At 39.9% G+C, this 172,089-nt stretch carries 153 protein-coding genes (1 of these 153 cut by a window edge); 71 read left to right on the top strand and 82 right to left on the bottom strand.

What is annotated here, in order from left to right; translation table 11 throughout:
• Positions 1–273 precede the first annotated feature (273 nt).
• The 12 genes from ybgF to aspS all read right to left on the bottom strand — a co-directional run bounded on the left by ybgF (position 274) and on the right by aspS (position 10,722).
• Positions 274–1,020 (bottom strand): tol-pal system protein YbgF, encoded by a 747-nt coding sequence (gene ybgF / locus AAC000_RS10025; protein ID WP_339722318.1) that lies wholly within the window; start codon positions 1,018–1,020, stop codon positions 274–276.
• Positions 1,021–1,035: 15 nt separating this feature from the next.
• A complete protein-coding gene (gene pal, locus AAC000_RS10020) occupies positions 1,036–1,602 on the bottom strand; it encodes a peptidoglycan-associated lipoprotein Pal (RefSeq protein ID WP_339722316.1) in 567 nt (188 codons plus the stop codon).
• Between the two features lie 43 nt (positions 1,603–1,645).
• Positions 1,646–3,004: a Tol-Pal system beta propeller repeat protein TolB gene (gene tolB, locus AAC000_RS10015; RefSeq protein WP_339722327.1), complete on the bottom strand. Its 1,359-nt coding sequence runs from the start codon at positions 3,002–3,004 to the stop codon at positions 1,646–1,648.
• An 11-nt stretch (positions 3,005–3,015) separates the two neighbouring features.
• The gene (tolA, locus tag AAC000_RS10010; RefSeq protein WP_339722314.1) at positions 3,016–3,912 is read right to left on the bottom strand and encodes a cell envelope integrity protein TolA; all 897 of its coding nucleotides are present in this window, start codon (positions 3,910–3,912) and stop codon (positions 3,016–3,018) included.
• A gap of 8 nt (positions 3,913–3,920) precedes the next feature.
• Positions 3,921–4,343, bottom strand: a complete 423-nt coding sequence (gene tolR, locus AAC000_RS10005) for a protein TolR (RefSeq protein ID WP_339722312.1) — start codon at positions 4,341–4,343, stop codon at positions 3,921–3,923.
• 11 nt (positions 4,344–4,354) lie between these two features.
• Entirely contained in the window at positions 4,355–5,065 is a 711-nt protein-coding gene (gene tolQ, locus AAC000_RS10000; protein WP_339722311.1) for a protein TolQ, read from the bottom strand.
• Positions 5,055–5,459, bottom strand: a complete 405-nt coding sequence (gene ybgC, locus AAC000_RS09995) for a tol-pal system-associated acyl-CoA thioesterase (protein ID WP_339722309.1) — start codon at positions 5,457–5,459, stop codon at positions 5,055–5,057. Before ybgC ends, tolQ begins: the two co-directional genes overlap by 11 nt.
• A gap of 620 nt (positions 5,460–6,079) precedes the next feature.
• The gene (gene ruvB / locus AAC000_RS09990; protein ID WP_339722307.1) at positions 6,080–7,087 is read right to left on the bottom strand and encodes a Holliday junction branch migration DNA helicase RuvB; all 1,008 of its coding nucleotides are present in this window, start codon (positions 7,085–7,087) and stop codon (positions 6,080–6,082) included.
• Between the two features lie 97 nt (positions 7,088–7,184).
• A complete protein-coding gene (ruvA, locus tag AAC000_RS09985) occupies positions 7,185–7,808 on the bottom strand; it encodes a Holliday junction branch migration protein RuvA (protein ID WP_339722306.1) in 624 nt (207 codons plus the stop codon).
• Positions 7,809–7,920: 112 nt separating this feature from the next.
• Positions 7,921–8,442 carry a crossover junction endodeoxyribonuclease RuvC gene (gene ruvC / locus AAC000_RS09980; protein ID WP_339722304.1) on the bottom strand — a complete coding sequence of 174 codons (522 nt, stop codon included), beginning with the start codon at positions 8,440–8,442 and terminating at the stop codon, positions 7,921–7,923.
• A gap of 51 nt (positions 8,443–8,493) precedes the next feature.
• Positions 8,494–8,943: a dihydroneopterin triphosphate diphosphatase gene (gene nudB, locus AAC000_RS09975; protein WP_339722303.1), complete on the bottom strand. Its 450-nt coding sequence runs from the start codon at positions 8,941–8,943 to the stop codon at positions 8,494–8,496.
• A gap of 12 nt (positions 8,944–8,955) precedes the next feature.
• Positions 8,956–10,722, bottom strand: a complete 1,767-nt coding sequence (aspS, locus tag AAC000_RS09970; protein ID WP_339722302.1) for an aspartate--tRNA ligase — start codon at positions 10,720–10,722, stop codon at positions 8,956–8,958.
• Positions 10,723–10,900: 178 nt separating this feature from the next.
• Between aspS and AAC000_RS09965 the strand changes: the two genes are divergently transcribed.
• From AAC000_RS09965 to AAC000_RS09945, 5 genes are all read left to right on the top strand, one after another.
• Entirely contained in the window at positions 10,901–11,782 is an 882-nt protein-coding gene (locus tag AAC000_RS09965) for an ABC transporter ATP-binding protein (protein ID WP_339722301.1), read from the top strand.
• Positions 11,783–11,794: 12 nt separating this feature from the next.
• Positions 11,795–15,352 carry a M1 family aminopeptidase gene (locus AAC000_RS09960; protein WP_339722299.1) on the top strand — a complete coding sequence of 1,186 codons (3,558 nt, stop codon included), beginning with the start codon at positions 11,795–11,797 and terminating at the stop codon, positions 15,350–15,352.
• A gap of 44 nt (positions 15,353–15,396) precedes the next feature.
• A complete protein-coding gene (locus AAC000_RS09955) occupies positions 15,397–15,630 on the top strand; it encodes a CoA transferase (protein ID WP_339722297.1) in 234 nt (77 codons plus the stop codon).
• Positions 15,606–15,833, top strand: coding sequence for a hypothetical protein (locus AAC000_RS09950; protein WP_339722295.1), 228 nt, complete (start codon positions 15,606–15,608; stop codon positions 15,831–15,833). Before AAC000_RS09955 ends, AAC000_RS09950 begins: the two co-directional genes overlap by 25 nt.
• A gap of 63 nt (positions 15,834–15,896) precedes the next feature.
• Positions 15,897–16,313 carry a hotdog domain-containing protein gene (locus tag AAC000_RS09945; protein ID WP_339722293.1) on the top strand — a complete coding sequence of 139 codons (417 nt, stop codon included), beginning with the start codon at positions 15,897–15,899 and terminating at the stop codon, positions 16,311–16,313.
• Positions 16,314–16,361: 48 nt separating this feature from the next.
• On the opposite strand, the gene AAC000_RS09940 is transcribed toward AAC000_RS09945, so the two are convergent.
• A complete protein-coding gene (locus tag AAC000_RS09940) occupies positions 16,362–16,838 on the bottom strand; it encodes a DUF4124 domain-containing protein (RefSeq protein ID WP_339722292.1) in 477 nt (158 codons plus the stop codon).
• Positions 16,839–17,397: 559 nt separating this feature from the next.
• Between AAC000_RS09940 and AAC000_RS09935 the strand changes: the two genes are divergently transcribed.
• The 3 genes from AAC000_RS09935 to AAC000_RS09925 all read left to right on the top strand — a co-directional run bounded on the left by AAC000_RS09935 (position 17,398) and on the right by AAC000_RS09925 (position 20,715).
• Positions 17,398–18,186, top strand: a complete 789-nt coding sequence (locus tag AAC000_RS09935; protein ID WP_339722290.1) for a PEP-CTERM sorting domain-containing protein — start codon at positions 17,398–17,400, stop codon at positions 18,184–18,186.
• 211 nt (positions 18,187–18,397) lie between these two features.
• Positions 18,398–18,928: a DUF6265 family protein gene (locus tag AAC000_RS09930; protein ID WP_339722288.1), complete on the top strand. Its 531-nt coding sequence runs from the start codon at positions 18,398–18,400 to the stop codon at positions 18,926–18,928.
• Positions 18,929–19,068: 140 nt separating this feature from the next.
• Entirely contained in the window at positions 19,069–20,715 is a 1,647-nt protein-coding gene (locus AAC000_RS09925) for a response regulator (protein ID WP_339722286.1), read from the top strand.
• A gap of 43 nt (positions 20,716–20,758) precedes the next feature.
• Here the strand turns inward: AAC000_RS09925 and tilS are convergent, their stop codons facing one another.
• The 18 genes from tilS to rpsB form a co-directional block, all read right to left on the bottom strand.
• A complete protein-coding gene (gene tilS, locus AAC000_RS09920; protein WP_339722284.1) occupies positions 20,759–22,135 on the bottom strand; it encodes a tRNA lysidine(34) synthetase TilS in 1,377 nt (458 codons plus the stop codon).
• A gap of 82 nt (positions 22,136–22,217) precedes the next feature.
• Positions 22,218–23,174 carry an acetyl-CoA carboxylase carboxyl transferase subunit alpha gene (gene accA / locus AAC000_RS09915; protein ID WP_339722282.1) on the bottom strand — a complete coding sequence of 319 codons (957 nt, stop codon included), beginning with the start codon at positions 23,172–23,174 and terminating at the stop codon, positions 22,218–22,220.
• 56 nt (positions 23,175–23,230) lie between these two features.
• The gene (gene dnaE / locus AAC000_RS09910) at positions 23,231–26,716 is read right to left on the bottom strand and encodes a DNA polymerase III subunit alpha (protein ID WP_339722280.1); all 3,486 of its coding nucleotides are present in this window, start codon (positions 26,714–26,716) and stop codon (positions 23,231–23,233) included.
• A complete protein-coding gene (gene rnhB, locus AAC000_RS09905) occupies positions 26,717–27,310 on the bottom strand; it encodes a ribonuclease HII (RefSeq protein WP_339722326.1) in 594 nt (197 codons plus the stop codon).
• A gap of 14 nt (positions 27,311–27,324) precedes the next feature.
• On the bottom strand, positions 27,325–28,485 hold the full coding sequence (gene lpxB / locus AAC000_RS09900; protein WP_339722278.1) for a lipid-A-disaccharide synthase: 1,161 nt from the start codon (positions 28,483–28,485) through the stop codon (positions 27,325–27,327).
• A 3-nt stretch (positions 28,486–28,488) separates the two neighbouring features.
• A complete protein-coding gene (gene lpxA, locus AAC000_RS09895) occupies positions 28,489–29,256 on the bottom strand; it encodes an acyl-ACP--UDP-N-acetylglucosamine O-acyltransferase (protein WP_339722276.1) in 768 nt (255 codons plus the stop codon).
• Between the two features lie 3 nt (positions 29,257–29,259).
• Entirely contained in the window at positions 29,260–29,706 is a 447-nt protein-coding gene (fabZ, locus tag AAC000_RS09890; protein WP_339722274.1) for a 3-hydroxyacyl-ACP dehydratase FabZ, read from the bottom strand.
• 39 nt (positions 29,707–29,745) lie between these two features.
• Positions 29,746–30,780 (bottom strand): UDP-3-O-(3-hydroxymyristoyl)glucosamine N-acyltransferase, encoded by a 1,035-nt coding sequence (gene lpxD / locus AAC000_RS09885; RefSeq protein WP_339722272.1) that lies wholly within the window; start codon positions 30,778–30,780, stop codon positions 29,746–29,748.
• A gap of 29 nt (positions 30,781–30,809) precedes the next feature.
• Positions 30,810–31,325, bottom strand: coding sequence for an OmpH family outer membrane protein (locus tag AAC000_RS09880; RefSeq protein WP_339722271.1), 516 nt, complete (start codon positions 31,323–31,325; stop codon positions 30,810–30,812).
• A gap of 50 nt (positions 31,326–31,375) precedes the next feature.
• Positions 31,376–33,853 carry an outer membrane protein assembly factor BamA gene (gene bamA, locus AAC000_RS09875; protein WP_339722269.1) on the bottom strand — a complete coding sequence of 826 codons (2,478 nt, stop codon included), beginning with the start codon at positions 33,851–33,853 and terminating at the stop codon, positions 31,376–31,378.
• A 64-nt stretch (positions 33,854–33,917) separates the two neighbouring features.
• Entirely contained in the window at positions 33,918–35,270 is a 1,353-nt protein-coding gene (rseP, locus tag AAC000_RS09870; protein ID WP_339722324.1) for a sigma E protease regulator RseP, read from the bottom strand.
• The gene (ispC, locus tag AAC000_RS09865; RefSeq protein WP_339722267.1) at positions 35,264–36,484 is read right to left on the bottom strand and encodes a 1-deoxy-D-xylulose-5-phosphate reductoisomerase; all 1,221 of its coding nucleotides are present in this window, start codon (positions 36,482–36,484) and stop codon (positions 35,264–35,266) included. The genes rseP and ispC overlap by 7 nt, the downstream gene beginning before the upstream one ends.
• Positions 36,484–37,347, bottom strand: coding sequence for a phosphatidate cytidylyltransferase (locus AAC000_RS09860; RefSeq protein ID WP_339722265.1), 864 nt, complete (start codon positions 37,345–37,347; stop codon positions 36,484–36,486). Before AAC000_RS09860 ends, ispC begins: the two co-directional genes overlap by 1 nt.
• Positions 37,348–37,387: 40 nt before the next feature.
• Positions 37,388–38,128 carry a polyprenyl diphosphate synthase gene (gene uppS, locus AAC000_RS09855; protein ID WP_339722263.1) on the bottom strand — a complete coding sequence of 247 codons (741 nt, stop codon included), beginning with the start codon at positions 38,126–38,128 and terminating at the stop codon, positions 37,388–37,390.
• Positions 38,129–38,146: 18 nt separating this feature from the next.
• Positions 38,147–38,704, bottom strand: a complete 558-nt coding sequence (gene frr / locus AAC000_RS09850) for a ribosome recycling factor (RefSeq protein ID WP_339722261.1) — start codon at positions 38,702–38,704, stop codon at positions 38,147–38,149.
• A gap of 16 nt (positions 38,705–38,720) precedes the next feature.
• Entirely contained in the window at positions 38,721–39,461 is a 741-nt protein-coding gene (pyrH, locus tag AAC000_RS09845) for a UMP kinase (RefSeq protein ID WP_339722260.1), read from the bottom strand.
• A 175-nt stretch (positions 39,462–39,636) separates the two neighbouring features.
• Positions 39,637–40,509: a translation elongation factor Ts gene (gene tsf, locus AAC000_RS09840; protein WP_339722258.1), complete on the bottom strand. Its 873-nt coding sequence runs from the start codon at positions 40,507–40,509 to the stop codon at positions 39,637–39,639.
• 139 nt (positions 40,510–40,648) lie between these two features.
• A complete protein-coding gene (rpsB, locus tag AAC000_RS09835; RefSeq protein ID WP_339722256.1) occupies positions 40,649–41,380 on the bottom strand; it encodes a 30S ribosomal protein S2 in 732 nt (243 codons plus the stop codon).
• A 258-nt stretch (positions 41,381–41,638) separates the two neighbouring features.
• On the opposite strand from rpsB, the gene AAC000_RS09830 reads away from it, so the two are divergent.
• Positions 41,639–42,829, top strand: a complete 1,191-nt coding sequence (locus AAC000_RS09830) for an MFS transporter (protein WP_339722254.1) — start codon at positions 41,639–41,641, stop codon at positions 42,827–42,829.
• A 29-nt stretch (positions 42,830–42,858) separates the two neighbouring features.
• On the opposite strand, the gene AAC000_RS09825 is transcribed toward AAC000_RS09830, so the two are convergent.
• Both AAC000_RS09825 and AAC000_RS09820 read right to left on the bottom strand, forming a co-directional pair.
• Positions 42,859–43,401: a redoxin domain-containing protein gene (locus tag AAC000_RS09825; protein ID WP_339722252.1), complete on the bottom strand. Its 543-nt coding sequence runs from the start codon at positions 43,399–43,401 to the stop codon at positions 42,859–42,861.
• A gap of 179 nt (positions 43,402–43,580) precedes the next feature.
• Positions 43,581–44,012 (bottom strand): hemerythrin domain-containing protein, encoded by a 432-nt coding sequence (locus AAC000_RS09820; protein ID WP_339722251.1) that lies wholly within the window; start codon positions 44,010–44,012, stop codon positions 43,581–43,583.
• Positions 44,013–44,284: 272 nt separating this feature from the next.
• On the opposite strand from AAC000_RS09820, the gene map reads away from it, so the two are divergent.
• Both map and glnD read left to right on the top strand, forming a co-directional pair.
• Entirely contained in the window at positions 44,285–45,076 is a 792-nt protein-coding gene (gene map / locus AAC000_RS09815) for a type I methionyl aminopeptidase (protein ID WP_339722249.1), read from the top strand.
• A 141-nt stretch (positions 45,077–45,217) separates the two neighbouring features.
• Complete coding sequence (glnD, locus tag AAC000_RS09810; RefSeq protein WP_339722247.1) at positions 45,218–47,833, top strand: [protein-PII] uridylyltransferase; 2,616 nt, start codon at positions 45,218–45,220, stop codon at positions 47,831–47,833.
• A gap of 176 nt (positions 47,834–48,009) precedes the next feature.
• Here the strand turns inward: glnD and AAC000_RS09805 are convergent, their stop codons facing one another.
• The 11 genes from AAC000_RS09805 to trmJ form a co-directional block, all read right to left on the bottom strand.
• Positions 48,010–48,882 (bottom strand): MBL fold metallo-hydrolase, encoded by an 873-nt coding sequence (locus AAC000_RS09805; protein WP_339722246.1) that lies wholly within the window; start codon positions 48,880–48,882, stop codon positions 48,010–48,012.
• A 600-nt stretch (positions 48,883–49,482) separates the two neighbouring features.
• A complete protein-coding gene (locus tag AAC000_RS09800) occupies positions 49,483–49,773 on the bottom strand; it encodes a YebG family protein (RefSeq protein WP_339722244.1) in 291 nt (96 codons plus the stop codon).
• Between the two features lie 370 nt (positions 49,774–50,143).
• Positions 50,144–50,482, bottom strand: coding sequence for an ISC system 2Fe-2S type ferredoxin (gene fdx, locus AAC000_RS09795; RefSeq protein ID WP_339722243.1), 339 nt, complete (start codon positions 50,480–50,482; stop codon positions 50,144–50,146).
• A 35-nt stretch (positions 50,483–50,517) separates the two neighbouring features.
• Positions 50,518–52,380: a Fe-S protein assembly chaperone HscA gene (gene hscA, locus AAC000_RS09790; protein WP_339722241.1), complete on the bottom strand. Its 1,863-nt coding sequence runs from the start codon at positions 52,378–52,380 to the stop codon at positions 50,518–50,520.
• 37 nt (positions 52,381–52,417) lie between these two features.
• Positions 52,418–52,945, bottom strand: coding sequence for a co-chaperone HscB (gene hscB / locus AAC000_RS09785; protein WP_339722240.1), 528 nt, complete (start codon positions 52,943–52,945; stop codon positions 52,418–52,420).
• Between the two features lie 56 nt (positions 52,946–53,001).
• Positions 53,002–53,325, bottom strand: coding sequence for an iron-sulfur cluster assembly protein IscA (gene iscA / locus AAC000_RS09780; RefSeq protein ID WP_339722238.1), 324 nt, complete (start codon positions 53,323–53,325; stop codon positions 53,002–53,004).
• 28 nt (positions 53,326–53,353) lie between these two features.
• Positions 53,354–53,734 (bottom strand): Fe-S cluster assembly scaffold IscU, encoded by a 381-nt coding sequence (gene iscU, locus AAC000_RS09775; RefSeq protein WP_339722236.1) that lies wholly within the window; start codon positions 53,732–53,734, stop codon positions 53,354–53,356.
• Between the two features lie 85 nt (positions 53,735–53,819).
• Complete coding sequence (locus AAC000_RS09770) at positions 53,820–55,043, bottom strand: IscS subfamily cysteine desulfurase (protein WP_339722235.1); 1,224 nt, start codon at positions 55,041–55,043, stop codon at positions 53,820–53,822.
• Between the two features lie 11 nt (positions 55,044–55,054).
• A complete protein-coding gene (gene iscR, locus AAC000_RS09765) occupies positions 55,055–55,543 on the bottom strand; it encodes a Fe-S cluster assembly transcriptional regulator IscR (RefSeq protein WP_339722234.1) in 489 nt (162 codons plus the stop codon).
• An 88-nt stretch (positions 55,544–55,631) separates the two neighbouring features.
• On the bottom strand, positions 55,632–56,441 hold the full coding sequence (cysE, locus tag AAC000_RS09760; RefSeq protein ID WP_339722232.1) for a serine O-acetyltransferase: 810 nt from the start codon (positions 56,439–56,441) through the stop codon (positions 55,632–55,634).
• 34 nt (positions 56,442–56,475) lie between these two features.
• Positions 56,476–57,213 carry a tRNA (cytosine(32)/uridine(32)-2'-O)-methyltransferase TrmJ gene (gene trmJ, locus AAC000_RS09755; protein ID WP_339722323.1) on the bottom strand — a complete coding sequence of 246 codons (738 nt, stop codon included), beginning with the start codon at positions 57,211–57,213 and terminating at the stop codon, positions 56,476–56,478.
• Between the two features lie 248 nt (positions 57,214–57,461).
• On the opposite strand from trmJ, the gene suhB reads away from it, so the two are divergent.
• On the top strand, positions 57,462–58,235 hold the full coding sequence (gene suhB, locus AAC000_RS09750) for an inositol-1-monophosphatase (protein ID WP_339722230.1): 774 nt from the start codon (positions 57,462–57,464) through the stop codon (positions 58,233–58,235).
• A 185-nt stretch (positions 58,236–58,420) separates the two neighbouring features.
• Positions 58,421–58,819: a rhodanese-like domain-containing protein gene (locus AAC000_RS09745; RefSeq protein ID WP_339722229.1), complete on the top strand. Its 399-nt coding sequence runs from the start codon at positions 58,421–58,423 to the stop codon at positions 58,817–58,819.
• A gap of 69 nt (positions 58,820–58,888) precedes the next feature.
• On the opposite strand, the gene AAC000_RS09740 is transcribed toward AAC000_RS09745, so the two are convergent.
• The 10 genes from AAC000_RS09740 to tgt all read right to left on the bottom strand — a co-directional run bounded on the left by AAC000_RS09740 (position 58,889) and on the right by tgt (position 73,272).
• Positions 58,889–62,008 (bottom strand): efflux RND transporter permease subunit, encoded by a 3,120-nt coding sequence (locus AAC000_RS09740; RefSeq protein WP_339722227.1) that lies wholly within the window; start codon positions 62,006–62,008, stop codon positions 58,889–58,891.
• Positions 62,001–63,482 carry an efflux RND transporter periplasmic adaptor subunit gene (locus AAC000_RS09735; protein WP_339722225.1) on the bottom strand — a complete coding sequence of 494 codons (1,482 nt, stop codon included), beginning with the start codon at positions 63,480–63,482 and terminating at the stop codon, positions 62,001–62,003. The genes AAC000_RS09740 and AAC000_RS09735 overlap by 8 nt, the downstream gene beginning before the upstream one ends.
• Complete coding sequence (locus AAC000_RS09730; protein WP_339722223.1) at positions 63,482–64,822, bottom strand: TolC family protein; 1,341 nt, start codon at positions 64,820–64,822, stop codon at positions 63,482–63,484. The genes AAC000_RS09735 and AAC000_RS09730 overlap by 1 nt, the downstream gene beginning before the upstream one ends.
• 132 nt (positions 64,823–64,954) lie before the next feature.
• Entirely contained in the window at positions 64,955–65,311 is a 357-nt protein-coding gene (locus AAC000_RS09725) for a hypothetical protein (RefSeq protein ID WP_339722221.1), read from the bottom strand.
• A gap of 66 nt (positions 65,312–65,377) precedes the next feature.
• Positions 65,378–65,770, bottom strand: coding sequence for a hypothetical protein (locus AAC000_RS09720; protein ID WP_339722219.1), 393 nt, complete (start codon positions 65,768–65,770; stop codon positions 65,378–65,380).
• 79 nt (positions 65,771–65,849) lie between these two features.
• A complete protein-coding gene (locus tag AAC000_RS09715) occupies positions 65,850–68,747 on the bottom strand; it encodes an insulinase family protein (RefSeq protein WP_339722218.1) in 2,898 nt (965 codons plus the stop codon).
• Between the two features lie 169 nt (positions 68,748–68,916).
• Positions 68,917–69,858 carry a protein translocase subunit SecF gene (gene secF, locus AAC000_RS09710; protein ID WP_339722216.1) on the bottom strand — a complete coding sequence of 314 codons (942 nt, stop codon included), beginning with the start codon at positions 69,856–69,858 and terminating at the stop codon, positions 68,917–68,919.
• A 10-nt stretch (positions 69,859–69,868) separates the two neighbouring features.
• Complete coding sequence (secD, locus tag AAC000_RS09705; protein ID WP_339722214.1) at positions 69,869–71,713, bottom strand: protein translocase subunit SecD; 1,845 nt, start codon at positions 71,711–71,713, stop codon at positions 69,869–69,871.
• 61 nt (positions 71,714–71,774) lie between these two features.
• Positions 71,775–72,110, bottom strand: a complete 336-nt coding sequence (gene yajC / locus AAC000_RS09700) for a preprotein translocase subunit YajC (RefSeq protein WP_339722212.1) — start codon at positions 72,108–72,110, stop codon at positions 71,775–71,777.
• 43 nt (positions 72,111–72,153) lie between these two features.
• Positions 72,154–73,272 (bottom strand): tRNA guanosine(34) transglycosylase Tgt, encoded by a 1,119-nt coding sequence (gene tgt / locus AAC000_RS09695; protein ID WP_339722210.1) that lies wholly within the window; start codon positions 73,270–73,272, stop codon positions 72,154–72,156.
• 374 nt (positions 73,273–73,646) lie between these two features.
• Between tgt and AAC000_RS09690 the strand changes: the two genes are divergently transcribed.
• On the top strand, positions 73,647–74,684 hold the full coding sequence (locus AAC000_RS09690) for a hypothetical protein (protein WP_339722208.1): 1,038 nt from the start codon (positions 73,647–73,649) through the stop codon (positions 74,682–74,684).
• A gap of 403 nt (positions 74,685–75,087) precedes the next feature.
• Here the strand turns inward: AAC000_RS09690 and AAC000_RS09685 are convergent, their stop codons facing one another.
• The 3 genes from AAC000_RS09685 to AAC000_RS09675 all read right to left on the bottom strand — a co-directional run bounded on the left by AAC000_RS09685 (position 75,088) and on the right by AAC000_RS09675 (position 77,955).
• Entirely contained in the window at positions 75,088–75,699 is a 612-nt protein-coding gene (locus tag AAC000_RS09685) for a hypothetical protein (RefSeq protein WP_339722206.1), read from the bottom strand.
• A 373-nt stretch (positions 75,700–76,072) separates the two neighbouring features.
• Entirely contained in the window at positions 76,073–77,119 is a 1,047-nt protein-coding gene (queA, locus tag AAC000_RS09680) for a tRNA preQ1(34) S-adenosylmethionine ribosyltransferase-isomerase QueA (protein ID WP_339722204.1), read from the bottom strand.
• A 530-nt stretch (positions 77,120–77,649) separates the two neighbouring features.
• Positions 77,650–77,955 (bottom strand): DUF6471 domain-containing protein, encoded by a 306-nt coding sequence (locus tag AAC000_RS09675; protein WP_339722202.1) that lies wholly within the window; start codon positions 77,953–77,955, stop codon positions 77,650–77,652.
• 184 nt (positions 77,956–78,139) lie between these two features.
• On the opposite strand from AAC000_RS09675, the gene AAC000_RS09670 reads away from it, so the two are divergent.
• The 12 genes from AAC000_RS09670 (at position 78,140) to AAC000_RS09615 (ending at position 89,046) form a co-directional block, all read left to right on the top strand.
• On the top strand, positions 78,140–78,529 hold the full coding sequence (locus tag AAC000_RS09670) for a YjfI family protein (protein ID WP_339722200.1): 390 nt from the start codon (positions 78,140–78,142) through the stop codon (positions 78,527–78,529).
• Positions 78,530–78,544: 15 nt separating this feature from the next.
• On the top strand, positions 78,545–79,225 hold the full coding sequence (locus AAC000_RS09665) for a PspA/IM30 family protein (protein WP_339722198.1): 681 nt from the start codon (positions 78,545–78,547) through the stop codon (positions 79,223–79,225).
• Between the two features lie 33 nt (positions 79,226–79,258).
• Complete coding sequence (locus tag AAC000_RS09660) at positions 79,259–80,308, top strand: ion channel (protein ID WP_339722322.1); 1,050 nt, start codon at positions 79,259–79,261, stop codon at positions 80,306–80,308.
• A 12-nt stretch (positions 80,309–80,320) separates the two neighbouring features.
• On the top strand, positions 80,321–80,968 hold the full coding sequence (locus tag AAC000_RS09655; protein ID WP_339722196.1) for a YjfK family protein: 648 nt from the start codon (positions 80,321–80,323) through the stop codon (positions 80,966–80,968).
• 55 nt (positions 80,969–81,023) lie between these two features.
• Positions 81,024–81,440 (top strand): DUF350 domain-containing protein, encoded by a 417-nt coding sequence (locus AAC000_RS09650; RefSeq protein WP_339722194.1) that lies wholly within the window; start codon positions 81,024–81,026, stop codon positions 81,438–81,440.
• Between the two features lie 9 nt (positions 81,441–81,449).
• Positions 81,450–82,064, top strand: a complete 615-nt coding sequence (locus AAC000_RS09645) for a DUF1190 family protein (RefSeq protein WP_339722192.1) — start codon at positions 81,450–81,452, stop codon at positions 82,062–82,064.
• A 33-nt stretch (positions 82,065–82,097) separates the two neighbouring features.
• Positions 82,098–83,261 carry a glutathionylspermidine synthase family protein gene (locus AAC000_RS09640; protein ID WP_339722190.1) on the top strand — a complete coding sequence of 388 codons (1,164 nt, stop codon included), beginning with the start codon at positions 82,098–82,100 and terminating at the stop codon, positions 83,259–83,261.
• Positions 83,262–83,332: 71 nt separating this feature from the next.
• On the top strand, positions 83,333–83,902 hold the full coding sequence (locus AAC000_RS09635) for a rhomboid family intramembrane serine protease (RefSeq protein ID WP_339722188.1): 570 nt from the start codon (positions 83,333–83,335) through the stop codon (positions 83,900–83,902).
• 58 nt (positions 83,903–83,960) lie between these two features.
• Entirely contained in the window at positions 83,961–84,659 is a 699-nt protein-coding gene (locus tag AAC000_RS09630; protein WP_339722186.1) for a VC0807 family protein, read from the top strand.
• 66 nt (positions 84,660–84,725) lie between these two features.
• On the top strand, positions 84,726–85,415 hold the full coding sequence (locus AAC000_RS09625; protein ID WP_339722184.1) for an ABC transporter ATP-binding protein: 690 nt from the start codon (positions 84,726–84,728) through the stop codon (positions 85,413–85,415).
• Positions 85,416–85,417: 2 nt separating this feature from the next.
• A complete protein-coding gene (locus AAC000_RS09620) occupies positions 85,418–87,925 on the top strand; it encodes an ABC transporter permease (RefSeq protein ID WP_339722182.1) in 2,508 nt (835 codons plus the stop codon).
• Positions 87,910–89,046: a lipocalin-like domain-containing protein gene (locus AAC000_RS09615; protein WP_339722180.1), complete on the top strand. Its 1,137-nt coding sequence runs from the start codon at positions 87,910–87,912 to the stop codon at positions 89,044–89,046. The genes AAC000_RS09620 and AAC000_RS09615 overlap by 16 nt, the downstream gene beginning before the upstream one ends.
• A 36-nt stretch (positions 89,047–89,082) precedes the next feature.
• On the opposite strand, the gene AAC000_RS09610 is transcribed toward AAC000_RS09615, so the two are convergent.
• Both AAC000_RS09610 and AAC000_RS09605 read right to left on the bottom strand, forming a co-directional pair.
• Positions 89,083–90,378, bottom strand: coding sequence for an alkaline phosphatase (locus tag AAC000_RS09610; RefSeq protein WP_339722178.1), 1,296 nt, complete (start codon positions 90,376–90,378; stop codon positions 89,083–89,085).
• 128 nt (positions 90,379–90,506) lie between these two features.
• Complete coding sequence (locus tag AAC000_RS09605; protein ID WP_339722176.1) at positions 90,507–91,460, bottom strand: chemotaxis protein CheV; 954 nt, start codon at positions 91,458–91,460, stop codon at positions 90,507–90,509.
• A gap of 260 nt (positions 91,461–91,720) precedes the next feature.
• On the opposite strand from AAC000_RS09605, the gene AAC000_RS09600 reads away from it, so the two are divergent.
• The 3 genes from AAC000_RS09600 (at position 91,721) to AAC000_RS09590 (ending at position 96,752) form a co-directional block, all read left to right on the top strand.
• On the top strand, positions 91,721–93,319 hold the full coding sequence (locus tag AAC000_RS09600) for an isocitrate lyase (protein WP_339722174.1): 1,599 nt from the start codon (positions 91,721–91,723) through the stop codon (positions 93,317–93,319).
• 226 nt (positions 93,320–93,545) lie between these two features.
• Complete coding sequence (locus tag AAC000_RS09595) at positions 93,546–94,490, top strand: LysR family transcriptional regulator (RefSeq protein ID WP_339722172.1); 945 nt, start codon at positions 93,546–93,548, stop codon at positions 94,488–94,490.
• A gap of 102 nt (positions 94,491–94,592) precedes the next feature.
• Positions 94,593–96,752, top strand: a complete 2,160-nt coding sequence (locus tag AAC000_RS09590; protein WP_339722170.1) for a malate synthase G — start codon at positions 94,593–94,595, stop codon at positions 96,750–96,752.
• 189 nt (positions 96,753–96,941) lie between these two features.
• Here the strand turns inward: AAC000_RS09590 and AAC000_RS09585 are convergent, their stop codons facing one another.
• The 5 genes from AAC000_RS09585 to AAC000_RS09565 all read right to left on the bottom strand — a co-directional run bounded on the left by AAC000_RS09585 (position 96,942) and on the right by AAC000_RS09565 (position 101,073).
• On the bottom strand, positions 96,942–98,057 hold the full coding sequence (locus tag AAC000_RS09585; protein WP_339722168.1) for a nucleotidyltransferase family protein: 1,116 nt from the start codon (positions 98,055–98,057) through the stop codon (positions 96,942–96,944).
• Positions 98,054–98,911 carry an HprK-related kinase A gene (locus tag AAC000_RS09580; RefSeq protein WP_339722167.1) on the bottom strand — a complete coding sequence of 286 codons (858 nt, stop codon included), beginning with the start codon at positions 98,909–98,911 and terminating at the stop codon, positions 98,054–98,056. The genes AAC000_RS09585 and AAC000_RS09580 overlap by 4 nt, the downstream gene beginning before the upstream one ends.
• Before the next feature lie 9 nt (positions 98,912–98,920).
• Complete coding sequence (locus tag AAC000_RS09575; protein ID WP_339722165.1) at positions 98,921–99,109, bottom strand: hypothetical protein; 189 nt, start codon at positions 99,107–99,109, stop codon at positions 98,921–98,923.
• A 99-nt stretch (positions 99,110–99,208) separates the two neighbouring features.
• Positions 99,209–100,147, bottom strand: coding sequence for a hypothetical protein (locus AAC000_RS09570; RefSeq protein ID WP_339722163.1), 939 nt, complete (start codon positions 100,145–100,147; stop codon positions 99,209–99,211).
• Positions 100,148–100,293: 146 nt separating this feature from the next.
• Positions 100,294–101,073: a serine protease gene (locus AAC000_RS09565; protein ID WP_339722161.1), complete on the bottom strand. Its 780-nt coding sequence runs from the start codon at positions 101,071–101,073 to the stop codon at positions 100,294–100,296.
• 106 nt (positions 101,074–101,179) lie between these two features.
• Here AAC000_RS09565 and AAC000_RS09560 point away from each other — a divergent pair, with 106 nt between their 5' ends.
• The 7 genes from AAC000_RS09560 to AAC000_RS09530 all read left to right on the top strand — a co-directional run bounded on the left by AAC000_RS09560 (position 101,180) and on the right by AAC000_RS09530 (position 108,163).
• Positions 101,180–102,196 (top strand): NAD-dependent epimerase, encoded by a 1,017-nt coding sequence (locus AAC000_RS09560; protein WP_339722159.1) that lies wholly within the window; start codon positions 101,180–101,182, stop codon positions 102,194–102,196.
• Positions 102,197–102,421: 225 nt separating this feature from the next.
• Positions 102,422–103,021: a YdcF family protein gene (locus tag AAC000_RS09555; protein ID WP_339722157.1), complete on the top strand. Its 600-nt coding sequence runs from the start codon at positions 102,422–102,424 to the stop codon at positions 103,019–103,021.
• A gap of 72 nt (positions 103,022–103,093) precedes the next feature.
• The gene (locus AAC000_RS09550) at positions 103,094–103,921 is read left to right on the top strand and encodes a patatin-like phospholipase family protein (protein ID WP_339722155.1); all 828 of its coding nucleotides are present in this window, start codon (positions 103,094–103,096) and stop codon (positions 103,919–103,921) included.
• Positions 103,922–104,265: 344 nt separating this feature from the next.
• Positions 104,266–105,015: a PEP-CTERM/exosortase system-associated acyltransferase gene (locus AAC000_RS09545; RefSeq protein ID WP_339722153.1), complete on the top strand. Its 750-nt coding sequence runs from the start codon at positions 104,266–104,268 to the stop codon at positions 105,013–105,015.
• Between the two features lie 22 nt (positions 105,016–105,037).
• Positions 105,038–105,904, top strand: a complete 867-nt coding sequence (locus tag AAC000_RS09540; RefSeq protein ID WP_339722151.1) for a ThiF family adenylyltransferase — start codon at positions 105,038–105,040, stop codon at positions 105,902–105,904.
• 7 nt (positions 105,905–105,911) lie between these two features.
• Positions 105,912–106,970, top strand: a complete 1,059-nt coding sequence (locus AAC000_RS09535) for a hypothetical protein (RefSeq protein ID WP_339722150.1) — start codon at positions 105,912–105,914, stop codon at positions 106,968–106,970.
• Positions 106,971–107,431: 461 nt separating this feature from the next.
• Complete coding sequence (locus AAC000_RS09530; protein WP_339722148.1) at positions 107,432–108,163, top strand: PEP-CTERM sorting domain-containing protein; 732 nt, start codon at positions 107,432–107,434, stop codon at positions 108,161–108,163.
• Between the two features lie 288 nt (positions 108,164–108,451).
• On the opposite strand, the gene AAC000_RS09525 is transcribed toward AAC000_RS09530, so the two are convergent.
• From AAC000_RS09525 to AAC000_RS09515, 3 genes are read right to left on the bottom strand one after another with little or no spacing between them, the layout of a single operon-like run.
• Positions 108,452–109,036 (bottom strand): hypothetical protein, encoded by a 585-nt coding sequence (locus tag AAC000_RS09525; RefSeq protein ID WP_339722146.1) that lies wholly within the window; start codon positions 109,034–109,036, stop codon positions 108,452–108,454.
• Positions 109,037–109,051: 15 nt separating this feature from the next.
• Positions 109,052–109,276, bottom strand: a complete 225-nt coding sequence (locus AAC000_RS09520; RefSeq protein WP_339722145.1) for a hypothetical protein — start codon at positions 109,274–109,276, stop codon at positions 109,052–109,054.
• 23 nt (positions 109,277–109,299) lie between these two features.
• Positions 109,300–109,566: a hypothetical protein gene (locus AAC000_RS09515; protein ID WP_339722143.1), complete on the bottom strand. Its 267-nt coding sequence runs from the start codon at positions 109,564–109,566 to the stop codon at positions 109,300–109,302.
• A gap of 134 nt (positions 109,567–109,700) precedes the next feature.
• Between AAC000_RS09515 and AAC000_RS09510 the strand changes: the two genes are divergently transcribed.
• The gene (locus tag AAC000_RS09510) at positions 109,701–110,870 is read left to right on the top strand and encodes a hypothetical protein (protein WP_339722141.1); all 1,170 of its coding nucleotides are present in this window, start codon (positions 109,701–109,703) and stop codon (positions 110,868–110,870) included.
• Positions 110,871–110,993: 123 nt separating this feature from the next.
• Here the strand turns inward: AAC000_RS09510 and prsT are convergent, their stop codons facing one another.
• A complete protein-coding gene (prsT, locus tag AAC000_RS09505) occupies positions 110,994–113,735 on the bottom strand; it encodes an XrtA/PEP-CTERM system TPR-repeat protein PrsT (protein WP_339722139.1) in 2,742 nt (913 codons plus the stop codon).
• Between the two features lie 300 nt (positions 113,736–114,035).
• On the opposite strand from prsT, the gene AAC000_RS09500 reads away from it, so the two are divergent.
• From AAC000_RS09500 to AAC000_RS09435, 14 genes are all read left to right on the top strand, one after another.
• Entirely contained in the window at positions 114,036–115,268 is a 1,233-nt protein-coding gene (locus AAC000_RS09500) for a GNAT family N-acetyltransferase (RefSeq protein ID WP_339722137.1), read from the top strand.
• Entirely contained in the window at positions 115,261–117,846 is a 2,586-nt protein-coding gene (locus AAC000_RS09495; RefSeq protein WP_339722135.1) for a hypothetical protein, read from the top strand. Before AAC000_RS09500 ends, AAC000_RS09495 begins: the two co-directional genes overlap by 8 nt.
• Positions 117,847–117,876: 30 nt before the next feature.
• Complete coding sequence (locus AAC000_RS09490) at positions 117,877–118,833, top strand: glycosyltransferase family A protein (RefSeq protein WP_339722134.1); 957 nt, start codon at positions 117,877–117,879, stop codon at positions 118,831–118,833.
• Positions 118,834–118,845: 12 nt separating this feature from the next.
• Positions 118,846–119,964 carry a glycosyltransferase gene (locus tag AAC000_RS09485; RefSeq protein WP_339722133.1) on the top strand — a complete coding sequence of 373 codons (1,119 nt, stop codon included), beginning with the start codon at positions 118,846–118,848 and terminating at the stop codon, positions 119,962–119,964.
• Entirely contained in the window at positions 119,961–120,971 is a 1,011-nt protein-coding gene (locus tag AAC000_RS09480; RefSeq protein WP_339722131.1) for a polysaccharide deacetylase family protein, read from the top strand. Before AAC000_RS09485 ends, AAC000_RS09480 begins: the two co-directional genes overlap by 4 nt.
• On the top strand, positions 120,968–122,008 hold the full coding sequence (locus tag AAC000_RS09475) for a FemAB family XrtA/PEP-CTERM system-associated protein (protein WP_339722130.1): 1,041 nt from the start codon (positions 120,968–120,970) through the stop codon (positions 122,006–122,008). Before AAC000_RS09480 ends, AAC000_RS09475 begins: the two co-directional genes overlap by 4 nt.
• 47 nt (positions 122,009–122,055) lie before the next feature.
• Positions 122,056–123,972 carry an asparagine synthase (glutamine-hydrolyzing) gene (gene asnB / locus AAC000_RS09470; RefSeq protein ID WP_339722128.1) on the top strand — a complete coding sequence of 639 codons (1,917 nt, stop codon included), beginning with the start codon at positions 122,056–122,058 and terminating at the stop codon, positions 123,970–123,972.
• Positions 123,969–125,090 carry a glycosyltransferase gene (locus AAC000_RS09465; RefSeq protein ID WP_339722126.1) on the top strand — a complete coding sequence of 374 codons (1,122 nt, stop codon included), beginning with the start codon at positions 123,969–123,971 and terminating at the stop codon, positions 125,088–125,090. Before asnB ends, AAC000_RS09465 begins: the two co-directional genes overlap by 4 nt.
• Positions 125,080–126,195, top strand: a complete 1,116-nt coding sequence (locus tag AAC000_RS09460) for a glycosyltransferase family 4 protein (protein ID WP_339722124.1) — start codon at positions 125,080–125,082, stop codon at positions 126,193–126,195. The genes AAC000_RS09465 and AAC000_RS09460 overlap by 11 nt, the downstream gene beginning before the upstream one ends.
• A gap of 52 nt (positions 126,196–126,247) precedes the next feature.
• On the top strand, positions 126,248–127,270 hold the full coding sequence (locus tag AAC000_RS09455; RefSeq protein WP_339722122.1) for a sulfotransferase: 1,023 nt from the start codon (positions 126,248–126,250) through the stop codon (positions 127,268–127,270).
• 207 nt (positions 127,271–127,477) lie between these two features.
• Positions 127,478–128,956 (top strand): oligosaccharide flippase family protein, encoded by a 1,479-nt coding sequence (locus AAC000_RS09450; protein WP_339722120.1) that lies wholly within the window; start codon positions 127,478–127,480, stop codon positions 128,954–128,956.
• Positions 128,957–128,976: 20 nt separating this feature from the next.
• On the top strand, positions 128,977–130,302 hold the full coding sequence (locus tag AAC000_RS09445; protein ID WP_339722118.1) for an O-antigen ligase family protein: 1,326 nt from the start codon (positions 128,977–128,979) through the stop codon (positions 130,300–130,302).
• A gap of 6 nt (positions 130,303–130,308) precedes the next feature.
• Positions 130,309–131,511: a hypothetical protein gene (locus AAC000_RS09440; RefSeq protein ID WP_339722117.1), complete on the top strand. Its 1,203-nt coding sequence runs from the start codon at positions 130,309–130,311 to the stop codon at positions 131,509–131,511.
• Positions 131,512–132,055: 544 nt separating this feature from the next.
• On the top strand, positions 132,056–133,774 hold the full coding sequence (locus AAC000_RS09435; protein ID WP_339722116.1) for a hypothetical protein: 1,719 nt from the start codon (positions 132,056–132,058) through the stop codon (positions 133,772–133,774).
• Between the two features lie 161 nt (positions 133,775–133,935).
• Here the strand turns inward: AAC000_RS09435 and AAC000_RS09430 are convergent, their stop codons facing one another.
• Positions 133,936–135,489, bottom strand: a complete 1,554-nt coding sequence (locus AAC000_RS09430) for a hypothetical protein (RefSeq protein ID WP_339722114.1) — start codon at positions 135,487–135,489, stop codon at positions 133,936–133,938.
• Between the two features lie 154 nt (positions 135,490–135,643).
• On the opposite strand from AAC000_RS09430, the gene AAC000_RS09425 reads away from it, so the two are divergent.
• The 12 genes from AAC000_RS09425 to AAC000_RS09370 all read left to right on the top strand — a co-directional run bounded on the left by AAC000_RS09425 (position 135,644) and on the right by AAC000_RS09370 (position 148,374).
• A complete protein-coding gene (locus AAC000_RS09425; protein WP_339722112.1) occupies positions 135,644–136,657 on the top strand; it encodes a glycosyltransferase in 1,014 nt (337 codons plus the stop codon).
• Between the two features lie 175 nt (positions 136,658–136,832).
• Positions 136,833–137,129: a hypothetical protein gene (locus AAC000_RS09420; protein ID WP_339722110.1), complete on the top strand. Its 297-nt coding sequence runs from the start codon at positions 136,833–136,835 to the stop codon at positions 137,127–137,129.
• Positions 137,129–137,830: an SDR family oxidoreductase gene (locus tag AAC000_RS09415; protein ID WP_339722109.1), complete on the top strand. Its 702-nt coding sequence runs from the start codon at positions 137,129–137,131 to the stop codon at positions 137,828–137,830. Before AAC000_RS09420 ends, AAC000_RS09415 begins: the two co-directional genes overlap by 1 nt.
• Complete coding sequence (locus AAC000_RS09410; RefSeq protein ID WP_339722107.1) at positions 137,827–139,173, top strand: long-chain fatty acid--CoA ligase; 1,347 nt, start codon at positions 137,827–137,829, stop codon at positions 139,171–139,173. Before AAC000_RS09415 ends, AAC000_RS09410 begins: the two co-directional genes overlap by 4 nt.
• 37 nt (positions 139,174–139,210) lie before the next feature.
• The gene (locus AAC000_RS09405; RefSeq protein WP_339722105.1) at positions 139,211–139,879 is read left to right on the top strand and encodes a DapH/DapD/GlmU-related protein; all 669 of its coding nucleotides are present in this window, start codon (positions 139,211–139,213) and stop codon (positions 139,877–139,879) included.
• Entirely contained in the window at positions 139,863–140,891 is a 1,029-nt protein-coding gene (locus AAC000_RS09400; RefSeq protein ID WP_339722103.1) for an acyltransferase family protein, read from the top strand. Before AAC000_RS09405 ends, AAC000_RS09400 begins: the two co-directional genes overlap by 17 nt.
• 319 nt (positions 140,892–141,210) lie before the next feature.
• Entirely contained in the window at positions 141,211–143,094 is a 1,884-nt protein-coding gene (locus AAC000_RS09395) for an acyltransferase family protein (RefSeq protein ID WP_339722101.1), read from the top strand.
• Between the two features lie 250 nt (positions 143,095–143,344).
• Positions 143,345–144,631, top strand: coding sequence for a UDP-N-acetylglucosamine 1-carboxyvinyltransferase (locus AAC000_RS09390; RefSeq protein WP_339722099.1), 1,287 nt, complete (start codon positions 143,345–143,347; stop codon positions 144,629–144,631).
• A complete protein-coding gene (murB, locus tag AAC000_RS09385; RefSeq protein WP_339722097.1) occupies positions 144,631–145,647 on the top strand; it encodes a UDP-N-acetylmuramate dehydrogenase in 1,017 nt (338 codons plus the stop codon). Before AAC000_RS09390 ends, murB begins: the two co-directional genes overlap by 1 nt.
• A 198-nt stretch (positions 145,648–145,845) precedes the next feature.
• Positions 145,846–146,115 carry a hypothetical protein gene (locus tag AAC000_RS09380; protein ID WP_339722095.1) on the top strand — a complete coding sequence of 90 codons (270 nt, stop codon included), beginning with the start codon at positions 145,846–145,848 and terminating at the stop codon, positions 146,113–146,115.
• A gap of 46 nt (positions 146,116–146,161) precedes the next feature.
• Positions 146,162–147,460 (top strand): polysaccharide biosynthesis C-terminal domain-containing protein, encoded by a 1,299-nt coding sequence (locus AAC000_RS09375; protein ID WP_339722093.1) that lies wholly within the window; start codon positions 146,162–146,164, stop codon positions 147,458–147,460.
• Positions 147,457–148,374, top strand: a complete 918-nt coding sequence (locus tag AAC000_RS09370; RefSeq protein WP_339722091.1) for a glycosyltransferase — start codon at positions 147,457–147,459, stop codon at positions 148,372–148,374. Before AAC000_RS09375 ends, AAC000_RS09370 begins: the two co-directional genes overlap by 4 nt.
• Before the next feature lie 110 nt (positions 148,375–148,484).
• Here AAC000_RS09370 and AAC000_RS09365 read toward each other — a convergent pair whose 3' ends face one another.
• The 7 genes from AAC000_RS09365 to AAC000_RS09335 form a co-directional block, all read right to left on the bottom strand.
• The gene (locus tag AAC000_RS09365) at positions 148,485–149,321 is read right to left on the bottom strand and encodes a hypothetical protein (protein WP_339722089.1); all 837 of its coding nucleotides are present in this window, start codon (positions 149,319–149,321) and stop codon (positions 148,485–148,487) included.
• A gap of 22 nt (positions 149,322–149,343) precedes the next feature.
• Positions 149,344–150,246, bottom strand: a complete 903-nt coding sequence (locus AAC000_RS09360) for a glycosyltransferase (RefSeq protein WP_339722087.1) — start codon at positions 150,244–150,246, stop codon at positions 149,344–149,346.
• The gene (locus tag AAC000_RS09355) at positions 150,239–151,306 is read right to left on the bottom strand and encodes a glycosyltransferase (RefSeq protein WP_339722085.1); all 1,068 of its coding nucleotides are present in this window, start codon (positions 151,304–151,306) and stop codon (positions 150,239–150,241) included. The genes AAC000_RS09360 and AAC000_RS09355 overlap by 8 nt, the downstream gene beginning before the upstream one ends.
• Positions 151,307–151,315: 9 nt before the next feature.
• Positions 151,316–152,164 carry a glycosyltransferase gene (locus tag AAC000_RS09350; RefSeq protein ID WP_339722084.1) on the bottom strand — a complete coding sequence of 283 codons (849 nt, stop codon included), beginning with the start codon at positions 152,162–152,164 and terminating at the stop codon, positions 151,316–151,318.
• Positions 152,165–152,190: 26 nt separating this feature from the next.
• Complete coding sequence (locus tag AAC000_RS09345; protein ID WP_339722083.1) at positions 152,191–153,420, bottom strand: glycosyltransferase; 1,230 nt, start codon at positions 153,418–153,420, stop codon at positions 152,191–152,193.
• The gene (locus AAC000_RS09340; protein ID WP_339722081.1) at positions 153,417–154,391 is read right to left on the bottom strand and encodes a glycosyltransferase family 2 protein; all 975 of its coding nucleotides are present in this window, start codon (positions 154,389–154,391) and stop codon (positions 153,417–153,419) included. Before AAC000_RS09340 ends, AAC000_RS09345 begins: the two co-directional genes overlap by 4 nt.
• A 207-nt stretch (positions 154,392–154,598) precedes the next feature.
• Positions 154,599–155,936 carry a hypothetical protein gene (locus AAC000_RS09335; RefSeq protein WP_339722079.1) on the bottom strand — a complete coding sequence of 446 codons (1,338 nt, stop codon included), beginning with the start codon at positions 155,934–155,936 and terminating at the stop codon, positions 154,599–154,601.
• 244 nt (positions 155,937–156,180) lie between these two features.
• On the opposite strand from AAC000_RS09335, the gene AAC000_RS09330 reads away from it, so the two are divergent.
• From AAC000_RS09330 to AAC000_RS09320, 3 genes are read left to right on the top strand one after another with little or no spacing between them, the layout of a single operon-like run.
• Positions 156,181–157,395: a TIGR03087 family PEP-CTERM/XrtA system glycosyltransferase gene (locus tag AAC000_RS09330; RefSeq protein ID WP_339722077.1), complete on the top strand. Its 1,215-nt coding sequence runs from the start codon at positions 156,181–156,183 to the stop codon at positions 157,393–157,395.
• A complete protein-coding gene (locus tag AAC000_RS09325) occupies positions 157,392–157,976 on the top strand; it encodes an acyltransferase (RefSeq protein ID WP_339722075.1) in 585 nt (194 codons plus the stop codon). Before AAC000_RS09330 ends, AAC000_RS09325 begins: the two co-directional genes overlap by 4 nt.
• Before the next feature lie 3 nt (positions 157,977–157,979).
• Positions 157,980–159,053, top strand: a complete 1,074-nt coding sequence (locus tag AAC000_RS09320; RefSeq protein WP_339722073.1) for a right-handed parallel beta-helix repeat-containing protein — start codon at positions 157,980–157,982, stop codon at positions 159,051–159,053.
• Here the strand turns inward: AAC000_RS09320 and AAC000_RS09315 are convergent.
• The 6 genes from AAC000_RS09315 to AAC000_RS09290 form a co-directional block, all read right to left on the bottom strand.
• On the bottom strand, positions 159,037–160,491 hold the full coding sequence (locus tag AAC000_RS09315) for an oligosaccharide flippase family protein (RefSeq protein ID WP_339722071.1): 1,455 nt from the start codon (positions 160,489–160,491) through the stop codon (positions 159,037–159,039). The two genes, AAC000_RS09320 and AAC000_RS09315, sit on opposite strands and share 17 nt — an antisense overlap.
• Positions 160,488–161,642, bottom strand: coding sequence for a glycosyltransferase family 4 protein (locus tag AAC000_RS09310; RefSeq protein ID WP_339722069.1), 1,155 nt, complete (start codon positions 161,640–161,642; stop codon positions 160,488–160,490). Before AAC000_RS09310 ends, AAC000_RS09315 begins: the two co-directional genes overlap by 4 nt.
• Positions 161,643–161,728: 86 nt before the next feature.
• Complete coding sequence (locus tag AAC000_RS09305) at positions 161,729–162,607, bottom strand: FkbM family methyltransferase (protein ID WP_339722068.1); 879 nt, start codon at positions 162,605–162,607, stop codon at positions 161,729–161,731.
• Between the two features lie 13 nt (positions 162,608–162,620).
• A complete protein-coding gene (xrtA, locus tag AAC000_RS09300; RefSeq protein WP_339722066.1) occupies positions 162,621–164,147 on the bottom strand; it encodes an exosortase A in 1,527 nt (508 codons plus the stop codon).
• Positions 164,148–164,158: 11 nt separating this feature from the next.
• A complete protein-coding gene (locus AAC000_RS09295; RefSeq protein WP_339722064.1) occupies positions 164,159–165,001 on the bottom strand; it encodes an XrtA system polysaccharide deacetylase in 843 nt (280 codons plus the stop codon).
• A 3-nt stretch (positions 165,002–165,004) separates the two neighbouring features.
• On the bottom strand, positions 165,005–166,423 hold the full coding sequence (locus tag AAC000_RS09290; protein ID WP_339722062.1) for a TIGR03013 family XrtA/PEP-CTERM system glycosyltransferase: 1,419 nt from the start codon (positions 166,421–166,423) through the stop codon (positions 165,005–165,007).
• Between the two features lie 160 nt (positions 166,424–166,583).
• On the opposite strand from AAC000_RS09290, the gene AAC000_RS09285 reads away from it, so the two are divergent.
• The 5 genes from AAC000_RS09285 to AAC000_RS09265 all read left to right on the top strand — a co-directional run.
• Positions 166,584–167,219 (top strand): XrtA/PEP-CTERM system exopolysaccharide export protein, encoded by a 636-nt coding sequence (locus AAC000_RS09285; RefSeq protein WP_339722061.1) that lies wholly within the window; start codon positions 166,584–166,586, stop codon positions 167,217–167,219.
• Between the two features lie 26 nt (positions 167,220–167,245).
• Positions 167,246–168,832, top strand: a complete 1,587-nt coding sequence (locus AAC000_RS09280) for an XrtA system polysaccharide chain length determinant (protein ID WP_339722060.1) — start codon at positions 167,246–167,248, stop codon at positions 168,830–168,832.
• Complete coding sequence (locus AAC000_RS09275; RefSeq protein WP_339722058.1) at positions 168,829–169,758, top strand: XrtA-associated tyrosine autokinase; 930 nt, start codon at positions 168,829–168,831, stop codon at positions 169,756–169,758. The genes AAC000_RS09280 and AAC000_RS09275 overlap by 4 nt, the downstream gene beginning before the upstream one ends.
• Before the next feature lie 83 nt (positions 169,759–169,841).
• Positions 169,842–171,431 (top strand): TIGR03016 family PEP-CTERM system-associated outer membrane protein, encoded by a 1,590-nt coding sequence (locus AAC000_RS09270; RefSeq protein WP_339722057.1) that lies wholly within the window; start codon positions 169,842–169,844, stop codon positions 171,429–171,431.
• A 175-nt stretch (positions 171,432–171,606) separates the two neighbouring features.
• Positions 171,607–172,089, top strand: partial view of an NAD/FAD-utilizing enzyme gene (locus AAC000_RS09265; protein ID WP_339722055.1) — the 5' portion only. Its footprint extends 75 nt past the window's final position; only the first 483 of its 558 coding nucleotides appear in the window; its start codon is at positions 171,607–171,609; its stop codon lies off the right edge, out of view.

Below are 172,089 nucleotides of genomic sequence, written 5' to 3'. Positions count from 1 at the left end.
CCAGCGACCAATTGATTAAAAGTCAACTGCTCTACCAACTGAGCTAACGACCCATTTTTCAATTTTCTTTCCGCCTCACTGCGAGGGCGGCATATAATACTCAATTGAAACTTCAGTGCAACCCAAATGCCATAATTATTTCAATAATGCTAACTGTTTGCTGAAAAACCGAACAATAGTGAATTCAACAAACCGAATCAGCTTAAAAAAGTAACAATTAAACCTAATTTTATTTCAAGTCACTCAAATAAAAACATCAGGTAAACTATCTAATTAAAGTCCTTTAAGTCGATTTTCAGCTAATTTTGCTGATGACGAATCAGGGAATTCTGCAACCACCTGTTCCCAAAGTTGTTTGGCTCGCGCAGCATTTGAACGTTCCATCTCAGTTATTCCTAACTTCAAGGTAGCATCTGCTCTTTTACTTGATTCAGGATAATTGGTAATTAACGACTTAAATTGCTCACCTGCACCCGCCCAGTCTTGTTTATTAAACAATAATTGACCTAACCAATAATGTGCATTGGGTACATAACTTGAATTTGGAAAATTTTGCAAAAACATTTGAAACTCAGGAATAGCTTGATCGTATAATCTATCTTTAAGGATCAAATTCACCGCTTTATCATAAGCGTCATTTTCGTTGGCTGATAAAGGCGCTTCAGGCGTCGTAACAACAGTATTGGCAGTTGGTACTGGTACTGTCGTAGGTTGGGCTTTCACAGACTCAATACGCTTATCTATTTCAAGATAAAGCTCTCTTTGTCGTTCAAGAATTTTCTCTAACTGATAGTTTTGCACTTCTATCGCACCTCGAAGTTCATTCACTTCGTTTTGCATGATGTCGAGCTGCTCTTGCTGACGATGCTGTGCTTCTGTGCGTGCCGAAAACTTTCTTTCTAGTTCAGTAATGCGCTGGTCGCTACTGATGCTGGTTACATCCGACACAGGCGCAGGAGCCGCAATAACTGCGGCTCCGTATAGACCTAGCAAACTTATCGCTAAGGTGCGTTTCATCATAGTAGACTTCTATTATTAATAAACTAAAACACCGCGACGGTTTTCTGCAAAAGCCGCCTCAGTTGAATAATTGTTAACAGGTTTTTCTTCACCGTAAGACACCACAGATATTTGTGATGGACTTACGCCTGCATTCAATAAATAGGTTTGTACAGACTTAGCACGGGATTCACCTAATGCAATATTGTATTCAGGTGTACCACGGCTATCACAATGACCTTCAATCACAACAGATTGCCCGCTGTTTTTCACTAAAAATGCAGCGTGCTGATCTAAGATACTGTAATACTTAGAGCTAATACTGGCTCTGTCAAAATCAAAATAAACCAACTGATTATTTTCTAGTGCCATTAATTCTTGCTTCATTTCTTCTGCAGGAGTCAACATAGGTGCAACTTTACCCGCTTCAACCATTGAATCACGTGCTTCTTGCGCTTTACGATCGGCTTCTGCTTGCTCTTGGGCAATTCTTGCATCTTCAGTAGCCGCGCTAGCTGCACTATCATCAGTTGAAGTACAAGCCATCATAGTTACAACTGGAAGAGCTATAACCAACCCTTTTAAAATTTTATTTAGTTGCATTCTTTTTTCCTGTTTTTATCGAATTTAAGTAAAAATGTAAAAATTAACGTAAAAATGGTGACCAGGTCGGAGCCTTCACCTGACCATCGGCCGCAGGCAGTAGTGCTTTAAATCTGCCATCCAAAGACACCAAAGACAAAACTTGTTTTCCTTGATGCAAGGTACTGTAAATAATCATACTTCCATTTGGAGCAATACTGGGTGATTCATCTAAATAGGTTTTAGTTAATACCTGTAGATTGCCATTTGTCAAATCTTGTCGTGATATATGATAATTACCACGGGTTCGATTCACCATCACCATCTGTTTTCCGTCTGGGGTTATCGTCCCCCCTAAGTTCATTTCACCGTCAAAAGTCAAGCGACGAACCTTGCCTGATGCTAAATTTACGCGATATATCTGAGGTTTACCACCCCGTTCTGAACTAAATATTAAGCTCTGACTATCTGGAGTCCAGCTTGGTTCTGTATCAATTGCTCTATTTTTAGTTACCCTGCGCAGTTGCTTACTCGCAATATTCATTACGTATAGTTCTGGATTACCGTCTTTCGATAACACCATAGCTAAGGATTTGCCGTCAGGCGAGAACTTTGGTGAACCATTAATTCCAGGGAAACTGGTCATTTGTGTTCTATTCATGGTGTAAATATCTTGGATAAATATTTGCGGACGTTTATTTTCAAAACTGACGTAGGCTAATTTAGTTCCATCTGGAGACCAAGAAGGAGACATCAAAGGCTCAGGTGAACGCAACAAAGTGGTTTCATTGGCACCATCATAATCCGCCACCACTAATTGAAAGGGCAACTCATGCACTTTATTATCTCGTACAATGACATAAGCAATACGGGTCAAAAATGCGCCTTTCTCCCCCGTTAACTTTTCGTACACCACATCACTTATACGATGAGCATGGCGCCTAAAGTCATTGCCTGAAATTGTCATTTTACTCGCCGCTAAAATATGTTCATTGCTGGCAATCAGTTTACCGCCACTTAATACTTGCGCCTGCCCACCGGTAATTTGACCCCGTAATACATCGATTAACTCATAAGTCACTGTGTACCTATCTATACCAGTCAGTTCAACTTTACCGACTAATACAGCCTCAATTCCCTTGGATGCCCACGCACTGTAATCCACATCTTTATCAGCAGTAGGAAATTGTGGCAAATCCTTTGTATCAACAGGATTAAACTTACCACTGCGACGTAAATCAGCGGCAATCACATCGGTGAGTTGTTCTGGCATCACACCTTCACCTATCCATTGGAAAGGCACCACTCCAACTGGTCTTGCGGTATCTACCCCTCCAGTAATCACAATTTCTAGGGCTGCAAAACCACGAAAACTGACTGAAAAAATAAAAAGTGAAAGCAATACTTGCTTAGTTTTAGACATAGTTTTAAACATTATATTTCCGGTGCAAAAGTAAAATTAATATTACGCAATTGTTCATAGACATCTGGTTCTTTTGAAACAGGCAATTCAACCGCTTTAAGGATTGCGGTTTTCCCCGCCCTACAAACTAGGGGATCTCCACCAAGTTCTTTAACTTGTATCACTAAGCCATTTGATGCTAGTCGAATATTAAAACGGCAAGATTGTCCCTTCATTGCATTATCTTTAATAAAAATACGGTCAAGAGTTTGTGATATTAATGCTTCATATTTTTGCACTTCAGACAACACTTGTTTATTTCGTTTCGCCTGTCGAGCGGCCTGTTCAGCTTGAAGTTGTTCATCGAGCATTTTTTCTTGGGCGGCTTTTTCTTTAGCTTCTTGACGTTTACGTTCGGCTTCTTTTAACGCTTTTTCTTCTTTCTGGCGTTTTTCCTTCGCTTGTCTCGCTCGCTCATCGGCTTTTTTCTTTTCTAATTCTTTGCGCTTGCGCTCTTCTTCTAGTCGTTTGGCTTTGGCCTTCTCTTGATTCTGTTTTTCTCTTGCCGCCACCGCAGCTTGTTCGGCTTTTTTCTTATCCAATTCTTTTTGCTTAGTTTCCCGCTTTAATCTAGAAACTTCGGCCTCTTGTTGTTTGCGTTTTTTTTCTGCATCTGCCGCTCTGCGCTCTAGCTCTTTTATTCTATTTTCTTCTTTTTGACGTTTGGCGTTTTGTTCATCTTTGACTTTTTGAACTTGTTTTTGCAATTGACTCTCATCAATGGCTTTGGCTTCAATAATAGGTTCAGGATTAAATGCCTCAGGGGTCACTTTTGACGTCGTTGCAAAATGCCCACTTATTAACAAAGCAACAATCACAGCGACATGCATAAACAAGGAGATAAAAAGTGCGACTCGCAACTTGGACATTTTGTCAGTTAGCCTTCCGGTGGAGTTGTCATGAGTCCAACAGAAGGTGCGCCTGCCCGTTGCAACAACACCATCAACTGCACCACTTCACTATAGGCAACTGCCCCATCACCCTTAACAACCACAGGGGTATTTGGCTCGAGGCGCAGATGTGCAGCAACTAATGTTGCCAAGTCAACTGCTGACATAGGTTCTTGCTGGCTATCACCGGTATTCAAAAAGTATTGGCCTTTTGCATCAACAGTGGCCACTAATGGAGGTTTTGCCTCTTCATCCAAAGGCTGGGCCTCTGCTTTAGGCAAATCCACTTTTACCCCTTGAGTCACTAGTGGCGCGGTGACCATAAAAATAATCAGTAACACCAACATGACGTCAATATAAGGCACCACGTTAATTTCTGAAACGGGACGTCTACGTTTTCTCACATACATAATCAATCAGCCTAAGCAGAGGGTTGAGCTGAGTGAGAAGTATCGGTACCTGAAGACAATGCCTGCCTATGCAAAATACTGGAGAATTCTTCCATAAAATTACCGTAACTATTTTCAAGTTTTTCTACTTGATGACTAAAACGGTTGTATGCAATAACAGCAGGTATCGCAGCAAATAACCCCATTGCTGTGGCGATCAATGCCTCGGCAATGCCTGGTGCAACCATAGCTAAGGTCGCTTGCTGTTGCCCACCTAAAGCAATAAAGGACGTCATGATTCCCCATACAGTGCCAAACAAACCAATATAAGGACTAATAGAACCTGTTGTCGCCAAAAAAGGTAAACGACTTTCTAAACGATCTATTTCTCGGGACAGCGACACCCGCATAGCTCTAGAAGTGCCTTCCATAACCGCCACGGCTGGTGTGTTTAGGTTTTTTCGTGAGCGAACAAACTCTTTAAAACCCGCACAAAACATACTGGCCATGCCTTCTACAGATTGACGGGCGGCTAACTCTTGATAGAAGCGATTGAGGTCAACACCAGACCAAAATTTATCTTCAAACTTTTTCATCTCAGACCGCGCAAAATTTAGCGCGCGGCTGCGTTCTAATATAAATGCCCAAGAAGCAACTGATGCTGCAAATAACAGCAACATTACCAATTGCACTAATAAACTGGCCTCTAAAATGAGATCAATGAAAGATATATCAGATGACACGTGAAAATTCCCCTAAAATTTTGTCAGGAATAGCTTGTGGTTTCATATTGGATAAATTGACACAAGCGACTCTGATTAATGCACTGACCAAACAATGATTGTTTGGGCTTATTATTATTTGTTTGAATACTAAACTAGCACGCTTCAATTCTACTATTTCGGACTGAATACACAACAACTCATTGAAGCGAGCTGGCGCATGATTGTCCATTTCAACACGTTTGACGACAAAACCTACAGAACGTTCCAAAAGAATATTTTGTTCGGTCCCCATTTGCCTTAACCATTCGGTTCTGGCTCGTTCAAAAAACTTGAGATAATTCGCATAATAAACGATACCACCAGCATCTGTGTCCTCGTAATACACCCGCACATTGTGACTATGTTTGCTCATAATAAAGGTACTTTTAGGTTTCAGGTGATTGGTTTTACTTTTTAGCTACTTTCCCTTGTGCTATTCCTAAGCTGTGAATCTTTATGCTATCAAACATTGGGAGTTTTCAAACTGATTTTTTTATTCTTCCAATTAAAGCATCTTACTTTCATAGACTTAGGAAGAATAAAACAATTTCCAAAATGCATTATCTATAGTTTACACACGAATAGTTATTCACTTATATCGAACGAACATTTAGATAACAAAACAATGATTAGCAACAATAATAATAATGGTTTAAAAATCAAACAACTAAAAAACCCTTTAAAATTCAATAAATTATCAACATAAAAGCATCCATTACTCATATTACGTCAGTTCGCACTGATAATGCATTAGTTTTTCTAATTGATAAATTAATTTAATTCAATTGAACATTTGATTTAAATGTCTAGAATACGCCTTGTTGTTTTCTGAACTGCATATTGTTTTGAGTTTAAGGCAAAATGATATTGCAATGAGTTTATTTGACATGTTCCCTGGATTAATTTCCTTTAACACTAGTTGTTTGGCCCACATTTATTATGTGGGCTTTTTTTTTATCTAAAATTGATAAAATGAACAGACACTAATGACAATTATTCTGGTGAGTAATCTTTGCCAAAATGCAAGAAAGCACGTTGTGAGGCAATACGACCTCTGGGAGTGCGTTGCAAAAATCCTTGTTGGATCAAAAAGGGTTCAATCACATCTTCGATAGTTTCTCGCTCTTCACCTATAGCTGCGGCTAGATTATCCAAACCTACGGGTCCTCCCATAAAGGTTTCGATAATCGCCAGCAATAACTTACGATCCATGTAATCAAGACCTTCCTTATCGACATCCAAAATATCCAAGGCTTGACTCGCTACTGTTAGGGTAATATTGCCATCGGATCTGACTTCTGCAAAATCTCTGACACGGCGCAATAGACGGTTACTGATGCGCGGGGTACCTCTAGAGCGCTTCGCAATTTCAATGGCCCCTTCTTCTTGTAAGGTTAAGTTTAAATAACTCGCCGAGCGTTTTACAATTTGCGTAAGATCCTTAATATTATAAAATTCGAGGCGCTGCACTATACCAAAACGATCTCTAAGCGGAGAAGTTAATGAGCCCGCTCTTGTTGTCGCACCAATTAAGGTAAAAGGCGGTAATTCTAATTTGATTGAGCGTGCGGCTGGGCCTTCACCAATCATGATATCCAGTTGATAATCTTCCATTGCTGGATAAAGAATTTCTTCCACTACAGAACTAAGACGATGAATTTCATCAATAAACAATACATCGTTTTCTTCAAGATTGGTCAAAAGTGCTGCTAAGTCCCCAGCTTTTTCAAGCACAGGCCCTGATGTAGTTTTAATATTAACCCCCATTTCGTTAGCGACAATATTCGCTAAGGTGGTTTTGCCTAAACCGGGAGGGCCAAATATGAGTAAGTGATCTAAGGCGTCACTGCGTTTTCGCGCGGCCTCGATAAAAATCTCCATTTGCGAACAAACATGATTTTGACCAGTATAATCAGCCAACATTTTAGGTCGAATGGCGCGATCAACCACTTCATCTTCGTGGCTGGCGGTAGGTTTTATTATGCGGTCTGCTTCAATCATTTAGGGTTTTACTAATAGTTATAAATAGTGTTTTTTTATACAGTAACAAAATTATTAAAAGCCGTCTGTAAAAGACTGAACAGTTTAAATGATTTTGTTAAACCATTGCTCGTAGTGCTTCTCGAATGAGTGTTTCGCTGCTTATTTCTTCTTTATACACAGTATTTATCACTCTAATGGCCTGAGGGTGTTTGTATCCTAAAGCAAGCAGCGCACTCAAGGCTTCCTCTTTAGCATCGGTACGTTGCACAAAGGTATTTTCTACAGGTAAATCAGGTGTGAGGTGCACAGTTTCTGTATAGCCTTGCTCTTTAGCTAATTTGCTCAATCTGTCGCGCATTTCAATAACTAAACGTTCAGCGGTTTTTTTGCCAACCCCAGGGAGTTTGGTTAATCCTGTCACATCTTCCATACTGACACATTGCATAAACTGCTGTGCGTTCATGCCAGATAAGATAGTTAACGCTAATTTTGGCCCCACTCCACTGGCTTTGATTAGCTCACGAAAAACAGCTCGCTCTTGTTTATTAGCAAAACCAAACAATAACTGGGCATCTTCACGCACTACAAAATGAATACATAGATTGGCTTCTTGTCCAATTTCAGGCAACTGATAAAAACTAGTCATAGGCACTTGCACTTCATACCCTACCCCACCTGCTTCAATCAGGATTTCTGGTGGCTGCTTTTCTAACAAGATGCCACGAATATTACCTATCATTTTGTATCCTTGTGTTTTGAATCGACTGCTAGCTTAAACTGATTATTTTGGCTGAACTCTTTTAAGGGAGCAATCGCAACCGCATTATCTCAAGCGAGTTACCGCAACCGCCTTATCTCAAGCGACCACGCACAGTTTTTGTGGCTTGGCCGGACATTTTTATCAAACTTTGTTGGGTGTGATTGTGACACAAGGCCACCGCCAGAGCATCTGCGGCATCGGCCTGAGGTTTGGCAGCTAATCCTAATAAATAGGTCACCATATGCTGAACCTGAGATTTGTCTGCACTGCCTTTTCCCACTACAGATTGTTTGATTTGCCTTGCTGAATATTCAGCCACAGGCAAGTCAAACGCCGTAGCAGCAACAATAGCCGCGCCTCTAGCTTGGCCTAGCTTGAGTGCAGAGTCAGGATTTTTTGCCATAAACACTTGTTCTATCGCAAATTCAGTGGGCTTGAATTGGTGAATGATTTCACTGACACCATCAAAAATTTGTTTTAGTCTCAAAGCGAGCTCATCACCTTGAACTCGGATACATCCACTACCTATATATTCGGATTTCTGACCGACTTTTTTGATCACACCATAACCCGTTATTCGAGAACCGGGATCAATCCCCAAAATAATGGCCATTACTGCATCACTCGATTTATCGAAGTTAAATACTTAAGCATTCGAAAGAATTTATTGATTCGTTTCTGGCACATATAAAGAGATTGCCTCACGGTTAGTGTCCGACCACACTTTTGCCATTGCAGAGCATTTGTCTAGCCATAAATAGGCAGAATGTTCAGTCAAACTAATTTTTTGCTCGTTGGCGACTACAACCGCAAATACGTGCTCTGTGTTAAAAGGTGTACCAGGTGGATAGCGGTATTTCCATCTATCACGGATTTCATAGGTATTCACTTTTTGACAATCGACTAATTGATAGTGGTTTTGCGTAATATCTATACCTGTTTCTTCCAACACTTCGCGACGTGCGGTATCACAAGGTTTTTCACCCAGTTCTAGTGTACCTGTTACCGATTGCCAAAACTCAGGGTCATCGTTTCTTTGCATCACTAACACCTGCCCTGACTGGTTATACACAACTGTCAGGGCAGATTCTGGGATACGGTAATCTGTTTTCACAGAATTAATCGACTAATCCGCTTTCTTTTCGATCACAGTTTGAATAGAAAGCTCTTTAAGTTGTGCCGGATTGGCTTCACCTGGCGCACTTGTTAAAGGGCAAGCCGCTGTAGTGGTTTTAGGGAATGCCATCACATCTCGAATAGAGGTTGCACCTGTCATCAACATCACCAAACGGTCTAAACCAAAGGCTAAACCTGCATGAGGTGGCGCACCAAATTTAAGGGCTTCAAGTAAGAATCCAAATTTCATTTCGGCTTCTTCATCACTAATGCCTAATAAAGAAAATACTTTCGCTTGCATGTCGGTTTGATGAATACGAACCGAACCACCACCTAACTCACATCCATTTAACACCATGTCATAAGCATTGGACAAAGCATTGGCAGGATCTGCTGCAAGTTCGTCTGGGGTCATATCACGAGGTGCGGTAAAAGGATGATGCAGTGCATGGAACTGTCCATCAAATTCTTCAAACATAGGGAAATCGACAACCCACAGTGGTTTCCATTCACCTTCTAACAATTCTAAGTCTTCACCTAGTTTTAATCTAAGAGCACCTAAGGCTTCTGTAACAACAGTGTTGGTATCCGCACCAAACAGCAGAATGTCACCACTTTGTGCGCCACTACGAGCAACTATACCTTTAGCTACATCTTCATTTAAAAACTTTAGGATTGGAGACTGTAATCCGTCCATACCCGCTTCTAGGTCATTGACTTTCATCCACGCCAAACCTTTAGCGCCGTATATGCCAACAAATTTACCGTAGTCATCTATTTGTTTACGAGACAACTTAGCGCCACCAGGTACACGAATAACAGCTACACGCCCTTTAGGATCATTAGCCGGACCAGAAAACACTTTAAATTCTACGTCTTTGAGTAAATCAGCAACATCAGTTAATTCTAGAGGGTTACGTAAATCAGGTTTGTCACTACCAAAACGGCGCATCGCATCGGCGTATGTCATGCTTGGGAATTCACCCAGATCTACCGACAACATTTTTTGGAACAAATCGCGAACCAAACCTTCGGCAATTGCCATCACGCCATTGGCGTCTAAGAAAGTGGTTTCAATATCGATTTGCGTAAATTCAGGCTGGCGATCAGCACGTAAGTCTTCATCACGGAAACACTTTACGATTTGGTAATATTTATCCATTCCAGACATCATCAATAATTGCTTAAACAATTGTGGCGACTGGGGTAAAGCAAAAAACTGACCTTTATGAGTACGGCTAGGGACTAAATAATCACGGGCACCTTCAGGTGTTGCTTTGGTCAGTATAGGGGTTTCAATATCTAAGAAACCATCGTTTTCAAGATAGTTGCGGACGCTGCTGGTGACTTTGGCTCTAAACTTCAAGCGGTCACTCATCAAAGGGCGACGCAAATCTAAGTAACGGTATTTTAAACGTTGCTCTTCAGAATTTTCTTGGTTCCAATCCAATGGCAACGGAGCGGCTTTATTTAAGATAGTCAAAGACTTACCTAGCATTTCAATTTCGCCGGTCGACATATCTTGGTTTACTTGACCTTGTGGTCTTGCTCGAACTAAACCTGTGAGCTGCACACAGAATTCATTTCGTAGGCTCACAGCCGTTTCAAAAACATCGACTAAATCAGGGTCGAATACCACTTGTACCACACCTTCGCGATCTCTAAGGTCGAGGAAAATTACTCCACCTAAATCTCGGCTGCGATTGACCCAGCCACACAAAGTGACGGTTTGTCCGATGTAAGATGAATTGATATTGCCACAATAGTCCGTGCGCATGAAAAACGACCTCTAAAAACGTAAACACTGATGAAAAATAAGGCCGCGTAGTATAAACCAGATCAGCGGCCTCCTAAAATAAATTCTCAGTTTTCGTAAGAAAATGTTGCTTCTATAGACTAACAGTTACGAATTCTGCATATTTAATGTAATAAAAATTAAAAACAGGGAACAATACATGCTAAAAATAAAAGAAATATCAAAAACTTACGACAACGGTGTAAAAGCACTTAACAATGTTAATTTGGACATTCCAAAAGGAATGTTTGGATTACTTGGTCCTAATGGAGCCGGTAAATCCAGTTTAATGCGCACCATAGCCACTTTGCAGCAAGCAGATACCGGTAGTATCCAGTTTGACGATATCAATGTGCTCACTCAACCTAACGAGTTGCGACAGCGCCTCGGTTATTTACCTCAAGATTTTGGCGTCTACCCGCGTATTAGTGCGTATGAGTTATTGGACCATCTAGCCATTTTGAAAGGTATTGCCAATAAAGGCGAACGCAAAGAAGCGGTGGATGGTTTGTTAGCACACACCAATTTATTTCAACATCGAAAGAAAGCAGTCAGTGGTTTTTCTGGCGGTATGCGACAACGTTTTGGCATCGCACAGGCATTATTAGGGGATCCAGATTTACTCATAGTAGATGAGCCTACAGCTGGACTAGATCCAGAAGAGCGCAATCGCTTTCATAACCTGTTAGTTACCCTAGGTGAAGAAAAAGTCATTATTTTATCGACCCATATAGTGGATGACGTTTCAGAGTTATGCCCGAATATGGCTGTACTCGGCAATGGCCAAATTTTGCTTCAGGGTAATCCATTGGATGTCACCGCTGATTTAAACGGGCAAATTTGGCGCAAAACCGTGTCCATTGAAGAAGCTGCAATCTTAGAAAACACTCTCCCTGTGATCTCAAAACGTTTGTTCGCAGGCCGCACGGTTTTACATGTGTTAGCACCTGATGCACCTGAAGGATTTGAAACTGCCCCAGCGACTTTAGAAGATGTGTATTTTTCTACCTTACACAATTCTCGTTCGACTCAAGCCGCCTAAGGAAAACCTCTTATGTTTACAAAAATGTTAGGCTTTGAGTGGCGCTATTTTACTCGCCAACCCTCTTTTATCGTGACCTGTTTGGTCTTTTTTTTGCTGCCTTTTTTAGCCATTACTATTGAACAAGTACAAATTGGCTCTGGCGGCAATGTGCTATTTAACAGTCCCTTTGCTGTGGCACAGATCATGCTGATTTTGAGTATTTTCTCCATGTTTATGGTGGTGAATTTTGTGGCTAATACTGCCACTCGCAATCAAACATCCATGATGGCAGAAATTGTATTAACCAAACCCATTAAACCTCTGCCTTATAACCTAGGTCGATTTATTGGTGCGTATCTGATTTGTCTAGTGGTTTTTGCCATGGTGCCTCTTGGCAGTTTTATAGGTAGCTTAATGCCTTGGGTAGATCAAGAACGTATTGGCCCCAATGGCCTCATGATGTACCTCACACCTTTCGTGATTTTTTCTGCCAGTACTATTTTTGTGTTCGCTGCATTATTTTATGCCGCTGCCACACAATTTAAAAGTGCAATGGCTGTGTATATCTGTGCCATGGGATTGTTTATTTTATATGCAGTGGCCGGACAGGTATTTAACGAGCCAGAACAACGCACTATTCGTGCCCTACTCGATCCCTTCGGATTGCGCGCTTTTGGCGAATATTCACGGTACTGGACGTCTTTCGAAAAAAATTCATTAGTGCCAGTACTCGAAGGCATGATTTTACAAAATAGATTATTGTGGTTAGGCATAGGAGCCTTTATTTTACTCGTAGCGGGGGGACTATTTAGACCGCTTAATTTAGCGAGTTATTCCTTCAAGAAAAAACCTAAAAAAGAAAAAATAGACGTTATCCCCACTACCAACAACATTGCCATTAAAGCCTCAGCCAACAATGGCGTGGCGCAATTTATCAGCCGAACAAAATTTGAAATTCGCCAGGTGTTTTTAAGCCCAGCATTTTTAATCTTATTGTTATTTTCTGCTTTCCAACTCATTGCCAATTTTTTCGAAATAAACGGTATGTTTGGTACGCCTAATTGGCCATTAACTCAGACCCTAGTGGAATTGATCATGGGATCCTTTTCACTTATGACCATTATTATTATTACCTACTACACCGCTGAGGTGGTATGGCGCGAACGTACAGTAGGTATGGGTGATATTGTGGACAGCATGCCAGTACATAATGTGACTTTTTGGCTATCAAAACTATTAGCAGTCATGTTGGTTATTGTAAGTTTGCATTTGGTTGGCATGTTTGCCGCTATCATCAACCAACTGTTAGCAGGTTATGAAAATATAGAACTAACTCAGTACCTAATTAGTTTATTGTTTTTTGGTGCGTTACCTTGGTGCTTGTTGACGGTATTGGCCTTTTTTATTCAAGCATTGAGTCCGAATAAGTATATCGGCATGCTAATTTTTGTAGGTTACTTCTTTGTTTCTTTGGCCTTTAGTCAAATAGGCATTGAACACAACATGTTTAACTTTGCGGCAGGACCAATGCTGCAATATTCTGATCTCAATGGTTATGGCTGGTTTATTCAAACCCAAAGCTGGTTTATGTTGTATTGGGGGGCCTTATCTGTGGTGCTTGGCATTATCAGTTATGGCATGTGGCAACGAGGACCACAGACCTCGGTCAAACAGCGACTACGTTTACTCAGTTATCATTTAGGCAATACCGGTAAAAGTATTGCTGCAGTAGCTTTAGTGTTGTTTTTAGCGACAGGTGGATATATCCATTACAACACTAAAGTCCTGAATCAATTTTACGGTCAGGAAGAGGTTTTAGATATCCAAGGCGATTACGAAAAAGAATACCTTGAATTTCGTGATGCACCTATGCCCACAATAGTCAGTGTTGATGTTGCTGCGGATATATTCCCAGCCGATAGACGTATCGAAGCCACAGCCAAGGTGCAAGTTATCAACCGCACCGCTGAACCCATTAATCGGTTTTTAGTTAATATGCCGCGTTTTTCTGCTGTGACTAAGGTAGAAATAGACGGCGGTGTACTCGCTGAAATCGATAAAAAGTACAACATAGCTTGGTTTGAATTTTCAGAGCCTATGTTGCCTGGCGAACAGCGAAATGGTGTGTTTACAGTGGTGCGCGAACATCAGGGATTCAAAAATAGCGGTGAAGACAGCACTTTGGTGCAAAACGGTACCTTTATTGACAACTTTACCTTATTCCCTTCTTTTGGTTTCAATGAGGCCTATCAAATCACCGATCAGCACGAAAGACGTAAAAGAGATCTTGAACCTCTGCAGCGTGCTTATAAGTTAGAGGACAGTAGCCGGTATAAGGAAAGTTTCTTTGGCAAAGGCGTCGAATTTATTGACTTTAGTGCCACCCTGTCCACCAGCGGCGATCAATTTGCTATCGCTCCGGGTTATTTGCAAAAAGAATGGCAGCAACAAGGACGTAACTATTTTCGATATGAAATGGACGCGCCTATGGTTAACTTTTTTAGCATTACGTCTTCTAAACTAGCCAGTAAAAAAGTCGAGCATAATGGTGTCAATATTGAAGTCTACCATCACCCAAATCATCATTGGAATGTGGATCGTATGATTGAATCGAGTGTTGATTCACTCGACTATTTTCAAAACGTATTTGGCCCTTATCAACATAAACAATTACGGATCATTGAATTTCCTGGTTATCGCAGCTTTGCGCAAAGTTTTGCGAATACTGTGCCTTATTCTGAAGCAATTGGTTTTATCACCGACTTGAGAAATCCAGAAGACATTGACCCCGTTTATTATGTTACGTCCCACGAAGTCGCCCACCAATGGTGGGGACATCAACTCAACGCTGCAAACGTGCAAGGTAGTGCAATATTGTCAGAAACCTTATCTCAATACAGCGCATTGATGGTGATGAAGAAAAAATACGGCGAAACCCGACTTCGTAAATTCCTGACTTATGAACTGGATAGCTACCTAAGAGGGCGCAGCGCAGAGCGAATTGAAGAAATGCCACTGCTGCGCTCCGAAAACCAACAATACATACATTACCGTAAAGGCTCGGTAGTGATGATGGCTTTGGTTAATAAATTAGGTGAAGCACGCCTCAATCAAGCCTTACAAGCTTTACTAAACGAATTTAGATATAGGGAAGACTTGTACCCTACTACCTTGGACTTAGTTAGGCATCTAAACACTGTATCTAGCGATGAAGAGCAGGCTTATATCCAAGACCTTTTTGAGCAAATCACTATTTACGATTTACGCGCCAAGAAAGTGTTAAAAGAAGAGCTTGAGGATGGCAAAATTAAAGTCACTTTAACTGTATCGGCACAACAGTTTAGTGCCGATGGTAAAGGCCAAGAAACAGAACAGCCTTTTGCAGAAGAAGTAGAGATAGTCTTGTTTAGTGAAGACCCCAATAATTTTGCTGCTGAAAACAAAGTGATTTATCAAGGACTTCACGCCATTAAAAGTGGCGATACTGTTATCGAATTAATAGTTGACGAATCGCCTAACTTTGCTGGTATTGACCCCTTTGTGCGATTTATTGACCGTGACACAGGTAATAATATTATCAAGTTATAAATAGTCTGATTATTTAGCTAAGCCCTCTTCGCGAGGGCTTTTTTTTGGAGTTTGCTTCAAAAGTTTTAGGATATCTTTGCTCTCCCCAAATTGCAGAGCAATTTACGTTTTCAGCACTTTCCCATATCCACATACTTGAACTGAGTCGCAGTTTGGCTGGGCCTTGGGCCGGAGAAGTGTTGGCTAAATTAGCTGCAGAGGCCATCAAGGTTGAAAAAAACATCGCAAATTTGTACTTTACCAAAGGTTTCAAATGGCAGATGGCTTTATCATTTTAACCGTTGCCAATGATTCACAATTTGCAGATTTTTGCGACTTAACTTGTTGCCAAAAGTTGCCCCAATATCCCCGATTTACCACTAATCAAGCAAGCGTGCCATGTGGCCCAATCAAGGATCATTTAGCGCCAACTGACATTGGTAAGCTTTATCGAGCTTCCCTACTTACCTTTGTTCGGTTCTACCTTAGATTGAAGCATTAATGTCAGGTGGCTGGTTTAGGTAATATAATGCCTTAATTCATAAAAACTTACTTAGGAATACCCATGCGCTTTTTATCTAGACGACTCGTTATGCCCAATGATTTGAATTATGCCAATGCGCTGTTTGGTGGCCGCGCTTTGGAATGGATTGATGAAGAAGCGGCTATTTATGCTATCTGTCAGTTAGAAACTAATTATCTGGTGACAAAACACATTGGAGAGATTAGCTTCGAGTCTCCGGCTATTCAAGGTGATGTAGTTGAATTCGGACTAGAAACTAAAAGTGTGGGCCGTACTTCTATTACGGTATCTTGTTTGGTACGTAATAAAGCGACTAAAAACACTATTTGTTTCGCTGATGATATCGTGTTTGTCAGGGTAGATCCTGATACTAAAAGACCCGTTGCCCATGGCAAAACAATGGATCAGCTCGTCACCCAAACGGAACAAGAAATTCGTAGTTTGAATATTGAAAAATAAACAATAGTCGGAGTTCAACGTGTTATTGGCGCGGATAGGGGTATAACCCTATCTGTTGTTACCACAATAAGATTGGATATTTTTTTCTGAACGTTTGATCCGTTTTATACGTTCCTGTTCCGATAATATTTGAATGGCACTACTGTCATTAACACTAGTTCTAATTCTTTGACCACTTTGATAAAGAGCTAAGTTCTCTCGTGCCAGTTCACAATTTTCTTTATTTGATTTTGCTGTACTTATTGATTCTAATTGCAATTCTCTAGCGACTTTTCTATCGTCGATATACTTCTTAATATTTGCCATCTGTTCACTGCTAGTCTGTCCTTTTGGAGACTCAGAAACTGGGATTGGTACCTGAATTTTTTCTACATTAAATGAATTATTTTTATCTTCAGGGGGGAATTCAGATAAATGGATTACACCAGAATTATCCGTCCATCTATATACTTGCAAAGTTTCAGTAATCGCAAACGCGCTCAACGAATTAAAATAGATGAATAATAAAAAATAACGTACAAACATATGTTATTGATTCCTCTCGTAGTTTATCTAACTATCTTTATTCCAATACCACTCAGGCCGTTTTTTATTAATGATTTTACTGTTACCACCTGGCTACCCGTTGCCAGTCCCGTTTAATATAGACACAAAGGTAGGTGCATTCAAAGCATCGAAAAATGTCATGGTATTAATTTTCATCCCCAAATTCGTTAAATAGCTTGTCCAATAAAGTGCTTCATTTTTAAAATTGAAGATGTTGTGTCATTTGAACTAGTTTACGAAATATCTAAAAAAATCAATTCTCCAAAAACTGATATTGAATTAACTCCAACGACTTTCAGTGCACCTCCGAAAATAGATTTGAAGCATATCTATGTCTGTATAAAAAAACTGACTTACTAGCAGTAGAACTGTCGGATAAATTTACAATTTATTAACATAAAACACACATAAATTTCTAACATATTGAAATATATAGATTTAATTTTATGGTGTGTTTATTGCTAACATATTTTCGGATAGGTCTCAGTTAAGTGGTATTGGACTTTAATTTATGATTTAAAAAATTTAAGGAAATAATATGAAAAAATTAAAAATGGCAGCGTTGCTTCTTGGAAGTATGTTGTCCGTATCCGCATCTGCGGATCTTATTTTCGACGCAGACGTAACTTCAAACGTTATCATGGGTAGTGGTGTCACAAACGGCAGTTTTACTGTTGCTCAGGCGAATGGAGTTGAGTTAGGTTTACGCGGTAAGTTGCGCCACAATGCGGCAGGAGCGCCAGAAAACACATACAATAGTAACAGTGACGGTACTTATAGTTTTGATGCGGGTGTTGCCCCAACTCAAGCCGCCCCCACAGCAGTATGGAGTTTCGAATGGTCAATCAATTCAAACTTTGATGGAAATGGTGGGGATTTGGATGATTACACCTATGTTTTAGGTCTAGACACTGATCCAACTGCAGCTGTATCTATGTTCAATTTTGACCCAATCAATGATGTTAACCCCAATTATGGTGTTGTAGCTTGGGATCATTCCATTGGTGATAACAGCACTGGCAATGGTGCAGGAACTGAAACAGTAGGCGCTGACACCGCAGGCTATGCATCATTAACTTCAACAAACAATCTTGCACAAAACTCATGGAAAGCGCATTGGTTTTTTGGACCTGGATTTGATCCAACTCTAGACGCAACTTACGACATCTCATTGACTGCTTTTGACGCCAACGGCGGACTAGCAGCAACTACATTAATACAGATAATTGTGGGTGCTGGCGCAACTGAAGTGCCAGAACCAGGTACAATGGCGTTATTGCTGACTGGTCTACTTGGTTTAGCGACACGTAGAAGGTTTGCAAAATAATAGTTAGTATTAAAACCACCAAAACTTGTCCTGAAATAGGTTGACACTTATTTATTGTAAAACGCTCGGTGTACTGCATCGGGCGTTTTTTTATATCAATACCATAGGCGACCTTCTTTCATTATGATCCTCAACTTATTTTAGTCATATTGTCGTAATCCATTTCATCAATTCGTCATATACTTACCATTCAAAATTTATGAGATTGATTATGTTTGACTTATTTTTTCGTTACTTATGTTTATTAACGTTGATTACATCCATACACCCAGCCTTCGCACAAGATGCTGCTCCTAGCTCGCAAACTGAATACCTCGCTAAAGATGTATCCTCCCCAAGCGCTTCGATAGAAGATCTCAATTGGATGTCAGGCTACTGGCAAGGTGAAATTTGGGGAGGTCAATTCGAGGAGATATGGTCTCTCCCCATGGCAGGTTCAATGATGGCCTCCTTCAAGTTCACTGAACGCAACCAAGTGAAATTTTATGAACTGATGACCATTTCAGAATATAAAGGTAGTTTGCGGTTACAACTTAAACACTTTGGTAAAGACCTCAAGGGTTGGGAAGAAAAAGATCAGAGTATGGACTTCAAGTTGGTTAGGTTAGCTGACTCTGCAGCCTACTTTGAAGGATACACCTATAAATTAATCAATCAAAATGAGATGCATGTCTATGTGGAAATAGATAATAACGGTGAGAAGCAGGAAACAAAGTTTGTGTTTAAGCGACACCAACAGTAAACCTCAACAAGGTCATAATTCTAAAATAAAATAGCGCATATTTTGGTGTTTATTTACTAGACAATCAGTCCTGACAATAATAACTTAGCTAATGTTTATAAAGTGCTGATTTATTTAACAAAGAACAAAGGATTGCGGACTTGATTAATATACCGGTTCAGAAGCCTAAAACTGAAATGGAAGTACTGATAATAGATGGCCAAGCCTTAGTACATACAGTAATAAGGGGAGCCCTGCTCGATGTAGGTATTGAAAACGTACATAGTGCCCACAATGCCTACTCGGCATTGAGGTTGTGCCAAGATACCTGTTTCGACATGATTTTGATTGCCTTTGATGTCAGTAGTGACAAGGATGGCTTTAATCTATTAGAAGAAATGAAGTTTAAAGGGTATATCACTAAAACGACCTGCGTAGTGTTTCTAAGCGCTGACACCTCCCAAGGTTTAGTCAATTGTGTGGTGGAAATGGAACCCACTGACTTCTGGGTTAAACCCATAGATCGCTTAAAAGTCGTCAACCGTATAAATCAAATTATCACCATCGAAAAGAAACTCTATGCGTTACGCTATTGTTTTGATCAAGGTGAATTCCCCACCGCCATTTATTTCGCTGAACGCCAATTACAAGATGCAGCATTAGCCTTGTATTACCCCCATATTAATCGACTTATTGGGAAAAGCTTATTTAATCTAAAAGAATATCAAGCAGCACAAGCACACTACGAAAAACTAGTCAAAAAATACAATTATGCGTGGGTACAAGTGGGATTGGCGTCAACCTTACTTAAACAAAACAAAATAGATGAAGCAACGGAATTAACCGCAGCATTACTCGAACGGGACGATACCAAATTTGCAACTTATGACTTACTGGCTGAATTTCATATAGATAAGGAAGATTACCAACTTGGTTATGAAATTATTCAAGAAGCAACCAAATTAGCTCCTCGTAGTATCGAGCGTAATAGAAAGTCTTGGAATTTGGCCCGTCTAAACCATGACAGAATGGGGCAATACCTCGCCATTAGAAATATGGCAAAATACGCCAAAAATTCTATTCATGACTCCCCCGCTTTGCAACTAAACGTTATTCGTTCTGGTTTAGACCTCGCAGCGACCTTATCTGAGAGCGAATCTAATAAGTTATTAGTCAACACAGAAAAAGCATTAACTCGTTTAAAGCAAGACTTTGGTGCTGCTACAGATCTGTGCGAACAAATAACCATTGTTGAAGTGAGGCTTCTTAGTTTACGTAAAAATAAAAAGCAGGCAGAGCAAATGATGTTATCGCACTCCTTAGATAATGCCCTTAGAAATTTCGAAGACAATTTAGATAAAGTCAAAGCGTTTCATGAGGTAGGTATGTGGGAGCAATCTATGGCCTTGCTTGAGAAAATGAAAGATGATGTAGAGCTTGACTCATTCACTGGCAAGGTATTGGCGGAATATCTAGAGCAGGAGTCTAGAGAGCGTAAAGACATTCGTTACAGCCCAAAAGAATTGGGTGAAATGGCCTCTACGCACTATAAAAACAAACGTTATAGACCAGCTTACAATCTGCTAGTACAAGCAACACAATTATCACCCTACAATGTCAATATCACTATTAGCCTGCTAAAAGTACTCGCAATTTTAGCGGAGGAAGGAGGCCTTTCTGACCAAGAAACCCAGAGTGTAGCCGAATGTTTAGAGACGTTGGAAGGAGCAGCATTGTCAATAGATCAACAATCTAAGTTCAATGAATACAATGAACGTATAGAGATGGCGAGCACTCTTCAGGAATAATTATTCCTCTAGAACTGACCTAACTGGGTATAAAAGAGTGATTTTAATTTTCCAATGTGGCAAGCCACAGTCGAGTGTCTGCGCCGTTACTCTTAATTGATTGTCCAAGATGCCAAACACCTTCAATTAGCAGTCCTAACACTTGTTCATTCTGAATAACCAATAGTGCTGATTCTCGTAACCAGGGTGCCACCTTCCACTGCTTGAACCATTGTTTAATAGGTTTTGAATATTGGCTACCTACAGGCTTAAACCTAACAGAAAAGCCACCCGTGCGGATTATTATAGGCCCCAAACTTGGATCCACTATTAACCCCGATTGAGTTTCACCTTGCCTCTTAACAATTGGCGAAAAAATCAGCTCACCTTGATTATTAGGTAATTGGATACTCTTTTGTTGTTGCCACTCTTTATTGAAGGTGACTTTAGCTGGCTCTGCTTTAATTACGAATAACTGATTATCAAATCGCCTAAATTGCCAACCTTGCCACTGCAAAATAGGTGTAGCATCCTCGGCAGCATCAAGGACCTCTGGCATAAGTTGATTTAATACCGCCATAGATGGACTCTGGATACCTAATTCAGACAGCCAGTAACGCACCAACTGATGTACCCATGGCTGAGTTAATTTTGTAAGTTCAGAAAGAGCAAGGCTGTTAGCTGAGGCTTTTATCTTTTGGAGTTTTTCAGCACAAATTTCATCTAATAGGCTTTGTTGCTCTTGGCATAACGCAGCACTTCGTGCTACTGAGCGTGCTAGCTCAGGCCAACGACTATGCAAAACAGGTAACACATCATGACGCAAGAAATTACGTTCAAAATCAGTATTTTGATTAGACTCGTCTTCACACCATTGCAATTTATGTTGCTGCGCATAATTTAAAATAGTTTGTTGCGAAACATCGAGTAACGGTCGATAAAAACCCACTTTTTTGTCGGATTGTAAGGGGCTTTCAGACTCCCAAGCGCGATTCATGGCAGACAATCCTTTTGGTCCTGCACCGCGCTTTAATTGCAATAAAAAGGTTTCTAGTTGGTCGTCTTGGTGCTGTCCTAGCAGTATCTGACTATTCGCTGGCGCCAATTCAACTAAGGTGTTGTAACGCGCTTCTCTGGCTAGTGCTTCAAGACTTTGTCTGGGTAAGGCTACTACTGCTACATTTGCCGTTTGATAACCAATATTGAGCTGGGCACATACTTGCTGACAGTGGCTTTGCCACTGGTCCGCATTGGAGCTTAAACCATGGTGAATGTGAATAGCACTGAGCTGGAAATTAAAGTGTTGTGTCTGCCTAATATTATGCAAAGCGTGTAACAAAACATGGGAGTCTACGCCACCACTGTAGGCAACAACTATATGTGAGGCTGACAAAAGCGGCTCATCAGATAATTGTTCTTTGAGTGTATTGAGTAGCGACATTTTTAATCATGTTTTCCAATAAAAAAGCCATCTTAAAAGATGGCTCTATAAAATTAACTTCAATCTAAATAATGCTGATTATTTAACAATAACCAAAAGACATCAATCGTTCATAACGTTGCGCTAACAATTCTTCTGTAGATAAACTACTAAGTTGCGCAAGCTGTTGTTTTAACGTTGCCTTTAAATTAGCTGCCATACTGTCATAATCTCTATGGGCGCCACCTAAGGGTTCAGTCACAATTTGGTTGATCAAGCCTAACTCTCTAATTTTTCCTGCACTTACGCCCATAGCTTCCGCAGCGAGTGGCGCTTTTTCAGCACTTTTCCACAAAATAGAGGCACAACCTTCGGGTGAAATAACTGAGTAGGTGCTGTACTGCAACATGTTAACTCTGTCACCTACACCTATGGCGAGCGCACCACCTGAACCACCTTCACCAATGACAGTACATATAATAGGGACTTTTAAGCCTGACATCACTTTAAGATTGCGAGCGATAGCTTCACTTTGCCCACGTTCTTCGGCGCCTACTCCCGGATACGCGCCAGGGGTATCAATAAAGGTAATAATAGGAAGATTAAAACGTTCAGCCATTTCCATTAAACGTAAGGCTTTACGATAACCTTCAGGTTTTGGCATGCCAAAATTACGCTTAATTTTTTCTTTGGTATCACGGCCTTTTTGATGACCAATCACCATCACTGGCTGTCCATCAATTTTAGCTAAACCACCCACTATGGCCTTATCATCTGCAAAAGCACGATCACCCGCAAGCTCATCAAATTCGGTACAGATATGCTCTATGTAATCATAGGTATAGGGCCGCATTGGATGACGGGCTATTTGACAAACCTGCCAAGCGCCTAAGTCTGCAAATATTTTGCGACTTAATTCTGCACTTTTTTCTCGCAGTTTGGTGATCTCTTCTTCGATATTGACATCAAATTCTCCCCCTTGATTGACTAGCCTTAACTCTTCAATCTTCGCTTCTAATTCAGCGATAGGTTTTTCGAATTCTAAAAAATTTACACTCATTGAACACCTAATAATAATTGTTTACAGCTTTTCAGCACTTCGCTTGTTTAAACGAGTTAGTGGAATTCCAAGTCAACCTGAGGTTTCCCTAACAGCTGTTGTAAGTCATATAGTAACTCATCTTGGGGTGTAACATACCACTGTGCGCCCAAGGTTAAATCAACTTTTGCGTCTGGATGCACATAATGCACCTGAACCGGGCAACTTCCACCTTGATATGGCAGTAAAATTGATTGCAGTTTAGCCACAGTTGAGGGATTACACCAGCTTGATTCTAAATGCACTTGCAGCCCCTTGGCATTTTTCTCACGAGCTTGTACTAAGTCCATGGCATCACGGGCTGACATTGTATTGCCACCAGAGAATTCATCAAAGCTGACCTGTCCACTAATCACTAATATTTTGTCTTCTTGCAACAATTCTTCGAACTGCTCCAACATATCAGGAAAAAACCTTACATCTACTCTGGCACTTTTATCATCTAATGTCACCAGCGCCCAACGACGGCCACGTTTGTTGGTCATCACTCTGACACCTAACACTAAACCCACTGCAAAAGCGGTTTGGTCTCTATTAGTAGGCTTAAGATCGACTAAGCGGCAAGGTGCGTAATGTTTGATTTCACTGAGATACTGATTAATCGGATGCCCAGTAAGATACAACCCTAAAGTGGTTTTCTCGCCATCTAACCAGGTTTTCTCGGGCCAAGGTTTTACATCAGCAAAGGCTTGTTGCACTTCTTCTGGCTCTGTGGTCAATAATCCAAACATGTCTGATTGTCCCGACGTCTTATCTTTAGCATGTTGACCAGCAGCGGCTAAAGCATTCGGCAATGAATGCATTAATGAGGCGCGATGGGGGCCCAAGTTATCCAATGCGCCTGCCAAGACTAATTTTTCTAATATACGCTTATTAATACGTTTTAAGTCTACTTTGGCGCAAAAATCGAATAAGTCACTGAATTTTCCTGACTCTTCTCGGGCTTCAATAATCGCTTCAATTGGGCCCTCGCCGACTCCTTTGACTGCACCTATACCATAGACAATACGACCTTGTTCATCGACGGTAAACTTATGACTACCGGCATTCACATCAGGAGGCAAGATGGTTAATCCCATGCGGTTACATTCATCAACCAAAGTCACAATTTTGTCTGAGTTATCCATATCCGCTGACATAACAGCGGCCATAAACTCTGCCGGATAATGGGTTTTCAGCCATAAGGTTTGATAAGACACCAAAGCGTAGGCAGCAGAGTGTGATTTGTTAAAACCATAACCCGCAAATTTTTCTACAAGATCGAATATTTTGATTGCAAGAGTAGGATCGATTCCATTTTCTTTTGCGCCTGATTCAAATGATTCCCGCTGTTTTTCCATTTCTTCGAGATTTTTCTTACCCATAGCACGACGTAATAAATCCGCACCACCAAGGCTATAACCCGACATAACCTGAGCAATCTGCATGACCTGTTCTTGGTAAAGAATAATGCCATAAGTAGGTTGTAGAATTTCTCTCAAACATTCATGTTGATATTGAGCATCAGGGAAAGACACTTCTTCACGGCCATGTTTACGGTCTATAAAGTTATCTACCATTCCTGATTGCAGAGGCCCGGGTCTGAACAGTGCCACTAATGCAATAATATCTTCAAAACAGTCTGGTTTAAGGCGTTTTATCAACTCTTTCATACCACGTGATTCAAGCTGAAATACCGCAGTGGTCTCTGCATTTTGCAGTACCCTAAAACATTTTGGATCAACCAGTGGAATAGCCGCGATATTGATATCAATGCCTTTACCCGATTTAACCATATCAATCGCCCACTGAATTATAGTCAGTGTGCGTAACCCCAAGAAGTCGAACTTGACTAAACCAGCGGTTTCAACATCATTTTTATCGAACTGGGTAACCGGGTTTTTACCTTCATCATCACAATAGAGCGGCGCAAAATCAGTGATAAGTGTAGGGGCTATAACCACACCACCTGCATGTTTACCCGCATTACGGGTACAACCTTCCAAAATACGACACATGTCGATAAGCTCTTTGACGTCTTCGTCTTGGTTATATAACTCGGGTAAGCGAGTTTCTTCAACAAAGGCTTTTTCAAGGGTCATACCAGGGGTGGGTGGAATAAGTTTGGAGATCCTATCTACAAATCCATAAGGGTGGCCTAACACTCGGCCCACATCTCGTACAACGGCTTTTGCCGCCATAGTACCGAAAGTTATAATTTGTGAAACTGCATCGCGACCGTACATTTCGGCTACATGATCAATTACCTCATCACGCCTATCCATACAAAAATCCACATCAAAATCTGGCATGGATACCCGTTCGGGATTCAAGAATCGTTCGAATAACAAGTCATATTCAAGAGGATCAAGGTCAGTGATATCCAGCGCATAAGCCACAAGTGATCCTGCACCTGACCCACGCCCTGGACCAACAGGAATATTATTGTCCTTACTCCACTGAATAAATTCCATTACGATCAAGAAATAACCAGGGAACCCCATTTGGTTAATAACCTTAAGCTCAATGGCTAGGCGTTCATCATATTCAGGGCGTTTTTCCAGACGAACTTGTTCGTCTGGAAACAAAAATGCCAAACGTCTTTCTAGACCTTCCTCAGATACCTTAACCAAAAAGTCTTTGATATCCAGACCTTCAGTGGGGAAATCAGGTAGGAAGTAAGTACCTAGTTGCACTGTGACATTACAGCGTTTAGCGATTTCTACTGTATTCTGTATGGCTTCAGGTATATCTGAGAATATCTCCAGCATTTCTTCAGCTGTACGTAAATATTGCTGCTCGGAGTATTCTTTAGGCCTGCGGGGATCGTTTAATGTATAACCATCATGGATAGCCACACGAATCTCATGGGCGTCAAAGTATTGTTTGTCTACAAAACACACTTCATTTGTGGCAACTACTGGCAGGTCGAATTGTTGTGCCCAGTCTACCGCGCGATGAATATAATCTTCTTCCCCAGCTCTTCCTGTGCGGGTCAATTCCAAGTAAAAACGATTTTCGAAGTGCTGTTGATAAAATTGGGTGACAGTGTCTGCAATCTCCATATTGCCTTTAGTCAGTAGCATGCCCAAGTCACCAGACTTACCCCCAGACAATACAATCACTCCTTGGTTATGTTCCACTAACCACGCTTTGTCTATAACTGCTCTGTCATTTATACTACCCCGCAAATAGGCTTTGGAAATCAACAGGGTGATATTTTTGTAACCTTGATTGTCCATAGCTAACAAGGTAAGACGGAACAACGCCCCTTCCAATTCGTCGCTTTGAACCCAAAAATCTGTACCTATAATAGGTTTAATGCCGTTTTCGTGAGCTTGGCGATAAAATTTAACTAAGCCACACATATTCATTTGATCAGTAATGGCCACTGCAGGCATACCCAGTTTTTTAACATGGGAGATAAGCGGTTTAACCTTATTTAGCCCATCCAACATGGAATAATCACTGTGTACCCGCAAATGTACAAAATTAACAGCGGCTTGTTCTACTTGTTCTGTCATTTAAGAGCCTGCAAATTGGCCATCATGCAAAGCAAGAGACTGCTGCACTGGCTTAAAACTCATTCGATATTGAGGAAGTGGTCCAAGCTCAGCGAGCTTAGCTAGATGAAATGCCGTAGGGTAACCTTTATGTTTAGCAAAGCCATACTCTGGATATTGTTGATCCAAGATTAACATTTCTTGGTCTCGTGTAACTTTTGCGATAATAGAGGCGGCCGAGATTTCGGCAATTAAGCCGTCGCCCTTTACCACCGCTTCACTCGAATAATCCCATTTTGGGCAACGATTACCATCAACCATCACATGAGTCGGCTGAATTGACAACCCTTGTACTGCTCTAGTCATCGCTAGCATGGTGGCATGTAAAATATTGAGTTCGTCAATTTCTTGTGGGCTGGCGCGGCCAATTGACCAAGCCAATGCATAATGTTTAATTTCGGCCGCCAAACTATCACGCTTCTTTTCAGATAGTTTTTTCGAATCAGCTAGGCCATTAATTTTATGTCGAGGATCTAAGATAACAGCTGCCGTTACTACATCCCCTACTAAAGGACCTCGCCCTACTTCATCCACACCAGCAATAAACTGATTAATGGCTGCTAATTGGCTCATGGTTGTTGCTCAATTAAGTTAGCGACAGCTGCCGCAGATTGTACATCAGCATCTCTCTTAAGTGAGGCATGAAGAGTTTCAAACTTGCTTATAAGTGTTTGTTGCGCTTCATCATTTTGAATAGTCAACATGGGAAGTAATAACTGACTTATTGACTGTGGCGTCACATCGTCTTGCAGCAACTCAGGAATTAATTTTTCGTCCGCCAACACATTGGGCAAAGCAAAATATTTGGCTTTATATAACCACTTCATCATTTGATAAGTTAAACCACTCAGTTTATAGGCGACGACCATATTTTTCTTGCATAACATAGCTTCTAAGGTTGCGGTGCCAGAAGCCAATAATACCGCATCAGAGGCTATCATCACTTGTCTGGCATGACCTATCACTACCTGAATACATAAATCTGGCTGGTGTGTTTGGATATATTCGTCAACTTGTGCTTTTCGTTGCCGGTTCACGACAGGAATTAACACTTTAAATTTTTTAAGGTCTGACTTTAGTAATAAACAAGACTGTATAAACACATCGAGTAATGTTTCAACTTCACGTTTCCTGCTACCAGGTAACATTGCTAATACAACTTCATTTTCTTTAATCTTTAATGCATTACGGGCTTGTTGTTTGTCAGGTTTGATTGCAATGTCATCAGCCATGGTGTGGCCAACAAATTCGCAGGGAATCTTATGTTTGTCATACACTTGCTTTTCAAAGGGAAAAATACTTAATACAAGGTTAGTGGCTTTGGCTATCTTAAAAATACGTTTTTCTCGCCATGCCCACACTGTTGGGCTGACATATTGCACCGTTTTAATACCTTGTTCTTTAAGTCTTAATGCTAGTCCTAAATTAAAATCAGGTGCATCAACACCAATAAACACATCAGGGGGATTAGCCAAAAAATGATTGACCATAGTCTTACGTACAAACATCAATCTTCGAAGGCGTGATAATACTTCCACCAACCCCATTACTGACAATTCTTCCATATCAAATAAACTTTGACAGCCTTGAGCCTGCATTTTGGGGCCAGCTATCCCTTCAAAAGTAGCATTCGGATAAAGTTTTTTGAGTTGTTTGATAAGACCAGCCGCAAGAATATCGCCAGAGGACTCTCCGGCCACAATGCCAATCCTTAACATTTTGTCGCTCATGATTTAGCGGGCAATACCGCGAGAAGAGTGACCAACAAAATCTGCCAAGAGTTGTATTTCGGGCAAGTTGCCAGGCATAGCTAAAAGCAGATTCACCGCTTCTTCTGCCCTATGTCCTTGACGGTACAATACTTTATAGGCCCGCTTAATTTGTAATATAGTATCACTGTCGAAGCCACGGCGTTTTAAACCTTCCGCATTAATACCACGAGGTGTGCTGTCATTTCCTAACATCACATAAGGTGGTACGTCAGCTAAAATTATCGCCCCACCACCAATAAAACTATGGCTACCAATACGACAAAACTGATGTGAGGCAGTTGCACCACCCATTATTACCCAATCACCAATATGTACATGCCCAGCAAGTATGGCACTGGTGGCCAAAATACTATTGTCACCAATCACACAATCATGGGCAACGTGCACATAACACATCAACAAGTTATTAGAGCCAATTTTGGTAAGCCCTTGATCTTGGACAGTACCACGATGAATAGTCACAGATTCCCGGATGATATTGTTGTCACCAATAATTAACTCAGTGGGCTCCCCAGCATATTTCTTATCCTGACAATCTTCTCCAACAGAGGCAAACTGATAAATATGATTACCTTTGCCCATGCTAGTTCTACCTTTTACAACTACATGGGATTCAATCACAGTGTTATCACCAATAGTGACATCAGCACCAATAAGAGAAAAAGCGCCAACCGAGACGTTTTGTCCCAGTTTAGCCGATGGATGAATAATGGCAGTTGAATGGATCACCAGTTACATTTTCCTCATTGCACACATAAACTCTGCTTCACAGACTTCTTTTCCATCCACACTTGCCACACCATGAAACTTCCAAATTCCGCGACGCTCTTTAATTAATCTGACGTCCATATCCATGCGATCACCTGGCACTACAGGCATTTTAAAGCGCGCTTTATCTACACCGGCATAAAGATATAAATCATCTGAATTACCTGCGGTTTTAAACCCTAACACACCAGCAACTTGGGCTAATGCTTCAAGTATCATTACGCCAGGAAAAATGGGTTTACCAGGAAAATGACCTGTAAAACAAGGTTCGTTAAATGTGATATTTTTATAAGCAGATATAGACTCATTTAGTGTGTAATCTGTCACTCTATCTACCAACAAGAATGGATAACGATGGGGAAGCAAATCCATGATATCTTCTATTTCAAGAGTGTTTTCTTTATTAGCCAAAGGGTGTTCTCCTAAACTAACCAGTCAGTAGCCAATTCACTACTGTTGCTGATTTTTTTCCAATGTTTTTACGCGCTGATTAAGGCTAGTAATATTTCTCAATGCTACCATGTTTTTGCGCCAATCTCTGTTGGCTTCTGCAGGTATACCAGATGAATACACACCCGGTTCAGTAATACTCTTAGTGACCATACTCATGCCAGTAAAAACCACGTTGTCACAAACTGAAATGTGGCCATTAATACCCACTAAACCAGCCATGCTACAGTTTTTACCAATCACTGTACTTCCTGCAATCACCGAACACGCCGCCATTGCAGTATTTTCACCAATTTCAACGTTATGAGCAATCTGGCATTGGTTGTCAATGATCACCCCATCAGCCAAAATGGTATTGTCTAGGGCGCCACGATCAATTGTAGTACTGGCACCAATTTCGACTCTATTGCCAATGACTACACTGCCAAGTTGGGGGATTTTAATCCAGCGACCATTTTCATTAGCGTAACCAAAACCATCACTACCTATAACGGAATTAGCTTGTACTAAACAATCAGTACCTATAATCACGTCATGATAAATACTGACATTGGACCATAATTTAGTATTCGCGCCCAATTGTGCGCATTTACCAATAAAACATCCAGGGCCAATTATAACATTGTCACCTAGTATAACGCCTGCCTCAATTACAGCATTAGCACCAATTTTAACGTCTTTACCCAATTTAACATTTTCGCCAATAACGGCATGAGCTGATATCTCATGAGCAGGTTGTGGCGTAGTGTCGAGCAATTGTGCTGCTTTCGCAAAACCTACATAAGGGTTACTCATAACTAGGGCTGAACGATTGCAATGAGGTAATTCGTCAGGATGTAAAATAACGGCTTGTGCCAGCGTACTTTGAAGTTGGCTGCGATACTTTTTATTAGACAAAAATGCAACTTGGCCATTGCCAGCTTTGACTAACGTAGACAATCCACTTACGAGGGTATCTTGAGTATCGGTACCAGCTAGGTGCAGCTGTGCACCTATGCTTTGTGCCAATTGAATAAGGCTGATTGTGTGACTCAAAACACCTCCCATGCAATAACTAAGGTGATTTAGTTAATTTTAGCAACTTGCTCAAGAACCAATTTAGACACGTCTAAGTCAGGGTTAATAAATGCCACAGAATTAGCATTCAAAATAATGTCATACTTTTCTTTTGCCGCGACACTATCGATACCTTGCTTAATCAAACCTAACAATTTGTTTTGTTCTTCTTTTAAACGATTTTGAATTTCTTGCTGTAAAGGCTGCGCTTTGGCGGTGTATTCTTCACGTAAAGCGATAATTTTCCCTTCAAGTTCAGTTTTTTCTTTGGCGCTCATAGTGGCCGCATCACGCTGATTTTTTTCAAGATAATATTTAATATCTTTTTCTAAACGACTCACTTCTTCGGTTTTGTCTTTAAATTGTGCAGCGATGGCGTCTTGGATAGAGGCAGCTTGAGGCATAGATTGAAATATACCCTGTACATTCACAACACCAATTTTTTGTTCAGCAAATACCGCAGAACTCGCCATAGCTGAAGTCAACAATGCACCTGCAATCAAACTTTTAGTAAACTTTTTCAAAAGGAACTCCTACTTCTTATTGTTCTAAGACTGGATTCTACCAGCCAAAATTAAAATGTTTGCCCAATGTTAAAAGTGAAGAATTTAGAATCATCACCTTCTCTTTCTTGTATTACTTTAGAGAAACTAAACACCATAGGCCCCATTGGTGACAGCCATTGTACAGAAACTCCACCCGATGCTCTATAGAGTGATGGATCACTGTAATCAATTAATTCATCATTACTAAGTGAATAGTTATTATCTAAGAGTTTATAACGGTCATTATCAAACTCAGTATCCCAGACATTACCCACATCAACAAATAAACTGGTACGTACAGAGTTATCAAAATCCACCTCTACAAAAGGTGTAGGCACTATGAGTTCAACGCCACCTAGCACCATAGCATTACCACCTAATGAGCGGCTAGAAACGGAGAAAGTATTGTTGGACTCATCACCTAGAATGATATTGCCATTAGGATCGGTGACGACCTGAGACGGTGTCACCCTTAATCCACGAGGGCCAACGGTATTGTTTTCGAAACCTCTTAAAGAATCAGTACCACCCGCTGTAAAATGCTGGGTGAAAGGTAATATTTGATCGATACCGCCTACCTCTCCATAACCATTCCCGTATCCCATTTTTAATCTTGCTAAAAACGACCAACGTTGATTACGTGACAAAGGGAAATACCATTTACCGTCGAGCTCTGTCTTAAAATAGTTTACATCTGAATTAGGCGTAGTGATACCGAATGAGGCACGCTGTGAAGAACCAGCAGTTGGGAATACTCCTCGGTTAAGTGTGGTGCGTGACCACGCAACAGACGCCAAGAAGCTATCGTATTTAATCGCAGCATCAGGATTACTTTCATCAACAAACTGATTATTAAAACGAGTTGTTTGTACGTAAGGTTGATTCTGGAATAGTTCTACTGTGCTGTAGGTTAAACCAAAGTTAATACGATTAAATTGATCTATCGGGTAACCAATATTGCTGCCAACAGAAAACTGCTTACTATTGTATTGAATTAGGTTAGCTGAGCTACCGTCAAACTCACTGTAAGAGACTGAACCACCTAAACTAATGCCATCAACAGTGAAATATGGGTCGGTGTAAGATAACTGCACACTTTTCTGATAAGACACTGTGCTCACGTTAAACGCAATACGTTTCCCAGTACCTAAGAAGTTATCTTGCTGAATGCCCGCCTGCAAACTTAGCTTGGTACGATCGCCATAACCAATACCCGCGTTAAACGCACCTGAAGGTTGCTCTTTAACCGTAAAATTCACATCAACTTTATCTTCTTCGCCAGGTAAACGTACCGTTTCAAAGTCGACATTTTCCATATAAGTTAAACGAGATAGACTATTTTTTGATTGTTCTAACGTAGCATTAGACAACCATGAACCTTCCATTTGAGAAACAGATTGTCGCAACACTTCATCAGCCGTACTCACATTGCCTGCAAAATTAATTCTACGTACATAAATTCTTTTACCAGGATCAACAGACAAAACTAACTTCACTGTTTTGTCTTCTTCATTAATATCTGGAATAGTAGTCACTGTAGGATAAGCATAACCATAGCGGCCCAAATATTTACTGATAAATTCTTCGGTGTAAGTCACTTCAGCTTGGTTATACAACTCGCCTTTGGTTAATGGCAGTACCAGTTTAATGTAATCTTCGTAGCCCAGTAGGTCTCCAATTAATTCAACCTCAGAAATAGTATATTGCTCGCCTTCAGCGACGTTTAATGTCACATAGATACCAGTTTTATCAGGTGTCATTGACACTTGAGTAGAGTCGATATTAAAACGCAAATAGCCGCGGTCTTTATAATAACTGGTAATAGTTTCCATATCACCGGTCAAAGTCTGTTTCTGGTAACGGGTTTCAGATAAAAAGTCCCACCAAGGCGTGTCAAATTTCAATTCAACTTGCTCTAGTAACTCAAAATCACTGAAGGTCTCATTTCCTACAATATTGATCTGTTGAATTTTTGCTGAATCACCTTCTTCAAATAATAATTTAAGGTCGACCCTATTTCTTGGTAGAGGGGTAATAATCGCAGTCACATCGGCATTATATTTACCTATGCTGTAAAAGAAGTCTTTTAAACCATTTTCAATAGAGGTCAAAACAGTTTTGTCTAACGGTTCACCTACTACAATGTTGGCGTCATTGAGACTTTCTTGTAATTGCTCATCTTTAATATCGTCATTATCTTCAAATACAATATTACTGATAGTGGGTCTCTCAGTCACTCGAACCAATAATGTATTACCATCACGAAAGATTTTAATGTTTTCAAAATGGGTAGAGGAATACATTGACCGAATTAATTGGGAAATCCGAAAACTATTCATCTCATCGCCGACTGTAACAGGCAAATAAGTCAAAGCCGCGCCTAAGGCAACGCGCTGCAAACCTTCAACTTTGATATCTTGAACGACAAAATCACTACTTGGGGCTGCTTTTGCTAAGCTAGCAATGGATAACAATAATCCGGCAACAACTAACTGTTTAAACTTCATTTATTAATATTCTTCCTAAACGCACAAAAAATGTGGTGTGCATAGTCACATCGACTGATAAAAATTATAAACGCGCAATATCATTTACTATCGCGATGCTCATTAATAGCAGTAGCAAAACGCCACCAATTTTAAATCCTACTTCTTGCACTGATTCTGGTACAGGCCGCCCACTTACAAGCTCTATAAAATAATAGAGTAAGTGCCCACCATCAAGTACTGGCAGAGGTAAAAGGTTAATTATGCCCAAATTAACGCTAATTAGCGCTAAAAAGCCTAAAAAGTACACTAAACCTAAGCTTGCGCTCATGCCTGCACCTTGAGCAATAGCAATAGGGCCACTTAAATTTTTCACTGATACATCACCTGTTATCAGCTTACCAAGCATCTCAATACTCAGTGTCATTAAGCGCCATGTTTTGTCCATTGCCTTGGAAAAGGCTTTTCCTAAACCATATTGATGCACAAATACTACACCCTCTGGCCACGGTTCGAGAGTTGGAGTAAACCCCATATATCCCTTGGTATTTTGTTCTACAGTTTTACTACCAATCGTTCCATTTAAGTTGACGATTTGCCCATTTCTAAGCACTTCCACTTCAACGGGTTGATTGGGTCTTGTAGAAACATAACCCACTATTTGTTCCCAATTTTGCATACTAGTTCCATCTAAACTGACAATTTTGTCATTTGTCTGAAAACCAATTTGTTGAGCTGCGGAACCATCTTCCACGGATCCCAAGACAGTCAGCACTTTCGGTCGATAGGGAGTCAATCCTAAACTGGCAAAAACTGAAGTTTTATCTGGATCAAATTTCCATTGTTTTATATTAATTGTGGCTGTTCTTTCAAATGTACTTTTTTCGTCTGTCCATTTAATGAGCATTTCATCATGGCCAATAAACGACATAAACTCGTAGGCTACATCTTCCCAATCAACTACTTCTCGATCGCCAACTTGAGTCAAAATAGCGTTATTTGGGATCTGACTTTGGCTAAGAATACTGTCGGGTTGAATACTTCCCACTACTGGCTTAATAGTTTGTAGACCGATTGTATACATGAGAAATAACGCAAATATAGCGAAAAGAAAATTCACTCCTGGACCTGCTGCAATAATGGCAATACGTTTTAACACATGTTGTCGATTAAACGCATAGGGTAAATCTTGTTCAGATACTTGGTCCACTCGCTCATCGAGCATTTTAACATAGCCACCCAGTGGAATAGCCGCTATGACATATTCGGTGCCAAGCTTATCGGTTCTGCGCCATAACGCCTTGCCGAAACCAATAGAAAAACGTTCGACTTTGACCCCACATCTGCGAGCAACCCAAAAATGCCCCCATTCATGTACTGCAACTAAAATACCTAAGGCAACAATAAAAGAAACAACACTAATAAGAAAACTCACGATCCAACCTTCTGTAGCTCTGTTCGACTCAGATTGTCAATGATACTTGCGCTGAGTCTACGGGCTGTTTTATCACTTTCAAGTACCGCTTCAATAGACTCTAAGTTGTGAGTTGATGTTTGTTGTAAACATTCATTATTCACTTGAGCAATTTGCATAAAACCAATTTGGCCTTGTAAAAACGCAGCCACTGCCACTTCATTGGCTGCATTAAGAGTAGTGGTAGCATATTGACCTGCGTTACTTGCTTGCATGGCTAGTTCTAGATTGGGGTATCGAGCGATTTCAGGCTCAGTAAAACTAAAATCAGCTAATTGTTTAAAATCTAAAGGGGGTACGCCAGATTCGATTCTTTCTGGGTAGGCTAATGCATGAGCGATAGGGGTACGCATGTCAGGATTACCCATTTGCGCTATGACTGACCCATCCAGATATTGCACCATAGAATGAATAATACTCTGTGGGTGTAACACAACTTCAATATCAGTTGCTTCTAGTCCAAACAACCACCTCGCTTCAATAAATTCTAATCCTTTATTCATCATAGTGGCCGAATCAACTGATATCTTTCGGCCCATATCCCAGTTTGGGTGCGCACAAGCTTGGTCTGGCGTGACTTGATGCAGATCATCGATAGGCGTGTTTAAAAATGGGCCCCCAGAACCTGTCAAAAGAATTTTACTGATGCCTGAAGAACATAAATCTCCGTATTTAAAATCGGCGGGTAAACATTGAAAAATAGCATTGTGTTCACTGTCTATTGGCAATAATTGGGCGTTATACTCGTTAGCGGCTTGAATAAATAGATCCCCAGACATAACTAAGGATTCTTTATTCGCTAAAAGGACCTTTTTACCGGCTTTTACAGCGGCTAAGGTAGGTAATAAACCTGCGGCACCCACTATTGCAGCCATCACTACATCGACATCTGGGGCACAGGCAACTTGCACCAAAGCCTCATGACCGGCTAAGACTTCGCATTTTAGTTGTTGCTCTGAGAATAACTTTTTAGCTTGTTGAAATTGTTTAGGATTGGCAATCACCACATACTCAGGGGAACATAAATGAGCTTGCTGTAACAACAATTCAATATTGTTGTTTGCCGTTAACGCAAAAACACTAAATAGATCTGGGTGTCGACTTATTACGTCTATCGTACTTTTACCAATAGAGCCTGTCGCACCCAAAATGCTTATTTTCTGCGCTTTTTGTTGCATTAGGCCATCCACATGACATAACAAAACGCAAACACAGGGAAGGCAGCTGTTAAGCTGTCAATTCTATCCATAATCCCGCCATGCCCAGGTAATAAGGTTCCGCTATCTTTTATTCCCGCACAGCGCTTAAACATACTTTCGTTTAAATCTCCTAAAGCAGACACGCCCACAGTCAATGCACCCACTAAGATGTGTAACCAGATACGGGATGGATCTACCTGATAATGCAAGGCGGCAAAGGCAATAATCGCTGAAGAAGCAAAAACGCCCCCCATCAATCCCTCTAAGGTTTTACCCGGCGAGACTTCGGGACGTAACTTGTGCTTTCCAAATTTCACTCCAACAAAAAACGCACCTATGTCAGCAGCCCATACAATGCCCAGCACATAAAAAATAAGGGAAGCACCGTAGTATGGATCTATATCGTATAAACTTGTGCGAAGTGAAACAACAGCAACCCAAGTGGGAATAAGGGTTAAAAATCCAAATATGCCACGCAGTACTTTACTGGTGTACCACACTGACGTGTAACTTGGATAGGCAATAATCATCGCCAGAGATACGACCCACCAGATGGCGGCGACAGAGAGAATATAAGTATATAAGCTGTTCAACTGGCCTTGATACCAAATCAAATCCGTTGGCAAAATAAATGACAATATCAGGCAAATTACAACGACCAATGCAGCATAGGCGCTTTTAGTAAAAGTGCGTGTCATTCCAGACATACTTGACCATTCCCAAGCTCCTAAACCCATCACTAAGGCGATCATTATTTCAAAACTAAATAGTGGTAAGTATAAAATGGCAAACAATGCCAAAGGAGCAAGAATAAGCGCCGTGATAATTCGCTGTTTTAACACACTAGCACCTTATATTTATTATTTTTGACTAGGTTTAACATTAACTTACCTGCTCTGAAGTTTTACCGAAACGTCGCTGCCGATCAGAAAAAGCGTCTACCGCTAATTGGAAGGTAGCTTCATCGAAATCAGGCCAAAAAATTTCAGAGAAATACAATTCTGCATAGGCCATTTGCCACAACAAAAAATTACTAATTCTTTGTTCCCCCCCTGTGCGGATCATTAAATCTACTGGAGGTAAACATGCTGTACAGGTATGCTGGGTAAATGATTCTTCGTTTATATCTGCTACAACCAGTTCCCCAGCTTGCACTTTTACAAGGAGTTCTTTAGCCGCATTCACTATATCCCAGCGACCGCCATAATTAGCTGCAATATTCAAAACTAAACTGTCGTTAGTTTCAGTTAACGTCTCAGCTAGGTGGATTTTATCCACTAATTTACTATCAAATCGACTGGTATCGCCTATGATTTTGAGCCTGACGTTATTTTTGTGTAATTTTTTCACTTCACTGCCAAGCACCATGTTAAAGAGTTCCATTAGCACCCCAACTTCGTCAGCTGGACGGTTCCAATTTTCACTGCTAAAAGCAAAGAGCGTAAGCACTTTTACCCCATTTTTTAATGCATAGGATACTGAGGCTCTTACAGCTTTCACTGCAGATTTATGACCGAAAGTACGAATTTTGCCTTTTTTCTTAGCCCAGCGTCCGTTGCCATCCATAATGATAGCAACATGTTGAGGCATGATCTTTTCGGCTAATTGTTCAGAAGCATTCATTTATCAGATATAACTCAATCACACTTCCATTAAGTCTTTTTCTTTCGCTACTAAAATTTCGTCTACTTCTTTAACAAAAGCATCAGTCAACTTCTGCACATCGTCTTCACCACGACGGCTATCGTCTTCACTAATTTCTTTTTCTTTCAATAATTCTTTAATATCGCTATTTGCGTCTCTACGAATATTACGAATTGCCACTTTACCTTGTTCAGCTTCAGCACGAACAACACGAATGAGGTCTTTACGACGATCTTCAGTCAAAGCAGGCATAGGAATACGCATAACATTACCGGCACTCATAGGATTTAGCCCTAGGTCCGACTGCATTATGGCTTTTTCAACTGCTTTTGCAGAGCTTTTATCAAACACAGTCAATGCCAAGGTGCGAGAATCTTCCGCGATAATATTAGCTAACTGTTTAAGTGGCGTATCTGAACCATAATAGGGCACCATAATGCTATCTAGTAGGCTAGGATGGGCACGACCAGTTCGGATCTTGGAAAGTTGGCCCTTTAATACACTGATACTTTTTTCCATACGCTGACGCGCGTCATCATTAATTTCGTCAATCACAGTAGTTTTCCTATTATTACTTTATGTCTTCAGTATGGCAGATTAAGGTACCGACCTCTTCACCCATCACAACCGCTTTCATACAACCTGGGGTATTCATGTTAAAAACACGAATGGGTACATTATGATCACGTGCAAGGGTAAAAGCGGCTAAATCCATCACTTTTAATTCTTTTTCTAAGACTTCATTATACGACAAGGTTTTGAATAATTTGGCTTCTGGGTTTGTCGCTGGATCATCATCGTAAACACCGTCTACTTTAGTGCCTTTTAGTACTGCATCCGCCTCGATTTCAATACCGCGCAAACATGCAGCGGAGTCAGTGGTAAAAAACGGATTACCTGTACCGGCAGAAAAAATCACCACTCGACCAGATTTAAGTAAACTGATGGCCTCAGCCCAGTTGTAAGCGTCACAGACACCATTTAGAGGAATAGCAGACATTAGACGGGCATTAACAAAAGCACGGTGCAACGCGTCGCGCATAGCCAGTCCATTCATAACAGTGGCCAACATGCCCATATGATCTCCAACCACACGGTTCATGCCAGCTTTGGCTAAACCTTCACCACGAAAAAGGTTACCACCACCAATAACCAACCCGACCTCAACACCCAACTCAACTATTTCTTTAATTTCTTGAGCCATACGTTCTAACACTTTGGGGTCAATGCCAAAACCTTCGTCTCCCATTAATGCTTCACCACTTAGTTTTAACAATATTCTTCGATAAGCGGACTTAGGTGCGATACTCATAGATTGATAGTTCCTTAAGATGATAAAAGGCGGCGATGATAAAAGGCCTGTAAGCCTATTTTATATATGTCTATGTTGTCTCAAACCCATAGATTCAAAACAACAGAGGCATATAAAAAAAAGCACCTCAATTCGAGGTGCCAGTATTATACCCAAACAACTTTAAAAGGCATTTTTATTTTTTAACAGCTGCCATTTGTGCAGCAACTTCAGCAGCAAAGTCTTCTTCTTTTTTCTCGATACCTTCACCTACTTCAAAACGTACGAAGTTAATCACATCGGCACCTTTTGATTTAAGTAAGTCAGCAACTAACATTGAAGGATCTTTGATAAAAGGCTGACCAGTCAAGCTGACTTCGCCAGTGAATTTCTTCATTCGACCAGCAACCATTTTTTCAGCAATTTCAGCTGGTTTGCCAGATTGAATTGCAATATCAAGCTGAATTTCTTTTTCTTTAGCAACAACTTCAGCTGGCACATCTTCAGGTCTCACAAACTGTGGGCTTGAAGCAGCAATATGCATAGCGATGTCTTTCGCCAATTCTTCATCACCACCTTGTAAGATTGCGATAACGCCGATACGTGCACTGTGCACATAGGCACCAAGATTGTCACCTTCAACAGAGATAACACGACGAGGACTGATGTTTTCACCAATTTTGGCAACTAAAGTGTCACGAAGGTCACTGATTTTAACACCGTCAACTTCAGTATTATTAAGTGTGTCCATGTCATTAATTTTATTCGCAGAAGCGACTTCAATTAACTGTTGACCAAACTTGATAAAACCATCGTCGCGAGCAACAAAGTCAGTTTCGCTGTTCACTTCCATCATAGTTGCAACACCGTTAGCAACTTTAGTCAAAATCACACCTTCAGCGGCAATACGACCAGCCTTTTTAGCGGCTTTCGCTTGACCATTTTTACGCATATTTTCAATTGCTAGCTCAATATCACCATCGGTTTCTACCAAGGCTTTTTTACAATCAAGCATACCGGCGGCTGTACGCTCACGCAATTCTTTAACTAGGGCTGCTGTCACTGCCATTTTCGTTTCCTCGTCAAAATAATTTGATCAAATTATTTGAAATTATACATTTAAAAACAGGGGCGACGGCCCCTGTTAAATTTATTCGTGTTAGATAACTAAAACTTCGTTATCTAAAGTGTCGTTTAACGCTAGCTAATTACTCAGCAGCTTCTACGAACTCACCTTTTTCAGCTTGCGCTTCAAGGTTTTGATCACGACCTTCGATAACAGCGTCCGCAGCTGAGTTCAAATAAAGTTGAACAGCACGAATCGCATCGTCGTTACCAGGTACGATATAATCAACACCATCTGGGTTTGAGTTAGTATCAACAATTGAAACAACTGGAATACCTAAGTTGCCGGCTTCAGTGATAGCAATATGTTCGTGGTCAGCATCAACAACAAACAACACGTCTGGTAAACCACCCATGTTTTTAATACCACCAAGGCTAGTTTCTAGCTTAGTCATTTCACGAGTCAGCATTAACACTTCTTTTTTGGTCAATTTTTCGAACGTACCGTCTTGGCTTTGTTGCTCAAGTTCTTTTAAACGTTTAATTGACTGACGAACTGTTTTCCAGTTTGTTAACATACCGCCTAACCAGCGTTTGTTAACATAGAATTGGTCACATTTGTCTGCGGCTTCTTTCACTGCATCACTTGCTGCACGCTTAGTGCCAACAAAAAGGATTTTACCTTTCTTAGCAGCAACGCCGCCAACAAAGTTAAGTGCTTCGTTGAACATAGGAACAGTTTTTTCAAGATTGATGATATGAACTTTATTACGGGCTCCGAAAATGAAAGGTTTCATTTTAGGGTTCCAGTAACGAGTTTGGTGTCCAAAGTGTACGCCTGCCTGAAGCATGTCGCGCATAGATACATTTGCCATTATAAAGATTCCTCAATATGGGGTTAGGCCTCCATACATCCCAGTTTTCGATCCACTAACAGAAACTCTGCGTAGACACCCCGAAAAATGTGTCGATGTATGTGTGATATTTACGCTAATCTAGTTAGCTACGTCGCAATAAATTAATAAGGTATTAATCCTCATTAATTTCAGCGGTGCGCTTTATAGCATGAGGCTAGTCTCTGTTCAAGTGGAGGCTGGTACTTTTAGGCAAAAATCAACAAATTGGGCGTCATTTTGAACGATAAGCAAAACAAAACTTTCTATCAACTTATTGCCATCGCGACTTTCACAAAACTCGCCGACTTACTTATTTCTGCTAAAACTACTTTACCTTGGTTACTTACAAGCTTAGGGGCGCCTATTTGGATTATCTCATTATTAGTTCCCATTCGTGAGTCAGGTTCGTTGTTACCCCAATGGCCCATTAAGCAAAAAACCCAAAATGTGCACAACCGAATACTCCTATGGAGATTGGGCATTGTTATTCAGGCTGCTGCCATTGGCGGTATTTTGTTCGCAGCGATATTTACCCAAAACCTCATTGCTGGAATATTAATACTCAGTGCTTTATTAGTCGTAAGTTTAGGTCGTTCCTTAACCTCTTTAAGCATGAAAGATATCCAGGGATTAAACATAAAAAAAGGCCAAAGAGGCAAGTTAGTAGGGATTGCATCATCAATTTCCGGACTTTTATCATTATTAACCGCTGTATTAATGATCATGGCTCCTGATGAACAAAGCTCCACCATCATTGTGTTTCTAATTAGTCTTGCAATAACCATAATGCTAATAAGTTTACTGCTGTCTCGCAATCTAACCGCAAAATTCGCCGACGATGACGACACTCTAAATGGCCAAGATGGGTTATGGAAAACCCTTTACCACCAAACAGACTTAAGAAAGCTAATAATTAGTCGTTGTTTATTATTACATGGGGCACTAATTGCGCCGTTTTTCGTGAGTACCGCAGCCACCAATAATGACAATTTTCAATTGCCCTATTTTATCATCGCCAGTGCCTTAGCGTCGTTTTTAAGTTCTTATTTTTGGGGCAAGTTGGCAGATAAGAATGCTGTGAAAACCATATTTTTTGCGACTTTGATTTGTATTTTGGCATCTGTCAGTTTTTATATTTTCACTGAAACGGATGAATGGTGGTTAAATATAGCTTTATTTTTTATTTTGAGTCTTGGCTACGCAGGCATAAGAACGGGTCGAAAAACCTATATGTTAGACATTGCCCAAGGGCATACACGAACCAATTACGTGGCATCAGCAAATACAGTGGTAGGTTATGTATTATTGACACTAGGAGGATTTTACGCACTATTACAAACGTGGATAAGTGACTATGTTATTTTAATTATGACCGGGGCGCTGCTAGTAGGCCTATTTCATTCATTGACTATGCGGGCCGAAAAATAGCGGCGAGACTAAAGCCTCACCGCTGAAGTTCAATAATTATAGGTACCACGGATGGGATAGCTATTTTCCAAAGCATACTCTAGCCCAGTAACAAATTGGTCGATATTGGGACGTATAAAGGGTGCATTAGCAATTTCCAACATAGCCGTTTCACCTTTTGGGTTAACCAAAAATAATCCAGGTTCAGTAAACAAGTGATCCGTTTCTGAATCACTGGTAGGTTCAGATATATACAACCCAAGTTTCTTCATATCTTCAACTTGCAACTCGAGTAAGACCGGAAAACCGACATTTAAACCATTCACTTTAAATTGGTCTAGCTGTTGTTTGTTATCTGCAGAAACAGCAACAATATCGATATTGAGCGCTTCAAATCGACCAGTAAGCATGGCTAACTCATTAAGATATTTCAAACAAATTGGGCAATGTTGTCCTCGGTATACCACAACCAATGTCCATCGACCTGTGGCCACTTGCGGTTTTATTTCAACTAAAGACACTACTCGCCCGTCTGGTGTTTTAACGTCAATTTGGGGGAAGCTTTCACCTGCCTTTAATTTTGTATTTTGCATATTAGTTTCTCCTTGTATTTAATTTTTTGAGGGATAATCTACTTGATGCTTTGTTACGAACAGTTACAGGTCTTTCAACTGCAATTCCTTCGCACACTAGTTGAGTTGTGGTTCGCCTCCAATTGCAGTGAGAGACCCCTGCTACCTAGTTCAATTAACCGCTTTAGTAAAAACACAAGCTACGCTTGTTGCATCTCTTTTTTATACTCGCTAGCTAACTGGTCTTTTTGTTGGTGACTCAACACGCGGTCTGCGTGTAGGAAAAACTCTGACTCTTCTTCATCTAAATGATGTAAAACTAGCTCCTGCAAGGATTTCATATGTCGTAACCATCCCGACGAGCTCATATCTGTGTCATCTAATTTTTCAACCAGTTCATCAATTTCGTGATGTTCAGCAATTCCATGCCTTGAATCTTCAATGGTTTTATCAGACTCCATTAGTGGCGAATAAAAATGTCTTTCTTCAGCTGCTGCATGTTGGCTAAGCTGCGCTTTTAACTCAGAAAAATATTCCCTGCGCTTGTGGGTATCACCTGAGGTTTCAACTAAAATTTTCATTAGTAATCTCTGTTTTTCATGGTCTTTTCGTAAAGCTTGAAAGATTTTCATAAATACTCCATTTCGTTAAATTACAGCATTAATAAAAGCTAACATCATGCCAACGAGACAACTAATTGTTTTTTATAGCTATTTTTCAATTTTTATATAATCAACAATCTTCATTTATATAAAGATCAAGAAATAAATACACGCCTTAGAGTAAGATCTACAGGCGACTTCTATTTAAACCCAAGCGGATATTTATTCAGCTCTAGCGAGAATCGCCCCGAAAAGATACAATGAGTGGAATTTATAAATTTACTGAAATTTAGGAAATAACCTTGCCCGCCACAATTAAAACTGCAGATGAAATTGAAAAAATGCGCGTCGCTGGGCGCCTTGCCGCTGATGTACTACAAATGATCGGTGAACATGTCACAAAAGGCGTTACCACCAATGAGCTCAATCAGATTTGTCACGACTATATAGTTGATGTTCAAAAATGCATCCCTGCTCCCCTTAATTATGGCAGTCCACCTTTCCCTAAATCTATTTGTACTTCAGTCAATCATGTTATTTGTCACGGAATTCCCTCAGACAAACAACTTAAAGAGGGAGACTCAGTAAATATTGATGTCACTGTCATTAAAGATGGCTATCACGGTGATACTTCAAAAATGTTTGTAGTAGGCAAACCGTCAATTCTGACAGAACGCCTGATAAGAGTAACCCAAGAGTCTTTGTATAAAGGCATAAAAATGGTTAAGCCTGGTGTTCGTTTAGGCGACATCGGCCATGTTATCCAGCAATATGCTGAAAGTCACAATTATTCAATTGTCCGTGAATATTGTGGGCACGGTATAGGAGCTAACTTTCATGAAGAACCACAAGTTGTGCATTATGGTAAACCCAATACAGGCGAAACTCTGGAAGAAGGCATGTGTTTTACTATTGAGCCTATGATTAATGCCGGTAAACGTTATTCAAAAGTGTTACCCGATAAGTGGACTGTGGTTACCAAAGACCGCAGTTTAAGTGCGCAGTGGGAACATACTTTATTGGTCACTGCTACGGGTGTAGAAATATTAACCTTAAGAGACGACGAAGAAATAGACCGTATCATTAACCATTAATTTCAGTGCTTTATCTGAGTTGATACTATCAAACCTTATGATGAATAATTATTTCTGACTGTAAATAGTTATTTGTCATAACCCATTATTCACCTAGTTTGTTATTACACAATTGCAAACCATTCTTTTAAGGTATTTATATTGTCTCTACAAAGCCTACTTAGCCAAATAAAACTAATAAACAGTACAGATAATATTACTGCCTTTAAAACAATAGTGTCTAATAGCTACGAGTGGCTTGATAGTGAACTAGGTACTGGAGAAGTAACCGGACTGGTTTTAGGAAGAGCCACATTAGTTGACGCATTACTCAGGCACATTTGGCAGTTAATGGGTTTGCATAATGAGCAACATTTAGCTTTGGTGGCGGTAGGTGGATACGGTAGAGGGCAACTACAGCCCTATTCAGATATTGATTTATTGCTGCTCAGTAAAAAATCATTATCAGCACAACAACAAGAGCGTATCAGCCAATTTATCACGCTACTGTGGGATATAGGATTAGATGTTGGCCAATCTGTTCGTACCATTAAAGAAACCTTTCAACTGGCGAAACAAGACGTTTCTATAGCGACAAATCTAGTGGAAGCTCGATTATTAAATGGCTGCCAAACAACTTTTGAAAACTTACAAGAGAAACTTAACGGCCGAGGGTATTGGACCAGTAAAGATTTTTTTGTGGCTAAAGATCAAGAACAAAAGGCTCGTCATGCAAAATTTAAAGACACCTCATATAATCTAGAGCCTAATGTTAAAGAAAGTCCTGGTTGCTTGCGGGATATCCAATCTATTGGTTGGGTAGCGAAAAAACATTTTAACGCCACAGACGGCAAAGATCTGCTTGAACACGGGTATTTTAACCAACAAGAATTTGATGAGTTAATCGAGTGTCGTGAAATTCTTTGGCGAATGAGATTTGCGCTACATATAGTGGCTGGGCGTAGCGAAAATAGATTACTATTTGACTATCAAGCTGATGTAGCGACACGGCTAGGATATGGCGACGACGGAAAACAATCCGTTGAAAAAATGATGAAAATCTTTTTTAGAACCGTTCGGCGTATCAGTGAGCTCAATAAGATGTTAATGCAACGTTTTAGCCAAGACGTTTTGAGTTTAAAAGTTAAACAACAAATCAAAATTAATGCTGATTTTGATTTGCTTGATGGTTATATTGCACCTAGTCACGCAAATGTATTTGCCACGCCTGAAGCCATTTTACGGTTTCTTTTGTTACTTGCTGACACCCCTGATATTCAAGACTTACACTCAAGTTGTCTCCGTCAATTACGTAACGCAAGAAGAGCATTTCGTGACCAGTATTATGTCGAACGTAAGGAATGCCGGGAATTATTTATACTGTTGCTTAAACATCCCAACTTTTTCTCCCTTGGGTGGGACATTATGCATAAACATGGGGTATTACAGGCCTATATTCCCCAATGGGATCACATAGTGGGCATGATGCAGTTTGATTTATTTCATGCCTACACTGTCGACGAGCACACTCATAGACTGGTAAAAAACATCTACCAATATGCGCAACCAGAAAACAAAGAATTTCCACGCTGTGGCAATATAGTAAAGAATCTTGATAAACCAGAACTGCTATATATTGCAGCTATTTATCACGATATTGGTAAAGGCCGAAATGGTGATCATTCAAAACTAGGTGCGGTCGATGTTAAAGAATTCTGCCAACGACACGGGCTCACCCCCCAAGAGACAGAACTCATTAGATGGTTAGTAGAAAGTCACTTGTTAATGTCTGTTATTGCCCAAAGACGGGATATCTATGATCCAACTGTGATTAACGAATTTGCGCAATCGGTACGTACTCACAATAATTTAAATCACTTGTACGTACTAACCTTAGCCGATATCAGGGCAACCAATGACAACCTATGGAATGATTGGAAAGCCACCTTATTAAGAGAGTTATATTTACTCACTCAAAAAGCCCTTGATAATGGTTTAGAGTGTAAAGTTGCCTTGCAAGATAGAATCAGCGAACATCAATCCAAAGCAATGGCTGCCATGCTCGAAAACGGCATGAACGAATCTCAAATATCACAGTTTTGGCAACGCCTAAGCGACGATTATTTTACTCGTTTCAAACCAGCGCAAATTGCTTGGCACGCCAATGTGATTTTGGCAGCCCACCCTATGACTGACGACTTTTTGTTAGTCGGTACTAGCGCTAATACATCTAAATCCGGCGCAGAACTTATTGTTTACGGTAAAGATAAAGCCATGATGTTCGCTCAAATTGCGTCAGTTTTAGACAGCCGAAACTGCTCCATTCACGATGCACAAATTATGCGAACTCATGATGGCTACATGTTTGATAGTTTTATTATTTTTGAACATAATGGCGATAGGATCACTTCTGCTTCACGTTTAAATAGTTTGCGAGATGCAGTTGAAACTCAGTTAAATAAGCCGGGTCAAGAACACGTCAACAAACGCAAAATGTCTCGGCAGATGAAACAATTAGATGTACCAACCAAAGTCAGATTTTACCCCAGCCAAACTAATGTGACTTTGGTTGAACTTGAAGCTTTAGATGCACCAGGTTTACTCGCTAACATTAGCGAGCAATTTATAGCTCTTAACTTTAAATTACACCAAGCCAAAATATCCACTATTGGCGAGCGGGCCGAAGATTTATTCATTGTCAGTAATGAGTTTGACTTACCTTTGACTCAAGCCGAACAAGTGCAATTGAAAAAACGACTCAGTGAGGCTTTAGATTAACACCATTGGATGATAGCCCTTGAGCGATTTCAAGGGCTAAAATTATCAGCATGGAAACAGTATTCAGAAACCCATGTTGAAGTTGGAGTGGTGTACATACCGTCAATATCAATAGGGCTCTGACTTCAACAACTGTATCTATACAGCTGATTTAACCGAAGAAAGAGTAAACCAAACTATGGACGCACAATATCAGGACGCCAACCTATCCCTGACTCTTCCATTAGACGTTCATAGACACCTTCAACGTTTAACGGCAACCATTTTTCATAATTATCCAAATCACTAAACTCAGATAAATCTACTGTTTTTTGAATGAGTTCCAATGATTTACCATCCAAAACAGCGGCAGTTACTTGGCTGTACAAGCCTTGCAAATAACGGAGGTAACGTGCCACATCTTGCCTACTACCAATATTGGCATGTCCACCAACAAAAGTCGTAAAATCATAACCAAGCACATCTTCAGTGGAGTTGATCATACCTTGGATATCGTAACTCCAAAGTTTTTGCCATGGCATTCTGCCAACAACAATCCAGTCCACAACATAGAGTAGTTTTTGCTGCTCAAAAAACATACTAATGGATCCTCTACCATCGTTTGGTCCATGGTAAGCGAGACGAACCGTTTTAGAGCCAAGACGCAACAGCATTTCATTTTTGAAAGTAACATCTGGGGCAACAGTATTAGCCTTAGTATTATATATATCTTGTGCAGCCAGTTCATGAGCTACAAAGACGGTTTGAGGATCATCAAAAATCTCACCACCATAAATATGATCAGAATGATTGTGGCTGTAAATCACATATTTGATAGGGACATTAAAGCGTTCTTTTATTTGCCCCTTTAGCCACGTTGCAGCAGCTGTATTCATGGGATCTGTGACTAATGCACCCTGTTTAGTGATCATAAAAATTGAGCGATGACGATCATCAATAAATCGATAAAGGCCGTCATCTAAGGTTTCTATTTGATAACTAAAAGCTTGTAATGAGAAGGTTAAGAAACTTAAAACTAAAAAAATACGTTTCAAAATAGTAGGTTGCATGATGCATCACTGTATAATTCGCAAGTGATAATAAGAACCTTATACACGTAAAATAATTTCCGCTAATTTCCTTAAGTACAACTATTTAATACCAATTCCATTAAAGAAATGACCTCTCAGCGAGATTTAAAGAAGCTTAATCAAGGCGCGTGAATGTAGGAATAGTGGTGCTCTTTCAAATTCGCGCAACGCAGAGTAAGCTTCTTTAAACCTCGCCCTTCGGGAAAGTCCCAGCCGATTTTGTACTGCGTTCTCGCTACTTGAAAGGGGATTGCCATTCCTGCGCAGCGACGCCTTGCCCAAAATCGGCTGGAGCATTCTGAGTGAACACTTATTTAATGGGATTGGTATAACACTTTCTATTGCACTTTTAACTCGTAAAATCGAAGAAAGAAAAATTTTTACCTTAGGTGTGAAGGTAAAATAAACTCTTATTAATTGAGTGTTATGACGATCGAAGCACTCACTTTTGAGATGAAGTTATATGTCTAAGATGTAATTATAGCCTAGAAGATTCAATATTCTTTAGGTTAAACAAAGATGCCACATGAAGTGGCGAATTGCATTAGCAGTATGTTATTTTGAAAAAGAATCAACTCACTAAGCTTTTTTCTTATCCAATGCCACAACTTCCGCTTTTTCTTCAGTCAACAATACATCAGCGGTGGTGCCTTTTAACAACTTGGTGAGAGAGTCCTTATTTTTAGACAACATAATAGACAACTCTTCTAATACTTTAGCTTCAATATTGAAGCCTTTGCCTTCAATGTATTCGCTGAGGTTATCCGCCACATCAAGCATTTTATCGTATTGATCGGCTTCTTTTTTATCTGCGCTCACAAACTTCTCCACCCCTTTGTGTTCAACAACATAACGTGTAATTACGGCCATAATTTGCTCTCTTTTGGTCTGTTTAGGTTATTAGACTAACACAACCACTGTATGGATAAACAGTTAAATTTAAAATCATTGTCAAGAAATACCAATTTATCTTAATTTCTTCGCTCTGTGTAGCGCAACGCTCTGTGGTCAAAAGCTTTTAATGCTGAAAAGATACTACACCACAGAGGCCACCGAGAGCACAGAGAAAAGCCAAGGTGAATTGCGGCTTTTCCGAAAAGATAACACCTAAAGATTAATTAGTTCGTCTCAACATTCTATTCACTCGTGTAGCACATCGTTTTGTGAGCTCTTTGTTAGACAATAAAAAACCAGCACATGGCTGGTTTTTTCATTTAATGCAATGATTTAAAAGTGCAGACTAATGCCCTTCACTCACCATATTGACCGTGTATTTAGGGATTTCTACCACTAAGTCTTCATCTTGGATAATGGCTTGGCAGCTTAGTCTAGACTCTGGCTCAAGGCCCCAGGCTTTGTCTAACATGTCTTCTTCTAACTCATCGCCTTCTTCTAACGAATCGAAGCCTTCACGGACAATGACGTGACAAGTGGTACAAGCACAGACTTTTTCACAGGCATGTTCAATACCAATGCCGTTCTTTAAGGCTAAATTTAATACTGAGATACCTTTTTCACCTTCTAAAACAGCGCCATCTGGGCATAACTCATCATGTGGTAAAAAGATTACTTGTGGCATAGTTAAATTCCTAATATTCGGTAAAGTGATTCAGTTTATATTCGGTCAACCGATTGGCCAGAAAAAGCACTTTGAATGGATTGATCCATACGTTTCTGGGCAAAGGTTTCGCTTAATTTATCTACTTGTTCAATAGCGGCTTTGATCGCTTCTTTGTCTGTGCCTTTGGCTAACTCATTAAGCGAATTAAGCCCTGCCTTGATGGTTTGAATTTCACTAGGGTTAAGCAGTGTTGCTCCATCTGCCTCTAAGGCTGCTTGAAGATTTTCTTGTACTCGAGCCGCTTCAACTTGTTGCTCCTTGAGCATACGAGCCTGCATATCTTCTTCGGCGTTATCCATTGATGCTTTGAGCATCTCAGCGATTTCGCTATCTTCTAGGCCGTATGAAGGTTTAACCTGAATTTGCGCTTTGACTCCCGTAGACTTTTCCATAGCACTAACGTTTAACAAACCGTCAGCATCCACTTGAAAAGTCACCCGGATATGGGCAGCGCCAGCAGCCATAGGTGGAATGCCATGTAAGGTAAATTTTGCTAAAGAGCGACAATCCTTAACAAGCTCTCGTTCACCTTGCACCACATGAACCATCATCGCTGTTTGACCATCTTTAAAAGTGGTAAATTCTTGTGCTTTGGCAACAGGAATAGTGGTATTACGGTGTATGACTTTTTCAGTCAAGCCCCCCATAGTTTCTATTCCCAAAGACAACGGCAAGACATCAAGTAATAACATGTCACTGTCGGGTTTATTACCCACTAAGATATCAGCTTGAATAGCAGCACCTACTGCGACCACTTTATCGGGGTCAATTGAAGTAAGAGGTGTACGTCCAAAAAAATCACCGACTTGTTGGCACACTAAAGGCACCCGGGTCGACCCACCTACCATGACCACTTCAATCACTTGTTCTTTTTCAAGTTCGGCGTCTTTTAACGCTCGTTTGCACGCTCTGAGAGTATTTTTAATAAGAGGGGCCACCAGAGATTCAAATTTTTCAGTAGTGATAACCACTGAGTGTTGTTGGCTACTGTCATCTTCAAAATGCACCTTAAACTCAGATTCAAGGCTCAAGGTTTCTTTAGCTTCTTTGGCTTTATCTAACAGAGTACGATGTAAACGTTTTGATAATTCACCGTTTAATTCACAGTGTTCTCGTATAAAGGTAACCAGCAAAGCATCAAAGTCGTCTCCACCAAGGGCAGAGTCGCCTCCCGTTGACAACACTTCAAACACACCTTTACTTAAACGTAAAATAGATATGTCGAAGGTGCCACCACCTAAATCATAAACCGCGATAACGCCTTCCTGGCCTGAATCTAAGCCATAAGCAACGGCAGCGGCTGTAGGTTCATTCAATAAACGCAATACATTTAACCCCGCCAGCGCAGCGGCATCTTTAGTGCCTTGACGCTGTGCATCATCAAAATAAGCAGGAACAGTCACTACCGCACCTTGTAACTCATCACCTAAGGTTTGCTCGGCACGCTTTTTTAGTTCTGCTAATATTTTTGCTGAGACCTGAACCGGATTCACATTTCCCGAGGTAACCGTCATGACAGGGGATGCAGATGCCGTAAATTGGTAAGGTAAATGTGGGTAAGCCTTTTGGATATCTTGTACAGAGCGGCCTAAAAAACGTTTAACCGAAACAATAGTGTTAGCCGGGTCGATACTGGCTTGTTGCTTAGCGTCGTACCCTATTACTTCTGAATCAGCTAAATATCGCACCACTGAGGGTAATAAGTGTCGACCTTGTGAGTCAGCTAATGTGAGTGCCTCACCACTACGTACCGATGCCACTAAAGAGTTGGTAGTGCCTAAATCAATACCAACTGCTAATTTACGTTGGTGCGGAGCGGCGCTTTGACCGGGTTCAGATATTTGCAGTAATGCCATAATCTAATTCGTTTCTTTTTAATTACAATGAATAAGGTTAGAAGTCACTCAAGGAGTCTTCTTTTAGCTCAATTTCAGTTAACATTTTATATAAAAATTTGAGTTGGCGAATAATATCAGCGGCTTTATTTACAGCATTGGCTTGTTCACTTTCAAGAAATTCTTTTAACTGAGCTAAATCGTTTTTAATGGTTTGTTTAATTTCGTCTTCTAATGCGCTTAACGCAGCCAAAGGATCAGTCTGATCGGTTATTTCTGCCAACTCTTCTCGCCATTCCATTTGTTGCATCAAAAAACCGGTGTCTTTAATGGTTTGTTGTTCATGTTGCAAATCGATACCACGCAAACTCAATAAATATTCGGCTCTGGATAAAGGAGATTTGAGCACTGAGTAAGCGTCATTGACTTGGGCATTTTTTTGGATCGCCACTAACTTTTGTTGCTCGCTACCGCTAGCAAATTTGTCTGGGTGGGTTAAACGCTGAAGTTGTTGATAGGTTTGTGGCAACACAGACAAATCTACGTCGAATGACACAGGGATATTAAAGAGTTCGAAATAATTCATTTGATTTTAATAGGTTTGCTGTATTGTAATTGAGTTGCAGAGTGACAAAAATAGCATTAAACGTTGAAGCTCTCGCCACAACCACACTCACCATTGGCGTTAGGGTTGGTAAACTGAAAACCTTCATTTAAGCCTTCTTTGGCAAAATCTAGATGCGTGCCATCTAGGTACACCAAACTTTTACCATCAACAATAATTTTCACACCGTTATCTTCAAATAATTTATCGTCGGCATTCACATCATCAACAAACTCAAGTACATAAGCTAAACCAGAGCAGCCAGTGGTTTTAACACCAAGACGCAACCCTATACCCGATCCCCTATTTTCAAGAAAGGTCTTGGCACGTTGTGCTGCGGTGTCAGATACTGTAATGGCCACTGGTTGCTCCTACTTAACTTAATTTAACTTACTTTTGACGACTTTTATAATCTTCAACCGCTGCTTTAATGGCGTCTTCGGCCAAAATAGAGCAGTGAATTTTTACTGGTGGTAACGCTAACTCTTCAGCGATGTCCATATTGCTGATAGCCGTAGCTTCATCAATTGACTTACCTTTTACCCATTCTGTTACTAATGAACTAGAGGCGATGGCTGAACCACAACCGTAAGTTTTAAACTTTGCATCTTCAATAATGCCATTTGCATCTATTTTGAGTTGCAATTTCATTACGTCACCACAAGCCGGCGCGCCAACCATACCCGTTGCAATTGAAGGATCGTTTTTGTCAAATCCACCTACGTTACGTGGATTTTCGTAGTGGTCGATTACTTTTTCGCTATAAGCCATGATCTTTTACCTTTTGGTTATGTGCTGCCGCCATTTTTTGAGACAACACATTAATATTAATTTGACTCTTTATGAGTTCTACAACTCAGTGATGAGCCCACTCTACCGTGCTTAAATCTATGCCTTCTTTATACATATCCCATAGTGGAGACATGTCTCGTAACTTTTCTATGGCGTTACGTATGACGCCAATAACATAATCAATTTCAGCTTCTGTGGTAAAACGTCCCATAGTGAAACGGATTGAACTGTGTGCTAACTCATCGTTTAAGCCTAATGCGCGAAGTACATAAGAAGGCTCAAGACTGGCTGAGGTACAAGCCGAACCTGAAGATACCGCCATATCTTTCAGAGCCATAATCAAAGACTCACCTTCGACATAAGCAAAACTGACATTTAAGTTACCTGCAATACGACTGTCCATATCGCCATTTAAATATACAGCTTCCATATCTTTGATGCCGTTCCATAATTTGTTACGCAACATCATCAAACGTTCGTTCTCAGCAGCCATTTCTTCTTTAGCAATACGGAAAGCTTCGCCCATACCCACTATTTGATGAGTTGCCATAGTACCTGAACGCATACCACGCTCATGACCGCCTCCGTGCATTTGTGCTTCTAAGCGAATACGTGGTTTACGACGTACATACAATGCACCTATACCCTTAGGGCCATAAGTTTTATGAGCAGAAAATGACATCAAATCAACTTTCATAGTTTGTAGGTCGATTGGTACCTTACCGGTGCTTTGTGCCGCATCTACGTGGAACAAAATTTTGCGTTCACGACATATCTCTCCAATAGCGGCAATATCTTGAATCACACCAATTTCATTATTAACGTGCATGACACTTATTAAAATTGTATCGGGGCGAATAGCAGCAACCAACTTGTCTAGATCGACTAAACCATTTGGCTCAGGATCAAGATAAGTCACTTCAAACCCTTCACGCTCTAACTGACGCATAGTATCTAATACCGCTTTATGCTCAGTTTTGATTGTTATAAGGTGCTTATTTTTTTTACCGTAAAAATTAGCTGCGCCTTTAATCGCTAGATTATTTGATTCAGTCGCACCTGAAGTAAATACAATCTCTCTAGGGTCTGCATTAACCAAATCTGCAATTTGATTACGAGCAATATCTACTGCTTCTTCCGCTACCCACCCAAATTTGTGAGAACGAGATGCGGGGTTACCGAATACGCCTTCAGTGGTTAAGCAGTCGGCCATTTTGGCTGCGACACGAGGGTCTACTGGTGTAGTTGAAGAATAATCCAGATAGATCGGAAGCTTTAATTCGCTCATTTGTTACTCCGCTAGAGCTGCAAACTGATAGTGATGTCGTTTGCCGCTATTTGATTATGATGTTTATGTTTGTCTTGTCTTTCAGCTACTTGCTTGACGTCATGTTGCTGCATCAGTTCGCCTAAGGTTATACCATCTAGAAATACACTGATTCTGTCGCTTAGTCCTTCCCACAAATTATGGGTTAGACAACGTTCTCCGCCTTGGCAACCGCCTTGGCCTTGACACTTAGTCGCATCAACAGATTCATTTACGGCTCGAATTACCTCACCGATTGATATTTCAGACGCATTACGCCCCAGTTTATAGCCCCCGCCAGGACCACGAACACTATCTACTAATTTCTCTCTACGTAAACGAGAAAACAATTGCTCAAGATAGGACAAAGAAATTTCTTGGCGTTCGGATATATCAGCTAAAGACACAGGGCCGCGTTGCGAATGTAACGACACATCTAACATAGCTGTCACTGCGTAACGACCTTTAGATGTCAATTTCATAGTAGTCAATCCAATACCTAACTTAAGTCGAATTTTCACATACCCGACCATTTTAGTCAAGTATTTAACCTAGTGTTTTAGTCGGGTATTATATCTGAGGGTCAAAGGCGTCACAGGCCTTTTTAATGTCACTTGCCAATTCGTTATCCGCAAAATCCTCTAAGTCTAATGTCGGGAGTGATTTACCACATACATCTCCCCCCATCTTATTAATGGCTTGGCACATTTCTTCTACTTTTGTATCTATCAGATGGACATGGTCCACCATCACACCTATCGCATGTGCAATAGGGTCAGGATTGTCTGTCGCTACCGCGTAGGCATCAAAGCCGTATTTTTTAGCGATTCTTTCACGGTCGCCATTAGTTGGAGCATCTGGTTTATCTTGTTGCACCACTACACGCCCTGGAATACCAATAACAGTGGCATTTTCAGGCACATCTCGTACCACCACCGAATTGGATCCCACCTTTGCACCTTTGTGCATAGTGATTGGCCCAAGTACTTTAGCGCCGGCTCCTACTACTACGTTATCTTCCAACGTAGGGTGCCGTTTGCCTGCATTCCACCTAGTACCACCAAGTGTCACGCCATGATACAAGGTCACATCGTTTCCAATTTCTGCTGTTTCACCTATTACCACTCCCATTCCATGGTCGATAAAAAAGCGGCGGCCTAAGGTTGCACCAGGGTGAATTTCAACGCCGGTTAACCAACGGGAAAAAGTTGAAATAGAACGCGCCAACCATTTCCAGTTGGCTTTCCACAATTTATGACTAAGGCGATGGATCCAGATAGCGTGTAAACCGGGATAATTGGTGAGTATTTCAAAGGTATTTCGTGCCGCAGGATCACGATGAAAAACACTTTGTATATCTTCTTTCATTCTACTGAACATTTCTTATCCCACACTCAAACTAAGATTATTTAGTTTACTGTTCCCGATTTTTAAAGGCTTTATCGACCGATGCTAAAATGCCACGTAATATATTCAACTCGGCGGTTTCAGGACGAGCGCGGTTGTAAAGGCGGCGTAATTTGGTCATTACCATACCCGGATGTTTGGCAATGATGAAATTCGTTTTAATAAGGGTTTGTTCCAAATGACTATAAAAACCTTCGAGATCTTCCGCCAGCGGGTATTCATTAACCTCTGGGTGTTCAGCGTATTCACCTCTCGATAGTGTTAAATAGGCCATACGCACTTCGTAACACAAGGTTTGCACCGCTGCAGCTAAATTTAAAGAACTGTAGTCAGGATTGGCGGGAATACACACATGAAAATGACATTGCTGCAATTCATCATTACTTAGACCATTATTTTCGCGACCAAATACCAAAGCCACTGGATACTTTGAGACTTCGCTTATTAATTTTTCACCACATCCCCGAGGCTCTAACATGGGCCAAGATAACGTGCGAGAACGGGCACTGGTGCCAATCACTAAACCACAATCAGCCACAGCTTCAGCTAGAGTATTCACCGTTTTAGCATTGGCCAAAACATCACCCGCCCCTGCTGCCAAAGCACTGGATTTTCCATCTGGCGCTGTAACAGGATCGACTAACACCAACTGACTCAAGCCCATAGTCTTCATTGCCCTTGCTGCAGAGCCAATGTTACCTGTGTGGGAAGTATTAACTAACACTATGCGAATATTCTCTAACATCATGAACCGTATCTTTATTTAGTTAGCCAATTTCAGGGCGCGGATAATAACATATACCCCTAACACCTCAAAATGTGAGTTTAAGAAAACTGAACTGAGTGGTGACTTTAAAATATAGGGGTATTAATAATATTCTGATTGCTTAATTTAGCTATTTTGGTAAACTGCGCGGCGATTTTTTGTTCAGTAGATAATGACATTTATTTACTGGGCTATATTTAATGTTCTTTTAAAATTGGTGGTTAACTATGCATCCTATGCTGAATATAGCGATCCGTGCTGCACGGACTGCGGGCAACATTATTGCTAAAGGGTTTGAGAATCAATCCGAATTGCAAATTGAAGCAAAAGGCGACAACGATTACGTTACGCGTGTCGATAAAGAAGCTGAACAAGCGATTATTCACAAAATTAAACAATCTTATCCAGAACACAGTTTTGTGGGTGAAGAAGGCGGCGTAGTTGAAGGTGACAACGATTTTAAATGGATAATCGATCCGCTAGATGGCACCACTAATTTTATTAAAGGCATCCCTCATTTTGCCGTATCTATTGCGCTAATGCACAAAGGTCGCTTAGATCAAGCTGTGGTATTTGATCCGATTCGCGGCGAACTATTCACTGCCAGTCGAGGTGTCGGTGCCCAGTTAAACGGTTTCCGTATTCGCGCCAGCAAAGCCAGAGAATTAAGCCAAACGATCCTTGCCACCTCTTTTCCTTTTAGAAACAAAAGTAGTTTGCCTCAGTATCTACAAGGCTTTAACAAGATATTTATGCATGCCGGTGACATACGTCGCAGTGGTTCAGCTGCATTAGACTTAGCTTACGTTGCAGCAGGCCGTTTTGATGGTTACTGGGAGAGTGGTCTTAAACCTTGGGATATCGCAGCAGGTGAATTATTAGTTCGCGAATCCGGTGGCTTAGTCACAGACTTTTCAGGTGGCAATGACCCCATGCAAAGAGGTGATATTGTTGCAGGCAGCCCTAAAGTCGTACAGATATTAGTTAAACATTTAAAGTAATAGGTATTACTAAAGAATAAGGCGAGCAGCAGCTCGCCTTTTTTATATCCAAAATAACAACACAGTATTCTGTCTTGTTATTATCGAATAATGGCAATTATGCCTCCAGCCAAAGAACTTGCATTAGGGCAAACTGACTTCAGTCCCAAAAGAGAATTGTACAGTATCAACCCTAAGGAAATATTATGTCTTCAGTTGTATCTAGAATACCCGCCGCATCAAGCGATGAGGCCCTTGCCCACTTTACACGCCTTTTACAATTTGAGACAGACTGTTGGGATGTGCACTTTGCAATCAGCAATGCTCGGCAAGATTTTGTATTAGTAGATGTGCGAAGTGAGATATTGTTTGCGCAAAGTCATGTCGAAAATGCCGTGAATATCCCCCACAAACGCCTCACTAGAGAAAACTTAATTAACTACCCAGATGACACATTATTTGTAGTCTATTGCGCGGGTCCACATTGTAACGGCACAGAAAAAGCGGCGATTAAATTGGCTGAATTGGGACGTCCAGTGAAAAAAATGATTGGTGGTATCACTGGCTGGATAGACGAAGGTTTAGCGTTAATCTCAACCACATAGTCATAGAGTGGTTACGCCTAGCAACAAGCACCCACACCCAAGCTTATTTTGAGAGTGGGTACTTACCTATCATTTAATTGCTTGTTTGCGCCACAATAAATAGACAACAGGCACAATAATCAATGACAGTACTAGCGCACTTGCCATGCCACCCACCATAGGAGCGGCAATGCGACTCATGACTTCAGAACCCGTACCTGAGCCATACAAAACCGGCAATAACCCTAACATTATTGTCGCAACAGTCATCATCACTGGTCTCACTCTCAGTCCAGCTCCTAACATGACAGCTTCAACCAAGTCTTTTTGAGTAGGCTGTGAATGGTTATTTTGGTGAGTGTGTTGTAATTCAGCATAAGATTGATTGAGATAAACCAACATGATCACACCTATTTCTGCCGCTACGCCAGCCAAGGCGATAAATCCCACACCAGCAGCAACAGACAAATTAAACCCTTCTAAATAGAGTAACCAAAACCCACCGATTAAGGCGAGAGGCAAGGTGCCGATAATTATGGCGACTTCAACAAAACTTCGAAAGTTGAGATAGAGCAAAATAACAATAATCGCTAGCGTTAGCGGTAAAACATAGGTCAACTTCTCTTTAGCTCGCTGCATATATTCATATTGTCCCGCCCACGTTAAGCTATAACCAACAGGTAAATCCAACTGACTGGCTAAAGTCTGCTGAGCATTTTGTACATAGGTACCCACATCAATGTCCTGAATATCAATATAGGTCCATCCATTAATTCGGGCGTTTTCACTTTTTATCCCCGGAGGGCCGTCTTCCACATACACTTTTGCCACATCCGCTAACGCAATACGTTGACCACTTGGCGTAACAATAGGTAACAAAGCCAATTGTTCGGGAGAATCTCGATAACTTTGAGGATAACGTAAATTAATGGGATAACGCTCTAGGCCTTCAACCGATTCAGCTACATTCATGCCTCCAATAGCGGTGGATACAACTTGTTGTACGTCAGCAATATTTAGTCCATATCGAGACGCCAGTTCTCTTTTGATATCGACTTTAATGTAGCGACCACCAGCCACTCTTTCAGAGTAAACCGATGCGGTACCAGGCACCTGCGAAAGAATGTGTTCAATATCTTGTCCGATACGCTGGATCATCGACAAGTCACTTCCCGCTACTTTTATCCCAACCGGCGTTTTGATACCTGTTGCAAGCATATCGATACGTGTTTTTATGGGCATAACCCATGCATTGGTCAAACCTGGAAGTTGTACCAATTTATCCAGCTCTGCGCGAAGTTTTTCTGTCGTCATGCCGTCGCGCCATTGCGCTTTAGGCTTAAGCTTAATAAAGGTTTCTATCATAGTCAGTGGCGCAGGATCGGTCGCCGTTTCAGCCCGACCGATTTTACCAAACACATGTTGAACTTCGGGAACAGTAGCGATCAATTTATCGGTTTGTTGTAAAGTCTCTCTAGCCTTACCAATTGATAAACCTGCATAAGTTGTTGGCATATACATTAAATCGCCCTCATCTAAAGGAGGAATAAATTCACTGCCAAGTTTGTTGATAGGGTAAAACCCCAACACCGCAATCAACAATGTCAGTAGCAATGTACTTTTTGGATAATGTAGAACTAATCTCAATACCGGTAGATAGCTTGCCACCAAAAGCCTGTTGAGTGGATTCTTCTTTTCACTGGTTATTTTACCACGGATAAAATACCCCATTAGCACTGGCACTAATGTAATAGCCAAGCCCGCAGATGCTGCCATGGCATAGGTTTTGGTGTAAGCAAGTGGTGCAAACATTCTACCTTCTTGTGCCTCTAGAATAAAAACCGGCAGAAAACTGACTGTGATAATTAATAAACAAAAAAACAACGCTGGCCCAACTTCTGAAGCGGACTTTGCAACAACTTGCCAACGATTTTCGTTGGTCAATGGTGTCTTCTCCATATGTTTATGCATATTTTCAATCATCACAATCGCGCCGTCTGTCATCGCACCTATGGCGATAGCTATGCCACCCAAGGACATAATATTGGCGTTAATCCCCTGCCAATACATGATGATAAATGATACTAAGATACCAATTGGCAAACTGATAATAGCCACAATAGATGAGCGTAAATGAAATAAAAACACGGTGCACACTAAGGCAACGATAAGCATTTCTTCAGCTAATTTTGACCATAGGTTATCCACCGCTCGTGAAATTAAATCTGAGCGGTCATAAACTGTGACAACTTCTACACCGTCAGGTAAACCATCTTTCAACGCCGCTAATTTTTGTTTCACAGCTTCAATAGTTTGTTGGGCATTTTCACCAAAACGCATGACCACAACGCCACCAGCGACTTCACCTTGCCCATTGAGTTCGGCGATACCGCGACGCATTTGTGGACCAAGACGTATATCCGCCACATCTCTTAATAATAAAGGTGTACCTTTACTATTTAGGCCCAAAGGAATCAGAGCTAAATCTTGAATAGACTGGATATAACCGGTCGCACTGACCATATATTCAGCCTCAGCCATTTCAATGACTGAGGCGCCAACTTCCTGATTACCTTGTTTAATGGCTAATTGAATTAAACTCAGGGGAATTCCATAGGCCCGTAACTTATCGGGGTCGACAATAATTTGGTATTGCTTGACCATTCCCCCAATCGAAGCGACTTCAGATACGCCAGCCACAGTTTGCAATTCAAACTTCAGAAACCAATCTTGAATTGCACGTAACTGACTCAGATCATGTTGGCCGGTTTTATCCACTAATGCATATAAATACACCCAACCTACTCCCGTTGCATCAGGTCCAAGTTGCGGCTTAGCGGCAGCAGGTAAGCGAGGAGCGACTTGGGATAAATACTCCAACACTCGACTGCGCGCCCAATACAAATCGGTTTTGTCATCAAATATGATGTACACAAAAGAGTCGCCAAAAAATGAAAAACCCCGCACTGTTTTTGCACCTGGCACCGACAACATGGCGGTAGTCAAAGGGTAAGTGACCTGATCTTCAATCACTTGTGGAGACTGCCCTGGATAACTAGTTTTAATGATAACTTGTACGTCCGACAAGTCAGGTAAAGCATCAACTGGCGTATTGCGTAATGTAAACAGCCCTATACCAATAACAATAAAAGTGGCCAGTAAAACAAAAAAACGGTTAACTATCGACCAATGGATAACCCGTTCAATCATGATTATGCTCCTGCTTCGACAATACATAATCGGTGATCACAAAGTCCCTATTTTGAATTTCAAAGGTGAAATGTAATTGTTCTCCTTGTGGCCATTCCTCTATATGCAAACTATCAGCAAAAACAAAATCCATCGTTGCCGGACCACGGTGCCATTTTTCGATTGCTCCGCGACTAATATTAGCCACCCGAGTGTGCATATTAATATGGTTGATTACCCCATCAACTGAAGCTGAGTCTGTTTGTTTATCTTGAATCTCATCTGCCATATTAAATGACATACGTTTTAAATCAGAGTTGATACTGCTCTCAGAGTCCAACAAAAACTGCGCCGAAGACACCACTTGGTCACCAACTTTTAGCCCCTCTAAAATTTGTGCGAATTCATCTGTCACTTGCCCCAAAGTGACTTCAACAGATTTGTATTGCCCTTTCCCTACCACTAACACCACTCTATTTTGCGTGCCAGTGCGAATAACCGCTTCTTTAGGTATTAACAATGTTTGTTCTTGTGAGTCTGTATGAATAACAACTTGTGCAAACATATTTGGCTTGAGCAACATATCAACATTGTTAAAACGTAGCCTGACTGAAAGCGTCCGAGTTTTTGCATCAAGTGTAGGATAGACATAATCAACCTGCCCTTGCCATGTTTTTCCCGGTACAAAACCAAGTGTCATAGAGACCAATTGCCCCAATTTAACTTGGGCAGCTTGACGTTCGAACACCTCTGCTGTTACCCACACATCATCTAATGATCCAATAGACATTAAGGTGGTGCCAGGCTTTACATAAAATCCTTCACGAATAGCCAAATTATCGATGACTCCAGATTGAGGAGCGTTAAACACAATAGTTTGTTGTACTTTTTGGCTGATTTTAAGTTGTACCATACTCTCAGCTGGCATTTGTAATGCTAATAAACGACTTTCTGCGGCTGTGGTTAACTCCTTGTTATTGCGCCTTTTCGCTAATAAATATTCTTCCTGTGCATTAACAAGTTCAGGTGAATATAAAGCATAGAGTGGCTCACCTTTATTAACCTGTTCACCGGCAGCTTTGATGTATAGTTTTTCAATCCAACCCTCAACTCTTGGATGCACATGCAACAGGTTGTTTTCATTGTATTGCACGTATCCCACTGTTTTTATGGGGACTTGCAGTACAGCTTGTTGCACCTCTGCGACTCTTACACCTAAATTATTCACAACATTTGCAGAAATTCTCACAACACCGGGGTCGTCAATATTGGTAGCGTCAGCAAAAACAGGGACTAACTCCATGCCCATAGGTGACTTTCCTGGCCGGTCTTGTCGATAGTCAGGATCCATAGGTGCCACCCAATAAAGAGGCTGGGAAACCTTTGCATCAGTTTCTGTCATTGACGTATCTGTGGATACAAATTGTGAATAACCAATAACACTTAATATGCCCCCGCAAACACCTCCTATTAAAATTGCATACAGTGTTTTCATCAATATTCTCCGGAGTTATTTGGGTCATTCAAAAAATACATAATTTGTATTCGAGTCTTTAATTTTTCGATTTGAATATGAATCAAGTCAATCTGCGCATTTAATTGTGTAATTCGAGCGCGCATCACCTCTGAAAAGTCCCCGTCGTCGCTGGTATAAGCTGATAACGATGCATCTGCATGCTCTTGAATTTGTGGCAAAATAGAGGTTAGGAAGCCATCTTCTCTTTGTCTATAAGCGACTTCTTGTTGATAAAGACTATGTATTTGGGTCAACATGCTTTGTTGCAATAAACGCTTTTCGGTCTCTATCGCTTGGGCTGTTAAACTCGATGCAGAAACGTCACTGTCTTGTTTAGCGTATCCAAAGATAGGCACATCCACAGTAATACCAATAGAAAAGAAATCAGCGCGACTTTGCCCTAGCGGATCATCCTCTCTGTAAGCGTAACTGGCATTGACCCCCCATTGAGGTTTGTATTTTTGTTTGGCCAGTTTTACAGCAGTATTTCCTGCCTTCACCGATTGTTCAATCGCCAGTAAAGTCGGGTGTTCAGTCAATAATTGCAACAGCCCTAAGTTATCACCGCGTTGCAAAAGTACCTCAACCTTATCAGTCAACTTCGGTGCTTTAGGCAGTGGAATATGCGTTGTAAAACGTTTTGACATTGCTTTATGAACAGTTGCAGGAAGCCATTCAGATAACCGGGTCAGCGCGAGATCTCTTTGGTTATTCACTATGGTTAACCTGTCATCTAACCTTGCTAATTCCAGTTGTGCACTTATTACATCTTGCTGACGAGTTTTTCCTTGAGCAGAGGAATAACTTGCTTTGACAATGTCGACTAATTGTTCAAATAACACTCTATCCCGTTTAATCAAACGAATGGTGTACTCTGCTTTAAGGGCGTCTAACCAAAACGTCGAAACGGTCACTTGTATCTTGGCTTTACGATCCTCTCGTTGATACGGGTGTTGGTCTGCCAGAAAACTCAGTTGTTGTTGTTTGATAGCTAAACTGTCCCCACGAGGAAACGTTTGCGCCAACCCCACTTTAAATTGCGACATAGGCTCTTGGTTAAACACAAACCCGTCTGTTGGTAGATTTAGCAGACCCATCGAAAGCATGGGGTCAGGTAAATGATTAGCACCTTGGCTTTGGGCTCTAAGTGCCTTTTCTTGAAGCTGATTGCCCGTTAACCAGGGATCATGTTGAATGGCAATTTTGACCAGATCTTGCATCGTTATCTCTGCAAATACGGCAAACGGGATGTTACTTAGCAGCACTAAAAGCAATGCTAATGTAGCTCGTGAATAATGAAACCTAAAAGTCTTTTGCATGGTAAATCCATGTTGCCCCACAGTGTAAAAAGCACAAAGACAGGGGAGTAATATCAAAAAATAGAATTGGCGAATACGCCAGCTACAATCAAAGAGTTACGATCGCCTTTTTAAAGACGGATCTATCTTGTGTTAGCCAATAATGGGAGGTTTACGTAGAGACGGCAGGAATGCGTCTTGTATTGAAAACAGGTAAAATACTGAAGGTTGTGACACTATATTGACTGCAGTGACAATCATAAAGTGGCTGAGGGTGACTGATGAACATGTGCCAGTAGGACAACTACAATCTTGGTCACAACAATCCATAGCCAATGCTTGTTGCGGCATCTGGTGTTGCATCTCATCTGTCGACATAGAAGCCATATGATTCGTATGCTGGCTACCCAGATCGTCAACCGACTCACAAGGTACAGATGCATATGCATATGACTGGCCGAGTAACAGCGCCACAATCAAAACCCATGTCAGAACCTTATTAACGATCAACTCAAACTACCTTTTGCACCAAGAAACTAAAGAATACCACAAAATAAAAACCTGTCTATTGTGAAGCTAATCTTGCGTGGTGCTTGTATTTGCTTCCTCTGGGTCACTTTCTGTAATGTACATATCTTGATAATATTCAGGCATAAAACAGCGTTGTTTTCCATCTCTTACATTATTACAAGCTAAAACCTTTGCCCCGTCGTTTTCTTGAAAGTCTGCTGTGAAATCATTGTCAGAAGCGGCGAATTCCTCCACAAGTTTTTTTACAACTTTGACATCATGTTTTAGCCCTTCATTGGTAAAAAAGAGCTCAGTGTTGTCTGTATGCATAGGCTCCCCCGATTTTTGATTTCTATCAGCTGCAGTAAGTATTGCAAGATCAGTAGCAAACCCTAAAACAGTACAACCATGCAGCGCCCCCAAAACAGTAATCAGCGCCAGCGTTTTTAAGCCGTTCATGTTTTTCTTACTCTTATTTTATTAACCTTATGACCGCAACCTATGTTGCGGTCATAACACTATGTTTAATACCCAATATTTACTGGCCAACTTGCTTATGAAAGCTATCAATATCTGTGACTTTGATAGCGCCTTTAGGTTCAACAAAAGCCTTATCTGCGAATTTAGTACCTCGCATTTGAATGAGCACGCGACCGAAGTCTTTACCACCTTGAATTCGCTGATAAAGATTTATCACATCATCTAATGTGACTTTTTCTATCGCTGCAATCAGTCTTTCTTCGCTATCAAAATTCCATTGCTGGTCACGCCAATCACCTGTAAATTCTGCCATTTCTTCAGACAAGTTTTTGGGTGGTTGCGTCAAGGTGATTAACACACTGTTTTTAGTGGTTGCAAATTCTTCTTCGGTAATCGCTGAAAGCTGCTGAATAAAAGCGCTACGAAATAATGCAATACGTTCATCTACTTCTGCCAGCCCTTTTGCAGGTGATTGAATATAATAGGCGACTAACATTTGTTGTCTAAAAGTTTGTCCAAAAAAACCTACCGCATAAGCCAGTTGCTCTTCTGTTCTGATTTGTTTAAACAATGCAGGGCGAATGATTTGTGACAAGACCCTTGCGGCACCCAAATCCGCATCATTTCGCGGTGCTAAATAAGCATCAATTAATCCAATATCGGTCATTTCTACGTTTTCTTGCCAGTTATAGATTGTCCCCGGTGCGACTTCTAATAAAGGAGTTTGATAAACATCCGCTACTTCGCGGTCGTCAGGCAGTTTTTTCAACACTAAATTAGACAAGTCGATCACTTGTTGATCAGAATAATTCCCATAAGCAAAAACCCGCAAGTTTGCCTGTTTTAACAATTGGTCTCTAAAGAGACTAATATCAGACGATAAAATGCCATCCACTTCAGCTAGTAAAGCATCATCACTAAATGCATCTAAATTCGACACTTGGCTAAATTTAGGAAATAACTGATTGAGTAATATTTGTCGTTTACTGCTTTCAATGTCTGATTTAAAACTCGCTTTTAAATTAGCTAATTCACTCTCGCTAATGTCAAAATCTAATATTTGTTTGAGAGCGCTAGTCAACAACCTACCTTGTTTATCAGTAAATCCACTTGCTGTAAGTGACAAGCCGTTTGATAAACTGGCATTTAAGCCCATACCTGCGGCGCCTGCTTCTGATTGCAGTTCAGTTAAATTTTGGCCTAAGCCACGGTTTAACAAATCAGCTAACACATGATTTTTTGCAGAGGATTTAGTCAATCCACTATTTAAATCAAGTGTCACCCTACCCTTAGGTTGTTTAAATAAAGCTGAATGTCCTAAGTGCACAGTGTGACCTTTTTCTGCCACTAGCTGTTTAGGTTTATCGGTATAGGTTGCCGTCACTAAATCAAAGCTCTCGGGCATCAGGCTGTTGGCTCTGGGTAAACTTAAATCAAATTGTTCAGACAGTTGTTGCCACTTAAGCTCTAATTCAGAATTAATTTGATGCACACTGTATTTGCCAGCAAAATATTCCATCGCTAGTTCACCCTGCTGTGCTTTATCTATGTAAAAAACACGCGCCTTGTCTAAGGTCAATTGGTCAAGTACAGCTTGGATCACCTCAGGGTTAAAACGTTGGTATTCGTAGGCGCTGCTTAATACGTATTCGGCGGGAATGTGTTGCAGATCGGCGGCAATTTTCATCGCATAATTATAATCGTTGGTTTTTTCTTTAAAACGAAAACTATTGCTCAATGACTGTTTTATTTCTTTGAAGTATCTAGGATTAACCCCTTCTTGGCGTAACAAGTCTAAATATTTCAATACTGCGCCCATCACCTTGTCGCGATTTTGCACCCCTGTCTCGGTCAAATCGATGTAGAGAGTGAAACTACCTGCATTACCATATTCATCAGCATCATAGTTTGAATATACCGCTTCGCTCAAACCAGCATCCCGTAAAGCTGAGGCTAAGGTGCCAGGCATTTCGTTAGCGAGTAAATAATTGACATATCCATTGGGTTTCACCGCAAATTGATGAGCGTTATTTTCAATTACAAAATTGATACGTAACTGCTTCATGTCAGTTTGCGGAATATAATGCACCACTTTTTTCAAATGTTCGGGCTTAGCTACCGCCACTGACATCTGGGGTCTAGGTGTATCTTTGTTGGGAATTTTACCAAAGTGTTCTTGGGCCAGTTTTTTCATTTCAGAAATTGGTAAATTACTGACCATGGCACCTTTCATGAGATTGGCAGAATAATACCTGTTGTACATAGACTCTAAAGCAGTTTGCAACTTGTTGTTTTCTTTATCGACTAAGGAGTCTAAATTGCCCCAGTTAAATTGCGAGATAGGATGGGCTGGATTCAAGGTCGAGCCGTCGAGTTGTTGCAAAATAACCCAATCATTTGGACTTTTCATGGTCCATTCAGAGTGCACCGCGTTACGCTCTTTATCCGCATAAGTTTCATCTAAAATGGCTTCATAGAAAAACCCACTAAAGCGAGATAATGCTTGGTCGTAAGCATCGTTATTCACTGCCACCATGTAGTTAGTATGATCCAGCTGCGTATAGGCATTTTGACTGCCACCATTGCGGCTAATAAACTCACTATAGTCCCCAACAGTGGGATAACTCTTGGTACCCAAAAATAACATATGTTCAAGATAATGGGCCAAACCTCCAAATTCTTTAGGCTCTTGCAAAGACCCTACTGCCACACTTAAGGCAGCCGCTGATTTTTCGATACTGGGGTCTGATACCAGCATAACCTCAAGTTGGTTATCTAATACTATTGCGACATATTCGCGATTATCGATTGGACTTTTTACTATTTCACTTTGTGGTTCGGGCTCGGTAGACATAACCACAGGCTTGTTTTGGTCGGTTGAACCACAAGCGTTTAGGAATAAACTAGCGCTGATACACAGTACCAGTGATAAGTTACGTCCAGTCAAAGAAGTCATAATATTTCCTGATATTTTTAGTGAATGATCTGCAGCCGCAAAATATACCTTATAAGCCGCCAAGGGTGGGTATAAAAGACTGTTAGAAAGTGTGTTTAATAGGGAAGAGAATGATTAAACCACAGAGAATACTGAGTGACCTCTGTGGTTTAATAAATTTATTAGCGACCTATACCATAGGCTCTTGGTCAGCACCTTCTTTTTCAATCTCTGTGGGCATCAAATCTTCCTTACTGATACCTAGCGTTAAGGCGACTAAGCTTGCAACATAAATGGAAGAATAGGTGCCAATTATGACCCCGAACAACAAGGCAGTTGCAAAACCATGGATAGTTGCACCGCCCACAAAGAACAGGGCAAGCAATACTAAAATAGTAGTCAAAGACGTGATTATGGTGCGATTCAAAGTTTGTGTCAGAGAAATATTGATAATTTCTTCTGAGTCCCCTTTACGTACTTTGCGAAAGTTTTCACGAATACGGTCACATACTACTATTGTATCGTTGAGTGAATAACCAATCACCGCCAAAACCGCAGCCAATACAGTTAAATCAAACTCTAAACCTAATACTGAGAAGAGTCCCAAAGTGATAATGACATCATGAGTTAGAGCTGCTACCGAACCTAATGCAAAACGCCATTCGAAACGCAATGCCACATAAATAAGAATACAAATTAAAGCCACCAGCATCGCCAAGCCACCTTGTTCAGTGAGCTCGTCACCAACACTAGAGCTGACAAAAGAACTGCCACGCATTTCTGCGCTACTATCGGCTTCCTGTAACACCTTAATAGCCGCATCGCCTAACTCAGAAGGTTTAACCCCTTCACGGGACGCCAAGCGTATTAATACATCTTGACTGCTACCAAAGTTTTGAACTACCGCATCCTTAAAATCCGACATTTCCAGCTGTTTACGTATCTGTTCTAAATCTGCAGTCTGTGCATAACCCACTTCAATTTGAGTACCACCAGTAAAATCGAGTCCCCAATTCAGTTGATTAATAGCTAAAGACGTTAGTGAACCGATGAGTAAAAACAACGACAAAATTGCCGCTGGTTTTCTCAGCGCCATAAAAGCAACGGTTTCTTTCATATTTAATAATTGCATGTTGGTGCTCCTAGATTGACAACTTGGTCAGACGTTTACCGCCCCACCATGCATTAACGATGACACGAGTCACTATGATAGCCGTGAACATTGAGGTGATAATTCCTATCATCAAAGTAATAGAGAAACCTTTTATCGGGCCAGTGCCTACAGCAAACAAAATCAAACCAACCAGAAAGGTGGTAATGTTAGCATCTAAAATAGTTGAAAATGCGCTGTCATAGCCGTGATGAATAGCTTGTTGTGGACTGCGTCCTTCTTGAACTTCTTCACGTATTCGCTCAAATATCAACACATTGGCATCCACTGCCATACCAACGGTTAAGACTATTCCAGCCATACCAGGTAAAGTGAGCGTGGCGCCAGGAATCATCGACATAATACCAATAATCATCACTAAGTTGAGGGTTAGTGCCACATTGGCGACCAAACCAAACTTTTTGTAATAAATCAGCATAAAGATAAGTACGGCTATAAAACCATAAATAATCGCTTTGGTGCCTAGGTCGATATTTTCTTGTCCTAGGCTTGGCCCAACTGTGCGTTCTTCAATTATTTGAATAGGTGCAATCAAGGCCCCTGCTCTTAATAACAAGGCCAAATCATAGGCTTCTTGTGGTGAGTCTAATCCAGTCGTTTCAAACTGATTACCAAATACCCCATTAATAGTGGCAACACTGATAACACGTCTTTCTTCTTCAAAGATAAGTTTGTCATCTTTGTCTCGTTCACCCGTCGCCTTAAATTCAATAAAGACCACCGCCATAGGTTTACCCACTGCTCGCTTAGTAAAGTTGAGCATCTTCGCCCCACCTTTAGAGTCAAGAGAGATTGAAACCTTTGGCATACCATATTGGTCAACACCACTGTTAGCATCTATTATGGAACTACCTGCCACTATCACTTTCTTTTTGAGCAGCTGTGGGCCGCCTTTTTCGTAAGGTAACAATTCTGAGCCCGGAGGCACACGACCATTTATGGCATCACGCACATCATGATCTAAATCCACTTCTCGGTATTCCAAAGTGGCAGTGGCATTCAAAATTTCTTTGGCTTTGGCCGTGTCTTGAATACCTGGTAGTTGCACTACTATCCGATCTGGACCTTGTTTTTGAACTGTAGGTTCTGCTACACCTAATTGATTCACCCGGTTACGAATAATAGTAATATTTTGTTTTACGGCGTAATCACGAGTCTCCGCTAGTTTTTGCTCCGACATGCTGGCAAAAATAACGAGATCACTTCTTTCAACAAACACTAAGTCGCGATTACGATTTTTTAAAAAGAATTCTGCTGAATCTAAGGTTTCTTGGTCACGGAAATAAATTTCTACTCCGTCTTCCAATTGTTTTACCGTACGATAACGAATGCCTTCTTCCCTCAATGCAGTACGAAAATCGCTTACCATATCTTCTAAATTTTTAGACAGAGCCGATTTCATATCCACTTCCATCAGAAAGTGCACACCACCACGTAAATCAAGACCAAGCTTCATTGGTGTGCCACCTAATCCTTCTAACCAAGCAGGTGTATCAGGGGCTAAGTTCATGGCCACAAAATAATCGTCGCCTAAGGATTTTTCGATTTTTTCACGGGCAATTAATTGACTATCAGAATCATTTAAACGTACCAGAATTTGATCATTCTCTATGACGATACTTTTGCTAGTAATATTCGCAGAGGCCAATTCAGCAGTGACTTTTTCGACAACTGCAGTATTGATTTCAGCATTTTTACCCGCAGATATTTGCACGGCATGATCTTCGCCATACAAATTTGGCGAGGCATATAAAGCACATAGGCCAATCACAAAGATCACCAATAGGTACTTCCATAGCGGAGTTTGATTTAACACAACAATTTCCTTCCAATCTTTCAATAAAAAGGGGCTGTTACGCCCCTATCGCTATCTATGTTTAGATGGCTTTCATAGTGCCTTTAGGCAATACCGCTGAAACGGCTGATTTTTGGATGACGATGTTGGTTGTGTCATTCAAAGCAATTTCGATAAAATCTTTTTCTTCCGACACCTTAACAATTTTCCCCACCATACCACCTTGTGTTAGCACTTCATCGCCTTTACCTAATGAAGAAACCAAGTTTTTGTGATCCTTTACACGCTTTGCTTGTGGACGATAAAGCATGAAGTAAAAAATCAAACCAAACACACCCAGCATGATTAACATTTCAAAACCGCCACCAGCAGCTCCACCAGCGTCTTGTGCGTAGGCATTGGATATAAATAAACTCATAATTTCCCCTAGTTTTTGTAAATTTTAATTGTGTTAATGCCTGTTAGTTTTTCAACTGAGGCACAGGTAAGTCTTTTTGTGTGTAAAATTCGGTGACAAAAGCATCGAGTTCGTTAGCAGCAATGGCATCTCGCAACCCTTGCATAACACGCTGATAATAACGCAAGTTATGAATAGTATTTAAGCGTGCGCCAAGTATCTCATTACATTTATCCAAGTGATGTAGATATGACCGAGAATAGTTTTTACAAGTGTAACAATCACATTTTTCATCTAATGGACCGGTATCAGTTTTATGTACTGCATTACGAATTTTGACCACGCCACTAGTGATAAACATGTGACCATTACGTGCATTGCGGGTAGGCATGACACAATCAAACATATCAATGCCGCGACGTACCGCTTCGACAATATCTTCTGGTTTACCAACACCCATTAAATAACGAGGTTTATCTGCAGGAATTTGATCCGTAGTATGATCTAACACCTTGATCATTTCGTCTTTTGGCTCGCCCACTGACAAGCCACCTATTGCATAACCATCAAATCCGATATCTTCTAGGCCAGCCAAAGAAACATCACGTAAACCTTCGTACATGCCACCTTGAATAATGCCAAATAAAGCTGATGGGTTATCACCATGTTCAGCTTTACTACGCTTGGCCCAGCGCAGCGATAATTCCATGGAAACCCGTGCTTCACTTTCCGTTGCCGGATAAGGCGTACATTCGTCAAATATCATCACGATATCAGAACCTAAATCACGCTGCACTTGCATCGACTTTTCGGGTGTAAGAAGAATTTTCTCACCATTAATAGGGGAACGAAAAGTCACGCCTTCTTCGGTTATCTTGCGCAAGTCTCCTAGGCTAAATACCTGAAAACCACCTGAGTCAGTCAGAATAGGTTTATCCCAATGCATAAAATCATGCAAATCACCGTGCTGCTTAATGATTTCGGTACCAGGACGTAACATTAAATGGAAAGTATTCCCTAAACAGATATGTGCACCTGTTTGGTCTAACTCTTCAGGTGTCATACCTTTAACCGTACCGTAAGTGCCCACAGGCATAAATGCAGGGGTTTCTACCACGCCACGGTCAAAAATCAAACGGCCACGGCGAGCCTTACCGTCTGTATTATCTAATTCAAATTTCATTTATTTATCTCTGCTTACCGGAAAACAGTCCGATGGCGAAATTGGATTGTAAAAGAGCGCAACTTAATTTGTTCGCTAACCCTTATTTTACAAGCCATGCTTAAAAACGATGCGAGATTATATACGAATCAGCTAGAGGTTTGAAAACTTATCACGGTTAATTTCTGTTTGATTCGATAACTTAATTGAACGCGCCCCTCGTAAACGACATATTAGTCATCTTTAATCAATTGATAGAGGCGAATTTTGCCATCAATACCGATAAATATTTAACACCTTTGACAGTACTTATATCGCCACTAACATAGTGATTAAAAATCTATTATATTAGACCTATTCTGTACGTCATTCATCCCAAAACTCGGTAAAATCATTTGTCAAACAATCAGTTACAGCACTTCGATAACACTGTAGAAACGTCAAAAACCAAGGGCAGCCGCTTTTTCAATAAGGATTGGTTGCAGTTACCAACACAGATGGTCCCAGCGCTACGCAATAAATGCTCACAACTGACACTCTCCCAATGGATGTACTTGTTCGCATTTCTATTGTTAATGGTCCATGTTGACCAAGATATCCAAGAAGGTTCTGGCTTATTGTGGGTTGGAGCGATTGCTGGTGTAGGTCTTATCAGAGAGCTTTGGCATGTGTTTAATCGTATTTGGGATCATATGTTAGGCAAAGGTTTAATCCTAGTTTTGTACGCCGCCACAGCTAACTTTGCCTTGGCTATATCTGCCCTAAAAATTAATATTATTACCGGTATCGAACCAGGTCCTTTTGTTTTCACTTTAGGTTTTGCCACCTTAATTATGCTGCCGTTTTGGTTGTTAATGAGCTCCATCATGTTTTTTTCTGTTGCTTTGGTGGCGGGTAATTTATGGCTAATAGTTGGTGTGTTACTACGCCTGGTAAGGGTCAAAGTCAGAGTACACTGGGAAGACAAGGTGTTTGTTATTATTACCATGATATTGCGCTTGGTGTTGATCCCCTACGTCATCATGTCGATTTTTTTTATGGCGGTGCCTTACGCCGAGCAAATAGAATTGTTTGCAGATCCCATTGCCATGATCAGAGCAGAATCATCAGAAGATATACCTACTCCGGTCCCCACTGACGACAAGTTAGTACTAAGTGAATCTGAGTCGAAAAATGTCAGACTCACATTGAATAAAAGTCAATTTATTCTACCAGTAGATGAGGAGGGCAAGATAAAGTGGCTAGATAAGTTCATTGCAGGTTTTATTTATCATTTTGAAACTTATCCAAAGTCCGCCTGCTTAAAACGGCCCGAACAGCGCAGTTTACCCATTGACGAAAATTTAATTTTATTGGTAACTAGAAACGACTCTTCTTTAGGCTACGAGTTTAGTGTTGGCCCTTGTATAGGAAATTATTCTGATGCTAAGTAATCAATATCAATGAACTCCCTATAACAATTACTACAATTACTTTTATCCATTTAAGAGCTTAAATAGATAGGAGTACTTTAGTTAAGACAGAATCTTCCGCACTATAAATGGACGAATAAGAGGATTGTGATTACAGCGCAATGAGTATTGAACATCAAAATAATACCCACGTCTTCAATTAACAAATTTGATGGGTGGGCTTATAATCATAAGCCCTATTTTCTAGAAAATTCACACTACACACAACACGGCAATACCCTATGGGTTGTTGCGTTTTCTATCCTTACTGAATCATGACTCGACCATAGTGGAATAACAATCTGCATTTTGTATTCTATTATTTACTCTGATAAATCATGTCATTTTAGCTAAATTTGGACTGGTAGAGTTTACCAGTCCAAATTTAGAAGTAATTTAATGACTGGTTAGCATTGTGTCTAAAATACAGTCCTAAACAGCCGAACAATATTAAACCCAATAGCGGTGGGACAGGTACTTCCGTTTGTTCAGTAGTAAAGGCAACGGCGCCTTGCCATATATCTCCTGTGTCTATTATATCACCGCCATCGTAACGAACTATCAGACTATTTGCGGTAAAATCTACCGAAAAATTAGTCAAATACGTACTAGAAATAATGTCTACCGATACAATTTCCACTCCTACTGGCCAGTCTATGTTATCTATGGTCATGGTCCAACCCAACGTTGTAATAGGATCAAGTAAACCAGTGGTCACTTCCTGAATAAACGAAATTGAACTGGCGAAAAAGCTGACTTCCATTTCAGAACCATCATTCATTCCAGCGGGTAAAATATTGCCATCTGCTAAGGGTTCATAACCCATAGTGACACTGATGGGGCCGAATTCATTATCACTAAGGAATCCATCACTATATAAACTAACGTTTAGGCCGTCGGGGTCAGTTAGTAAACTCCCACTAGCCGAGTACGAATAACTAAAAAACAAAAACAAACTGCTGCATAAAGATAAAGCTACTTTTTTTCTGAACATCATTGTTCTCCAATTTTGTAGTCCTCAGTTAAAACAACACTAAGTAAAAGCATTTTCTGAAGGTTAAATTTCATTATTACTGAGATCAAACGCCACACACTTCAGTGGTAGTGAATGGCGTAGAAAATTAGGCAACTTTTATTCCGTAAAATAAATTCATCGAGTGATCAAGATGTTATAGCTCATTAGTCAAAGCGAAAAATTGGAAATTTAACAAGTTGTAAAGATTACTGACATAAAATGTCTGATTAACTGGAAAATAGGCTCACAGCTATGATTTCAAAAAATTATCGAGATAGGTCTCCAACTTTGCATATTGAATGAAACTCTCAGAACTATTCCTTCAAATTCCTTTCAGCCATTAGGCAAACGCCCTTTAACTATCTTGCTTTTCCAAAAACATTGCGTCTCCGTAACTAAAAAATCGATACTTTTGATCTATAGCTTGTTGATAGGCATTTTCGATATTTTCTTTGCCACAAAACGCGCTGACTAACATTAACAAGGTAGATTCTGATAAATGGAAATTTGTTAACATGGCATCGACTAACTGAAATTTATAGCCTGGATAGATAAAGATATCGGTATCTGAAAGAAAGGGACTTAATTCAGTCCCAGCCTTTAGTGATGCTTGCGCGGCTGATTCAATGGAACGTACCGATGTTGTACCCACTGCAATGACACGTTTACCCGCGGCCTTTGTAGCCAAAATAGCATCGACTACTTGTTGCGGCACTTCTGCGTACTCAGAATGCATTTGGTGTTCAAGTATATTATCAACACGTACAGGCTGAAATGTCCCTGCGCCTACGTGTAAAGTCACAAATGCTGATTGCACGCCTTTGTTTTTAAGCTTCTGTAAAATATCTTCATCAAAGTGCAACCCAGCCGTTGGTGCAGCGACAGCGCCAGGTACTTGGTTATAAACAGTTTGGTAACGTTCTTTGTCTGAGTCCTCATCAGGTCTGTCTATGTAAGGCGGCAAGGGCATATGACCAAATTGTTCAAGCACACTCAAAACAGGTTCTTCGCTCAAAAAACGCAACTCAAACAAGGCCCCCTGTCGCGCGAGCATTTCCACTTGCACTGAACCTTCTAGAATTAGCTTGCTACCCTCTTTGGGTGATTTACTGGCTCTTACATGGGCTAATACTCGATGTTCATCGACTACCCTTTCAATCAACACTTCGACTTTCCCCCCCGATTCTTTTTGGCCTAATAGCCTTGCCGGGATGACTCGGGTATTATTGAAGATAAGCAAATCACCTTGCTCGATTAAGTCCACTATATCAGCAAAATTTTTGTGCGAAACCTCACCGCTGTTACCGTTTAGTTGCATCAAACGGCTGCTGCTACGTTTTTCGGTGGGGTAACGGGCGATAAGTTCTTCTGGCAGGTCGAAATGGAAATCAGATAGTTTCATAGTGTTCTCAACGTTATTTGCCCTGTATTTTACGTATCTTTTTTAATACCTGCAATCAAGTATGCATACCCTATTTAGATTGCACATAAATCCTACTGAATTAGAATAAATCCACAGTTAGATTATTGACGTTTTCTCCCAAACTGTTCTTCGCCCGGCTCATTGATTTGATGTAGCCGGGCTTTTTTTTGCCTTTGGGACAGTGGCCTCAATAGTTAAATTATTGGCACTCTTGGTTTTCATATTGTGTGGCCAACTATGTATCAATTATGTTTGGTAAATTTATTTTAGAACGCCCCCTAAAAATCCAATTATGTCCAAGATATTTTGAAGAGGTAAACGCTGAGCAGTCGCTATGTTTTTACTGTTACCGGCAAATTGAATTAAGACCCAAGCATTCAATTTAGAGATTTAGTTTAGGTAAAACTTTACTCCCATTGTCAAATGCCCTTGCCTAAAGGCCCTAATCTTTCGAACCATGCCTACCCAACCTGAGTAAAATTAATATGAAAGGTCAACTCAGTTAATTTTTATTCCAATGGGCTGCCTAAATCAGTAAATATTTCAATAATCTCATCTCGTTCGATCTTGCGCATATTCAACACGTACATGATTTGTAACAACAAATCTGCGCCCATAATGCCCTTATTGACTTTATTTCTTAGGTTGTCTGCGCTTTGATGTATGCCTATATTAGATAGTCTGTCGCTGAGGTCTTGATATTTAGTACCACGCTTTGACATTTCAGCTTTAAGTAGACGCTGAACCAGTTGTCGCCAATCGGCAGCAAGGGATGGTACTGTATTGTTCGTTGTTTCATCATTATTTTTGGACATAATATTAGCTTTACCGAATAACCAAACGTGAATTATAATTTACATTTAAAACATATAAATATCAAATGTTGAAAATATCATTTGACATATTAACTTTAAACTGACTAAACTGTGACACGTAATATCACTGATGGCTAACATCTTTGAATTACACATTAGTCATTAGCCTTACAGGAGAGTAGCCATGACTTGGGATCTTAACCAACTTGAGACCCTTTTATCAGACAACCAAGATTTGGTTGTCACTAAAGAAGAAAATTGTTTATTAGTTGCAAATAGCGACGGAATTGATGCTTGGTTAGCCATTAGTGGTGAACAGATTTTGGTAGAAACACTATTATTTGCCAAAAATGAAGTGAAAGACTGCGCGCTTTTGAACGAAGAAATTTTAAAAACCCACATGTTATTCCCGCTCACAACAGTTGGAATTTCGCAAGTCGCTGGTGAAGAGTATTACACAGCGTTTGGCTCATTAAGTTCACAATCAAAAGCTGAGAGCGTTACGATTGAGCTAACGACCCTGTTTGAAAATGTCGAAGCATTTTTAGATGCTTATCAAGATCATTTGCAGTAACCGAGGAGAGACAATATGTCAGTTTGGAGAAAATTAATCACTGCTGTAAAAGGCGGAGCAACTGAAGCAGCACAATCTGTTGCCGATAGTCAGGCCATTCGTATTCTTGAACAAGAAATTCGCGAAGCCAAAGACGAGTTACGTAAGTCAGATCATGCTAGAACGCAAATTTTAGCTAAATGTAAACTAGCTCAACAAAAAGTAGATAGTTTGCAAGCTTCTATTGAGCAATATGAAGCCCATGCGCGCAAGGCAGTGGATACAGATCGTCAATTAGCCTTAGATTGTGCACAAAAAGTCGGTGATTTACGTGCAGAACAAGATGGCGAGCAAAAGTACCTTGACCAATTTAAACAGTCAGAAAAGCAATTAGCGACTAATATCAAACAGGCTAAATCAAACCTAAAACGTTTAGAGCAACAGGTTGATATGGTAAAGGCCACTGAGTCAGTACAAAAAGCCCAAGTTGCTGTGTCTTCGCGTCACTTAGGTGCAAACAGTAAAATGAAAACCGCTACTGAATCTTTATCACGCATTCAAGATAAGCAAAACTTACGTAATGCTGAATTACAAGCCGCAGAGGAACTTGCAACTGAAGAGTCTAGTGATGACTTAAGCAAACGATTAGCAGAGGCAGGAATTGCAGGTGGTAGCTCATCAGCAGATGACGAACTCAGCCGAATACTAGGCAAATAATTCGTTGGCTTGTGAAGTAAAATAAGGCAAATGATGTTTATAAAAATACGCAAGATGTTGAGTCGAGTGTTTGCCGAGATGCGCTGGTACAGTATTGTACTGGCGCTTCTTTTTTATGGATTGACAAGTTGGCTCTTATTGAATTTAGCCAGTGAAGAATCCCTCACACATTCGGTGGATTTTATTTATTGGCTGGTCGTTACCGGCTCGACTGTGGGCTACGGTGACTTATCACCCAGTACTACTGCTGGCAAATACTTAGTATCTTTTTATATTATCCCATTAGGTCTGAGTATCTTTGCCCTTGTTTTAGGGCGCATTGCGGCTTGGGTATCGAATCAATGGCAAAAAGGAGCAAGGGGTTTGAAAAGTTTAAATGTTGAAGATCATATTCTTGTGCTGGGTTGGAATGGTCATCGCACCATACGTTTATTAGAATTATTAATCCGTGAACGCTCTTCAATCGAAGACGACCCTGTCATTGTACTTTGTGTCAGAGCTGATATCAGCAACCCATTACCCGGTCAAATTGAGTTTGTCAAAGTCACCACTTTCAGTAATGACGCAGATATGGACAAAGCCTGCGTTGCCAAAGCCCGCGTAGTACTAATGGATAATCCAGAAGATGATCTGACTATGACCACGGCATTATATTGCAGTCAGCGTAACCCAACTGCACAAATGGTGGCCTATTTTAACGATGAAAGCTTAGTGGCGTTGTTACAGAAACATTGCCCTAATGTGGAATGTACCCCTAGTGTGGCTGTGGAAATGTTAGCTAAGTCGGCCTTTGATCCTGGCTCAAGCTTGCTACATCATGACCTTTTAGATATTAATCATGGACAGGCACAATATTCAGTCAGTATTCCTGCTCATATCCCACCATTAAAAATTGAAAATATTTTTGAAACTCTTAAACGCAAGTATCGCGCTACTTTGATCGGTATGGTCAAAGCAGACGACAAATTAAATATTCAAGTTAATCCTGATTTAAATTTGATGCTTTCCCCTGGTGATAAAATTTTTTACATCGCCGACGAGAGAATCATCAAATTTCAGTGGGATGACTTTGTAGAAAAATAAATAGGCTCGCAAATGTTTAGCAAATTATTTGGTAAAAAAGAAACCGAAACAAAACCTAAAGCCCCCGAAATTATGGGCTTGTATTTAGGTGGATCGTTTGAACTTGATCCTCTAAAACTACGTTTGATTGAGCCAGAGTTAATGATTGAAGAAGCCGCTAGCCAACATCTTATTCAGGCAGTCGGTGAAGTAAATTTAGATAGCGGTGGCAAAATATTACGCTTTTACACCGATGATGACGCCTTTTTACAAGTGATACTAGATGGTGGCGATACAGAAAACCACATCACAGATGTAAAGCTATGGTATTTTTACGAGACTAAAACCATAGGCACAGAAGCGCAGTGGAAACACACTATTGCGTCTGGTGTATCCAAACCCACATATCAACTTGAAGATGCTGAATATCAAAGGGTTTGGGATGCAGTGGGTGATGAGTCCCCCCCTGTAGCTATGACTGAAAAGACCTATGAACAAGATGGCGATACCAGCGAGACAGATCAATTTGTGATGTTGTACGAGCGTCAACTTGACGGCGACGAAACTGAAACCTTATTAGTAACAGCTGAAGAAAAACTAGTGAATAACAATTTTGACCGTTGCTTAGTCATCAGTACAGGCTTTAATATTGGTCAAGCAGATATTACGATTAATGGCTAACGCTTAACTCATATTATTTACTCAATTAAATACAACCTAGTAAAAAGGAAAAATAATGGACGCAGTATTAAATTCAATATCAGGCTTAGGAAACTTTGCACTGTATTTTGCAGTGTCAATCTTGTTGTTATTTGTGTTTAAAGTGGTCTACGCCTTTGTAACACCTCATGATGAATGGGCATTGGTTAAAGTTCATAAAAACCAAGCTGCCGCTATAGGTTTTGGTGGCGCCATGATAGGTTTTAGCATCGCCTTAGCAGGAGCAGTAGCCAACTCAGAGTTTCTTGTTGATTTTGTAGTTTGGGGCGTAGTAGCAATTATTGCGCAATCGTTAGCCTTTGCGTTACTACGTTTTACCTTTATGCCAAAAATTGCTGACAGAATTGACCAAAATGAAGTATCAGCAGGGACAATTTTAGCGGCGGTTTCTATTTCAGTTGGGCTGCTTAACGCTGCTTGTATGAGTTACTAGGAGAGCCCAATGCAATCCAATAAAACTAAGCGTTCAAAGTCGATCAATCTGAGCAGTATGCGTAAAAGCTTTAGTGTTAAACCATTAGCATTAGGCGTTGCAGCAATATTTCTTTCGGCTTGTGGTGACGAACAAGAAGCCACAGTATTTACTAGTGTTGACGAATGCACTAACGCCAACCCAGAGTTTGCTGAAAAATGTAAAACAGCCTATGAAGAAGCGGTTCGAGAAGCCGAACGAACTGGGCCTAAATACAACACCCAAAGTGATTGTGAATCTGAATTTGGTAACAATCAATGCAGGGTTGTGCAGAATGATTCAGGATCATTCTTCATGCCGTTTATGGCAGGTTATATGTTAAGTAATATCATGTCGCCAAGAGGCTATTATTCACAGCCAATGTTCACTTCGTATTCTCGGTACTCGCCTTATCGAAATAGATGGATAGGTGCCGATGGCTATGATTTTGGTGATCAACGTAGCCGTAATATGCGCGTCAGTGAAAAGGCCTTGAAACCTAAACCAACAGTGACAAAAACTATGAGCCGCGGCGGTTTTGGCAGTAGTGTCAGAGCGAAGTCTAGTTGGGGTAGCAGCTCTAAGAAAGGTGGCTGGGGTGGTTAACCCCAGTTTTATAGGCTTTATTGCGCAGTATTCATGTTAAGAATTTCCATCCCTGAACGTGCCAATTGGAAAAGAAAAGCCGAAGAGTTCGGCTTTAAATTTCATACCATGCATGGCGAAGCCTATTGGGATGAATCCGCTTATTATCAGTTCTCACTGGAACAAATTGAAAAAGATCTAGAAGCGCCCACTGAAGACATTCACCAGATGTGTTTGGAAGTGGTGGATAAAGTGGCTAATTCTCAAGAACTACTAGAAAAATTTCAAATTCCAGAACTTTTTTGGCAACAAATAGCGGACTCCTGGCAAAATCAAGATCCTAGCCTATATTCCCGCTTAGATTTTGCTTATCACGGTAAAGGTCCTGCTAAGTTATATGAAAACAATGCTGATACCCCCACTTCTTTGTATGAATCAGGATTTTGGCAATGGTTGTGGTTAGAAGAACAAGTTAATGCAGGTAAAATTGCCAAACAAGCGGATCAATTTAATTCACTACAAGAAAAGTTAGTGCACAGATTAGCCGCTATTGCCAAACACTACGATATCAGCCAGATGCATTTTGCTTGTTGCCAAGATACCGATGAAGATCGTGGCACAGTGCAGTATTTACAAGATTGCGCTAAAGAATCTGGTTTAGACAATGACTTTGTATTTATTGAAGACATTGGCCTCGCCGACTGCGGTAGTTTTAGTGATTTACACGATACAAAAATCCAGACCTTATTTAAACTTTATCCTTGGGAGTTTATGCAACGAGAAGAATTTGGTCAGTCTATCAAAAATGCACAAGTAAATTGGCTCGAACCTATTTGGAAATCAATTTTATCCAACAAAGCGTTAATGCCAATGTTGTGGAAACTTTTTCCCAATCATCCGAATTTGTTACCCGCGTATTTCGAGGATGAATTAGCCAAGGCAACAGAGTCTAAGTTAGTTAAGAAACCGCTTTTCTCTCGAGAAGGCGCCAACATTAGTGTCATTGAAAATGGTAAAACCGTGTTACATGCTGATGGCCCCTATGGTGAAGAGGGGTTTATTTATCAGGCCTACTACCCTTTGCCACAATTTGGGAATAATCATACTCTAATCGGTTCTTGGCTGGTAAATGATCAAGCTGCGGGCATTTCCTTAAGGGAAGACTCATCACCGATCACCCAAGATATGTCACGTTATTTACCACATATTATTTTGTGACAATTTGACATGACTTTTAGGAAATATTTCAGTCACACTATTGTTATCTTATTTAATCACAGTTTATTTTAATGTCCCAATCAATAGGTAGAACTTCGAATACCAAACAACAAATTCGCTTAGTATTAGTGATATTTGTGCTAATAACTGCGATTGAGTTAATTAACTTGCTAACAGGAAGAATACTTAATCATCTCGGTAATATTCCACGTTATGTCCCAGGACTGAGAGGCATAATTTTAGGGCCATTTTTACATGGTAGTTTGCAGCACTATTTCTCGAATATTATACCTTTATGTATTTTCAGCTTTCTTCTACTGCAATATGGCTTGAAACGCTTCATGCAACTAACCTTTTGGATAGTCTTAATTACAGGCTTGTTGGTGTGGCTATTTGGCCGACCCGCAACGCATATTGGCGCAAGCGGTGTCATTTATGGCTATTTTGGTTATTTAGTTTTGGCGGGGTTTTTAAGCGGGAAATTTAAATTGATGATTATTTCTATCTTAGTCGCGTTTTTTTATGGGGGTTTAATTTTAGGTGTTTTACCCTCAGCCCCCTTTGTTTCTTGGGAATCCCACTTATTTGGTTTTATTGCTGGCCTAGCGGGTGCAAAATTATGGGCAAAACCTTCGCCCTAGAAGATGAATACGAATATAATGCTCTCAAGAAATAGTGCAAAAAAATAACAGGTAATTAATGTCAGATCCAAAACCACAAAAACAATCAGGCCTACTAGGTAATCTAGCATTCAATATTATTATTCCAGTTGTGATCTTAACGAACCTCAGCGGTGATGAATATTTAGGACCTGCATGGAGTATTGTTGCGGCGCTTATTTTCCCTATTGGTTTTGGCATTTGGGATCTCAAACAAACCTCCAAAATCAATCCATTTTCAGTGTTGGGTATTGTCAGTGTTTTCTTAACTGGCGGCATCAGCTTGTTAGAGCTGCCAGCTGAATACATTGCGATAAAAGAAGCCACTATACCGGCTATTATCGGTTTTGCGGTGCTGTTCACTCAAAGAACCAGTAAACCCTTGTTGAAAGTATTTGTGTTAAGTGAACAAATTATTAATTGGGAAAACCTCAATCAGTCATTAGAAAATACAGGAAATAGTGGCGTATTTGAAAAAAAGATGGCGATTAGTTCTTATATTGTGGCGGGATCATTTTTCTTGTCTGCAGCACTCAATTACATATTAGCTAAAGTCATTTTAGTGAGTCCTCCTGGTACCACTGAATACACTGAAGAATTAGGCAGAATGACGGCCTTAAGCTACCCTGTGATTGTGATACCCAGTATGCTGATGTTAATTGCAGCACTGTGGTACATCTTTTCACAAATTAAAAAATTGACTGGCGAGGATTTAGAACACTTTTTGGCAGACGTCTAAGCCTTGAACTAATTGACAGTTTTAACGTATTGATACTATTCAACGTAGCCAAAGAATAAGGCAGTTATGATCAAAGTTAAAGGTTTAGTCAAACAGATTACCGATGGTCATTCACATAAGATTATCTTAGACAAACTGGATTTTCATCTTAAGGCTACGCACTCTGTTGCTATCAGGGGGGATTCAGGCTCAGGTAAGTCAAGCTTACTGAATATTATTGCTGCTTTAGATAATGCCGATAAAGGTGTGGTTAAAGTAGCAGGTTTGACACTCAATAACATGACTGAGCGACAAGCTGATCAGTTTAGGAAAAAACACTTAGGCATAGTATTCCAGCAGTTTAATCTAATCGACTGTTTATCGGTGTGGGACAACATTACCTTTCCTGCAAGACTAAATGGTTTACCCATCAATACTTACCACACTGATTTATTGCAGCAGTTGGGATTAGACGTCCACAAAAACAAACTACCGGTAAACTTATCCGGTGGCGAACAACAAAGAGTCGCTATAGCTCGTGCCTTATCTCATCAGCCCAGCTTGGTTTTAGCTGATGAGCCAACTGGAAACTTAGACGATACCAATAGCCAAGTGGTGAGCGAGTTATTGTTTGGCTTGTGCAAAAAGTTAGGCCTTACCTTAGTGGTTGTGACTCATAGTCCAAAAGTCGCTGCATTTGCAGATACTCAATTATTGTTACAACAAGGACGTCTGCATCCCCTCCTAACTCAGACAACAACCTTAACGTCAGCCTAACCATGGCATCACTTCTAAAGCTGATTTGGGCAAGTTACCAAACCAATAAGTTGCGTTTAGCACTAGTATTCATTGCATTAATCACAGCTTGTGCTGGTCTCAGTGCAGTGTTGGTGATCAATAACGCCGCCAAAAATAGTTATGCATCCTCTAGCCAGCCATTTTTACAACAAGTTGAAAGACGTATCACAGCTCGCGCGGGTCAGGTATTAAGCAAGCAAGATTTTGCCACACTTCGCCGTTTAGGCTTTACCCAACTTATCCCAGTGTTACGTAGCGCCCAAAATATAGTGCATCCGCTAACTGGTAACCGCACTCGCGTCACTTTGTTGGGTATCGATACCTTTGCAATTATTAATTTTTCAGTCAGAGATTCCTTAGACAACCCGCAAAATAGTGCCACAGTTGCGTCGAAACAGCTGGGGCAACTGTGGCAACCTCCTTTTGTTAGTGTGATTCATAAAGATTTTGCTGCCGAACTCAAGCTCAACAATGGGCAGTTGTTATCCCTTGAAAACAATCGCTTAATCCCTCAACTCGCGCTGACGGATATGGATGGTTTGGGCCGGGAAATTGTCATGGACATAGGGCAATTACAACACCTATTAGGCACTCAAAAGATAAGCGAACTTTTAGTGGTAGGTAATCTAAAGGACAAAAATCTTAGCGCCCTTAGTGCCGCGTTACCAAAGCATCTTCGTCTGGAAAATATCAATACTGGCGAACAAGCACAGCAACTCACAGGCAGTTTTCACCTTAACTTGTTAGCTATGGCATGTTTGGTGTTTGTGGTGTGTATGTTTGTGGTGATGAATGCCTTACATCTATTGATAATGAAACGTTGGCAGAATTTAAGGATCGCTCGACAGTTAGGGGTATCAAGACAACAAATATATTGGGCTCAAGGTGCTGAATTAGTACTAATTAGCTTACTTTGCGCCCCACTGGGGGCAATAGTTGGGATATTTTTAGCCCAGCTAGCCTCGCCACTGGTTTCACTCACATTGCAAAACCTGTTTGACGTGCGAATTGGTTATACTCAACTCTCTTATGTGACATTAATCACTCAGTGTTTTACAGCTTGTATTTTAGGTGCGTTTGCCGCTGCCATTTTGCCCCTGAGACAGTTGAATACTAAATTGGCGTTACGCAACTTAAGTGTCAGTGTGCACACAAGCCATTCGCCATGGTTGTTTGCCAGTATCATATTGGGTTGTTTGGCTGTGGGTTTAGGTTATTACTCTAGCAGCATGTTAATGAGCTTTAGTGCCATAGCTTTGAGTTTATTCTCTGGGTGCAGTTTGCTTATTTACGCCCTTCCACAGACCTTAAATATAGTATTTCATGGTTTGCCAGAACGCTGGGTGTTGTCTCGTTGGTTGGCAGCAGATGGGGTACGTTTATCCCAAAAAACTAAAATTGCCTGCTGCGCTTTTTTTATTGCACTGACCAGTAATATAGGTATGAATTTGATGGTGGATAGTTTTCGACAAGCCACTCAGCAGTGGTTAACCCAGCGCTTAGTCGCCGACCACTATGTTTCAACACAATCACCTGAGGTATTTACTCAATGGTTAGCCAATCAAAACATAGAGGTCGAGGTGATAGAACGCAAAGGACTGGATGCAGTTTTGTTAACTGAGGCACAGCTTCTTCCCGACAACCTTACCCGCTTAGCACTGAGATCTTATCCCAACAGCCCTCTCTATCAAGACGCGATGTTATTTGCCACTCAGAATACCAATGTTTGGCAATTATTCACTGCAGGAAAGGGGGTGTTAGTTAACCAGCAATTAGCGCTGCGAAATGGCCTCACTCTTGGAGACAAGTTGCGTTTCTATGTTGAGTTAGATCAGCCTGAATCTAAGCAAATAGTAGGTATCTATTACGATTACGGCAATCAAAGTGCGCAAGCTCTGTTGCCTATGGATTATTTCTCTAACCATAAAACCAAGACCACAATGTTTGCGCTGCACTTTGCATCTGAGTATCAGCACAGTGAATTTGAGAAACAACTCGGCACCTCCACACTTTTTAATCAAGTGAGATCAGTAGACTCTCAGGAGTTATTGGCCTTATCGATGCAAACATTTGAACGCACCTTTGTGATTACAGACGGCTTAAACATAGTCACTTTATTAGTCGCAGCATTGTCTTTAGCCACATCAGTGCTGATGATTGACCTAGATAATCGCCCACAAAGAGCATTGTTAAGAAGTATGGGGGTGAGTAATTATCAAATGACTGGTTTAACACTGATTCAATACACACTTCTAAGTTTATTAGCGTGTTTAGTCGCCTTGCCTTTTGGCATGGGTTTAACATGGTTGTTGATCAACTTAATAAACGTACAAGCATTTAGTTGGAGTTACCCCCTACTGGTTACACCCTATAAACTTTTTTCGGCAGCAGCAATGAGTATGCTTTTGATTGTAATGGTGGTCGCTGTTCCTCTTTATACATTGAGTCGGCGCAAACTAGCTAAGGACATCAAATGTCTAAGTTTTTAAGTAACTATGTATTGTTGTTGCTAGCGCTGGTTGGGTGCAGTGGCTGCGACACACCTAATGAGGCTCCTCAACAAAAAGAAGCGTTATTTTCTGGATTAAGTCGTTATTCATCAGAGCCGCAATCTCTGTCAAAAGATGAGCAAATAGCAGCATCAAAGGACACTTTCGCTAATGTGACCCCAGGGTATGAGATGACTTTTCCTTTTGATCATAATAGCCACCCCAATTTTGCGGTGGAATGGTGGTATATCACAGCCAATTTAACCGATACACAAAACAATCCCTATGCATTGCAGTGGACACTGTTTCGCTTTGCGAGTAACACCCACACAACCCCTTGGGCCAATACCCAACAATTTATGGGCCATGCAGGACTACGAGACGGCAAACAAGCTTGGTTTGAAGAACGTTTTGCCCGTGGTGGTGTCGGTAATGCGGGAATATCCACTGCTCCATTTAATGCATTTATTGACGATTGGCGGTGGCTAGCACAATCACCTAAATTGTTTCCGTCCGCCCTTGAATTAACTATCGATTCTGACATTAAGGCTAACCTAGACTTCACAGCAGACAAACCCTTTGTAAAACATGGAGACCAAGGTTTTAGTCGTAAACTAAGAGACGCTAAACAAGCGTCATATTATTACAGCCAGCCCCATATTCAGGTTTCCGGAGTACTTGAACTACCGAAAGGAACAGTTCAGGTAACAGGCAATGCATGGTTTGACCATGAGTGGACTTCACAATTAGTTGACTCGCATACACAAGGGTGGGATTGGTTTTCTATGCACTTTGACGACGGTGCTAAGTTGATGTTATTTAATATGCGTCAGCAGCAATCACGTGATTTCTGGTCAGGCACTCTGATAACCCAAAATGGTAAACATATAGCGTTGTCTGAGCAGGATATACAAGGAAGTGTCACTCAGCGCACTCAAGTGGCGGGACGTTTGTTACCTTTATATTGGTCTATTCAGTTACCTAAACATCAGATCGACATTCAGATTGCCCCCATGCAAATTAAGCAATGGAATCCGAGTATATTCTCTTACTACGAAGGAGGAACTGTGATTTCAGGTTCACATTCAGGGGTTGGTTTTATTGAATTAACAGGGTATTAGCTGACACAACTCAAGTTGTGCCAGCTAAAAAATTGACTATTTTTTGTCTCGTAATAATTCAAACACAGTTTGCGCAATTTCGGTGTTGTCCAAATGCCCGGTAAAACGCTCACTTCCCATTCCCTTGGCAAATATTTGCACATCGACACCAGTGTGACCAGAAGTAGTCCAACCTGTATCTGAACGGCCATCTAGAATTTTAGAAATTGCCTTGTGATAGGGTTTCAACTCATCAGACTCAATCACATTTAGGCTGGCGATTTCTTCTTGAGTCAATTCAAACCCTAACAAATTAGATGCCAGCGCTCCTTTATTCTTAACTGTAATTAATTGTTTGCCAATCTCAGCTGGTGAAGCCTTTAAGTTTTTCAGCCACTGTGGTTTCCAGCTGTAATTTCCCTTAGCACCAATAGTTAAACCACCAGTACTGTGATCTGCCGTAAGCACCATAAGTGTGTCAGGATTCTCGTTAATATATTGCTCTAACCATTCTAAGGTTAATGCAAGATCATGCATTTCAGCCATAGCAGAACCAATATCATTACTGTGCCCTGCCCAATCTACTTGGCTTGCTTCGATTAGTAAGAAGTATCCTTGGTCATTTTCTAGTTGACGGATCGCGGCCTTTGTTAAGGTGGGCAGACGCCTCTGATTACTACTGTCAAGCGCCCAAGGCATGCCTGAATCAGCAAACAAACCTAACAAAGGCGTCCCAGTAGACACTGTGCTTAGTTGGGATAACTTATCGACATATTGATAACCAGCTTCCTTAAACTGTTCAACTAAGTTGCGGTCTTCACGAATAAAATATTTCCAGCCACCACCTAACATTACATCCAAAACAAATTGGCCATTGGTTTTATCATCAAAATAACTGTCGGCTATTTGATCATAATTTTGACGGCTCTCATTATGTGACCCAAAACTGGCTGGCGTAGCGTGATTAATCTGAGAAGTCACCGCCACACCCGTTTTACGCCCCTGTATTTTGGCGAGTTCCAATACTGTTTGAACGGGCTTTTTATTCGTATCGACACCTATGGCACCGTTATAGGACTTCACCCCTGTTGATAAAGCGGTGGCGCCTGCAGCTGAGTCTGTTACAAAACCAGACACAATATCTGGATGGGTGCTGGCCATACCGACTAATAATCGATCAAATACCGTTTGTTCGACTTCAGGTGTGCTCGGGTCGTCTGCATACATACGGTATGCAGTGGTATAAGCAGGGCCCATGCCGTCGCCTACCATCATAATAATATTCTTAGGTGCATTAGTCGCTAATACAGAATGAGATAACACGGCTAATAAAAGAGTCGTAAATTGCTTCATCTGGTCTCCATTGATGAAAAAGTAAATTAAAATTCTGTGAATTTATAGGTTCAGTATATAGGGGGTAGTGAGTCTAGATTATACATATGAACAAAAAGTGAAGGTATTGAATTTTATTAAAATAATAATCAACTTTCAGCGTCTAATATTTCACGCATCCTCTGTTGCACTACGTCTACCAACAAATCTGGCTGGAACTTTGAAATAAATCGATTACACCCTACTTTTTGTACCATAGCATCATTAAAGCTACCACTTAATGACGTATTCAGCGCGATAAATAAATTACTCATACGAGGATCTTGTCTCACTTCCGATGTCAGGCGATACCCATCCATTTCGGGCATTTCTGCATCGGTGAACATCATTAAAATCTCATCGGTCACTGTTTTACCTTCATCAGCCCAACTCTTTAAAAGGTTCAGTGCTTTTAAACCGTCGTTTTGTTCGATTATTTCTAAGCCCAACTGAGTTAGGGTTTCTCGAATTTGCCAACGAGCCGTGGATGAATCATCCACTATCAATACCTTTTTACCTTTGAGGTGAACCGCGACCTCTTGGTCCAACACATCTTCGGAGATGCTAGTGTCATACTCAACAATCTCCGACAACACTTTTTCTACATCAATGATTTCAACGAGTTCATTGCTTCCATCAACCTCTATTTGTGTTATCGCGGTTAAATAATTATTTTTACCTGCTGAAGAAGGGGGGGGCTGAATATCGCTCCATGACGTATTAACAATACGTATCACTTGCCCAATCAAAAACCCTTGCACACTTCTATTATACTCGGTGATGATCACATTGACGGCTTCATACTCACCTTCCTTTGCGGGCATTTTTATCGCTGCCCGAAGATCAATGACGGGTATAGATGCACCTCTGTAGTTAGTCACACCTTTGAGATTGTGGTGAGAACCAGGCATTTGATTCATAACGGGTACAGTGATGACTTCTCTGATCTTAAATACATTCAAAGCAAATATGTGGCGGGTCCCCAATTTGAACATAAGCAATTCAAGTCTGTTTTCACCAACTAGTTTAGTGCGTTGATCAATTGAAGACATTAACTCTGACATACAAGCTCTCTGGTTGATTTATTTAAGACAACAACAGCTAATAATACACCTACATGCAATATCAATAGTAGACACTTCAAAAAACTATTACCCAATAAACTCATTTATTACCTCAAATCAACATTCATTAAAATGATGATGAAAATACTTTATATAGATTATTAATATGGGGAATACCTATATAGGATGATTAACAACAGCAACCCGCTACAGGTTATCGGTTGTTTTATTTTTTACCTTACTGTTATAGGAATATTCAAATGTCACAATATCAAAACGATGTTAAACAGATTGCAGAACTTAGATCAACCAAAGCAGGTACTTGGAACGCGATCGACCCAGATTATGCTGCTCGCATGAAAGCCCAAAATCGCTTTAAAACAGGGTTAGACATTGCAAAATACACTGCCGCTATCATGCGTAAGGACATGCAAGAATATGATGCAGACTCAAGTCAGTACACTCAGTCACTAGGTTGTTGGCATGGATTTATTGGTCAGCAAAAAATGTTAGCAGTAAAAAAACATCAAGGCACTACTGATAAAAGTTACTTGTATTTATCTGGATGGATGGTTGCGGCACTACGTTCAGAATTTGGTCCCCTACCCGACCAATCTATGCACGAAAAAACCTCAGTTGCAGCACTAATTGAAGAACTCTATACCTTTTTACGTCAAGCCGATGCCCGCGAGCTGGGTGACCTATTCAGACAATTAGATGAGGCCAAACAGCAAGGGCAAGATACCACGGGGATCCAAGCTTCGATTGATAATTATGAAACACATGTCGTGCCTATTATTGCCGATATCGATGCAGGATTTGGCAACGAAGAAGCCACTTATCTACTTGCTAAAAAACTAATTGAAGCTGGCGCTTGTTGTATTCAAATAGAAAACCAAGTTTCTGATGCCAAACAGTGTGGACATCAAGATGGTAAAGTGACTGTGCCACATGAAGACTTTTTAGCCAAAATTAACGCTGTCCGTTATGCCTTTTTAGAGCTAGGTGTAGATGACGGAGTGATAGTGGCACGCACTGACTCTCTTGGGGCTGGACTGACTCAAAAAATACCAGTATCACAAAAGCCAGGTGATTTAGCTTCTCAGTACAATGCTTATCTTGACACTAGCGATGTGACGTCTATTGAAGAACTAGCTGATGGCGATTCAGTTCTGAAGCAAAACGGTAAGCTAGTAAAACCTGTGCGTTTACCAAATGGTTTATATAAATTTAAAGAAAACACTGGTTTCGATCGCGTTGTACTTGACTGTATTACCTCATTGCAAAATGGTGCAGATTTGTTGTGGATTGAAACTGAAAAACCTCATGTTGGCCAAATCGGCGATATGGTGCGTGCAATAAGAAATGAAATCCCTAATGCTAAGTTAGTGTATAACAACTCACCGTCTTTCAATTGGACCTTAAACTTCCGTCAGCAAATATTTGACACTTGGTTAGAAGCCGGTAAAGACACCAGCGAATACGTAAGAGATGAACTGATGTCAGTAACCTACGACAACTCTGATTTGGCCCTTGAAGCGGACGAAAAAATCAGAACCTTCCAAGCAGATGCTGCTCGTGAGGCTGGAATTTTCCATCACTTAATTACCCTACCGACTTACCATACAGCGGCCTTGTCTACCGATAATCTGGCTAAAGGCTATTTTGGTGACGAGGGTATGTTGGCCTATGTTAAAGGTGTACAACGTAAAGAAATTAGACAAGGTCTGGCATGTGTTAAACACCAAGCTATGGCTGGGTCTAACATGGGTGATGATCATAAAGAGTACTTCTCTGGCGAACAAGCCCTTAAAGCTTCAGGCGAAGACAACACTATGAATCAGTTTGACGCTGCCTAATAACGTTAAATGTAGATAGCTCGATAGCTTGCAGTATCCATTGTAAGCTATCGACATCATTCAAGATATTAATGTCAATAACAGCCAACCAACAAAACTCAATTCAACTCCTCCACTCTATAAAGATTAAGCAATTGTTTTATAACAATAATTTAAGATCTGGAAAAGATACAAAATACTGATAACATTCTAGAGAGAAATCAGTTTTTACTACGAGATAATAATTATGAATATTGCCAAAGTAGATTTAAACCTATTGGTTTATTTAGATGTATTGCTAAGAGAAGGCAGTGTTACAAAAGCGGCAAACCAATTAAGTATTACTCAACCTGCAATGAGCAATGGCTTGAGAAGATTGAGAGACTTGTTTAAAGATCCACTTCTGGTGCGCACCAGTGATGGTATGACCCCTACCAAACGGGCCTTAGAATTAAAACCTATCATCCGAGATGTGCTCTCCAAACTTGAAACAACCATTCAACCAGACACTGATTTTAGTCCCCTTAAAAGTGAACGCACCTTTAGGATCATGGCCAGTGATTACGCTGAATCAACCTTACTATTAGAAGTCATTGGAAGGTTAAATAAACAAGCACCTAATATTACTCTTGATTTAATTACTCCCAGCGACGTGACATTTCATGATGTAGAGCAAGGCAAGGTTGATATGGCTATCAATCGATTTGAAGAATTACCACTTTCATTTCATCAGAAGGTAATATGGTATGACACGTTTTCTTGTGTGGTTAATAGTCGTAATCCAATAGTAAAAAACTTTAATTTAGAACAGTATTTAGACCACAAACACATCTGGGTAAGTAAAACAGGCTTCGGGGTAGGCGTTGGGATCGACCCTAACGAAGTACAAAAATTAGGTTGGGTCGATGCAGAATTGACTAAAATCGGTAAAAAACGGGATATCAGAGTATTTACTCGGCACTACCATGTTGCCTTACAATTAGCCAAAGCACAGAACTTGATCGCTACCTTACCTAGCAAAGCCGCCAATCTGTATAAAGATGATCCAGAACTAGAGATCCTTGTACCTCCCTTTGATATTCCCCCCATTGCCTTAAAAATGGCATGGAGTGCACTGCTGCAACACGATGCAGGACACATATGGCTAAGACGGTTAATTACCGAGGTGGGAGAAGAACTCACTAGCTCGTGAGATTCATTTATTATATGAATGAAAGAAATAAACCACATAAATTAATAGATATAATACCTAAAGCGTAAACTCAGCTTATTGTGAATTACCAAAGAGCAATTTATGCAAGTTCAGTACACTCAAAAGGGCAGATTAAAGATTGCCACACAGCTAGAACAGTTTATCACTCAAGAGGTATTACCCGGGGTACAAGTATCAGTCGAGGACCTTTGGGAAAAGTTTGCACTAGCGGTGCCTGAGCTTTTATCAATTAATCAAAGCTTGTTACTCAAAAGAGAAAATCTGCAGCAACAAATAGACCAATATTGTAGTGCCACACAAGCTATAAATACTCAAGAATACAAAACCTTTCTTACTGAGATAGGGTATTTGCAAGCACCGCCCAGTGACTTTCAAATTAACACTCAAAATGTGGATCCTGAAATTGCCACCATGGCCGGCCCCCAATTAGTTGTCCCAATTAACAATGCTAGGTTTGCGTTAAATGCTGCGAATGCTAGATGGGGCAGCCTTTACGACGCCCTTTATGGTTCAGATGTAATCGAGCAAACTAGCGTCAAAACAAAAGGTTACGATGCTGAGCGAGGACAAAAAGTAATCGACTATGCTAGAAAGTGGCTAGATGTTATTGCACCACTAAAAACAGGCAGTCATATCCTAAGTAAAGATTACTCTATTGAAAGCGGCACACTAAAGGTCACCTTAGCTGACGATACAATAGTTAGCCTAGCCACACCTGAGCAGTTTGTTGGCTTTCAAGGTTCGGCTGAACAACCTACCGGCATTCTCATTGCCCATAATAATATCCATACTGAAATTCAATTTGATCAAGCGAGTGTTATTGGTCAACAAGATACCGCGAACGTTAAAGATATAGTTTTAGAGTCAGCATTAACCACCATTATGGATTGTGAAGACTCAGTCGCCGCAGTAGATGCAGAAGATAAAACCTTAGTTTACAAAAATTGGTTGGGCCTAATTAAAGGTGATTTAACGGCTACAATTGACAGCGGTAACAAACAAATCACACGCAGTTTAAATCAAGATAGACAATACCTTTCACCAACTGGGTTGCCCTTTAGCCTCTCAGGTAGAAGCTTAATGTTTATCCGCAACGTCGGACACTTGATGACAACTGACGCCATACTATTTGATGATAAACCTATCTACGAAGGGATCATGGACGCCCTAGTCACCAGTTTAATTGCCAAACATGACTTACTGGGTAATGGTCGATTCAAGAATAGCCAAGCGGGCAGCATATACATAGTGAAGCCCAAAATGCATGGCCCGGAAGAAGTGGCTTTTGCTGACTTACTATTTTCAAAAATGGAATCACTGCTCAGCTTACCTACCCACAGTCTAAAAATAGGTCTGATGGATGAAGAAAGACGCACTAGCTTAAATTTAAAAGCCTGTATTAATGCGGCAAAAGATAGAGTGGTATTTATCAATACTGGCTTTTTAGACCGCACTGGCGATGAAATACACACATCCATGCAGCTAGGCGCTTTTGCCACTAAAGCCACCATTAAGACCAGACCCTGGCTAAACGCTTACGAACAATCCAATGTGGTAACAGGTATAAACACAGGTTTATCTAGCAAAGCCCAAATTGGTAAAGGTATGTGGCCCACCCCAGATAATATGGCTGACATGATGCAGGCAAAAATTGCCCATGTACAATCTGGAGCAAACACCGCTTGGGTGCCCTCACCTACTGCCGCCACATTACATGCACTGCATTACCATCAGGAAAACGTATTCTACATAAGAAAGAATATGACTCTACAAGTAGAAGGTTTGTTAGAACAAATGTTAGACATTCCACTACTCAAGGACGAAAAGTTAACTTCTGAACAGATACAGAGAGAGTTAGATAATAACGTACAAGGCATTCTAGGTTATGTAGTCAGATGGATAAATCAAGGCATTGGCTGTTCAAAAGTGCCTGATATCAATAATGTGGGATTGATGGAAGACAGGGCTACTTTGAGAATATCCAGTCAACATATAGCCAATTGGTTGATGCACGGGGTGATTACCAAAGAACAAATCGAAGCGTCAATGGCAGTCATGGCCAAACTAGTAGATGAGCAAAATACCGATGACAAAGACTACACAGCCATGACACCGAATACTAATGATTCGATTGCCTATCTAGCCGCTTATGAGCTTATATTTAAAGGTCATGAGCAACCTAATGGCTATACTGAGCCGTTATTACACGCGAAAAGAAGGGAAATCAAAGCACAACATTAACGACTTTGGCTCAGCTAAATTTTGAGCTTTAGTTTTATCTGTAAAAAATGTTCAACTGCGAATTTAAGTTGATTAGATGTATGCTGTTTCAAGAAGTGAAATGGCATTTTGAGCCAATGTACTGTAGTTCAGTTGATTTTAGTTGTGCAACTTAAACTATTGATTTGATAGAAAATTCAACATATGGAGTTAAGGGTTTGTTTTCTCAAAAAAAGCCTTACCCATCAAAGATTCAAGCAGATAACGACATAACTTATGGACCAAATGATAAATCAGGATATGTACTGGCATTTTCTTCAAATGAGCTCTGGTAACAATTAAAAACTCAGATAAGCCTGCAAGTTTTCTTTTCACTAATGGGTGTTTAGGGGAAAGCGCCACGACAAACAATTTATCTAGAAAATAAAGGGACAGTTTACCCATGTTATGCATGTTACTCAGCAAAGCGGCGTGCTTTTTGTCGATATTAGTGCCGAAAAACCTTTGACAGTATCTGCAAGCCAGAAACAACTCATCCGCAAAGCCCGACCTATCGGCTAAATCCAAAAGATCATTCCAATAGGTTTCGTTGTTGAATTCAGTGAACATTAAATGTAAGTCGTTAAGATCTCTATATGCGTGCCCAAGATCATCGTTCAACATGAGATGTATAATTGAATGCAATGTCATTGCCGCTGGACGTAATATATAGAAACCGTTTAATTCGTAAGCGTTATTTAAAAACAGTTCGATTTCAGGTGCCCGCCCAGAAATCGGAAGATACAAGTTATGATGAAGATCGATTATTGTTCCACGACCTGCATGTTTCATTGGCGGAACCTCATGGGCCCACTCTCTGTAATAGGCCTCGTCGTATCGAGATAAAACTTCAGACATCCAACCATGCAGTTTTAATGTGTCTTCAATATCTTGAAGGTCCTTTTTAGCTACCAGTAAGTCAATATCAGAAAATATTCTACCTTTTGAAAACGTCGTATTAAGCAGACAATATGCTGCGCCTTTTAATAGATAAAGCTTTGCCTGCCTAGAAGACAGAGCTTTTACAATTTGTCTAGACTCGAAGTTGACTGAAGAAACTTGTCTCTGCGCAACTTTTATCGCACTAGAAAGATGTTTCTGAGCGTATTCAGGAGCAGATTTAAAAACACCACTATCTTGCAATTGATAAGCAAACCTAGCTAAAAGACCTTCTGAACGAAAAACACGAATAACTTGAACCCAATCGGAGAGTGCAAGGTCAAGCGTCTTTTGACTGTCTATCAGTAATAGCGAAAGCTTCTCAGTAGTGAGTTTAGCTGAGGTCACAATAAATCCTGCTCGATAAATTCTTTTATTTCTTCAACATCACTGTAAACAATTTCGAATTGTTGAGTATTTTCAATCAAATCAACCAAAGTATTAAAACCGACTTGGCCTTGCAAAGAAAGATTAATGACATTTTCCGCTAACATCATAAATCCCTGATTTTTATCTAGTTGATAGATTTCCAACGACTTTGATGGTGTATATCGAGGAAAAATAATTGCCGTGGCTTTAGCTGTTTTATGCCGCTGCGCCCAACTATTTTCAGGCGGCGAAAGGTGTGCAACGTCACCTTTTATGGTGCCTGATGCTATGCTTGAAAAGCGCTCATTTGGGAACCAAGACTTGGCTAGGTCTATCGAGTTATTTTTTAAACATACAGGTTTAATTAATGGCTTTATGTCACAAGTACCCGGTATCACAAGTGACATTTCGTCAGATAGGATCCGCCAGCCTTGTTGCCCCATAAGGTATGTGGTCAATGTACTTTTGCCTGAACCTGGAGGGGCTGGGAAAATAAAAGCCTTGTCTTGTTTAGCTACGACACCCGAATGAATAGACAGAAAATTTTGAGCAAAATTAGAAACCACATAATTTACCCCCCATTCAAAAGAAGCATAGGCGTGATTAGATGCAACCGGTTTAAATGGCGCATCGCCATCATGTTCAAAAACAACCTGGGGGCGAACAAATCGACGAATACCACTACCATGCTTTAAAGAGACAAAATAATCTACCGGCGAGTCACCTTGTTCAAGGGTATAGTGAGGGTAAAGACTTTTAATGTTTTTTGATACTAGGTCCACAGAGCAATCAAGGTGAATATTCACAGCTCCAAGATCAATAAACGACTGCAATAGATTTCCCTAGCTTTCTTCTAAAAAGCCCTGTTTTATTAAGTCATTGAGTAATGATTCGGAAACATTCTCACTCGTCAACAGCAAGTCATTTATAGAGTGGCGTACTCCTATAACAGCTCCGCTTTCGGCGTTAAATAAAGCAACACCGCTGTCATCGCTAAACTCATGTAAAAAGGTCGTCTTTGATTTTTGCATATTAGTAAGGGAATCTAATGGGTATGAAGACTAAAATAATCAAAGCATCATAATTGTGTTATTTAAAATAACACAATTATGAATTACTTACGTGAAAGATTATAGGCAAGTTGGAGGCGTAAGATCTGCACCATTATCTGACAGAATATCATACAACTGGTCTTTTGAAGCTTCGATACTAGCGACTAAATTTCCGACATTATTAGTAGAATTCAATATCGGATAATAAATTCCATGTGAACCATTCCAAGAGTCAGTGGCAGGTTGCCCCCCTCTGAAGTAAAGATCAAATCTAGCGTTTAAATAGATCGCTATCATGTACGTAGTTGTATCGTCACCCTCGCAACTATTGGCAGAACTGAAATTGGAACTCGAACCAGAGATTGACTGATTTGCATTAAATGATTCATCAATATTAGGCCCATTAAACCCGGTGTACCATGAAGGATTTCCTATAGAAACTTCTTGCCCTGCTTGATTGTAATACATTTGCCCCGCTTTAATAACATAGTCTTCAATAGTGCCATCAGGAGCATAGGTATCAAGAATATAAGCATAATAACGTGTAGGATCATTGGGATCTTTAATATCGCCATGCGTACCATACTCATCTACTTTTATTCGTTGATATGTCCCATCTGAATTTTTTACTAGGAATACAACGTTACTTATGCCGTAACGAATAGTTGCTGAACTTGGACAACCACAATGACAAGATAAAATTTCAGAAAACGTTTGATTCGGTCCAGAACCAACACCAAAAACAGTCTCAAAATTTAAATCCAAACCTGCATCTGTGTTTGCAGACAAAACAGTCAAAATCTCACATGGACCCAATAACTCGAGGTCTCTACCATACGCAAAATCGGAACCATGACCAGATGCAACGATTGAATTTGCAACACCAGTCGCCCATACAGATTTAGCAGGTATTGCCCCCACCACAGCAGTTGCAGAGGCACGCTTTAAAAATTTACGTCGTAGCTTGGTACTCTTAGAAACCGAAGATTCTATTCCATTTGGATTATCAAGACTCATAACAATTCCTTCATTTAAATTCTTTCACTAATACTATAAAGCTATAGCAAGTATTAAGCCATTCCATAACCACTTGAAATCTAAAGATAAATAATATACTTAAAAAACGCTTTGTAAAAAAAAGTGACACTTTAATTTTTGTCCTTCTATTTTACCGTTATGCCCTTGTGTTTAGCAAGTTCAATTAAGTATTTGACCGGAATGGCATAGCTAATACCTGAAGGTTTCTCAAGCACTGTTTCTTTTGATTCTTTAACAAACACTTTGTTCAGTATGCCTATTACCTCACCGCTATCCGCTGCATATAACGGACTGCCGCTATTACCAGGATAGGCTGTGATATCTAACTGGTAAATCATAAACTTTTTTTCAAGCCTATCTAACATTTTTATAGATAGTCGACTCGAATGCGCAGTGGGGATCACGTCAGGCGTAGTGGCAGCCACTATACCTCTGTGGGTTGCAGGGTATAGGCCAAGTACAGCGCCAATAGGAAAGCCAGTTAATAACACTTCTGTGCCATCTGCTACATAGTTTGATGCAGCCAGTTTAACTGGTGTTAAGGTAGTCGATAATTTGAGAATAGCTAAATCATGATCTACATCTTTGGCAATGATTTCCGCTTTATGAATTTGGGGTTGACGCCCCGTTCCAGAAAATACTATGTGATACTGCACCTTTTGAGGATCAAGTTGTTTATCAATAACATGATAATTAGTCGCCACTAATGAGCCATCACCAAATACAAATCCAGTGCCGTGAAGCTGATGAGTCTGGACACCTAATGCATCATATAAACCAACCCCCACTACCGACGGTTTTACTTTGGCGACTACCTCAATGATGGAATGACTGTGGGCATTGGCAATTAAAACTAATGAGATCCCGACCATAGCTTTCAAAAGTAATAATTTACGTATAAACATATATTTACAATACCGTCTGTGCATTATCTGAGTATAATCACAAATATCTTAGCGCTATGCTAATGAAATTTACGTGTCACAATTATTACTCGACAAGGTTAGGTTAATGAAGGTTTTAGTAACAGGTGCAGCAGGCTTTATCGGTTTTCATGTAACAAAGGCGCTACTAGAGCGCGGTGATACCGTTATCGGCATAGACAATATAAATGACTATTACGACGTAAAGCTTAAAGAAGGTCGGTTAAACGCCCTTGCAGAACATACGCTGTCAGAAAACTTTACATTCATTAAAATGGATGTTGCTGATAGGCAAAAGATTGAAAACCTCTTTGCAGAGTCTGCGTTTGATAAAGTCGTTCACCTAGCTGCACAAGCGGGCGTACGATACTCAATCGAAAATCCCCACGCCTATGTAGACAGTAATTTAATTGGCTTTATGAACATACTCGAGGGATGTAGACATAATAAAATAAAACACCTGGTGTATGCTTCATCTAGTTCTGTTTACGGGTCAAATGAATCCACACCATTTGCTGTCACTGACAATGTTGATCACCCAGTTTCACTCTATGCCGCAAGTAAAAAAGCCAATGAATTGATGGCGCATACCTATAGCCACCTTTATCAAGTCCCTACTACTGGTCTGCGATTTTTTACTGTCTATGGTCCTTGGGGACGACCAGATATGGCGTTATTTAAGTTTACTCAATCAATTCTAAATGGCACACCTATTGAAGTTTTCAATTATGGAAACCATCACCGAGATTTTACTTATATTGATGATATTGTCAGTGGCGTTATTCTCTCATTAGACAAAGTAGCGCAAGGTAATGAAGAGTGGGATGGAAAAAAACCAGATCCTAGTACCAGCAAAGCACCATGGAAGATATACAATATCGGCGCACATAATCCCGTTAATCTGCTTAAATTTATAGAAACCTTAGAAGACGCATTAGGGAAAAAAGCGATAAAAGAGATGTTACCAATGCAACCAGGTGACGTTCCGGATACCTACGCTGATGTTACCGCTTTAGCAAAGGATACCGGATATAGCCCTAAAACTGAACTAACAGCAGGAATTCGCCAATTTGTCAGTTGGTATCATTCGTTTTACACCGAATAAACTACTATTACATAGCTGTGCATGTAACTTAATGCACATAACTATAATTTAATAACATAGGTACTGACATTGATGTTGGCGTCGATTGCTTCTACTTTCAGCTCTCCCTTAGTTCATTCTTTGACACTTTTTGCCATTTTTAAGGTGTTAAGTCACACAAGATTCAAACCAACGTTTTTTAGTTATTTATCAATTGTCCCATTACTCTGGCTACTAATATGCTCCATGACCTATCCAAGTGTATTGTTAATTAAGCACCTAGAAGGTAAGTACCCTGTTATTCCACTAGAATCTACAGAATGGCGAAAAAAAGAAGCTATTGTTGTATTAGCATGCAACTATTTTGAAGATGACAAACTACCCTTTGTATCCCGCTGGCCCAATTGCTCGCTGCAACGAAATTTACACGCAGCCCTTATGTATCGTGAGCACCCAATGCCAATATTTCTAGCTGGGGATGTTTTAGGAAGAAACGATAAAGAATCGCAAGCCAACCACAACAAATACTTTTTTGAGAAAATGGGTGTAGACAGTGCGGATATATTTATTGTGCCCCAAGGGAGAAACACAGAAACCGAAGTCAGTGCGTTAGTCAGCATACTCGATGGCAAAAGCATATCTCTGGTAACCTCAGCTAGCCACTTACCAAGAGCTGTCTTTTACTTCGAAGAAAAGAATATACAAGTACTGCCCATTCCGGTGGAGCATTTTAGCAGAATAAAGGTAATGCCAGTTGTTGGTTTGCCTAATGCTGCTAGTCTATACAGGAGTGAAAGAGCAATTCATGAATATTTAGGCTTGATTTATCAAAAATATTTCCGATAAGTTGCGATAAACAAAATAGAGTTGATCAGCACTATTCTTGATTGAAAAACTTACCTACGAGGGTGATATTCAGTGAGTGAAATAGTCCCTATATTTTCTGGTGGTGGAACCAAATTATCTGCCCACATTGGAATTTTGGACGCAATAAATACCCTTAATATTGAATTCCAACACATTGTTGGTGTATCAGGAGGCTCAATAATTTCAGCCTTGTATTGCGCGGGCATGCCTCTTGACGACATAAAAAAACTAGCCATAGAGACAAATTTCAAACAGTTCAGGGGATTCAGCTTAATCACGTTGTTGCTGCAAGGAGGGCTGAGTTCTGGAGACGTTTTTGAACGTTGGATGGAAGAAAAATTAGCAGGTAAAACTTTTAAAGATATATCCAAAGATTTACATATTTTAGCTACCGATGTTAATGGTGGTGGCCCTATCATATTTAATAAGAAAAACTCCCCTGATTTAAAAATATCTAAAGCGGTACGATTTTCAATGTCTATTCCCATTTTTTTTAGCTTTAAATCGTACAAAGATCATATTTTAGTTGATGGGGCAATCCTGTCAGAAGATGCTATTTTTAACGACTGGACAGGTAATGGAACCCCAGTTATTTGTTTTCGTTTAAAAAGCGACCAAGTCACTGATAAACCATTTAAAAAAAGTTGGTTACCGATAGTGCAATATGTGATGATGCTAATTAGAACCTTTATGACGGCTATGTCCAGAGAGTATGTGCATGATCAATATTGGAAAAATACTATAATTGTAAATACTGGTAAGCTGTCACCCGTTGATTTTAATATGACAATTCAAGAGAAAGAAACTTTGTATGAAATTGGTTATAAAACTGCATTAGAATTCATTCCCAAAAGATTGAGTAGGTTTATAAAAGTTTAACACTCGAAGATATGTACATATACTGTACAAGGAAAATGACCAATGAAACATTTACACAAATTCACCAATTCTCCCATTATTGACCCTTTAGTTAAAAAGGCGGCACACGTTGCGGTGAGCGGGGAAATGAATCAAATCTCAAAGTATTGTTCTAGTTTTTTGTTTGCGCGTCAAACATTGGTACAATGATGAATACTAATGATCCTTCGTCGGTCGACTTGAGTATGAAGCCGCAAAAGGAAAAGGAAAGGGTTTCTGGCGCAGTATTCGGCAGCCAAGCAACTCGTTTCGATAATAATAACAACCTTGAAAAATGAAGAGTAGATTAGTGCTAAGGAATTCACATGAAAGCCACACTTGCTGAAAATTTTGATCAGTATTTTGAAATCGTCTTAGCGAATACCGAAGAGCTGAAACAAGAATCTTATAGAATTCGCCATACTGTATATGCAGAGGAGTTAGGCTGGGAGCCGCTGAATTCAAAAGGCATTGAAGTTGACGAATGTGATCCTTATTCATTTTCTATATTATTAAAGCATAGAAGAACCGGAGCCTTCGCAGGAACAGTTAGACTAGTTATTCCTCCAAACACCAGCCCTCAGAATAAATTACCTTTTGAGCTACATTGTGCTGAATCCGTACAAAAAGATGTGATTGATCCTGACAGTCTACCCCGAGGACGTTTTGGGGAAATCTCCAGATTATCTGTACCTTCAAGTTTCAGACGGCGTTTGGATGAAAAAAACAAACCCTTTATTATTAATGATATTCAAGGGGAAAATGCATTTTCAGATGAAGAAAGACGAAACTTCCCAAATATTGCAATAGGCTTGTATTTGAGCGTAGTTGCAATGGTCAAAATGTGTAACCACAGTCATATGTTTGTGGTGGTAGAGCCTAGGTTATGTCGAAGACTAGATAGACTCGGACTTAAATTCGAACAATGCGGCGAAGAACTTGACTATCACGGTATACGTGCACTTTTTTTATTGAAAAGAGAAAATTTCACTGGCAACTTAAACCCCGAAGTTTTTGAGCTTTTTAAACTGCTGGAAAAACAATTAGTCGCCCAGCTAGCCCTTTATCCATACTGAGTGAATAAGTAGAGACATTTATATGACCACTGAAAATTTTAATTACGATAAAGCTTTTTCTCGTAACATCGGTTGGTTCACCGAGCATGAACAAACAACTCTGAAGACCAAAACAGTGGCTATAGCCGGATGTGGCGGTGTGGGTGGTATTCATTCACTTACGATGGCAAGGCTAGGTGTTGGTAATTTTCATTTGGCTGACTTTGACGATTTTGGGGTAGAAAATTTCAACCGCCAAGTAGGAGCAATGATGTCCACTGTTGGACAACCTAAAATGGATGTAATGAACAATACACTGAAAGACATTAATCCAGAAATGCTAATTAAAGACTTCCCTCAAGGTGTAAATGAATCAAATGCTGAAGCGTTTTTAGAGGGTGTGGATCTATACATTGACAGTTTAGATTTCTTTGCAATAGAAGCACGGCGTTTAGTTTTTGATCTTTGTGCAAAAAAAGGGATACCCGCAATAACTGCAGCACCTCTTGGTATGGGCACAGCATTTTTGTGTTTTATGCCTGGCAAGATGACCTTTGAAGAATATTTTGGCATGCAAGGGCGTTCACAAACTGAACAATATTTGCGGTTTTATTTAGGACTAGCCCCAGCAAGTTTACAAAGCCAATACCTTGTTGACCCAAGTAGACTTAATCTAGAAGAAAAAAGAGGTCCTTCTACCATTATTGGCTGCACAATGAGCGCCGGCGTAGCTGCGGCTTACGCGGTGAAGATTTTGCTTGGTCGAGGTGACTTAGTCTGCGCTCCAGAAGGTATGCATTGGGATCCTTATATGAATCAAATGGAGAAGACCCATATTCCTAATGGTCATAAAAATCCAAGTTTCATTGAAAATTTAAATGCCGCTAAGCAAGCTTTCAACATCGAGTAACAAAACTATGCCACTTAGTGGATCTCAAAAAGACACAATTTTAGAAGCCGCACGGTTTGCACCTTCAGCAGATAATTCAGTTCCATGGCAGTATTCTTGGAAAGATAATGATGTGCTTTGTTTATATAATGATAAGACTCGCAGTGGAGCAGCCACCGATAGCACTTATATTCTAACTAACCTAGCAATGGGTGCCGCTACTGAAAATATTATGCTCTGCGCCCATACACTGGGGTTAAGTGCAGCAACCAGCTACAAAAAAGAGGGTGATGAAATCTGTGTCACCATTTCGTTTGAGGTATTCACAACTGAAACTCGAGTCGAATCTGAAGTACAACTCGCTGAACAAATTGAAAATCGTCATAGTGATAGACGTTTTCCATATAAAGGGGAGATTACGTCGGAAATCATTAAGCAGTTAACTGAAAGTATTAATAATACTTCCCACTCTCTGATTATATATAACGACAAAACGAGCATTAAGCAGATAGTTCCGATTATTCGCCGCGCCGAGGCTGTGCGATTCAAATCTGAGTCATTACATGCGGAACTTTTTGATACTGTAAAGTTTGATGATAACAACCCACTAGAAGGTATGACCCTGGATGTATTGGGAATTGAAGCTCCGGCTCGCCCAATGTTTAAACTTCTAAAAAAATGGTCTGCTATGAAACGACTTAATCTAATTGGGGTGAGCCAGCTCATTGCAGTTAGGTCAGTCACCCTGCCGATAGTTAACTCACCGGGTTTAGCCATGATCACCACCCCGTCAGATTCGGCAATAGATATTTTTAACGCTGGCCGGCAAATACAAAGAGTATGGCTAAAAGCCACCAATCTTGGATTATCGGTGCATTTATATGCTGCACCTGGGGTACTCACGCTAGCCAAACCCAATTTGAACCAAGCCTTGTCTGAAGAATTAGTAGAAATTGAAACTAGGTTAGATAAAATTACTTCTGGGACTGACAAAGCCGTGATGTTTTTAAGATTAGGCTATAAGGAAGGCACTCCTCCTCGCGCGGGACGCAGAGAAGTAAAGGAACTAGAAAAACAACTGTCATGATTTTTTACACTTAGCAATGTGTCAATCAGTAAGTAGAGAAGATAGTTTCTCTAAGTTAAAAACCAATAAACAACTGAAAATACTCGAGATGGCTAGTTAAATCGTTATAAATTAGCCACTAATCCTAAAAATAAGACCCCTGAATTTAATTTGGCAACATAAATACCAGCGTTTATACAGTGCCTAATAGCAGTACTCTGATTATTTGACACACAAAACAAAATTAACATGTTGAATTTTCCATTTATGTGTCAGAAATATTTACACAAACCTAAATTCAATGGGTCTAATTAACGTTTTTTTTAATTCATGCTTCAAACAAAATTATAAACGATTGTTTTTAAAGCAATTTATAATTATGGCACAAGAGCTGCATTGTGAAGGTAGATAGCGGAAATAGTCAATTCACTAAATATCCGCGAAACTGAAAAACAAATTTTAAACTTACAAGGAATAGACAAATGAAAAAAATTATATTTTCCGCTGCATTAGCTCTAGGTTTGAGTATGTCAGCTCATGCTGACCCAGTATCTGTTGGTGGTGTAAATTGGGATACAGACTCAGGCGCAGATTTCCAGTCAAATGGTAATATTTATGAAACTTTCGCAGGTGCAGTCGGTGAAACTGTAACAGGTTTTGGTGTTATGACTAACTTTAATGGTACTTTGGATAGTGTGTATTGCCCAGGCTGTGAATTAACATATACATTTTCTTTAGAATTGGTGTCCGCAATCCCTGTTGTAGGACTTCCAAATGCAAGTATATTTGCATTTGATAATGTAGTCTTCGATATTATGGTTGATGACAGTCCAGACTATGACGAGGGTGCGCCAAGCCTAGCAAGTGCTAGTGATGGTGTGAATTTCTTATCTTTTGTTAATAATGGTTTATTGACAGGTTTAGCTAACAATTTATTTAGTCTACCTAATATTCAAGGTAGTGGTAGTGGATTTTTAGATGTTGTTGGTGGTTTAGCCATGGAATATTTTGATACTAATGGAAAGCTAAATGGATCTGATGTGTCGTTTACATCGTCTTTCCAACCTGCTCAATTGAACGTTCCTGGTTATCCATTATTTGGTTCGTTAGATTTATCTGGTGATACAGTAGTTCCAGAACCATCATCACTAGCCTTGTTAGGTTTAGGTATGTTGGGTTTAGCTTTCGGAGCTCGCAGAAAATCTGTAAAATAATTATCAGTTGAAAATCGTAAATACCGGCAAATGCCGGTATTTTTTTGTCCTCAATTTAATTGATAATTTCTTTTTAGGGAGAAACATTACAATATCCTAGATCGCTAGGTAATCCTTTTGCAGACTCAAGATTGACCACTCCTTCAAGATATTCGACATTAATAATAATTCACAAACGATTGCTCACCAAAGTGAGTCTATTTTCAGAAAGCCCATTTTTAAACTTGTTGCCCGATAAAAATTACTCTAAATTAGTTTCTGAGTTTACAGTTTAAAATTTGACTCGATTCATTCGCCTAGCTTAAGTTGTCTACAACGTCTAGAGTTATACAAATAGAAAACATAAAACCTGTCGAGTAGAAATTCTTCTGGCTTTGAATGATTTCCCGATGTATCAATATAAGGATAGTAAGTGTTTAAATACAGTTTAGTTGCTTTGTCAGTTTTAAGTATTGTATCTTGCGGAGGTGGTGGCGGAACACCTACACCTACACCTTCCCCAACTCCAACTCCAACTCCATCACCAACACCAACACCAACACCGAATGTTACCCCTTCAGTTAGTATCACAGGGAAAAATGCTTTCCAGGAATTAGGAATAGTAGAACTCACTGCAAACGCCAGCGATGCCGATGGCAGTATTGCATCTGTCAGTTGGTCTATAATATCGGGGCCAGAGGTCACCTTGACGGGAGAGGAAACTCTCAAGGTCAGTTTTATTGCACCTGTTGTAAATGTTGATACCGAACTGATGTTACAAGTACTGGTAACGGATAACGAAGGTGCAACGGCAACTAGCGAATTTAGCGTTACAATCACAACAATACCGACCCCAACACCATCGACAAACGTTGCACCTTTAGTCAGTATCACGGGGCAAAATTCATTTCAGGAATTCGAAAACGTTGCACTGACTGCAAACGCCAGTGATTCAGATGGAACAATTGCGATCGTCAGTTGGCGTGCAATATCGGGCCCGGCTGTCACTTTGACAAACGCCGATAATTTTGAGGTCAGTTTTATTGCGCCTAGTGTTAGTGCCGATACCTTGCTGGTGTTAGAAGTACAGGTAATTGATGATGAAGGTGCGATAGCAACCAGCGAATTTAGCATCACTATCACTCCAACGCCGACTCCTACTCCAACGCCGACACCAACGCCGACTCCAACGCCGACTCCGACTCCAACGCCGACTCCAACACCGACTCCGACTCCAACGCCGACACCGACTCCAACACCGACTCCAACGCCGACTCCAACACCAACGCCGACTCCAACGCCAACGCCAACGCCGACTCCAACGCCAACGCCAACGCCAACGCCGACTCCAACGCCAACGCCGACTCCAACGCCAACGCCGACGCCAACGCCGACGCCAACGCCGACGCCAACGCCGACGCCAACGCCGACTCCGTCGCCGTTTGGGAATTCAGCCTTATCATTTGAGACAGGTGTCACTGATAGGGGGTCTGCGGTTTTTTATGATCAAAAACTTTATGTTTCCAAAATCAGAAGTTCCGGTACTTATTCTTACGCCATGTTTGAAAATGTTCACTTGTCAACTGTGAATAATACGGTCAATACGGCGCCAGGGTTAGGGTACAACGTTGAAAATTATGACGAAAAAGGAGGGGTAGTAGCAGAAACAACAGATTTAAGTGCTACTCTAGTGATCGACTCTGACAATGTAGTTACAACTATGCAGGGCTATAGCATAAATGTGCCTAGTGGAGGGGTTTCAACTACAGCCACGCTAACAGAATCCACTTTAGAAGCAAACTTAAACGGTTATAACGGCCAGTGGAAAGATATTGTATTTTCTGGATTGACACTAGATGCTGGAATGTTAAGCGCCGTTGATCAAAACGGCTGTAGCATTGATGGTGTTGCAACCAATAGTGGAACAAAAAATATATTTTCTTTTGATGTGAACTACAGTGGTTGCAGCAAATCTGGCAACTATAATGGTGTACTTACCCTAGTAGAACAAAATGGTGTAGCCGATCTCAGCTGGATGGCCTTTGATAGTGACAACGTCGGAGTATTTGGCTCGGTCGATACACAAATAACCCAAGATGAATCACTCCCATTAACTAATGCGTTAAAGCCTAGTTTATATATTAATGATTCAAAGTTAATGATTTTTACTACTAGCGAGGTCTATTCCTTGGAATTTGTACTAAACGCGGGGTCTAAAAACCCATTTGTTTTTGATTACACTTATGAGCCTGCTCCTCCTTTTATTCTTGGCGATGGCAATGGTTTAATAGAGTCAAATCCAATTGTTGATGCATCGTTATCTATACCTGTAACCCCTGAGATGGACAGTATTGATATAGAAATAAGTTACGTCAATCAAAGCAACGTAGCTACCACTCTGAATTATTCGGATCTACTTTATGTCTCACCTGAATTATTATTGGATAGCCTTGAAGGGCAATGGGGACAGCTAGTTATTGATGCTAACGGTATACTATCTGGCAGTGCGAACAGCTGTACTTTGACAGGCAATATTAATAACTATGAAGAAAAAATAGCATCAGTGTCGATATCTTTGAATAATTGTGGACAAGCGGGAGACTACTCTGGAGTGATAGTGGGAGTCGAAAGCACATTATTTGGAGTGACAAATAACGGAATAATCGCGGTATTATTTAGAACTGATGGTTTGTTTAGTTATTCTGGAATAGTGGGAAAATCTAACTAGGCAGTTGGAGCTCTGAATATCCAATATTCTTCGCTATATTTAATATCTGAATATTGGCTTTGTTATTGCCAAGCTAACTATTTTAAAAGCCAGGCTATATAAGCCTGGCTTTTAAAATCTAGGTCATATTGTTTTTAGCAGTGACTGTCGGTGTTCCATTTGACCTTTCGAGGGTTTAACTAACTTTTTCAATAACTCTTTAGCCTGTTGTTGCTGGCCTAACGCTATCCTTACCTCTGCAAGATGTAACATAATAGAGTTTGCATTGGGAGCTAGGCGTAACGCCTCATTGAGATTTTTATAAGCCTCTGGCAGATTGCCCATTTCATATTCTATCCAGCCTAAAGTATCCATGATTTGTGGAGAATTAGGTATCAGTGTAAGGGCTTTTTTTGCAAGCAACAAAGCCTTATCCAATTGTTTGTCCTGTTGTAATACAAAAGCCAGATTGTTTAACGAAGCAGGCGTTTCCCCTTCTTCTTTTAACAAGATGTCATATTGAGTCGCAGCCTCTTTATACAGACCATTATGTTGAAAAAATTCAGCTACAGTATGACGCATACGCGTTGGTGGCGAAGACATCTTAGCCAACTCAGCCTCTAAGATTTCTTTCGCAGCATTAATATGACTATTTCCCTGCATGGCCATAGCTAGCATAATAGCCGAAGTAAAACTTGGAGAATTTTTATAATGATTAGCCAACAACTCTTCTGCTAATGGATAGTTTTTCTCTCCCAATGCCAGTTGCCCTTCATAGAACCCCAGCAAATCAAAGGATTCATCTGTATCTAAAGATTTAAGCAAAGAGACAAGTTTTCTGGCCTCACTAAGCCGCCCTAATTTGGTCAGAAAATTAACTTTCAACATTTGCAATGCAGGCTGGTTAGGAAACTGCTTAAGCGCGTCTTCTGTTAGTTTCAAGGCTTCATTATCGTCGCCCTTACGTTCGCTAAGCCCAATAACCCGGAGAAATGGAATTAAAGTAGACGGTGATTTCCCCTTCCATGTTTGATAGGTAGTTAATGCTAAATCAGTTTGACCTAGCAGTAAGTAAGTATCGCCCAAAAGCAGTTTCCCGAGTGATGGCAACGAAGAATCATGTGGGGCAAGAATATCAATTACGCGTTGTTGTTCCCCCTGAAATTTTGCACTCATCGCCAGAGCAACATTGGCCGACAGGTTACCTTTATCATGTTCTATCATTTGTGTTAAAAAGAGATCAGCCTCTTTCGATTTATCCAGCACTTGCCCTGCCATAGCAATGCTAACCAGTGCAAGAATATTATCGGGAGAAAATGTCAGCACCTGCTTTGCTTGAAGGTAAAGCGCGTCATATTGTTGTGCTTTTTCATAAGCCAGTAATAGATATTGATGTGCCCCCATTTGTTTGGGGTTAATTTCCAAAGCGGCTTTTAAAGCGGTTATCGCTCGCTCCGTATCATTGTTTTTAAAATACACCACACCTTTTAAGGTTTCACCATTTACAGGATCAGTTTGTGCCCATTTGTTGGCCACTTCAAGCGCGGCTTTTGGGTCACCATTTCTAACATGTGCCATGGCCAGATGCATCCACCCATTTGACACAGCTGGGTCTTGTGCTAACAACTCGGAAAGGCTATCTATTACCGCTTTTTCATCCGTGCCTATATTGACCATTGCTTCGCGATACTTAGAGGAAACATTACTACCATCTAATTCTGTCGCTTTAGCTAACAATTCTTTGGCACCGGTTAAGTCTCCTATCGCAGCCAATTTCATGCCTGCTTGTGAAAACAAATCTACATCTTCAACTCGCAAATCTGTCATGCTTCTAATAGAATTTGCAGCATCATCGCTATAACCCAGACTTAACTGCACATGGGCTAGCAATCTTTGAACATCACTGTTTTTGACACCATCTCGATTGCTTAGATTTATCAGATTTTGATATGCTTTTTCAAGAGCATCTACCTTGTAGGCACTGACTCCAGCGATTAACCTAGCCTTGGGGGTATCCACGCCGTTTTGGATGGATTTTTCAGCATGGCCTAACGCTCGCTCATACTCTTCTTTATCGTAAGCTATATTAGCCTTAAAAAGATTAAGTAGAGGATGATCTTGATTGATTTTTAGTAAAACATCAGTCTTATTTTCCGCAACGTCATAAAGCTTAGCTTTTATCAATGCTTCAACTTCTTGGAAATCAACGGAGTTTTTATAAGGCATCAGTTGATTCACCTTAGCAAAACTCTCTGCGGCACCTTTGTAATCACCTTCCTTATAATTCAACTTTGCCTGGAGATATTCTGTATCTACAGGGCGATAGTTACTCTGTTTAAGCTTTTGTAGCAGTTCTGTGCTTTGTTGAATATCGTTGACCCTAAACGCTTCGTAACTTTGTGCCAACAGTTTATCTAACTCAGATAAACCTGTAAGCAACTCTTCCAATTCTAATGGGGTATCACGCAATGAAGTCAAAAAACGTATTAGACTGACAGTACTTAATGCTTGAGGTTCAGTCAGCCCATCCAGCGACATACTTAGCGCTAAATCAAACTGCTCGGAATAATAATAGACCTGTGATAACAGGGGTAATACGTCATTTACGTTACTGCCTAGGTCCAGAGCCTTGTTTAACTCCTTTTCACTTACAGCTAATTGCCCTGTTTCAAAATAAAGTTGCCCTAGTAATAATCTGGTGGCTGGCACCTCAGGTGCTTGTTGAACCGCATTTTTTAATTCAATAATAGCCGCCTCTAACTTATTTTCATGAATATAAGTTTGTGCAATGGTGACAGATTCTTCACTGCTTTTTTTATCGCAGCCAATTATGGTTATCACAAGTATTACCGTAAATAATACTCTGCCCAATTTAGATTTTTTCATCGAGACTCCATTCGTAAGTTAACTTTATTAAACTAGTTTTTAACATTCTACATCTACATCTGAGCAAATAAAACAATACGTGGTCATTCGCTACTTAAATCCTGCAGATCCCACCCAATTAAATACAGCTAGCATAATATAGCCATTTTTGTATATTTATCCTTAGCAATTGTATCTTGGGCTGTTTTTCACTTGCCGTTTTTAGGCTAAGTTCTTTGTTAAAAAAAGGGGCTTAGTTTTTACTGCTTCTATCACGACACATTTGGCAATTGTGATGATAAAAATTTACGGATGATTTTAATGTCATTTAAAGTTAGCCTTAGTACATTACAGCCAGTGTATTTATATCGGAATAAAACCTTGTCGCAAATGGAAACGGATCCCATGCCTTCATTACCCTTTCAGACTCGCTCCTATCACGTGGACGAAAGTCATGTGGAAGAATTGGAGCAAAAATGGATTGCATTACAAGGTCAGGCTAATTCGTCGGCATTTGTTGCTTGGTTCTGGATAAAACAGTGGTTAACTCAAAAAAACCTCACTACTAACAACTGTTTATGCGTTGAAGTAATGCAAGATCAGGAAACCCTTGGATTAGCGTTATTTGGTACAAAAACCAAAAGAGTATTTTGGGGATTAAGCTTTAACCAGTATTTTTTACATAAAAGTGGCAATATCAAAGAAGACCAAACATGGATAGAACACAATACTTTTTTGCTACATAAAAACTTTGAACCACAATTGACCAGTGAAATTTGTCAAGAGTTAGTCAAGATAGGGAAAGTAGATGACATCAAGATAGGTCTGAGTTCCCCCCATTTTATCAATACCCTAAATTTTGAAGGCTTTAAAATAAGGACAGAATTGTCATCACCCGGTTATTTGGCCAATTTAGAAGGATTCTCGTCACTAGACGACTATCTTGCTAGTCTATCAAAAAATACTCGTTCTCATATTAAACGCTCAATAAAACTATTAAATGAGCAAAGTCCACTGCGACTTGTATTAGCAAAAGAGCCTGCAGAAAAAGATATGGTACTAACTCACATTGCAGAATTGCATCGCATCAAATGGCGCTCTACTGTCTATGGGAGCGGCTTTGATAACCCTTGCTTTTATGAATTTCACCGCGGGTTAATTCAAGCACCACAATCCGCTCAAAATTGTAGGTTATATACCTTATATCAGGATGATGTTGCCCTCGGTCATGTTTACTTATTGACCTACGGTAATAGTTGGAGCTTTTACCTGTCAGCATTACATTTTAATGCTGATAACCGTATTAAAGTGGGATTAGTGATCCACAGCCTAATAATCGAACAAGCTATCAAAGAAAGCATAAAAGTGTATGACTTTTTAGCGGGTGAAGCCCAGTACAAACAATCGTTATCTAACGCACATCCTTATGAACAAAATATTTACTGTTTCTATCGCAATACCCCCCTATTACTATTCAGAGAACTATTAAGAAAATGGAAACGTTTGATATTTGGTGGCTTGTTTTCAAACCTGCGGATGAAATTAAATGATTGATTCCCCGACCATAAAACTACTAGTAGAGCATGAGCCCAATTTACACAATGATCAGAAAAAATGCTGTGAAGTATCTGTCCCCTTACCTAAATCAAAGGTGTTTGCACTTGAGCAACTTTCGATAACTTCAGCCACAGATAATCAATCAGATAAACCACGAGAAATCGATGCACTCTGCCAAGTTGTCGCGTATTGGCCAGATCACAGCTTTAAATGGGTAAAATTGATTTATCAGTACATTAGCCAAACACAGTTGTATTTGAATATTGGCACCAGCAATGCAGCAACAACCAGTACGCTACCCAACAAATTAATAGAAAAAGCGGAAGTCATAGATAACTACTCCCTCAAAGGTGGCAGTGAAGCATTAACCCTGAGTCTAGAGAATAACCAACTAACAATGCTGGATGACAAAGGCGATGCTATTTTATCCCTCAATGCAGATGACCTAAAACTCACAGATAGCCAAGGGCAGCGAGTTAAAACTGACTTTAAGCATGCAAGTGTTGTTCAACACAGTAATCTAAAAAATAACGCCTCTTCAGCCGTCACATTGAAAATCGACGGACATTTTTCAGACACCTTAGTGTACTTTCAGCTTATGGTTGAGTGGTTGATCCCCTTTGAATTAATGAAGTTTACCCTGCAAATACATAATACCAACAGGGCCATACATCAAGGTGGCAAGTGGGACTTGGGCGACGCAGGTTCATTTAATTTCAAATCTCTTGATATTGAATTAAACACAGTCAAAAAAACGGTTACAGAACACAACATACTTACCGATGTTCAAAATAACCAGACTTATAACGCCGATAATATAGCCTGCGAGCAGTTCTCAAGTGGTGGAGTCAATTGGCAAAGCCCTGTACATGTAAACCACAATAATCAGGTCGAAATTAACAAAAACGGTTTTGTTCTGAATGATGGGCAAAGCGGTTTACGTTGCCAGCCAGTGGTGACTTTAAAAAACAACCTTACTATTACCCTAGACCAGTTTTGGCAGAATTTTCCAAAATCATTAACAGTAAAAGACAACATCGTCTCTTTGGGACTGTTTCCAGAAACCCATTATCTCCACGAATTACAGGGAGGCGAGAAAAAAAGCCATACCTTCTGGATATCGCTTAATAGCGCAAACAATGATTTAACTACTCGCCATCAAACTATCCGCGGCAATATTGACTGGGAGTGGATCAGCCAATGTGACTTATATCCTTTTATTGAAAAAGAAACAGTCACAGCAAACTCGCTGCAATCCATTATCGACTTAGGCATAAACAGCACAGCAAGCTTTATTGAAAAACGTGAGAATCTTGATGAATATGGCTGGCGTCACTTCGGAGAGTTATATGCTGACCATGAAACCGCAGATTACCAAGGTGAAGACATATTTGTGTCCCACTATAATAACCAATATGACCCAATCTACGGTTTTCTGAGGCAATATTTAACCACAGGTAACACTAAATGGTTTGAGCTGGCAGATGACTTAGCCACACATGTAAAAGATATTGACATCTACCATACCAAACTAGATAAAAACGAATATAACGGTGGTTTGTTCTGGCATACAGACCATTACTTGCAGGCCTTTACCTCTAGTCATCGCTCTTATTCAAAACACCAAGCTAGTGATGTCTATCAAGATCATGCAGGTGGTGGCGGACCTGGCGGTCAACACTGCTATACCACGGGTTTATATCTACATTATTGTATGACCGGACAGCAGAGTTCTAAAGATGCAGTGCTCACCTTAGCGAATTGGATCACCCATGTATATGAAGGTTCAGGTACATGCCTTGAGCTATTATTAGCCTTTAAGAACCGCCATGTGGCAGGTTATAAAAATCATTTTACTGGGCAGTATCCGTTAGATAGAGGCATTGCCAATTACGTGAATGCCTTACTTGATAGCTTTGAGCTAACCCAAAACGATAACTATCTGACAAAAGTACAAAATATATTCGCCAACGCTATGCACCCAGATGAAGATCTTGCCGATAGAGATTTACAGAATGTAGAAATCACCTGGTTTTACACGGTATTACTGCAGGCTCTGTGTCGTTATCTACAAGTAAAGCAAAGTAGAAAGGAATTTGATAAACACTTTTATTATTGCCGTGACTGCTTATTAAATTTCGCTGACTGGATGCTGATCCACGAATACCCTTACCTGCAAAAGCCCGATATTTTAGAATACCCAAATGATACTTGGACCGCACAGGATCTGCGTAAAGCTCATGTGTTAGCCGGCGCTTATTATTTTTCGCCTGACAAAAAAATCGAATATTTGAACAAAGCACAGTTTTTTCAACAGTATGTTACTGATAAGCTTACTAAAGCGGATACTAAAACCTATACACGGATTTTAGTATTGCTGATGCAAAATCAAGGAGCGATGGAGTGTTTTCAAAAGCGGCCTTCCCCCATAGCTTTTGCACCAAGAAAAAACTGGCCAGCGGCAAAATATCAGCAAACCAGTTTATTTGGTGGATTACTTAAGGTATTCACCAAAAGGTTGATAAAACTCTCTCCAAGAGCTGAATTTGACTGGTTGAAAAAACGCTTAGCCTAACCCCAAACAAAACAGGATTAACAAACGCATATGCAGGTTTCTTTTATTATTCCCCATAAAGGAAGGTTTGAAATGTTGAAGCAAACACTTCAATCTATTTGCCTGCAATCCTGTGACCTGAATACAATCGAAGTGATAGTGGTCAGTCAAACACCAGATATACAGCAGCAAACTCTGCTGGACAATCCATCCATTAAGCTAACAGTGTGTATTCGTCCAGAAAATGACACTATCTCAGCACTACGCAATTATGGGGTAACACAGGCCCAAGGGCAGTATTTAGCTTTTCTTGATGCTGACATTTGGCTATCAAATAATTGGACTCAGCAAATGATTGCCGAGATTGCCGTAACCCAAGATAGAATCATCAGTAGTGCCATGCAAATTTGTGATGACGATGCTCCTCCCCTAGAGCAGATCCGAACTAGCCTGAGTAACGCCGAGATAGATACCGATGTTGCTTTTTTACCCGGTCGAAATTTATTTTTAACGCAAACCTCATTCGATAAGATAGGGGGATTCCCAGAACACCTAATCACTTGCGAAGATTACTTTTTTACTGATCAAGCGGCCAAACTAGGTAAGCTTTACTACACTTCAGCCGCTACGTACATCCATTTAGGTGAAGACAAAGCCTATAAGGCCATGTTTGACAAAGAGATTTGGCGAGGCCAGTCAAATTTACAATCCATTTCTGGGCGTAATATACCGTTTAGAGAATGGCCGAGCTTTATTGCACCTCCTGCTATTTTATTGATGTTTTCAGTATCCTTGTTTTTACTCGTATTTGGGCAGGTGTATTTAGCAACTTTGGCCTTTTTAGTAGCAGTAATACCGGTTTTTGTATACAGTTTGCGACTGTATGCTTTAGCAGATAAAAAAATCAGATTTGTACATATTGTTAAATTTTATGTTTATTACTTTCCGGCACGAGCAATTGGTACGGTTTTAGGTTTGTTTAAATCCATCGGCGTAAAGACACATTAAGGATAAACACCTATGACGCAAACTATCAATGTGCTGCAGTTTATATGTCCTACCGGATTTTACGGTGCTGAGCGCTGGGTGTTAGCCCTGGCTAAACATCTGGACCCCGCCAAAATACGTTGCGATTTAGCAGTGACAATGGAGCCTGGTCAAAAACCCTTAGAACTCGTTAACGAATACCAAAAATTAGAGTTGCCTTGTCATATTGTGAATATGCAGAGCAAGTTTGACTTATCAGCCGTGTCTAAAATGGCGGCGTTAATCAAAGAAAAAAACATTCATATAGTGCACACCCATGGTTACAAGTCCGACATCATAGGTGTGTTAGCCGCCAGAAAAGCAGGTATTCCCTGTGTGGTGACACCCCATGGTTTTGAAAATGCCAAAGACGTTAAGTTGCGTACCTTTATTTGGCTAGGTTGTCAGGCCATGAAATATGCCACTAAAGTGGTGCCGCTATCTCAACAACTTATGCGTGACTGTAAACGTATGGGTGTGAAAGATCATAAAACCTTATACATTCAAAATGGGGTCGACCTCTCAGAAGTAGAAGCCACAGCCACGCCAGAAAGACTTAATCCTGAAGAAAAGCGTATTGGTTTTGTAGGTCAGATGATCAGCCGCAAAAACATATTTGATATTCTGGATATTTTTGAACAACTACATGCCAAACATCCTAACACTCGACTCATACTTTTAGGTGATGGCGATGCACGTGCCGAATTAGAAAAATACAGTCAAACTCTTGCCAGTAGTAGTCATATTGAGTTTTTAGGGTTTCGTGATGACAGATTATCCTTGTTAAAGTCATTTGATCTATTTGTGATGACATCAACACTCGAAGGCATTCCCCGCTGCTTAATGGAAGCTACCGCGGCCAGTATCCCAGTCGCGGCCTATGATATAGCCGGTATTGATCAGTTAATTGAGCATCAAAAAACCGGATTGCTTGCACCACTAGGCGAAAAAGACCAACTACAGGGCTATTGGGAAACACTATTATTTGATCAAAACTATGCAACTGAATTAGCGGCGAATGCCAAAGAGTTTGTATATCAGCATTATTCAGCCAATCGAATGGCAACTGAATATACTGACTTATTCGAAAAATTGGTTACGGAGGCCCAATGAGCACGAAGGGAAGCAAAACACCGATTATATTTGTATTGACCATAGACACCGAGGAAGAGTGGGATTGGTCAGGTCCCTTTCCCCAGCAAGTGGCCAATGTGAATAATATTGATAAACTACCGGCATTTAATGACATCTGCGAAAACTTAGGCATCAGACCCACCTATTTTGTGGATTATGCCGTGTCCGATAATAAAATCGCTGTAGAAAAAATGCAGACATTTACCACCAAAGGCAACTGCGAAATCGGTGCACATCTGCACCCTTGGTGTAATCCACCTTATTACGAACAAGTAGGTGAAGCCGAATCCCATGTTATCAATTTACCCGTAGAGCAAGTTTCCAATAAGTTAGATGTATTAATGGCAAGCCTTGAAGCTGGGTTTGGGGTAAAAGCCAAGTCATTCAGAACCGGCAGATGGGGCATTGACAAAAATGTCATGGCGCTACTAATAAAAAGTGGCATTACCGTCGACTCAAGTGTCTATCCCTATTACCAAAATGAGTATTTCAGCTGTGTTGGCTCCCCTACTCTCCCCTATTGGCCCGACCTAAACGAGCCACTAAAACAAGGCAAGCAACAAACCATTTACGAGCTACCAGTTACGGTAGGCTTTAACCGCACAAACTTTGAATTATCCAATAATGTGCATGTGGCATTTGCTAAACCACCTTTAAGCTGGACCCGGTTTAACGGCCTCGCTTGGCATTCCAATCTATTGAGAAAAATTTACCTTTGCCCAGAATTATCAGCGGCAGAAGACATGCTAACTTTGTGCGAAAAGGTAATTGATAAAGGTTACCCGATTTTACATATGTATATGCACAGCTCAAGTTTACTGGATAACCAAGTGGGATTATTAGAGAGTGATCAAGATCCCTTCGACTTTATCAGTGATGCAGTCACCAAAGTGGTGACCCAATTAAAATCCAAATATGACATTGAATTTTGCACTATTTCTGAAGCAGCAAAAAAGTTACAGACTATGGATACCCCTGCTGAATGAAGATAAGAATGGCGGTGGCCGCTGATCACATTATTTGGGATGAATATGTAGATGGCCACAAGGACGCTAGCCCCTATCATCGATTTGCGTGGGCTTTAAGTGTCCAACAAGCCTACCAACATCAAAATGTGAGTTTATTAGCCTTAGATAATGACAAGATAGTGGGCGTATTACCTTGCGTAAAAATGCAAAACCCCTTCGGAAAGGCGAAGTACTGTGCGTTGCCATTTTGTGACTTAGGTTTTGCCCTTGGCAACGATGCCGACATAGTGAAGGCATTGCAAACAGAAGCACTGACGTTATTACAAAATGCCAAAGGCACCAATTTTGATTACCGTGACACGGCCACAGCAACCGAAAGCACTGAGTTAACAGGCAAAAAAGTCCGAATGGTTTTGCCTTTACCAGGCAGCGCCGAAACACTTTTAGCCGGATTCAAATCTAAACTACGCAGTCAGATCCGCAAAGCAGAAAAAAATGGCTTGAATTGCAAGTTAGCCAACAGTCAAAAACACATCGATGACTTTTATCAAATATTCGCTATCAACATGCGCAAACTAGGCTCACCGGTACACAGCAAAAAATGGTTTGAAGCTTTGTTTAACAATTACGCTAAGCATATTGTTTTGTCGGTAGTCTACAAAGACCAAGTCCCAGTTGGTGCAGGCATAGTGCTGTTAAATGGTACTAAAGCGGTGATCCCATGGGCTTCAACTGTGGCCCAATACAACAAGTTAGCGCCAAATATGCTGTTATATTGGTCATTGTTAGAGCACGTGAGTGAGCATGGTTGCACCGAGTTTGATTTTGGCCGTTCGACTTATAACGAAGGCACTTACAAATTTAAACGCCAATGGGGCGCAGAGCCAATTCCTCTGGTGTGGACAAACTTAGTTGCACAACCAGCCACGATAGATAAAAATACCCCAAACAAGCCGAGTCAAATCAGAAGTTTGATTGAAAAAACCTGGGCAATATTACCCTTAGGTGTCACCACAACCTTAGGACCCAAAATACGTAAACATATTAGTCTTTAGCGACATAAACGCTATACAAAATAGCAGTTAAAACAGGAAGTAAATAAATGTGTGGCATTGCCGGTTTTACCCACTTTAATGGACATATGGGCGATAACGTCACCCTAAAAAAAATGGGAGATAGTATTTATCATCGCGGTCCAGATGCCGGCGGCGAATACCTTGATGAATACGTAGGCCTAGCCCACCGCAGACTAGCCATCATCGATTTGACCGATGCAGGCATACAGCCCATGACCTCCTTTGATGGCAAATACATCATTGTATTTAATGGCGAAATTTATAATTTCCAAGAACTAAGAGCAGAACTAAGTGCTGCCGGTTACCCCTTTAAAACCCACACCGATACCGAAGTCATTTTGGCCCTGTATGCTACCGAGGGTGCAAACCTACTCAATAAAATAAACGGCATGTTTGCCTTTGCTTTATGGGATACCACCACCCAGAAGCTACTGATAGCCAGAGATCGTATGGGCAAAAAGCCCCTATATTATTTGCAAACTGCTACCCAATTTGCCTTTGCCTCTGAAATCAAAGCGATTTTAACCTTACCCAATGTACCCAAAGATATCCGCTTAGACGCGGTTTACGACTTTTTCGCTTATCAGTATGTGCCCGACCCTAAAAGTATTTTCACTCATATTCACAAGCTATCACCTGGCCACTATATGACCGTAGATTCCAATGGCATTGAGATCACCCAATACTGGGATGTAACTTTTGAGCACACCAGCACAGCAAACGAAACCGAGCTCACCAAAAAACTCAGAGAGTTAGCGGCCCATTGCACCAAACAACGAATGGTCAGTGACGTACCATTAGGCGCGTTTTTAAGTGGCGGCGTGGACTCAAGCGGTGTGGTAGCCATGATGGCAATGAACAGCGAAACACCAGTTAAAACCTGCTCCATAGGATTTGATGATAAAAAATTCAACGAAACTGAATTTGCTAAAGAAGTAGCCGACAAGTATCACACCGAACACCATGAATTTACTGTGCATCAAAATGTCGCAGATAATCTAGAAAAGATAGTCAGTTATTTTGACGAACCCTTTGCCGACCCTTCTTTAGTGCCCACCTTTTTTGTATCCGAGCTAGCAAGGCAGCAAGTGACGGTGGCCATTGCAGGCGATGGCGGCGACGAAGTCTTTGCTGGTTACGAAAAATACACCACAGATGCTACCGAAAATAGCTTACGTAATAAATTTCCCAAAGTGTTGCGAAAACACCTATTCCCTAAGCTAGCAAACTTTTTAGCAGGCAGTAATGCCACTATCTGGCGCAAAGGTAAGTCTTTACTAACGAGCTTAAGCCAAGAGCCAGCAATGGGCTTTTATACCACCAACTCACAGATAGACGACAGACAATGGCAAAAACTCGCTAAACAAGAAGTTAAAGCAAAACTGGGGGATTACCACCCATCCAAAATCACCATAGACGCCTACGAAAAATCAGACGGCCCAGACCACTTAGCCAAAATACTCTACACCGACATGAAAACCTATTTGCCTGGCGGCATACTGGTCAAAGTCGACCGAATGAGCATGGCCAACTCCTTAGAAGTGCGAGCGCCATTGCTAGATAGAGAAGTCGTCGAATTTGCCGCCACCCTGCCCTCTGAAATGAAATTTAAAAACGGCGAGAAAAAACACATACTTAAAGAAGCCTTCAAACCCATGCTTCCCGACGGTATTTTATACCGTAAAAAAATGGGCTTTTCAGTACCCTTAGCTAGTTGGTTCAGACACGAAATTAAAGACTTAGCCGAACAACACTTAATCGACCAGGCCCAAGGGCTTAAAAGCATATTTAATCACGATTATATTCAAACACTATGGCATGAACACCAAAATGAAAGTGCAGATCACAGTGCCCTGCTTTGGAGCATGTTGATGTTTGAGATGTGGTGGGTGAAATATGCTGAACCACAAGCAACCGAAAACCAGCAGGAAAACGCTGCGTGACTAAAATTTCAGTTATGCATATCACCTATGACATGCGCATAGGTGGTACCGAAATGGTAATTAAAAATCTTATTGAAGGCTCTGATCCTGAAGTATTTGAGATGTCGATATTTTGCGTCGAGGAACCTTTAGGCCCTTGGGGTGTTGACCTTCAAAATAATGGCATTCAAATTAGCAGTAAAGCGCGCAAACCTGGCTTTGATACTTCACTTATATCCGCTATTCGACAACATATAAAACTTAACAAAATTGATATTATCCATTGTCATCAATACACCCCTTGGGTTTATGGTGTGATTGCTGCTTTCGGCACTAAGACCAAGGTAATACTCACAGAACACGGACGCTTTTATCCGGATTCTAGTAGTTGGAAACGTAAGCTAATCAATCCGTTACTGTCAAAAATTACAGATTGTATTACTTCTATTTCAAAAGCTACGTTACAGGCACTAGTTGAGTTTGAAAATATACCAAGTAAAAAAATCCAATTGGTATACAACGGCATTCGACCACCTGAGATTAATCCACAAAAAACAGTCAAGTTGAAAGATGAATTGGCATTCACAAATTTAAACTTAGTTTTTGGTACAATTGCTCGGTTAGACCCGATTAAAAATCACCCTCTGATGATAAACGCCTTCGCTGCTATTCTAAAACAATTCCCAAATAGTAAACTGATCATAGTGGGCGATGGAGAAGAGCGTTTAAATATATGTAAACTAATTGAAAAGTTAGGGATTCAAAGCAGTATCATAATGCCTGGATATGATCCGCAACCTCAACATTACTTAGAGCTAATGGATGTCTTTATGTTAACTTCCCTAAGTGAAGGCACATCCATGACATTACTCGAAGCCATGGCATTGGGTAAGCCTTGTATAGTTACAAATGCAGGGGGAAATCCGGAAATAGTCATTCACGAAAAAACAGGCTTAGTATGCGATAACGACGACCTTCCTTCACTCATATCCGCCATGTTGTCCATGAGCAAAGACATAAAAATTCGAAACCAATATGCTGAAGCATCAAAAATTCGTTTTTCCGAATTATTTGAAAATAGTATTATGATCAACAATTACGCCAATATTTATCAAAAGTTGTCTAAACATGCCAAATAAGTCCAAGCCTCCTATTTATATTGGATTAACAGAAAGACATGGTATAGCACAAGAATATTGCCAATTTGCGCCTGAAGGCTATGAATATCGCTTTATTGATAGAAGTCCACATTTGTCTGATAAAATAGTTAGCAGCTCTGCTAAAGGATTTTACGCCTTTTTTGATGACCCATCGGTATCAATAGTTGAAGCACCAATATTCCCTGTTAACACACAAAAAAACTGGATATATACTCCTGCAGAATTTACAGCCACAGCTAACTTTGGAATTTTCGGCCTACCATTACCCAGAAGCCTTCGATTACTCGCAGTTGAAAATGTTTTAAAGAAAGATAATTTTAAAAAACTTATATTTAAAAGTCACGCAGGCCTTTCTACACTCAAAAAATATGCAAAAAACGTAGACCCTATAATAGTAGACAAATGCGAGGTCATTTACCCTTGCGTTAATATCACTAAAGTAGAAAAAAAATTCTCTGAAGAACAATTCAATATATTATTTGTTGGAGATTTTTTTAGAAAAGGTGGAGCGAATGTAGTTGATGTATTTGAACAACTCCATAGTAAGTACCCTCATATACGTCTGAATATAATTGGTAATACTCAGTTTGATACTACTAACACAGCTCTAGCCAATATTTACCGAAATAAAATTGCTAATCATTCTGCCATAGTACACAAAAAAGTAAAAAGACCAGAACTGCTAACTGACATCTATCCCAAAGCGGATGTATTGGTTTCACCAACTTACCAGGAAACATTTGGCTTCGCCATTTTAGAGGGGATGGCCTTTGGCTTACCTGTTATTTCTTGCTCTCATTTTGCAATTCCGGAAATTATCGAAGATGAGCAATCTGGATTACTAATAGAAACTGAGCAATTTGAATTTATTAGCCAATTTAAGGGTTACAGCATTAAGAATATTCCTACCGATTTTCATCAATATATGAACGAACAACTTTATGAAAGACTTGAGCGTTTGGTGACTAACCATAGACTATGCAAGTCATTATCTAATAACGCTCTAAAGCAATGCCACAAGAAATTTTCTCCGCAAATAAGAGCAAATAGAATGAAAAGTATTTATGATGAGATTATGTTTTAAGTTTAGTGTAAATCTGTAATTGAAAAGAAAATATTTAAGAGGCATTAATTAAGTGAAATCTAGATTAAAACATAGTGTTATCAATATTTTCAGCCGTTTTTTAAAACAGCTCAGCATTGAAAAGCAAATTGTAGCATTGGCTAAAAACGTAAATAATGTTGAAAAATCAATTACAAATAAGTCTAATCCCTATTTTACCTCTGACTTACAACCTAGCATTAGCGACAGAGACGACATCATATTTATTACTAGTCGATTTCGAAGCGGCTCAACCTTATTGTGGAATTTATTTCGACAAACGCAGCAATGTACTACTTTCTATGAACCATTTAATGAGCGCAAGTGGTTTGCTCCAAAAACTCGTGGCGACAATGTTGATTCAACTCATAGGGGGGTAGACGACTATTGGACTGAGTTTAACGGTATGGAAGATTTAGAAAGTTTATACAATGAAGATTGGATCCGAGAGAACTTGTTAATGGATGAGTCTTCAGTTAACTCAAATATGAAAGAATATATTGAACAACTAATTAAAAGGGCGCCTAAGCGTCCTGTATTACAATTCAATCGAGTAGATTTTCGTCTTCCTTGGCTAAAACATAACTTTCCAAAGGCTAAAATCCTACATTTGTACCGAAACCCTCGTAATCAATGGCTTTCATTTTTAACTGATCAAAAACGTATGTCTAAAGAGAACGTAGAGACAACTTACAAGGATGCGTTTTACTTGGATTTGTGGTGTGATGACCTATACAAACATTTCGCTATATTAGATAGGGACATTACTACACACCCCTACCAACGCTTTTACTACATTTGGAAACTGTCGTATTTATATGGTCAACATTATTCTGATATGAGTATGAGTTTTGAAGAGTTAACAACAGATACCTCTAGTTCAGTTACTAAAATGATGAAGTTAATCAAACTTGAAAATGTTCCTATCAACGAACTATGTTCAGTTATCTCTGCACCAGATCCAGAGCGCTGGAAAGGATATGCAGATGAACAATGGTTTAAGGAACATGAAGACCTCTGTGAGAAAAATCTAAATTTAATGTTAGCAAAAACATAAAACTAAAAGATTGAGTTTTCTTTTCACAACAGAAAATATTTTTAGTGCTCAAGCACAGAGTCTAAACACTTAAACTATCGAATTAAACTTCATTTGGATCTATAAAAAAGGAATTGGTGTTTTTATAAATGTTATCAGCTCAAATAATTTTAACTTACGTTAAAAGCATACGTTTAGACATAAAGCTGAATAGAATTAATCACTATTTTGAAAACCAATATTTTCAAAAATTTATTACAAGAAAACTATATGTCTAAAGTTCGCAATGCACTTAAATTTTCTATGGTGGGAACCTATTTAGGTAAAATAATTAACCTCTTATCCGTTATCGTTATTGCTCGAATAATGACACCTGATGAACTAGGGCTTTATGCTATAGCTGCTGCTCTAGTGATGATTGTTGATGTGCTTAAATCATTTGGCGTAAGTAGCTATTTAATAAGGCAAAAAGTATTAGCAAGTGATGAAATTCGCTCTGCTCTCGGTTTAAATATAGTAATTACAAGTGTGCTTGGTATCGGAATAATAGCAGTAGCACAACCATTAGAAACCTACTATGGCTATAACGATATCGCTATTTTACTTTTGTTATTATCAGTTTCATTTTTTGTATCGCCTTTTTTTAGCAATGGAATGGCATTATTAGCGAGGCAATTTAAATTCAAGGAAAGGCTACAAATTGGAATTACAGCTCAAATTTTTGAATTTTCTATCACAGTTCTTTTTATAATGTTGGATTTTAGTTACTTTTCAATGGCAATAGCAGTTGCCTTAAAATCACTTCTTCAAGTATTACTAGTTAAAATATATCAACCGACTGACATGCAATGGTACCCGCGATTCATAGGAATGAAACATATTGCCAAATTCGGCTTTTTTATAACACTAGCGAATCTATTTGAACGCTTAAGTATTGTTAGTAATGATTTAATCATTGGAAAATTTGGTACTCCGGGTATGGTGGCGTATTTTTCGAGAGGATTAGGATTTATAGACTTTTTAACAGCAACAGTTTCGGAAGGAATCAGTCCAGTAACCTTGCCTTACTTAGCTGAACAAAAGAGACTTGGCCATGATTTAGAACCAGCTTATTATCAAGCTACCAATCTTCTTGGCGCAGTATTATTGCCCGTTTTACTCGTTGCTGGAGTTGCTAGCTACCCAGTTATAATGTTGTTTTTCGGTGATCAGTGGGTACAAAGCGCTGAATTAGTAAGTATTTTGTGTTTGTGGGGTGTTTTTAAAAACATTCATGCGCTAAGCCCAAGTTTACTTGTAATAACTGGCCACGAAAGGCACCTTTTCATTAGGAATATGATAATGTTTTCATTAACAGCATTTAGTGTTTATTTTGCGTTTCAATATGGATTATTAACAATAGCCATGGCGGTCACTGGCGTAGCATTTGTGAACTTTATCTACACTACCTTATTGCTAAAATTCGTTCTAAATTTTTCATTACTAAATTTTTCAAAATCGCAATTAACAAACGTTTTACTTTGTACCACCTGTTTTGGAGCCTCGTATTTAACATCTCTTTTAATAAACTTTGAAGAGGTTTCAATATTCATTTCGCTCGCAATTCTGATTCCATTTGTTAGTTTAACTTGGTTACTCACACTTTATTTCACTAAACATTTATTACTAAATGAAATTAAAAAAATAGTTGGCCTTGCCAATGAATAACAGACTAGAAATAGAAATCAATGCTTAATTTACTACTTTTTTGCGGGACACTTGTTAGTTTTACTTGGATAAGCTTTTTTAGGTTGCCTGTCTTTGCTTTTGTCTTATATCAAGCCATATATTTTTACTATCCCCAACAACGCTGGTGGGGATATATGGTCCCGAACATTGGGTATTCTTTCATTAGCGTTGTGATAATGGCCGCTGTCTTCTTGTTAAATATGAAAAAGCTAAATCAGCAAAAAATATTTAGCGCTCCGCCATTTAAATACTTTTACTTACTTGTAGCGCTTTATGCCATTACCTATTTCTATTCTGTTAGACCCGAACTACATATGATGTTTGCTACAAATTATATAAAACTGGCTGTTATAATGACTTTGGCTTACAAGTTGTGTAGTTCCCAAAAAAGTCTAGATATTATTTTGTATGGTTATATATTTGGCGCATGGTATTTGAGTTTTATAGCTTTTCAAGTTGGTAGGCAATTCGGCGATAGACTGCAAGGAGTATATACAGTCGATGCTCCTGATGTTAATTTTGTCGGTGCTGCGTTGGTTCCTAGTTTAGTATTATGCCTATACTACTTTTGGATTAAAAATAGTTATATTCAGCGATTTGTCTTTGTTATTGCAGGTGCGTTTATCGCTAATGCAATGGTTTTGATTAATTCACGTGGTGCTTACCTTGGAGTAGCGATTTCTATCGCTTATTTTATGTACCACATGTTTTTTTCATCATTTCAGCGCAAATATCAGAAAGCAACAACGATATTTTTGCTAATAGCGGGATTACTTTCTCTTACAGTGGTAATGGATCGTTCAAGTATCGAACGAATCCTTTCTATCAACGAAAGCACCCAAGTAGAAACTAACAAAGAAACGGCTGCCACCAGAACGGTATTTTGGAAAGCTGCCTGGGACATGGCAAAAGACTACCCGCTCGGAACGGGTTATGAAGGTTTTAGCTTTTACTCAAATATTTATATCCCGTCTAATGTAAACACTGGAAGAAGTCGTAATAGAGCCGTTCATTCCACTTGGTTTGAAACATTATCTGAGGTTGGGTACCTTGGACTAATTTTATTTATTTTATTGCTGTATAGCTGTTTCAAAACTACAAAGCTAACGAAAATATATTTGAAGGAACAAAATATGGTTGATGAATATTTTAAAATGGTAGCGTTGGAAGGTGCACTAATAGCTTTCATTGTAACTATGACATTTATTAATAGAATGAGAGCTGAAGTATTGTACTGGTGCATAATATTCATATGCGTCGCGTATAATGTTTACGTAGTGAACAAAACTAAACAAGACGAAACGAAAACTCTCAAGGTTAGGTGAAAATTAATGAAATTAACAATTCGTAGATATCTACCAATAGGAGCAACAATGTTATTGACTCTGGTCATGGTTAGACTAGTTTTTGCGCAAGAACCAAACAACAATTATACTATTTCAGAACTAGGCTCATTTAGATTAAAGGGACAAAATATTGGTGATTCAAACATTGCATATGCGCAAGGAACAATTGCTCTAAACTCAGATGCAACATCACTGTTTTTGGTCGGCCAAGTCAATAAACAAGCTATAACAGAAATCAGCATTCCAGATCTTGTAAAAAGTAATCAGATGGATGATTTAAATTTCGCCACATATATTCAACCATTTAGAGAGTTTTTATCGCGAGTCCCTTCAGGAAATAAAGATAAATTGAACCGAATCTTAGGAATGAGAGTTATCGATGGTCAGTTATTTGTCAATGCTGTTGAGTACTATGATGCAGATGCTAAAAATCGCGATACTACCTTTATAGTGAGAGATGCGAATGACTTAAAAAATTCCCCAATAGCTGGTTTTTTTCAGTTAAAAGGTAGAGCACATGCAGCGGGCTGGATAAGCAAAATCCCTCAAAATTGGCGAGAGAAACTAAATTCAAGTTATTTAGTAGGTTCGTCGAGTTCAGTTCCAATTAACAGTCGATTGAGCATGGGGCCATCGGCATTCACTTTTTATCCATTTGGTGTGTTAGAACCTGAAATAAAGGGAGGACTAATAATTACAGAGGCATTGTTAGACTTTAGTATTAGTAATCCTTTGCATAAGGACCTTAATAATAAATCTAGGCAAAATAAGCTGTGGACAGAAATATCTGGAGCAGTTTTTGGTTTTATTATTCCTGACACTAACCTTTACTTAACTATAGGATTTTCTGGTGGTCATGAACATGGCGTAGGATATAAACATAAATACCCGAACGGGAAAGTTTGCCCTGGTTCTTGTGCTATTAATCCAAGTGATCACTCAAACTATTTTTGGCTCTGGGATATGAATGACCTATATGATGTTTACAATGGAAAAATACCAAAACATGCTCCTAGACCAATAAGAGTTGGAGTTTTTGATAAAAACTATCCCAAAAGAGAGATACTAGGAGCAGATTACGACGCCAAAAAGTCAATTTTGTATGTTGTATATAAAGACGTTGATAAAAAAGACCCTTATGTCGCTGCGCCGATCATTACAGGTTACAAAATTAGTGCGATCGATTAATTTGCGATGACTTAATTACCAGCTAAGACCAATATAACGCTTGATAACTGGCTTCATTAAAGACATAAACCTGAGGTCTTTTAATCACTTGAATGAAGACAATTAATACAAAATCAAATATAGCACTTTGACAGTCGAATTTTTTTGAGACCTCGAATGCGATGTAGAATACAGCTAATTGTTCAGAACAGCATCAGTAAAAAACAAGCACTTAATAAACCTACGTATTCTACAAGTATAATTATACTTGTCATGATCTATCAGTTCACAGTAAGTGCTATTGAGCTAACAGCAGTAGTCCGACAATTGATAGGTCGGGTTACGCCACAGCAGCGGGTCTTGCTTTAGAATTTGGGTTGATGACATTTGGTTTTTCTTAGACCTATGGAATATAGAGATTATGCAACAGAATGTCTGTCAGAATAAGAACAAAGCCTATTATTAGTCGCTTAGACGTTTGACAGACATATTGTAAAGTTCATATAGTTATTTTGTGGAAAGATGTTTATTCTATGTCCAATAGAAATTGGACATAAGGGCGCTAATGCCTAGATTTATACATATTGACGCTTCAATAAAATCGCTCGGTGGGCACAGATGGGATCTTGCGTTTAATATAGCTAAAGCAGCGGCCGATCAAGGATGGGATACGACAGTAGTCACCAATAGCGAGTTTAGTAGCTCCTTAAAAAACATGGCTAATTTTCCAGAAATAACGGTTCTACCAACTCTTCATTGCCCAGAGAGCTGGAGATTCTCAAATAACGATATGGGAGGAATTCGCTGGGAAGTTACGCCAAGTGGATACCCTTCATTTACCCTAAATCCGTCTAAATTTATTGGCATTCTGTCTGGTTTCATAAAAGAGCCTAAGATAATGACAACTAGGAATGCAGTTAAATCAACGAAACAAACTTTTCTTGATTTTTTAGAAGTACAGCGTCTTGAAGAGGGTGATATTCTATTTTTTGGCACTGCGTGTGAACTCGATTTACTTTGTTATACCGAAGCCTTAAAAGAGTATAGCGGCGCAGTTCGATGGAATACAGCACTCTATTTTCATTTTGGTGTATTCCCCTCTTTCAAAAGCTCTAAACTCGTTCCTCCGTCAATAAGGCAAGATGTAATTTCAAGTATGCTTAAACGTTCCTTTAAAAGCATTGACTCATCAAGAGTAAAATTACTGACCACTACACCTCAACTTGCAGAACAGTTGACAATACTATCGGGGTATAGCTGCGAACATCTGCAATATCCAGTTAATCAGAGTTTTTTTGAAACCAATAATGCAGAAGTCTTGAAAAAACCTAATAAAAATATAGATAAATTTCACATAGCGTTAGCTGGAGGATTTAGAGATGAACAGGGAAGTGGCTCCGCGGCAGATACTCTGTCCTCAGTTTTTTCTAAACCATCATTAAATGAGATAATTAACATATCAATGATGGTTGATGATAACTTCGCAAAGAAAAAGATTGTGACGTCCGCTGGTATTTTTCCAGCAACGGATGTTGATGCTTTGACTTTGAAACACTTTCCGCTCTCACGAGATGAATATTTTTCTTGGTTGCACGATGCTGATGCATGTCTATTTCTCTATCAAGCGCAGGATTACGCAAATCGTGTTAGTGGTGTATTTTTGGAATCAATGGCGTTGGGCAAGCCTGTGATTGTGCCTTCCTCAAGTTGGATGGGGGCGTATCTTGACTTGCTATCTAAAAAGTATTTCGTGGATATAATTGAACAGGCTAAACTTTTACCTTTGAAAAAAAATGCAAAAGAAGCAATTTCTGAATGGAAATTGGAGTTTGATATACCAATTACAGGGCAATTAATCTTCATATTCGAGCATGACGTTGAATTTAAAAATGAAACGCCGAACTTAAGCATAAGGCCTCAAGAATCCTCGACAGAATCTCATTATTCTTTACGGCGGATTTCCGAGAAGCAATTAATTTGTATTACAAAACCTTTATGTGTTGAATCTAAAGTTTTAATAACTTTGTCCAACGGCACTAACGAATCGCTTCCTTTAACAGGAATGTTGAAATTTGACTGGGTACAATCCAAAGACCGCATACCGATTGGTTCTTCAGGGCTAGTTTTGAATGATAAAGAGGACCTCACTCTTATGTTAGAAGAACTTATTTATTTTAAATCTCACTACCAACGAAGCGCACAAATAGCAGCAAGTAACATTGCTGAACATCATCACCCTCGAGTATTTTTCTCAAGTCTAGTGGATACTTGCATTTATGAATAAGACTGAGAATTGATACCCAACGCCACCAACAGAAGTTTTTCAAAACTAGGGCTTGTTAAAATATATAGTTATTGTTTTTAATTTTTAACGTAAGATACCAACAATCTATTTGTGGATAATAGTTAGCTACTTACTACAATAATCAGCAGAGTTGAATCAGACTAGTTAAGCCACTTCTCGCACTCAGACCGCTTGATGCGACTTCGTTCAATTTTAAACGTTTTGATTTTGTCTTTTGTTAGTGCCCCCAAATAAGCACTGTCTTCATCAGAATAATGTAAAGTTGGTAACTCAAGTGCAGTAACTGGCCCATCGTTTACATAATAATCATCAAATACCGCCAAATACAACTGATAAGTCATTCCCACAAAGCCTAAAGTTATTACAATATATTTAGTCTTTAGACTAATTGAACTACCATATTTGAACCAACAAAATAAAATACTAGCCAACAAGGGAGGCCAAAACGTCACAACATAGCGATGTGTAATGGTTGGATACATCAATTGAAAAGTTGCGCCAGCACTAAAACCAAGTAACGCTAGTAATAAAATACGATTTTCTACTTGTATAAAACCTTTAATAAAAACGAAAAATAGAAAAATAAATGTGATCAGCGGTAATGCCCAAAGTAGAGCTAAGGACGCAGCTGGTAATTCGACTCTCCCATATCCCGTAGAAAATAACCGAATCAAACTCCAATGGTTTTGCCAATCGCCGCTAAGATACACGTAAGTATTTACCAGTATTCGATAAAACTTATAAAACTCTGCTTGGGGCAGCACGTTGCACATGCGCTCCGAGAAACCTTCAAAAAACATAAATCCATAATTACGGCCCATAAAACTTAGAGCGTCACCATATTTAGCATAATTCAGCCACAAAATACTTAAGCCAAACAAACCAAGTATCAGAATAGCTTTCCAATATTGAACTAAGGCTAAACCAAGTAGCTTATGTATTTTGATTATCTTTGAAAGACAAACCTGTGAACGATAAGTCTGCACTAAAATAAGTAAGCCTGTAACCAAATAAAGTGCTAAAGCACTGGGCATTCTGGCATGAATACATAGGCCAGCTAAAATGGCAAAAGGTACCAGATTAACTTTCCGATATGCCCCAATGAAAAAGTCATGTTTAACCAAAAGTGCCAAAAACAAATTAACCATACAAAGGCTGGCGGCATACGGTTCATGATAAATGGTTGCATTTTGGGAAATAATAAAGCTGCCCGATCCAATCCAAATAACAGAGCTAATTAAGATCAATAATGACAAACTTGGTGTTTGTTGCGCACCTGCAGTTGGTGCCAATTGCATTGCCACATGCTTAGAAATCAAACTATATTGCAAAACAGAATTGCCAATAATGGTGAAAAATAAAACAGAAAAATAAGCCACGGGCACTTGAGTAAGATCTGCAAATGGAAAAATGAAAAGCCGAGTAACGGTAGGTAGAAGACCGTAATACATATAGGCTTTACCATCTATGAAGTTACCCTCTTTTCCGATAGCGTATGCAGGCACATCTAAACGCCCATCAATTAAACTCAAGAAATAATGGTTATAAGCTTTCCACAAAAAACTGGGTTGAAACAAATCAAACGACCCATTAGTTGCTAAAAATACTATTAACAAAGAGGCAGATAACGAAACAATAAAAGTCGCTAAAAGAGGAGAGTGACTGATTTTTATTTTATGCATTTCCATTGTCATTAATAAAACCCTTTTGTATCCATTTATACGGTAACAGCCTGACTAAAGATGCATTAAGTCGGTTTACCTCGTAAATTATTGGTAATTTCTTGTAGTGACAAGCACCTATACGCTATCGTCACATTTTTGTTGCTGAAGTTCGAGAAACCCAAAGATGCTTTATGAGTTAAAAGAAAATTCACTCAACGCCTTGTCTTATCTTACTAAACGAATAAGACACAGTTCAAACACACAACCTTTAAGTATTGAGTTTGTTTGTGGTTTTCATGGAAAATCAGGCGGCCCTATTGCCATAGCTTCCATTGCCAATGGTCTAGCCAAGGTATTTAATGTGAATTTTGTATTAACTGCAACAAGCTTTTATGCGCGCTTATTATCTTCTGAGATAAAGTTTACGCGAAATATAGATTTTTCAAAAGACGTATATATAGTTGATTTAAGTGCAGATGAAAATGTAGTCCGTCAGATAAAAGCGCACAACAAACTCATCATTTTAACCATCCATGGATTACGTAATGCCCTGCATAAACTCAACAATGAGCATATTGATAACATGCTGAGCCTAGCCGACAAAGTACACTTTGTTGGTCAGGTACAGCAAGATTCTTATCAATTAACTGCGGATTCTTTTTTTATCATTCCTAATTCTGCTCAAGCTGTGAATAAGAGTAAGACAACCAGCAATATAGGCGTAGTTGGAAATTTAGACGAACCACGTAAAAATGCAGCAACGTCTGTAGAAATAGGGCTGCGTTCCGATTGCGAAAAAATCCATTTGTGGTCTACCTCAAAACAATTCTCAGGTGACCCTAGAGTCATTCACCACAGTTGGGAAAATGATAAAGAGAAAATTTTTGATAGCTTTGATGTATTGGTATTTTTAAGTCAACAAGAAACCTTCGGTTTGGTTATTGCTGAGGCACTGAGTGCGGGGATACCTTGTGTGCTATCAAATATAGATGCATTTATTCCCTTCCAACCTTGTCCTGGGGTAGTATTAATTGAAGAATCAGAACAAGCAAATGCACACTCACTTATCAATCAATTAATGCTAGAAAAAGAAAATTTAAGACCTCAAATTCAAACGTTTTTTAACCAGCATTTTTCGCAATCAATAGTCAATCAACAATGGCATGAAAAAGTGATTGAACTAAGCGAAGCTAAATAGCACTTCCGGTCCCAAGTATTTAACCAAACATAAGATAAATGCCTTGTACCAATAGCTCATATAAAGAAAGTTTACTTTTCATACAAAAACTGGGTAGACCTGTTATAAAAATGAACTTATGATGAAGTTCTGATATGCATAAAATTTCACTTGAATATTGCAAAGGATGCAACAGATGGACTTACCAACAGTTAAACGCACCGTAATCGAAGCGCTTAAGCTTACCAATCAAAGCAGAAGCGATGACACGCAAATCCCTTTGACAGATTCAACAGTTTTATTTGGTCAAAATGGGAATTTAGACTCAATGGCCTTGGTAGCCTTGTTAATGGATATCGAAGATGCGCTGCAAGAGCAATCCATCGAAGTGTCATTAAGCGACGAAAAAGCCATGTCAATGTCGCGCTCCCCCTTTAAAGACATTCCCAGCATGACCCAATATATTCATGACGTTATTGCAGCTCAAGTCTAATGCAAGCTCGCAATATCATGATTACAGGCGCAAGCCGAGGCATAGGTAAAGCGCTAGTTGAGCATTTCCTGGCAATGGGAGACACGGTAATTGGGGTTTCCCGCTCCGAATCAGATATTACTTCAGATAATTACCATCACTACTTAGCCAATGTAGCTCTTGATGCAGACGCCAAACGTGTTTTTGCCAATGTCAAAAAGCAACTAGGTGCTTTGGATGTGTTAATCAATAATGCCGGCATCGCCAGAATGAATGCCTTTGCCCTCACCCCTGTAGATAACGTTCAAGAAATTATGAACACTAACTTTATGGGCACTTTTATCTTTTGCCAAAAAGCGATTAACTTACTTAGAAAATCCCCTAACGCCCGTATTATCAACTTAAGCACAGTAGCGGTACCCTTAAATTTAGCCGGCGAAGCTGCTTATGCTGCATCAAAATCGGCAGTAGAAACGCTTACTCGCATTATGGCGAAAGAACTAGGTAGCTTTGGCATTACCTGTAACGCCATTGGCCCCTCGCCTATTGCCACGCAACTTATCAGCGGAGTAGGCGAAGAAAAGATCAATAAACTCATCCAGCAACAAGCCATTAAAAAAATGGCTAAACTCGAAGATGTCACCAATCTTGTGGATTTTTATCTGAACCCCAACAGCCATATGGTGACTGGTCAAGTTATCTACCTTGGGGGCATTTCATGAGCATTGATTTTCTAAAGACCAAGATGCGCGAAGCAGGCGCGGCAGACGCAGTGGCAATTGGCGAACAATGCATTAGTTATCAGGTATTGAGTGAGCGATTGGATTATTGGCAAGCCTATTTACAAAACTCAGCAATACCGGCAGGCGCGGTGGTGTCTATTAAAGGCGATTATTCTGCTGATGCTATTGCCTTGTTTCTGGCTTTGGCTGACTACAAGGCCATTATCATTCCCCTATCAAACGATTCAGCTACACAGTTTGAAGAATTCAGCGAAATAGGCCAAGTCGAATACGAATTTGTTGCTGTAGACAATGCGTACCAACTAAAAGCCACTCAAACGAAAGCTGACCATGTTATTTACCAACAAATTCGCCAGAGAGGTACCCCGGGATTGGTGCTTTTTTCTTCCGGTTCAACAGGAAAAAGCAAAGCCATAGTCCATGATTTAGAGGCGTTATTAGCCAAATTCACAGTACCACGTAACACCATGCGCACAGTGTTGTTTTTACAGTTTGACCATATCGGTGGCATCAATACCTTGTTGTATACCTTGGCCAACCAGGGCATGGCTATTATTCCTGAAAACCGCCGGCCCATTACTGTTTGCAAAGCAATAGAAACACATAAAGGTGAAGTTCTACCTACTTCTCCTACCTTTCTCAACCTATTATTGTTATCTGGTGCGGCACATGAATCTGACTTAAGTACCTTAAAGTTAGTAACTTACGGCACCGAACCGATGCCTGCCAGTACACTCGAGGCGATGAACAAACACTTCCCTCATATTCGTATGTTACAAACTTATGGCCTGTCTGAAGTCGGCATATTGCGTTCAAAGTCACGTGATTCAGATTCACTGTGGGTTAAGGTGGGTGGTGAGGACTACCAGACAAAAATAGTCGACGGCAAACTTTGTATTAAAAGCAAATCGGCTATGTTGGGTTATCTGAATGCGCCCTCGCCTTTTGACGAAGACGGTTATATGAATACCGGCGACCAAGTTGAGCAAGACGGCGAATGGATAAGAATACTCGGCCGTGAAAGCGAAATAATCAACGTAGGTGGCGAAAAGGTGTACCCAGCCGAAGTGGAAAGCGTAATTTTACAACTCGACGGCGTTGAAGATGTCGCAGTGTACAGTTTAAAACATCCCATTACAGGCATGACTGTTGCCGCCGAGATCAAAATAACTACAGGTGAGTCTTTACGAGAATTTAAGGTTAGACTACGTAATCATTGCGCGAAATTGATACCAGCCTTTAAAGTGCCAAGCAAAATTACTTTAATCGACCAATACACCCACAACGCCAGATTTAAACGAATGCGAAAACGCTCGGCCTAATTAAGACAATGCGTAGTCTCAAGCGAAGGAATATGCCATGCGACATCTAATAAAACTGATCATTAATCGGCTATCACAACTCATAGCTCTGCCGTTTGTACTTACTTGCTGGCTAGAATCATTGGTGAATAAAAAAGTAGAAGTCATATTTGTTTTTTGGACCAATATTTTTGCATTACTGCCAGGTTTACCTGGCGTGTTTTTACGCCGTGGCTTTTATTCGCTAACCCTACAACAATGTTCTCTAGACAGCCATATTGGCTTTGGTTCTTTATTTAGTCATCGAAATTCAGTGATTGAAGATAACGTCTACATTGGTAACTATTGCACTATTGGCTCGGCGCATATTGGTGAAAACAGTTTAATTGGTAGCCGTTCAAGTTTGTTAAGTGGAAGTGGTCAACATATTCATAACGACGAAACCGGCACTTGGGGTGCGTTTTCCACCGACAACATCAAACAAATTCAGATTGGCAAAAATGTTTGGCTAGGCGAAGCGGCAATTGTTATGGCCGACATTGGCGAAGGCTGCCAAATTGCCGCAGGCACTGTGATTTCAAGCGACACTAAAAGTTATGTGATGTTAGCAGGCAATCCTGCACGTTTTGTAAAAAGTTTACCCTTACCAGCGATGTTACAAACACAACTTCAGGATGCCCCGTTGCCAGAAACTGTAAGTGAGCTACCCAATGAAAAACAGAGTTGATTTTATTGACTGGCTAAAAGCCGTTGGTATGTTCCTGATTGTATTTGGGCATTACTTTGGTGAACCTTTCGACCAATTCACGCAACCCATCTACCCCAAACAACTCGGCGTGGCATTTTTTGTATTTGTAATGGGCTGGGGACTAGCCAGTGAAACTCGGCCGCAATGGCAAGTGGTGTATAACCGACTGTTCCCAATGTACTTTTGGGGAGTAGCAATAGCGCTATTTATAAGCGTTGTTTTTATGCTAACCAAAGGCCACCCTGCTATCACCAATTACCTGCCGTTTATTGGTGGTATCAATGTATTAGGTAACTTTTTTCCATCTAACCCAACCACTTGGTATATAGGCACCTACCTGCACATTTTAGTGCTGTGGGCCTTAGTTATGCGAAAAGTAAAAGTAACACTGCCATTAATACTCTTAGTTTTACTTTGTGAAATAGCGATCCGCAGTATTTTCATTGAGTTTGAACGATTGTTCACAGGCTACATGCTTATTTCTAATTGGATAACAGTGTTCTTGCTCGGAATGTATATGCACCAACAAAAAAACAACCACCATACTAACATAGCACTTTTGGTGATGCTGTTATGGGCGTTATTTTTATTTACCTGGGCTAGCTTACTTAATCCATTTGATATAACGAGAAGCTTCCCTATTAGGCTTCCTGTAAACCACTCAACACTAATCAGCAGCATACTCATATCTGTAGCAATTTCGTTCGTTTATCTAAGTAATACTCTATTAGCAGTTAAATTATTCAGTAGTATTCCAGCCAACAAAGTCGTGCGATTTTTCTCTCGCAATACTATTTTTATCTTTATTGGTCATATGCCGCTTTATGATGTTGCAGAACCTATCGCAAGAATATTTGTAGAAAGTGGCTGGGGTAAGCGAGCAATTATTGTGTTTATTATGTATGTGGGATTGGCAGTGGTATCGGAGTTACTACATAAAGCTGTAAATATTGATAAACTGAAGAAGCACTTGTGGTTACGACTGAATTAGTTAGAACCGAATTCATTAAAGTATGTTCCAACAAAATTCACTTTATTTAAATCACTCATAACATGTAATTCTTTCAATAGTAGCTTCAAAACAATATCAACATAGCCTACTCCCTGTTAGCCATCAAAGTTTTTATTTATAAGAATATAAACATAAAGCTACCTTGGAAGCTAGTTGAATGACTAGGATATTTTTGGAAATTAATTATAGAGATAACGTTTGGAGGTATTCAAAAAGACAATTAACATAGAGTGGTTTAGGTTGGTTAAAAAAATATTGCCATTTTAAGCGAGTGAATTAAAAAACAGGGAACTGCAATATGGGCAATAGTAACTTAAGACTAGATATTCAGGGTTTACGTGCCTTAGCAGTTTTGAGTGTGGTGATTTTTCATATTTCACCTGAACACCTTACTGGTGGTTACTTAGGCGTTGATATATTTTTTGTTATATCTGGCTTTTTAATTATTGGTCAACTCTGGCGTGCATTGAATAATAACAAATTTAGTTTTTCTGAATTTTATTATCGCCGTTTTAAACGATTACTCCCTGCGTTATTGGTTGTGTTATGTATTTCTAGTGTTGCGGCTTACTTTTTACTATTACCCAGCGAATATAAAAATTACGCTTATAGCGTTTTTTCGTCGCTATTCTACTTTTCTAATTTTTATTTTTATTCCCAATCGGGTTATTTTGATGCTGAAATGCAATCAGCGCCGCTACTGCATACATGGTCTTTGTCTGTTGAAGAGCAGTTTTATTTTATATTCCCTATATTGTTATTTTTAATTTACAAATTTACGCCGACTAGAATCCGTACGCTGTTCATTTTGTCAGCCATTGCTCTAGTATCGTTTGTGGTCAGTGAATGGTTACTTACCCACGACCCATCACTCAGTTTTTACATCTCCCCTACCCGTTTCTGGCAATTTATCGCCGGTGGATTGTTAGCTATATCCGGATTTGAAGCCCAGTCTAAAACCAATAAACTATTATGTTCAATTTTAGGGTTAGTCATATTGGCTTATACCATTTGGGTGTTTACCGAAGCTACGCTTTTTCCGGGCATCAACGCTTTACCTGTTACACTGGCCACCGTCATATTATTATATGCCAGACCAAATTTGGGGTTGATTGGGTATATCACCAGTAACCCGTTAGGTCATTTTTTCGGTAATATTTCATACTCATTATATTTATGGCATTGGCCAATAATTATTTTTTATAAAGCCTATGTGTTTAGAGAATTAGATAGATTTGATAAATTGGCATTATTCGTGATCTCTATTTTACTTGGCTATTTAACCTATAGATTTGTCGAACTACCTTTTAAAAATTGGCGAACGCCACCTGTCACAACTAAGGCGTTTATTTTACCGACTATTTCTACAGTTATTTTAACAATGGTAGTAATAATGCTAATTGATTTTCAATCTCTTAGGTTTTCTCCTACACAACTAAAAGCCGACGCGTATCAACCTAAAGGACATATACTGCAAAGGATGGGAACCTGTTTTATAACGTCGAGAAAAAATAACTTTTCATACTATGATAAAAACACCTGTATTGATGCTCAACCAAATAAGAAGAACTATTTGTTAATCGGCGATAGTCACTCTGCACATTGGTACCCCGCTATCAATTCTTCTCTAACGGTAAATGAAACTCTATCGCAAGCAAATGCAAGTGGATGCAAACCTTTACTACCATTAAAAGGTGAAAATCGTTGTACTGATTTGATGGCATGGGTTTTTAATACGCTTATCGAAAAGCAGCAATACGATAAAGTTTACATAGCGGGCAGATGGAGAATAGAAGATGCAAAAAAAATAAATGCAACGATAACTCACTTGCAACAATATGTAAGCCAAGTAGTGGTACTAGGGCCAGTGATTGAATATGAGCATAGATTACCTCAATTACTTGCTAAGTTTGGCGATACAGCACCAAATGCCATTATGAAGTACGCTAAGTTTGAACAACAGCGTTTAGTTGACGATAGCCTTCACTTTCAGGTAACGGCTGCAAATGGAGAATATAAATCTGTACTCAAGGCCATGTGTAGCTCACCTACTTTATGTCAACATACTGTTGATGACGGTATACCAATCCAATCTGATTACGGACATTTGACCAACCAAGGCGCTCAGTTTTTATTGAATAAAATAGAAAATGCTAGTCAAAAAACTGAACAAAATGATTAACCCCACAACACCTAATTTCAAAGAAATCAGCAATGAAATTTAAAACCCTAATTAGTAATTTACGTGAATAAAGAAAAATCCATCACACCTTGGTAAGTAAGCGATTAAACCAAAAGACACTAAAACCAATTAGTAGTTGTTTTATATGGTAATTAATAAATGTTAGCTATAGAATTTGAGTCTTAAATAACCAATAACTCATTTTTGCCAAAGCAGTGAAATTGACGCCATATAGTAAAAAGGAAATTGAATGTCGGATGCAGCAATTGACAATATAAAGGAATTAATAGTATCGCCCGCTAAGTTGCAAGGTAGCGTCAAAGTAAGTGGTGCTAAAAACTCCGTATTACGTTTAATGGCAGCTTCAATTTTGACCAGCCAATCTTTGACGTTAAAAAATTATCCAGCCACATTACTTGATGCTCAGGTCCATAAAGGAATGTTGGAAGTATTAGGTAAAAAGTGTGAAGTCAAAAACGGCACAGAATTAACGGTTAGCGAGTCTGATAACATCTTAAATACTTTAGCTTGGAATGGCCGTTCGATCAGGAATACCCTACTTATATTAGGTGCACTTGTCACCAGAACTGGCTATGGGGCAGTCCCACTTCCAGGTGGGTGCTCTATTGGTGGCGGGGATGGTGACCGCGCCTACGATCTACATGTCATGTTATTACGAGAACTGGGCGCAACAGTTTGGGATGAAAAAGGGTATTTATGCGCAGAAGCGCCAAAAGGTGGGTTAGTTGGTGCTGATATACATTTGCCACTACGTTCAACAGGTGCAACTGAAAATGCGATTATTGCAGGAACCCTTGCCAAGGGTACAACACGTATTTGGAACCCGCACGTTCGACCCGAAATCCTAGATTTAATTGATATGCTCAATTCAATGGGCGCGAAAATTACCGTGTTCGGCCAAGAGCATATTGAGATTGTCGGTCAAGAAGGCTTGAGTGGTACAGTACACTCGGTCATTCCAGATAATGTAGAAGCTTTAACATGGTTGGTAGGAGCTTCTGTAACAGATGGCGAAGTAGAAATACTTGATTTCCCATATCGACACCTCGATGTACCTCTAATTTATTTGCAAGAATCGGGGGCTAAATTTTACAGACATAATGATTCAATGATCGTAAAAGGATCACAATGTTACCCGTTAGAATTAAGTACTGGACCTTACCCAGGTATTAATTCAGATATGCAGCCAATACTTGCAGTTTATGCAAGCAAAGCAAAAGGCCAATCTAAATTTGTAGACCTACGATTTCCTGGGCGTTATGGATATGCCAGTGAATTAAATAAGATGGGACTTAATTCCCACACTGATGGCAATATGTTGATTGTAAATGGTGGAGCAGAGTTAACGGGGTCTACAGTGACTGCATTAGATCTAAGAGCCGGTATTGCACTTGCTTTAGCAGGATTATTTGCCAAAGGTGATACACATATACAAGATGCATGGCAAATTACTCGCGGCTACGATCGATTTGTTGAAAAAATGACGGCCTTAGGCGCAAAGATAGTTACAAAATAATGGATTTGGACGCTGTAGATTATTTGCCAAGCCAGATAATTGCCGAACTTTATAACATATGCCCTGATGGCGTTGCAGAAAACGTTGCGCTTTGTGTATTAAGTCGATGGAAAGTAGGGGGGGTCGCTAAATGTATAGTGTCTCCACGCTCTGCCACTCAAATTGCCTCTATCATTAAATTAATGACAAGTCGTAACTTGCCTTATATCGTACTTGGGTCAACTAGCAACTTACTATTTGACGATGAAGGGTTAGATGTCCTAGCCATTCAAATAGGTCAAAAATTTTCAAGCGTGCAAGTTGATAATACAATAGTGACGTGTCAAAGCGGTACATGGGTGCCGGGGTTTGCTAAAACACTGATGCATCATTCCTTGACTGGAGTCGAACATATAGCAGGAATTCCTGGCACTATCGGCGGCTTAATTTGCATGAATGGCGGTAGCCAACGAAAAGGCATAGGCGAACATATTAATTATGTCGATACGATTACCTCAACTGGTGACACCAAACGTTATAGTAAAGAAGAATGTAAATTTTCCTATCGAACGTCTACCTTTCAAGATTCTGATGACATTATAGTTGGCGCTCAATTCACTTTAGCGCAAGGTAAACGAACTGCTATTCGCCAAGAAATGTTAGGCATACTTAGCAGTAGACGTAAAAAATTCCCACAAAAACATCCTAATTGCGGTTCAGTTTTTGTTAGTAACCCTGCCATGTATGAAGACTACGGTCCCCCTGGCGCAGTCATTGAACAATGTAACTTAAAGGGAGTAAGTCGCGGCGGCGCTTGTATTTCTCCTTTGCATGCTAATTTCATCGTAAATAATCACAATGCCAGCGCCGCAGATATTTTGTATTTGATTTATTTAGCCAGAGAAACGGTTCGTCAAAAAACCGGCTATGAAATGCCAGCCGAAGCGCGATATATTTCTGCAAATGGTGCCATCATCCCTGCGCACATTAAAGCAGAACAGCTGTGGGATAGTGAAGTACAATTAGGAAAGGTTTAAAGAATGAGATGGTTAATCTTAAAGCAAGCACTTCGATTTTATAAAGGCTATTCAATTGAAAAGCTGTGCACCTTAGCTAAAAACAATTGCAGCTAAAGGAGCCTTTTTCAGTATATCGCTAAAATTCTTGATACGCGGATCAGGCGAAAGTTTAGTTGCTATTTGTCCTCTAAAGCCAATGTCGGTGAAAGACTAAAATTGAAGCATCCTGTTGGTATAGTTATTGGCGATGGATGCACAATTGGCAATGACGTTACGCTCTATCAAAATGTGACTCTTGGTGCTGCTAGAATGGGAGAGGGGATAAAAGGGCTATATCCACAAATAGGGGATGGTGCAGTAATTATTGGCGATATACGAATAGGCAAAAATGTCCAAGTTGGAGCAAATTCAGTTGTACTTCAAGATATTCCAGATAACTGCTCTGCCGTTGGTATGCCTGCAAAAATAATTAAGTGTAAGTACTAAAAAATCGCACATATCAGCTAGTAGTAGACTAAAGGGTAAAAATTAAGTGACAACAAATAGATCCATTGTTAGGGATATCATTGCAGTTTTTAATACTAAGATAGTGGTGTTGGCACTAACACTTATCAGTTCGGTCATCATTGCTAGAACGTTGGGCGCCGATGGTCGTGGACTTATCGCCTTAGCTTTGATTTATCCGCAGTTGATGCTGTCAATTATGGAAGGCGGAATGCGCCAATCAGCTACCTATTATTTGGGTAAAAAGCTGGCCAGTGACAACATTATTTTAGGCATTCTTTTTGTTTATATATTTATTGCAGGTATAGCTGGCGCAATTTTAGTTTATTTATTAATGAAATATAGTGCTGGTGTCGAATTTGATATTAGTATTTTGCTGGTGTCTTCTATCATATTACCCGCTTCTTTGGCCGTCAGCACACTAAGGGGGTATTTCCTCGGTAAACAGCAAATCAAACATTTTAATTCTGTTGTTTGGTTGCAAAAGCTACTTTACGTTGCAATTGTAATAATTCTGTACTTAACCGATGAACTCAGTGTTTTCTCTCTCATTGTCACCAATGCGGCAATTGCCCTTTTTAATGCTACCCAAGCATTTTACTTTATTAGTATTAAGCTGCCGGCTAGGCCTAAGTATGATCACCAAACATTTATTAGTATGTTTAAGCTTGGTGTTATATATGCGTCTGGTTTTTTTCTGATCAAGGCAAATTACCAAGTAGATATTTTACTGTTAGGCTGGCTCTCAAGCACAGCGGAATTGGGTGTATACGCATTAAGTGTTCAATTGGGTGAATTACTTTGGCAACTGCCCGCAGCCGTTATGCTTGTATTAATGTCAAAATCTGCAAATTCACAAGCAGGCGGTAAGCACATTATTGAGTCGGTGTGTAAATCGGTAAGATTAACATTTTTGATCACCATTTTTTCATGCTTTGGCTTGCTGATAGTCTGTTACCTACTGATTGTACCTATTTATGGTGATGAGTTTGCGGGGGCCTTTCGGATGATTACTTTTCTGGCACCCGGTCTCATTCTAGCCCCAATATTTAAAACTATTAATGCCTATTATGCGGGCAATGGGCGGCCACATACCTCTATTGTTATAATGGGATGCGCGGTTATAGTTAATATAGTGTTAAATGTACTGTCTATTCCAATCTATGGTGGTGTAGGTGCAGCATTATCCTCGTCAATTAGCTACGCGTTAGCGGCCCTTATTTTCACTCTGTACTTCGCCAACAAAGAACAGGTAAAGTATCGCGAGATTTTATTTGTTAAACGAAGTGATTTTGCCCCTTTAATTAAGAAGTTGAGAAACCGATGAAGCACCGAATTGTTTGTATTTCGATATGGTATAACCGAGAAGATTTAGTGGATGTTTCAATTGGCTCAGTTGTTAATCAACTTACTGACGATGATTTGCTCATTCTTGTTGACGATAACTCGGCTGATAGCACGTTTGAAAAATTGAAAAAGTGGGAAGCTGTCAATGTAATCGTGAAAACCCAGCAGAATAAAGGTTTTGTACATTCGATGTCCGATGAACTAAAACACTTAAACTGTGAGTTTGTTGCAGTTCACGGGGCGGGAGATATTTCATTGCCAAAACGTTTACATAAACAAGCTATTTTACTCAAAAAGCAACCTGATGTGGTGGCTGTTGGTTGTAAAATCAGGCGTCAGGATTTTTCTAATAGCGAAGTAAAAACCACTGAGCATGGCCGGCCAGGTATTCATGATTACCGACTAAAGATATGTAACCACAATCCGTTTACTCACGGTGAAGTTATGTTTAAGTATGATAAATACTTAATAGCAGGCGGCTATCGAACTTATTTCACTTTCGCGCAAGATAGAGACCTGTGGTGCAGAATGTCGACCCTAGGAAAATTTTGCGTACTAGATGATGTGCTCTATGAAAGAAAAGTGGGGATAAAAAATTCAGTTTCTGGCACATCAAAGAATGCCCTAATGCAACGTTATTTATCCGGTTTTGCAGTTTTTTGTCACCAGTTCAAACTCAATAATGGTTACGACCCACTAGAAAAATATGGTCATCACGCTTCTTTGATGTACCGCGGTTCTTCTGATTTAAATAACGATATGGTTGACAAGTACGGGGAGTTTAAAAAAGCCAACAACATGGATATGGCCAACATCTATAAGATTGCCATCGAAAATGAGACTTTTAGTATTTTGGACCGTGTTAGAAAATTTATAAAGATGAAATTAGCCTAATGTTTTAATAAATACATGGATGCTAATTAAAAGCGGCTTATAACTAGCACGTATCAAAGTTTATAACCTTTTTATTAAACTAAGCATGAATCATCAAGTTGGATGTGGGTTCAATCAAAAAACTTAGACCATTTAGTATCTTTAAACTCTTGTTTGAGTTGTGAATAATTACTTATGATATCATTCACTTCCCGCACCTCTTTCTTGACATCATTCACTGGGAGTTGTAGCGGAGGAATGCCGATATGCCTTTGCACTTGCTCAAAATATTTTGGTATGTCAGCAGCAAATGTCTCGTAACTGATTTCTAATAATTCCCGACCTTTAAATCGTTCTCGTAGCAACTGCGCATAGTATTCACGTTTTTCAAAAAAGGCTTTACATTGCGCTGTGCTAAGTGAGATTTGTAGAGTGGTTCTTTTGGCCGTGTCTTTGATGCCCCAAACCCCAGTTTTCTTGGCAATTTGTATCGAGCACAGGGTTTTTAAACTATTTTGACGATTCAGCACAATCAAAGCAACGTCTGGATTTTCTTCTATCCAATTATAAATTACCTTAAAATCATGTTTTTCCAACTGTTCAGGGAACACTTTAAATCCAACTGCTTTTATTTCAGGTGTTTGGCTTGTAAAGATAACCTCTTCTAGAAAACGTACAGGAGAAGTGTTTCTAAGTTTAAGTAACTTTATGGAATGATTGTCATAGTCTTTGTAATTAAAGGTAATATGACTTGAGGTAAATATTTCTGCAAAGGCTTTAATATCAGGACTAGATTTTAAACCAGATGTCAAAACTGATGATCCACAGCGTTGATGTCCGAAAATAATAAATCGCTTATAATTTTTATTTTCACAACTGCTTGGCAATAATTTCAGTATTTCAGAAGGCGAAGGACAAGGCGTTATCTGACATTTCACAAAGCGTTTTAGTTCTTCAACTTTACTCATAGTTTTCCCTTTAAATATCTATTCATAAGCGCTCTACCTGCTTAACCAGTCCTAAAATCAAACGCAGTCTAAACACAAGTGTATACAATTTTAGGTAATAAAAAAAACCAAACAACTTGAGTTGCGTCAAAACACTTAATTTTAAAGAATGTTTTAATTTTTGCATTTGCTTTAGGTTTTGAATTGGCGGTAATGCCGCCTTAATTAACCCTAACAATGAAAATAACGGGTTTGGCTCAACATATTTATGATTATGATAAAAGCCCCCAAACAAGCGCTTGAGTTTGGTTTTGATCTGCTTGACTGAATTACGAGCAGGATGCGCCACAATTGCTTGCTTGCAATAGACTAAAGTAAGACCTTGTTGTTGCATGCGCAAACACCAGTCTTTGTCGCCGCTTGACATAAGTAGTGCATTAAAAACACCCGTTTTAGTCAATGCAGAGCGTTTTACAATTAAATTTGCCGTAACGGAAAACCCATCTTTTTCAATGTAACTTTGCTGGTCAAAGCCAGTGACCATGTCATAGTATTCACACAAATTAGGTCGCTCATTCTCGGCAAACAGCATTACTTTTCCACCTATTGCGCCAACTCCATCGCCACTATCTCGCAGGGTGGATAAAGCGCATTCTAACCAGTTTTCTTGAGGTATACAGTCTGAGTCAGTGAAGGCGATAAAAGGTGTATTAATATTGTCTAGTGCATTATTTCTTGCGGCGTAAGAACCAGCTTTAGCTTCAAATAAGTATTCTGCAAATCTAAAACGTTCAACGATGCTTTTTAAATCTTGAATAGAATTATTGTCGATAACTTTGACAATAAATTTGTCACTTGGCAAAGTTTGCTGTGACAAAGCTTTCAGGCACTTTTCTAAACGAACTGCGTCATTATAAGCTGGGATCACTACCGTAAACTCAATCATGTAACACCACTACATTTCTATCAATAGCCTGCAAAAAATTTAGCGTTTCTTTCGCAACATCTCGCCAAGTACGATATTCATCTTGACTATCTACACTACTTGTTAGGCTATCAATAACCATTTGCGGCGCGTTACCATCAAGCAGTTTACCCATAGTGTAAGGTATATCTTTATCAGTCAGATTGGAAATAACCAACAGACCGTTTGCTAGATACTCATAAACTTTTAATGGACTATTATAGAAACTCAAATCGATTTCTGAATACTTTTGAGTCTCGTAATATGCAAAACCTGCTTTTGCTTGGATTAGTGCATAAGCGATCTCTGAACGATGAGGGTTTCTCAAAAACGAGATATGCTTACCACTAAAGTGTTCTGCTAGTTTTCCCCCTTCACTGTTGTCAACAATAACAATACCAATATTGGCTTGCTCGCACAGTAATGATATTTCCTTTACACGTTCGAGACCTTGAATATATTCATAATTTGCTACCCAAATAATATTATTTGGGTAGGTGGAATAAAACTTTTGTAGACTATCTGCCGCCATTGTTTCGGGCTTTTCGACTTTTTCAAAGCGTTCTCCACCATTAGGTATGACCACCACATTTTGAAATTGATATTCCTGTGCGAGGTGTTGTTTTAGCGCGTCACTTACAACTACAACACCACTGGTAATAGACAACAACCGTCGAAAGTGTTGCTTATATTTAGTAATAGTCGCCTCTTCCACACCTTCAAAACGCAATTCTTCAAAAGGAGCATTGAATTCAAGCACTAATTTTTTACCAAACAATTTAAATAGATAGGCCACTGAGTTGACTGAATAAGGATGCTTAAGGCTTACACGCATATAAGCAATACGACAGGTAAATAAGGCCTTCAATAAATTTAAGGGATTTCGCATTGAATGACTAAAACCATCATTTTGAGAATGAGCAACATAAACTTCATGGCCGAGTTGATGAAACTCTTTTGTCAAATTATAACCGTGAACGGCCGGCCCAGATGAAATAGGAAAAAATTTGTTATACAGAAAAATAATACTTCGGCTTTGCATCTTATTTTCTCACTGCTTATTAGATCTATCTAATTTTGCCAATACAAATCCCAAAACGTAGGCGGGAAGTAAACAACAAAGAGCGACAATATCCCATTTATTCCATTGCTTCGTTTTGTTATTCGGCGAAGGCATTCCGCCTTGCAATGCTCTTGAATAGCCACCGTAATACATGCGTTTACAAATCCATTTGAAGTTTATTCTCTCTGGTAGCACCTGATGGTAAACCTTAGACTTACCAAAATAGAACACACGATATCCTGCTTTTATTGCCGCTGCGCATAATGAAGTTTCTTCGCCACCAAGCAACTTGCCGTTTTTTCTTCCCATATTTTCATCAAAATAGGCTAACTTTTCTAACTTATGAATATTCAAGCCAAAATTAGCCCCTATTATTTTTTTAACCTCAAGGTCATTATCCCCCAAATCCAGCATTGAATATTGCTCTAGTACTAATGGAGATTTTTGCAAAAAACCAGGCGAACGATGCCATTTAGCTATAATTTTTCCACCACCTACTGCCGCATCATGTTTGTACATTCCCTCTGATAATTCATAAGCCCATTTAGGCTCAGCGATCGCGTCCGTATCGATATATAGCAATATTGCTGTTTCACACATTCTAATCGCTTCGTTGCGGGCGAATGATAAACTTTTAGCGGGTATTGTTTGATACACTAACCGGATATTAGGAGTACTGTTCTGTTGGCAAAAATCAGCAATCACTTGATCGTTTTTTTGGTCCAGCATCAATACGGTTGCTATGACTTTTTCTTGCTTAACTAAAGAATTCAGTGTTTCAAGAAGAAGCCAATTAGGCTCAGCATATCGCGTTAAAGTAATCGTTATTTTTTGCATAAATACTTTGCCATTTTGTGTACCAACTATTTACCCGCACTACTATCCAACATAGTTCGCAAAAGAAATTTCTTTGCAACTTCTGCAACCAAATAATTAGTTATTGAAAATTGATAGGCGTTTTCGACAATGTAATCTTTCTGTACTGAAGGCATTAAGACCGAATTAATTTTTGCAGCTAAATCTTTCGCGTCACCGGGCTCCACTAACCAGCCAGTTTTATCAGGAATTACTGCATCAATTATTCCGCCACTATTTGAACCAATTACCGGACATTTCGCTAACATCGCTTCAATAAAGGTTAACCCTTGTGCCTCTACTTGACCATTTGCTGCGGTTTTTGATGGCCCTACAAATACATCGCAAGCTGAAAAATAATAATAAACGTCTTTATTTTCAATCCAACCTAAAAAGTCGACATATTCGTTAATACCCAAGTCGCAAACCACTTTTTTAAAATCTTCTTTTTCATGGCCTTCGCCTATAACAATCAGGCGAAGTGTTAATCCCGAATCTATTAATTTGGCTGTGGCTTGAATAGCTTCTCTCACTCCTTTTTCTTCAGACAAACGACCAACAAAGAGAATGAGTTTTTCGTTTGAATCTTTTTGTAAATGAGTTCTTAGGTCAGTAATTTTTGTTTTGTCTAAAACAGGTAAAGGTAAAATTCCTGTTGGTAACTTTAAAAAAGGAGTTTGAGTGCCAGGTGCAAGCGCTTTGGTTACTTTTTCGGTCACGCTACTATTCACAGTAACTAAAGTAGAATTGTTGATAGCGAACTTTTTAAGTTTGCGAAATAAAGGTGAATTCAAAGCAAAAACATCACCACCATGGACCGTTGCTACATGTTTGCTGCGAGTTAATTTACAAGCTAAAGCGGCCACAAATCCTTGAGGTAATAACCAATGAGAATTAACCACATCTGGCTTCCAGCAGAGAATTTCTTTTAGGGTGACCATTAACTCCGAAAATACCAAAACAGGGAGTTTTAATTTATTCAAAGGATTTTTACTAAGATTACCTAATGCACCACCTTGATAACATACAGATTGGCCACTAAGGGGTAACCAATAGCGAAAGCGCCTTATTTCAACTCCGTCGACAACTTCTTTGGTTTTTGCACCAACAAAATGCGGGGCAATTACACGCACTTGTATGCCTTGCTGAACCAGTTCCCGAGCAAAATTATGCACAAAAGGTGTGGTGGTGTCACGCTCCCAACGAGGGTAGTTGGACGTAACAATCAGTAGTTTCATTCCTTGTCAGCGGCCTTTTTTTCTAATTCAAGTTGATGCAATTCCATTCTGCGCACTTTTTCTAAGGTCTGTTCAATAAGTTGACGATTAAAGTTAATTAAGTCTGCCAGCAAGGCGATTAAAAAGGAGATAAAGCCCAAAATTGTTAGTACTCCACCTAGTACTAATGACTGCAAGTGCCCTTCACCATCACCTGTAAAATAAAAATATAAGAAACGGATTATAGGTATAGCGCCTAATAAAGACAGCGTTAAACCAATAAGAAAGAACACCCTTAATGGTTGATACATCGCGTACATGCGAATAATGGTGGTTAACTGCCGCTCAATAAATTTAGGGATACTACTAAAAAGTCGTGACTCTCTGGTTTTTTCGTTAGTTTCTACCGGAACGGAGGTAACAGCCATGTGTTTTTTGCCCGCCTGAATTAAAGCTTCAATTGTGTAACTAAAAGGAGAGACAATATTTAGCTGTAAAGCAGCATCGCGACTATAAGCCCTAAAGCCACTTACAGCGTCGGGCACCTGCACCCCAGAGAGGGTTTTAACCACATAACTACCAAGGCGTTGTAGAAATTTTTTAAACGGTGAAAAGTGCGCCACTTTAGCAGTATTTCTATCACCCACTACGACATCAGCTTTACCATCAAGTATCGGCTGGATGAGTTTGGGGATGTCCCATCCTGCGTATTGGTTATCACCGTCTGTGTTGACAATGATATCGGCCCCCAATTTTAAGCATTCATTGATACCAGTTCGAAAAGTTCTAGCCAAGCCCTTATTCTTTTTATTCGCTATTATGTGATGCACGCCTAATGCTTTAGCGACTTCAATGGTTTTGTCGCTAGAGCCGTCATCGATAATCATAATTTCGACTACATCTACACCGTCGATTTGTTTGGGGATGTCGTTGAATGTTGCTGGTAAGGTAGCTTCTTCATTAAAACAGGGGATTTGGACAATTAACTTCATTGGGATTTCTTAACTCGCTCGGTGAATGCAATTGTAATCTAGTTTTAGGTTATTAACAGTTAAAAGACTCAGTAGTCTGAATTGGCAAGTATTGCATTGATAAACTTAAAGTTCTAGGCTTTGTGTTTGCAAACTAGGGCTTTAGGCAGACTAACTCAATACATTAAAATCGCAACCATTCTAGTAAGTGAATTCTATTAAATCCCCCTATTGCTTTGCGGCGAGTTTATAACTAATAATTAATGGAGGCCTATCATAATCACCGGTTTGCCCCGCGCCTTCTATTGATAAATAGAGAATGTGGTTTTGATCATCATAAGTGCCCCCTGAGACTGGACGCGCGCCCCCTTTATCATAAGGATGACTCCATTTACCGTAACTGATGGGCTGCACTAACCAAGGCTCATCGGCAGCAAGCATTTCATTTACATCGAACAACCAAAAATAGTTATAAACATCATCATAATCATATGGGCACGGACCACCGCACAAAGCGCCATTATTTTGGGTGATTTTATAACCTATACCACTGTGCAGACCAGAGTGTTGGCCAATAGCCAGAAAGTAGGTTGTTCCGGGAATAATGAAACCAAACTTAGCGTTTGTTGTTGGCCCCCATATAGGTGAAATATCCAAAGTGTAAAGATCTGACCCTTCGACCAATTGTTTACCTTCAGCGTAAGGAAAAACCATAACTGAATCAGTATCAATTGTTCTATCTACCGTTAACACCGAATCAATGGCTTGTTCTGGGTCAAAACGATATAAGCTAGGCCCTTGTGAGTATCTTGAAACTATCGAGTAGTTGGTCGCCCAGCCTACTAGGTACTCAGAACCCACTTTTTCTGTTAATTCATTTGGTACTTTAAACATATAACCCGCTGCTTTTGCTTTCCCCTCTAATTGCAACATACCTTTGTAGCTAGATGAGCTTACGTCTAATGCATTTGAAAAAACTTGTAAATTATCAGAGTTACTGCCAGATGCATCGTACCAAACCTCAGAACTCACCAACAAATTTTGGTCATGGTATAAAATTCCATTAATTTTGTTATTAGTATTGCCAATTTCTTTTTTGTTTAAAATTTGAACATAATCTTGTAGAACCGCAGCTGCTGGAATATTTGCAGCTTGTATTTCAAATGAAAATTGTGAAGGTACTTCAAATTCAGCTATAGCGTTATGATGAGCATGGCCTGCCATAAATATACTATTGTTGTCGGGATTAAAACCGAGTGTACCAACTGCATAATTTGAATTTGACTGCCCTTCTGCTACCACTCTAAATGCACCTAAATATTCAATATCTAATGTGGCCTGCAAGCCCAAAGGTAGATTAATGTCGTTTGGTACTGACTGGCGAATATCTTCAGCAATATCCTCTTCAAACAGAACTTGAATGTCCTCTTTGGGTGTTTCGATTGCAGTTGGGGTATCTACTACCTTATTAGATGTAGCCCCTCCATCACTTGATCCACAAGCGAACAGTGACAAGCCCAACCCAGCAAATAATGCTAATTTAACTAATTTTTGAATAGGTTTCATAACCACACATCCTGAATGACTGTTTATAACCCAACAACTTATTAGCTTCATGTCGAATCAAGGGTATTTTATAAGATAAAATGCTCATGGATTTTAGTCTTTTCGCGTACTTGAGTCAAAAACAGTCGGTTAATAATCAACCTTTTTAATTCGGTATTGTTATTACTGTACCGAAATATAAAAATCCGATATGTTATGATTCTATTTTTTTATATTTAGATCAGGGGCTTGGGTCACTAATACTGTGAATATACTGATACTTTCTCACCGGGTACCTTTCCCTCCGAATAAGGGTGAAAAAATTCGCACTTTTCACCAAATCCAACATTTGAGTGAACTTGGTCACCAGATACATCTGTTTTCACCCTATGAGGACCCAGCAGAGTTAGCGTATTTTGCGGCTTTAGGTGAATCTTTATGCCAATCGGTTACTGCAACGCCTCTTCAAAACAAAGCGATACGTTTGTCCATTGGACTCATTAAAGGTCAATCCATGAGTGTGGCCAATTTTTATGATAAATCCTTGCAACAACAATTTGATCAGTTTTTATCAGTCAATAATGTGGATGCAATAATATGTAGCGCCTCTTCAATGGCTGAATACGTTTTTAACAGTACGGTACTTAATAGGCTAGACGCTAAGCCATTGCTGATCATGGACTTTATGGATGTGGATTCTGACAAGTGGGGGCAATACCAGCAAAGTAGTAGATTCCCTATGAGTTGGGTGTACGCCAGAGAACAAAGACTTTTAGCTCATTACGAAAGACAAATAGTTAAAGAATTTGATGCGAGTTATCTAATTGCGCAGGCCGAAGTCACGCTATTTAATCAGAAAGTCATAAAAAGCGATAAAGTCCATGTCATGGGAAATGGTCTCGACACTTCGGTCTTTTATCCACCTAAAGTAAAACAGCCTAACCCTGCCCCAGTGTTTCTGTTTACCGGTGTTATGGATTACAAACCCAACGAAGATGCCGTTATTTGGTTTGTAAATAGCTGTTGGCCATCAATCATCGGTGAACATCCTAACGCAAGATTTATCATTGCAGGCATGAACCCTAGCGCTGACATTAAACAACTTGCACAAGATAAAAGTATTGAGGTCACTGGCTTTGTAGAGGACATTTTGCCCTATTACCACCAAGCTGACATTTTTGTTGCACCTTTCAGATTAGCCCGAGGGGTACAAAACAAAGTATTACAGGCCTTTGCTTGTGCCTTACCTGTTATATCTACTCCAATGGGTGCAGAGGGCATTTTGTGCCAAACCGGCCAAGATATAGTAATTGCTGCCACCCCTGAAGAATTTGTATCACAGGCAAATCGACTCATTTCACAACCCGAACTTTCACAATCTATCGGCCAAAGTGCTTTGCAACTGATTCAATCTCATTATTCTTGGCAAGGTCAATTGCAGCCATTAGTTAACTTGCTTGGCACAAAGGATAAGCAATGAAAAAAGTCATAAAACGACTACTCTTTATTTTATGTGCGCTACTTATGGCGCCCATAACCATAGTGTATTTTGTGTTTGCTTCAATGCTAAAAAAAGACGCGGTGCTCAGCAGTTATAGTCAGTTGTTAAGTTTAATGCCGGGTAAATTAGGTGTGTATCTGCGGGCAGGTTTTTACCGATTTGTGTTAACTCATTGTAGTCCTGATGCCGTTGTTTCTTTTTTGGTGCTATTTTCACAAGCAGACACTGAAATAGCAGAAGGCGTCTACCTAGGTGCCCAATGTAATATTGGCCGCTGTAGTATAGGTAAAAATACCCTGTTAGGCAGCGGTGTAAATGTGATGAGTGGCAAAGGTCAGCATAATTTTGACGATCTAGAGCAACCCATAAAAGACCAAGGTGGGCATTTTGAAAAAATATCCATTGGTGAAAACTGCTGGTTAGGAAATGGTGCCATGATCATGGCTAATATTGGTGATGGCTGCATTGTGGGTGCAGGTTCAGTGGTAATCAATGATATGCCGGCCCAATCCATTATTGCCGGTAATCCTGCAAAAGTGATCAAAAGTAGATTGGACTAACTTATGAGTCATCACCAAAATAAAATTATTGGCCTAATACTTTTTTATTGTTTGGCTTCAGGTTTAGTTGCAGCGGCGCCTACTTTGCAAATTATTAACGTTAATAATGAAGCGCAGCTTTACAAGGCAGTTCACCAAGCTAACCAATCAAAGGGAGCTACCCGTATTGTGCTGGCAAACGGCCATTATAATATCAAGCAAAGGTTAAGTTTTTCGGGATCACATATCAACTTAACATCCCTATCGGGTGATCCGAGTCTAGTTGTATTGTCAGGCCAAGGTATGAAAAAAAGCCCCTCTGCAGAAATTCTCTTTGATGTCAGTGGCGCACACATCAGTTTGTCTGGTTTCACTTTACAACAATCTGCTAATCATTTAATTCAAGTGCGGGCCGAAAAAAACGCCGATAACTTTAGTCTGAGTAATTGTGTTTTGCGTGATTCCTACGAACAACTGTTGAAAGTGTCTTCTTCGCCTTCTAGCAAAACATTTGCAGACAATGGCAGTATAAAAAACTGTGTATTCGAATATACCGCGGGCATTGGTCCGCAGTTTTATATTGGCGGTATCGATGCCCATAGTTCACGAAATTGGACAATAGTGGGCAATACTTTTAGAAATATCGCCAGCCCTTCTCAGCATGTAGCGGAACACGCCATTCATTTTTGGCGAAAAAGTGCCAATATTACTGTGCTCAACAACACTATTGAGAACTGTGACCGTGGCATAGGGTTTGGCTTAGGTGATGACATAAACAATCAAACCGTTGGCGGTTTAATCGCTAATAACAGTATTTTTAATACCAATACGTCACATCAATTTACTGACGTAGGCATCATATTAGAGGCCAGTCCTAATATTGATATTATTAACAACAAAATCGTAATAGAGGGCAACTACCCTAATGCCATAGAGTACCGTTTTACGGCCACTAAAAACGTGGCCATCAAAGATAATGTGACCAATAAATCCATTGTTTCCAGAGATGGTGGTCAGGCAGAATTGTCAGGTAATAATCAAGCCAACGTATTTAGTAAGCTAAAACAAAATCTCGAGTATCTTATTGATCGCCTTTAACTTGGCGATACTCTGCCAATAAATTGCTAACTGTTGTGCCCATTATCCGTGGTACCAAAATAACCAGCATAGAGGCGTAAGCACCACAAAATAATACTCCTGTTAATAAAAACAGCGTAATTTTCCCTAGTTCAACTTGTGTAGTTAACCAATCTGTTAGGGTGATAGCTATAGCTGACAGTGCAACTGCTAAAATCAAAGCGCCAGCAATTTGCATCCACTTTAGTGGCACAATCACATGCAAAGCAATGCCAATCACTAAGGTTGAAACCACGCCAATAGAGACCCGTAACCATAACAAATTAGTAAGATCATCATACATCTGCAAATAAGCCAATAAAGTAACCACTATCAACAGCAAACTGGCTGTATCAAACATAAAGATGGCTTTGACTTTACCCACAGCTGTTAACGCACTTTCGATGACAAGCAAAAAGCAATAATAGAAAAACAACAACGACATGACTCCAAGGATTTCACCTGCAATTACCCATTGAGAGCCAAGTAATACATCAATAATCAGCGCTGGGTAAAATGCCATATAAGTAGTGATAGGCACCACAATAAAAGACACTATACATAACACTTTACTGATTCTGCCACCTAGTTTGATAGGGTCTTGTTTATGGTCTTTAAAGTCGGCTAAAAGTGGCTCTATAGCCGGTCCTATTATGTTGTAACCAGGTAACATAGCCACATCTCGGGCCATATGATAGTTACCTAATTGTGTGGCACTAAAAAATTTCGCCACAAGCACTGTATCTATCTGCGAACGTAAATAACCTATAATACTTTTGCCTAACAGCCATTTAGAAAATAACCACTGCTCACTGACTTTAAGTAAACTAAAAGCGGGGCGAAATGGCTGAATTTTATAGGCACCTAAGGTAAAAACTGCGGCCCCCACTAAATCGGCAATCACAAACGCCCAATAGCTCTGCCAAGTCAGTGCGATGCCGATGACGGTGATAAAACTAGCAATTTTTTGCACTAAAGACAGGTAAAAAACCCTTTTATAATCAAGGTCTCTTTTTAATAACAACAAGCCAGGATTTTTAAGGGCATTAATAATGAGGGTGATCGAAGCAACCTGCATGGCTAATCTAAGATGGGCTTGCTCAAAAAAATCAGCAATAAAGGGGGCAAGTACAATCAATAATAAACACATCAAGGACTTTAATACTATGTCTAGCGTCCAAGCGGTATTTAAGTCATCAGCCAACACTTCTGACTTTTGCACTATATATTGCTCTGAACCTGTATGGGACAAAATATCAAATAGGTGCAGCACAATGGCAATAATGGCGATCATCGCAAAATCGGTAGGTGTAAGTATTCGCGCTAAAATAAGGGTGCTGATAAGCCCAATAAGGCGACTTAAAAATTTAGCGCCACTAGAAAAAGCAGCGCTGGCTAATAATCCTTTTGCCGCTATCACTGGTTAAACAGTAGGCTGGCCTTTTGCACATGGGCCTGCCAATCCAGTTCAGACTCAACATGTTGTCGGCCAACCTTACCCATTTGCACAGTTTTCGCAGGGTCGGCTAAAAGCTTAGCAACGGTGCTTGATATTAACTCTGCATCGGTGCAGTCGATCACAAAACCACTTTCATTGATAAGCATGGTTTCTTTAGTGCCACCAGAATCACCAGCAATAACAGGTTTGCCACAAGCTTGCGCTTCTACCAACACCATGCCAAAACCCTCAATATCATTACCAATAGTGCGGTTAGGTAAAATAAACACATCACTTTGTTGATAACATTGGATCATTTGTGGGTCGGTGACTTCAGTTAAAAATTGTACATGGTCAAGAACACCTAACTCTGCCGCTAAAGCCTTTAGACTTTCTAAACGGTCGCCTCTTCCGATAATGGCGTAGAGTACTTCTGGAAATTGATCTTTTAACATAACGGTGGCGCGGATCATCTTGTCTTGCCCTTTACGCTCTTGCAGCCTACCTACAGTAATAATAACCTTACGATCTTGCCAGCCCATTTGCTGTTTAAAATCTTTATCTTCTGCTTTAGGCACAAATAAAGACGCATCCACCCCAGGATGTAATACTTCTATTTTGTCATCTTTGGCGTATTTCAAACGTTTTACAATATTACCGCTATTCTGGCTGTTACAAATTAGTCGTTCGGCATGTTTACATACTTGCTTAACCATAAGGTTATGTTCGCCACTTGTGGCCGCTGTTTCTACGTCTTCACCGTGCACATAACACAAATAAGGCGTGCCAGTTAACAACTTGAGTAACCATGCCGTCACCCCCTCATGGATAACCCGACCACAATGAATATGGGTGATGTGTTGCTGCTTGATTATTTCTCTGATTTTCCAGATGAGTCGCCAGTAAAACTTAATGCCTTTAAAGCTCTTTAAGCCCCATTCGGCAGATTTAAGGGGCATCCGAAGAATATTTAACTGGTGGGTGTTATCGAACTCTGCAGCTCCCTTCACATCATCGGCCAAAATTAAGTATTGCTCTTTAGGCAAACGCGAATAAAGCTCCCAGAACCAGCGGCCACTTCCTCCAGAAATAGGAGGAAAGTTTTCAGTTAGCACTAATACTTTATTATTCATTGTTTACCTAAATTTACTTTTACTACACAAAGTTATTTATAAAGAGACGCATAATCCAGCACCTGTAAAGGTTTTGAAATGCCCAGTTAACGAGAAATACCAATAATATCGTATTGCCCTATTGGTACTTGTTCAAACAAACTTAGTTGGCGATCAATTGCTGTGTTGTCATAAAGTGGCACGATCCAATCAAATTCACGATATTTTTCGGCGGATGCAAATAAATCGTCTGCTGTGTGCTGGGTTCTAGCCAGCACTTCTGGGTGCACTTCTATTAATATGATGACTTTCTGAGCACTTTCTATTAACGTTTTCGCCCCCTCTATTAACTGGATTTCTTGGCCTTCCACATCAATTTTTAAAGCTAAGCTGTCCTGCAGCAAAAAATCATCTGTAAGATTTTGTTTAGCCTGCCAATTATCCAGAGAAGTCACGACTGTATCGCCTTCTCCGCTATTGTCTATATAACCTTCATGATCATTTAATCGCTCTGGATCAGCATGAAAAGTAGCAAAGCCGTCAAAGTTAGATACGGCGGATTTAACACACTGAACTGGCTGCTTAAGATTATCAAGATTGAATGTTAGCACCTCAAAAGATTTAGGATTGGGTTCAAATGCCACCACATTCTTCAGATTTTCACAGTGCACTGCCACTAAGGATGAAACAGTCCCAATATCAGCCCCTAAGTCAAACAGGGTGAAAGGTGCGTTTAATTGGTTTAAGACATCACAAAAAGGCAAAAACTCCTTTAAGTAATAGTTTTCTGGTCCTTTCTCTAACCAAAAACACCATTCACCCACGGGCACACTAAAAGGCCTATTATCGATGTTATGCGTTATGACCTTATTGCCGAAATCTTTAGCTAACCACAGATAAAATCTATGTTTACCGCGCCATTCTTTCGTTTGTAGCAACACCAAAATAGCATTTATCCATGGAGCAAAACATTTATTGGGTTCCATGGCTTAAATCTGATTATTCAAAAATAAAATTTTGATTCAACTCAGACAGAGCATCTTGAGTTAATTTGGCAAATGATATTAAGTCCTGTGATTCAGTGGTATTGCTTGTGACTTGTGATATTGCCACTAAACCGCTGCCGACATAACTGCCTATTAAAATTCTATAAATTTCATATAATTTGGCCATTCTGTTGTTGGTAAACATCTTGCCGTCAACTACGTACCAATAACTCAATAGGCGTTTACCTCGAGGATTGACAATAGTAGACAACCCCATGTTTTGGCCATCATTTAACATGTACGAACTCTTTGACTCTAGGGTCCAAGCTTTCTCGGGATAAAGTCTATTGAGTGAACTAATTAACTCACCTTGCCCTTTGGGGTACCACACCATGTAAATATCTACGGGTACATTATTCAATTGTCTGACAAATTGAAACTCTTGATAAGGTTGATTAAATTCTGGTTTCCAAGCATTGTTATTGTGAGCATTGGATGCTTGTTGTTCCGCTTCTAAAGAGTCACTTAGATTATGTTCGGTCGCCGGTACAGTTAATTGCGTACTAATTGAATTAAACCAAACAAAAAATACTAACATTAGGGCAACGATACTGATAGATGACCGATAGCAAGTTTTTACATTAAAGACTGCCGTTGACCTAGATTCACTTTCACTGGCATTAGCGGTCAATTGTTTTTCTCTTATAAGTTCGCCTATACCCAACAAACATACTATAACCAGCGAGAAAAATACCCATCCGTAAATCAAATGGTCTGCGCCAACGGCGTGTTCCATATCGGTAAGGTAGCCAGTTAGAATGATACCGAATACTCGAATAGCATTGGCGATAATAGGAAAAAGTATCGATATCCCCATAAATACAATCCGCCGTTTTGCAGATTGCATATTAAGGTAAGCATACAAAGAACCAATCACAATAGAAGCAATAAAAAAGCTTATGCCAGAGCAGGCCTCGGCTACTAGAAATTGCCCTTGGGGAATTTCAATATACAGGCCACTTCTATAGACTGGTATGCCACTCCAACCAAGCATGACCATAGATAAGTCGGTGGTCACTTCTTGCAAAGCAGGAATTAACTCTTCCCCGATAGGTATACAAAAAAGGATAAAAGCCAAAGGAAAAAGAATTTTGTAGGCCAAGCGATTACCAATAAAGGCCCAAATACTTAGGGGTAAAAAAGTAAAGGTTGCCACATGCATAAAGAGTTGCACATCACCAGCAAGGCCAATGGCATAAAGAAATAAACTACCAACACACAAAACCAATACAAAATAATTTGGTTTCACATCTACGACATCGAGTTCAGCCCGTTTTAAATAAATCAGATATAAAACGCCAGGCAGCACAAACAAACAGTGGTTAAAAATCTCAGAGATAATCCAGATATCAACAGCTGTTTTCACTCCCTGCCAAAAGACTAAAACCCAAGCTGCCACAATCAGTAACAGACAGAGTAACACTGACTTTACACTGAGGATGTTGGTTTCTTTTGTGTTATCTGTGGTGTAATCCTTCACTATAACGCCTTCTATTTCGAGGGGATGTTGTATACATTTTTCATAGTGCCCCATGAAAAATCAGTCAAAAGTCGCTGTAATTTGCCGTAAGTTTTGTCTAGATTCACATAATGTCGAAACTTAGACTTTAATGGGGCATGACTAAGACGAGGTTGTTGATCATCGATTTCCCAAGGGTGAAAATAAAATGAGTAAGGTTGCTGTTCCTTTTCTAAGTATCTAGACAGTAAAAACTTATTCAATGCATAGGGATAAAGCCGAAAATAGCCACCTCCACCAATTGGGGTTTGTTTACCTAACAACTTAAGTGTAGGAATAGGAATTTCAACTATGCCTTCTTTACGTTTATAGGCAAATCGCGGCCAATCGGGGGTACCATATAGGTCATGTTTAACCGGATAGGTACTAGAGCTATACCCAAAATCTAATTCAGCTAAGACTTCAAAAGCCCATTCATTGTCATAACCAATAGAAAAACTAGGGGCTCGATACCCAGTAATTCGCTCTCCTAAAAGGTTTTCGAGGTGATCTTTGGAGCGTTTTACATCTTCAAAAAATTCATCACGGTTCTGCTCTGTTGCTCGGCGATGAGCGTATCCATGGCTGGCGACTTCATGCCCTTGGCGATGAATTTCAGAGATCAGCTCAGGATAACGTTCAGCCACCCAACCTAAGACAAAAAATGTGGATTTCACATTATGTTTCGCAAACAAGTCGAGTAATCTTCGGGTGTTAGCATCGACTCTGGGTTGATATTCTTTCCATTGTGAAGGGTCAATTATGGATTCAAAAGCCGAAACGTGAAAAAAATCTTCCACGTCTACTGTCATGGCATTCAGCACAGAATTAGGCAATAGTTATCTCCCTTTACCAAATAACACAACTTCGACTGTTCTTATGAGAATCAGTATGTCTAACATTAAGCTTTGATGCTTCACATAATACAAGTCAAATTTTAGTTTTTCCATTGAGTCTTCGACACTTGCCCCGTAAGGATAATTAAGTTGCGCCCAACCTGCTAAGCCAGGTTTCACATTGTGCCGCTGGTTGTAATAGGGAATTTCTCGGATCAGTTGCTCTACAAATTGTGGTCGCTCGGGACGAGGGCCAATAAAGGACATCTCTCCCCTAAAGATATTCAAGAGTTGTGGCAATTCATCAATTCTGAATTTACGAATAAAATGCCCGACTTTAGTCACCCTAGAATCGTTGGCAGTGGCCCATTTAGCCCCGTCTTTTTCAGCATCAACGCGCATACTTCGAAATTTAATAATATTAAAAAGCCGCCCATTTAATCCAACTCTTTCTTGCTTATAAAATACCGAGGCATTCTTGAGATTGACGTCTTCGAAAAAGATGACAATCGCGGTCAACAGCATAAAAGGCCAGGCAAGCAGCAATACTATTGTTGCCATTAAACAATTCATTGAGTAATCGAGTGCATCACGTAGATAGTTTTGTGAATTAAAACCATTCGAATAAATCACCCAACTTGGGTACATCAGGTTCACTACAATTTGCCCTGTTTCTCGTTCCATAAAGTCAAGCAGGTCTGTGACCCCCACACCTCTGAGCCTGCAGTCGAAAAGAATTTCGACTGGCAAAGTGCCGCGCCTTTGATCACAAGCAATCACTACTTCATCGATATCATTATCTGCAATAAAATTTCTGAAGTTTTCATCAATTTTCACATGGATAAGTTTTTCGTTTTGAATCCCTTCTTCCCTATTATCACCAGGGATAGGAATAAAACCGAGTAACTCAAAACCAAATCTGTCTACTTCCCTGCGCATGCGCTTTTCTATAATTGAGGCGCGTTCACCCGCCCCAATCACTATGATTTTTGACTGTCCTAGGCCAAGGATCCCTAAACGGTTAATAAAATACCGAAAAACAACCAGCGCAATAATAGTCACGCCTGCGTAGGTGGGTAAGTAATATTGGCTTACCTCAATATTGGTGAGAACAGTGTTAGTGATCACTTCCATCACAAAATAACTAATGGCAACACTCACAAAAATTCTTCGAATGACGCCCCTAAAGGTCTCTCGAAGTTTTGTTTCATATAAACCCACTGATAAAGCGGAAAGCACCACCAAAAGGGTAAAAAGCCCTACTTGAGAAGCGAAGTCAGAGAGGGGTACAGCAATAAAAGAGGCACCAAAAAAATACTTCACCAGAACCGAAGCTAAGTAACCCACATAACAGATGATGATTGCTTCAAGAAGCATCATTATATTTGAACGACGTATCTCCTTGCGATTACCAAAGCTCATTAATTAACACCCTGTGTGACGAAATTATTAAGAATAGATATGAATTAACATAACTATCATCCATTTTTTTCAATTTAATCATCATATTATAGTTGTCTAGCTTGCCAAAAACTTGATACATTGCGACCATGGGTGCAAATATTATGGGATGGTAATTTACATGAAGACTAGCAAAATAGCATGGTCAAATTTGATCTTTTTTATAATTTTAACCACAGTAGGTTGTGCTAATAATTCCGGTAAATTACCGAGTGCAACAAACTATTCGTCGAATACCACTTCTGTTGAGGATTATAAATATTTAATAGGGCCAGGGGACAGTGTGTCAATATTTGTGTGGCGAAATCCAGATATTTCTGGCACTTTTGTTGTTCGCCCAGATGGCATGGTAACTACCTCGCTTGTGGAAGACATAGTCGTATCAGGTAAAACACCTACTATGCTTGCCAGACATATAGAAGAAGAATTATCCAAATATATCAACAACCCCAGAGTCACCGTGAGTGTACGAGGCTTTCAAGGGCCATTGTACGAACAAGTAAGAGTAATAGGTGAAGCCACCAACCCTAGTGCAGTCAATTACACTGAAACCATGACCTTGTTAGATCTGATGATTGCCGTGGGTGGTTTGACTGAATACGCATCGGGTAATGATGCTAAACTAATAAGGATGGTGTCAGGTGTACAAAAGACTTTCGAAATACGCATCGATGATTTAATCAAAAACGGAGAAATAGAAGAAAACATTGATATGCTTCCCGGTGATATCATTATAATCCCAGAAGCATGGTTTTAGTCGTTAGTAATTAAATGGATATTTAGATGCAAGATCTTCAAAAAACCCTTGAATTAATCATTAGTTACATCAAGGGTGTATGGGTAAAAAAACGCTATATTATGATTTGCACTTGGCTGATATGCCCCATTGGTTTTGGCTATGTTGCCTCTAAACCCGATGTATATCAGTCATCAGCAAGGGTGTATGTTGATACTCGCTCGGTTTTAGCCCCTATGCTACGAGGGCTTGCCTTACAGAGTAATCCCCAGGAAGAAGTGTCCATGATGGTGCGGACACTGTTAACGCGACCAAATTTAGAAATCATCGCGCGAAACTCGGACCTTGACATTACTACTACTAACGAAGACCAATATGACAATCTAATCACATCTCTATCAAGATCTATTCGACTTAGAAAGGCGGGAAGAGACAATCTATATACCATTTCCTATACCCATAGAAACCCTGAGATGGCGAGAACTGTAGTTCAAGAAACCCTTGATTTGTTTGTAGAAGGAACCAAAGGCAGTAATAGAAAGGAATCTGATTCAGCCAACCAATTTATTGACGAACAAATTAATGAATATGAAACGAGATTGCTTAATGCAGAACAAAGACTGGTAAACTATAAAAGGAAATATAACACCCTGTTACCCAATCAAGGCTCCTTTTATAGTAATTATTCAAGGCTACAAGGGCAGTTAGAACAAACTAGACTGACGATAAAAGAAACGGAACAGCAAATCGCTTCTCTTACTAAACAAGTCAGTGCCAGTAAATCCCAAGTTTCGGATTCTTCGGATTCTTCTGTTCGAGCTGCTGAAGGTCCATCCTCACTGACCACACGTTATGACAATCGCATCAAAAACTTGGAAGAAACCCTAGACCAATTGATGCTTAAATACACCGAATTGCACCCAACAGTGATAGAAACTAATAATTTACTTGATTCATTAACTGCGGCAAGAAAACAAGAAATAGACGAATATCTAGCCAAAGACAATGCTGTTATACCAGATAAAATTGGCTCTATTGCCAATGAGTTAACACTAGAAATAGGCAGACTCGAAGGGCAGTTGGCCTCTTTGCGAGTAAGAGAACAAAATTACTCAACAAAAATGGATGCATTAAAGGAAAAGATAGATTTTGTCCCCCAGGCTGAAGCCGAACGAACAGCACTAGACAGAGACTATAATATTACTAAACGAAAATATGAAGGGCTACTCAACAGAAGAGAGTCCTCTGAATTAGCTCGCAAGGCAGATGTCTCCTCAGAAAGTGTGCAATTTCGAGTGCTCGATGCCCCCAGAACGCCGAAAAATGCAGCTTTTCCTAATAGACCTTTGGATTATACTGCAGTACTAGCATTAGGTTTTGCGGCAGGTTTAGGCCTTGCCTTTTTGATTAGTCAGCTTAGTCCGGTATTAATAAAGGCGAGTCAATTGACGGCGCTGACTTCTTATCCTGTATTGGGGGCAGTGAGTCACTTAAACAAAGCTCACATTTTAAAGGTGAAGCGTACTAGGTTATTAGTATTTCTACTCTCTTCCAGTATTATTGTTGGAATGTATGCTGTGCTTATGGCTGCGGAAATGATGCAGATTAATATTTATGCGAGGATATTCTCTTGAACTCTATAGAAAAAGCACTGCAAAAACAGCAGCAAGAAGCGGAAGCTCAGAGCAAAGCACAGATATCCAAGCCGCAAACGACTGGTGAGCCAGAACCAACTGATAGTTCTATTGAAAAAATACAAGCTAAAGAATTTGGCAGCTCTAATGCAATTCGCGCAAAGTCAATCAAAAGTGATGGCATAGTCTCCAATACTAAAATCGACATAGATTTAGATATGCTGGCTAAAAAAGGTTTTGTATCTACCAACTCAGATCGGCAGATCATCAACGAAGAATATCGTGTCATAAAGCGTAAATTATTAGATAACGCTTTTGGTCCTCTTTCTAAATCCTTGAATAACAGCAATGTGATTATGGTCACTAGTTCGCGTCAAGGTGAAGGTAAAACCTTTACAGCCATTAATTTGGCATTAAGCATTGCCTTAGAACAAGATAAAACAGTATTGCTAGTGGACGCTGATGTACTGCGCCCCAACATAATGCGTACATTGGAGTTAAAGAACGAACAAGGGCTGATGGAATATCTGCTAGGAGACAAAGAAAACATTGCCGAAGTCATGTGTAGAACCAACTTGGATAACCTACGTATTATTTCAGCAGGTAAGTCTCACCATTTATCGGCCGAGCTTTTGGCCAGTGAAAGAATGTTTGACGCTGTGGAAGAATTTGCGAATCGCTACCCAGACCGAATTGTTATTGTGGATACCCCGCCACTTTTAGGTATAAACGAGACTGCAATTTTAGCCAATTTGGCCGGGCAGGCTTTAGTTGTAACAGAAGAATTTAAAACTAAGTTATTCGATGTTGAGAATGCCGTTAAACATTTAAACCCAGAAATGGCCATAGGTTTTGTAGTCAATAAAACAGAACAGGTTAATTTGGAAGGTGGTGGCTATGGTTATTATTATGGAGGAAGAAATTAGTGTTATTGCGGCCTTTTTACATACAAAATCAATTGGCCCAATATAACCCCCTACCTAAGTTTTTCGCTTTGCTAATGGCGAGTATGCCACTAGGTGTTTTTTGCCAAGAGATTGATATTAAGACGACAGTAAACGCCACTGGGTATATCTACGAAACACAAATTGGGGATGAAGAAGCCACACAAAGTGACTCCATCCTTGTTAAGCCTTCTGTTGTAGGTAGTTACTCAAGTAAACGTTTAAAGGCATCTTTATCTGCAAATCATTCAATAATCAAAAAAAACACCGACAGCAGCACTGGCATCATTACTGACACTGACACTGACACTGACACTGACACTAGCAATGATACTCAGAATTATACCGACCTAAGGTATTCGAGCACTTTATCATTTATTGAAAATGTTTTGTTATTGACACTAAATGGCACCCAAAGTTATCGAAATGTCAGTCAACAACAAAATTATTTTAGCGATCAAGTGTTAGCCTCAGAAGGTTTAACCAAAACCAGTAGTAATAGTGCTCAGCTGAGTTTTGCTAGCCCAAATCCTCTATATTTAGGGTTTTCTTTACAGGGTAACTATTCAAAAACCAAAACGGATCTCTCTCAGGAAAGTGTTTCAGGGTTAGACAATGATAATGTAGGGGTTGTCGCTAGGCTTTATCAGGGTAAAAATGTCAGAGCAGTGAATTTTGATATTTCTGGGCAGTATAACGACACAAGTCGTACCAATTCACAAAACTTTAAGTCCACTAGAGTGCAAGGCAACATAGGCTTTCCTATTGTTAATAAACTGGATTTTTTAGTCACAGGAAGCTTGGAAGAATACGATTCTGGCAATACAGAAATTGCAAATCGCACTAATATTGACACCAGCAGTTATGGTGCCGGTTTAAAGTGGAGTCCGAGTAATGAACGGAATATATCTCTAACCTATAATCAGCTAGAAGAAAGCGATGAAAAAACCAAGTTTGTAGGCTTAGACCTTGCTTGGGCTTTTACATCTAGAACCGCACTTAATTTTGAATACGGTAAACGTTTTTCTGGTGATTCATATAAATTCGATTTTAGGCATTCACTGAAATCCCTAAGGACGTCTATTTCCTATTCAGAGGATGTCACCACTTATTCTCGTCTTGGCGCTTCTTCCACTAATATAACTGGCATTTTTGTATGTGAATTTGGCTCTACTGAATTGACAGATTGTTTCCAACCTCCTAGTGTGGATTACCAGTTGCAAGCCGGTGAAGAATTTAGAGCAACTTACGAAATTGACACTGACATCACTGAAGAAGTGTTATTTCGGAAAACAGGTTCCGCCACTATTGGTTATGACAAACGCAGAGTCAAAATATCAATTAATGCCAATTACAGCCAAACCGAATACTTGGAGTCTGAGCGAATAAACACTAATCGTAGTCTTGGCTTTAATTTCAATTACGCTTTGGGCCGAAAAACCAATATTAGCTTTGCCTCCACTTTAACAGAAAATCAATACAGTGAAGTGGAAGAGGCAGATACTATAATCACTACCAGCTTAAACTTTACAAGAGATCTCGCACAACAATTAAAGTTAAGCATTGGTCTTAGATTATTAGACAGGCAGTCGGATACTTTAGAGCGTGACGGTAGTGATAAACGCTTAACTGTTGGCCTTAATTATACTTTCTAGACACTATTGTTTTTTATTAATACGTACGGTTTAGGCTCCAATTTTTTGAATGGCTGATATCTATTTTTGCCTTTCTTTTGTCTCCCCTCATAAAAGTTAACATTCCTGCAACAATGCTATACTCTTGATAGCGGTTAAATTTCAACCAAAATTAACGCGTCAGGAGAAAATACACATGCAAAGACATTATTATTTAAGTGACGATTTAAATGACCTCGAAGCTGTTGAACGAGAACTGGAACAAAATGGTATCAGTGCACCACAACTTCATGTTTTAAGCGAAAATGACGCAGAAGTGGAAAAACATCACTTACATGCCATTGAAGCAGTCCTCAAGCAAGATGTGGTGCGCTCTACCCAACTTGGCGCAGTAGTAGGTATGGTGGGCGCAGCCTTTATTTTAGGACTTACCTACGCTATGCAATGGCATACTACCGCAGCAGGGTGGCTTCCTTCTGGATTTTTAGCACTAATCGTTTTAGGTTTTTGCGCTTGGGAAGGTGGCTTAGTTGGTATTCAAATACCCAACTATCAATTCAAGCGTTTTCAAGCATTATTGAAACAAGGTAAACACATATTTTTTGTGGATGTAGATAACAATCAATTTGACGTTTTGTGTGAGGTAGTAGAGCGTCATGATTCACTGATCCATGCAGGG

This window comes from uncultured Paraglaciecola sp. (assembly GCF_963977085.1).
In the GTDB taxonomy this organism is placed as follows: domain Bacteria; phylum Pseudomonadota; class Gammaproteobacteria; order Enterobacterales; family Alteromonadaceae; genus Paraglaciecola.
The sequence above is the reverse complement of the archived record's forward strand: the minus strand, read 5'-3'. Positions and strand labels throughout refer to the sequence as shown.

Coding starts and splice junctions, on each gene's coding strand:
- ybgF (WP_339722318.1), bottom strand. CDS start 1,020: ATGATGAAACGCACCTTAGCGATAAGTTTGCTAGGTCTATACGGAGCC.
- pal (WP_339722316.1), bottom strand. CDS start 1,602: ATGCAACTAAATAAAATTTTAAAAGGGTTGGTTATAGCTCTTCCAGTT.
- tolB (WP_339722327.1), bottom strand. CDS start 3,004: ATGTCTAAAACTAAGCAAGTATTGCTTTCACTTTTTATTTTTTCAGTC.
- tolA (WP_339722314.1), bottom strand. CDS start 3,912: ATGTCCAAGTTGCGAGTCGCACTTTTTATCTCCTTGTTTATGCATGTC.
- tolR (WP_339722312.1), bottom strand. CDS start 4,343: ATGTATGTGAGAAAACGTAGACGTCCCGTTTCAGAAATTAACGTGGTG.
- ybgC (WP_339722309.1), bottom strand. CDS start 5,459: ATGAGCAAACATAGTCACAATGTGCGGGTGTATTACGAGGACACAGAT.
- ruvB (WP_339722307.1), bottom strand. CDS start 7,087: ATGATTGAAGCAGACCGCATAATAAAACCTACCGCCAGCCACGAAGAT.
- ruvA (WP_339722306.1), bottom strand. CDS start 7,808: ATGATAGGTAATATTCGTGGCATCTTGTTAGAAAAGCAGCCACCAGAA.
- ruvC (WP_339722304.1), bottom strand. CDS start 8,442: ATGGCCATTATTTTGGGGATTGATCCCGGTTCTCGAATAACGGGTTAT.
- aspS (WP_339722302.1), bottom strand. CDS start 10,722: ATGCGCACGGACTATTGTGGCAATATCAATTCATCTTACATCGGACAA.
- AAC000_RS09965 (WP_339722301.1), top strand. CDS start 10,901: ATGCTAAAAATAAAAGAAATATCAAAAACTTACGACAACGGTGTAAAA.
- AAC000_RS09960 (WP_339722299.1), top strand. CDS start 11,795: ATGTTTACAAAAATGTTAGGCTTTGAGTGGCGCTATTTTACTCGCCAA.
- AAC000_RS09950 (WP_339722295.1), top strand. CDS start 15,606: ATGGCAGATGGCTTTATCATTTTAACCGTTGCCAATGATTCACAATTT.
- AAC000_RS09945 (WP_339722293.1), top strand. CDS start 15,897: ATGCGCTTTTTATCTAGACGACTCGTTATGCCCAATGATTTGAATTAT.
- AAC000_RS09940 (WP_339722292.1), bottom strand. CDS start 16,838: ATGTTTGTACGTTATTTTTTATTATTCATCTATTTTAATTCGTTGAGC.
- AAC000_RS09935 (WP_339722290.1), top strand. CDS start 17,398: ATGAAAAAATTAAAAATGGCAGCGTTGCTTCTTGGAAGTATGTTGTCC.
- AAC000_RS09930 (WP_339722288.1), top strand. CDS start 18,398: ATGTTTGACTTATTTTTTCGTTACTTATGTTTATTAACGTTGATTACA.
- tilS (WP_339722284.1), bottom strand. CDS start 22,135: ATGTCGCTACTCAATACACTCAAAGAACAATTATCTGATGAGCCGCTT.
- accA (WP_339722282.1), bottom strand. CDS start 23,174: ATGAGTGTAAATTTTTTAGAATTCGAAAAACCTATCGCTGAATTAGAA.
- dnaE (WP_339722280.1), bottom strand. CDS start 26,716: ATGACAGAACAAGTAGAACAAGCCGCTGTTAATTTTGTACATTTGCGG.
- lpxB (WP_339722278.1), bottom strand. CDS start 28,485: ATGAGCGACAAAATGTTAAGGATTGGCATTGTGGCCGGAGAGTCCTCT.
- bamA (WP_339722269.1), bottom strand. CDS start 33,853: ATGAAGTTTAAACAGTTAGTTGTTGCCGGATTATTGTTATCCATTGCT.
- ispC (WP_339722267.1), bottom strand. CDS start 36,484: ATGCAACAAAAAGCGCAGAAAATAAGCATTTTGGGTGCGACAGGCTCT.
- uppS (WP_339722263.1), bottom strand. CDS start 38,128: ATGAATGCTTCTGAACAATTAGCCGAAAAGATCATGCCTCAACATGTT.
- pyrH (WP_339722260.1), bottom strand. CDS start 39,461: ATGAGTATCGCACCTAAGTCCGCTTATCGAAGAATATTGTTAAAACTA.
- tsf (WP_339722258.1), bottom strand. CDS start 40,509: ATGGCAGTGACAGCAGCCCTAGTTAAAGAATTGCGTGAGCGTACAGCC.
- rpsB (WP_339722256.1), bottom strand. CDS start 41,380: ATGGCAAATGTATCTATGCGCGACATGCTTCAGGCAGGCGTACACTTT.
- AAC000_RS09825 (WP_339722252.1), bottom strand. CDS start 43,401: ATGCAAAATACAAAATTAAAGGCAGGTGAAAGCTTCCCCCAAATTGAC.
- AAC000_RS09820 (WP_339722251.1), bottom strand. CDS start 44,012: ATGAAAATCTTTCAAGCTTTACGAAAAGACCATGAAAAACAGAGATTA.
- AAC000_RS09805 (WP_339722246.1), bottom strand. CDS start 48,882: ATGCAACCTACTATTTTGAAACGTATTTTTTTAGTTTTAAGTTTCTTA.
- AAC000_RS09800 (WP_339722244.1), bottom strand. CDS start 49,773: ATGGCCGTAATTACACGTTATGTTGTTGAACACAAAGGGGTGGAGAAG.
- fdx (WP_339722243.1), bottom strand. CDS start 50,482: ATGCCACAAGTAATCTTTTTACCACATGATGAGTTATGCCCAGATGGC.
- hscA (WP_339722241.1), bottom strand. CDS start 52,380: ATGGCATTACTGCAAATATCTGAACCCGGTCAAAGCGCCGCTCCGCAC.
- hscB (WP_339722240.1), bottom strand. CDS start 52,945: ATGAATTATTTCGAACTCTTTAATATCCCTGTGTCATTCGACGTAGAT.
- iscU (WP_339722236.1), bottom strand. CDS start 53,734: ATGGCTTATAGCGAAAAAGTAATCGACCACTACGAAAATCCACGTAAC.
- AAC000_RS09770 (WP_339722235.1), bottom strand. CDS start 55,043: ATGAGCGAATTAAAGCTTCCGATCTATCTGGATTATTCTTCAACTACA.
- iscR (WP_339722234.1), bottom strand. CDS start 55,543: ATGAAATTGACATCTAAAGGTCGTTACGCAGTGACAGCTATGTTAGAT.
- cysE (WP_339722232.1), bottom strand. CDS start 56,441: ATGTTCAGTAGAATGAAAGAAGATATACAAAGTGTTTTTCATCGTGAT.
- trmJ (WP_339722323.1), bottom strand. CDS start 57,213: ATGTTAGAGAATATTCGCATAGTGTTAGTTAATACTTCCCACACAGGT.
- suhB (WP_339722230.1), top strand. CDS start 57,462: ATGCATCCTATGCTGAATATAGCGATCCGTGCTGCACGGACTGCGGGC.
- AAC000_RS09745 (WP_339722229.1), top strand. CDS start 58,421: ATGTCTTCAGTTGTATCTAGAATACCCGCCGCATCAAGCGATGAGGCC.
- AAC000_RS09740 (WP_339722227.1), bottom strand. CDS start 62,008: ATGATTGAACGGGTTATCCATTGGTCGATAGTTAACCGTTTTTTTGTT.
- AAC000_RS09735 (WP_339722225.1), bottom strand. CDS start 63,482: ATGAAAACACTGTATGCAATTTTAATAGGAGGTGTTTGCGGGGGCATA.
- AAC000_RS09730 (WP_339722223.1), bottom strand. CDS start 64,822: ATGCAAAAGACTTTTAGGTTTCATTATTCACGAGCTACATTAGCATTG.
- AAC000_RS09720 (WP_339722219.1), bottom strand. CDS start 65,770: ATGAACGGCTTAAAAACGCTGGCGCTGATTACTGTTTTGGGGGCGCTG.
- AAC000_RS09715 (WP_339722218.1), bottom strand. CDS start 68,747: ATGACTTCTTTGACTGGACGTAACTTATCACTGGTACTGTGTATCAGC.
- secF (WP_339722216.1), bottom strand. CDS start 69,858: ATGCAATTATTAAATATGAAAGAAACCGTTGCTTTTATGGCGCTGAGA.
- yajC (WP_339722212.1), bottom strand. CDS start 72,110: ATGAGTTTATTTATATCCAATGCCTACGCACAAGACGCTGGTGGAGCT.
- tgt (WP_339722210.1), bottom strand. CDS start 73,272: ATGAAATTTGAATTAGATAATACAGACGGTAAGGCTCGCCGTGGCCGT.
- AAC000_RS09685 (WP_339722206.1), bottom strand. CDS start 75,699: ATGATGTTCAGAAAAAAAGTAGCTTTATCTTTATGCAGCAGTTTGTTT.
- queA (WP_339722204.1), bottom strand. CDS start 77,119: ATGAAACTATCTGATTTCCATTTCGACCTGCCAGAAGAACTTATCGCC.
- AAC000_RS09675 (WP_339722202.1), bottom strand. CDS start 77,955: ATGTCCAAAAATAATGATGAAACAACGAACAATACAGTACCATCCCTT.
- AAC000_RS09670 (WP_339722200.1), top strand. CDS start 78,140: ATGACTTGGGATCTTAACCAACTTGAGACCCTTTTATCAGACAACCAA.
- AAC000_RS09665 (WP_339722198.1), top strand. CDS start 78,545: ATGTCAGTTTGGAGAAAATTAATCACTGCTGTAAAAGGCGGAGCAACT.
- AAC000_RS09660 (WP_339722322.1), top strand. CDS start 79,259: ATGTTTATAAAAATACGCAAGATGTTGAGTCGAGTGTTTGCCGAGATG.
- AAC000_RS09655 (WP_339722196.1), top strand. CDS start 80,321: ATGTTTAGCAAATTATTTGGTAAAAAAGAAACCGAAACAAAACCTAAA.
- AAC000_RS09650 (WP_339722194.1), top strand. CDS start 81,024: ATGGACGCAGTATTAAATTCAATATCAGGCTTAGGAAACTTTGCACTG.
- AAC000_RS09645 (WP_339722192.1), top strand. CDS start 81,450: ATGCAATCCAATAAAACTAAGCGTTCAAAGTCGATCAATCTGAGCAGT.
- AAC000_RS09640 (WP_339722190.1), top strand. CDS start 82,098: ATGTTAAGAATTTCCATCCCTGAACGTGCCAATTGGAAAAGAAAAGCC.
- AAC000_RS09635 (WP_339722188.1), top strand. CDS start 83,333: ATGTCCCAATCAATAGGTAGAACTTCGAATACCAAACAACAAATTCGC.
- AAC000_RS09630 (WP_339722186.1), top strand. CDS start 83,961: ATGTCAGATCCAAAACCACAAAAACAATCAGGCCTACTAGGTAATCTA.
- AAC000_RS09625 (WP_339722184.1), top strand. CDS start 84,726: ATGATCAAAGTTAAAGGTTTAGTCAAACAGATTACCGATGGTCATTCA.
- AAC000_RS09620 (WP_339722182.1), top strand. CDS start 85,418: ATGGCATCACTTCTAAAGCTGATTTGGGCAAGTTACCAAACCAATAAG.
- AAC000_RS09615 (WP_339722180.1), top strand. CDS start 87,910: ATGTCTAAGTTTTTAAGTAACTATGTATTGTTGTTGCTAGCGCTGGTT.
- AAC000_RS09610 (WP_339722178.1), bottom strand. CDS start 90,378: ATGAAGCAATTTACGACTCTTTTATTAGCCGTGTTATCTCATTCTGTA.
- AAC000_RS09605 (WP_339722176.1), bottom strand. CDS start 91,460: ATGTCAGAGTTAATGTCTTCAATTGATCAACGCACTAAACTAGTTGGT.
- AAC000_RS09600 (WP_339722174.1), top strand. CDS start 91,721: ATGTCACAATATCAAAACGATGTTAAACAGATTGCAGAACTTAGATCA.
- AAC000_RS09595 (WP_339722172.1), top strand. CDS start 93,546: ATGAATATTGCCAAAGTAGATTTAAACCTATTGGTTTATTTAGATGTA.
- AAC000_RS09590 (WP_339722170.1), top strand. CDS start 94,593: ATGCAAGTTCAGTACACTCAAAAGGGCAGATTAAAGATTGCCACACAG.
- AAC000_RS09575 (WP_339722165.1), bottom strand. CDS start 99,109: ATGCAAAAATCAAAGACGACCTTTTTACATGAGTTTAGCGATGACAGC.
- AAC000_RS09570 (WP_339722163.1), bottom strand. CDS start 100,147: ATGAGTCTTGATAATCCAAATGGAATAGAATCTTCGGTTTCTAAGAGT.
- AAC000_RS09565 (WP_339722161.1), bottom strand. CDS start 101,073: ATGTTTATACGTAAATTATTACTTTTGAAAGCTATGGTCGGGATCTCA.
- AAC000_RS09560 (WP_339722159.1), top strand. CDS start 101,180: ATGAAGGTTTTAGTAACAGGTGCAGCAGGCTTTATCGGTTTTCATGTA.
- AAC000_RS09555 (WP_339722157.1), top strand. CDS start 102,422: ATGACCTATCCAAGTGTATTGTTAATTAAGCACCTAGAAGGTAAGTAC.
- AAC000_RS09545 (WP_339722153.1), top strand. CDS start 104,266: ATGAAAGCCACACTTGCTGAAAATTTTGATCAGTATTTTGAAATCGTC.
- AAC000_RS09540 (WP_339722151.1), top strand. CDS start 105,038: ATGACCACTGAAAATTTTAATTACGATAAAGCTTTTTCTCGTAACATC.
- AAC000_RS09535 (WP_339722150.1), top strand. CDS start 105,912: ATGCCACTTAGTGGATCTCAAAAAGACACAATTTTAGAAGCCGCACGG.
- AAC000_RS09530 (WP_339722148.1), top strand. CDS start 107,432: ATGAAAAAAATTATATTTTCCGCTGCATTAGCTCTAGGTTTGAGTATG.
- AAC000_RS09520 (WP_339722145.1), bottom strand. CDS start 109,276: ATGCTAAATTCGCTGGTTGCTATCGCACCTTCATCATCAATTACCTGT.
- AAC000_RS09510 (WP_339722141.1), top strand. CDS start 109,701: ATGTTTGAAAATGTTCACTTGTCAACTGTGAATAATACGGTCAATACG.
- prsT (WP_339722139.1), bottom strand. CDS start 113,735: ATGAAAAAATCTAAATTGGGCAGAGTATTATTTACGGTAATACTTGTG.
- AAC000_RS09500 (WP_339722137.1), top strand. CDS start 114,036: ATGTCATTTAAAGTTAGCCTTAGTACATTACAGCCAGTGTATTTATAT.
- AAC000_RS09495 (WP_339722135.1), top strand. CDS start 115,261: ATGATTGATTCCCCGACCATAAAACTACTAGTAGAGCATGAGCCCAAT.
- AAC000_RS09490 (WP_339722134.1), top strand. CDS start 117,877: ATGCAGGTTTCTTTTATTATTCCCCATAAAGGAAGGTTTGAAATGTTG.
- AAC000_RS09485 (WP_339722133.1), top strand. CDS start 118,846: ATGACGCAAACTATCAATGTGCTGCAGTTTATATGTCCTACCGGATTT.
- AAC000_RS09480 (WP_339722131.1), top strand. CDS start 119,961: ATGAGCACGAAGGGAAGCAAAACACCGATTATATTTGTATTGACCATA.
- AAC000_RS09475 (WP_339722130.1), top strand. CDS start 120,968: ATGAAGATAAGAATGGCGGTGGCCGCTGATCACATTATTTGGGATGAA.
- asnB (WP_339722128.1), top strand. CDS start 122,056: ATGTGTGGCATTGCCGGTTTTACCCACTTTAATGGACATATGGGCGAT.
- AAC000_RS09460 (WP_339722124.1), top strand. CDS start 125,080: ATGCCAAATAAGTCCAAGCCTCCTATTTATATTGGATTAACAGAAAGA.
- AAC000_RS09445 (WP_339722118.1), top strand. CDS start 128,977: ATGCTTAATTTACTACTTTTTTGCGGGACACTTGTTAGTTTTACTTGG.
- AAC000_RS09440 (WP_339722117.1), top strand. CDS start 130,309: ATGAAATTAACAATTCGTAGATATCTACCAATAGGAGCAACAATGTTA.
- AAC000_RS09435 (WP_339722116.1), top strand. CDS start 132,056: ATGCCTAGATTTATACATATTGACGCTTCAATAAAATCGCTCGGTGGG.
- AAC000_RS09430 (WP_339722114.1), bottom strand. CDS start 135,489: ATGACAATGGAAATGCATAAAATAAAAATCAGTCACTCTCCTCTTTTA.
- AAC000_RS09425 (WP_339722112.1), top strand. CDS start 135,644: ATGCTTTATGAGTTAAAAGAAAATTCACTCAACGCCTTGTCTTATCTT.
- AAC000_RS09420 (WP_339722110.1), top strand. CDS start 136,833: ATGGACTTACCAACAGTTAAACGCACCGTAATCGAAGCGCTTAAGCTT.
- AAC000_RS09415 (WP_339722109.1), top strand. CDS start 137,129: ATGCAAGCTCGCAATATCATGATTACAGGCGCAAGCCGAGGCATAGGT.
- AAC000_RS09410 (WP_339722107.1), top strand. CDS start 137,827: ATGAGCATTGATTTTCTAAAGACCAAGATGCGCGAAGCAGGCGCGGCA.
- AAC000_RS09405 (WP_339722105.1), top strand. CDS start 139,211: ATGCGACATCTAATAAAACTGATCATTAATCGGCTATCACAACTCATA.
- AAC000_RS09400 (WP_339722103.1), top strand. CDS start 139,863: ATGAAAAACAGAGTTGATTTTATTGACTGGCTAAAAGCCGTTGGTATG.
- AAC000_RS09395 (WP_339722101.1), top strand. CDS start 141,211: ATGGGCAATAGTAACTTAAGACTAGATATTCAGGGTTTACGTGCCTTA.
- AAC000_RS09390 (WP_339722099.1), top strand. CDS start 143,345: ATGTCGGATGCAGCAATTGACAATATAAAGGAATTAATAGTATCGCCC.
- murB (WP_339722097.1), top strand. CDS start 144,631: ATGGATTTGGACGCTGTAGATTATTTGCCAAGCCAGATAATTGCCGAA.
- AAC000_RS09370 (WP_339722091.1), top strand. CDS start 147,457: ATGAAGCACCGAATTGTTTGTATTTCGATATGGTATAACCGAGAAGAT.
- AAC000_RS09365 (WP_339722089.1), bottom strand. CDS start 149,321: ATGAGTAAAGTTGAAGAACTAAAACGCTTTGTGAAATGTCAGATAACG.
- AAC000_RS09360 (WP_339722087.1), bottom strand. CDS start 150,246: ATGATTGAGTTTACGGTAGTGATCCCAGCTTATAATGACGCAGTTCGT.
- AAC000_RS09355 (WP_339722085.1), bottom strand. CDS start 151,306: ATGCAAAGCCGAAGTATTATTTTTCTGTATAACAAATTTTTTCCTATT.
- AAC000_RS09350 (WP_339722084.1), bottom strand. CDS start 152,164: ATGCAAAAAATAACGATTACTTTAACGCGATATGCTGAGCCTAATTGG.
- AAC000_RS09345 (WP_339722083.1), bottom strand. CDS start 153,420: ATGAAACTACTGATTGTTACGTCCAACTACCCTCGTTGGGAGCGTGAC.
- AAC000_RS09340 (WP_339722081.1), bottom strand. CDS start 154,391: ATGAAGTTAATTGTCCAAATCCCCTGTTTTAATGAAGAAGCTACCTTA.
- AAC000_RS09335 (WP_339722079.1), bottom strand. CDS start 155,936: ATGAAACCTATTCAAAAATTAGTTAAATTAGCATTATTTGCTGGGTTG.
- AAC000_RS09325 (WP_339722075.1), top strand. CDS start 157,392: ATGAAAAAAGTCATAAAACGACTACTCTTTATTTTATGTGCGCTACTT.
- AAC000_RS09320 (WP_339722073.1), top strand. CDS start 157,980: ATGAGTCATCACCAAAATAAAATTATTGGCCTAATACTTTTTTATTGT.
- AAC000_RS09310 (WP_339722069.1), bottom strand. CDS start 161,642: ATGAATAATAAAGTATTAGTGCTAACTGAAAACTTTCCTCCTATTTCT.
- AAC000_RS09305 (WP_339722068.1), bottom strand. CDS start 162,607: ATGGAACCCAATAAATGTTTTGCTCCATGGATAAATGCTATTTTGGTG.
- AAC000_RS09290 (WP_339722062.1), bottom strand. CDS start 166,423: ATGAGCTTTGGTAATCGCAAGGAGATACGTCGTTCAAATATAATGATG.
- AAC000_RS09285 (WP_339722061.1), top strand. CDS start 166,584: ATGAAGACTAGCAAAATAGCATGGTCAAATTTGATCTTTTTTATAATT.
- AAC000_RS09280 (WP_339722060.1), top strand. CDS start 167,246: ATGCAAGATCTTCAAAAAACCCTTGAATTAATCATTAGTTACATCAAG.
- AAC000_RS09270 (WP_339722057.1), top strand. CDS start 169,842: ATGCCACTAGGTGTTTTTTGCCAAGAGATTGATATTAAGACGACAGTA.